At 46.1% G+C, this 230,686-nt stretch carries 213 protein-coding genes, 3 tRNA genes and 2 pseudogenes (2 of these 218 cut by a window edge); 65 read left to right on the top strand and 153 right to left on the bottom strand.

The window, feature by feature from the left end; translation table 11 throughout:
* The 3 genes from J3P40_RS11000 to J3P40_RS10990 all read right to left on the bottom strand — a co-directional run.
* Positions 1–637: the beginning of a Gfo/Idh/MocA family protein gene (locus J3P40_RS11000; RefSeq protein WP_256005484.1), read on the bottom strand. The gene continues 818 nt to the left of window position 1, outside the view; the window shows 637 of its 1,455 coding nt (coding positions 1–637); the start codon lies at positions 635–637; its stop codon lies beyond the left edge, outside the window.
* Positions 638–684: 47 nt separating this feature from the next.
* Positions 685–1,332 (bottom strand): hypothetical protein, encoded by a 648-nt coding sequence (locus tag J3P40_RS10995; protein WP_256005481.1) that lies wholly within the window; start codon positions 1,330–1,332, stop codon positions 685–687.
* Between the two features lie 114 nt (positions 1,333–1,446).
* Positions 1,447–2,619 carry an aldose epimerase family protein gene (locus tag J3P40_RS10990; protein WP_256005479.1) on the bottom strand — a complete coding sequence of 391 codons (1,173 nt, stop codon included), beginning with the start codon at positions 2,617–2,619 and terminating at the stop codon, positions 1,447–1,449.
* 125 nt (positions 2,620–2,744) lie between these two features.
* Here J3P40_RS10990 and xth point away from each other — a divergent pair, with 125 nt between their 5' ends.
* From xth to J3P40_RS10975, 3 genes are all read left to right on the top strand, one after another.
* Positions 2,745–3,515 carry an exodeoxyribonuclease III gene (xth, locus tag J3P40_RS10985; RefSeq protein WP_256005477.1) on the top strand — a complete coding sequence of 257 codons (771 nt, stop codon included), beginning with the start codon at positions 2,745–2,747 and terminating at the stop codon, positions 3,513–3,515.
* 82 nt (positions 3,516–3,597) lie between these two features.
* Positions 3,598–4,356 (top strand): SDR family oxidoreductase, encoded by a 759-nt coding sequence (locus J3P40_RS10980; RefSeq protein ID WP_256005475.1) that lies wholly within the window; start codon positions 3,598–3,600, stop codon positions 4,354–4,356.
* Positions 4,357–4,370: 14 nt separating this feature from the next.
* Positions 4,371–6,578 carry a glycoside hydrolase family protein gene (locus J3P40_RS10975; RefSeq protein ID WP_256005472.1) on the top strand — a complete coding sequence of 736 codons (2,208 nt, stop codon included), beginning with the start codon at positions 4,371–4,373 and terminating at the stop codon, positions 6,576–6,578.
* An 86-nt stretch (positions 6,579–6,664) separates the two neighbouring features.
* Here J3P40_RS10975 and J3P40_RS10970 read toward each other — a convergent pair whose 3' ends face one another.
* The 8 genes from J3P40_RS10970 to J3P40_RS10935 all read right to left on the bottom strand — a co-directional run bounded on the left by J3P40_RS10970 (position 6,665) and on the right by J3P40_RS10935 (position 14,551).
* Positions 6,665–7,216 (bottom strand): DUF4142 domain-containing protein, encoded by a 552-nt coding sequence (locus tag J3P40_RS10970; RefSeq protein ID WP_256005469.1) that lies wholly within the window; start codon positions 7,214–7,216, stop codon positions 6,665–6,667.
* A gap of 130 nt (positions 7,217–7,346) precedes the next feature.
* The gene (locus J3P40_RS10965) at positions 7,347–7,712 is read right to left on the bottom strand and encodes an SPW repeat domain-containing protein (protein ID WP_256005467.1); all 366 of its coding nucleotides are present in this window, start codon (positions 7,710–7,712) and stop codon (positions 7,347–7,349) included.
* A 204-nt stretch (positions 7,713–7,916) separates the two neighbouring features.
* On the bottom strand, positions 7,917–8,438 hold the full coding sequence (locus tag J3P40_RS10960; RefSeq protein ID WP_256005465.1) for a YciE/YciF ferroxidase family protein: 522 nt from the start codon (positions 8,436–8,438) through the stop codon (positions 7,917–7,919).
* 102 nt (positions 8,439–8,540) lie between these two features.
* On the bottom strand, positions 8,541–9,617 hold the full coding sequence (locus J3P40_RS10955) for a glycoside hydrolase family 43 protein (RefSeq protein WP_256005463.1): 1,077 nt from the start codon (positions 9,615–9,617) through the stop codon (positions 8,541–8,543).
* Positions 9,618–9,908: 291 nt separating this feature from the next.
* Positions 9,909–9,982: transfer RNA gene (locus tag J3P40_RS10950), tRNA-Pro, on the bottom strand.
* 66 nt (positions 9,983–10,048) lie between these two features.
* Positions 10,049–11,572, bottom strand: coding sequence for a CotH kinase family protein (locus J3P40_RS10945; RefSeq protein WP_256005461.1), 1,524 nt, complete (start codon positions 11,570–11,572; stop codon positions 10,049–10,051).
* Positions 11,573–11,869: 297 nt separating this feature from the next.
* A complete protein-coding gene (locus J3P40_RS10940) occupies positions 11,870–13,489 on the bottom strand; it encodes a glycoside hydrolase family 43 protein (RefSeq protein ID WP_256005459.1) in 1,620 nt (539 codons plus the stop codon).
* Positions 13,490–13,516: 27 nt separating this feature from the next.
* Entirely contained in the window at positions 13,517–14,551 is a 1,035-nt protein-coding gene (locus J3P40_RS10935; RefSeq protein WP_256005457.1) for an arabinan endo-1,5-alpha-L-arabinosidase, read from the bottom strand.
* Positions 14,552–14,664: 113 nt separating this feature from the next.
* Here J3P40_RS10935 and J3P40_RS10930 point away from each other — a divergent pair, with 113 nt between their 5' ends.
* Genes J3P40_RS10930 through J3P40_RS10920 form a run of 3 tightly spaced genes read left to right on the top strand, consistent with a single transcriptional unit; the run spans position 14,665 to position 16,102 of the window.
* Positions 14,665–15,258 carry a TetR/AcrR family transcriptional regulator gene (locus tag J3P40_RS10930; RefSeq protein ID WP_256005455.1) on the top strand — a complete coding sequence of 198 codons (594 nt, stop codon included), beginning with the start codon at positions 14,665–14,667 and terminating at the stop codon, positions 15,256–15,258.
* A 46-nt stretch (positions 15,259–15,304) separates the two neighbouring features.
* The gene (locus tag J3P40_RS10925; protein WP_256005453.1) at positions 15,305–15,772 is read left to right on the top strand and encodes a hypothetical protein; all 468 of its coding nucleotides are present in this window, start codon (positions 15,305–15,307) and stop codon (positions 15,770–15,772) included.
* 12 nt (positions 15,773–15,784) lie between these two features.
* Positions 15,785–16,102 carry a DUF3817 domain-containing protein gene (locus J3P40_RS10920; protein ID WP_256005450.1) on the top strand — a complete coding sequence of 106 codons (318 nt, stop codon included), beginning with the start codon at positions 15,785–15,787 and terminating at the stop codon, positions 16,100–16,102.
* Here the strand turns inward: J3P40_RS10920 and J3P40_RS10915 are convergent.
* Positions 16,054–16,593, bottom strand: a complete 540-nt coding sequence (locus tag J3P40_RS10915; RefSeq protein WP_256005448.1) for a DinB family protein — start codon at positions 16,591–16,593, stop codon at positions 16,054–16,056. The genes J3P40_RS10920 and J3P40_RS10915 overlap by 49 nt on opposite strands.
* 145 nt (positions 16,594–16,738) lie before the next feature.
* Between J3P40_RS10915 and J3P40_RS10910 the strand changes: the two genes are divergently transcribed.
* Complete coding sequence (locus tag J3P40_RS10910) at positions 16,739–17,239, top strand: DinB family protein (RefSeq protein WP_256005446.1); 501 nt, start codon at positions 16,739–16,741, stop codon at positions 17,237–17,239.
* Between the two features lie 83 nt (positions 17,240–17,322).
* Here the strand turns inward: J3P40_RS10910 and J3P40_RS10905 are convergent.
* The 5 genes from J3P40_RS10905 to J3P40_RS10885 all read right to left on the bottom strand — a co-directional run bounded on the left by J3P40_RS10905 (position 17,323) and on the right by J3P40_RS10885 (position 20,830).
* Positions 17,323–17,396: transfer RNA gene (locus J3P40_RS10905), tRNA-Pro, on the bottom strand.
* Positions 17,397–17,524: 128 nt separating this feature from the next.
* Positions 17,525–18,685, bottom strand: a complete 1,161-nt coding sequence (locus J3P40_RS10900) for a cellulase family glycosylhydrolase (RefSeq protein WP_256005443.1) — start codon at positions 18,683–18,685, stop codon at positions 17,525–17,527.
* 26 nt (positions 18,686–18,711) lie between these two features.
* Complete coding sequence (locus J3P40_RS10895) at positions 18,712–19,671, bottom strand: SPFH domain-containing protein (protein WP_256005441.1); 960 nt, start codon at positions 19,669–19,671, stop codon at positions 18,712–18,714.
* Positions 19,672–19,679: 8 nt separating this feature from the next.
* Entirely contained in the window at positions 19,680–20,126 is a 447-nt protein-coding gene (locus tag J3P40_RS10890) for an NfeD family protein (protein WP_256005439.1), read from the bottom strand.
* A gap of 74 nt (positions 20,127–20,200) precedes the next feature.
* On the bottom strand, positions 20,201–20,830 hold the full coding sequence (locus tag J3P40_RS10885; RefSeq protein ID WP_256005437.1) for a trimeric intracellular cation channel family protein: 630 nt from the start codon (positions 20,828–20,830) through the stop codon (positions 20,201–20,203).
* 56 nt (positions 20,831–20,886) lie between these two features.
* On the opposite strand from J3P40_RS10885, the gene J3P40_RS10880 reads away from it, so the two are divergent.
* Complete coding sequence (locus J3P40_RS10880; protein ID WP_256005435.1) at positions 20,887–21,381, top strand: VOC family protein; 495 nt, start codon at positions 20,887–20,889, stop codon at positions 21,379–21,381.
* 56 nt (positions 21,382–21,437) lie between these two features.
* Here J3P40_RS10880 and J3P40_RS10875 read toward each other — a convergent pair.
* Both J3P40_RS10875 and J3P40_RS10870 read right to left on the bottom strand, forming a co-directional pair.
* A tRNA-Ser gene (locus J3P40_RS10875) sits at positions 21,438–21,524 on the bottom strand.
* Positions 21,525–21,612: 88 nt separating this feature from the next.
* Entirely contained in the window at positions 21,613–23,619 is a 2,007-nt protein-coding gene (locus tag J3P40_RS10870; RefSeq protein ID WP_256007070.1) for an HD family phosphohydrolase, read from the bottom strand.
* Positions 23,620–23,801: 182 nt separating this feature from the next.
* Here J3P40_RS10870 and J3P40_RS10865 point away from each other — a divergent pair, with 182 nt between their 5' ends.
* From J3P40_RS10865 to J3P40_RS10845, 5 genes are all read left to right on the top strand, one after another.
* Positions 23,802–24,980, top strand: a complete 1,179-nt coding sequence (locus tag J3P40_RS10865; protein WP_256005432.1) for an acetyl-CoA C-acyltransferase — start codon at positions 23,802–23,804, stop codon at positions 24,978–24,980.
* Between the two features lie 4 nt (positions 24,981–24,984).
* Positions 24,985–25,902, top strand: coding sequence for a hypothetical protein (locus J3P40_RS10860; protein WP_256005429.1), 918 nt, complete (start codon positions 24,985–24,987; stop codon positions 25,900–25,902).
* A gap of 82 nt (positions 25,903–25,984) precedes the next feature.
* Positions 25,985–27,553, top strand: a complete 1,569-nt coding sequence (locus tag J3P40_RS10855) for a peptide MFS transporter (protein WP_256005427.1) — start codon at positions 25,985–25,987, stop codon at positions 27,551–27,553.
* A gap of 49 nt (positions 27,554–27,602) precedes the next feature.
* A complete protein-coding gene (locus J3P40_RS10850; protein WP_256005425.1) occupies positions 27,603–29,099 on the top strand; it encodes a peptide MFS transporter in 1,497 nt (498 codons plus the stop codon).
* A 49-nt stretch (positions 29,100–29,148) separates the two neighbouring features.
* Positions 29,149–29,874 carry a polyprenol monophosphomannose synthase gene (locus J3P40_RS10845; protein ID WP_256005422.1) on the top strand — a complete coding sequence of 242 codons (726 nt, stop codon included), beginning with the start codon at positions 29,149–29,151 and terminating at the stop codon, positions 29,872–29,874.
* Positions 29,875–29,891: 17 nt separating this feature from the next.
* Here J3P40_RS10845 and J3P40_RS10840 read toward each other — a convergent pair whose 3' ends face one another.
* From J3P40_RS10840 to proS, 4 genes are read right to left on the bottom strand one after another with little or no spacing between them, the layout of a single operon-like run.
* A complete protein-coding gene (locus J3P40_RS10840; protein ID WP_256005420.1) occupies positions 29,892–30,404 on the bottom strand; it encodes a YdeI/OmpD-associated family protein in 513 nt (170 codons plus the stop codon).
* A gap of 17 nt (positions 30,405–30,421) precedes the next feature.
* The gene (locus J3P40_RS10835) at positions 30,422–31,258 is read right to left on the bottom strand and encodes a TIGR02757 family protein (RefSeq protein ID WP_370687728.1); all 837 of its coding nucleotides are present in this window, start codon (positions 31,256–31,258) and stop codon (positions 30,422–30,424) included.
* A 33-nt stretch (positions 31,259–31,291) separates the two neighbouring features.
* A complete protein-coding gene (locus tag J3P40_RS10830; RefSeq protein WP_256005417.1) occupies positions 31,292–32,431 on the bottom strand; it encodes a cystathionine gamma-synthase in 1,140 nt (379 codons plus the stop codon).
* Between the two features lie 17 nt (positions 32,432–32,448).
* The gene (proS, locus tag J3P40_RS10825; RefSeq protein WP_256005416.1) at positions 32,449–33,921 is read right to left on the bottom strand and encodes a proline--tRNA ligase; all 1,473 of its coding nucleotides are present in this window, start codon (positions 33,919–33,921) and stop codon (positions 32,449–32,451) included.
* A gap of 106 nt (positions 33,922–34,027) precedes the next feature.
* Here proS and J3P40_RS10820 point away from each other — a divergent pair, with 106 nt between their 5' ends.
* Entirely contained in the window at positions 34,028–34,972 is a 945-nt protein-coding gene (locus J3P40_RS10820) for a hypothetical protein (protein WP_256005414.1), read from the top strand.
* A 56-nt stretch (positions 34,973–35,028) separates the two neighbouring features.
* Positions 35,029–36,555: an OmpP1/FadL family transporter gene (locus tag J3P40_RS10815; RefSeq protein WP_256005412.1), complete on the top strand. Its 1,527-nt coding sequence runs from the start codon at positions 35,029–35,031 to the stop codon at positions 36,553–36,555.
* 72 nt (positions 36,556–36,627) lie between these two features.
* Here J3P40_RS10815 and J3P40_RS10810 read toward each other — a convergent pair whose 3' ends face one another.
* Complete coding sequence (locus J3P40_RS10810; RefSeq protein ID WP_256005410.1) at positions 36,628–38,439, bottom strand: UbiD family decarboxylase; 1,812 nt, start codon at positions 38,437–38,439, stop codon at positions 36,628–36,630.
* Positions 38,440–38,482: 43 nt separating this feature from the next.
* Positions 38,483–38,962, bottom strand: coding sequence for a Dps family protein (locus J3P40_RS10805; protein ID WP_256005408.1), 480 nt, complete (start codon positions 38,960–38,962; stop codon positions 38,483–38,485).
* 177 nt (positions 38,963–39,139) lie between these two features.
* On the opposite strand from J3P40_RS10805, the gene J3P40_RS10800 reads away from it, so the two are divergent.
* Positions 39,140–40,225: a LysM peptidoglycan-binding domain-containing protein gene (locus J3P40_RS10800; protein ID WP_256005407.1), complete on the top strand. Its 1,086-nt coding sequence runs from the start codon at positions 39,140–39,142 to the stop codon at positions 40,223–40,225.
* Positions 40,209–40,856 carry a uridine kinase family protein gene (locus tag J3P40_RS10795; RefSeq protein ID WP_256005405.1) on the top strand — a complete coding sequence of 216 codons (648 nt, stop codon included), beginning with the start codon at positions 40,209–40,211 and terminating at the stop codon, positions 40,854–40,856. Before J3P40_RS10800 ends, J3P40_RS10795 begins: the two co-directional genes overlap by 17 nt.
* Here J3P40_RS10795 and J3P40_RS10790 read toward each other — a convergent pair.
* Genes J3P40_RS10790 through J3P40_RS10770 form a run of 5 tightly spaced genes read right to left on the bottom strand, consistent with a single transcriptional unit; the run spans position 40,853 to position 46,321 of the window.
* Positions 40,853–41,515, bottom strand: coding sequence for a 3-oxoacid CoA-transferase subunit B (locus tag J3P40_RS10790; RefSeq protein WP_256007069.1), 663 nt, complete (start codon positions 41,513–41,515; stop codon positions 40,853–40,855). The genes J3P40_RS10795 and J3P40_RS10790 overlap by 4 nt on opposite strands.
* A gap of 1 nt (position 41,516) precedes the next feature.
* Positions 41,517–42,218: a CoA transferase subunit A gene (locus J3P40_RS10785; protein ID WP_256005404.1), complete on the bottom strand. Its 702-nt coding sequence runs from the start codon at positions 42,216–42,218 to the stop codon at positions 41,517–41,519.
* Positions 42,219–42,269: 51 nt separating this feature from the next.
* On the bottom strand, positions 42,270–43,361 hold the full coding sequence (locus J3P40_RS10780) for a PQQ-dependent sugar dehydrogenase (RefSeq protein WP_256005402.1): 1,092 nt from the start codon (positions 43,359–43,361) through the stop codon (positions 42,270–42,272).
* Between the two features lie 45 nt (positions 43,362–43,406).
* Positions 43,407–45,776, bottom strand: a complete 2,370-nt coding sequence (locus J3P40_RS10775) for an endonuclease MutS2 (protein ID WP_256005400.1) — start codon at positions 45,774–45,776, stop codon at positions 43,407–43,409.
* 2 nt (positions 45,777–45,778) lie between these two features.
* Complete coding sequence (locus tag J3P40_RS10770) at positions 45,779–46,321, bottom strand: DUF4296 domain-containing protein (protein WP_256005398.1); 543 nt, start codon at positions 46,319–46,321, stop codon at positions 45,779–45,781.
* Between the two features lie 72 nt (positions 46,322–46,393).
* On the opposite strand from J3P40_RS10770, the gene J3P40_RS10765 reads away from it, so the two are divergent.
* Genes J3P40_RS10765 through J3P40_RS10755 form a run of 3 tightly spaced genes read left to right on the top strand, consistent with a single transcriptional unit; the run spans position 46,394 to position 49,567 of the window.
* The gene (locus tag J3P40_RS10765) at positions 46,394–47,083 is read left to right on the top strand and encodes a YggS family pyridoxal phosphate-dependent enzyme (RefSeq protein ID WP_256005395.1); all 690 of its coding nucleotides are present in this window, start codon (positions 46,394–46,396) and stop codon (positions 47,081–47,083) included.
* A gap of 13 nt (positions 47,084–47,096) precedes the next feature.
* On the top strand, positions 47,097–48,383 hold the full coding sequence (locus J3P40_RS10760; protein ID WP_256005393.1) for an aspartate kinase: 1,287 nt from the start codon (positions 47,097–47,099) through the stop codon (positions 48,381–48,383).
* Positions 48,380–49,567, top strand: coding sequence for a THUMP-like domain-containing protein (locus J3P40_RS10755; protein ID WP_256005391.1), 1,188 nt, complete (start codon positions 48,380–48,382; stop codon positions 49,565–49,567). The genes J3P40_RS10760 and J3P40_RS10755 overlap by 4 nt, the downstream gene beginning before the upstream one ends.
* Positions 49,568–49,625: 58 nt before the next feature.
* On the opposite strand, the gene J3P40_RS10750 is transcribed toward J3P40_RS10755, so the two are convergent.
* From J3P40_RS10750 to J3P40_RS10740, 3 genes are read right to left on the bottom strand one after another with little or no spacing between them, the layout of a single operon-like run.
* On the bottom strand, positions 49,626–51,335 hold the full coding sequence (locus J3P40_RS10750) for a protein-disulfide reductase DsbD family protein (protein WP_256005388.1): 1,710 nt from the start codon (positions 51,333–51,335) through the stop codon (positions 49,626–49,628).
* A 6-nt stretch (positions 51,336–51,341) separates the two neighbouring features.
* The gene (locus J3P40_RS10745) at positions 51,342–51,788 is read right to left on the bottom strand and encodes a protein-disulfide reductase DsbD N-terminal domain-containing protein (protein WP_256005386.1); all 447 of its coding nucleotides are present in this window, start codon (positions 51,786–51,788) and stop codon (positions 51,342–51,344) included.
* A 39-nt stretch (positions 51,789–51,827) separates the two neighbouring features.
* Positions 51,828–52,874 carry a PLP-dependent cysteine synthase family protein gene (locus J3P40_RS10740; RefSeq protein WP_256005384.1) on the bottom strand — a complete coding sequence of 349 codons (1,047 nt, stop codon included), beginning with the start codon at positions 52,872–52,874 and terminating at the stop codon, positions 51,828–51,830.
* 163 nt (positions 52,875–53,037) lie between these two features.
* On the opposite strand from J3P40_RS10740, the gene J3P40_RS10735 reads away from it, so the two are divergent.
* A complete protein-coding gene (locus J3P40_RS10735) occupies positions 53,038–53,508 on the top strand; it encodes an Lrp/AsnC family transcriptional regulator (protein ID WP_256005383.1) in 471 nt (156 codons plus the stop codon).
* A 66-nt stretch (positions 53,509–53,574) separates the two neighbouring features.
* On the opposite strand, the gene J3P40_RS10730 is transcribed toward J3P40_RS10735, so the two are convergent.
* The 4 genes from J3P40_RS10730 to J3P40_RS10715 all read right to left on the bottom strand — a co-directional run bounded on the left by J3P40_RS10730 (position 53,575) and on the right by J3P40_RS10715 (position 60,075).
* The gene (locus J3P40_RS10730) at positions 53,575–54,987 is read right to left on the bottom strand and encodes a TolC family protein (protein WP_256005381.1); all 1,413 of its coding nucleotides are present in this window, start codon (positions 54,985–54,987) and stop codon (positions 53,575–53,577) included.
* Positions 54,974–58,171, bottom strand: coding sequence for an efflux RND transporter permease subunit (locus J3P40_RS10725; RefSeq protein WP_256005379.1), 3,198 nt, complete (start codon positions 58,169–58,171; stop codon positions 54,974–54,976). The genes J3P40_RS10730 and J3P40_RS10725 overlap by 14 nt, the downstream gene beginning before the upstream one ends.
* Positions 58,172–58,197: 26 nt before the next feature.
* Positions 58,198–59,382, bottom strand: a complete 1,185-nt coding sequence (locus tag J3P40_RS10720; protein ID WP_256005376.1) for an efflux RND transporter periplasmic adaptor subunit — start codon at positions 59,380–59,382, stop codon at positions 58,198–58,200.
* A 93-nt stretch (positions 59,383–59,475) separates the two neighbouring features.
* A complete protein-coding gene (locus tag J3P40_RS10715) occupies positions 59,476–60,075 on the bottom strand; it encodes a TetR/AcrR family transcriptional regulator (RefSeq protein WP_256005374.1) in 600 nt (199 codons plus the stop codon).
* A gap of 164 nt (positions 60,076–60,239) precedes the next feature.
* On the opposite strand from J3P40_RS10715, the gene J3P40_RS10710 reads away from it, so the two are divergent.
* The 3 genes from J3P40_RS10710 to J3P40_RS10700 all read left to right on the top strand — a co-directional run bounded on the left by J3P40_RS10710 (position 60,240) and on the right by J3P40_RS10700 (position 63,021).
* A complete protein-coding gene (locus J3P40_RS10710; protein WP_256005372.1) occupies positions 60,240–61,265 on the top strand; it encodes a LacI family DNA-binding transcriptional regulator in 1,026 nt (341 codons plus the stop codon).
* A 98-nt stretch (positions 61,266–61,363) separates the two neighbouring features.
* Positions 61,364–62,359: a sugar kinase gene (locus tag J3P40_RS10705; RefSeq protein ID WP_256005370.1), complete on the top strand. Its 996-nt coding sequence runs from the start codon at positions 61,364–61,366 to the stop codon at positions 62,357–62,359.
* A gap of 5 nt (positions 62,360–62,364) precedes the next feature.
* Positions 62,365–63,021 (top strand): beta/alpha barrel domain-containing protein, encoded by a 657-nt coding sequence (locus J3P40_RS10700; RefSeq protein WP_256005366.1) that lies wholly within the window; start codon positions 62,365–62,367, stop codon positions 63,019–63,021.
* Positions 63,022–63,048: 27 nt separating this feature from the next.
* Here the strand turns inward: J3P40_RS10700 and J3P40_RS10695 are convergent, their stop codons facing one another.
* The 27 genes from J3P40_RS10695 to J3P40_RS10565 all read right to left on the bottom strand — a co-directional run bounded on the left by J3P40_RS10695 (position 63,049) and on the right by J3P40_RS10565 (position 93,294).
* Entirely contained in the window at positions 63,049–63,387 is a 339-nt protein-coding gene (locus tag J3P40_RS10695) for a helix-turn-helix domain-containing protein (protein WP_256005365.1), read from the bottom strand.
* Between the two features lie 166 nt (positions 63,388–63,553).
* A complete protein-coding gene (locus J3P40_RS10690; protein ID WP_256005364.1) occupies positions 63,554–65,269 on the bottom strand; it encodes a GMC oxidoreductase in 1,716 nt (571 codons plus the stop codon).
* Between the two features lie 5 nt (positions 65,270–65,274).
* A complete protein-coding gene (locus J3P40_RS10685) occupies positions 65,275–65,766 on the bottom strand; it encodes a gluconate 2-dehydrogenase subunit 3 family protein (RefSeq protein ID WP_256005362.1) in 492 nt (163 codons plus the stop codon).
* A gap of 28 nt (positions 65,767–65,794) precedes the next feature.
* A complete protein-coding gene (locus J3P40_RS10680; protein ID WP_256005361.1) occupies positions 65,795–67,822 on the bottom strand; it encodes an alpha-amylase family protein in 2,028 nt (675 codons plus the stop codon).
* 20 nt (positions 67,823–67,842) lie between these two features.
* A complete protein-coding gene (locus J3P40_RS10675; RefSeq protein WP_256005360.1) occupies positions 67,843–69,216 on the bottom strand; it encodes an MFS transporter in 1,374 nt (457 codons plus the stop codon).
* Positions 69,217–69,239: 23 nt separating this feature from the next.
* A complete protein-coding gene (locus J3P40_RS10670) occupies positions 69,240–70,742 on the bottom strand; it encodes a tagaturonate reductase (RefSeq protein ID WP_256005359.1) in 1,503 nt (500 codons plus the stop codon).
* Positions 70,743–70,859: 117 nt separating this feature from the next.
* Entirely contained in the window at positions 70,860–71,732 is an 873-nt protein-coding gene (gene cysM / locus J3P40_RS10665) for a cysteine synthase CysM (protein ID WP_256007068.1), read from the bottom strand.
* On the bottom strand, positions 71,732–72,544 hold the full coding sequence (gene epsC / locus J3P40_RS10660; RefSeq protein ID WP_256005358.1) for a serine O-acetyltransferase EpsC: 813 nt from the start codon (positions 72,542–72,544) through the stop codon (positions 71,732–71,734). Before epsC ends, cysM begins: the two co-directional genes overlap by 1 nt.
* 57 nt (positions 72,545–72,601) lie before the next feature.
* Positions 72,602–72,991, bottom strand: coding sequence for a DUF3037 domain-containing protein (locus J3P40_RS10655; RefSeq protein WP_256005357.1), 390 nt, complete (start codon positions 72,989–72,991; stop codon positions 72,602–72,604).
* The gene (locus J3P40_RS10650; protein ID WP_256005355.1) at positions 72,969–73,766 is read right to left on the bottom strand and encodes a HipA family kinase; all 798 of its coding nucleotides are present in this window, start codon (positions 73,764–73,766) and stop codon (positions 72,969–72,971) included. The genes J3P40_RS10655 and J3P40_RS10650 overlap by 23 nt, the downstream gene beginning before the upstream one ends.
* 14 nt (positions 73,767–73,780) lie before the next feature.
* Positions 73,781–74,461, bottom strand: a complete 681-nt coding sequence (locus J3P40_RS10645) for a lycopene cyclase domain-containing protein (protein WP_256005353.1) — start codon at positions 74,459–74,461, stop codon at positions 73,781–73,783.
* Positions 74,458–74,952, bottom strand: a complete 495-nt coding sequence (locus J3P40_RS10640; protein WP_256005350.1) for a sterol desaturase family protein — start codon at positions 74,950–74,952, stop codon at positions 74,458–74,460. Before J3P40_RS10640 ends, J3P40_RS10645 begins: the two co-directional genes overlap by 4 nt.
* A 1-nt stretch (position 74,953) precedes the next feature.
* Entirely contained in the window at positions 74,954–75,475 is a 522-nt protein-coding gene (gene idi, locus J3P40_RS10635; protein ID WP_256005348.1) for an isopentenyl-diphosphate Delta-isomerase, read from the bottom strand.
* Positions 75,472–75,975 carry a hypothetical protein gene (locus tag J3P40_RS10630; protein WP_256005346.1) on the bottom strand — a complete coding sequence of 168 codons (504 nt, stop codon included), beginning with the start codon at positions 75,973–75,975 and terminating at the stop codon, positions 75,472–75,474. The genes idi and J3P40_RS10630 overlap by 4 nt, the downstream gene beginning before the upstream one ends.
* Positions 75,972–76,808 carry a phytoene/squalene synthase family protein gene (locus J3P40_RS10625; RefSeq protein WP_256005344.1) on the bottom strand — a complete coding sequence of 279 codons (837 nt, stop codon included), beginning with the start codon at positions 76,806–76,808 and terminating at the stop codon, positions 75,972–75,974. Before J3P40_RS10625 ends, J3P40_RS10630 begins: the two co-directional genes overlap by 4 nt.
* On the bottom strand, positions 76,789–78,309 hold the full coding sequence (gene crtID / locus J3P40_RS10620) for a bifunctional phytoene desaturase/3,4-desaturase (protein WP_256005341.1): 1,521 nt from the start codon (positions 78,307–78,309) through the stop codon (positions 76,789–76,791). Before crtID ends, J3P40_RS10625 begins: the two co-directional genes overlap by 20 nt.
* Before the next feature lie 97 nt (positions 78,310–78,406).
* Positions 78,407–79,045, bottom strand: a complete 639-nt coding sequence (locus J3P40_RS10615) for a DUF6266 family protein (protein ID WP_256005338.1) — start codon at positions 79,043–79,045, stop codon at positions 78,407–78,409.
* Between the two features lie 81 nt (positions 79,046–79,126).
* A complete protein-coding gene (locus J3P40_RS10610) occupies positions 79,127–79,771 on the bottom strand; it encodes a DUF6266 family protein (protein WP_256005335.1) in 645 nt (214 codons plus the stop codon).
* A 165-nt stretch (positions 79,772–79,936) separates the two neighbouring features.
* Positions 79,937–81,166 (bottom strand): hypothetical protein, encoded by a 1,230-nt coding sequence (locus J3P40_RS10605; RefSeq protein ID WP_256005332.1) that lies wholly within the window; start codon positions 81,164–81,166, stop codon positions 79,937–79,939.
* Between the two features lie 64 nt (positions 81,167–81,230).
* Complete coding sequence (locus J3P40_RS10600) at positions 81,231–81,401, bottom strand: hypothetical protein (RefSeq protein WP_256005329.1); 171 nt, start codon at positions 81,399–81,401, stop codon at positions 81,231–81,233.
* Between the two features lie 204 nt (positions 81,402–81,605).
* A complete protein-coding gene (locus J3P40_RS10595) occupies positions 81,606–82,097 on the bottom strand; it encodes a hypothetical protein (RefSeq protein ID WP_256005326.1) in 492 nt (163 codons plus the stop codon).
* Between the two features lie 11 nt (positions 82,098–82,108).
* On the bottom strand, positions 82,109–83,560 hold the full coding sequence (locus J3P40_RS10590) for a thioredoxin fold domain-containing protein (RefSeq protein ID WP_256005324.1): 1,452 nt from the start codon (positions 83,558–83,560) through the stop codon (positions 82,109–82,111).
* Between the two features lie 23 nt (positions 83,561–83,583).
* Entirely contained in the window at positions 83,584–86,205 is a 2,622-nt protein-coding gene (locus J3P40_RS10585) for an alpha/beta hydrolase family protein (protein WP_256005321.1), read from the bottom strand.
* A gap of 15 nt (positions 86,206–86,220) precedes the next feature.
* Positions 86,221–86,952, bottom strand: coding sequence for a hypothetical protein (locus J3P40_RS10580; RefSeq protein WP_256005318.1), 732 nt, complete (start codon positions 86,950–86,952; stop codon positions 86,221–86,223).
* A 26-nt stretch (positions 86,953–86,978) separates the two neighbouring features.
* Positions 86,979–88,397, bottom strand: a complete 1,419-nt coding sequence (locus J3P40_RS10575) for a RagB/SusD family nutrient uptake outer membrane protein (protein ID WP_256005315.1) — start codon at positions 88,395–88,397, stop codon at positions 86,979–86,981.
* 11 nt (positions 88,398–88,408) lie between these two features.
* Positions 88,409–91,834 (bottom strand): SusC/RagA family TonB-linked outer membrane protein, encoded by a 3,426-nt coding sequence (locus tag J3P40_RS10570; RefSeq protein WP_256005312.1) that lies wholly within the window; start codon positions 91,832–91,834, stop codon positions 88,409–88,411.
* Positions 91,835–92,082: 248 nt separating this feature from the next.
* Positions 92,083–93,294: a FecR family protein gene (locus J3P40_RS10565; RefSeq protein WP_256005309.1), complete on the bottom strand. Its 1,212-nt coding sequence runs from the start codon at positions 93,292–93,294 to the stop codon at positions 92,083–92,085.
* 215 nt (positions 93,295–93,509) lie between these two features.
* Between J3P40_RS10565 and J3P40_RS10560 the strand changes: the two genes are divergently transcribed.
* Positions 93,510–94,097 (top strand): Fic/DOC family protein, encoded by a 588-nt coding sequence (locus J3P40_RS10560; RefSeq protein WP_256005307.1) that lies wholly within the window; start codon positions 93,510–93,512, stop codon positions 94,095–94,097.
* On the opposite strand, the gene J3P40_RS10555 is transcribed toward J3P40_RS10560, so the two are convergent.
* A complete protein-coding gene (locus J3P40_RS10555) occupies positions 94,081–94,239 on the bottom strand; it encodes a hypothetical protein (RefSeq protein ID WP_256005304.1) in 159 nt (52 codons plus the stop codon). The two genes, J3P40_RS10560 and J3P40_RS10555, sit on opposite strands and share 17 nt — an antisense overlap.
* Before the next feature lie 734 nt (positions 94,240–94,973).
* Here J3P40_RS10555 and J3P40_RS10550 point away from each other — a divergent pair.
* Positions 94,974–95,150: a hypothetical protein gene (locus tag J3P40_RS10550; RefSeq protein ID WP_256005302.1), complete on the top strand. Its 177-nt coding sequence runs from the start codon at positions 94,974–94,976 to the stop codon at positions 95,148–95,150.
* Positions 95,151–95,276: 126 nt separating this feature from the next.
* Here J3P40_RS10550 and J3P40_RS10545 read toward each other — a convergent pair whose 3' ends face one another.
* The 10 genes from J3P40_RS10545 to J3P40_RS10500 all read right to left on the bottom strand — a co-directional run bounded on the left by J3P40_RS10545 (position 95,277) and on the right by J3P40_RS10500 (position 108,557).
* Positions 95,277–96,851, bottom strand: a complete 1,575-nt coding sequence (locus tag J3P40_RS10545; protein WP_256005300.1) for a calcineurin-like phosphoesterase C-terminal domain-containing protein — start codon at positions 96,849–96,851, stop codon at positions 95,277–95,279.
* 13 nt (positions 96,852–96,864) lie between these two features.
* Positions 96,865–98,196, bottom strand: coding sequence for an acetylxylan esterase (locus tag J3P40_RS10540; RefSeq protein ID WP_256005297.1), 1,332 nt, complete (start codon positions 98,194–98,196; stop codon positions 96,865–96,867).
* 4 nt (positions 98,197–98,200) lie between these two features.
* On the bottom strand, positions 98,201–98,944 hold the full coding sequence (locus J3P40_RS10535) for a DUF4998 domain-containing protein (protein WP_256005294.1): 744 nt from the start codon (positions 98,942–98,944) through the stop codon (positions 98,201–98,203).
* Between the two features lie 15 nt (positions 98,945–98,959).
* Complete coding sequence (locus tag J3P40_RS10530) at positions 98,960–100,213, bottom strand: DUF5000 domain-containing lipoprotein (RefSeq protein ID WP_256005292.1); 1,254 nt, start codon at positions 100,211–100,213, stop codon at positions 98,960–98,962.
* A gap of 28 nt (positions 100,214–100,241) precedes the next feature.
* Positions 100,242–102,203, bottom strand: coding sequence for a RagB/SusD family nutrient uptake outer membrane protein (locus tag J3P40_RS10525; RefSeq protein ID WP_256005289.1), 1,962 nt, complete (start codon positions 102,201–102,203; stop codon positions 100,242–100,244).
* A gap of 11 nt (positions 102,204–102,214) precedes the next feature.
* The gene (locus tag J3P40_RS10520; RefSeq protein ID WP_256005286.1) at positions 102,215–105,637 is read right to left on the bottom strand and encodes a TonB-dependent receptor; all 3,423 of its coding nucleotides are present in this window, start codon (positions 105,635–105,637) and stop codon (positions 102,215–102,217) included.
* Positions 105,638–105,908: 271 nt separating this feature from the next.
* A complete protein-coding gene (locus tag J3P40_RS10515) occupies positions 105,909–107,048 on the bottom strand; it encodes a FecR family protein (protein WP_256005283.1) in 1,140 nt (379 codons plus the stop codon).
* 85 nt (positions 107,049–107,133) lie between these two features.
* Positions 107,134–107,634: an RNA polymerase sigma-70 factor gene (locus J3P40_RS10510; protein WP_256005280.1), complete on the bottom strand. Its 501-nt coding sequence runs from the start codon at positions 107,632–107,634 to the stop codon at positions 107,134–107,136.
* A gap of 78 nt (positions 107,635–107,712) precedes the next feature.
* Entirely contained in the window at positions 107,713–108,021 is a 309-nt protein-coding gene (locus J3P40_RS10505; RefSeq protein ID WP_256005278.1) for a hypothetical protein, read from the bottom strand.
* Between the two features lie 62 nt (positions 108,022–108,083).
* Positions 108,084–108,557 carry a GNAT family N-acetyltransferase gene (locus tag J3P40_RS10500; protein WP_256005276.1) on the bottom strand — a complete coding sequence of 158 codons (474 nt, stop codon included), beginning with the start codon at positions 108,555–108,557 and terminating at the stop codon, positions 108,084–108,086.
* A gap of 50 nt (positions 108,558–108,607) precedes the next feature.
* Here J3P40_RS10500 and J3P40_RS10495 point away from each other — a divergent pair, with 50 nt between their 5' ends.
* Positions 108,608–109,159 carry a GrpB family protein gene (locus J3P40_RS10495; protein WP_256005273.1) on the top strand — a complete coding sequence of 184 codons (552 nt, stop codon included), beginning with the start codon at positions 108,608–108,610 and terminating at the stop codon, positions 109,157–109,159.
* Between the two features lie 63 nt (positions 109,160–109,222).
* Positions 109,223–109,516 carry a thioredoxin gene (gene trxA / locus J3P40_RS10490; protein ID WP_256005271.1) on the top strand — a complete coding sequence of 98 codons (294 nt, stop codon included), beginning with the start codon at positions 109,223–109,225 and terminating at the stop codon, positions 109,514–109,516.
* Between the two features lies 1 nt (position 109,517).
* Here the strand turns inward: trxA and J3P40_RS10485 are convergent, their stop codons facing one another.
* Positions 109,518–109,838, bottom strand: a complete 321-nt coding sequence (locus J3P40_RS10485) for a hypothetical protein (protein WP_256005268.1) — start codon at positions 109,836–109,838, stop codon at positions 109,518–109,520.
* Positions 109,839–110,048: 210 nt separating this feature from the next.
* On the opposite strand from J3P40_RS10485, the gene J3P40_RS10480 reads away from it, so the two are divergent.
* Positions 110,049–110,282, top strand: coding sequence for a thioredoxin domain-containing protein (locus J3P40_RS10480; RefSeq protein WP_256005266.1), 234 nt, complete (start codon positions 110,049–110,051; stop codon positions 110,280–110,282).
* Between the two features lie 79 nt (positions 110,283–110,361).
* Here J3P40_RS10480 and pdxR read toward each other — a convergent pair whose 3' ends face one another.
* Complete coding sequence (pdxR, locus tag J3P40_RS10475) at positions 110,362–111,777, bottom strand: MocR-like pyridoxine biosynthesis transcription factor PdxR (protein ID WP_256005264.1); 1,416 nt, start codon at positions 111,775–111,777, stop codon at positions 110,362–110,364.
* 97 nt (positions 111,778–111,874) lie between these two features.
* On the opposite strand from pdxR, the gene J3P40_RS10470 reads away from it, so the two are divergent.
* Positions 111,875–112,591: a type 1 glutamine amidotransferase gene (locus tag J3P40_RS10470; protein ID WP_256005262.1), complete on the top strand. Its 717-nt coding sequence runs from the start codon at positions 111,875–111,877 to the stop codon at positions 112,589–112,591.
* Here the strand turns inward: J3P40_RS10470 and J3P40_RS10465 are convergent.
* The 5 genes from J3P40_RS10465 to J3P40_RS10445 form a co-directional block, all read right to left on the bottom strand.
* On the bottom strand, positions 112,588–113,154 hold the full coding sequence (locus J3P40_RS10465) for an RNA polymerase sigma factor (protein WP_256005260.1): 567 nt from the start codon (positions 113,152–113,154) through the stop codon (positions 112,588–112,590). The genes J3P40_RS10470 and J3P40_RS10465 overlap by 4 nt on opposite strands.
* 157 nt (positions 113,155–113,311) lie before the next feature.
* Positions 113,312–115,633, bottom strand: a complete 2,322-nt coding sequence (locus J3P40_RS10460; RefSeq protein ID WP_256005258.1) for a glycoside hydrolase family 95 protein — start codon at positions 115,631–115,633, stop codon at positions 113,312–113,314.
* 6 nt (positions 115,634–115,639) lie between these two features.
* Positions 115,640–118,315: a PQQ-dependent sugar dehydrogenase gene (locus J3P40_RS10455; protein ID WP_256005257.1), complete on the bottom strand. Its 2,676-nt coding sequence runs from the start codon at positions 118,313–118,315 to the stop codon at positions 115,640–115,642.
* Between the two features lie 9 nt (positions 118,316–118,324).
* Positions 118,325–119,179: a sugar phosphate isomerase/epimerase family protein gene (locus J3P40_RS10450; protein ID WP_256005254.1), complete on the bottom strand. Its 855-nt coding sequence runs from the start codon at positions 119,177–119,179 to the stop codon at positions 118,325–118,327.
* A gap of 102 nt (positions 119,180–119,281) precedes the next feature.
* Positions 119,282–121,051, bottom strand: coding sequence for an alpha-L-rhamnosidase-related protein (locus J3P40_RS10445; protein ID WP_256005251.1), 1,770 nt, complete (start codon positions 121,049–121,051; stop codon positions 119,282–119,284).
* A 116-nt stretch (positions 121,052–121,167) separates the two neighbouring features.
* Here J3P40_RS10445 and J3P40_RS10440 point away from each other — a divergent pair, with 116 nt between their 5' ends.
* The gene (locus J3P40_RS10440; protein WP_256005248.1) at positions 121,168–121,809 is read left to right on the top strand and encodes a SatD family protein; all 642 of its coding nucleotides are present in this window, start codon (positions 121,168–121,170) and stop codon (positions 121,807–121,809) included.
* Positions 121,799–122,587, top strand: a complete 789-nt coding sequence (locus J3P40_RS10435; RefSeq protein WP_256005245.1) for a DUF3307 domain-containing protein — start codon at positions 121,799–121,801, stop codon at positions 122,585–122,587. The genes J3P40_RS10440 and J3P40_RS10435 overlap by 11 nt, the downstream gene beginning before the upstream one ends.
* Position 122,588: 1 nt before the next feature.
* On the opposite strand, the gene J3P40_RS10430 is transcribed toward J3P40_RS10435, so the two are convergent.
* A complete protein-coding gene (locus J3P40_RS10430; RefSeq protein ID WP_256005243.1) occupies positions 122,589–123,221 on the bottom strand; it encodes a hypothetical protein in 633 nt (210 codons plus the stop codon).
* Positions 123,222–123,333: 112 nt separating this feature from the next.
* Here J3P40_RS10430 and J3P40_RS10425 point away from each other — a divergent pair, with 112 nt between their 5' ends.
* Positions 123,334–123,543: a DUF2683 family protein gene (locus J3P40_RS10425; protein ID WP_256005241.1), complete on the top strand. Its 210-nt coding sequence runs from the start codon at positions 123,334–123,336 to the stop codon at positions 123,541–123,543.
* 102 nt (positions 123,544–123,645) lie between these two features.
* On the opposite strand, the gene J3P40_RS10420 is transcribed toward J3P40_RS10425, so the two are convergent.
* Positions 123,646–124,602: a fasciclin domain-containing protein gene (locus tag J3P40_RS10420; RefSeq protein WP_256005238.1), complete on the bottom strand. Its 957-nt coding sequence runs from the start codon at positions 124,600–124,602 to the stop codon at positions 123,646–123,648.
* Positions 124,603–124,755: 153 nt separating this feature from the next.
* Here J3P40_RS10420 and J3P40_RS10415 point away from each other — a divergent pair, with 153 nt between their 5' ends.
* Entirely contained in the window at positions 124,756–125,367 is a 612-nt protein-coding gene (locus J3P40_RS10415; protein ID WP_256005235.1) for a MarR family winged helix-turn-helix transcriptional regulator, read from the top strand.
* Between the two features lie 77 nt (positions 125,368–125,444).
* Here the strand turns inward: J3P40_RS10415 and J3P40_RS10410 are convergent, their stop codons facing one another.
* Positions 125,445–125,600 carry a hypothetical protein gene (locus J3P40_RS10410; RefSeq protein ID WP_256005232.1) on the bottom strand — a complete coding sequence of 52 codons (156 nt, stop codon included), beginning with the start codon at positions 125,598–125,600 and terminating at the stop codon, positions 125,445–125,447.
* A 232-nt stretch (positions 125,601–125,832) separates the two neighbouring features.
* Here J3P40_RS10410 and J3P40_RS10405 point away from each other — a divergent pair, with 232 nt between their 5' ends.
* Complete coding sequence (locus J3P40_RS10405) at positions 125,833–127,176, top strand: SWIM zinc finger family protein (RefSeq protein WP_256005230.1); 1,344 nt, start codon at positions 125,833–125,835, stop codon at positions 127,174–127,176.
* A 1-nt stretch (position 127,177) separates the two neighbouring features.
* A complete protein-coding gene (locus J3P40_RS10400; RefSeq protein ID WP_256005227.1) occupies positions 127,178–130,045 on the top strand; it encodes a DUF6493 family protein in 2,868 nt (955 codons plus the stop codon).
* Positions 130,046–130,226: 181 nt separating this feature from the next.
* Here J3P40_RS10400 and J3P40_RS10395 read toward each other — a convergent pair whose 3' ends face one another.
* Entirely contained in the window at positions 130,227–130,613 is a 387-nt protein-coding gene (locus J3P40_RS10395) for a DUF1801 domain-containing protein (protein WP_256005224.1), read from the bottom strand.
* A gap of 19 nt (positions 130,614–130,632) precedes the next feature.
* The gene (locus J3P40_RS10390) at positions 130,633–131,331 is read right to left on the bottom strand and encodes a basic helix-loop-helix domain-containing protein (protein ID WP_256005222.1); all 699 of its coding nucleotides are present in this window, start codon (positions 131,329–131,331) and stop codon (positions 130,633–130,635) included.
* 232 nt (positions 131,332–131,563) lie between these two features.
* On the opposite strand from J3P40_RS10390, the gene J3P40_RS10385 reads away from it, so the two are divergent.
* From J3P40_RS10385 to J3P40_RS10365, 6 genes and pseudogenes are all read left to right on the top strand, one after another.
* A complete protein-coding gene (locus tag J3P40_RS10385) occupies positions 131,564–132,487 on the top strand; it encodes a hypothetical protein (protein WP_256005220.1) in 924 nt (307 codons plus the stop codon).
* A 127-nt stretch (positions 132,488–132,614) separates the two neighbouring features.
* A complete protein-coding gene (locus tag J3P40_RS10380) occupies positions 132,615–132,947 on the top strand; it encodes a hypothetical protein (RefSeq protein ID WP_256005217.1) in 333 nt (110 codons plus the stop codon).
* A gap of 27 nt (positions 132,948–132,974) precedes the next feature.
* Positions 132,975–133,316 (top strand): hypothetical protein, encoded by a 342-nt coding sequence (locus J3P40_RS10375; protein ID WP_256005215.1) that lies wholly within the window; start codon positions 132,975–132,977, stop codon positions 133,314–133,316.
* Positions 133,317–133,367: 51 nt separating this feature from the next.
* Positions 133,368–133,581, top strand: a pseudogene (locus J3P40_RS17875) (hypothetical protein); the annotation flags it as partial.
* 396 nt (positions 133,582–133,977) lie between these two features.
* On the top strand, positions 133,978–134,244 hold the full coding sequence (locus J3P40_RS10370; protein WP_256005212.1) for a transposase: 267 nt from the start codon (positions 133,978–133,980) through the stop codon (positions 134,242–134,244).
* 20 nt (positions 134,245–134,264) lie between these two features.
* A complete protein-coding gene (locus J3P40_RS10365; protein WP_256005211.1) occupies positions 134,265–135,068 on the top strand; it encodes an IS3 family transposase in 804 nt (267 codons plus the stop codon).
* 561 nt (positions 135,069–135,629) lie between these two features.
* Here the strand turns inward: J3P40_RS10365 and J3P40_RS10360 are convergent.
* From J3P40_RS10360 to mnmE, 8 genes are all read right to left on the bottom strand, one after another.
* Positions 135,630–136,127, bottom strand: a complete 498-nt coding sequence (locus J3P40_RS10360) for a hypothetical protein (protein WP_256005209.1) — start codon at positions 136,125–136,127, stop codon at positions 135,630–135,632.
* Positions 136,124–136,912 (bottom strand): response regulator, encoded by a 789-nt coding sequence (locus tag J3P40_RS10355; RefSeq protein WP_256005207.1) that lies wholly within the window; start codon positions 136,910–136,912, stop codon positions 136,124–136,126. The genes J3P40_RS10360 and J3P40_RS10355 overlap by 4 nt, the downstream gene beginning before the upstream one ends.
* The gene (locus tag J3P40_RS10350) at positions 136,902–140,873 is read right to left on the bottom strand and encodes a histidine kinase (RefSeq protein ID WP_256005204.1); all 3,972 of its coding nucleotides are present in this window, start codon (positions 140,871–140,873) and stop codon (positions 136,902–136,904) included. Before J3P40_RS10350 ends, J3P40_RS10355 begins: the two co-directional genes overlap by 11 nt.
* Positions 140,870–143,194, bottom strand: coding sequence for a hypothetical protein (locus tag J3P40_RS10345; RefSeq protein WP_256005201.1), 2,325 nt, complete (start codon positions 143,192–143,194; stop codon positions 140,870–140,872). The genes J3P40_RS10350 and J3P40_RS10345 overlap by 4 nt, the downstream gene beginning before the upstream one ends.
* A 468-nt stretch (positions 143,195–143,662) precedes the next feature.
* Positions 143,663–143,977 carry a tRNA modification GTPase gene (locus tag J3P40_RS10340; protein ID WP_370687727.1) on the bottom strand — a complete coding sequence of 105 codons (315 nt, stop codon included), beginning with the start codon at positions 143,975–143,977 and terminating at the stop codon, positions 143,663–143,665.
* Between the two features lie 20 nt (positions 143,978–143,997).
* Positions 143,998–145,248, bottom strand: a complete 1,251-nt coding sequence (locus J3P40_RS10335) for a type II toxin-antitoxin system HipA family toxin (protein WP_256005199.1) — start codon at positions 145,246–145,248, stop codon at positions 143,998–144,000.
* On the bottom strand, positions 145,245–145,520 hold the full coding sequence (locus J3P40_RS10330) for a helix-turn-helix domain-containing protein (protein ID WP_256007067.1): 276 nt from the start codon (positions 145,518–145,520) through the stop codon (positions 145,245–145,247). The genes J3P40_RS10335 and J3P40_RS10330 overlap by 4 nt, the downstream gene beginning before the upstream one ends.
* Positions 145,521–145,656: 136 nt before the next feature.
* A complete protein-coding gene (gene mnmE, locus J3P40_RS10325; protein ID WP_256005197.1) occupies positions 145,657–147,024 on the bottom strand; it encodes a tRNA uridine-5-carboxymethylaminomethyl(34) synthesis GTPase MnmE in 1,368 nt (455 codons plus the stop codon).
* A gap of 50 nt (positions 147,025–147,074) precedes the next feature.
* Between mnmE and J3P40_RS10320 the strand changes: the two genes are divergently transcribed.
* Complete coding sequence (locus J3P40_RS10320; protein ID WP_256005195.1) at positions 147,075–148,208, top strand: AI-2E family transporter; 1,134 nt, start codon at positions 147,075–147,077, stop codon at positions 148,206–148,208.
* 9 nt (positions 148,209–148,217) lie between these two features.
* On the opposite strand, the gene argS is transcribed toward J3P40_RS10320, so the two are convergent.
* Positions 148,218–149,984, bottom strand: a complete 1,767-nt coding sequence (gene argS / locus J3P40_RS10315; protein ID WP_256005193.1) for an arginine--tRNA ligase — start codon at positions 149,982–149,984, stop codon at positions 148,218–148,220.
* 48 nt (positions 149,985–150,032) lie between these two features.
* On the opposite strand from argS, the gene J3P40_RS10310 reads away from it, so the two are divergent.
* From J3P40_RS10310 to J3P40_RS10300, 3 genes are all read left to right on the top strand, one after another.
* Positions 150,033–151,475 (top strand): arginine deiminase family protein, encoded by a 1,443-nt coding sequence (locus J3P40_RS10310; protein ID WP_256005190.1) that lies wholly within the window; start codon positions 150,033–150,035, stop codon positions 151,473–151,475.
* A gap of 2 nt (positions 151,476–151,477) precedes the next feature.
* Positions 151,478–152,398, top strand: coding sequence for a citrulline utilization hydrolase CtlX (ctlX, locus tag J3P40_RS10305; protein ID WP_256005188.1), 921 nt, complete (start codon positions 151,478–151,480; stop codon positions 152,396–152,398).
* 81 nt (positions 152,399–152,479) lie between these two features.
* On the top strand, positions 152,480–153,871 hold the full coding sequence (locus tag J3P40_RS10300) for an arginine decarboxylase (RefSeq protein ID WP_256005186.1): 1,392 nt from the start codon (positions 152,480–152,482) through the stop codon (positions 153,869–153,871).
* Here the strand turns inward: J3P40_RS10300 and J3P40_RS10295 are convergent.
* The 8 genes from J3P40_RS10295 to J3P40_RS10260 all read right to left on the bottom strand — a co-directional run bounded on the left by J3P40_RS10295 (position 153,868) and on the right by J3P40_RS10260 (position 169,137).
* Positions 153,868–159,180, bottom strand: a complete 5,313-nt coding sequence (locus J3P40_RS10295) for a carboxypeptidase-like regulatory domain-containing protein (RefSeq protein ID WP_256005183.1) — start codon at positions 159,178–159,180, stop codon at positions 153,868–153,870. The genes J3P40_RS10300 and J3P40_RS10295 overlap by 4 nt on opposite strands.
* A gap of 27 nt (positions 159,181–159,207) precedes the next feature.
* The gene (locus J3P40_RS10290) at positions 159,208–160,671 is read right to left on the bottom strand and encodes a carboxypeptidase-like regulatory domain-containing protein (RefSeq protein ID WP_256005181.1); all 1,464 of its coding nucleotides are present in this window, start codon (positions 160,669–160,671) and stop codon (positions 159,208–159,210) included.
* A gap of 5 nt (positions 160,672–160,676) precedes the next feature.
* Positions 160,677–161,759: a FecR family protein gene (locus J3P40_RS10285; RefSeq protein ID WP_256005178.1), complete on the bottom strand. Its 1,083-nt coding sequence runs from the start codon at positions 161,757–161,759 to the stop codon at positions 160,677–160,679.
* 67 nt (positions 161,760–161,826) lie between these two features.
* Complete coding sequence (locus J3P40_RS10280) at positions 161,827–162,396, bottom strand: RNA polymerase sigma factor (RefSeq protein ID WP_256005176.1); 570 nt, start codon at positions 162,394–162,396, stop codon at positions 161,827–161,829.
* A 100-nt stretch (positions 162,397–162,496) separates the two neighbouring features.
* Positions 162,497–163,585 (bottom strand): T9SS type B sorting domain-containing protein, encoded by a 1,089-nt coding sequence (locus J3P40_RS10275; RefSeq protein WP_256005173.1) that lies wholly within the window; start codon positions 163,583–163,585, stop codon positions 162,497–162,499.
* Positions 163,586–163,639: 54 nt separating this feature from the next.
* A complete protein-coding gene (locus tag J3P40_RS10270; RefSeq protein WP_256005170.1) occupies positions 163,640–164,752 on the bottom strand; it encodes a hypothetical protein in 1,113 nt (370 codons plus the stop codon).
* A gap of 41 nt (positions 164,753–164,793) precedes the next feature.
* On the bottom strand, positions 164,794–168,147 hold the full coding sequence (locus J3P40_RS10265) for a VCBS repeat-containing protein (protein ID WP_256005168.1): 3,354 nt from the start codon (positions 168,145–168,147) through the stop codon (positions 164,794–164,796).
* A 102-nt stretch (positions 168,148–168,249) separates the two neighbouring features.
* Positions 168,250–169,137, bottom strand: coding sequence for an SMP-30/gluconolactonase/LRE family protein (locus J3P40_RS10260; protein ID WP_256005165.1), 888 nt, complete (start codon positions 169,135–169,137; stop codon positions 168,250–168,252).
* 91 nt (positions 169,138–169,228) lie between these two features.
* Between J3P40_RS10260 and J3P40_RS10255 the strand changes: the two genes are divergently transcribed.
* Positions 169,229–169,486: a hypothetical protein gene (locus tag J3P40_RS10255; RefSeq protein ID WP_256005163.1), complete on the top strand. Its 258-nt coding sequence runs from the start codon at positions 169,229–169,231 to the stop codon at positions 169,484–169,486.
* Position 169,487: 1 nt separating this feature from the next.
* On the opposite strand, the gene J3P40_RS10250 is transcribed toward J3P40_RS10255, so the two are convergent.
* The 19 genes from J3P40_RS10250 to J3P40_RS10160 form a co-directional block, all read right to left on the bottom strand.
* Positions 169,488–172,049, bottom strand: a complete 2,562-nt coding sequence (locus tag J3P40_RS10250) for a DUF5686 and carboxypeptidase-like regulatory domain-containing protein (protein ID WP_256005160.1) — start codon at positions 172,047–172,049, stop codon at positions 169,488–169,490.
* A gap of 128 nt (positions 172,050–172,177) precedes the next feature.
* Positions 172,178–173,461, bottom strand: coding sequence for a sensor histidine kinase (locus J3P40_RS10245; protein ID WP_256005157.1), 1,284 nt, complete (start codon positions 173,459–173,461; stop codon positions 172,178–172,180).
* Positions 173,445–174,821, bottom strand: a complete 1,377-nt coding sequence (locus J3P40_RS10240; RefSeq protein WP_256005155.1) for a sigma-54-dependent transcriptional regulator — start codon at positions 174,819–174,821, stop codon at positions 173,445–173,447. Before J3P40_RS10240 ends, J3P40_RS10245 begins: the two co-directional genes overlap by 17 nt.
* Before the next feature lie 16 nt (positions 174,822–174,837).
* Complete coding sequence (locus J3P40_RS10235; RefSeq protein ID WP_256005152.1) at positions 174,838–176,019, bottom strand: ABC transporter permease; 1,182 nt, start codon at positions 176,017–176,019, stop codon at positions 174,838–174,840.
* Positions 176,020–176,046: 27 nt separating this feature from the next.
* The gene (locus tag J3P40_RS10230; protein ID WP_256005150.1) at positions 176,047–177,321 is read right to left on the bottom strand and encodes an ABC transporter permease; all 1,275 of its coding nucleotides are present in this window, start codon (positions 177,319–177,321) and stop codon (positions 176,047–176,049) included.
* Positions 177,322–177,323: 2 nt separating this feature from the next.
* Positions 177,324–177,989, bottom strand: coding sequence for an ABC transporter ATP-binding protein (locus J3P40_RS10225; protein ID WP_256005148.1), 666 nt, complete (start codon positions 177,987–177,989; stop codon positions 177,324–177,326).
* 11 nt (positions 177,990–178,000) lie between these two features.
* Positions 178,001–179,479, bottom strand: a complete 1,479-nt coding sequence (locus J3P40_RS10220; RefSeq protein WP_256005145.1) for a TolC family protein — start codon at positions 179,477–179,479, stop codon at positions 178,001–178,003.
* A 4-nt stretch (positions 179,480–179,483) separates the two neighbouring features.
* Positions 179,484–180,731, bottom strand: a complete 1,248-nt coding sequence (locus J3P40_RS10215; RefSeq protein WP_256005142.1) for an efflux RND transporter periplasmic adaptor subunit — start codon at positions 180,729–180,731, stop codon at positions 179,484–179,486.
* Between the two features lie 127 nt (positions 180,732–180,858).
* Positions 180,859–181,536 (bottom strand): pseudouridine synthase, encoded by a 678-nt coding sequence (locus tag J3P40_RS10210; RefSeq protein WP_256005141.1) that lies wholly within the window; start codon positions 181,534–181,536, stop codon positions 180,859–180,861.
* A gap of 2 nt (positions 181,537–181,538) precedes the next feature.
* Positions 181,539–181,841, bottom strand: coding sequence for a hypothetical protein (locus J3P40_RS10205; RefSeq protein WP_256005140.1), 303 nt, complete (start codon positions 181,839–181,841; stop codon positions 181,539–181,541).
* Positions 181,842–181,846: 5 nt separating this feature from the next.
* Positions 181,847–182,092 (bottom strand): hypothetical protein, encoded by a 246-nt coding sequence (locus J3P40_RS10200; RefSeq protein ID WP_256005138.1) that lies wholly within the window; start codon positions 182,090–182,092, stop codon positions 181,847–181,849.
* 80 nt (positions 182,093–182,172) lie between these two features.
* Positions 182,173–182,904 (bottom strand): acyl-CoA desaturase, encoded by a 732-nt coding sequence (locus J3P40_RS10195; RefSeq protein WP_256005135.1) that lies wholly within the window; start codon positions 182,902–182,904, stop codon positions 182,173–182,175.
* A gap of 6 nt (positions 182,905–182,910) precedes the next feature.
* Entirely contained in the window at positions 182,911–183,096 is a 186-nt protein-coding gene (locus J3P40_RS10190) for a hypothetical protein (protein WP_256005132.1), read from the bottom strand.
* A 99-nt stretch (positions 183,097–183,195) separates the two neighbouring features.
* Positions 183,196–183,387 carry a cold-shock protein gene (locus J3P40_RS10185; protein ID WP_256005129.1) on the bottom strand — a complete coding sequence of 64 codons (192 nt, stop codon included), beginning with the start codon at positions 183,385–183,387 and terminating at the stop codon, positions 183,196–183,198.
* A 111-nt stretch (positions 183,388–183,498) separates the two neighbouring features.
* Complete coding sequence (locus J3P40_RS10180) at positions 183,499–183,930, bottom strand: DUF6526 family protein (protein ID WP_256005127.1); 432 nt, start codon at positions 183,928–183,930, stop codon at positions 183,499–183,501.
* A gap of 11 nt (positions 183,931–183,941) precedes the next feature.
* Positions 183,942–184,577: a peroxiredoxin gene (locus tag J3P40_RS10175; protein ID WP_256005124.1), complete on the bottom strand. Its 636-nt coding sequence runs from the start codon at positions 184,575–184,577 to the stop codon at positions 183,942–183,944.
* Positions 184,578–184,643: 66 nt separating this feature from the next.
* Complete coding sequence (locus J3P40_RS10170) at positions 184,644–185,585, bottom strand: DUF72 domain-containing protein (RefSeq protein WP_256005121.1); 942 nt, start codon at positions 185,583–185,585, stop codon at positions 184,644–184,646.
* A gap of 78 nt (positions 185,586–185,663) precedes the next feature.
* Positions 185,664–186,755, bottom strand: coding sequence for a S1C family serine protease (locus J3P40_RS10165; protein WP_256005119.1), 1,092 nt, complete (start codon positions 186,753–186,755; stop codon positions 185,664–185,666).
* 5 nt (positions 186,756–186,760) lie between these two features.
* Positions 186,761–187,327 (bottom strand): RNA polymerase sigma factor, encoded by a 567-nt coding sequence (locus tag J3P40_RS10160; RefSeq protein ID WP_256005117.1) that lies wholly within the window; start codon positions 187,325–187,327, stop codon positions 186,761–186,763.
* Positions 187,328–187,478: 151 nt separating this feature from the next.
* Between J3P40_RS10160 and J3P40_RS10155 the strand changes: the two genes are divergently transcribed.
* The 3 genes from J3P40_RS10155 to J3P40_RS10145 all read left to right on the top strand — a co-directional run bounded on the left by J3P40_RS10155 (position 187,479) and on the right by J3P40_RS10145 (position 189,768).
* A complete protein-coding gene (locus tag J3P40_RS10155; protein WP_256005114.1) occupies positions 187,479–187,691 on the top strand; it encodes a hypothetical protein in 213 nt (70 codons plus the stop codon).
* Between the two features lie 97 nt (positions 187,692–187,788).
* Complete coding sequence (gene purB / locus J3P40_RS10150; protein WP_256005111.1) at positions 187,789–189,135, top strand: adenylosuccinate lyase; 1,347 nt, start codon at positions 187,789–187,791, stop codon at positions 189,133–189,135.
* Between the two features lie 75 nt (positions 189,136–189,210).
* On the top strand, positions 189,211–189,768 hold the full coding sequence (locus tag J3P40_RS10145; protein WP_256005108.1) for a NifU family protein: 558 nt from the start codon (positions 189,211–189,213) through the stop codon (positions 189,766–189,768).
* A gap of 14 nt (positions 189,769–189,782) precedes the next feature.
* On the opposite strand, the gene J3P40_RS10140 is transcribed toward J3P40_RS10145, so the two are convergent.
* The 4 genes from J3P40_RS10140 to J3P40_RS10125 are packed head-to-tail and all read right to left on the bottom strand — an operon-like array spanning position 189,783 to position 193,743.
* On the bottom strand, positions 189,783–190,583 hold the full coding sequence (locus tag J3P40_RS10140; RefSeq protein ID WP_256005106.1) for an inositol monophosphatase family protein: 801 nt from the start codon (positions 190,581–190,583) through the stop codon (positions 189,783–189,785).
* Positions 190,584–190,615: 32 nt separating this feature from the next.
* Positions 190,616–191,770: a prolipoprotein diacylglyceryl transferase gene (locus J3P40_RS10135; protein WP_256005103.1), complete on the bottom strand. Its 1,155-nt coding sequence runs from the start codon at positions 191,768–191,770 to the stop codon at positions 190,616–190,618.
* 32 nt (positions 191,771–191,802) lie between these two features.
* Positions 191,803–193,122 carry a tRNA (N(6)-L-threonylcarbamoyladenosine(37)-C(2))-methylthiotransferase MtaB gene (gene mtaB, locus J3P40_RS10130; protein ID WP_256005099.1) on the bottom strand — a complete coding sequence of 440 codons (1,320 nt, stop codon included), beginning with the start codon at positions 193,120–193,122 and terminating at the stop codon, positions 191,803–191,805.
* A gap of 36 nt (positions 193,123–193,158) precedes the next feature.
* Positions 193,159–193,743: a UbiX family flavin prenyltransferase gene (locus J3P40_RS10125; RefSeq protein ID WP_256005096.1), complete on the bottom strand. Its 585-nt coding sequence runs from the start codon at positions 193,741–193,743 to the stop codon at positions 193,159–193,161.
* Positions 193,744–193,965: 222 nt separating this feature from the next.
* Between J3P40_RS10125 and J3P40_RS10120 the strand changes: the two genes are divergently transcribed.
* From J3P40_RS10120 to J3P40_RS10110, 3 genes are read left to right on the top strand one after another with little or no spacing between them, the layout of a single operon-like run.
* Positions 193,966–194,211 (top strand): hypothetical protein, encoded by a 246-nt coding sequence (locus J3P40_RS10120; RefSeq protein WP_256005093.1) that lies wholly within the window; start codon positions 193,966–193,968, stop codon positions 194,209–194,211.
* Positions 194,212–194,252: 41 nt separating this feature from the next.
* Positions 194,253–195,119: an AraC family transcriptional regulator gene (locus J3P40_RS10115; protein ID WP_256005091.1), complete on the top strand. Its 867-nt coding sequence runs from the start codon at positions 194,253–194,255 to the stop codon at positions 195,117–195,119.
* Positions 195,120–195,178: 59 nt separating this feature from the next.
* On the top strand, positions 195,179–196,264 hold the full coding sequence (locus J3P40_RS10110; protein WP_256005090.1) for a carboxypeptidase-like regulatory domain-containing protein: 1,086 nt from the start codon (positions 195,179–195,181) through the stop codon (positions 196,262–196,264).
* A 7-nt stretch (positions 196,265–196,271) separates the two neighbouring features.
* Here J3P40_RS10110 and J3P40_RS10105 read toward each other — a convergent pair whose 3' ends face one another.
* On the bottom strand, positions 196,272–199,019 hold the full coding sequence (locus J3P40_RS10105) for a carboxypeptidase-like regulatory domain-containing protein (protein ID WP_256005088.1): 2,748 nt from the start codon (positions 199,017–199,019) through the stop codon (positions 196,272–196,274).
* A 143-nt stretch (positions 199,020–199,162) separates the two neighbouring features.
* Here J3P40_RS10105 and J3P40_RS10100 point away from each other — a divergent pair, with 143 nt between their 5' ends.
* Positions 199,163–200,782 carry a sensor histidine kinase gene (locus J3P40_RS10100; RefSeq protein ID WP_256005087.1) on the top strand — a complete coding sequence of 540 codons (1,620 nt, stop codon included), beginning with the start codon at positions 199,163–199,165 and terminating at the stop codon, positions 200,780–200,782.
* Positions 200,779–201,528 carry a LytR/AlgR family response regulator transcription factor gene (locus tag J3P40_RS10095; protein WP_256005086.1) on the top strand — a complete coding sequence of 250 codons (750 nt, stop codon included), beginning with the start codon at positions 200,779–200,781 and terminating at the stop codon, positions 201,526–201,528. Before J3P40_RS10100 ends, J3P40_RS10095 begins: the two co-directional genes overlap by 4 nt.
* Positions 201,529–201,655: 127 nt before the next feature.
* On the opposite strand, the gene J3P40_RS10090 is transcribed toward J3P40_RS10095, so the two are convergent.
* On the bottom strand, positions 201,656–201,820 hold the full coding sequence (locus J3P40_RS10090) for a hypothetical protein (RefSeq protein WP_256005084.1): 165 nt from the start codon (positions 201,818–201,820) through the stop codon (positions 201,656–201,658).
* A 134-nt stretch (positions 201,821–201,954) separates the two neighbouring features.
* Here J3P40_RS10090 and J3P40_RS10085 point away from each other — a divergent pair, with 134 nt between their 5' ends.
* Positions 201,955–202,794, top strand: coding sequence for a hypothetical protein (locus J3P40_RS10085; protein ID WP_256005083.1), 840 nt, complete (start codon positions 201,955–201,957; stop codon positions 202,792–202,794).
* Positions 202,795–203,146: 352 nt separating this feature from the next.
* Here J3P40_RS10085 and J3P40_RS10080 read toward each other — a convergent pair whose 3' ends face one another.
* Entirely contained in the window at positions 203,147–203,416 is a 270-nt protein-coding gene (locus J3P40_RS10080) for a hypothetical protein (RefSeq protein WP_256005082.1), read from the bottom strand.
* A gap of 832 nt (positions 203,417–204,248) precedes the next feature.
* On the opposite strand from J3P40_RS10080, the gene J3P40_RS10075 reads away from it, so the two are divergent.
* A complete protein-coding gene (locus J3P40_RS10075) occupies positions 204,249–204,572 on the top strand; it encodes a hypothetical protein (RefSeq protein WP_256005080.1) in 324 nt (107 codons plus the stop codon).
* Positions 204,573–204,621: 49 nt separating this feature from the next.
* On the opposite strand, the gene J3P40_RS10070 is transcribed toward J3P40_RS10075, so the two are convergent.
* The 3 genes from J3P40_RS10070 to J3P40_RS10060 all read right to left on the bottom strand — a co-directional run bounded on the left by J3P40_RS10070 (position 204,622) and on the right by J3P40_RS10060 (position 206,499).
* Positions 204,622–204,912: a hypothetical protein gene (locus J3P40_RS10070; RefSeq protein WP_256005078.1), complete on the bottom strand. Its 291-nt coding sequence runs from the start codon at positions 204,910–204,912 to the stop codon at positions 204,622–204,624.
* Between the two features lie 812 nt (positions 204,913–205,724).
* Positions 205,725–206,093, bottom strand: coding sequence for a hypothetical protein (locus J3P40_RS10065; protein ID WP_256005077.1), 369 nt, complete (start codon positions 206,091–206,093; stop codon positions 205,725–205,727).
* Between the two features lie 94 nt (positions 206,094–206,187).
* Positions 206,188–206,499 carry a hypothetical protein gene (locus J3P40_RS10060; RefSeq protein WP_256005075.1) on the bottom strand — a complete coding sequence of 104 codons (312 nt, stop codon included), beginning with the start codon at positions 206,497–206,499 and terminating at the stop codon, positions 206,188–206,190.
* 477 nt (positions 206,500–206,976) lie between these two features.
* On the opposite strand from J3P40_RS10060, the gene J3P40_RS10055 reads away from it, so the two are divergent.
* The gene (locus tag J3P40_RS10055) at positions 206,977–207,816 is read left to right on the top strand and encodes a hypothetical protein (protein ID WP_256005072.1); all 840 of its coding nucleotides are present in this window, start codon (positions 206,977–206,979) and stop codon (positions 207,814–207,816) included.
* Between the two features lie 135 nt (positions 207,817–207,951).
* On the opposite strand, the gene J3P40_RS10050 is transcribed toward J3P40_RS10055, so the two are convergent.
* From J3P40_RS10050 to J3P40_RS10035, 5 genes are all read right to left on the bottom strand, one after another.
* Positions 207,952–208,281, bottom strand: coding sequence for a DUF1493 family protein (locus J3P40_RS10050; RefSeq protein WP_256005071.1), 330 nt, complete (start codon positions 208,279–208,281; stop codon positions 207,952–207,954).
* 6 nt (positions 208,282–208,287) lie between these two features.
* Positions 208,288–208,383: a hypothetical protein gene (locus tag J3P40_RS17810; RefSeq protein ID WP_370687713.1), complete on the bottom strand. Its 96-nt coding sequence runs from the start codon at positions 208,381–208,383 to the stop codon at positions 208,288–208,290.
* 83 nt (positions 208,384–208,466) lie between these two features.
* A complete protein-coding gene (locus J3P40_RS10045) occupies positions 208,467–208,928 on the bottom strand; it encodes a DMP19 family protein (protein WP_256005069.1) in 462 nt (153 codons plus the stop codon).
* Between the two features lie 550 nt (positions 208,929–209,478).
* Positions 209,479–209,751, bottom strand: a complete 273-nt coding sequence (locus J3P40_RS10040) for a hypothetical protein (RefSeq protein WP_256005066.1) — start codon at positions 209,749–209,751, stop codon at positions 209,479–209,481.
* A gap of 116 nt (positions 209,752–209,867) precedes the next feature.
* Positions 209,868–210,569: a hypothetical protein gene (locus J3P40_RS10035; RefSeq protein ID WP_256005063.1), complete on the bottom strand. Its 702-nt coding sequence runs from the start codon at positions 210,567–210,569 to the stop codon at positions 209,868–209,870.
* Positions 210,570–210,974: 405 nt separating this feature from the next.
* Between J3P40_RS10035 and J3P40_RS10030 the strand changes: the two genes are divergently transcribed.
* Together J3P40_RS10030 and J3P40_RS10025 are read left to right on the top strand one after the other, a co-directional pair.
* Positions 210,975–211,151: a hypothetical protein gene (locus tag J3P40_RS10030; protein ID WP_256005061.1), complete on the top strand. Its 177-nt coding sequence runs from the start codon at positions 210,975–210,977 to the stop codon at positions 211,149–211,151.
* A gap of 513 nt (positions 211,152–211,664) precedes the next feature.
* Positions 211,665–211,838, top strand: a complete 174-nt coding sequence (locus tag J3P40_RS10025; RefSeq protein WP_256005059.1) for a hypothetical protein — start codon at positions 211,665–211,667, stop codon at positions 211,836–211,838.
* An 80-nt stretch (positions 211,839–211,918) separates the two neighbouring features.
* On the opposite strand, the pseudogene J3P40_RS17870 reads toward J3P40_RS10025, so the two are convergent.
* From J3P40_RS17870 to J3P40_RS09980, 10 genes and pseudogenes are all read right to left on the bottom strand, one after another.
* A pseudogene (locus J3P40_RS17870) lies at positions 211,919–212,073 on the bottom strand (IS256 family transposase); the annotation flags it as partial.
* Positions 212,074–212,163: 90 nt separating this feature from the next.
* Complete coding sequence (locus J3P40_RS10020) at positions 212,164–212,640, bottom strand: hypothetical protein (protein WP_256005056.1); 477 nt, start codon at positions 212,638–212,640, stop codon at positions 212,164–212,166.
* A gap of 267 nt (positions 212,641–212,907) precedes the next feature.
* A complete protein-coding gene (locus J3P40_RS10015) occupies positions 212,908–213,342 on the bottom strand; it encodes a hypothetical protein (RefSeq protein ID WP_256005055.1) in 435 nt (144 codons plus the stop codon).
* Positions 213,343–213,491: 149 nt separating this feature from the next.
* A complete protein-coding gene (locus J3P40_RS10010; protein ID WP_256005053.1) occupies positions 213,492–213,905 on the bottom strand; it encodes a hypothetical protein in 414 nt (137 codons plus the stop codon).
* Positions 213,906–214,080: 175 nt separating this feature from the next.
* A complete protein-coding gene (locus J3P40_RS10005; RefSeq protein ID WP_256005051.1) occupies positions 214,081–214,851 on the bottom strand; it encodes an SDR family NAD(P)-dependent oxidoreductase in 771 nt (256 codons plus the stop codon).
* A gap of 4 nt (positions 214,852–214,855) precedes the next feature.
* Positions 214,856–216,022: a BT3233 family polysaccharide utilization protein gene (locus J3P40_RS10000; protein ID WP_256005048.1), complete on the bottom strand. Its 1,167-nt coding sequence runs from the start codon at positions 216,020–216,022 to the stop codon at positions 214,856–214,858.
* Positions 216,019–216,861 (bottom strand): 5-dehydro-4-deoxy-D-glucuronate isomerase, encoded by an 843-nt coding sequence (kduI, locus tag J3P40_RS09995; RefSeq protein ID WP_256005046.1) that lies wholly within the window; start codon positions 216,859–216,861, stop codon positions 216,019–216,021. Before kduI ends, J3P40_RS10000 begins: the two co-directional genes overlap by 4 nt.
* A 43-nt stretch (positions 216,862–216,904) precedes the next feature.
* Positions 216,905–218,314, bottom strand: coding sequence for a glucuronate isomerase (gene uxaC / locus J3P40_RS09990; RefSeq protein WP_256005044.1), 1,410 nt, complete (start codon positions 218,312–218,314; stop codon positions 216,905–216,907).
* Complete coding sequence (gene uxuA, locus J3P40_RS09985) at positions 218,311–219,507, bottom strand: mannonate dehydratase (RefSeq protein WP_256005043.1); 1,197 nt, start codon at positions 219,505–219,507, stop codon at positions 218,311–218,313. Before uxuA ends, uxaC begins: the two co-directional genes overlap by 4 nt.
* Positions 219,508–219,623: 116 nt before the next feature.
* On the bottom strand, positions 219,624–222,329 hold the full coding sequence (locus J3P40_RS09980) for a TonB-dependent receptor (RefSeq protein ID WP_256005042.1): 2,706 nt from the start codon (positions 222,327–222,329) through the stop codon (positions 219,624–219,626).
* A 107-nt stretch (positions 222,330–222,436) separates the two neighbouring features.
* Here J3P40_RS09980 and J3P40_RS09975 point away from each other — a divergent pair, with 107 nt between their 5' ends.
* Positions 222,437–222,661: an RNA polymerase sigma factor gene (locus J3P40_RS09975; protein ID WP_256005041.1), complete on the top strand. Its 225-nt coding sequence runs from the start codon at positions 222,437–222,439 to the stop codon at positions 222,659–222,661.
* Positions 222,662–222,789: 128 nt separating this feature from the next.
* On the top strand, positions 222,790–223,269 hold the full coding sequence (locus J3P40_RS09970; RefSeq protein WP_256005039.1) for an Lrp/AsnC family transcriptional regulator: 480 nt from the start codon (positions 222,790–222,792) through the stop codon (positions 223,267–223,269).
* On the opposite strand, the gene J3P40_RS09965 is transcribed toward J3P40_RS09970, so the two are convergent.
* Entirely contained in the window at positions 223,266–223,451 is a 186-nt protein-coding gene (locus tag J3P40_RS09965) for a hypothetical protein (RefSeq protein WP_256005036.1), read from the bottom strand. The two genes, J3P40_RS09970 and J3P40_RS09965, sit on opposite strands and share 4 nt — an antisense overlap.
* A gap of 118 nt (positions 223,452–223,569) precedes the next feature.
* On the opposite strand from J3P40_RS09965, the gene J3P40_RS09960 reads away from it, so the two are divergent.
* Together J3P40_RS09960 and J3P40_RS09955 are read left to right on the top strand one after the other, a co-directional pair.
* Positions 223,570–224,256: a type 1 glutamine amidotransferase domain-containing protein gene (locus tag J3P40_RS09960; RefSeq protein ID WP_256005034.1), complete on the top strand. Its 687-nt coding sequence runs from the start codon at positions 223,570–223,572 to the stop codon at positions 224,254–224,256.
* Positions 224,257–224,312: 56 nt separating this feature from the next.
* Positions 224,313–225,266, top strand: a complete 954-nt coding sequence (locus tag J3P40_RS09955) for a sugar phosphate isomerase/epimerase family protein (protein ID WP_256005031.1) — start codon at positions 224,313–224,315, stop codon at positions 225,264–225,266.
* A 34-nt stretch (positions 225,267–225,300) separates the two neighbouring features.
* On the opposite strand, the gene J3P40_RS09950 is transcribed toward J3P40_RS09955, so the two are convergent.
* Entirely contained in the window at positions 225,301–226,035 is a 735-nt protein-coding gene (locus J3P40_RS09950; protein ID WP_256005030.1) for a porin family protein, read from the bottom strand.
* Between the two features lie 116 nt (positions 226,036–226,151).
* Here J3P40_RS09950 and J3P40_RS09945 point away from each other — a divergent pair, with 116 nt between their 5' ends.
* On the top strand, positions 226,152–226,364 hold the full coding sequence (locus J3P40_RS09945; RefSeq protein WP_256005029.1) for a hypothetical protein: 213 nt from the start codon (positions 226,152–226,154) through the stop codon (positions 226,362–226,364).
* Positions 226,365–226,438: 74 nt separating this feature from the next.
* Here J3P40_RS09945 and J3P40_RS09940 read toward each other — a convergent pair whose 3' ends face one another.
* The 3 genes in view from J3P40_RS09940 to J3P40_RS09930 are tightly spaced (at most 39 nt apart) and all read right to left on the bottom strand, a layout consistent with a single transcriptional unit that may run on beyond the window.
* Positions 226,439–227,461, bottom strand: a complete 1,023-nt coding sequence (locus J3P40_RS09940; protein WP_256005027.1) for a redoxin domain-containing protein — start codon at positions 227,459–227,461, stop codon at positions 226,439–226,441.
* Between the two features lie 10 nt (positions 227,462–227,471).
* Positions 227,472–228,911 carry a RagB/SusD family nutrient uptake outer membrane protein gene (locus J3P40_RS09935; protein ID WP_256005024.1) on the bottom strand — a complete coding sequence of 480 codons (1,440 nt, stop codon included), beginning with the start codon at positions 228,909–228,911 and terminating at the stop codon, positions 227,472–227,474.
* A 39-nt stretch (positions 228,912–228,950) separates the two neighbouring features.
* Positions 228,951–230,686, bottom strand: partial view of a TonB-dependent receptor gene (locus J3P40_RS09930; RefSeq protein ID WP_256005021.1) — the 3' portion only. The gene runs 1,720 nt beyond the window's last position; the window shows 1,736 of its 3,456 coding nt (coding positions 1,721–3,456); its start codon lies beyond the right edge, outside the window; its stop codon occupies positions 228,951–228,953.

The following is a 230,686-nucleotide window of genomic DNA, read 5'->3' as shown; positions in this document are numbered from 1 at the left end:
TGGTAGGCCAGGCTATCCCCTGCGGCCACACCGGCCGGTCGGTCCAGCAATACACGGTATGTACCTTCCCTATCTTACCCGCGTTATACCATTCCTGTAAACGCCTTACCCCGTCGCCGGAAGCGCCCTGATTTCCCATTTGGGTAACTACCTTATAACGTTTGGCTGCTTCGGTGAGCATCCTGGCTTCGTAGACATCATGCGCCAGGGGCTTCTGCACGTAGACGTGCTTGCCCAACTGCATGGCAGCCATCGCGATCTGAGCATGGGTATGGTCGGGCGTAGACACCGTGACCGCATCAAAATTGTTCGCTTCTTTGTCGAACAGCACCCGGTAGTCTTTATAGTATTTCGCTTTCGGGAAATTGCGTACAGAAGTAGCCGCGCGGCGATCATCTACATCACATAAAAAGGCTACATCCGTTTTGCCGCCTTTCACAATCAGGGAAATATCGCTCTCCCCTTTCCCCCCTGCGCCAATACCGGCAAGGAGCAGGCGGTCGCTCGGCGCCAGAAATCCTTTTCCTCCAAGAACATGTCTCGGCACGATCATAAATCCGGCTGCGGCTATGGCGGCAGTCTTAAGGAAGTCGCGGCGGTTCCTGGCCGCCTCAGGTTTGTTTGCTTCTACTTTCATCTAGGTTTTGGTTATGTGGTATAACCAAATCTATACAAAAAGACCTGTTAATCCAACAGTCCTTTAACCAAACCCTTCCATTGCGGATACGACAACCCGATCTTGGCACTCCAGCCTACTAGTGTATTTCTGATATTATCAAGTGTATGGGTCGTGCTGGTATTAGGCACCTCGTTCCGCGCATGCTCTTCTGCAAAAACTTCCTTGCCTATGCGCTTGACCTGGAAGGTAGACGTGGCACTGTCCTTCAGAAAATGCGCGATGTTCTGATCGTCGTTCATCGGGTTTACCGATGGCCTCACCGTCATGGTCAGCACATCAGCATCCGGATACTTCTGTGCACTGATACGCTCAATCCGTACCCAGTCGTAACCGCAACCCGCCAGCGTGCCCGGGCCCGGCACATCAATCCGGATATAGTCGCCGTCTACTGCCAGGCGTTCGGCGCGCACCCTGGAACTGCCGATAAGCTGAAAGGTCGACATAGGAAGTTTGGCCATATTGGCCCACTGGTTTACATCGAGCATCCTGTTTTTCACCTGCTCAAAAAAAGCCATTGCCTCCTGCTCAGAATCAAATGTCCGGCGTTCCACAGCATTCATCTCCGAGCCTACCTTTTGTTCGGGGACCTCTTCTATACCATAAACCTTATCCGCTTCCATAGGCGTAAAATTGTACAAATAAAACAGTTTCAAACCTTAAAGGTTTCGGAAACAGGGTTTTCAGCAACGATAACAGGTATAAAAAACAAGGCGTCCCACCTTATACGGAGGAGACGCCTTGATATACCTGTAAATATGGCTTACAAACTATTTAGCCACACTAAACTTGTAAACAGATGAGGTCTTATACTGCTCGCCAGGGTTTAATACCGTAGAAGGGAACGACGGCTGATTCGGGGAATCCGGGAAGTGCTGTGTTTCCAGCGCAAGTGCAGTCCGGAAATCATCTTTAGCCCCGCCTTTGAATACGTTCTTGCTTTGCATGAAGTTACCCGAGTAAAACTGCAGACCAGGCTCTTGGGTATAGATATCCATCACGATGCCGGTTTTGTCGCCTTTTACCGTAGCTGCATGAGTCATGCCCATCCCCTTGGTGCCGTTAAGCACGAAATTGTGATCGTACCCCGTACCTGCCTTCAACTGCTCGTTGTCCTGCTCAATGCGCTCCCCTATGGTTTTAGGCGAAGTGAAATCGAAAGGCGTACCTTTTACGTCGGCATGCTTTCCTAAAGGAATCAACGTGGTATCCACCGGTGTGTACTGATCAGCAAAGATCTGGAGGGTGTGGTTCAGGATTGTTCCGCTTCCCTCACCATTCAGGTTAAAAAACGCGTGATTGGTCAGGTTACACAAGGTCTTTTTATCGGTTGTAGCCTCGTAATCCATTTTCAATTCATTATTGTCAGTTAAGCTGTAGGTCACCTTAACGTTCAGGTTTCCCGGATAACCTTCTTCCATATCTTTCGATAAGTAGGTAAGCACCAAGGTACTGCTATCGGGCTGCTGCGCATCCCATACCACATATTGGAAGCCCTTTTTCCCGCCATGAAGTGTATTCTGACCATTGTTCACAAACAGCGTGTACTGCTTGCCGTCTAAACTGAACTTGCCTTTGGCAATACGGTTACCATAGCGGCCTATGGTAGCGCCGAAGTATGGCTCGGTAGATTTCTCGAAGCCTTCTACACTATCAAATCCAACCACCACATCAACCAGGTTACCGGCACTGTCGGGAACAAGCAAACTCACCAGGCGACCGCCATAGTTGGTAAAGTACGCCTGCATATTATTCTTGTTCTTCAGCACGTACAGGTTTGTCCGCTTGCCGTCTATCTCCTTCTGGAACTTACTGCTGTCGAGCTGCACGGTGGTCACAGTACTGTCGCCCTGCGCCGAAGCATCTGTTTTTGCCGGCTGATTACAGCCCGCTGCTGCAAGAACAAGCGCTGCTGCTAAAATGGTGTTTAGTGTTCTTTTCATTACAATGAGGTTTAAATATTTGGCACATCGATATGGCCGATGAAGGATGCTAAATTAAAACAATTCTACTAACGAGCAAAAATGCGGCGTATATTTACGTTTGTGTTGTACATGACTAAGAAATTATGAAGATAGCTACCTATAATGTAAATGGAGTAAATGGCAGACTGCCGGTGCTTTTGCGCTGGCTTAATGAAGCGCAGCCCGACGTGGTTTGCCTGCAGGAACTGAAAGCCCCGCAGGAAAAATTCCCCGAGCAGGCCATTAAAGATGCTGGCTATCACGCCATTTGGGCCGGACAAAAGAGCTGGAACGGTGTAGCTATCCTATCGCGCAGTGAAGATCTCCAGGAGATCAGGCGGGGACTGCCCGGCGACGATGAGGATCTTCAAAGCCGCTACCTGGAAGCTTCTATAGGGGGTATACTTGTCTGTTGCCTGTATTTGCCCAATGGCAATCCTGCGCCCGGACCTAAGTTCGACTATAAACTGGCCTGGTTTGAACGTTTCCGGCTTCATGCCGCGCGTTTGCTGGAAACGGGACTTCCGATCGTGATGGCGGGCGACTATAACGTCATGCCTACCGATCTGGATGTGTACAAACCAGAACGGTGGGTAGATGATGCGCTTTTCAGGCCGGAAACCCGTGCTGCGTTTAAGGCGGTTACCGATCAGGGCTGGACGGACGCTATACGTAAGCTTTATCCTGACGAGAAAATCTATACCTTCTGGGATTATTTCCGCAATGCCTATGGCAGGGATGCTGGTCTGCGTATCGACCATTTCCTGCTTAGTCCCCAATTGGCGCCGCGACTTACAGAGGCGGCGGTAGACCGCCATGTACGCGGCTGGGAAAAAACCAGCGACCATGCACCTGTATGGATCAAGATTACGTAGAAGTACGAAGGCTTTTGGGTATATCTGATAAAACTTAGGGGAATTTCCATTTGTTACTTGACTAAACATCAACGTAGTAACTATGGAAAATTTAAAAGATTATTTACCGGAAAACCTGAAAGGTAAACGAATACTGATCTCCGGTGGAACAACCGGCATCGGCCGCGCAACAGCTATACTGCTGGCATCAGTTGGCGCCAGGGTAATGATATTTGGTCGCAGCCCGGAACCCCTTGAGGAAACGCTTCAAGAGATCCGGTCACTGGAGGGTGCAGGCGAATGCTTCGGGATCACTGCGGATGTTGCACATTCCGACGAGATTGAACGTATCTTTTCGGAAGCCGACAGCCAGCTTGGGGGACTGGACATCATGATCAACAACGCGGCTCTTGCGTTTCAGGGTATAAGCGACGGGAATTATTCCGATTGGCAATATATCGTGCAAACGAACTTGCTGGGCTATATGGCCTGTGCACACGAAGCAATCAAGAGACTTGAAGCCAATGGTGGTGGCCATATTGTAAATATCGGATCAATGAGTGCCGATGTTCGTGAAGAAGGAAGCTCCGTGTATGTGGCCACCAAGTCGGCCATACAAGGCTTCTCGGAAGCACTGCGCAAAGAGGTCAACAAAAAAGGCATTAAGGTAACCCTCATCGAACCGGGTGCCGTGGGTACCGATATGCAGCCCAGCTCGGCCGAAGAACAACGGGAAAACATCGAGAAACTGGAAATGCTTAAGGCCGAAGACATCGCCATGAGCGTACTGTATTGCCTGGCACAACCTAAACGATGCGATGTGGTAGATCTGAAGATCAGACCGCACTTACAGATCATTTAACTTATAAATATCTTATGGACAAATTACCAGTTACAGCTTGGGCTGCCAACGCGCAAGAAGATCTGCGTAACTTGGCACCGATTGCGCAAATGGCGCAGGCTGGCATCAACTTCGAATGCTATCTTACCAACGATTCCCTTTGGCTCGTTGCCGAATGGGAAAACAAAGAAAAAGCTGCCTTCAGGATGGCCTTTGCACCTGCAGATCATCTGAGCCTGGGCGACATAAAGCATGAAGGAGATCTTTATACTTTCTATTTAGACTCCTCGTCGCTGGATTATACTGTGACCCTGGAGTTCCCCAACCCTTCACGGCCGCTGTTTCACTTCAGGGCAGAACTAACCCCTTCAACAAAGCTGCTTATTCCCTACTGGCCCAAAGACATCATTCCGCTTCAAAAGAACGGACAGATTAAACAGAAGGGCGGCAAGATCCATGCAGCACAGGTTGGAACCAGATCTGGTATTCTTTACTTCACGATGGAAAAACCGGCAACCGGATCAGTCTTCTACTTTCAGAACCTGACTGCGCTCAACGACTATTGCGAGCTTACGAAAACATCTGCCGGGGGACTGGTTGGCGGCGTATGGCCGGAACTTGGCTTTTCGCTCCCCGGCACTATGGAAGAAGCGCTTCCCGCCGGGCAAATGGTAACGGTGTCCGACGCCTATGTGCTGCTTACTGAGGAAGTTCCCGCTACCAATATCGAGATATGCAGGTCCTATCTGGACAATCTGGCGGCCATTTATACGCTTATTCCCAAGCCCGATACGGAGTATCACGACTGGCTCGACATTGGCGAGAAAGGATTGGCCGACCTGGTGTCGCACAAGGGCTGCTGGACCCATGCCGATGGCAACCAATACCTGAATGCTTATGTGAGCGATTACAAATCGCCGCCCGAGATCATGGTGCAACTGGCCGTGCTCTTGCCGATGATCGAGTATGGAGAATGGAAAGGAAAGCACATTGAAAGCATTGAACACATCAAACGTGGTCTGCCGGCCTTCTACGATGAAACCCTTAAAACCGTAGTGCGCTGGCTGCCTGCCAAAGTCGATAATCTGGATGGATCTGAAGAACAGAAACAGGATCGTGTAATGGACTCCTGGTATCTGCACCATCCGCTGATGAACCTGGCCAGACTGGCTGTTTATAAGGATAAGAAAGCGGAAGAGCTCCTACTTGGCTCCGTCGACTACGTTATTAAGGTTGCCAAGCATTTTAACTACCAGTGGCCTGTTTTTTACAAGATGGACACGCTTGAGGTAGTAAAGGCGGAAACACAACCAGGAGCAGGTGGTGAAATGGACGTCCCTGGTGCATATGCCAAACTGATGATTGAAACCTGGATGCTTACCAAAGACAAAAGGTATCTCAATGAAGCAAAGCGTGCAGTAAAAAAACTGGATAAGCTTAGTTTCGACCTCTTTTACCAGGGAAATAACACCGCCTTCGCTGCCGTTGCCCTGCTTCGGCTTTACAAGGAAACCGGCGACGAACATTATCTCGACTTAAGCTACGTATGTATTGCTGCAATAATTAATAACGTACAGCTTTGGGACTGCAACTATGGAAACGCGAAATACTACCCAACTTTCTTTGCCATTTTCCCCTTGCGAGATGCGCCGTATACGGCAGCTTATGAGGAGCAGGAAGTCTATTCAACCTTGCATGGCTACCTTGAAGAGGCTCGCGACATAGAACTGCCAGACTCGGTGAAGCTATTGTTATCAGAAATGATCAAGTATGTCATCGCACGCCTGCCTTACTACTATCCTCCAATGCTTCCGGAAGATTTGCTCAGCGAGGAAGTTAATACCGGGGAAATCGATCCTAACCTGTGGGTGGCGCTGGAAGACCTGCAGGACGGCTGGAACAAGTCCGGTACTGTGGGACAGGAGGTTTACGGTGCGGGTATCGCCTTTGGGGTACTGCCAAGGCAATATTTTAAGATCCCGGGAGAAGACTTTCTCCTGTTCACCGACTATCCCGTAAAAGATTTCCGCACCTCTAAAAAGCGTGTCACCTTGCACACCGATGGAAGCGAGATGCTGGGGTGCCGCTTACGAGTCATCTTGCCAGACAATGACAAGAAGAAATACAAGTTTACACTCAGCACTGGTAAAGGAAAACAGCTGCAAGAAATGGAGGCCATAGATCATGGCAATGCGATTGAGTACGCACTAACCGGAAATCAATTGGTTAAGTTAGAGTGGTAGCCTTAACAAAAAAGCACAAAGAAAAAGGGCATCAATATTTGATGCCCTTTCCATTAAATCGAAATTTTTAAATTATACTCGCCAGCTTACTGGCCTACTGCAGCTTGAAGCTGAGGCCCCTCAATCATTGCGCGAAGCTCAGTCGCATGCTGTAAGTGCATCTTCAGCGCAGGTAACTTAGCTCCAGCCCAGTTTCTCAAGTCGCCATCAGGAACGCCTCTTTCTGCACTTGCTGAGGTGAACAGATTTACTGCATCTGTATGCGACAATACCATGATGCGGGCAAACTCCCTGTCAAAAGCTGCGCCCGTTAAAGGTGTCAGCATATCCATTAAATCCTGTTCCTTGGTTAGAAGCTCTTCAGGAACACCCCACTCTTTTTGCGCTGCCAAACTGTGCATTTCATTTCCAACGACGGTATGATCTGTTACCATATGTTCACCGTAGGTACGCACAGCGGCGTTAGACCCACGCTCCATAGCCAGCGCTCCTGCCTGGATTTCAAACATATTGCTACTCGACGCTTTAGTAACAAAATCCTGATTGCTCATTGCAAAGTCGTTATCATCGTCATCTTTACACGACGAGAGTGAAAATACAGCCACTGCAGCTGCGAACAGCATAGTAAAACTACGCATTTTGAAATTTAAGCTTGTGATAAACATAATATTGAATTATTTTATAAGGTAAAAATACAATTTTCTCTAACAACCGATTAAAGCCCGAAAAGTTTCATCTCTTTTTAAAATTTCGAGCACTATATCCGGATTATTTGGCCAATCGGCTGTTTAATGAACGTCTAACGGTCAGGAGCCCGGACCCTATGGCCAGCAAGCCCATCACAACGTGCGGAAGGAAGACCTCGCTGGCATAACCCAGCAGCCAGGGCGAAGCAGCCAGCAACACCCCAAGCAACACATCCATATTCAGATGGCCAGACATCGGGATCACCCGCATTACACCGCCCTCATAGTCGGTCATGAGCGACATCACAAGGATCAATATCCCCGCAAACACTGCAACGCCTGCGCCGGTGTCCGAATGGTCAAAATTCAGGAGCCATGGAGCGGCGATCAAAACGGCTCCCGACATATAGTCGAGAACAGCATGAAATTTTCTACTAATAATATGCATAACTTTAGTTAATTGGTACACATCACTAACCTCTGGCAAAGCAAATGGTTTATCCGTCAACTACTTGATTCACAGTATTAATTACCTATTAACATTGCTATTTCCCGCTAAATAAAACGCAGTTGTGGCGGCACATCAAATAAAAAAGCCCTGCTGAAAATATATCAGCAGGGCCACAGAGATGATTTATGTATAAACAGGGATTTAGGCGGTTGCACCAACGTTGGCTTCCGACATTGCAATTTCGGTAAGCAGCACGTCTGTTTCCTTTTCCTCTGCCAGCGTAGCAGCCAGAAGTTCTTCAGCTTCCGTATGCTCCATCAACTTAGCGTAAGTTACCAGGCATCCGTAGCTGGCAATTTCATAGTGCTCTACTTTCTGTGCGGCCGAGATCAAGGCTGCGTCAAGTACTTCAGGTTGACCTTCGAAACTTTCAAGTATTTCGTCTGCTTCGCTCAGCAAGCCTTCCATTGCTTTACATTTTTTGCCCCTCGCGGTTAAGTCAACAGCCTGAAAAACTTGTTTTAAACGTTCAATTTGTCCTTCAGTTTGGGTATAGTGCGTTTCAAATGCAGTTCTCAGCTTCTCGCTGCCTGCAGCCGCAGATAATTTCTTAAGTCCTTTTAATAATTGCTTTTCTGCACCGAGCATATCTCTAAGCTCGTCAACGAATAATTCGTGAAGGTGTGCGTTCGGCATGTCTTGAGATTGTTTTGAAGTTGCCATAGTCTTGTGTTTATGTTCTTTATAAATAGATTTCTGGCTATACTACAAGCGCACGCAACAAATGTTTAGCGAAATATAAAAATACGTAAGAATACGTGTGGTCTATTTTTCCAGTTCCAGCTCGCCGGATGGGCGCTTCATCTCGCCTCTTCCCTTAGGCGTTCCAAACACCGGGTTGCCTTTGGCATCGAAAGAAAACTTTTGCAGGTGTACTTCCCTGTTGTCCCAGCCACCGCCAATAGCAGCCTTAGAATGGTAATAGATCCAGTATTCGCTGTCGTCTGGCGATGTGGTCATGCTGGCGTGCCCCAGTCCATGCACGGTAGATGTTCCCTGAAACACTGGCTGCCCGTGTTTTACCCATGCCTTAGGATCGAGCAGGTTTTTAGCGCCGGGACTAAGCCTCAGCTGACCCAGTTTGTAATGCTCCGTCCACGACCCCCGGGTAGAATAAATGATGAATACATCCTTGCCATGCTGTAAGATTTGCGGACCTTCCTGCAGGATGATGTGGTCTCCTTTTTCCCATGGCAGTTCCGGTTTAGAAAGCAATACGCGTTTTCCCGCAAGCGTCCATGGATTTTTCATTTCCGCGATGTACAAGTTTTGGTTCACATCGTGATGGTCGTGCAAGGCCTCCCAGCCCGACCATATGGCGTAAAGTTTTCCCTCGTGCTTTAAAACCGTCATGTCTATAGCCCAGCAATTGTCCTTCTTCATTCCAGGATCGTCGCCGGTATATAGCATCCCTTTATCCGTGTACGGACCAAAAGGGCTATCACTTTCGAGCACACCGGCACGCTGGGCATAATACGGCGCGCCCCTGTGCACAGATCCGGCATAATAGATATACCACTTACCGTCTATATGATGAATCTCGGGAGCCCAGAGATTATAGCTGTTCCAGGCATCCTTTGGCGGCGTCCAAACTACTTCAGTTTTCTCAAAGCGGGTAAGAAAACGCGATTCGGTAACCGCAAAACCGCCTCCCCTGTTAAAAATGGTATAATACTTACCGTTATGTTTTGTTACAAAAGGATCAGCACCCTTGCGCAAAGGGTTTACAAAGGTTTCCTTCCCAACGCCATTGGCCTCTGATGCGGTATTACCCGTAACCTGTGCGTAAGCGGACGAACAGCAGAGTGACGCCGTAAGCAGAAAAATAAATGTACTTTTCATTCGTGTGTATTTGTGTGTGTGTACGGGGTTAAATTTACAGGTCTTATTTAAAAAACCTTGTAATTTCTTTTGTACAAAAGAGGGTTCATGACGGCACCAAGTGTGCGTCTAATAGGGGATTACTGAGAGATTAATCCTAGACTTGTCCACAAAACCAGGTACCTTTTGCGAACCAGCCTGCAATTAGTCTGGGACTAGTCTGCCATCAGGCCCCTTTTTGGGGGCAGCGAGGGCACGGGAAAAGCCTATGGAAACAGAAAGACCAGTCAGTTATTCTGACTGGTCTGATAGTCGGGATGGCAGGATTTGAACCTACGACCTCCAGCACCCCATGCTGGCGCGATACCGGGCTACGCTACATCCCGAACATTGGCAAATAAAGCACTTATGCGGCGCAGCACAAATGTATAAATGTTGGCTAAAAAAACCAATTATTGATATTCATTGCTGTTAAATTTTGTATCGAGCCAGGCGATGTGGTTGGTTAAGAAATCTTTAAGATATTTGACATCTCCGGTGTACCAGCCGGAAACATACATTTCCAGGTACGATTGCTTCTTCAGAATATCCCATTTCGTGAAATTTCTCACCTGTGATACGGCAAGTCGCTTTTCGATTATGGGAACGAGATCGGGAACTGCCTGAATCTTGGGCTTGAGCTCATTCCACCTGCTCCTGATGCGCTGCCTGAAACTGCGGTCGGTCATCAGCTGCTTAAACCATATCTTAGGTTCAAATGCATGATCGGCCATTAAGCCGTTCACCTGATTGCCCAAACGGTTATCGTTGTTCGCTGCTTTATCAAAATCCCATATAGGGCCCACATAAATCTTATCGTTGTCTTTTTTCTTGTACATATACGTACTCCGGAAAGCATCGGGATTGCCTATGACCTCGTTTACGATATAAAAATCTACATAGCTATCCACATCGAAATACTTGCGGTAACCATTTTGCGGATCGGTATACTGATCTCCGTACATGGCATCTTCAAGCTTTTGGAAATGCGTCTTTATATATTCTTTTTGCTCGGTGGTAATTTCGTCTTCATCCGGGTACTTGATCACAAAAGGCATACGCTTGGCGGTATAAAAGTAGACCGGCTCGCCGGTAGCAAACAGGTCCTGCTCAATTAAGTAACCGCCATCCTCTACATCTACCCGGTACTTGTCTTCCTTGATCTGCTCCACCAACTGATACGTACCCCGGTAGTCGCCATTCAGATATACCTCAACCCAGCGGGAGTCAGGCGTAAATTCCCTGCCGATGTTCCGGCTTAGTGTAAAGGCCAGTTCGTTGCGCATCAGCGTTTTATCGGCATAATTGGCCAGCAAAACCCAGTGCCTGTTTTCGCCCATACCGAGCAACGATGCCTTCTTTTCCAGCTTAATGCGGTAAGGCTTCTTCGGCATGTCGTTCCAGGTAGAGTTGCCCCTCCCCTTAATTTCCGTTTTACCGTCAAATGCCACATCCTTGAAATTGCTTACAATTTTGATGGTACCGTTTACATATACATCTTTACTGTTTATAGGTGCACCGTTGGTATTGATATAAAGCGCTGAAATACCGTTGTCGGTAAACTTTACCGTGTACGTTTTTTTAGTGCCGTCTTCTGCCAGCACGGTGTAGTCGAGCTTGTTGCTGAAGTTATTGGCCGTTACGCCGCTCGACTGTTCGAGCGAACCGACTTTAATTCCGACGCCCTCATACTCAAATTCGGGTATAAGTGAAGTAATATTGGTTCCCGCAAAAGCTCTTGCGTAGACGGTGTCTCCGATTATTTCGCCCTGAACGTCGTGCACAAGCACGGGATTCTTGTCTGCCTTGAACACAAGCGACTTTAGTGTTTTGTCGCTCTTCAGCTCAACAACTGGCTCTTGAGGTGTCTCGTCTTTCTTACATGCCGAAAGAAAAACCAGAAAGAAAAACAGGTGTTTTATACAGGTTCTGTTCATGATTTTAAATCGTATATTTGGTTATAGTTCAGGGCGTTCTGGCCCGTTAAATATTCAATATACAAAATAAAGTTCGAACTGTCCTCATTCAGTCAGCCACTGATCGAGGATCCACCTCGGTTAAACCGCCTTAACATCAGCATCAGGTAAGCACCCGCTATTAGCCCGTTGATGATAAGCTCCCGATACTGTTACGACCCTATTATCACCCTATTATCACCCTATTACCACCCTATTACCACCCTATTCAGGTGAAACTCAGCAGGAAGCCTGATGCTTTCCTGCTGATACCGGTACCTAATTGTTCTTTAATCCGAAATGCCTGAAGATAGCATGCTCACCTGCACCTTTGGCCACAATGCCTGCGCGATAGCCCATGCCCCATGGCGCATACCTGGAAGCATTGAAATCAGTTGAATACAGTTTAACCCAGTCAGATTTATGCTTTTTATAAAAGAAATCGATGAACTTGCCGTTGTTGCTGATTTGCATTTTCAAATCAATGGTGCCCGACAATGACTCATTGCTTTGCTTCAGGACCTCATACTTTTTGTTCAGGTTATTGAACACAACAAACCCTTGCTTGGAGGCAGCGATGCCGATGCCGCCGAGTTCTCCGGGCCATTTGCTTTCAAAGATAGCACCGCCAAGGCACACACCGGCTGTAGCTCCGGTTACTTCCACCTCCGCCGTAATGTCGAAGTTAACGGTCTTGATGTACTGTCCAAGGAATGTGCCCAGCTCGTGATTGTCGTTGCCTGCAGTCAGGTGAAGCCCTTTATCGAAACTCATCTGCGGTTTCTGCAGTTTGGATGGCCATTGCCAAACCAGGTTTAACTGCTTGTCTTTACGGAAGTCGTTATAAAAATCGAGTTCTTGCTTAGGCCGGTTGGCCACAGTGGCATTGTGCAGCACCGGCCAGCCATCGGCACCCATTTTGAGTTCTTCAATGATACCTTCGCGACCAACAAACACATCGTATTCTTTGTTAAAGGCGTGGTAAAGCATAAACAAACGGTTGTCGGCCGATTGTACTACGGTACCATGACCAGGGCATCTCCAGCGGTCGTTGCTCACCATAACCGGGTTCTTTTCGTACTTCTCCCATTTACCTTCGGCCAGGTTGCGTGTGCGTGCAATACCCGTTTTGTAATTGCAATTGGCATCGCAACATCCGCCGACAGCGTACAAGCTGTACACGTATTCGCCTAACCTGAAAAAGCAGGCGCCTTCTACCAGGGCTGTTTCCCAGGGCTGGCTGTTGGTGTAAACTTTGCGTTTGGTACCCAGCAACTTTGTGCGGCTCTCGTTGATTTCCTGCACCCATATCCAGCTTTCCTTGCCGCATCCGTTACCGTCGTTCTTCCAGAACGCGTATATTTTACCGTTATCCTGAAACTCGAAGGCATCGATTGCTCCACAGTCGTCTTCAATGATCACCGGACCGTTGTCGGTAAACTTGCCAGTCTCGATCTCATCGGCATCTATCCAGGCAATACCGCATTGCAAACCCGGGTTGCCATTTACTTTCCTGTTGTGCGCGGTATAATAGGCATAAATCCGGTTTTGTTTGGCATCGTAGGCGAGCTCTGAAGCCCAGAAGTTATTCTCGCCCCATTGGTCTTTCATATCCTTGAAACCTCCCGGGAATACATGGTTTACCAGCTTCCAATCGCGCAAATTGGTGGATTTATATATGGTAAAATAGGGCGCCCACTCGTTGGTAGTAGAGGTAGCGTAGTATACCTTCCCTACACGTATGATGGAAGGGTCAGGGTTATCTCCAGGGAGCGCAGGATTTACCAGTGGTACAGGCGCAGTTGTAGCTGAATTGCCCGTATCCTGCTTTTTTAGTCCGCATGAAAATAACGCCAGGGCAATAAATGCCGATGCAGCGGATAATTTAATGTTTTTCAAAGTCATGTTTATGAGTAAGTTTCAAATCTAATGCTTTTTCTGAACTACCGGCCATCCGTCTTCCCAGGATAGCTTCTCCATGCCGAGACGCTCATAGCTGTCGGTATAGCTGTGGAATGCCATGTAATCGATCCCGTCAAAAGTGTAGGCAGAATTGTGTCCTCTTGCGTATACTTTGCGGTCGGGACCAGTATCGCCGCCCAGCACCAGCGTACCACCATTCTTGGCCATGCTCTTGCCTTCCCGGTCGAGATACGGGCCTGTGATCTTTTCGGAACGGCCGACCCGGATATTGTAAGTGCTGTTTGCACCTGCGCAACAGGCATCCCAGGACACGAACAGGTAATAGTATTTTCCTTTCTTAAAAATGAAAGGCGCCTCCACAGCCCCGTTGCCCACCTCCTCGTCAGTATATTTAAAGTCGCGCGGCCGCGCCGCAATGGTATGCCAGATCTGCGGCTCGGCAGGGGTCTTAAAATCATTGCCGAGTTTAACAAGCTTGAGGCCATTCCAGTGTGAGCCAAAGCTTAACCATGGCGTACCGTGCTCATCAACAGTAAGGTTTGGATCGATCGCGTTCCAGTCGTCGCGGCCCGTGACAGACTGAACAACCATGCCCTCATCTACCCATTTATAATCCTTCGAAGTCGGATCAAGCGTTTTATTGGTCGCCATCCCAATAACCGAGGTGTTTTTACCGAAAATAGACGTGGCATAATACAGGTACCATTTCCCGTTATGAAAGCTCAGATCGGGCGCCCAGAAACCAAGGCCTTTAAAACCGGGTAATCGCTGCGCCACCCATTGGGGTGCTTCGCTAAACACTGACGGACGTTTTTCCCAGGTCTTCATGTCTTTAGACGACCATACCTGTATGCCTCCCCCTGTGAAATACACGTAATAGGTATCGCCTTCTTTGGCCATACAGGGATCCCTTACACCCGGATCGGTAGTCACATCACCCAGCTTAAATCTACCCCTGCTTTGTGGGGTTCCGGTGGGTTGTTGCGCATAGAGCGACATGCTGAAGGACAGCAGCATGGTTAATAAAACAAGCTTCATTTGTGTTCTTATCTGGTTAAATAAGCTGGCAATATAAGCATAGCCTTCGTTAAGTTACAAAATTCTGACGCAAAAGCGGCGCTATAAAACATACCAAGTGGTATCTTTGGCTCATGACCATGTCGAAAGCTGCGGCCACAAAACAAGCGATCTTAGCGAAGTCCCTGGAACTCATTTACCGGAAGGGGTATCATGGCACCAGCATTGACGATATCATTAAGACGATCAATGTAACTAAGGGCGCCTTCTTTTATCATTTCAAATCGAAAGAAGAAATGGGCCTGGCCATCATCAACGAGATCTTCTACCCGCAGGTAATGGATGGACTCGGAAGGCCGCTGAGCCAGGGTGAAGATGTCACTGAGGGGATATATAAGATGCTGCATACATTGCTGTTCGACGATTCTGTTTTCAGGGTGGAATACGGTTGCCCTGTGGTAAATCTCGTTGAGGAAATGTCGCCAGTAAGCGAAGCATTCAGAAAGGCCTTAGGCCGACTGATGCAGCGGGTTGCGGAGGCTCTGGAATCTGCGCTCCTTGGGGCGCAGAAGAATGGTCAGATCAGGGCTGATGTGGATACCAAGGGGGTGGCGACTTTCATTCTAACCGGTTACAGTGGTGTCAGAAACCTGGGGAAGGTTTTGGGAAGAACTGCCTATACGGGTTTCTTGAAAGAAATGAAAACGTATTTATCTCGATTAAAATAAGCATTTTAAAAAATTTTAAACAAAAACATACCAATTAGTATCTTTCATGATGTACGAACTTTTACTCCCGCTCCATTCCTTGTTCAGATGGCTTGTTCTTTTCAGGCTCTTCTGTGCCGTTTTTACAGCGCTTTTCGCCTATGTAAAAGGCTCACCATTCAGCAAATGGCATAATAGCCTTCGCCATTGGACAGCGACAATTGCGCATATACAGCTAATGCTGGGTATTTTGATCTACACGAAAAGTCCCTTGGTTAAAGCCTTCTTCTCTGCGCCGGCCGACCATGGCGGTCGTGCAGGCTTCTCCTTTTTTGCGGTTGTACATTTGGGGCTTATGCTGTTAAGTATTGTCTTGATTACCATTGGCTCTGCAAAAGCGAAAAGGCAACAGGAAAGTGCTGAAAAATTCAAGACGATGCTGGTCTGGTTTTCCATTGCGCTGCTGATCATTCTGGCAGCCATTCCCTGGCCATTTTCACCATTGGCAAGTCGCCCCTATTTCCGAAACTTTTAAATGCAAAACGATATGATCAATTTTCTTAAAACCCCAATTGGCCGGCTTCGCCTGATCGGATACCTGGAAGGCATTTCACTCCTCGTCCTGGTGTTCGTTGCGGTTCCGCTGAAATATTTTTTCGACTACCCGGACCTGGTGAGGGCACTCGGTCCGATACACGGGGCGCTGTTTCTGCTTTTCCTGTATTCTGCCATTAGCGTGGGTATAGAAGAAAAATGGCGTTTTAGAGAAACGACCTGGAAGGTGCTGTTGGCATGCCTGATACCTTTTGGAACTTTTTATATCGATAGATTTATCCTCGGGAAGTACCGGTCTCTTAAAACCTGAACGTGGTGAAGCGGGTGGCCGGCGATAATGTAAGCCAGCGCAAGGGTCGAATTAATGATGTTGCTGCACAGGCCTGTACGACGCAACATGGGTTTGTCGAAGCTGCTGAAGAGGGCTATGGTAGTTTGTCTTACCAAGTCAAATTCATGCAGCAGATCCTCGATAGTACGCTGACTGGCATTGGTGTGTATGGCAAAGTGCTCTTCATCAAAGCCAGGCAAAGCCGTCTGATCGTTACGGGCAATGCGAAGCGCCCGGTAACTTAGTATGTGTTCAGTATCGATCAGGTGCTGAAGGATATCTTTTGCCGTCCACTTTCCAGGCGCATAGACCTGGTCGCCCAACTGTTTCAGCTTCACCAGGTCATCTGCGCGGAATATACTCCGGTGCCTCTGCAACACTTCCGATACCGGCACGTCGTCTGCGAACCGGATATATCCTTGCTGCCATTCATGTATCGGGTGAATTGCTGTGATGTCTGCTTTTGTCATACACAAAAATAAGCATACTATTTTGTTTTGGCCGAAGAAGGTTCACAGTTATGTTTAACTAAATTTATTAGTTATTAAAAATGATTTTATACTAACTATATTAGTTTAAATGATATATTTGGGTCCACTATTTAACAACACTTGTATGTACCGAAATATTCACGATTTTCTGGAGAACTGGAAATACGAAACTGAAAGCACGCTTAAATTACTTAACCACATTACTGAGGAAACCCGTGCAACACTAGTCCATGAACACGTTCGTTCATTAGAACGCCTTGCCTGGCACTTAACCCAAACGATTACCGAAATGGGGCATAAAGCGGGTTTATTTGCTGAAGATCCGTTGGAGCATTTGCCCGTGCCAGGGAGCTTTACCGACCTGATTTCGGTCTACGCAGACTACGCGGCTCAGATCGCCAAGGCCATACCGCTGAAGTGGACAGATTCTGTCCTTGCCGAGAAGGTAAATATGTATGGCGACGAATGGACTAAAGGTACCGTTCTGCATATTTTGATTACGCATCAGTCTCATCATCGCGGACAAATGACAGTTATTATGCGAATACTTGGTTTACCGGTTCCTGGTTTATACGGCCCGTCAAAAGAAGAATGGGCAGAGATTGGAATGACTGCTCCTGAGTAGTCGTCGCTAGCGTTGTGATCAAAAACTAAAAGGCCTTAAATCGTTGATTTAAGGCCTTTTAATAGAATTTGACTTCTATTTTGTCGGGGTGGCAGGATTCGAACCTACGACCTCCACATCCCAAATGTGGCGCGATACCGGGCTACGCTACACCCCGAACTGGTATCTTTTTTTTCCAAAGCTTGTCGCTGTGGAGCGCAAAGATATGAAAAAAAGATCTTCGTGCAAATATTTATGCAAAAGGCCGAAAATTGATTTTTTCGGCCTTTTTATACACCTTGATTACTAGCGTTTTGTAGTGCTTTCTGTCCCCGTCATTTTCTTGATGAAATCGACTTCCTCTTGTTTGTACGGCGTACCGTCTGTCTGGAAGATATCGTGAAACCAAAGCGGTGGCTCCGCGGAATAAGTTTTTGTCCAGCTATCCCATGGATAGATGGTTTGCGTTTTCCCGTTTACGAAACCCCAGTTATACATGGCCACATTATATTTTTTTGCAATGGGCAGGAAACCAGCAAAAGTACTTCCATTGGGACGAGCCATGTACTCAGTGCAGATTATTGGCCGTTCGTACCGCTGCAGCCACTTTATACACGTCTCAAATTCTTCAGGTGCTCCATAGTTATGAAAGGAGATAATGTCTGATTGCTCCAGCTGAAGGGCTTCAATCGGTTTAAGTTTAGAAGGCTCCGACCAATTGCCCGCCCAAACACCCGAGGTAAGTGGTTGCGATGGTGAAACCTCGCGAGCCCAACGGAAAGTTTCGGTAAGTAAAGGTATGATCAACGCTACCTTATTGGGAATTTCTACCGCTTCATAAGAAGGTCCTGTCATGTTATCAGGCTCGTTCCATAAGTCCCAGGCAAGAATGCGGTCGTCATTCTTAAAGTGACGTAGCAGGCTCTTCACATACCGTTCCAGTCGCGGATACTGCGTAGAGTCTTTTAAAGCAAGCTGACCCGGACTTTGCACCCATCCTGGGTTGTGCGTATGTGGCTTTGGCGTACGCTGCTTTCCTAGTTTCGGGAAGGGATCCCAGCAGGAGTCAAATATCACAAACAGTGGCTTTATGTTATGCTTTGCGGCTATGTCTAAGAAGATGTCCATTCTTTTAAAGAAGCCAACAGAATCCTGCTCGTATAACAGATCGTGCAGGTAAACGCGAGCGGTATTCATACCGATAGACCTGGCCCAGCCGAGTTCCCGGTTGATCGTCAGGGTATCAAATGAATCTGCCTGCCACATCTCCAACTGATTTATTGCTGTGCTGGGAATGAAATTAGCTCCTACAAGCCAGGGCTGTTTATTGTACCAGGCCGTAGCTTTCTCTTTGGTCCATTTAGTGCCTTTCGTCCCTTCGGAACTCTTCACTGTGGAGCAGCTTTGCAGGATAAGCAGCGTTCCGGCCACCAATGCTAATGTGATTGTCTTAAGTGTTTGATGCATAGAAATTGATTTGTGTTATAAATGACCTAAGCCTTTCTGCCGATGTTTGTACCTTGTACCGGGCCATTGATGTTTGCTGTATTAAGGACGGAAGTAACGCTTGAAATCACGCCGGCGATATTGGACAGATCGGCCGGAACGATCATACTGTTGTTTACTTTCGCCAGCTTACCAAACTCTGTAAGGTACTGCTCAGCAATTCGAAGGTTCACTGCGTTTACGCCACCTTCCTGATTGATGGACTTGGCGATCTCGACAATACCCTTGGCGGTTGCCACGGCTACCATCTCAATTTCAGCGGCGGTTCCGCTCGCTTCATTGATCTTCCGCATTTTTTCACCTTCCGAACGGGCAATCATTTCCTGCTTGTCTCCTTCTGCACGGTTTATTTTTGCCTGCTTATCTCCTTCTGATTCTGCAATAAGGGCGCGTTTTTCACGCTCGGCACGCATTTGCTTTTCCATGGCATCACGGATACTTTGAGGCGGAGCAATATTTTTCACTTCATAGCGGGATACCTTTATACCCCATGGATCGCTGGCCCTGTCAACCGCACTTACGATGGTTGCATTTACCGTTTCCCGCTCTTCAAAAGTTTTATCAAGTTCCATACGTCCAATGACACTTCTCATGGTTGTCTGAGATATCTGGATTACTGCAAAGCGATAATTATCAATGCCATACGAGGCTTTCTGAGGGTCAATAACCTGGAGGTAAAGAATTCCGTCGACCTCCACTGCGATATTGTCTTTCGTTATACATATCTGGGAAGCCACATCTATAGCCTGCTCCTTGAGATTCTGCTTGTAGGCAACTTTATCGATGAAAGGTATCAGAATATGGAATCCTGCATCCAAAGAACGGCTATACTTGCCCAGACGCTCAATGATAAAAACTGTTCGCTGCGGTACTACCTTGAACGTTGATGTAAAGGCGATCAATAGAAAGACCGCTAGGATAATAAGAATATAGGTTGCTGGACTCATAATATGGATTAGTTATTTGGTATTGGTTTTACGATTAATTTTATACTCTTTGTGCCAGTTATCAGCACATTTTCTCCGGCGAGAATGGGCTCGTCAGATATTGCATCCCACATCGTTCCCTTAAACTCAACTTTTCCCTGCTGATTGGGACCAATGTTTGTCTCTGCCTGCCCCACTTTACCCACAAACTCGTCTTCCAGCTCAGTGTCGTTTACCGTGGTACCGAACTTTGCTTTCAACCAATTCCTCAGCAGCAGTACGGTGATAACGGAACTGCCAATGAAAACCAAAATCTGTGTGTTCACAGACACATCGGCCATAAGTGTCATGATGGCAACGATCCAGGCCCCGACACCAAAGAAAAACAGGATAAAGCCCGGTAGTAAAAATTCAAGTAGAAAAAAGGCAAACCCGATACAAAACCAGATCAGCGTATCGTTAAAAAAATCGTTCATAGCGGAGCATAATTGAAAATATATTTGATTAAAGCGGTTTCGAGCTGTCAATATACAAAAAAAAATCAAAGATGCTAGACCTGTTTTCGGGCGAAGACGGGTAAATTCCATCGATAGCGCAGCGCGAGCAACCGGATGATGAAACATATTACCAGTGCCAGAAGAGAGGTCTGATCGCTGCTTAACCATTTAAAATGACGACCCAGCACAACAAGTCCGGCACCAATAAGAGCGGCAGAGGCGTACACCTCCCTTTGCAAAATGACAGGCACTCTGTTGAGCAGGATATCACGCAGGACACCTCCGCCTACGGCTGTGGTAATACCCAACAGGATAGCGACCTGATCATTATGTCCGTAGGCCAGACTTTTTTGTGCGCCGGTAACGGCAAAAAGCGCTAAGCCCAGGGCATCAAAGAACAATACCGGATGATTGAGCCGCTGTACCAATGGATATAAGCTTATCGTCATGCCGGCGGCAATTATAGCTGCGACAAGATAACGCCAGTTGGCCAGACCCGCAGGCGGTATAGCCCCAATACACAGATCTCTGATAATTCCGCCTCCACATGCTACCGTAAATGCTATAGCACAGATACCAAACAGGTCCATACCACGCTGCCTGGCGGCCGCTGCCCCGCTTATGGCAAAAACAAAAGCACCAGCAAGATCAAGAAAATAGTACAGCGTGTGAAGTTGCTCCATTGCTTTTTAAATATAAGCACAGATTCTGTATATTAACAAACGTCAAAAGATAAAACATGCAAACAGAACAGAACTATATTGTACCGGCAAATACCCGGATAGGACACGTGCATTTAAAGGTTGCTAATCTCGACCGGGCCCTAGCTTTTTACCAGGGTTTGCTGGGCTTTGAACTGATCACCATGTATGGCAGCCAGGCAGCATTTATCTCGGCCGGAGGTTACCATCATCATATTGGATTAAATACCTGGTATAGTGAAGATGCGCCGCCTGCGCGTGCCGAAGGCGTCGGCCTGTTTCACACCGCCATCGTTTACCCTAGCAGGCGTGACCTCGCAGTCATATTTGATCGCCTTCGCCGTGCCCCTTACCCGCTTACGGGGGCTTCTGACCACGGTGTATCGGAAGCGTTGTATCTTAACGATCCGGACGGTAATGGTGTTGAGCTTTATTGGGATCGCCCGAGGGAACAGTGGCCGCTCAAAGCTGATGGATCTATTGAGATGTATACCAGAATGCTTGATTTGAACAGCTTACTCGCCGAATTATGACGCTGGTAGTCATATGTGTCAAATAAAAAAGGGCTTCACTAATGAAACCCTTTTCGCGGAGAGGGCGGGATTCGAACCCGCGGTACCGTTACCAGTACGACAGTTTAGCAAACTGTTCCTTTCGGCCACTCAGGCACCTCTCCTTTTACCTAAAAACTTCGTTTTTGGGTTTGCAAATATAGTAATTCATTGAACTATGCAAAAAAAAATCGATGGCTTTGGGGATAAAATTTAGACGTTTTGCTGATAATCAATTCGGACGTGGTAAATACTCATAAGCATCGTCTTGAATATCAGCTTTATAGTTTCAATGTCCTTTAAAGTAAGATCGCAGTTGTCTAATTGATTTTGTTCGAGTTTATAATCAATTATGCGTTCTACAAGGTCGTTGATACGTTGAGCATCCGGATTCTTCAGACTTCTTGAAGCAGCTTCGACCGAGTCGGCCAACATTAATACGCCCGTTTCTTTTGAAAAAGGAATGGGGCCCGGGTAGCGGAAAATGTTTTCATCCACGAACTTCTCCGGCGAATTCTTAAGAAAGGATTGGTAAAAGAAGTCGACGCGTGTATTGCCGTGGTGCGTTCTTATGAAATCAATCACACTTTCCGGCAGTTGGTGCCGTCTGGTGATCTCTATTCCTTTATGAACGTGCTTTATGATTATCTGGGCACTTTGTTCATAAGGAAGCTTGTCGTGCGGACTGGCACCGGTATTCTGGTTCTCAATAAAATACTGAGGATTCTCCATTTTACCAATGTCATGATACAGCGCACCTGCCCGTACCAGCAATGAGTTTCCACCTATCTTAAAAATAGCTGCCTCAGCCAGATTGGCTACCTGCAGCGAGTGCTGAAATGTACCCGGCGCTTTAAAGGCAAGTTCTCGCAGCAGCTTATTGTTGGTATTGGTAAGCTCAATAAGTGCGACGTCGGAGGTTATACCGAATAATCTTTCAAACGCATAGATTAGCGGATAAGCAAGCAGTGATAACAGCACACTAATAAGGAAAGGCACAAAGTTGAGCCATTCGATTTGCCGCACCGACCCCTCCCTCAACAGGGCAATACCAATAAAGGAAATGAAATACGCGGATAATATATAAAGGGCCGATACGAGCAATTGCTCGCGTTTTACCAGATTTCGTATACTATAAATGGCCACCATACCGGCTGTGGTTTGGTAAAACACGAACTCAAAGCTGTTTGGCACAAAAAAGCCCGCGATAAGGATAACCAGAAGATGCAGATACAGGGCAAGCCGGGTATCAAACAAGATCCGGATAATGATCGGCACAATACAAAATGGTATATAATGCAAGCTGGGCAGGTTAAGTTTAATAGCCCAGGTGAGCGATAAAAGCATAATTACTGTTACCAGCAAGAGCAGGGAGAGCTGACGGTTATCTGCAAAGATGTCTTTCCTGAAAAGCTTAAGAAAAATCATGAGCAAGCTCACAATAAAACCAACAAGTACAACCTGGCCCAAATATACTTCACGGCTATCGCCCACGGTTTTCGTCTGGGCTTCATAGCTTTCTCGGAAGGAAAGCAGCTTCTGATAGGTGTCTTCGTCAATCACTGCATTTTTGGCAACAATGAGTTCACCCTTCTGAACCATCCCCCTGGTGGTCGACAAGCTGTTAACTGTATTTTCCTGAACAATCTGTGTAAGACGCTCATTAAATATGATATTGGGCCTTAAATGGTCTTCCGCCATGGTAAGAATCAGTTCCCGTGCGTTTGGGTTGACCGAGATATAGTTCTTTCCGAAATACGCGAGCGCTGTAGAAACAGTGAAAACGTCCTGGGTACTCATTGTGGTAGCAACATTGTCGTTCATCAGCGAGAAATCGTAATACGGCTCCTCTCCCTGATGCTTGTTGTTGATCGCAATAATACCCTTCTGATAAATTGCGCGCAGCAATTTCAGGCTTCGGTCCCGTTCAGGTATCCGGTCGTTCTCGGGTAGCGAATTGCTTTTCCACTTAACCTCAAATTCGCTGATGTAGGCTTCTTCTATCCCATTGAACATGTTTTTGTTCAGGGCATAAATGGGCAAAACGTTAGCCAGCGCTTCCTCCCTGTCTGTGTTTACCTGCGGACTTGTTTTAAGGATAGCAAAACTGAAAGGAGAAACAAGATCCTTATTCTTCCAAATCTCACCTTTTTCAAATTCGTACCTGAACCGGGGCTGTTTAGGCAAAAATGCTGTTATGATAAATACAGAAAGTATCATCATAATGTACTTGAAGTTTGATGAGTACTTGCGGTACAATACCTTATGTGAATTTTTCCTGATCTTAGCCAATCTAGTCTTCTGTTAATTCAAATCCAAACTTAGATAAAGTTAAGTAAAAATCAACCACCTATAGCGGCAATTTGCATAACTTTGCTTCCAACTAACTTAAATGCATATAAATGAGAGAAGTAGTGATTATTTCAGCAGTGAGAACGCCAATAGGAAGTTTTGGAGGTTCTTTGTCAAGTTTATCAGCAACACAGCTTGGGGGCTTTGCGATTAAAGCTGCAGTTGAGAAGGCAGGTCTTACTTCCTCTGATATTCAGGAGGTTTATATGGGAAACGTGCTGTCTGCGAACCTCGGTCAGGCTCCTGCCACACAGGCTGCTAAACTCGCCGGCCTGCCTGACGTCCCGGCTACCACCATTAACAAAGTCTGCGCTTCAGGCACAAAAGCCATCATGCTGGCTGCTCAAAGTATTGCTTTAGGAGAGCAGGATATTATTATAGCAGGTGGCATGGAAAGCATGAGCAATGTTCCTTTTTACCTTGATAAAGCCAGGACAGGATACAGATTAGGGCATGGACAGGTTACTGACGGTTTGGTGAAAGATGGACTTTGGGATGTTTACAATGACTATCACATGGGGTCAGCTGCTGAATTATGTGCCTCCACATGTAATATTAGTCGTGAGGATCAGGACGCTTACGCTATTTCCTCATACAAGAGAGCACAGGAAGCACAGTCGTCGGGCAGGTTTGATGCGGAAATAGCACCGGTAACGCTGGCCGACCGTAAGGGTGCGGAAACGACTATCGACAGAGACGAAGAGCCATTCTCTGTTAAGTTTGAGAAGATCTCGGCACTGAAGCCTGTTTTTAAAAAAGATGGTACAGTTACTGCGGCAAACGCTTCGACGCTAAATGACGGAGCTGCTGCCCTTGTGCTGATGAGCGCTGATAAAGCAAAAGAGATGGGTTTAAAGCCTCTGGCAAAAATTCTGTCTTATGCCGATGCGCAACAGCAGCCGGAATGGTTCACTACTGCACCATCTAAAGCTATCCCTCTGGCTATTCAGAAAGCGGGAATTCAGGCTTCGGACGTGGACTACTATGAAATTAACGAGGCTTTTTCCGTAGTTGCGCTGGCAAACAATCGCGAACTCAGTTTAAGTGAAGATAAGGTAAATGTAAATGGTGGCGCTGTAGCGATAGGTCACCCGCTCGGCGCATCCGGGGCCCGCATTGTTGTTACTTTGCTGTCAGTCCTGGCACAAAACAAGGCAAGAATTGGCGTAGCAGGAATATGTAACGGCGGAGGCGGCGCCAGTGCGATTGTTATTGAACGTTTGGACTAGTCAGATGATCAAGACCTTAAAGCATATACTTGGTTTCAGCATTTTACTTACGTCTATTACTGTAGGTCGGGCCCAGCACAGCTTTTCGTTTAATAATGAACCTGTATTAGCTAAATATCAGGACAGCTTGGTGGCTCTTAACAGCCTTATACTTGCATCTGAAAATAACGCCAGCCGGTTTGAGCATAATGCTGCATTCATTAAGACCTTGGTAAATGCTTTGAAAACACCTTTTTCGTTTGCCTTCCCCTTCGATTCGCTAAAGACCATATCAGTGGTTAAGTCGCCCGACAATGCGCTGCGGATTCTTTCCTGGTCGGTACCCGCTGATGACGGGTCGTATCGTTTTTTTGGGGCGATACAAATGGCAACCACCAATGGCCAATTAAAGTTATATCCGCTTATTGACCAAACTGATAATCTAAAAACTCCTTATGAAGTAACCGACCACCAACGCTGGTATGGGGCAAGGTATTACGAAATAGGTTTTGTGCCTGGAACTAAGCCATACTACGTACTCCTGGGCTGGAAGGGTAACAATCAGAAGACAACCAAAAAAGTAATAGAAGTTCTTTCTTTTGAAAAAGACCTTCCGGTATTTGGCAAACCTGTATTTGAAGGAAGTAAGTCTGTTGCCAGCAAAAACCGGATCATTTTTGAGTACAACAAAATGAATTCCATGACGCTCACTATAGATAAGAGCGTTAACCTCCTTGTTTTTGATCACCTTGCACCATTTACGCCGGATATGGAGGGTAATTTCGAGTATTACGCCTCTGATCTCAGCTTTGATGCTTTCAAATTTGTAAACAGTAAGCTTAGACTTGTTGAAAACGTCGAATTAAAGAACGAGCCCAACGAAATGGACGACTTTTATATAGACCCTGAAGACAAATCCACAACTCCTGTAAAGAAATTGTAGCAGCATTTGGGAGTTTGACTGCATGTACCTATCTTGCGCAATAAACTAACTAAACATTCTAAATATTTTTCACTGATTCAACATGACTACAAAAAATTTGGGGACGCCAAATGACTTTTTCGAGAATAAAGTACTTGGGCATCCCGCCGGTTTGTTTGTACTTTTCTTCACGGAAATGTGGGAACGTTTTTCATACTATGGAATGCGTGCCCTGCTGGTACTTTTTTTGACTTCAAGCATTGCAACCGGGGGTTGGGCATGGTCAAGCGCAGAAGCTATTTCGTTGTATGGAACGTACACCATGGGCGTATATCTCACACCGGTTCTGGGCGGTTTAATTGCTGACCGCTTGTTGGGATACCGTTGGGCTGTAATCGTGGGGGCGTTGATAATGACCCTCGGCCATGCTAGTATGGCTGTAGAAACTCCTTTTTTCCTTTATGTTGGTTTGGGATGTCTGATGATAGGCAATGGATTATTTAAGCCTAATATGACTTCGATAGTCTCCAATATGTATAAGGATTTTCCTGAGAAGAAGGACGGCGCATACTCGATATTCTACATGGGCGTAAACGCTGGTGCGTTTTTAGGAATCATGCTTTGTGGTTACATCGGCGAGAAAATATCCTGGAGCTGGGGTTTCGGTTTGGCCGGGATATTTATGTTCCTTGGAATGCTTCAGTTCTATTTTACCAAGGGTATTTTCGGAAATATCGGCCTGCTTCCCAGCGAAGAGAGAAAACTGAAGGCTGCCGAAAAAACTACAGACACTAAAGAGATCGTTGAGGAAGAAAAGGTTCCGGGCCATATCATCCGGGATCGTCTCATTGTCGTTTTTATTTTCTCCGTCTTTACAATCTTCTTCTGGGCGGCATTTGAACAGGCTGGTGGAAGTATGACCATTTTTGCGAAGGAGAACACTACCCGAATCTTAACTGGTACAGCTGGAACAACTTTCAAGGTGGTAGACGCAGTACTTACCATAGTACCGTTGATGATTATCACATATGTGCTTTCTAAACTCTTTTCAAATACATTCCGCAGATTTAAAACAGGAAACATAGTCCTGTCCGTTAGCTTTATTATCATTTGGTGTATTGTGTTATGGAAGGTTCAGCGTGAATTCTCGGCAGAAACAACGGAAATTGCAGCTTCCTGGTTCAATATCCTGAACTCACTTTTCATTATTTGCTTTGCGCCCGGGTTTTCGAAATGGTGGGAGAGTAAATACAATCTTCCAGCGTCCATGAAATTCGGTCTGGGATTAACTTTACTGGGTCTAGGGTTTGGCTTCCTCGCTTATGCTGCAATGTCCATCACGTCACCGGAGATTAAAGTCAGCATGATATGGTTGGTTTTTGCTTACTTATTCCACACGCTTGGCGAGCTTTGTATTTCACCTGTTGGACTCTCGTACGTAAGCAAACTGGTGCCTGCGAAATGGATTGGTTTCATGTTTGGTGTATACTACCTTTTCATTGCAATGGGTAACAAGCTCGCCGGTGCTTCGGGCAGTATGATTGAGGAAATTACAAGCAAATACAGCTTGTCTACTTTCTTTTTGATCTTCACCTTGATACCGATAGCAGCGGGAATTATCATTGCAGCGCTACATCCGCTTATCAAAAGATTAATGCATGGTGTAAAATAAAATAACTCAAGCCTCCTGTAACCAGGAGGCTTTTTTAATATACGGCAATATGCAGAATGAAATTACTTTAGATCAGATCCAGAACTTCAAGGGTAAATACCCTAAGCAGCTATGGTCGCTTTTTTTCTCAGAAATGTGGGAGCGCTTTTGCTTCTATGGAATGCGGGGCATGCTTACGTATTTCATGGTTACAGAACTCTTCATGAATGATGTAGAAGCTAACCTTCAGTATGGGGCCACTCAGGCTTTTGTTTATGCCTTTACCTTCATAGGCGGACTTTTTGCCGACAAAATACTTGGATTCAGGAAGTCCCTATTCTGGGGTGGTATGCTTATGATTATCGGGAGCGCGATATTGGCCTTTGATCCGCATGAATTTTTCTTTCTCGGCATCAGCTTCACCGTTGTGGGTACCGGATTTTTTAAACCAAATATATCTACGATGGTAGGAACCTTGTATAAAGGAAACGATGCAAGACGCGATGCTGGATTTTCCTTGTTTTATGCTGGGATTAATATAGGTGCCTTACTTGGCGGATACGCCTGCGTTGCTATAGGTAAGGCATATTCCTGGCATTTGGCTTTTGGCCTAGCAGGTATTGTCATGACCATCAGTCTGATCACCTTTCTCGTCACTCAGAGAAGTCTGGGTCCTATCGGTTTGTCGCCACTGAAGTCGTCCGATTCTTCTGCCGCAAAAGCAAACACGCGGTGGTACGATTACGCCGTATACGCAGGGTCACTTGCAGCCATTCCGGTGGTAATGACTATGGTAGCCAAAACCCAGTACACCGATTGGTTCATGTATGTAATAGGTCCCGCAACATTGCTTTATCTTGTTTATGAAATGACCAGATACGGATGGGCTGAACGCAAAAAGCTGTTGGCAGCGCTTGTATTTATTTTCTTTTCGATAATTTTCTGGGGAATATTTGAGCAAAGTGGAGGTTCGCTGTCATTATTTGCCGCACGGAACCTCGACAACAAGTTGCTCGGTGTCATCACACTGGATCCGAATGGTGTAAACAATTCTGCAAACTCACTCTTTGTAATCATATTCGCATTTATATTCGGATACATCTGGATAGGTCTTGCAAAGCGAAAGATTGAACCTAATACGGTTGTCAAATTCGGACTGGCTTTTATCTTTTTATCAGCCGGGTTCTTTGTGATGTATGCTACACGTTTCTTTGCAAACGCCCAGGGAATAACTTCTCTGGACGCGTTTACGCTGGCTTACTTATTTATAACGTTCGGAGAACTCTGCCTCTCTCCAATCGGACTTTCCATTATGACAAAATTATCTCCAGCCAGATTGCAGGGCGTAATGATGGGCATGTGGTTTCTGGCGAGCGCTTACGGTCAGTATGTAGCTGGTATATTGGGCGCGGGCATGTCTGAAGCTGGTGAGAATGATACGCTTACACAAAAGCTCCTCACTTTCACAGACGAATACCGGCAACTGGCAATTTACGCTTTAATATCCGGCGTGGTGTTGATCGTGATCGCACCTGTGGTCAGAAAACTGATGCAGGAGGTAAAATAGTCTGTTTATTCAATGAGAATAATTATTTTAGCTGATTAATTTATCATTCGTGTCAGACAGTTTAGTTATTATTCCCACCTACAACGAGCGGGAGAATATCGAAAAAATTATCAGGAAGATTTTTTCATTGAGCCATCCCTTTGAGCTGCTTATCATCGATGATGGTTCGCCTGATGGAACTGCTGATATTGTGAAGAAGCTGCAATTAGAATTTCCGCAATTACATCTTGAAGAAAGAACTGGCAAGCTGGGCTTGGGAACTGCTTATATACACGGTTTTAAATGGGCATTGGCGCGGCCTCAATATGAATATATATTTGAAATGGATGCCGATTTTTCTCATAATCCGGACGACTTAGTCAGACTCCACAACGCATGTGCGGAAGGATCGGATGTAGCTATAGGCTCGCGATATGTGCGTGGCGTTAATGTCGTCAACTGGCCTATGAGTCGTGTGCTGATGTCATATTTCGCTTCCATGTACGTCCGGTTAATAACTGGAATTAATATTCAGGACGCGACCGCGGGCTTTAAATGTTACAGACGTAAGGTACTCGAAAAGATTCCGTTGGACCAGATCAGATTTGTAGGCTATGCATTTCAGATTGAAATGAAGTTTACCGCCATCCAATATGGCTTTAAAGTGGTAGAAGTTCCGATCATTTTTACGGACCGCACTGAAGGAACTTCAAAAATGAGTACAAGAATCTTCAGAGAAGCTTTTTTCGGAGTCATACAAATGAAGGTGGAAAGCTGGTTCAGGAAGTATAAGTAGCAAAACAAAGTACAGGACTACAGCTTAGCCTGCTTGTCTTCCCGCATCATTTCACCGAAGCTGAGCTTTCTGTCCATCGCTGATACAATTTTGACCAATCGTTTTGTTCGTGTTGATTCTGTTTTGGCAGAGTTTAGCCAATTGATATACCAGTTTCGGTGTGATTTAGGAAGAGCCATAAATCGTTCCATTAATTCTGGTTCGTCTGACAAACATAGCTCCAGATCCTCGGGCACTTCGATTTTAAAATCTCTATCCTCTTCCATATTGAGGATTACAGAGGCACCTGCTTCTTTTTTCAATTGCTTACGCAGGCTTGATTTTAATGCCAGTATGAAGTTTCCATCCCCAACGGGAACAGTGGCCATGCCGGAAATGATTACCTGGTCTATACTTCCCTTAATACGAAAACTCTTTCGGCAACCTGGTTTAATTTGGTTGGCGACAGTCTCGGGTATAAAAACATAACTCCATCCGGTCTTCTCACCCATTTCACCATAACGTTCAATCTCTGCTTTCAATGTGATCATGATACACAAGATACGATTTAAAACTTTTCTTCAACGCCAAGGCCAAATAGAGCGAAGTCGTATTTTACCGGATCATCCGCATCAAATTTTCTCAGTTCGCGGGTAAGCTCAACTGCCGTGCGCCAATCAGTTTGCTTCCGCTTGATCAATCCCAGCCTCCGTGCCACACGGTCTACATGAACGTCGCAAGGGCAGATCAAATCAGAAGGCTTTATATTATTCCACAAGCCAAAGTCGACACCTTTACTATCCTTCCTGACCATCCATCTCAGAAACATATTAAGCCGCTTGCAGGTCGACTTCTGGAGCGGGGAAGATATGTGTTTTATGGTTCGCCTCGGAAAATCGGGCAAGGAAAAAAAGTAAGATCTAAAATAGTTCAGAGCGCCCTCAATGCGGACATCACTGGCCGGAATTTCAGAAAGCATACAGGCAGAAGACGCCGGGGGTTTGCTAGAACCGAGCTCAGGCATATCCGGAAGATAGTCTTCATTTAAAGCAGAAACTGTCGGTCGGAATGCAGTCTCAAGCGTATCCGATTGTTGATAATGCTCACGCAGGAACGCCACAAAATACAACAAGTCGGTATCATTAAACGTTCGGTGTTTAAAACCCAGAAGTCTTTTCAGATCCTCATCAGAATGATGTAACACGAATTGATGCGGGGCATTGTCCATGCGATGAAACAATTCCCGGCATTTATTAATGATTGTTTTGCGCTGTCCCCAGGCCAATACTGCTGCGAAAAACCCCGTGATTTCGATATCCTGCTTCAGACTGAACTGATGAGGAATGCAGATAGGATCATTTTCGATGAAGTCTGGCCTGTTGTACTGGGCTGCCTTCAAGTCCATAAAATCCTTTAACTGCTGATGATCCAAATCTTTCTATTTAAGCGCCTGTTCCAGGTCCGCGAGCAGATCGTCAATGTCTTCAACACCCACGCTAAGCCTTAAAAGATTATCAGTTACCCCCACTTTTTCACGCTCTGCTTTGGGAATTGAACCGTGTGTCATCGTGGTCGGATGGTTAATCAGGGATTCCACTCCTCCCAGCGATTCAGCCAGAGTAAATACTTTAAAAGATGATGCTACGCGAAAAGTTTCCTGCAGGTCGGCGTCCTTTAATGTAATGGACACCATACCCCCAAATCCGCGCATCTGCGCTTTAGCTATCTGATGATTAGGATGATCTTCGAAGCCCGGCCAGAAAATCTTGTCAATCTTCGGATGGTTTTTAAGATATCTTGCAACACGCTCGCCATTCTCGCAATGTGCTTTCATCCTTAAATGGAGTGTCTTAATTCCTCGGAGCACAAGAAAAGCATCCTGCGGACCAGGAGTTGCTCCACACGCATTGTAAACGAACCAAAGATCCTTGTAAAGCTGATCATCGTTTACAAGCAATGCGCCCATAACAACATCCGAATGCCCACCGATATACTTGGTTACAGAATGCATCACGATGTCAGCGCCCTGGTCTATCGGATTTTGTAAATAAGGTGACGCAAAAGTATTATCAACTGCCAGCAGGACATTGTGCGCTTTGGCAATCTTTGATACCCCTGCAATATCTATGATACGCATTGTCGGATTGGTGGGTGTCTCAATCCATATCAGCTTCGTATTGCCGTTGATGTAAGCTGAAATGTTTTCTGGATCGGACAGATCAATGAAGTTGAATTTGATACCGTATTTTTCGTAGACTTTGGTAAATATCCGGTAAGACCCCCCATATAGATCATCACCGGTTATTACCTCATCTCCCGGCTTCAACAATTTCAGCACCGCATCTGTTGCGCCCATTCCGCTCGAAAAAGCCAGACCATATTTTGCATTCTCTAAAGCAGCAAGGCAGTCCTCGAGTGCCTTCCTTGTCGGATTTGTGCCGCGGGAATATTCGAAGCCCTTATTATCGCCCGGCGACTTCTGCCAATACGTGGAAGTCTGGTATATTGGGGTCATTACCGCACCCGTGGTCGGATCAGGCTCCTGACCCGCGTGGATCGCTTTAGTTGCAAATTTCATAGCTCTTATGATTTGATTTAGTAAGCCCTTGCAAAAAGTACGCGTTGCTTAGACGGCTTACCCGAATAAATGCAAACTCCATCTTCAAGGGGGTTATCTAAAGGTATACATCTGATCGTTGCCTTTGTTTCCTCTTTTATTTTTTGTTCTGTTTCAGGTGTGCCGTCCCAATGTGCAGAAACAAAACCAGCTTTTCCGTCGAGCAACGACTTAAACTCCTCATAAGAATCAGCAGGTGTGATATGGTCGGCCCGGAAATCCAAAGCCTTTTTATAAATGTTCTGCTGAATCTCGTCTAAAAGCTGCGGGATGAAAACCTCCAGACCTTCCTGCTGTACGGTCTGTTTCTCACGGGTATCTCTTCTGGCAATTTCAACGGTCCCGTTTTCCATGTCCCGTGCGCCAATAGCAAGCCGTACCGGCACACCTTTCAACTCGTATTCAGCAAATTTGAAACCAGGACGCTGCGTATCGCGGTCGTCATATTTAACAGAAATTCCTTTTTGTTTAAGCTTGAGCGTTAGTTCATCCACAAAAGCAGATATATTTCTCAATTCCTCATCGTTCTTATGGATCGGAACAATGACAACCTGTATTGGCGCCAGTTTTGGAGGGAGAACCAAGCCTGCATCGTCACTATGGGCCATAATTAATGCACCCATTAGGCGGGTAGACACGCCCCAGGAAGTGGCCCACACATGATCCAGTTTACCTTCTTTGTTGGTAAACTTTACATCGAACGCTTTGGCGAAGTTTTGCCCGAGAAAGTGTGAGGTTCCTGCCTGTAACGCTTTGCCGTCCTGCATCAAGGCTTCTATGCAATACGTGTCCAGCGCTCCTGCAAAACGCTCGTTAGGCGTTTTTACGCCTTTTACCACCGGCACGCCCATCCAGTTTTCTGCAAAGTCGGCATATACATCGAGCATCCGACGAGTTTCTTCAACCGCTTCCTCGGCCGTCGCGTGAGCGGTATGTCCCTCCTGCCACAAAAACTCTGTAGTACGCAGAAATAACCTCGTCCGCATTTCCCAGCGTACCACGTTCGCCCATTGATTCACCAGAATTGGCAGGTCGCGGTATGATTGGATCCATCCCTTATAGGTATTCCAAATGATCGTTTCTGAAGTAGGCCGTACGATAAGTTCCTCTTCTAGTTTGGCAGTCTCATCCACAATGATATTGCCCGTGCCGTCGTTCTTTAACCGATAGTGGGTGACCACAGCGCATTCCGTAGCAAAGCCCTCAACGTGAGAGGCCTCCTTTGAAAAAAAAGACTTAGGAATGAACAGAGGAAAGTAGGCATTACTATGACCAGTATCCTTAAATTTCTGGTCCAATACAGACTGCATTTTCTCCCAGATTGAATAACCATAAGGCTTAATAACCATACATCCTTTTACGGATGAATGCTCAGCCAGGTCTGCTTTTATAACAATATCGTTATACCACTGGGAATAATCTTCGTTTTTACTTGTAATACCTTTACTCATATGTCATTGGAACGTTTTTTGTCGTTAAATACCTTGTGTAGTTGGCCACAAATTTATAAATTTATACCTACAAAAAAATCGCTTCACACAATCAATACATACAGTTATGAAACCGAACCATTTATACACAAGTGTGCTTGCACTGGCAACGATCGTTGTTACGTCCTGCTCCGCTCCGCGGCTGGCGCAAAACAGCTCGGATGATGATGTTTACAATAGCGAGGCTACAGCCCGGGTTTATACGCCCGCTCCGATCAGGCCTTCCGAAAGTACGCCCTCCGCTCAAAACACACAACAGAGCGAGGAAACTTATGAAGAAAGTGATTACTATGGAACAAGCGATCCGTACTATGACATGGATTATTCGTCAAGGATAAACAGGTTTTATTATGGAACTCCATGGAGAAGCTATTACGATCCATATTTCTACGGCGGGTTTTATCCGTATAGCGGATGGTCAGTAGGAATAGGATTCGGACCTTTCTATAACAATTTCTGGAATTCACCGTACGCCGGCTGGGGCCATTATTATTCACCATTCTGGAGCTATAGCCCTTGGGGTTGGAATAGCATGTATTATGGCGGGGGCTTCTATGGTGGAGGATTTCTTGGCGGCGGATATTATGGTGGCGGGTACTATACAGGCCGCACCACAATCGTTCCTGACTACCGGTCGAGACCATCAATCGGTCGCGAGAACGGTGTAGGCGGTACCTACCGCAACGCTTCATCAAACGTCAGACCTGGGGTAACCCGATCAGACGCTAACGGAAACGTGGTCTCCAGGACAAGCCGCGCCGAAAGATATCGCAACGGAGAAGAAAGCTCCAGCAGGACGCAACGCGGAAGGGAAGCGGCTCCTGGCCGCGTACAGCAGCCCGCTCCTACACGTAGTACAGCACCTTCAAGGGAGCGTGCAACCCCTGCGCCGCGCACAGACAGCAGACCTACCTACACTCCGCCACCTTCACGAAGCAGCCAGGGCTCTTCGGGAAGAAGCAGTAGTGGAAGCAGTAGCGGCTCTCGGTCATCAAGAGGTGGCAGAGGATAAGATGTAATGCCCTGCGTATGATGCGCAGGGTTTCTTTTAACCTTGTTTTTTATCTAATGAAAAAATTAATATTATCTGTTGCTGCCTTAGCAGCAGCAACAGGAACCTTATACGGTCAGAGTTATACCCCAGACGTTTTAAAATTTTCGCAAACCAATTATGGCAGCACAGCCAGATTTAAAGGTATGGCCGGTGCGCAAATTGGTGTGGGAGGCGACATGAGTTCACTGGGATCGAATCCGGCTGGCCTGGGACTGTTCACAAGATCGGAATTTACCTTTACCCCCGAATTTAACGGTATGACAGGAAAGGCAAACTTTCTGAACCAGAATACTGAGTCATCTAAGAGTGTTTTAAACTTGAACAATGCCGGCGTCGTATTCTATAGTCCCTCCTGGCGAGCTAAAGGTCAGGACACAAAAAAAGGCGTTATCAGCACGGTTTTCGGAATCGGATATAATCGTAATAACGACTTTGGTGCGGAGTTCTCCTATTTGGGTACAAACCCGAGCAATTCCATCGCAGACTATTTTAGGGATGACGCAAATTTCAATTTGCCTCAGCGCCCCGGTGCTGGACCTGACGATCTTCCGGTGAACAGTCTGGGCAGCCTGGGCTACGAGGGTTATCTAATTGATTTTGACGAGCCAAACGGACAATTCCTTTCTTCAACCCGAAACAATTCCAACGCGCAATCTGCCAGCAATAGCCAATATAAAAATGAGATAAGATCCGGTTCAACTTCTGAGCTGAATGTGGCCGGAGCGCTTAATATATCCAACCAGGTATATATTGGGGCAAGTGTAGGATTAGTTAATGTGCGGTATATCAGCGACGGTGAATTCCGGGAGTCGGGTTACAACTTTGCAGAGGATGCCAATTATAGTCTGGTTTTCCGCAGAAACCAGGAAACCACGGGAACAGGTATAAACGCACGCCTGGGTGTGATTTTCAGGCCGGCGGACAATTTCCGGATTGGTGGTACGCTGCAAACACCTTCATGGATGCTTATTGAGGACAATACTTCATTCAAATTAAACACGTCAATAGGAACGAACAGAAATTACGATATCGAACCGATAAACTCTTTGTTTACGTACAGGGTTAGAACTCCTTTGAAAGGCTCATTGGGTGCCAGTTATGTGATTGCTGGAAAAGCTCTGGTTTCGGCCGACGTCGACTATATTGACTATTCGTCTATCAGGTTTTCTACGGATCAAGGTGTGGAACCAGGAACTATTGCCGCAGAAAACAGGCTGGTCAAAGACTACTACAAGAGCACAGCCAACTACCGCGTTGGTGCTGAATACAAAATCGACAATGCGTTAAGTATCCGCGGTGGATACGGCTTGAACGGCAGTGCAATTAAAGGTGATAGTGATTACTTCGCCACGAAAATCTATACCGGCGGTCTTGGGTACAGGGTGAACAACTATTACTTCGATGTTGCTTATCAGCACCTGAACACCAACACGGAGCTTGCGCCATATGAAGTGGGTACAGCGGAAAATCCGGAAGAACCCGTAGCAGACATCAAGACGCAAAGAAACAATGTGTTCCTGACTTTTGGTGTCAGGTTTTAACCTTTCAAGAGAAATTCGATTCTGTAAAAGGGGGCGATCTGAAAAGATTGCTCCTTTTTCTTTACCACATCATTACCAGCGTAGTTCCATGGCATCTAGTCGTTCCTCAACCGAGGAATCTTTGATCAGCTCCGGGGCATGATGAGGCTTTTTGCGGGCATCAATGATAACGGGTCCTTCGCATCCCCAATGCTTATCTATAGAAAACGCTTTATGTCCATGAATATCGGAGGCCGGATTGCTTCTGGTAAACGTCACCCAGACAAAATTATTAATGGAGGCTGCAGCAAATTGTCCATCGTCGCATAAAACCACCATAGCGATTCCTTCGACAATTTCTGAAAGAAAAGTACCCAACAACAGGAGTTCCTTTTCGGTTTCGGTAGCACTAACATACGCTGGGGCAGATATTGTCAGCACACCTGGTAACGCCAAGGCAACAGGGCCAAAACCCGCAGGCAGTCTGGAATGATCCGGCAAGGAAGAAGAAAGATCACGGACTTTTTCCCCGGCTGCGGCAAAGACCACCTTCGAACCAGAATTTAGTCCGGCCCCCGTGTAATCCAGCGTATCTATGGTAGTCTGGGTATGAAAATGCAGGTCTCGTCCAAAATCCACACGACTCAGCATGTGCTGTAAAAATCCGGAAATGTCGTGCGTACTTAGACTTTTATCATCTTCATGTGCTGCAATGAACAGATATTTCGCCAGACTAAGTTGGTTCTTCCCCAAAATATGGTTCGCAATAGTGAGGATCTCCTGAGGGCGACGCTCCTTTAAAAAAGGCGTGTATCGCTCGCTTCCTATCGCAAACAGCAAAGGGTGAACGCCGGCAGCGTCCACGGCATTTACTTCTTTAAGACCATGGATTTCTTTCGGCAGTGCCGATCCCGAAATCTCGTGGATAAGCGCCCCGAAACTGGTATCTTCCTGAGGCGGGCGGCCAACTACGGTGAACGACCATATAGCATCCTTGCGATGATATACGTTATGAACCTTCATTAGAGGAAACGGATGGGTCAGACTATAGTAGCCAAGATGGTCGCCGAAAGGCCCCTCCGGCTTATTTTCGCCCGGCTCAACAGTTCCCGTGATAACAAAGTCGGCATCAGCTGAGATACAAAAGCCCTCGTCATCATAGTAATACCTGAACCGCCGGTTGCCCAGAGCGCCGGCAAAGGTCATCTCAGACAGTCCCTCAGGGAGAGGCATCACAGCCGCCAAAGGGTGTGACGGGGGTCCTCCCACAAAAATGCTGACCTTTAACGGCTGTCCCTTTGCGTTGGCTTTGGACTGGTGTACCCCTATCCCGCGGTGAATCTGGTAATGCAAACCGACTTCTTTATCCTGGATATAGTCATTTCCGCCTAGCTGAATTCTGTACATCCCCAAATTGGCATTCATAATTCCAGGCCTATCCGGATCTTCCGTGTACACCTGTGGCATGGTGATAAAAGGACCTCCATCAAGTGGCCAGTTTACAATCTGCGGCAGGGCACTGATGGTAGTTTTCTGAAACGTATTCTTAAATAAACGTTGCTGTAAGGGAATGGCCTTTAGAGCCGCCATAGCTGTAGAAGCCAGCTTTAGCGGCTGTTTAATTGCTTTCATCGGGTCTGAGCGCACCTGAACTAGCTTTTCAACATTCGCCAGGGTGTCCCGAAATATAAACCTCGACCGCTCCAGCGTACCAAAAAGGTTTGACACCGCTGGAAACTGACTGCCTTTTATCCTTTCGAATAAAATAGCCGGCCCTTGTTGTTCATATACACGAAGATGGATCGCCGCCATCTCCAGATAAGGATCTACCTCTTTCTTAATCCTGATCAAATGACCGTGCCGTTCCAAATCGGCCACACACGCTGATAAGCTGTTATATCCCATACCGTTCAAATATAACCAAAGTTATCAGCTTAGGGATTGCAAGCTACTTTTTACCCGCAAACGAACGCAGCATCCAGGTTGTTTTTTCTTTAAATTGCATAAACCGGTTCACCATATCGTTGGTACCATCGTCGCCCGCCTGTTCACTGGCTTCCATCAGTTCGCGTTCCAGTTGAATTAACTTCGACATGTCGTCGAGCACCGCCTCAACCATATCCATGTCTTTCATGCCGATGGTGTCGATTTCCTGTATAGTCGACTCCTGTATATAATCCGAGAAACGGCTGTGAGGCGGTTTGCCTAAAGTTAACACCCGCTCGGCGATTTCGTCGATGGTCAATTGGGCGTTAGTATAGAGTTCTTCAAACTTAAGGTGAAGGGTAAAGAAGTTCTGGCCTTTGATATTCCAGTGACAGCCTCTTAATTTCTGATAATGAATATGATAGTTAGCAAGATATTCATTCAGCATGTCAACGACAGGCTTTACCTCTTTTTCATTTAAACTGATTTCTTTTGGGTCCATGGTTTAATATTCATTATTTTGGCAAAATACCATATTGCATGTCACAACAACTATTGTGCCGATCAGAGGCGTTGGGCTGGCATACAATAGTGTTTGACAAACAACGTTAATATATACGATTTCGAAGGCTTGCTTTTAAATCGTATTTTTACGACACATCATTACAGGGAAGATTGAATGTATAGATATTATATAATTGCTGCTATAGCGGTATCGCTTAACATAGCCGATGCCTCAGCAGCCGGTAAACGCGATTCCATAGGAGTAGAAAATTATAACGGTAAAAAACTTATTGTGCACCAGGTGGTGTCAAAAGACACTTATTATTCCATAGCGCGAAGGTATAAGGTTAACCCAAAAGACGTTTTAAATTTCAACGACAGCAAATTTTTGCAGGTTGGTGTGCTCATTAAGGTACCTACAGACCTGCCATTTGAAAGTACTGCGCCAACGGCGACAGGAGCGCCTGGCTCCGAGGTAGCTGGCAACCAAACATCTGGAACCATTGAACATGTTGTTCAGCGGAAGGAGAATCTCAATATGCTTGCCGAGCGTTATGGCACCACGGTCAACGAAATTAAGCGTATTAATAATCTAAGGTCCATTAACCTTCAGATCGGCCAGATTCTAAAAATGCCGGCCGGTTCTACAGCGCCCGAACCTCCTGTAAGTTCCCCAGCTTCTTTGCCATCGGTTACGCCTTCCAATCCTTCAGAAGAACTTATCGTACATACGGTTGCCTCCAATGAAACGATATATTCCATAGCTACGCGATATAAGCTGAGTATCGACCAGTTGAAGGCTAAAAACAATTTAACAAGCAGTTCATTGCGTGTTGGACAAAGACTCTTAATTAAGGGAGAATATCCTGCTGTGCCAGTTCCGGAACCTGCAACTGCGTCAGACACGCTTAATTCTATAACCGATCCCAAGCTGCGCTATCCGGCAAGCCGTTATGGATTAAATCAAATTGATGAAAAAGGTACTGGAGTGTGGATAGCAGACGCTGATCTCGACCCGACTAAAATGCTGGTGCTGCATCGGAACGCACCCATAGGGGGAATTATCAAAATAACAAACCCCATGACCAACAGGTCCACTTTTGCCAAAGTGGTAGGTAAATTCACTGAAAATGAGTCGACGAAAGACGTGATTATCGTGATGACCAAAGCTGTGGCCGATGCGCTTGGAGCATTGGATAAAAGATTTTATTGTAACCTGACTTACGGAGCTTCGGAAGTTACTCATGAGGAAGAGCAATAAACCTTTTATCATCGGAATAGCAGGGGGAAGCGGCTCGGGCAAGACCTTCTTTCTAAAATCCTTTCTTAATCATTTCAAACCAGGTGAAGTAACGCTGGTGTCTCAGGACGACTACTACATTGACGCGGGGGTGATGTCTATGGAAGAGAACAAGCTTTTTAATTTTGATCTTCCTTCAGCTATAGACCATAAGCAATTTGTCCATGACATCAGCAAGCTGGTTCACGGTGAGATCGTTTATAAAAAGGAATACAACTTTAACAATCCCCTTGCGGTTGTGAAGACCCTCGAAATCAAACCTGCACCGGTACTCATCATTGAAGGCTTGTTCATACTCCATTTTCAGGATATCGCCGCCTTGCTAGATCACTCTATCTTTATCGAAGCCAAAGGGTCCGTAGCACTGCAACGCAGGATCAGTCGCGATGATATTGAACGAGGTTACCCGAAAGAGGATGTGCTTTATAAATGGCACAATCACGTAGTTCCGGCCTACAAGGAATATCTTCTTCCGTACAAGTCGTCCTGCCATAGAATTGTCGTAAACAATGATAATACGCCGGAAAAAATCATTGAGCTAACAGACGCGATCTGCAGGGAGCTCAAGCTGCAACAGCTAAATAACTGTTAATCATTCAGCTGCATTTCCGGCACGTCAGCATCCGCGAATAGTTTGCCTGCTGTCGCATCACGGATATAATCCAGGCCAACACCTGGCGCCCGCTCAAGCAGTTTAAATCCGCCCGAGGGCAAAATATCCAATACGGCCAGTTCGGTAACCACCTTTTTAATGCAACGCACGCCAGTAAGCGGCAAGGTGCACTCCTTTAATAATTTGCTCTCTCCGGCTTTGTTAACATGCTGCATAGCCACAATGATATTCTTTGCAGACGCTACCAAATCCATGGCGCCACCCATTCCTTTCACCATCTTTCCGGGAATCTTCCAATTGGCAATATCACCATTTTCTGAAACCTCCATTGCGCCAAGAATCGTCAGGTCTATTTTCTGACTTCTGATCATCCCAAAACTCAATGCAGAATCGAATACAGCCGAACCAGGCAGCGTCGTTATCGTCTGCTTGCCGGCATTGATCAGATCGGCATCCTCCTCCCCTGCGAATGGGAAAGGGCCCATGCCCAACAGACCATTTTCCGACTGGAGCACAACATTTATTCCTTTAGGTATGTAATTCGCCACCAAAGTAGGAATACCTATACCGAGATTTACATAGTAGCCGTCCTGCAGCTCTTTGGCAATTCGCCTCGCGATACCGTTCTTATCCAGCATGTTATTTCTCTGATCTAACTGTTCTTTGCTCAATTCTCTTTTCGTACGCAGCACCTTGAAAAATGCGATGAACATACACACCGGGTGTATGGATCTGGTCCGGATCAAGCTCGCCAGTCTCTACCAGTTCTTCCACTTCCGCAATGGTAACCTTACCCGCCATGGCCATAACCGGATTGAAATTTCTGCTCGTATAACGGTAAATCAGATTCCCGGCCTTGTCACCCTTCCATGCTTTTACCAACGCGAAGTCTGCTTCAAATGCGTACTCCATAAGGTAGTCTTTGCCATTGAAGTTGCGAATCTCCTTCCCTTCCGCCACCTCGGTACCCACGCCCGCTGGGGTAAAAATAGCAGGCATACCATAACCAGCAGCCATACACCGGGTGGCAAGGGTTCCTTGAGGAATCAGTTCAACTTCAAGTTCTCCACTCAGTAATTGTCTTTCAAACTCCGCATTCTCGCCTACATAAGAAGCAATCATTTTTCTCACCTGGCGCTCTTTCAACATCAAACCAATACCAAAATCATCTACCCCAGCATTGTTGGATATGCAGATCAGATCTTTCACGCCCTTTCTCACCAGCGCAGCAATGCAATTCTCCGGGATACCACATAGACCGAAACCGCCAAGCATCAGCGTAGCGCCGTCCTCAATATCGCGGATGGCCTCATCTGCTCCTGAAACAACCTTATTAATCATGTTAAAATACTTTGACTGCTAAAGTATACGATATTCTGTATTCGAACCAAGTTATTTGCCCACTTCTATGATTTTGTCGGCATTTCCGTTGCTGCTCGCAAGGTAAATCTTCCCCTCCGGTGAACTGCAGATCGCCCGTAGCCGACCGTATGCATTCACGAAGTACTCCTCCGTATCTACTATTTTATCACCGGCCTCATTAAGTTTCAGTCGCAACATTTTAGATCCTTTAAGAGCGACGAGTAAAAGCGCATTTCGCCATTGCGGGATATAATCAGAATTATAGTACAATAGACCGCACACCGCAATGGTGGGCGTCCATGCCATGATCGGCTCAACTACGTTGTTGGCTGTGCAGAACGTGCCCTCGTTGCCTTTATCGCAATAACCTTCCACGCTTGGCCACCCGTAATTGGCACCCTTACTGATGATGTTAATTTCGTCATCATTGCTGGGGCCATGCTCAGAGGCATATATGCGGCCATTCCCTTCGGTTAGTCCCTGCGCATTACGATGCCCTACAGTCCATACAGGGCTTCCGGCAACAGGGTTGTCTGCAGGTATCGATCCATCCAGGTTAAATCTCAATATCTTTCCAGACAAGCTCTGAATGTTCTGCGCAGCCGAGCCATTACCTGCATCGCCGGTGGTCACGAGCAATTTTTGGTCTGACGTGATCAGAAGTCTGGAACCGTTGTGGATTGATCCGGCCGAAATACCGTCTACAATGACTGAAGGCGATGTGAGCGTACCGTTCTGGTATATAAAACGCACCACCTTTTCCCGGTACGGCGACCCATAGTTATACACAACATAAACCCACGGCCTTGTATTAAATTGCGGATGCAAAGCCATCCCAAGCAGGCCTCCCTCTCCTGTAGCAACAACATCAGGTAGCATGTAAACCGATAAAACTGCGCCCGACTGCACATTCACCCGGCTGATTTTACCCCCACGCTCCGTAATCCAGAGATGGCCATCGGGGCCATATATCATTTCCCATACGTGCGACAAGCCGCTGCTAACAACACGGGTTTTAATTTCTGCATCAGGCAATTCCTCGACAGGGCCTGGAGATTTGCTTTTCTTACATGCGAGGGCACAAAACGACACCAGAAGAAGTAAAATAACAAGCTGTTTCATAACACTTTATTTGCTATAAAAAACAACCTGAAATTGAATATGTTTTTAGTTGAAATACACGTAGGTAATTCCATCTCCGCCTCGGTCAGCATGTTCATCCTCCAGACGATCTACCTGACTGTATTTTTTAAGATATTCCCTGATCAGCTTCCTGAGGATCCCATCCCCTTTTCCATGAATGATCTTGATAAAAGGGAATCCCAGCATAAGTGCCTTGTCCAGATAACGTTCGAGCTCATACAACGCATCCTCGCCCCTCCTGCCGCGCAGATCAAGTTCTGCACTGAACCCGGAAATAGCCTCAGTCATACGGCCGCTATAAGAATTGCTTTGTACCACTTTTTTTGCCTGCTTGTTGCTGATCTTATGCACGCGGTTCTTCTTGATAACAGACCGCAGATCCCCGAGTGCAACAACCAGGTTATCCCGGTTGATCTCCAAGACCTGTCCCGCAGTCTCACTATTATTCAGTTGCACCCAGTCGCCCACCTCAATTGGCGTATTTACCAGCTGAGCCGGCGCCTTTGGTTCCTCTCTGACTTGATTTTGCAAAAGTTGTTTGTTCAAATCCTGGCGTAAATTACGGGTTACAGTCTTATCTGCCTTTGTGCCCTTAATCTCGGCTATCGTATGTTCCACCAGCTTGTTGGCATTCTTTATGATGCTCTGCGCTTCCAGTTTAGCTTCGCGGATCAGTGCTTTTCTGTTTTCTTCCAGATGCTGTTTTAACTTTTCGTTTTCGGCGACAAGGTTTTTAGCTTTGTTCTGCTGGTTGGCCAACTGCACCCTGGCGTCATAAATCTGCTTCTTTTCGCGTTCAAGATCTACAAGCAAACTATCAATACGATTCTGATCTGCACCCGTCTTGGTCCTAGCCAAATCAAGTACCTCCCTTTGCAGCCCAATGTTCTGGGCGATTTCGAAAGCGTAGGAACTTCCCGGTTTGCCGATTTCCAAAACGTACATCGGCTTCATCCGGTCATTATCAAACAACATCGAGGCATTTTCTAAACCCTCGGTATTCCCGGCAAACAGCTTCAGGTTAGAATAGTGCGTTGTGATCACACCGCGAGTCTTTTTGTTATTCAGCACTTCCAGTACAGCCTCTGCCATCGGACCCCCGAACTGAGGATCTGTTCCTGTACCGAACTCATCGATGAGCACGAGCGATCTAGGCGTAGCATGCGCTACGAAATACTTCATTTTTGTAAGGTGAGCACTATACGTGCTTAAATCACTTTCTATCGACTGATCGTCGCCTATATCAGCGAATATCTGGTCAAAAACACCCACCTCGCTGGCTTCATCTACCGGTATAAGCAATCCGGCCTGAGTCATTAACTGCAGTAAACCCACGGTTTTCATGCAGACAGATTTACCGCCCGCGTTTGGTCCTGAAACCAAAAGAATACGTAGTTCATTGTGTATGTGAATGTTCAGCGGTACCACTGTTTTCCCTTCTTCTTTGAAAGATAAGTACAACAAAGGATGACGGGCATTTACCAGTTTTGTTTTTGGTTCCTTGGTCAGGATCGGCATTTCACCCTGAATCTCAAGTGCGAAAAGCGCTTTTGCCCGCACAAAATCCAGCTTGGTCAGAAATCCGTGGTAAGACAAGAGCAAAGGTGTGTAAGGCCGAAGATCGTTGGTAAGCCCAATTAATATTTTAATAATCTCCCGCCGTTTATCAAATTCCAGATCCCGGATTTGGTTGTTCAATGTAAAAACTTCCTCGGGTTCAATATATACCGTCTGTCCGCTTGCCGATTCGTCGTGCACAAAACCCCGCAGTTTTCGCTTATTCTCCGCCAGTATAGGTATACACATTCTGCCGTCCCTGATGGTCAGGCTACCATCAGCAACCCAATTGTTGGCTACAGCTTGCTTATACACCGAGTCCATACGCTTTCTAACATCCTGCTCGGTTTTAGCGATATCTCCCAAAATCTGTTGAAGTGCCGGGGAAGCATTGGGTTTAATTTTGCCTTTTGCATCCAGCACAGCTTCTATGCGCCTGAGTATATTTTTCTCCACAGGTAAGTGCTCCAGCAAAGCTTCCAATGCAGGATACACATCCTTTCGTTCGTCGAAGAAGCGCAGTACAGAAAAAACAGTCTGCAGCGAAACATACATTTGGTAAAGTTCCTCCTCAACCAAATAGGTACCTTCAACCTTTATCTTATCGGCAAGAACCTTCACATCGAAAAATGTGCTGATCTGCAGAGGTTCCTGGTTCTGCAGAATGTTCTTGAACTCATAAGTCTGCCTCAAGAACTTATCGATCTGATCAAACTTATTCATTACCTGCATCTTACTTACCATAAGTTGCCCCATGGTGCTCAGGCAATGACGGTGAATAAGTTGTTTTATCTCATTAAAACCCAACCGCTCTGTACAATTCTCCGGATATAACATCTTTAACTCTTTTCTGCTTTTTTGAAAGACAATTTCTTCTTCAATATGCTGCGTGATTTTACCTTCTCCAGAGAGTCTGCCCGCTTTATCGAGTCTGTGCGCCTCTTCTGCCTGGCGACCGGCAAATTCTTGAGCGAATCTGCGACCTTAGCGCTGTCGGCCTTTGCTTTTTTTCTGGCTGCCTGCTCTATTTTAACATTCTTTAGCGAGTCTGCCCGAACGATCTGCCTTTTCTCTTTCTCGAATTGCGTCCCGACTTTTTTGTATATCTCATCAAGCGTCTTTGGATCCGAATAATAATACTCCATACTCCTGGCATACAAGGCCGAGTCTATCCCGTATTTCTTGTAAATCCCCTTATAATAAGCCGCGGCAAGCACTTTGGCCGTATCTATATTCGCAATCGTATTGATATATCCGTCGGTCAGGTGAATATCGTGCAAAACGCTAGCCATCTGATCGGGCTGTACAATATCTTTAGGGATTCCAGGCTTGCAACCAGCCATCAGGATGATTAGCGTACCAAGAACTATAAAATTTCTCATTCAGTTAAATCGTCTTCTTTTTCTTAGCCAAAGTTCACTAAGGTTGTTAATTTTACCCAAAAATACTGATAAATGAGTATAGCAGATAACTTATTAAAATATAAAAAGGAACTGGAGGGAACAGGTACGCAACTTGTTGCTGTGTCAAAATACCAGCAGGTCGAGGCAATCCAGGAGGCCTATGATGCAGGACAGCGCGCTTTCGGAGAAAATATCGTACAGGAACTGGTGGAAAAACAACCACAGCTTCCAGACGATATCGAATGGCATCTCATTGGTCACCTGCAAACCAACAAGGTAAAGTACATCGCTGCTTTTGTAAAACTTATCCATTCGGTCGACAGCCTTAAACTTCTGATCGAAATAAACAAACAGGCTGTCAAGCACGACAGGGTGATCGACTGCTTGCTGCAAATCTATATCGCCGACGAGGAAACAAAATTCGGACTTGGTTTTGATGAGGCTGTTGATCTTCTTCGATCAGAGGAGTATGCAAATCTCAAAAACATAAGAATCGTTGGTTTGATGGGCATTGCAAGCAACAACGCCTCAGAGCGGCAAACCCGCGATGAATTCCAGGAGCTGAAAGTCCTCTTTGATGGCATCAAAGTAAGCTTCTTCAGAAAGGAAGACAGCTTCAGGGAACTGTCCTTTGGCATGTCGGGCGACTATAAACTGGCTGTTGAAGCAGGGAGCACCATGGTTAGGATTGGAAGTAGTATATTCGGAAAACGCATTATCAAGCATTTCAAAGCCAAGTAAAGTAAAGAGCAGGATGAAAATATATAAGTTCGGAGGTGCCTCCGTAAAAGATGCTGATGGTGTACGCAACCTGGCAAATATCATGGTCAATTGCGAGCAGAGCCAATTGCTCGTTGTTATTTCAGCAATGGGAAAGATGACCAATAAACTCGAAGAGCTAACCCAGGCGTACCTCTACAGTGCATCAAATACCCTGGAAGTGCTTAACGACATCAAGCAGTTCCACTTTAATATACTCAATGAACTCTTTCATGATTCGCAGCATCCGGTTTATAACGATATATCCAACACCTTTGTCGAGATCGAGTGGTTGCTCGAGGAAGAACCTGCGGATGCGGCAGACTATATCTATGATCAGATCGTTTCCATTGGTGAAATCGTGTCTACCAAAATAATAGCGGCCTACCTCAATGAAGTGGGCTGCAGCGTCAAGTGGGTCGACGCGCGAAACTACATTCATACCGACAATACCTATCGTGAGGCGGCTGTCGACTGGGACAAGACTGAAAAGGAAATTAATCTGCATCTTGCACCCATCCTGGAGAAAGGTATCGCGGTAACACAAGGATTTATCGGCAGCACGAGCGAAAACTTTACGACTACACTGGGCAGGGACGGTTCCGACTATTCTGCGGCGATATTTGCTTCCTGCCTCAATGCCTCCTCTTTAACCATATGGAAGGATGTCCCCGGCGTATTGAACGCCGACCCCAAATGGTTCGATGAGACAGAAAGAATTCCTCAGCTTTCCTATCATGACGCCATAGAACTGGCCTATTATGGCGCCACCATCATCCATCCCAAAACCATCAAACCAATTCAAAACAAAAACATTCCCTTATTCGTAAGATCTTTTCTAAACCCAGAGGCTCCCGGAACGGACATCACCGGAATGAATAACCATTTGCCGGTACCTTCATTTATTTTCAAGGTTAACCAGGCCCTCATATCCATTTTTCCTAAGGACTTTTCCTTCATCATAGAAGAGAACCTGAGCCATATATTCAGCGTTTTTCACAAGCATAAGATTAAGATTAACACGATGCTGAACTCTGCGATCAGCTTTTCGGTGAGTTTCGACTTCGACGCACAAAAAATGGACAGCCTGATTACAGAGCTGTCTGCCTCTTACAAGGTTAAGTACAACACGGGACTGGAACTGGTAACCATCAGGTACTATAATCAGCAAACCATCGACAGGGTGACCGTCAATAAGGCTATATTGCTCGAAGTTAAGAGTCGTCATACCTGCCAGATCGTGATGAGAGATAAGGCACCTGTAAATAACGTTGCGGTTTGAACATCCATTTACTGACATCGGAAGTACAGGATTACATCAATGCACATTTACATGACGATGCTGGCAAGATCGCGCTTTCAAAAAGTCCATTCGCCAATGTGAGCAGTGCCGAATTAGCCAACCAGATCGCTGCCAAACGAAAGTCAAGGAAGAAGCTTCCTACCTGGTTTAACACGACTGGCATCTGTTACCCCCCTCTTCTATCTATTGAACAGTGCTCGTCGGAAACTACTGCAACATTTAAGGCGCAGCTGGCTATAGGCGAAAGCCTGCTCGATCTTACGGGAGGGTTTGGAGTCGACAGCTATTATTTTTCCAAAAATGTCGGCAGGGTTTTGCATTGCGAGATCAATCCGGAATTATCTGCTATCGCATCGCATAATTCCGGTGTACTTCAAAGATCCAATGTCGATTTTATGGCTGCCGACGGAATGCGTTACCTTCAGGAGAGTTCCAGCAGTTTCGACACGATATATCTGGACCCGGCAAGACGGAGCAGCAGCGGTAAGGTATTTATGCTGAAAGATTGCGTTCCTGACGTAACTACTCATCTCGACCTGCTTTTGGCCCGCTCATCCCGTCTGATCATAAAAACAGCACCTCTTCTTGATCTTTCTGCCGGACTTGCTGAACTCAAAAAGGTGTCTTCTATTTACATTGTCAGTGTAAAAAATGAATGCAAAGAATTGCTTTGGGTTATGGACAAGCAGCGCACAGAAGGCCTCCAGATCCATAGTATCATGCTCAACAACCCTCATAAGCACTTTAGCTTTGCATGGGGCGAGGAGCGCATAGAGGCTGCTCTCCTGGAAGCGGAGATTGCCACAGGGGAATATCTCTACGAACCGGATGCCGCAGTACTGAAAAGCGGCGCCTTTAATCTGATTGGCGACCGTTATGGTATTGTTAAGCTTCACCAGCAGTCTCAGTTATTTTGGAGCCGCACAGCAAATACAGATTTCCCCGGAAGAATCTTTAAAGTCGAGCGTGTACTGAAGGCGACTGAGTTAAAAAAAGAAAAAGATTTATCAGGAAATGTTATTACGAGAAATTACCCGGAACGGGCAGATAATCTTTTAAAGAAGCATAGGATCAAGCCTGATGATAAACGCTTTCTGATCTTCACAAAGACCACTACCACAGGATACACTGTGTTCGACACCACCATCCTGCAGCACTATTAATAAACCAGGTCGGCATCCACCGACCTGAGTTTATCTATTAACTACCTAAATTGTTTTCTTACTTTTTTGCTTCGAAAGCGTCAACTCCGCTTTTTAAATAAGCAGCATATTCAGCAACGTCAAATATTGCGCCCTGAGGCTTAACAAGCGTGTTAAGGTCATGGTCTACCAGCACGTAATAAGGCTGGGCATTAGATCCGTACTTCGTTGCTTGAAAATCCAGGTTCCAATAACCTAAATCGTCTGTTTTACGTTTAAGGATATCTGAAAAATGAACCTTTTCCGCAGGCATCTTAACCGTGCGCTCATCTACATAAAGCTGGATTAATACGTACTTGTCGTTGATCAAATTCTTCACTTCAGGTTTAATCCAGACATTGTCTTCCATTTTACGGCAGTTTACGCAAGCATGCCCCGTAAAATCCAGGAGTATTGGTTTGTTCACCTTCTTTGCATATTCCAGTCCCTCTTCCAGCTCAAAGAAAGGATGGAATCCAACCGGAGCATGTAATACATCACTATATTTCACTGAAGCTGGAAAGCCCTCTGCCGAACGACTGCCGGCAGTACCGCCGCCATTACTCAAAATGAAATCCTGCGTATTCATCGGAGGTGCGAGGCCGCTTAGTACACTTACGGGTGCACCCCACAATCCAGGAACCATATACATCGCAAAAGAGAACGATAGAATGGCAAGGAACAAACGCGGTACCGAAACATAGGGCAGATCGCTGTCGTGTGCGAATTTGAGCTTACCTAACAGATAAATGCCCATCAACACGAAGATAACAATCCATAAAACGAGGAATACTTCACGATCAAACCATTCCCAATGCCAAACGAGGTCTGCCGCCGATAAAAATTTCAGGGCCAGCGCCAGTTCAAGGAAGCCTAAACAAACTTTTACACTGTTAAGCCAGCCACCTGATTTCGGCATGCTGCTCAAGAAGCCCGGGAAAATGGCCGATAATGTAAACGGAAGCGATAATGCCAGCGCAAAGCCGAACATACCAATAGCCGGGGCCAGCAGCTCTCCTTTAGAACTTGCGTCTACCAGTAAAGTACCGATAATTGGTCCAGTACATGAGAACGAAACTAAGGCAAGCGAAGCGGCCATAAAGAAAATACCGCCTAAGCCTTTGCTGTTGTCCGCCTTCTGGTCTATTTTATTTACAAACGAGCTTGGAAGTGTGATCTCAAACGCCCCGAAGAACGAGATTGCGAATACCACCAGCAGAATAAAGAAGAAGAAATTGAACAACCCGCTGCTGCTCAACGCATTCAATCCTGCCGAGCCGAACAGCACAGTGATCAGCAACCCGAAAGCTACATAAATTACAATGATCGAAAGTCCATATATCAAAGCCAGGCCGGTTCCTTTCCCTTTACTGCCCGCTTTTTTTGTAAAGTAACTGATGGTCAATGGTACCATCGGGAAAATGCATGGCATTAAAAATGCTAAGAACCCGCCCACAAGGCCGGCTATAAATGTTTCCCAAAGATTTTTCTTTTGTTCAGCCTTTTCAACTGTAGCACCAGCCTTCGCGGCTTCTGCTTTAACCACAGACGAATCGGCACTTGTACTGTCAGATGCAACCACGGCAGCAGAATCGCTAGCAAAGGTCGTGTCTGCCACCATCTCCGTAAACTCAATATCATCAAACGTGGTATCCTGATCCTGCGCAAATACAACAGTTGTACCTGCGAAAAAAATACCTATAGTTAGCACAAGCACCATGATGCCTGTGCTAAAATTCTTAAGAAACATTATCGATTACTTTACAGGAATTGAAAACTCTACAGTTTCTGGCGGAAGGCAGCTCTGGTCGTCACATACCATGTATTCCAAAGATCCTTTCACAACAGGGTTAGCACCTGTAAGCTTAACTTTCTGCTGAAACACAACCGACTTCTCGAAATAGCTCACATTCATATCAAAGGTCTTCTCGAACTTTGTGATCGGTTTTGGTTCAGTCACCGGACCTACTGGCTTGAAAGATTTCGAAGGGGCTAAGGTGAAACTGGTCTTCACAGGACCACCATCAGCCATATTTTGTGAATAAATATGCCAGCCATCCTCAATAGTAGCTTTAATTAAAACTACCGCATCAGTTTTAGAAGTTTTCTTTGCAGCATAACTCCACTTTACAGGTTTTTGGATCTGACTACTCGCTGAAATGCTGAAAAGTAATCCAACGGCTAACAAAAATAGATTTTTCATGTTTTTATGTGTTAGTTGATTTGTTTAAGTTTATTCTCTCTATAATCTACAAATGGTACTATACCCGGTGAAAACAGTATCCGTCGAGATGTAATTGTCTTTCACTGGTTCCTCTTTCACTAAATCGGTGCTAAGATACTTTTTATTACTATCACTCAATAACGTTACTATAACAGATTCGACTCCCATTTCCTCTTTTAGTTTAATTGCACCGATCACATTTGCGCCCGACGAGATACCTACAGCCAGCCCAAGCTCTTTCGCCAGCTTCTGCGCCATGATAATAGCATCTCCGTCGTTAGCCTGGATAACCTCATCCAGGTCGTCCAATTTAACGATAGCGGGAATAAACTCATCAGATATCCCCTGTATCCTGTGACTGCCTACCTTATAACCGGTAGTAAGCGTCGGACTTTCAGCCGGTTCAAGAGGATGTATCTTAATATTCGGATTGCGTGCCTTCAATCCCTTGCCCACGCCCATTACTGTTCCTCCCGTTCCTACTCCGGCCACGAACGCATCAGGTGTCATCCCATTCATTTTAAGCTGCTCCCAGATCTCCCTTCCTGTCGTTTTCTCATGAGCCTCTTCGTTGTAGCGATTTTCAAACTGTCTGGGCAAAAACACACCACCCTTAGCAGCCATTTCCTCACACATCCGTATGCTGCCCAGAAATCCACCTTCTTCCTTGCTTACAAGAATAACTTCGGCACCCATACTTTTTATAATATCGATACGCTCTTTGCTCAACCAGTTGGGCATAATGATTTTAACAGAATGGCCTAAGGCCTTTCCTATAGCGGCAAACGCAATACCTGTATTTCCACTGGTAGCCTCTATAATAGTATCACCTGGATTAATTACTCCGCTTTTATAAGCTTCAGACATAATATTGAGCGCCATTCTATCTTTAACGCTTCCGGTGAGATTATAGTGTTCACACTTGACATATATTTTTCCGGGATTTCCCTTGTAGGTATACTGCAATTCGAGCATCGGCGTATTTCCCACCAGGTGCCACAAGTGCGCAAATTTATTCTCCAGATCTGTGCTGAAAGCTTCAGCAACTTTGGTTTCCACTAACATAGTCTGCCTTTAAATATCAATAACAAAATTCAGCACAGTTAGACGTATTATCAATACATAGCGGTAAAAACAAGAAATTATTCGGAAAACGTAAATATTATTGTGCGTTTTTCTATTTTAGCATGCTGATAGAACCAAATGATGACTTTTTTCCATTAAGCAGATGAGCACGCAAACAGATTTAGATCATACAGACCTTCAAATTCTCAAGTTCCTGCAGAGGGACGCTACCTTAACAAACAAGGAACTTGCTTTCAAACTGAACAAGTCCATTGCTACCATCCATGAACGGGTGCGCAGGCTTAAGGAACAGGGATATATCAAGCGGATTGTCGCGATTCTCGACAGGAAGAAGGTCAACCGGAGCCTGATCGCGTTCTCTCACGTATTTTTGAAAGAACACACGGCAGAAACGCTGGGCGAATTCGAAACTGAAGTCGCGAAGTTCAGCGAAGTCATGGAATGCTTTCAGATGACTGGTGCATACGACTTTATCCTGCGCATTGCAACAAGCGATATGGATGCTTATCACCTGTTTCTGCGCAATAAACTTGCTACGCTCCCAAACGTAAGCACAGTACAAAGCTTTTTCGTCTTATCAGAAACCAAAAGTGATACTGCCTATCCACTTTAGACAGAATCCTAAAATACTAAGGCTGGCCCTTATCGGCCAGCCTTCTACAACAGGTAAGCATCAAGCTTAAATACCTCCGCCCAAAGCGCGATATAATTCCACCGAAGCATTCAATCTGGCGGTTTTAAGCGCGGTTAATTCCAGCTGACTTTGAAGGGCATTGCTTTGCGCCGTGATCACCTCAAGATATGTAGCCATGCCGTTCTGGAACAGCAGGCCAGCATTTTTAACAGCATGCGATAAAGTTTCCGCTCGCTGTGCCGAGATATCATACTGGTCCTTCAGCTTTTCCAGTTTCACCAACTCGTCCGACACTTCGCCTACGGCGCTCAAAACCGACTGCCGGAACTGTATGACCACCTTCTCACGATCAATTTTGGCAAGCTCATATTGCGTTTTCAATTCCTTCCGCTGAAAAATGGGTTGGGTAATACTGCCACCCACAATACCGAACACCGAGGCCGGAACGTTAAACCAGTTGCTCGCCTTTAGAGAGTTAAGTCCGCCGCTGGCCGAAATACTCAGGGTAGGATACATATTTGCCTTACTGATGCCTACGCGTGCATTGGCGATGGTCAGCGAAAGTTCAGCAGTTTTGACGTCAGGCCTCCTGCTTACCATACTGGAGGGCAAACCAGCACTAAAGGCTGACGGGATGCTGATCTGATCAAGATCAGACAGCCGTTCTACGGGCCCAGGCAAGCTACCGGTGAGCAACTTGATCGCGTTCTCCTGGATCACAATCTGTTGCTCCAGTTGAGGTACAAGTTGGGCGGCCACCAGGCGTTGGGCCTCTGCCTGCTGCACGGCCAATGAAGAAACCTGACCGGCCTCAAATTGCAGTTTGATGATCGTAAGCGTGCTGTCATTCAGCGACAGATTTTTACGGGCGATCTCAAGTTGGGCGTCCATCATAAGCAATTGATAATAGCCTTTCGCTATGTTGGCTACAAGTCGGGTCTGAACTGCCTTTCTTGCTTCGGCACTTTGAAGATATCCCGCCAGTGCAGCCTGCTTCTGGTTTTTAATCTTCGCCCAGATATCCGCCTCCCAAACAAGGTTCAGGCTTGCATTGAAATCTTCAATGTGCCGGGTACCTAAAAACTGACCGGTACTCAGCCCACTCAGACTATTGTCTGACGGCCGGGTAGAATTGGCCGACACCTGCATGCCGAGGCTGGGAAGATTACCCAACCGGGCCTGCCTGAAAAGCAGATCGGCAGCTTCGATATTTTTCAGCGCAAGTTGCATATCGTAATTTCTGACCAGGGCTGTGTCTATCAGTCGACGGATTTCCGCCGAGGTGATAAAGTCTGTCACAGACAATGATCCAACACCAGCTGTATCGCTAAGCGGTGCTGCACCACGATAAGTGCTAGGCACAGCGTCTGTCGGAAGCGCTACGTCTTTGGAAACGCTGCAACCTGCAGATAAGGCAAGCAGCAGCAAAAATACATATGAATAATCAGGCAATTTCATGAATAAGTTCTTTAACATGGTTTTCTCTTGGAATTTTAGGTGCCGGGTTTCTCCTTACCCGCTCCTGCAGGTATTGGAAAACAACAAACAAGACAGGGATAATGAACAGGCCGAGTACTACGCCCGACAGCATACCACCGGCCGCACCGATACTGATGGAATGGTTGCCCTGTGCAGATGGCCCGGTGGCGATACTCATCGGAAACAATCCCACGACAAAAGCCAGTGAGGTCATGATGATCGGACGCAGTCTGAGCTTGGCCGCTTCGAGAGCCGCGGCTACAAGTGGCTGACCGGCACGGCGGCGCTGCGCAGCAAACTCAACGATCAGGATCGCGTTTTTAGCGAGCAAACCAATAAGCATGATCAGCGCTACCTGCACATAAATATTGTTCTCTATACCAGTCAGCCCGATGGCTACAAACACGCCAAAAATACCGGTAGGAATAGAAAGGATAACCGCCAGAGGCAGAATATAACTCTCGTATTGGGCAGCGAGCAAAAAGTAGATGAACACCAGGCACAGGAGAAAAATGATGGTCGACTGGCCACCGGAAGATATTTCCTCCCGGGTTTGGCCGGAGAATTCATATGCATATCCCTGCGGAAGCTGTTCTGCCGCCACCTCCTGTATAGCTTTAATGGCATCACCTGAACTGAAGCCCGGCTTTGGTATTGCGTTGACCTGGATGGAGTTGAACAGGTTGTAACGCGATGCGGTCTCTGAACCATAGATGCGGGTTAGTTTTACCAGCGTATTGATCGGCACCATTTCACCATTCTTGTTTTTCACAAAAACACGGTCAATCGTCGACGGATCTGCACGGTCTGCCACATCAGCCTGGACAATAACCCGATAGTATTTTCCGAAACGGTTAAAGTCTGAAGCCTGTGCACTTCCAAAATAAGTCTGCATCGTTTGCAGGATATCCCTAACAGAGACACCAAGCTGATCGGCTTTCTGTTCATTAACGTCCAGTTGCAGTTGAGGATAGTCCGCTTTAAATGTGGTGAAAGCCACGGCGATCTCAGGCCGCTTCATCAGCTCGCCTAAAAATCCGTTTGCAACACCGCTGAACTTATCCAGTTTACCGCCTGTTTTGTCCTGCAGCACAAGGTCGAGCGCCTCCACATTGCTGAACCCTGGTACAGTTGGGAAACTGAATGCGAAAAACGTGCCGCCGCTTATTGTGCTCAGGGTTGCGTTCACCTGCCCCATAATGGCATTGATATCTTTCACATCGCCCCTTTCTTCCACCGGTTTCAGCAACACAAAGCATATGGCAGCCGAGGGACTGGTCGAGTTGGTCAATAGGTTAAATCCAGGTATTGAAGTCACAAACTTAAAGGCCCCCATCTTTTGGAGCGCATTTTCCGCCTCCTGCATTACTTTAGAGGTGCCTTCGAGCGAAGTACCTGAAGGGGTGTTTACCGCAATAGCAATAAAACCCTGGTCCTCAGTCGGGATAAAACCGGTGGGTGTCGACCGCACCATCCAAATGGTACCCAGGGTGATCACTACAAGTCCACCCAGACTCGCCCATTTATTGCGGATAAGGAATTTCAAGCTCCCCACATATCGTTTGGTCATCGCATCGAAACTCCGGTTAAATCCGGTAAAGAATTTCTGGCTGAAGGTTCTTTTACCTTGTGGCTGCGAACCCTCATCGCCATGCCCCGCGTGCCCGTCCTTTAAAAATAAGGCAGCGAGTGCCGGACTCAAGGTGAGGGCGTTGACTGCTGAGATCACGATGGCGATTGCCATCGTAAAGGCAAACTGACGGTAAAATACGCCGGTAGAGCCTTCCATAAATCCCACGGGGAGAAAAACAGCTGCCATCACCAAGGTAATCGAAATGATTGCACCGGTAATCTCATGCATGGCTTCCGTGGTGGCCGATTTTGCAGAAAGCCCCTTCCGTTCAATTTTCGCATGCACGGCCTCTACAACCACAATAGCGTCATCCACCACGATACCGATGGCCAGAACCAAGGCAAATAATGTCAGCAGGTTAATGGAGAAGCCGAACAATTGCATGAAGAAAAACGTGCCCAATATGGCCACCGGAACGGCGATCGCGGGTATGAGTGTCGACCGGAAATCCTGAAGGAAAAGAAACACCACAATAAATACCAACACGAAGGCTTCAATGAGGGTATGCTTCACCTGGTCAATCGACTGGTCCAGCGCAACTTTCGTACTGTAGAAAACGTTATGTTCAATGCCCGACGGATAATCTTTGGCCGACTTTTCCAGCAGTTTATTGATCGCGATCTGGATATTGTTTGAATTTGATCCTGCGAGCTGAACCACACCGATAACCACGCCTTTTTTTCCGTTCAAACTCGTCAGACTTGAGTATGAATATGCACCAAACTCAACCCTGGCTACATCTTTCAAACGCAGAATTGTACCATCATCATTGGCCCTTATGGCAATATTCTCGTACTCCTCCGGCTTGTTCAGCTTGCCTTTGTACTTAATCACATATTCAAACACCTCCTTACTTTTCTCGCCGAACCTGCCCGGCGCTGCCTCCAGACTTTTATCCTGAATCGCCATCATGATCTCATTAGGCGTCACTTTATAAGCAGCCATCTGCGCAGGGTTTAGCCACACCCGCATCGAATAGTCCTTAACACCACCAAAAATGCTGGCTGCGCCTACACCAGGAATACGTTTTATTTCAGGAATAATATTGATCTGCGCATAGTTAGCTACAAACGTCTGGTCATACTTATTTTCATCGTTCGTATACAGCCCAATCGCCATAATAAAGTTGTTCTGCTGCTTTGCCGTAGTGATTCCCTGCTGTACCACCTCAACGGGCAATTGCGAAGTAGCCTGGGCAACACGGTTCTGCACATTTACAGCCGCCTGGTCCGGGTCGGTGCCCAGCTTAAAGTACACCGTTATAGCCAGCGAGCCGTCGTTACTGGCTGTAGAACTCATATAGCTCATATTCTCTACCCCGTTTATGGATTCTTCTATGGAGGGGGCAACTGACCGCAACACGGTCTCAGCGCTTGCGCCTGGATACATCGCGGTAACCAACACGGAGGGCGGCGCGATATCGGGAAATTGCTGAAGCGGCAATCGTGTTAAACCCAATACGCCCAGAATCACCAGTAGGATGGAGATCACCGTAGCAAGTACAGGTCTTTGTATAAATATTTTAAACATCTTACTTCTATTTTATATATGCATTATTAGAGTTTCGCAACCTTCTGGGCAGCCTTTTCTGGCTTAATCGCCTGCCCTTCCTGCAAGCGGTCAATGCCGCTCAGCACGATCTGGTCGCCGGTCTTGATCCCCTCCTTTACCAAATAATTTGTACCGCTCTTCGCAGCAACAGTGATCGGCACTTTTTTCACTTTGTTGCTGTCGGCTACAGCAAAAACAAATATTTTGTCCTGCATCTCTATGGTGGCCGATTGCGGAACCAGGATGGCATCGCGGTGTGAAACGCCCAGACGGATTTTCCCGGTATTGCCCGATCTCAGCAGCCCCTCCGCATTCGGAAAAGTTGCCCGCATCGATATTGAACCGGTTTGTTTGTCAAACTGTCCGTCTACCATATCCACCCTCCCCTTATAAGGATATACGGTTTGATCGGCCAGCAAAAGTGAAACCTCCGGAATCTGCCGCGCCCGTTCAGCCAGGGTTTTGCCTTGATAGCGGTTGTTAAAGTCTATGAAGTCATCTTCCCCAAGTGAAAAATAGACGTGCACGTCGTGAGCATCCGACAATAAAGTCAGCGGTTGCGGGTCGGCGGGGTTAACCAGACTTCCCGGCTTTTTAGGGAGGCGACCTACATAACCGCCCACAGGCGCCTTTATAAGCGTATAGCCCAGATTGATACTGGCTGCACCCACACCCGCCTTCGCTTGCTCAACATTTGCCAATGCCACTGCATATGCCGCTTTGGCACTTTTCAACTGGAAATCTGAAACCACCTTATTTGCAACGAGCGGGGTAAGCTTGTCTACCTCGAGCGAAGCGTTCAGAAGGGCTGCTTTGGCCGACTGTAACGATGCTTTCGCATTGTTTAGTGCCTGGATAAAAGGTTGCTCATTGATTTTAAATAATGGCTGACCTTTTTTAACCAGTGCGCCTTCGCTCACATAGATTTTCTCCAGTGCGCCAGATATTTGCGGACGTATTTCTAAATCCACAGCACCTTCTATAGCTGCAGGATATTCCACGTAGGTGGTTTCATTAGTTTTCTGCACTTCTGCCACCGGAAGTGCTACCGGGGGTGGCGCCGTGGACGCCGCATCGCCGCTGGCGCAGCCATATAATACAACCGATAACAGACTAAGCATAACGTAATTAACGACATTATACCGTTTAACAGCGTTAAGTAACTGAGTGTAATTGACTTGATTTTTCATATATAATTATTAATAATGGGCAAAAAATAACGGCTTTAATCCGTTTAACATTGTTAAGTGACAGCTTTAAAAAAAAGGGAACGTATCCCTTTGTTAGTCGTTTATATATCGAATGATACCTTTAATAGCATCTCTTAATATCTTCTGATTCATTTCTTCATTCCGTCCCTTGTTCACCAGGTTGATCGAGATCAAACCATGAATAATCGACCAGAACGTATAGAACTTTGTACAAATAAAATCTTCCGAAGGGTTTTCGCGTGTCACCAGCTGTTCAATTACCTCGTATATAGGATCGTCGGCAAGCTCTGCTTCAGGCATGGTTTTTTTCATCTCGCAACAGTTCATATCTACGCCATACATGAGCTGATAAAGCTCTTTATATTTGAAAGCGAAGTCCCAATATGCAATCCACATAGCCTCCAGCTGCTCCTCGGGTGTGCTAAATCTGGCCCGGGCATCCTTAATCTCACCAGCCAGTATCAAATAGCCTCTGCGTGTAAGCTCTAGAAGAATCCCCTCTTTGTTGGGAAAATATTCATAGATGATCGGCGCGGTATACTCAATCTTATCAGCTATCTTCCGCATACTAAGTGCCTGCCAACCCTCCTCCTTCACTATATCAAGTGAAGCATCAAGTATATTCAACCTCGTTTCTTCCTTAAGTCTTGCAATTCGCTCTTTACTTCCCATGACTGTTTCGGTAAACCTGTAAATAATTTAACACTGTTAAGCAAATGTAAATACGTTTTTTAAAATCCTTATCATCTATTTGTCATTTCAAAAAGTGCTGAAAAAATATCGTATTCAGGTTTAATAATTGCAACTTCGCCAGGTAGCACCAAACAAGAGTCGGAATGAAAAGCAGCGTTACCCTTAAAGATATTGCCAAGGCGCTTAATTTATCTATCTCTACCATATCAAAGTCTCTTAACGACAGTTATGAGATCAGCACAGATACCAAGGCCAGGGTACTGGAATACGCTCGCGAACATCATTATTCCCCAAACCGGCTGGCTAAAGGTTTAAAGGAAGGAAAGAGCAGATCCATCGGCGTGGTTGTTTGTTCGCTGAACAACAATTTTGTTGCACAGATGCTCGATGGAATCGATCAGGTGAGCACTGCCCGCGCCTATCAGACCATCATTATGCAGAGCAAGGAATCGTACCTACAGGAGAGGGCTTGTCTCGAACTGCTTCATGCCGGCGGGGTCGACGGCATATTGATTTCACCAGCCTGCGAAACGAGCGACTTCAGTTTCCTGAAATCCCTGCAGGAGGGCGGATTGCCTATCGTGCTTTTCGACAGGCTCAGTGAGCAGATGCATACCGACAAAGTTGGGGCAGACAACTTTAAGGGAGCCTACGAAGCGACAGCTCACCTGTTAGACCAGGGCTACCGTAATATTGCGCACATTACTACAAACACCACCTTAAGCATTTCCACCGATCGCCTGAACGGCTATAAGCAAGCCTTACAGGATCAAGGAATCACCTACCGCCCCGAGCTTGTCAAATACTGCAGCTATTCAGATTCCTCCAGTATAAGGACAGATCTGGAGCACGCGATAGACGAGCTGCTGAAACTTGATACCGCGCCCGATGCCATTTTTACTGCGGGTGATCAGATCAGCACACAGTGCCTGGCTATCCTCAATAAGAGAGGTATAAAAATTCCCGCTGATCTTGGCCTGGTGGGCTTCACCAACACAGATCTGGCCGATGCATTAAACCCGGCGCTAACCACTGTTCACCAACCTGCGTTCGAAATTGGACAACTTGCCGCCGAAAAACTTATCGCACTGATTGAACATAAATCAGGTGAGATATCCCACGAAACTAAGGTTTTAGATACCGTTCTTATGGTTCGGAATTCAAGCTGAAAGGAACCCTCCACCCGAAAACGATTTCGTGAATCGCTGCAGGCAGATGCAGAAAGCTACGCATAATCTTGTATAATTGTATCGGGAGACACCAATAGATGCAAACGAAAGATAACGTACTTATTTTTGGCGAATTACTGCTTCGTCTTAGCTCTGCCGCAGAACACTTCATTGCGTCCGACCAGGCGGTTTCGATTTATCCCGGCGGATCGGAAGCAAACGTCGCGGCATCACTCGGACAGTGGGGTATTCCCGTCTCCTACCTGAGTTGTGTTCCGGATAATCCACTGACCTCCAATGTACTCAGCTATCTGGAAGAACTGAATGTCGACATCTCCAAAACCATTAAAGCTGAAGGAAGGCTGGGCTTGTATTTTCTGCTGTCGGCCAACGGGCTCAGCAGCGGTGAGGTGGTGTACGACAGAAAGCACTCCTCATTCAGTAACCTTAAACCTGGAACGATCGACTGGAACGAGGTGATGAAGGGGCATACATGGTTTCACTGGACCGCCATTACCCCGGCGCTAAGCGAACATGCTGCCTTGCTTTGTCAGGAGGCGCTTCAGGCTGCCCGGGCCAATAATCTTACCATATCGGTCGATCTTAACTACCGGAGCAGGCTTTGGGATTACGGAAAAGAACCCATAGCGGTCATGCCCGGCCTTGTGGACCATTGCGATGTGATCATGGGCAATATCTGGGCGGCTAACAAAATGCTTGGCACAAGCATCAACAGTTCTGTGGGTCGACATACCAGCGTAGATGATCTGCGTATGGAAGCCGCTAAATGCGCCACCGAGATCTTTGACCTTTTCCCGCGCTGCAAACATATCGCGCAAACATTCCGGTTTATGGACCAGCCCACACACAACCTTTTCCACGGCACCTACCATAATCGTGAAGGACACTATCACTCCCCTGTTCATGAAACACAGCGGGTGGTAGACCGGATCGGAAGCGGCGACGCTTTTATGGCCGGGTTCATTGCAGCCTTATTAAGTAATGCCGGTGGACAAAAAATAGCGGAATACGCAACAAATGCCGGGTACCGGAAGTTATTCGTAAAAGGCGATTTCGGCAACGGCACAATCTAATGTATATGAAAGCACATTTAAGCACCATATCCAGTATAGAACAGTATCCGGTCATCCCCGTATATTATCACGATGACCCGGAAGTATGTAGTTCAGTACTCAAAGCCTGCTATGAAGGCGGTATAAGGATCTTTGAATTCACCAATCGAGGCGCCAATGCAGCTGAAAATTTCAGCATATTGATGAAGCTCCGCGACGAGCAGTATCCCGACCTCCAATTAGGTATCGGAACCATCAAAACAGCAGATCAGGCCGGGACGTTTTTAGAAAAAGGGGCCGACTTCGTGGTAAGCCCTATAGTAAAAGCCGAAATAGCGGAGGCTGTACAAAAAGAAAATAAGCTTTGGATTCCCGGCTGCATGACACCCACCGAAATATCCCTGGCAGAAGAGCTCGGCGCCACACTCATCAAATTATTCCCGGGAGACATTCTTGGTCCCGCATACCTGAAATCGATAAAACCTCTGTTCCCCGATTTGAAGTTCATGCCTACCGGCGGGGTAGAGCTGACTCATGAAAGCATCAGCAGTTGGCTGAATGCAGGTGTTTCGGCTATAGGATTTGGTTCAAAGCTGTTTGCCCGACCAGACAGCGAAACACCAGGTTTTGCCTGGCTTAGCAGCAGATGTCAGGAACTGTTAAAGATGGTAAACAGGAAATAGACCTGTTTACCTTAATGCTTTTAGCAACTATGCGTTTTTTCTCCGGTTATCTTCCTGATCATACAGTTCAATAAGTTTTCCCTGTAAACGGATCACCGTACTTTCGAGTTCGGCGATACGGCTTTTCAACTGGTCAACAAGAACAGTTTGCTCATTAGCGTCCTCTTCTCCCACATCCAGCAGCTGCCTTAACGTAATGTTATGCACCTCGGCGATCTGATTAATCCTGCTAAAGTTCGGGTCAGTAATACTTGTTTCCAGTTTAGAATATGCGGGTATCGAAATATCCAACAGGTCGGCCATAGCCTTTTGATTAACGCCTTTACGCTGTCGTAAGATTTTAAACTTCTCACCTAATGTCTTCATAATTTTGCTTTTTATAATCCCTCAATTATATTGGAAATAAATTTAAGGTAAATCGTATTAAAAAAGCTAATGGAATTGACTTTTTTTTACGCGATTTAAATAATAAGATAATTTTCAGCAATTATTTTGCATTATTATGACATACCGCTAAACTAATACTTCCCGATCAAAGCTCCAACCGCTTCATGGCCGACACGGCGTAGTCAACCGCCCTTGCCGTAAAAGCCATATAAGTCAGCGACGGATTCTGTGTCGAGGTACTTGTCATGCAGGCGCCGTCAGTTACAAAAACATTCTTGCACTGATGAAGCTGGTGCCACTTGTTCAGGAGCGATGTGCCTGGTTCGTGTCCCATCCTTACGCCACCCATTTCATGAATGTCCAGCCCAGGGGCCTGGCTTGCAGCGTTTACCCGAATGTCAGTAAACCCTGCAGCGGTAAACATCTCCGATAGCTGCTCAATGTAATCTTTCTTCATTTTTACATCGTTGTCGTCGTAGTCAACCGAAATCTTCAGCTGAGGAATACCCCATTTATCTTTTTGCTCACTATCCAGCTGCACATAGTTACTTTCCTTCGGAATCGTTTCCCCCATCATGTGAGAACCCACCCGCCACGGACCAAGCTTTTTATGCTGCAGCTGCATTTTCAATTCTGCTCCTATCCCTGAAGTATCCGAATCAGAACCCCTGGATGCACTGAACCCGGCCGCATAACCTCGCATAAAATTCGTTTCCTGCTTATGCAGATTCCGGAACCGCGGAATATACCCTCCGCCTACCGGATTGCGTCCGTCGGTAGTAAACTGCTTCAAACCAGGATATTGTGCACTTATACGTGCACTGTAATTATGGAAAGCGACATATTTCCCAAGCAAGCCATTGTCGTTGCCCAAACCGTTGGGGAAGCGGTCCGACTTAGAATTCAGCAATATAAGGTTGGTATTGATCGCCCCTGCGTTCACAAAGATCACCTTGGCATAAAACTCCATCACCTCATTCGTGTTGGCATCAATAACCCTAACCCCGGTAGCTTTACCTGCTTTATCATCGTAAAGGATCGATTCTACCACAGAATTCGGTCTTAGCGTCATCTTGCCGGTCTTCTGCGCCCAGGGCAAGGTAGAAGCATTACTGCTGAAATAACCTCCAAACGGGCACCCACGCTGGCAAAGCCTGCGGTTCTGGCACTGCGCCCTTCCCTGCTCATAAAACACATCGCTGCCCTTGGAGATATGTGCACCGCGGGCGCTGATCACGTGCCGGTTCCCGTATTTGCTGATAAGCGATTTCTTAAAATGATCCTCCACAGCATTCAGCGGATAAGCAGGCAGGAATTCCCCATCCGGCAGTTCGGCCAAACCGTCACGGTTTCCCGATATCCCCGCAAAGCGTTCCACATAGCTGTACCACGGAGCAATGTCCTTATACCGGATGGGCCAGTCCACAGCAAAACCATCACGCATAGGCCCCTCAAAATCAAGGTCGCTCCAGCGCTGGGTCTGACGCGCCCACAACAACGACTTACCCCCTACCTGATAACCCCTTATCCAGTCAAACGGCTTTTCCTGAACATAAGGGTGCTCATTGTCCTTCACAAAGAAGTGCATGGCATCCTCCCTGAAGGCATAGCATCTGCTTACAATCGGACTCTCCGTTCTTATTTTCAAAGAAGGCTCCCCACGATGTTCGAAATCGTATGGATATTTATTTGTGGTAGGATAGTCGACAATATGCTTTACGTCCCTTCCCCGCTCAAGCACAAGCGTTTTCAGGCCCTTGCCGGTGAACTCCTTGGCAGCCCAGCCGCCGCTTATACCCGAACCGATAACGATCGCATCGTAAGTATTGTTCTTTACGCTATTTATATTAAGGTTTGACATATTCGTTAAGATTTTACTGGAAAGTATCCATTATACCTGGCCGGTACAAGCTCCCATTTCACCAGGTTGGTCATCACATACTTGGAATTCAAATAACCATTGATCGTCTGTTGTTTCATGATGCGGAAAAATGCCTTAATATCATCAGACTCCGCTTTGCCAGCATTCACCTGAACCACCATTTCCTTCAGCGCCGTGGGGTCCAGACCTTTAAAAGCGGCCAAACCCGACATAAAACGCTTCTGATCCTGCGGTTTGTAGCAGTCATCCACCATCTTCATGACAAACAGATGCAGCCCCAGATCTTTCGCCCCCGGGGTCGTCGTCTTCGGAATAATGATCTCCGCAATCTCTCCGAGCAACTTCTCTTCAGCCGCATCCATACGCACATGATTAAGCCACACAGAAGCCTTTCCTGCAGCCCTCAACCCTGAAGGCAACAGGGCCAGTCCCCCGCCAAAGATCATGATCTGCTTTATCGCTAACCGTCTATTCATTTGTACAATCCTTTATAAATCATCCTGTTTATAACTTTATCTTAAATATTTCCGCATCTGAAGCGGCCAGCGCAAACTCCAGTCTGCCAGATGCCTTCAGCGGCGAAGCCACAACACCAAAAAGAGGTTCGGCCTCATACCTGTCGCGTTTTAAACCTATATCCCCAAGCGGAATCACAACACGTTTTACCTTGCCCGTATAGTTAAACACGGCCACATACATATATCCGTTTCGCTTCGACGTAAACACCTCAGCAGCGCCATCTGCACTCCCCGCAGGTTCCGGCCTGAAAGCTACCCCATGACGTGCGATGTCCAGAAGTTCACTATTTTGCAGCAACTTTTTCGCCGTCAAATCCCATTTGCCTGGCGAGGCAAAATCATCTCCCGTAATCAAAGTACCGGTAACAAGCGCCGAAGCAAGCCTTGCCCGGTTAACCCCCTCAGCTTCATCTCCAAATACAACGTGATCAGCATCGATAAAATTGTATACATACGTCTGCCACCAGCCATACGTCACGCTGTTCAACGTGTACTCCGTATCTTTCATGCTCTTCCAGGCATCACAGGCAATCCGCCGGATGTGCGCATAGCGGCCCGTAGCCATACTGGGCGATATGGCCGCGTAGATCAGCATTTGTCCATCCAGCCGCTTCACCAGGTATTCCATACCTATACGATAAGCCTGCATTCCAGTGGTTACAGATTTATCATGGAAGGCGTCCGACTCAGCCGCGGCATGCCCCAGAAAATCGATCTTGATCATGGTAAATCCGCAGCCTTTAAGTTTGTCGACAATAAAGTCAATCCGCCTCTGCGTCCCGGGATGCGTGGGGTCCAGTGCCCTGGCACCGTCAAAATCATGATAGCCTTGCTTCACCTTGGTCCACATATCGGCAAACCTATACTTACTGCCCTCGGCTGTCCTGTTACCTCCCGAGGCAAAACCCCAGTCGGTAAACGGCGCCCAGTACACGCCAGGCTGCAAGCCTTTCCGCTTGCAGTGATCCGCAAACGCTTTAAGTTTGGTATAGTCGCCGCGCATCCCGCCAGTCATATTGTCCCAGAAAGAATCCAGGTCGATGTAAGCCGTATGGTCATTTCTGAAACCAGGAAGCTCCTCCGCAAAATAGTCCGCCACACCGGTCGCATTTTCATAGCTCAGTTTAGTTTGTATCACCCCCCAGCTGTTCCAGCCAAAGGGCACTGGTTTGTCCCAGTTGAACACAAAGGGCTTTTCGTGAATCCTGTTGGCCTTACCGTAAGCCTCCATACCCACCCGCCAGTCGTCAAAATAGCCCACAAAAATTCTTGGTGAACGGATCACACTGCCGGTCAGACTACCATGCTCCAACTGATCGCGGGTCACCTGCGGATTGGTGTACCCGGCGGTGACTTCAAACTGCGCCTGTTTATCATTCAAGCCCGCCGTTTTAACTCCCGTTTTCCATTCCGTGTGCGCCACAGAACCAGCCACCAGGCCTGCCCTGCTTCGATCGTCAAATATTACGCCGACCTCCGAACTCATCTTTGTCAGGCCCCGACGCAAAGCCTCCGTGTGGTATCTTACAAAAGCGTCATTATCAAAAGGCACAAACAGTACTTTATTCCCGGCGCTGGCGGAAACCTGAACTGTCCCGGCCTGTATGGGCGACAAATAATTGCTCACCAGGCGCTTGCCTCTTATCGCCAGTTCCGTAAAAAAATAATCATGTCCGGGGTACACATAGAACACCTGCTCCATGTCAGGCTGGCCGTCACGCCTCAGATTAAACACGTATTTAAGTCCACGTCCAAACCCGTCAGTAATGTTTGTCAGACGGTGACCAGCATACATATAGTCTGTACTGTTCAGCAGCAACCCGCCATTCTTAGCTGCGCCTCGTGCCGAAGAGATTACTTTATTGTCGCCGGCCATTACATCATACAGGCCAGATTCCGAGTGGTAAACAATTTTGCCTTCGCTGCCAAAAGGAATAATGATCTGCTTCCCGGAACAGACAGCGACCTGCAGAAGCGCAAACAAAAAGCAAATCAATCGGCTAAACCCATTCATAACCAACCCTTCAGATCAACTTACAAATCAGTAATCGGCTTGTACTTCGGAACCAGTGCCTTCATGATGACCCAGGCCACCAGATAGGCCAGCGCACAAATCGTAAACATGATGGTATAACCCGTCTCAATATGCCCAAGGGCCTTGTACTTGTCAAATAGCGCTCCCCCAAGCTTGGTAATAAGCACGCCACCCAGTCCGCCTGCCATACCGCCAATACCTACCACAGAGGCGACTGCTTTTTTCGGAAACATGTCAGACACCGTGGTAAAGAGGTTGGCCGACCACGCCTGATGCGCTGAAGCACCAATACCGATCAGAATCACCGGAACCCAGAACGTAAGATGTCCGAGCGGTTGCGCAGCCAATACCACCAGCGGGAACACTGCAATGACCAGCATTGCCTTCATCCTGCCATCATAAGGCTCAAGTCCTTTTTTAATGAAATACATCGGAAACCATCCCCCGCCTATACTTCCAAACATCGTCATACTATACAATACCGCCAGGGGCAGCATAATCTGTGTATCCACCATGCCATACTGATCTTTCAGATAGGCTGGAAGCCAGAAAAGGAAAAACCACCACACGCCATCGGTCATAAATTTGCCCACCGTAAACTCCCAGGTCTGCCGGTACGTTAATAATTTAATCCAGGATATCTTCGCCTCCGGAACCACAGATTCCTTTTGCGGCAGTTCATATTCTGCCTCACCGTCACGGATAAACGCCAGCTCTTCTTGCGATAGGCGCTTCTGATGCTCCGGACGATCATACAAGCGGAACCAGAAGAAAAGCCATAAGAAGCCTACCCCTCCAATGATGATAAACGCCGCTTCCCAGCCCAATTCCGTCGCAATAAAAGGCACGGTCAGCGGTGCCAGAATGGCGCCCACATTAGTCCCTGAATTGAAAATGCCCGTGGCAAACGAACGTTCCCGCTTGGGGAAATACTCCGCCGTAGCCTTGATAGCCGCAGGAAAGTTGCCCGCCTCGCCAAAACCTAGCACCGCTCTGGACAACATAAATCCGGCTACCGATACAGAAACCGAGGCGATACCTACAAAGCCCAGTACTGTGGCGATACTCTGACCGATAGGAACAGAGAAAGCATGAATTATAGCACCGATGGACCAGATCACGATGGCCCAGGCAAAACCGCTCTTGGTGCCCAGCCGGTCAATAATGCGTCCGGCAAACAGCATAGAGATGGCATAAGTAAACTGAAATACAGAAGCAATATTGGCGTAGTCGCTGTTCGACCAACCGAAAATCTCTTCCAGCCGGGGTTTCAGCAAACTCAATACCTGTCTGTCCAGATAATTAACGGTCGTCGCAAAAAATAATAAAGCACAGATGGTCCACCTGTAGCCAGATGCCTTTTTTCCTTTCATTGGGTATTATTTGGTTGTTTGGTTTAAACGCTGTTCGCACCGGCGAGCGCAGCTTTCACGCCCTTTTCCGAAATATAAGAAAATTTTGCCTCAACTGCCCCGGCAAAGCCATTTAATTTGGTCAGGTCTGTGCCCCACAAGACCTCATCAGCCATCACCGTATGCACATATTCCTGGTCTGCAAGCTCCCTCTTATCAAAAAAGTAGGCAGCTGCATCATCTGTAATCACATAAGCATGCCCACTGGCAGCACCGTAATACTTGCCATCGCGGAACTCCCGCGGGCGCACAAAATGCAAATAAGCCGCAAAGCCTAACGCAATATTTTCAGGCACCCGGTTATACACGCGATAATATTCCAGGATGATGGGAACCACCCGGATCTTCATCTTCATGGTATACTGAAAAGTAATATTGATCCAGAGGTGCTCAATATACGGATTAGCAAAGCGGTCAATGACCGATGCCGAAAAGGCCATAGCCACTTCCGGCTCTACGGCATACGGGATTGCAGGAACGATCTCCGATTGCATCACAACAGAAATGAAGTTGCGGAGCGACTGGTCCGTCATGCCCGAACTCACCGTTGGGATGCCAGAGAGTACCGCCAGCCCGCAGGATAGCGTATGCGTCCCGTTGAGCAATCTCACCTTAAGCTCCCGGAAAATCTCGATATCTGAAGTCACAATAAAACCATCATCTACACCTGTAAGCCCAATCAGGTCGGCCACCTGCGCATCGCCTTCTATGGCCCACAGGCGATAAGGTTCGCAAATAATGAGGAGATCATCGCTATAGCCCAGTTGCCCTTCCAGCCGGGCCAGCGTAGCCGCGTCTGGTTTACCAGGCACAATGCGATCTACCAGCGAACTGCAAAAATAAACGCGACGGTCGAGCCACAATTTAAAAGCCCTGTCCAGACCGTTAAACACGATCAGTTCATCAACAATAGCTTTCAGTTTAGCCCCGGCATCCGGAATGAGTTCCGTGGGCACCACAACCAGGTTTGCCGCCACACAATCACCCAACGCTTTATATCGTTCCACAAGCACAGCCAGCAGCTTTGCCGGAAATGACACTGGCGGATGTTGGTCAATACTTTCTTTAACCAGTTGAATGCCCACCTCCGTCGTGTTCGACACGATCAGTTTTATTTCCTGCCTGCTTCCTGCCTCAAGTACCGAAGCCCAGTCCTGATCTGCCGAGATCACCCGGCTTATCGCCGAGGAGATAAGGTTCTCTTCCACCGGCTCCCCACGCTCCAATCCGCGAACACACACCGTATACAAACCATCCTGGTTGGCAAAATCCTGGGCGTCGCCTTTGGGGGTCGACTTAACCACCACTACGCGACCATTAAAAAAGCCCTTTCTGTTGGCTCTGTCAATGAAATAGTCGGGCAGCCCGCGCAGCAAAACGCCGGTACCAAACTGCAGTACTTTTTCCGGAAGTTCGAGAAGTTCAGAAGACGGAACGGCTACAAAATCAGTGTTGGCAACTGCCAACGTATTCTTGGACAGATTCATATTTGGTTGGATACGATATAAACAATTGTACAGAATTATTCATAAAGTATGAACCCTTGAACCAGAAATATTTACGCAATCGTTATCGCTGCGGCGTCGAAACAGAAGAAGCGATAACTAGCCAAACAGGTCACTGCTCAGGTAGCGATCGCCACGGTCGCAGGCAATAAATATGATCAAACCTGAATCAAGTTTTTCAGCTAAGCGAAGTGCAGCGGCAGCCGCACCACCGGTACTCATCCCGGCAAAGATGCCTTCTTCCCTGGCCAGGCGCCGCGACATATCTACAGCGTCTTGTTGCGACACATCCATCACCTGGTCGACCCTCGAAGCATCAAATATTTTTGGAAGATAAGCAGGCGCCCAGCGTCTGATGCCTGGAATGGAGGACTCCTCGGTAGGCTGGCAGCCCACGATCTGAATATCCGGATTCTGTTCCTTCAGGAACATGGAATTGCCCATAATACTCCCCGTAGTACCCATCGCACTCACAAAATGGGTAATCTGCCCTTCCGTATCGCGCCATATCTCCGGCCCGGTCGTCTTATAATGTGCCAGGTAATTATCCGGATTCGAGAACTGGTTAAGCAGGAAATAATCCGGTCGCTCGCCGCGCTCCTCTGCATAATCGCGGCAAGCCTCGATAGACTCGAGCAGCGTCACCCTGGCACCGAAAGCTTCCATAGTCAGCGTACGTTCCCGTGTCGAGTTGGCCGGCATCACCAGCTCAATCTCCAGACCGTAAATGGCGGCGATCATCGCCAGCGCGATACCCGTATTCCCGCTCGTCGCCTCAATCAGCCGCACGTCTTTGCCAACCTCCCCACGCTCTATCGCGCTTCTGATCATATTCAGTGCCGCCCGGTCTTTAACGCTGCCACCCGGGTTATTGCCTTCCAGCTTGGCAAACACCCGTACGTCCGGGTTCGTATTCAGCTTCTTCAGCTCCGCCAGCGGCGTATTTCCAACACATTCAATAATACTGCCCATCATGAGTTCACAGGTTTAGTTTCTACTTTAATGGTCGACTGGTGATATACCGTTGATCCTGGCGCTACACTTCTGGTAAGCCATACATTACCCCCTATCACGCAATGGTCGCCAATCACCGTCTCCCCGCCCAAAATCGTTGCCCCGCTATAAATGATCACATGATCACCTATCGTTGGATGCCGCTTGGTATTTTCCATATATTTCTCCACGCTTAGCGCCCCGAGGGTCACCCCCTGGTACAGCTTTACATGATTGCCAATAATCGTCGTTTCGCCAATCACCAGGCCAGTACCGTGATCTATATATAAAAATTCGCCTATATCAGCAGCCGGGTGAATATCGATCCCCGTCACAGAATGCGCAAACTCCGTTAAAATCCTTGGTATAATCGGCACGTCGGCCTGTAATATCGCATGCGCGATCCTATAAATCGCAATGGCGAAAAAACCCGGGTAACTCCTGATGATCTCGAACCTGCTTTTCGCGGCAGGGTCACCATTCAGGATCGCAGTAATATCATTATTCATCTTCCGGTACAGCTCCGGAACCTCCTCGAAGAATGCCCGAACGATTTTTTCATTATCACATTCATCGCAGGCCTTGGTAGCGTTCAGCATAGCCAGCAAGGCGGTTTCCTGCCGGGCAAAAGCACGCCTGATCTCGTTGACCGAATAGTCGGGCGATGTAACCCGCTCAGGATACAACAGGTTTAGCAAAGTCGTCGCCCACTCCGCAACTTCCTCATTAGAAGGAACAGGCTCAATCTCGCGCTGCTTGTTATATATATGAAGATAAAACTCCTCGTTCATTTCCGTATGAAATTAGAAGATCAAAGGAACAAAATTATCTACAAACCCGGTAGATTTTTATCGTAAAACTACCAGATCACTGTAAAGCTGGTGTAATTTCTCACCTGCGTCGGCGCAAAGTCCCGGATGCACCTTAGAGGCCTGCAAAATCGTACTTCGCGTAGCGGTAAGCCACCTGAATCTCGACGCCATATCCAGTTCTGCAATCGGGCCACTGTGCTTATCTCCCACACAAATCCGGCCAAAGGCCTCCAGGTTCTGGCGCACTACCTCCAGATCCAGATCCGGGCACAGCGCCAGGGCCCGCTGCTGGTCAAGAAATACCTCCGCACGCAAAAACTGTTGTTTACGGCAATACAATACCACCCCTATATTGATAAACTCCTCGCGTTCCACCCGGGGTACCAGGCGCAGCACCGCATACTCAAATAAATCTCTCTCTTGCATGCTGAGCCTCATTAACAAATACATCAGAATTAGCTACCCTGAGCTTCAGGAAATTCGCATACACAGCTCGGCGCTCTTCCACATGCTCCGGTCCCACATCCTCCGAGAGCCAGTCGACCGGAATCAAGGCCACAACATCGTCGATCACCTGATCGCTCAGCAGCGCCTTAAAACGTACATCTACCTCCTTCAATTCCGCCGCCTGGGGCAGCAGCACATGATCTTTCACCAGGGCGAAAGGCTTTTTAGCCTGCTCCTCCCAGTTCTGCATCGCATGATGAAAGTACAGCGAAGCACCATGATCTATCAGCCAGAGCTCCCGATGCCAGAACAACATATTCGTATTCCGCGCCGTCCGGTCCATATTGGTCAGCAGACAATCCAGCCACACAATTTCCGAGGCAAGTTTGGTATCTATCGTCGTCACGGCCGGGTCGTAGGTAATGGCGCCCGATAAATAATGCAGCGCCAGGTTAAGCCCCACGCTGGCTTTCAGCAGATCCTGTATTTCCTCATCCGGTTCCGTCCTGCCAAAGGCCTCGTCGACATGGGCAAACACCAACTCAGGCACCTTAAAACCCAGCACACGGGCAATCTCGCCGCCAATCAGCTCGGCAATGAGCGCCTTCAGGCCCTGACCGGCTCCCCTGAATTTCAGCACATATAAAAAGTCATCGTCGGCCTCCGCAATCGCCGGCATCGATCCGCCCTCCCGAAGGGGCGTCACATACCGGGTCACGTTAACCGTCCGCAACTGTCTAACCATAGTATCCATGCCTTAAAGTTCCGTTATTTTCTCAAGAGATTCTTATAAATGAGCAAATTCATCAGAATCAGCGCCATCCCGTAAAACACATCCTCGACCGGTATGGTCAGCAGCCGCAGGCCAAAAATCTCCGCCGTATTGTACCACACCACATGCTCATCCATGCCCGTTCCCGTCAGCAAGCCGTTCACAATCGTAAACGGGATCAGCAGTACCGCATAGATCAGGTAAAATTTGCCCAGCCATTCCACCTTAAGCACATACCGGGCTATAATAAGCAGGAAGGCAAGCAGAAACGCAGTAACTGTGGTGTAGATCTGGTCAAACGCCACCACCCCAATAATCATCATCAGCGCAATCAGCAAGGGCGTAAAAATAGCCTCTGCCCGGGCAGGCATGCCTTTCTTGATGAAGAGATTCAGACAATGGAAAGTAAATACACAGGAATACGGGATACAAAGGAAAAACAACATCTCCTCCACAGGCAGGTTCCCTACCTGCCATCCAATCAGATACCTCGGGTTGAAGCCCCATACCCCGATCGAGGTAAAATAAATATCCCAGCATATGAACACCAGTCCCGTAGCCGCCACAGCCGGAAAAAAAGCGCGCCAGGTCTTATAGAAATTCAGCTTAGGATGAAACGAATAGATAAAAGGAACAATGATCGTAAAAAAATCGATCAGCAGATAAGCATAGTTCATACTTCAAGGCCCTTCCCGGGATCTGCCTTACGGTTCCGCTGCTCAAAGAAATACTTCATCGGCACCCAGAGCATTCCGAAACACTCCCCGTCTTCCTTGCCCAAATGCTTGTGATGCATCTTATGCGCACGTCGTATCGCTTTAAAATACCAGTGGTCGCTGTTCCTGAAAAACTTAAACCGCTGATGTATAAATATGTCGTGTACAAGGAAATAAGCCAATCCATATAAAGTAATACCTATACCAATCCATAGCGGTATGCGGTAACCATACATCGTGCCTAAAGCCAGACAAACAATGCCGGGGATCGCAAAAACCAGGAAAAAGAAATCGTTATGCTCCAGGAAACCCTCCGTCTCCTTTTTATGATGATCCTTGTGCCAGCGCCATAGCCATCCATGCATCACATACTTATGTGCAAGCCAGGCCACACCCTCCATCACAATAAACGTAGCCAATACAATCAACACATTCCAGATCCAGTGTTCCATGTCAAAAATATTTACGATAATGGTCCGTCACCCTGTTAAAGCAAATTTTCAGCCACTCCGTATATCTATCCGGATGATCCGTAAGGTCGGCCGCCAGCTCATCCATCATCACGTAGCGATAATCCGCCACCTCATCAGCGTCCGGCTCTGGCAGGGCATCACTCACACCGAAAAACACATGATCAAATTCATTTTCAGAAAGCCTTTCGTTTACCGGCGCATGGTACATAAAGCTAAACACATGCTCCAGCGAGGCACTGAGCCCCATCTCTTCCATCAAACGCCGGTTGGCCGCATCAATCGTATCCTCACCGCTTCGGGGGTGACTGCAGCAGGTGTTTGTCCACTTGCCCCCCGAATGATATTTGTCGAGCGCCCTTTGCTGAAGCAGCAGCTCACCCCTGCTATTGAACACAAATACCGAAAACGCCCGGTGCAGTTTGCCCAGCTCATGCGCCTCCATCTTTTGCATGGTGCCAATCGCATTATCCTGTTCGTCAACCAATATTACTTCTTCCGTCATTTCCTCAATTTCTTTAAATCCTCCGGCGTACAATGCTTGGAGGCAGACAGATATCTCTGAACTTCCGTCCTCAACGCCTCATCTTTAATCATCTGCACCCGGTTTACTAGCAGTTGCTTATCTTCTCGTATATCATCCGAATAGCCAAGCACAGCAGGCAGGTTCGTCTGAATGGTAAACCGCAGATACCGCATCTCCAGATCTTCCGGACTCCGGGCAATTGCTTTTTCAATCAAGTTTCTGCCCTTCTTAAACCAGGAAAGCTTACTTATCGGACTAAAAGCGTACTTCGCCTGAAGCATCTGTGCTGCACCCTTATAACACAACAAAACTGGTGTCCGATCCACATCAGCATCGGTAAGCAGCTTAAGCAGCTTGTCGGCCGACTTCCGGTTTACCGCCGCCTGGTTATATAAAGAACGAATTTCGGCCGGTTTAGGTACGCCGGTCAGCGTAAAACCGGAACACATAAACAGCAGGCCCAGCAACAGTACCCTCATATCGCATTCATCTTATATCGGATCATCGAATCGCACATCAGGCCAAACTTCTGACGGTTTGATATCCTGATCCGCTCCGACATCACCTTCTCCGCCGTGCAGCGTTTTATCTTGTTAAACAGTTCCTTATAATAAATATAGGCCAGGTAAACGCCCCGCCTAGCGCCCGCAGGCAATTTCTTGATCCCTGCCAGCGCTTCCTTAAACTCCCCCTCTATGTCGGCCTCAATCAATTTCTTTTCATCGTTAGAGAAGCGCGACAGGTTCACCTCCGGAAAATAATTCCGGCTCAGCGTATAGTAATCTGCCTGCACATCCCGCAAAAAATTGACCTTCTGGAATGCAGAGCCCAGCTTCATGGCCGGTTCCTTAAGCGCCTGATATTGCGCATCATTACCCTCCGTAAACACCCGCAGGCACATCAAACCCACCACCTGGGCAGAACCCAGAATATACTGATCATATTTCTCAGAATTATAATCCTGCTTGCTCAGATCCATCTCCATACTCCGCAAAAATAAGTCAATCAGTTCTCTTTCTATGCCATAATTGTTCACCACCTCCTGAAAAGCATGCAGTACAGGGTTCAGACTGATCCCCATATCAATCGCCTCATAGCAATCCTGCCTAAACTTGTTCAGCAGGTAAGCCTTATCGTAGTCGTGGAAACTGTCAACAATCTCATCCGCTAGCCTCACAAAACCATAAATACCATATATCGGCGCGCGCAGATGGCGATTAAGAAAATAAATCCCGAGCGAAAAACTCGTGCTATAACGCCTGGTTGTCAGTTTACTGCATTCGGCAGATAATTTATCGTACAGTGCTTTCATAGGTGTGCTTAATATATTTGATCAGTTGATGAGCTGCAACATTTCCGGATATAATGGAAGGAGGCACGCCCGGTCCCGGTACCGTAAGCTGCCCTGCGTAAAAAAGATTGTCAATATGCCTGTTTTTTAAGGAAGGCTTCAAATTAGCCGTCTGCATTAACGTATTCGCAAGCCCGTAAGCATTGCCCTTGTACGAATTATAATCGGCTATAAAATCGTTCACACAATAACTTTGCCTAAAGTCAATAAAGTCCCTGATTTTTAAACATGTATACCTCTCCAGGCGTTCCATGATCACCTCAAAATAGCGCTCCCGGTTCGCCTCGCTGTCATCCGCGCCTGTGGCAAGCGGCATCAGCACAAAGAGGTTTTCACAGCCTTGTGGGGCGACAGTGTCATCAGTTCTGGACGGGCAGCATACGTAAAACAAAGGCTTGCTGGGCCATTGCGGCTCCTTATAAATTTCATAGGCATGCTGTTTCAGATCCTCATCAAAAAACAGCGTGTGGTGATTCAATTCATCTATACGCGTTTTTACGCCGATATAAAAGATCAGGCAGGATGGAGCCAGCACACGCTTGTCCCAGTATTTCTCCGAATAATTACGATGCCCGGAACCAAGAAGTTTATCCTCCACATGGTGATAATCTGCCGCCGCTACAATAGCCTCATAACTCTTACGGCCGCTGGCAGTTATCACACCGCTTGCCCTTCTGCCGTTTACCTCGATCCGTTCAACCGGCGCTCCGGTATAGAACCTGGCGCCCGAACGTTCAGCCACTGTTTTCATCGCCTCTATCACAGAAGCAAAGCCCCCTTTCGGATACCAGGTTCCCAGTTTAAGTCCGGCAAAATTCATCAGGCTGTACAGCGCGGGCGTATCCTCAGGCATGGCGCCCAGGAAAAGTACCGGGAACTCCATCAGCGCCACCAGCTTGGGGTTTTTAAAAAACTTACGCACATGTTTACTGAAAGAATTGAACACCTGAAGCTTAAACATACCCTTAATCAGGTCCATATCTACAAACTCACTGAGCGACAATCCCGGCTTGTACACCAGCTTGTCCATGCCCACATGATACTTGTAGGCAGCTTCCTTCATAAACACATCCAGGCGGGTGCCGCTGCCCCGTTCAAGCGATTCAAACAAAGCCTTCAAAGCCTCATAATCCGCCGGGATATCCATCGCATCGTCCATGCCAAACACCACAGTGAATCCCGGATCCAGCAGTTCCAGTTCGTAAAAATCACTGGCCTTGTAGCCAAAATCATTAAAGAAGCGCTCAAAGACATCCGGCATCCAGTACCAGCTTGGCCCCATGTCGAACGTATAGCCATTATCCGTGACCAGTTGCCTCGCCCTGCCACCTACCTCGCGGTTCTTCTCATAAACGTCTACACCGTGACCCGCCCTGGCCAGGTAAGCCGCTGCGCTCAGGCCCGAAAAACCGGCCCCTATTACCGCTATATTAGGATTATTCAGATTCTCTTGATAAGACATGCAGTTATTTGGTGTTCTTTCAATTCGTATAATATTCCTAAAGCTAGACAAAAAATGGTACAATTTTGTTTTTTGTTGACTAAAAATCAGTGTTTTTTTACACAATTACACATCCAGCAAAACTACTGTCCGAGGTATCGTCAGTTTCCAGGTCAATAAAAGACAGATAACAATACGCCTCTTCCCCAGGCAAGTCGGCCGGGAGAGGCAAAACATCTGTTCCCGCCCCCCTGTGCGCACCGGCAAGCTGATATACCACCTTACCCACAGCCGGAAAAAAAGCCAGCATCATAGCGCGGTGACCCTTTTCCCTCAACGTCAACCCGGCAGGCACAGCCCAACTAAACTCAAAAACAGCACCAGCTACCTTTACCTTCACATCCTTCGCCACCGGCAGGCTGCCCGACGAAACCAATACCTTACTATAATCAATCCGGGTATGCGGATATGCACCCGTCAGTGCATGCTCCATCAAACTCGCCACCGCCAGATTGTGCGGATACAGCCCCGCCTGTCTCGCCTTAAGCATATAACCCCGTTTAATGAAAGCCTTGGCCGGCCTCAGCATATCCATAATTACCCGCATCCTTTGCCGGCAAGCCAATTGCTTGCGGCTTGGCGGCGCGTTGTTTTCACCAATCATACGCACCACGTTCATCCCCATCAATTCATAATACACCAGGTTGCCCACTTTGCCCGAAAGCACCCCATGTATATTCTTTTTAATAACCCCCATATCATAAAATTTAAAATGAAACAATACTTAAAAAAGGAAAGGTGCAGCAACGCACCTTCCCATGGCAGTAGAACCCAAGAATTACATCACCTCGACCGACCCGAGGTACACGCTCGTGCTCACCTCTTTCTCATCCGCACTCAGCACAGAAGTATACACCTCAACATTGTCGCCGCTGAAAGCAGGCGGCAGCGCCATGTCGTAACTAAGCGCCGAACGCAGGATGCCCGCTGGCGAAATCACAAACTTCTGTTTTAGTGGATTATAAATGATGATCACCACCTCATCATCGGGCGCACCCGGCTGCAGCACATCAATTGTCGCAGTCCAGCTAAAATCCAGTTGCGCCTCCTCGGTAGTCGCCACCGCCAGATCAGAAAGCGGCGCACGCTTGCCCTTGCTGAACAGCACCTTCGGATAATCAATGGTAAAATTCGGATAAACGCCCGTGATCGCATTATCCAGGTTAAACTTCACAGCCGCATTCCAGGCTGTCATTTTCTTGTCTTCACGCTCAAAGCCAAGTTTCAAAAACGAGCTCACATCGCTTAACCAGCCTGTCACCAGACCAAGTTTCATGTGAACACTCAATTCAGCCTCCGAGAAGGCCCTTTCTGCGCGGTGCGGACGCATAGAGAAAACATTCTTTCCCCTAACGATCCGGCCCACGTTGTTTCCGGTGCGGCCCTTCAAATGATAATAGGGTCCGCCAAGTAAAAATCCCATAATTGAAATTTTAAAAGTGAATAATTTGTTAATTCAGCAATCCGGCACCAGCTAACTGCCTGTAGCACCGCCTTCCTGCTGTCACAAAACAACACCATAAAAAATCCCAAAAAGGCGAAAAGGCGAGTTTCGCCCTCACTCGCCCCCTATGTATATATATGCATGTCAAAGAGGGTTTACCACCACCCCACCCCTCAACACCCTCAGCATCTCTTCCAAAATCCCCTCCACCGCATCAATCACCCTCGTCTCCGCATTCGTGCGAAGCTTATACAAATTATCCGCACTTAATTGCGCTGCCCCGCGCGTACTCACATGCTCCGCAAAAAACTTCATCACCTTCATCAGCTCACCCCGGGCCACCACAAACACTTTCACATCAATAAACAACTGCGCCATCAAAGCCAGCTCAGCGGCCGAGAGGCCCAGCTGAAGCTTAAAGCTAAAATGCTCCGCACGCTCCTTCAAATCCTTCACCGCCATACCCGGATTCTCCACATGCTGCTCCGCCAGGTACAGCAACTCCCCAGTCACATAACCGCACAGCAGCTCCTTCACTCCAGGCCGCTCCGATCTGTAAAACATATTCGGCTTCGTATCTAACACCTCGATCTCCTTCAAAAACCAGTTCAGCGAAGCCACCTGACCCGCATTGGTGTTATGATCATCCACCAGCGCAGCAATATACCTCCTGCTCCAGGTAAAGAAACTGCTCTTGTTAAAGTTCAGGTAAATCAGTTCCACCACCACCTTGCGGTTCCAGTCCTTCTCCCTATTGCTCTTCAGGATCCCCAGCAGGTTGCGCATCACCAACTTGGCGTAACGCTGTTCCGCATACGTGCACTCCGGTTTACTGCAATGCTCATCAAAATAAGCAAGCAGCAATTTCAGAAGCTTCTCGTCTACCGATTTTGACCTCAGCTTGGCATGCAACACGTCCTTGTCCTTTGCAAGCGTGCCCGCCGAAAAAACCCGGAAGCTTTCCGGCACAAACTGGTGCAGATCAAAATGCCCGTTCATGTCGCGTTCAATATAATTTAGGATCCGCTTTACCCCAGACTTAAAATGCGTGTACATCCAGATGCAGGCCTCCTTCAGTTGAAAATGGCGGTATTGCTCCTCGGCATCAGGCCTAATATAACTGTACACCAGGTCAAGCATCTTAGTGGCTTCACGCTGATGCATCTGCGTGATCCGTTCCAGCTGACGAGCTTTTATATCGCTGCAAGCATGCTCACGCAGAGCCGCGCATACCCTGCGCGACTCCTCAGCAATTTTCGATTCCAGCTCTGCAGTCAGACCTTGGCTGATCGTTTCTTCAATGTTTTCTGGTGAGAGTTCGTTAAACAACATATCCTCGAGCCGCGTAAGCTCGAACCATGTTTTTTGTGGCATAGGGATAATTTATAGATGTTAAAAAAAATTAAAGTTAAAGCATCACTCCTTAGGGAAGACGATTCTATTTTACCCGATCATAGTAGGCCTTCACAATCTCCTGCTTTCCATCAGCAAGTGTCGCGACCCCCAAAACCCGTCTTACCAGTATCAAGCTCCCGTTTACCAGTAAACCTTTTTCAATACGCTGGACCACTGCCTGGTCATCGATCTTTCTATCACCTGCCCGCCCCAAAGGTTCAACTTTGTAGCCTTGCCATCAAATTTTAAAGCTTTAAGAATAGGGACGTTTCCCTGTTCGCTTTTTTGAACGTCAAGCACCCATGTGCCTGAAATATTGACCGGCTCATCAAATCGCTTGAAGGCATTCAGCCTGTCACCAGTAAAATGGCGAGTACATATGGTAATTGTACTTTTATAAATCTCATTTTGTTCATCATTATATACTCTTATTATAAACCGCCTTGACCCTATCTATTTTATCCGACATAGTAGTTATCCGGTCTATCGTTAGTGTCTTGCCATCAGGAGACAAAGCCCAATTTTCGGTCCTCTCATACCGCCACTCGTTTCCGTTCATTTCATAGTGCCAGTTAAACACGATGGCTCTGCCATCTTTTTTTACTGATGCGACTTTCAAGGTATTACCATTAGGTATAGTTTCTACAGGGGATCCATCAATTTTCAGTGATTCACGAAATGGTTCCTTAGCGCCAAAAGTTCTGGTTACTACCAGCGAGTCTTTAACTGAGCTAACTACTATAATTTTTGGTGCAGCTATATCAGCGGCAAGCCCTCCAAAATCACTAGCGGTGCTATCAACTGACCATTTACCCGAGAAACTGTTGACCTGGGCCACTGAACCCAATGAACCAATCACAACCAGCATAGCAGCCACGATCAGCATCTTCATTTTATACATCCTCTTCATATTCTTAAATTTTATTTACCATTATCAGTTTTCCATGTCGGAAGACCAGCGCGCATGTCCGCCAACGTTTTTTGAACTGTTTTCAAAAGACCGTTAGAATCAGGTGCTATTTTAATAGCCTTTTCTTCCCATTCAATAGCCTCTTTTATCCTGCCTAACTTATACAATAGATTAGCGTAAGTGTCAATAATCCTGGTATTTTGATCAACATTTAAATCGATAGAGGGCGGCGAAATTTCAACTCCCTTTTTTGCCCATCTCATGGCGCTTTCTAAATGCTTTTTATCCATTGACCGCTCAAAGATGAACCATGCCTGTTGATTCATTATGTTCAGGGAAATTTTGTTGGGGAATCGTTCAACATACTTGTCCCAAAAATGGACTACGCGGTCACAGATCATATTCAAATCAGCTTTGGGCTCTGAAGAAGCGTTCAGATAGTAAAGTACAATGAACCCTAAAATTTTCTCTTCATCTACTTCTGATTTTCGTTTAGCACATTCAGCCTCTATTTGGTTAATTGAAGGATTACGGTCCAGAAATGGTCTGATGTCATACTTAAAAATCCATCCGCTCTTATCTGTCTCCCAGATTTCTTTACCGGTCTTACCGAACTTACTGACCAGTATATTTTTAACTACAGCCCAGTCAGGCTTACCATCACAATCCCGAAAATAAGGAGTGATGTTTTCTTCGATAATGATTTTTGCCGGCAAGCCTTTGATGAACATTGGTTTCCAGAAGGTATCAGCTTGGGCAATTTTGTCTCCATTCTTCAAGAAAAATTGAAAGCCTTTGTCCGCTGAAGTTTTCGTATTGGAATATATAAATCTGATGTTCTCAGGGTCATACATTTTATCTTCAGTCAATGAATTAATATAGCTAACTGCTATTTTCCTGGCTTCAGCCTTTTGACCTACTTCATTCGCCCTTTTTGCTAAGTACCGCACAAATCCGGGATCACGTTCTCCTTTAGTATATCTCTGCAATAATGTTCTGTATTGCGATTCAGGGTTCAGAGCCCGCTCAGACTCCGCAAGAAATACTTGTTCAGGCATAGCTCCTGTTACCATATGCGCTATTTGTCCATTGGGCATCAGGAAAACGTAAGTAGGGTAAGCCTTTACCTGATACTCTTTTTTGATCTTTGCCGCATCTGCTCTCCAGCTCATGATTTCTTTGGAGTCCAGCATAGTAGAGTCGGTTTGGACTTTCACAGCGATGAAATTACCGTTAATAAAATCTCCGACATTTTTCTCAGAGAAGACATTCCGGTCCATGACTTTACAAGGCCCGCACCATGTTGCATAGATGTCAAGGAAAATATACTTATTTTCTTTTTTTGCTTTGGCTTTCACTTGTTCCCAGCTCAATCCCTTTTCAAAATGGATACCCTGAGAGTTGGCTGTGTTAACCGATATAGCCAGCAGAGTAAAACAAATTACTGCTTTTAGTTTTTTCATGATTATGTGTTTTAGTTGATTGTTTACTTTACCTCCAATGAGAGTGATCCATCCACCATCCACTTAGGCTTTGGTTTTCCCTTTAGAAAATGGTCAAAAAATTGCTGCTGCCTGATCGTGAAATCAAGTTTATCCTCCTTGTCAACTAGCGTATGCATGCCGTTATTATATTGAATAATCCAAACTGGCTTTTTCAAACGTCTAAGCGCATAAAATAATCCCTCAGATTGCCCGAATGGAACAGAAGAATCTCTTCGGTTATGCATTAATAATAGTGGTGTCATAACCCTATTCGCCTTGAATATTGGAGAATTCTTCAAATAAACATCTGGATTTTCCCATAGATTATAATACAAGTTAAATTGTCCATATTCATAATGTGCAAACCCTGGAAGCTCATGCGATATATCAGTTGTTCCTCTTATTAGATCAGCGATTCCAGCTGAAGCCTGTGCAGCGGCAAATCTTTGAGAACCTGTAATTAATAAATTTGTCTCGTAGCCACCGAAGCTATGCCCTTGTAGTCCTATTTTTGTAGTATCGACCCACGAGTATCTTGAAAGATAATTTAGTGCTGCATTGACTGAATTCAATGTTGTTTCGGCTATGTTACCAGGCTTATCGTTAATAATATCAGGGCAAAAAACCAAGTATCCGTTACTCACATACCATGGAATACTGAGTCCGCCATTTGAAAGTTTCGGCCGACGAAACACATGTAGTTCATTGCTAATCTGCTGATAGTAATAGAATATTACTGGGTATTTTTTTTGCGCATTGAAGTTTTCCGGTTTATACAATATTCCCTTACCCTCAACATTACCCTGGATTGGATATCTGATTAGTTCAGATGTCAGCCAATTGTATTCACGCTCGGGGTGGACGTCAGAAATTTCCGTAAAACCTTTAAAATCACGTGTCACTACAAGATTTAAGGATTTATTAGCAGTCTGCGAGCACATTATCCAGACATTTTCATTCTTTGCTTTTATGACTACGGGAGTCAATGGATACGCGTAGCCCCACGAGTACAGACAAGAATCATGGTGCAGAGTTTTCAATGATTTGTCTTCACTCATTCTCACGGAAGCAAAACCATTCTCCATGTTCTGCTGATCCTGATATCTAAGCAGTACAATATTCTCTTTATTCAAATCTTTATCATTAGCAAAAGGCAAAATGTCGAATATAATCTGGTTGTTTCTACCGACACCCTGGGTCAGGTTAATTGGTGGGGTTCTAGAAGTTGGATCAACTTGCCAGAGGTCAAATTTGTCCCTAATTAAAAAAGCATCATCATCAACCAGCCATTGCTTTTTCATTATGCCGCTCGGATTTAATAGCTTACGCGACACAGAACCGTCGGACTGATATTTTAGATCTTTCGGAACAGCAATTTGAGCTGTAACATTCTTCAATACTTTCGTTTTGATCTCGTAAGTATATATTCCGTCATCAGCTGCATTATACCAGTAAAGGAATTTTTCATTCGGCGAGAGCATAACATTACCTAACAACCTATGATTATCTGGAATCATGTTAAGGGTGCTGCCACCTTTCAATAATATTACCCTGATTTTTTTCTCACTACCAATGTTCTGATATTGTTCTCGAGGCGAGACAAAATGTCTATTGATAATCATAAGATCTTTACCGGGAATACCTATCAATTCATCATGTCCCTCTTCAAGCCGAATAATCTGCGACCCCTTTTTCCCGATGTCTTTGATAGCATAAGATACCACTGGTAGATGATCAACATCACTTATGTATCGGTCTTGACTAGAAGTCCAAATATCCATCCGACTCCTCGCTTTCGCTGAATACGGATCTAAAGTGATGTTCTTTACCAGCGTAAAGACGATATAATTCCCATCCGAATTGAATTTAACCGAACCCTTTACGATATTAAACCCTGAGTCAATATCCTCAGCATGCTTATCTATGAGTGTGCTTGTGTTATTGGATGCATTATAGCATCCAATAACACAGTTATCCAATTCTTTTCCAGGCGCGGAACTGTAAAGGAATTTTGTTCCCGAAATATCAAAGCTTGCATCCTCGATTTCATTTGCGGATCCGATCTTTTTGCTTTCCTTACTGCCCACATTCCGCCAGAATAAGCCCTCGGAAGAAGTATAGACAATCGCGGACTTTGGCCCATTAATCCAATACCGGTCCGCAGATTCACTGATTATCTGTTTCTCTCCTGTACTTAAATTCCTGATTAGCAAAGCTCCTTTTGATCTGTATAAAAGCTGTTTTTCTCCATCTTTTAAAAAAAACTGATATGATTCAACATCAGCTGTGGTATCTGCCTTGCCTTTGGTAAAGGCAGTTAAAATGAAAAAGTTACCAATCGAACTCTTATACCCTAATTCCCCATCTGAAGTAGAGAAACAACTGGGCCCATAAACTTTGGAAAAAGTTTTAACTGAACTATCCCTAACGGATTTTACCTTTACCTCACCGCTATTCAGGCAATAAAAAACAAACTTACCATCATCACTGATCCCATAATTATTAATTTCCTGAGGATACCAGTCACGCTCAGTTTCGTTATCAACAAGCTTCTTTCCTAATTTATTTTGAGCATAAACACCCGCCCCGACCAGCATTAACGCTGTCAGCAAAATGATTTTCATATTTATTCTAATTATTTAATAATCCACCCTAACCACTCTAAACCCCCAATCCTTAAGGCCTTTGAAAATCAGGCTCAAGGTCTTAAAACGCGGGACACGATAATTAAAATTGTTTGGATCAAACTGATAAACTCCCAACAACTCTCCCGTTACACTGTCGTGAAATTCGAAGCTGTAGCGTGTATCTTTGATCTTTGCCGGATAGGTTTTAAATGTGGTGATGCCCTGGTATTTCAGATTTGTTACCTCTGAGCCTAAAGGCTTTCCTGCAAGGTTCACATTTATGCTTTCCAGTTCCGAAGCGATATTTACAAAACGTACAGACATCATACTATCTCTATAGCTGTGATAAGGTATATCACTTTCTTTTACCATCAGGGTATCAATTGCTAAACCTTGCCCAGAGAGGTATAAAGTATATAAATCACCCGATTTGAATTCTTTCTTTGCTTTGTAAACGATTTGCGTAGTATCATTATAGTCTGCGATGGTTATTGGGACCGTTTTATTTATAGGCACACCAACCGTTTGCTCAGAATCAAAATAGCCGTTATTGAAATAATATGATCTAAACTGATCAAGCGTAAATTCCTTTTCAGAAAACTTCCATACAAGCCCATCCTTGTCTGCAATTCCATTAACTATCGTTAAGTTAGCCTGGTAATCAGACAACTCCTGTTTATCCTTTTTACACGAAGCTAAAGCCAACATGCAAAACGATAGTGTTATAAATATAAATTTCTTCATGATTTTAGTTTTAAAAAGTAAGGACTTCAATATCCGGGGGTCTGTTTAAGAGAAGGGTTTCCCTGCATTTCAAAAAAAGCAATTGGCAACAGCGCTTTATAAGATTGCCAAACTCCGCCCTTTGATGACATTACTTGTTCCATCCGCTCATTAATTTTTCCAGTCCTTTTTAAGTCGAACCAGCGGTGCCCAAACTCAGTAAACAATTCTACATATCGCTCGTGGGCAATAGCCGAGAGAACCTGTTCATCACTGGAAGCAGTGGTACTAAGCAAGCCCGCCCTGGTACGAACAACGTTTATATCCGATTTAGCACCATCTAAGTTTCCTAATTTTGCACGTGCTTCTGCGCGTATTAAATATTGCTCCGACAACCTCAATACCACAGTATATTCCTTTAAGTCAGGGTCATCAACACCAGCCTTGTATTTGTAAGGAATAGCATAAATATTACCGGAAAAGTCTGTTACGGAAGAAATCCATTCCACCTTGCGCCGATCATTAGTTTCAAATTCCGATAAAAGGAATGGACTTAAGCTGGCTTTATCAAATGGAGGGTTATTGTAAGGATTTACATACATTCTTCCAAGCTGAGTATTCGCTCCAGTTGAATTGCTAACCGGTTGCAATGCCCAGATAGTCTCTTTACTATTCTTAAGAAACACTCCTAATAATGGGACAATATCATAATGTGCCTTCTGGTTGATCACTTTAGTCGCCTCAGCTTCGGCCTTTGCCCATTCTTCGTTATATAGATAAACTCTCGCCAAAAGTGCAGTTGCTGCTGCCTTGTTAGGTCTGACCCGTTCCATAGTAGTAGTGACCAGATCAACACCTAAAAAGTTATCTTTTAACCCGGTCTGTGCGCCAATCAGGTCTTGGATGATCTGATCATAAACAGCAGCCTGCGGTGAGCGCGGTGCAACAGAGTTCATTTTGAAGTCAGTCCCTGTAATCAATGGCACATCGCCCCATAAATTAACCAGATCAAAGTAACACAATGCCCTGATAAACTTTGCTTCACCCAATAATATCGCCTTATCTTCTTCTGGAATTCCAGACGATGGGGAAACACCATCGATGAAAGAATTCACACGATATATAATAAAACGGTAGTAGTTGTCCCAAGTACTATCAAACCCGGGAAGATCCAAACTGTTATAACTATTGGTATAAATACTTGATCTGTCAGGAAGCTCCAGTTCATCTGCCAGTCCTGAACCGAGATGAGACAGACTATTCCCTCCTGCGAAACTAGCAGACTTGCTCAATTCTGTATAGATACCATTCAACACCAAAACTGACGATCTTGTAGTTGAATAGACCTTTTCAGACGTAAACTTATCAATAGGAAGATCGATTTCGATCAGCTTTTTACATCCTGTAAATGTTAACAGCAACATACAGAAGCAGATATGACTAATTTGATTTAATTTCCTTTTCATGGTGTAAAATATTAAAGGTCTACATGTATGCCAGCTGTGATTGTTCTTAGCAGCGGCAGTGAAGTAACATTTTGAATTTGGGGGTCTAAACCTTTGTAGCCTGTAAACGTAAATAAATTCTGAGCCTGCAGGGAAAATCTCAAGGCCTTCAATTTTAAATGCCTTATTAAAGTATTGGAAATATTATAAGACACCTGTGCATTATTTACCCGTACAAAAGAGGCATCGACATATGCCTGATCAGTTTGCACGACGGCACTATTAATTGCTGCAACAATCTGGTCTTTAACCGTAAGTTTACTGATATTTAAAATATCTCCCGGCTTTTTCCAGGCTTCGATGTACTCTACAGGTAAATTACCATAAATTCCATCTTTAACAAAACGACCAGCGATATAATAGCTCGTATTAAAAAGATGACTTCTACCTTTTTGTTTAGTAAATTGGATAGAAATATCGAAGGTCAGCCGGCCAAACCGAAATGTATTGTTAACAAATCCCTGAAAATCCGGATTAAGATTAATCAATTTTGATAAGTGTGGTGTACCCGCGCTATTAGCAATTCCCGAAGTATTTCCATCTCGTGTCGCAAACTGATATAATCCCGTGATAGGATTTACACCACGGAACTCACCTATTGGAACAACACCCGAAAATGGCTGTCCAATCAACTCACCATCATACCCGGCAGTTTGCAATGCATTGTATCGGGTGAAACTCTCTATTGGCAATTTAAGCAGCTTATTCCGGGCCAATCCCAAATTCGCCCTTGTGCTCCAGGAAAATTTATCTCTGGTAATGTTTTGGGTCGTCAAAGAAAGTTCCAATCCTGAATTCTGGATTTTTGCATCTTGGTTTACGATAATAGTTTCAGCTCCACCAGTAGCGGGAAGTCTGAAAGAACCCAACTGATTCGCCGACCTATGTCTCCAATAAGCCGCATTAAAAAGTATCCTGTCTTGTAAAAAACCAGTTTCTATTGCCATTTCCATCTTTTTTACGCTTTCCCATCCATAATAAGGATTTGCCGCACCGCTACTTTCTAAAGCTCCTGCAAGTCCCTGATAAGGGACCTCGACACCACCAATAGGTTTATATAATTCCAAATAGGCATAATCAGTTATTCCATCTTGACCGCTTGTCCCATAGCTAAACCGCAGCTTACCAAAACTTAAAAAACTTAAATATTCTGTTATAAGCCTTTCCTTACCAAACTGCCAGGCTGCTCCCACTGCCCAGAAATTCCCAAATTTTTTGTCTGGACCGAAGCGGCTGCTCCCATCCCGTCTGCCGCTTAAATTTAGAATATACTTTTGCTCCGAGTCATAACTCAGCCTTCCAAAAACAGCATTGTAACGATATTGCAAAGTGCTATTACTAGAAGACACATTGCTTGCAGCAACCAGACTCATTATTAAAGCGTCATCGCGATAAGTTCCACTTGTCTGTTGATTAGTTAGTTCCTGATTTTGCAGCGACCAACCTGCTAAGAAGTCGAGCTTTGATTTGCCAAATAACTTTGAGTAGCTTACTTGGGGTTCAATAGACCACGAATTGGTGGCACTATTCGAGGAAATATTAGTTCCAAATGCATTGGCTCGCAATGCAGGATCTTGGGCACCGATGTATACTAGTTGAAGGCCCTTTAAATCGGTCCGTGTAAAGCCAGACTGAACTTTTAGATTTATGCCCGGCACGATTTCATAAGCAATTTCGGTCGAATTAGTAATTACGTTGGTATTGCTCTCCAATGTGTTCATTAAAGTGCCAAAAGGGTTCACCCACGATCCTATTTTATTCGAAGTACTTAAAACCGGCTCCCAATTCAGTTGACCATTAGTCTGGTAAATTGCCGGGGCATTTGGGGCGATGGAAACGGCACGTTGGGTAAAATCATTTTGAGGAGAAAAGCGATTATTCATAGTTAAATTACTACTAAGGAAAGCGCGAAATTTTCGATTAGGTGAGGCACCGGTAAGGCTAAAATGAGCCATTCCACTTTGGTCTTTACTATCCCCGGGAAAAACGTACCCCTGACTGTAATATGTGCCACTAATTTGATATTGAACAGTCGAACTACCTCCGGTTATAGATGCATTTGCACTATATCTCTTACCTGTGCCTCCTAAAAAGACTTCCTGCCAGTCCGTATACCTATTCTGGTCCCATAGCAAAAGATCTGGAGCATAAGCATATGCTTGCCTGTTTTCATTCGGGTTCGCAGAAGGAGTTAGATTATCATTTCTGAATGCTTCCCGCCGGGCAGCCAGATACTGTGCTGTATTCATGACATCCAGTTTTTTTGTCACCTCACTAAGGCCAACATCAAAGCGGGCACTAATCTTTGTTTCGCCACCTTGTCCTTTTTTTGTAGTGATAAGGATCACACCATTTCCCCCTCGTGATCCATAAATAGAGGTAGCGGAAGCATCGGATAATACGCTAATCTCCTGAATATCCGATGGATTTATAAAACTCAATGCACTCTGCTGTTGAAATCCGGCACCAACTATACTACTTGAATAGGGCACTCCGTCTATAATGAACAAGGGTTCATTTGGAATTAAACGGCCATTACCATCACGCTGGCTTACCAGAGTGTTTCTTCCTCTTAACTGAACGGTTATCGGTGCACCAGGCAAGCCGCTGCTTGGCGTGATCATTAAATTCGGTACCCGTCCCATCATGGCCAGTAATGGGTTATCCACTGGCTGTTTAGCTATTTCATCTGCAGTTATCGTAGTAATATTCCCAGTGCTTAACCTCCTTGAAGTCTTACCATAAGCCATTACCTGTACTTCATCAAGTTTACTTGTGCTTTGCCGCAGTCCAATACGATTAACGCCGTCTGTTATTTTATGCTCCATGCTCTCATATCCCATAAAAGAAACCACCAGCACAGCACCCTCTTCAACATTTTTCAAATAAAAATCTCCATTAGCAGCAGTTTGAGTGCTTTGCTTACCGTTCTTCACACTGACCGTCGCCCCCGCAATCCCTATCCCTAAGGAATCCACAACCTTACCCCTGACATCCACCGCCAGAAATCGCGCCACTAACCCCTCCAGGTAAGATTTCTCCATAGGTTTAAAACTGATATTCCGTTCATCAAGCGTATAGCTCAGGTCCTGGCTCTTGCTGATCACGTCGAGCACATCGTTGAGCGCGGTATTCCTGAAATTGACGTCCAGTTTGGTGCTCTTGTCAATCTTATCTTCCGAGTACATTACATAGTAGCCGGTCTGTTTTCTGATCTCTGTAAAGATCTGTTCAAGCGTTGCCCCTTTCTTACTGTAAGTAAGCTTCTGGGCAAAACCTGCTGCACTCACCTGCATCAGGAAAGTGGTCATTATGACTACGATCAGTTTCATAATCATCAATATTTTTGGCGGCAGCCATGGCAATGACAGCCGTAGGTTAAAAGCATATTTTTTCATACTTTTACTTGGGTTTGAGTTAATACATGAAATAGTTTGCACAAAATGTTTTCAAGGGTTTGACTCAGGCCTTCCGGCCGAATGGTGTTCCACCACTATTCGGCCTTCTTGTGCCTTTCCCTTATTCCTGTTTTAACTTCGCTGTCGTAGATCTTTGTTCATTTTCGTTAGTTTTTGGTTTATGGTTTAGTTGATTTCTCGCTATAGGGACGATCAGTATCCTATAGTGCAGGGCTGGTCAGGCCCCATCATTTCATAACGGTAATTCTTCTGCCCTCTATTTTAAAGTGTACTGCTCCTGTGTTTTCTATGGTCTGCAGTATCTTCGATACATGGTCGCTCCTCAACGCCGATCCTCCAAACAGTTTCTTCTTCAGCCCTGCATGTTCATATACAACTTCTACATTGTACCACCTGGCCACCTGCCGCATCACATCCTCCAGCGGTGTAGAGTTATAAATAAACACTCCTTCCTTCCAGGACACCGCCTGTTCAGGGTCTACCCGCCGCACCTGCATTCCGCCCCGGGCATTCTGTATTGCCTGCTGGTTAGGTTTCAGTACCGCACTCTGTATGCCTGATCTTGCATCAAATGCACTTACCCGGGCTTCGCCCTCCACCAGTGTGGTAGTAGTCACCTGGTCATTGCCATAAGCACTGATGTTAAATGCAGTACCAATATCTTCTACAACCTGTTTTTTACCATCACTGCTCGTACTCTCTACCCTGAACGGCTGCTTCGCATTATGCACTACTTCAAAATAACCTTCACCTTCTAGCAACACTTTGCGCTCTTTTCCATTAAATTGAGAAGGGAAACTTATTTTTGAATCCGCATTAAGCCATACCTTGGTTCCGTCAGGCAAGGTAAACTGGTAGGTCTGGCCTTTCTGTGTTACCGCTGTCATACCGGTTGAAGCGGAAGATCCCTTATATAATCCCTTTTTCAGGATCTCGCCATCTTCACCCGATATAACTGCAGTATTATCATTGTAAACCAATCCTTCCGCTCCGCCAATCACGACTCCGCTCTTCGCCTCGCTCAGTGTAATCACTTTGCCGTTAGCCAGGGTTATGGTTGCACCATGCTTACCGGGTGCTATATCATTTTTTGTAATGTTCGTGAGATCTTTCCTGTCGTCGAGATGATGGTAGTTAAAGAACCATACGCCAATAATAATGGCAGCAACAGCTGCGGCCGCTATTATTGCAAAACGCGGCCACAGTGTTAACTGCCTACTTATTCGAACTAACCTGATTTTCTCTATCCTGTCATACAACTCTTGCTTCACGTCATCCTCCGCACCCAGCTCGGTCGTATTCCATGCCGCCACGCCGAAAGCATTTGAACTACCCAGCGCAATACGGTTCATATAGTGGTTATACAGCCCCAACTCCTCATCGTTGGCTGTACCATTATGTACCTTATCAATCAAACTGTCTAGCTCCTGCTTTGTCATATGCTATCTCTTTCAAGAGGCTTTTATAACCCCCTACATTATACATAGCACATGAAAACGGGGGAACACCTACTCGATATGAAAAAAAATTAGAAGATAAAGTTTTCTGCTGTCAGTTTACATAGTTAATGTTTCTTCTTCATTTTAGCTGGTATACTTTAGTCCTTGACGGATTCGGAGATACATAGTGAACTAAATTTTAATTACCTTAGCTTATGAAATACGATTTGCCAGACGATCAGGGGGAAATCCTTCCGAATATTTTAAACCTGAAAACCTCGGACGAGATTTCCTTGGCAGAATTCGAAGGATTTTTGAAAGCAGAAATTATACTAACAGAGCAACTTACCCTTAAGACAAAGTTTAGCTTAAAATACATCCTGCAAATACACAAATTATCGTTAGAACATCTTTACAGTTTCGCCGGAAAGCTTCGTGAAGTAAATATTTCAAAAGGAGGATTTCCTTTTCCCGCGGCAAAATACCTTGCTCAATCGATGTTATCTTTTGAAAACGAGTTGCTATCTAAATTGCCAAGCAAGCACACTTCAAAAGAAGACCTTATAAAAAGCATAGCGGAAATTCATGGTGAACTATTGTTTATTCATCCATTTAGAGAGGGCAACGGACGTACCGCTAGGATATTGGCAAATTTGATGGCAAGAAAACAAGGATATGATTCCTTATTGTTTGAGAAAATAAACAAAACGAATTTCAGTATTTACGTTACCGCTATACAAAAGTCAGCAGAAAAAGACTATCAGCCTATGATTGACTTTATCACATCTATTTTTCCAGATTAAGGGAAATACGCTTTAATGCAGATGCAGCAGCCTCCTCAGAAATATTGATTCCCTCAATTTTAAAAGAGGCTATCATAGACTTGAGAATTTTTTTTCTTAATGAAGCCTTATCTTTCTCTGAATTTTGCGGTTTCTTATTCATACTACAAAAATATAGACATACTACAAAAATATAGAAATTTTCACACAAATACCAGACCTAAATTTCTAACAACTAAAACATCGCTTCCTGGTTTAAGAGGATTCTCAGATCGGAATTTGGATAGTATGAAGTTGTTTTATGAAACTTACCGACATTGAGTTTCCGCAGTTGTTAACTGCAGAAATTAATATAGAGAACCAAAATGAAATCTCGCAGTAGGTAACTGCGAGATTTCATTTGTTGAATATTCATTTAAATCGATAGATAAAGCAATGGGGGCCGCAACATTCAAAACCACCAGACAGGTTCCCAAAGAATTGAAAGGAATTTTGCCAGGAGCGAGTGACCTTGCTAAGTTGTTAAAAAACAATGAGTCCGAGTAAATTTAACATCAATTTCCTATACAGACCGTACCGCTAAACGCTATAAAAACAATCCCACCAAACCCTATAAATCACATCTGCCTCTTTACTTGAAAGTATCTCTGCAAGAGAAGTATGGTAAACGTGAAATAGAACGACAGATCAGCAGTAGTTTCTATGAAAGAGTAATGATTGACCAGGCAAATCTCTCACCGCTGGTGAGAGAAATCAATATTGATTTAACTAGCGGTTTTAAAGAAGAACACATCTCCTCCCTTTGTCAAGCGTCGGAAATTGCATGAGATTTACTACATTTCTTACATTTGTGTAGAAGCAGGTTAAACCAAATCAAAAATGAAAAAACCGCAATTAATGTCCCCAACTGATATCGCTCTAGCGTCGGAAAAGGCTGAAGGAGAAAGTAAAAGAAAGACAGAGAATGATAGTAATGACGACCGCCTATTCGATGTGATGAAACAGGCGACGATAGAAGCCGCGGCTAATGGCTTCGATGAGTCAGAATTGCAGGCTATGCTTAAGAATGCTTAATGGAATTCTTGTCTTTAACACCAATGTTCGGCGTAATAGCAGAAATGCTGAAGTAGTTCGCAATTACAAATTCCTGATCATGTAGGCCTCCGTGCAGGAAAACAACATGATCAGGTCTTTCTCATCCTATTCTTCTATCCTAAAACTGCTTTTCTCAATGAAGGTCCGTCCATAGTCGTCCTGGGCGCGCACTTCGATGGTATGGGAGCCTACAGGGCGGTCGTTCGACAAAGGCGCCCACCACAAATGTGTGCAGTCTGCAGGTTCGGTTGGTCTGCGGCCCGGCATCAGGGTATCGGCCGTGTCCCAGCGATACAGCTCGGCAACATAGGCTGGGTCGGGCTGCACAATATAGCGCATGGGTTTCCAGGCATCGTTGCCGATCCGGTATTCAACCTTACTGCCTTTATGTCCCATGAAAAAGTTGGCGTAAATGCGTCCGCGGCCTTCCCACCAGATGGTCGACATTACTTTTCTATGGAACAGCCCGATCTGATAATCGGCTGGCTTGCCCGACACCTTATAGTCGGCCTTGTAGGTATTTCCGGAAATGTTCAGGGTAACGAAGCCTGTTGGTGTTCCATCGCTCATGGTGGCTTCTGCAACGCCGCGGTCGTTGATCTTTCCGGAATACCAGTTGCCGCAGGTCGCGCCTACGTTGTATTCATGCAGGGGCGTTTCATTTGGCCAGCCATCCTTGCCACTATAAAAGAATTGCTGATTGTTGTGGGTGTGGGCCGACAAAACGAGGACATGAGGGTATCCTTTAAAAAGATTGAAAAGCTGCTGTCGGTCGGCTTTACGGAAAGAGTTTTCGTTCACGATGTTCATCTGAATATGGTTAACCAGCACGACGAGCTGGTCCTTACCCACATTTTTAAGGTCATTTTCTATAAACCTCAGCTGCTTTTTGCTATAGCCGGCCCACAAGCCCTTACCGCCTCTGGGGTCTGGATACAGGTTGTTGTCCAGGATAATAAAATGTGCCTTACCGTAATTAAACGCATAGCTCGCCGGTCCAAAATCGGCCTCAAAGGTCTCGTCATGGAGCGAATCTACCGGAGCGTCCATATTGAGGTCGTGGTTTCCAAGCACATTGTACCAGGGAAGCTTCAGTCCTGCAATCATTTGCTTGTATTCGTCGTTCAGGTCGAGGTCGCTCTGAACCATATCGCCCAGCGTAATCCCGAATGAGATGTCTTTCACCTGGGCAACTTCGTCCAGTATCGACTTTTGGAAAAATCCGAGTTCCCGGGTGTCCAATACCTGCGGGTCGCCAAGCACCAGGATCTTAAAATCATCCTTCTCCGTTTGTTTGTGTATCCCAAAATCTATGGAGCGGGGTAACTCGCCAGTGGGCGCAACGCCCTTATACTTGGTGGTCGTTGGAGAGCCCTTGGGTTTATGTATGTAGTACGACTTCGGCAGGTTGTCCTTGCTGAGCGCAAACTGGTACCCGGCGGGCTTAACGGCAAAAATGATGTCGTCATGGCCTATGGGCAGACTATAACGTCCCTGCTCATCCGTGAGCACCACATCTGAACCGTTACTTACGGGCACGCCTTGAATTCCGCGCTCTCCTTTATCTTTTTTATTGTTCCTGTTTTGGTCTTCATATACCATTCCCTTTGCTTTGTCCTGGGCGTAGGTCGCCAATTGCGTTGCTAAAAGCAACACACACCATAAAATCTTCTTGATCATCTTTATTAGTTTTTTAGTTTGCTTTCTTTTCTTTCTGGTTACCGAACAGCTTATTGATCAGCCATTCGTTGATTTCATTGATTTGTTCCGGGTATGTCCAATGGCCGGTTTCCTGTACAAGCCTCAGGTCTTTCGGGGCTTTAATGACATTGTAGGCCGAGTAATAAGACGTTGGGGGAACGGTTTCATCATTGTAGCCCCAGGCGTATAAGCCGGGAATCTCTATATCTCTGGCAAAATTGACGACATCATAATAGGCGGACGTTTTCACCTTGTCCTCCTTGTTTAAGAAGTTGAGGTTATTGCCCGTAAAAAGATGCGGCCAGCCTCCTGCGCGGCCATGCAGGTAGCCCGTGAGGTCGCAGAGTGCGGGATACTGCGAAGCGAGGAATTTAACCCGCTTGTCGAGCGCCGCTGTCACAATAGCAAGTGCTCCACCCTGGCTTCCGCCCCATACGCCGAGATTGCTTCCGTCAAATTCGGCCATGGAAGCGAGATAATCTACTGCCCGTACACAGCCCAGGTAAACACGCTTGTAATAGTACCTGTCCCGATCATCCAGGTTCACGTAAAAGTAGTCTCTCATTCCGCCCCTGCCCAGGTCTGCGTATAGCGCAGGTGGATGGGTAACGGATATGCCGTGAATCCCGATCTGAAGGGTAATCATGCCGCTGTCGGCCAGTGCTGTCAGACCTGGATATGGCCTGATGCCAGCGCCGGGAACCTGCAGCAAGGCTGGATATTTGCCTTTGGCCCTGGGCACACACAGGATGCCGTAGATCCTCGAACCGGCAATGTCATTCTGAAAGCTCAGTTCGTAAACATTGGTTTTGTCGGTGCAGCGGTCGGGCAACAGGGTCATCACAGGGTTTAAAGGGACCGTCCTTGCATCGGCCTTGGCTTTTTCCCAGAATTCCCGAAAATCGGCCGGCAGGGATTGTGTCGGCCTGATGTCTTCGGGCTGGTAAGCTGCCGTTGCGATGCCCCGGTATACTGCGCCGTCAACGCTCACACGGACGTCGCAGCGGAGGAAACCTGGGGTGGTCATTTTACCCTTTCCTATCACCGCGTTTCCGCCCTTCAATACAACTTCGCCTTTACGTGTGGGGACCATTTTCTCGGGACCAATAGCGTAGGTGACTTTAATATTTTCCATGGCCACCTGGTGCCGGAGTACGGTTACCCTGAAACTGGCCTCTTCGCCGATCTTGTAGCTCCAGTCGGCCTTATCGGGCGATACCAGGACCTGGATTGGCGCCGGAGGGCGCGATTGGCCCAGGGCTTCATGACAAAACTGGCATAGTAAAAGTATGCCAAGGGCAAATAATCTGGATATGCTCTTCATGAGGTCAGTTATAATGTTTCAGCTCCGTATAAAATGTGTCGATAGCCAGCGGATCAGGAACAAATGCTGTTTTGTAGCTTATCCTGGAGTTCGGCCTGGCATTCGGCAGTCGGGTCGTTTCCCTGAACAGTGGGGGCCGACCGCTCACACGGACCGGTTCCTCGCGGTGTGTGCCGGTCGTGCCGTCTTCCCGGGTATATGTAATGTCGATAAATATCGCCTGTGCATTCACACCATACCAGCTGATCTCGGCGCCTCTGAATGCCGGAACGCTGCCCTGCTGGGGTAAATTGAGCCATGACACACTCCGGATCAAGCGGTTGCTGATGGTTCTCTGGTACGACTCGCCGAACACCTCGCCTATCACCTGGCTTCCAACGGAGCGGTTTCCTGACTTGTCGTAGGTGTACACATCAAAGGTATATAAGCCCTCTTCCATGTCTGGCAGGGTTACTTTAATGACATCTACCTGGGAAGTTTTACGGATCGGCACAACCACGGAATCTGCGTGATTGTTCCAGTAAACGATAGCTTTCTCCACCTTCGGATCAGACACGATCAGCCATTGCAGCCCGATCCTTCCGTTGCCGGGAAATGCCATCAGGGAATCGGCTTTTCCGGGATAGATGATTTCGCCCTCCTTCAGGTATCCATTATAAGTCTCTTCCATTTTTTCGCAGGAGGCCGCGATGACGGTAACCAGCGCGAACAGGAAAAACATCGGGAATTTCAATGATTTTATTTTCATAAGATTATTTCATTTTTAGTTTCCGGGTTGCCCCCAAATGGTGAGTTCATTCATGTGCAGAAATCCAAATTCTCCCCGTATGGATGCCCAGTTATCGATATGTTTCCAGGCCAGGTAACGGACTGCCGGGGCGTCAATATTGAAATTATACTCTTGTCCGGCGGCGGCGATGCTGCGGTCGTCGGCAGAGTTCTGGCCCACCGGCAATCCGGAAGGCTTTACCATAATTTCATGAGCGATCTGCACCCAGCTGTTCGGGTCTTCCGGCGTGTTCGTACCCCATATCTCCCATTCGTGCGGATTGCCATGCGAGAAATATCCTCCGGCCACGGTGCGCTGCCAGATTTTGTAACGGCTTAGCTTAACGGAAACCCCCAGGTCAAATGGTATCCAGATAGGCAGTTCAAAACCCGATTTGGTGTGAAAGAAGTTTCCGACGTTGCCGTCCCACATATTGGTGATCGGGTAGGCACCGGAATAGTCGACGCCTTCCAGCATCCGGTTTCCCGATATTGGCAGCGCGCCCACTTGAGGTATGGCAAAACGGGTACGTATATCACGCCAGCGCTTCTTGTCGAGCTCCTCTTCGTAGATTGGAGTCAGTTCGGTTTCCAGGGTGTCTGAGTGATTGTCCCAGCGGTCTTTAATGAACACCCCAAATTTGTAGGGCTTAGATTCGAGTCCGCGCACGGCAAACTGATCTTTGGTAAGGCCGCTGTAATAGGTATCGATCTGAACCCACTCTTTCAGTTCCTCGTCCCAGCGCAGTGTTCCCACAACCATATTGCTGTTCACGCTTCCGCTCACTGCCGTGGGATTTTCAAAGTTCACCACAATACCACCGAAGGTCTCGCTTAATGCCAGGGAATTGAAAACGGTAAACACCGGTGCGCGCAGCGGCTTGATCTTAACCTTAACCGGTGCAGAAAGTTTCTCTGAGCGGCTCACGGCGTAGAGGATAACTTCCCGCTCGGCCTCGTCACCGAAACCCTCCAAAACGATCTGATTGGTCAGGTAGGAGGCTTTAGATTCGACCTCGCCCTGTTTCAGATGGTATACCGCTTTAATGTACAGCAGATTCTTATTGTCTGGCAAAGCATAGGTGATCTGTGCACCCCCGGCAATGTTCTTGACGCTGACGTCGTGTACCGGGCCGGGCACTGATCCGTCATCTTCTATCGGCTCAAACCGGTCTTCAGAGCAGGAAAAACTACCTGTAGCAAGCACGGACAATAAAATGAGCAGCTTAGCTAAATATTTTATTTTCATAATTTTATCGGATTAAATGCATGGATAACTACCATCCGGGATTCTGGACGAGGTTCGTATTGATCTGTAACTCGGAGAGCTGGATCGGCGAGAAATAATCGCGCATGGCAAAACGCTGGTTAAAGAGCAGCACCGGACGGTAAAAAGATTCCGGATCCTTTTGCTCTATATCCCATCCGTGAACCGGGCCGTTCAGGTTATCCCGCGTATGGGCGGTGAGCCATCGCTTCAGGTCCCAGTACCGGTGTCCCTCAAAAGCCAGCTCATTGGTTCGTTCCTCGTGGATAATCGTCCGCATATTTTCTTTGTTGTTATAAAATCCTGGCTGCGTTGAGTAATTGTCCCAGGAATCTTCAACCGAGGGGATACCGGCGCGGGTGCGGACCTTGTTTACCCATTTGGAGACCTCCGGACTATAACCTCCTGCTTCATTGAGCGCTTCTGCATAGAGCAGATAGAGATCTGCCATACGGAACTCCGGCCAGCTGTAAGCGTAAATATTTGCCGCTGGCACTTGCGGGTTCTGCACGGTGCGGATATCCACCAGCTTCTTAACCTGGTAACTGGTTACGGAGTATCCGGACACCCCAAATCTGGCCGAAAGTTCGCCTGAACGTCCCTGCACATACAGCATACCGCTGCTTGTCGCATTTTCCTGGGTCACATTGTAGTTGTTGGTCGCGTTCCCAAACCAGATGCCCCGGTCAAATCCTACAGCCGCATAAAAACGGGGTTCGCGGTTATAGTGCAGTTTTACGGTTACCTGGCCCTTTTTCACGTAATACCGGTCGGCTGCCGTTGCGGTAACCAATGCTTCGTCCGACTGTCCCACCCAGTTCTTGTCATAGCCGAGTGGCAGTCCCTTGTCGGTATAATAATGTCTTACGGCTTTTAGCGTGGGTGCAACCGTTCCTCTCGGCGTCACATTATCCACGCCCCGGTCGCCCGAAAGGATCTGCGGCATGAAATACCTCTGAATGTCCGAAAGCCGGCTGTTGGTAAATGCCCATAAGGTCTCCCTGTTGTTCTCCCGTTCGGTCACGGCCGTACGCAAATCCAGTTGCGTGCGGATGGTGTCGTTGATCACGTAAGAAAAACTGCCTCCAAATTCGTGCAGACCAAAGCCCTGAGCCTCGGCAAATTCAACGGCCGTTCTGCAGGCATCTGCAGCTTTAACCCACTTTTGCGGATCCGGACTCGTGTTGAACAATTCGCGACCGCGGTTATCCTTCAGGGTAAAGAACCCGGGGTTCCCGCCGTTAAAAAGCGGACTTGCTGCGGTAACCAAAACCTTCGCCTTGAGCGCCAAAGCGGTAGCCCGGGTGATGCGGCCCATTTCGGTATTTTCCACGCCGCTGATATTATCGGGCAGGTTCTCATTGGCAATAGCCTCGTCCAGTAAAGCCACAATATAATCGAAGCATTCATTCAGCGGTTGCCTGTAAAGCTTCACTTCTTCGGGACTGGATTCCAGCGGAAGGTTGGATTTGATCAGCGGGATCGGACCATACATCCGCACCAGGAAGAACTGATAGTAGGCTTTCAGAAATAGTACTTCTGCCTTCCAGCGTTCCCGCTCATATTCTTCCAGGTCTACTACGTTACCGACGTTCTCCAGAAAGGTGTTGCAATCGCGGATCGCCTGGAAATAAGGTTTTCCCTGGTTACCGCCCGACCAGTAATTCACCAGCGGACTCTGGACGTTCTGCATGCCCTTGGCTACGTTGGCTACCGACACGTTGATGCCTGTCGCATCCATCGGAAAGGAATACCACACTTCGTCTGCAGCATTAAAACCCGGGTTTAAGCCCGGATTACCGTTGTTCGGCAAATAGGAGTAGCATGTAAAGAGGTAGCGTTCCGCTGAAGATCTTAAGTGGAAAGCATAGTCTATCGTGGGAACGTTGTCAGGTATAATGTCAAGATATTTCTGACAAGCCTGAAGCATCATTGCTGCGATAACAACAATACTTAATTTAATCGCTTTCATATGATGTTTGATTAAAAGTCTAATTGTAAGCCAAGGTTAAATACGCGCTGCACCGGGTAGCCAAGCCCGTCGCCTGCCATTTCCACGTCCCAGTATTTAAAGCCGCTTAAGGTGAACAGGTTGGTTGCCGACCCGTACAAACGCAGGTTCTGCACCTGTATACGCTGGGTCATCCGTTTAGGAAAGGTATAGCCCAGCTCTACGCTTTTTAGCCGGAGAAACGCACCGTTGCGCATAAACCATGTGCTGGTTTGGTTGCTGTTGTTGTTATAGGTCGCGGAAAGCCTCGGCCAGATGGCGTACAGGTTTCTGTTTTCTTCCGACCAGTAGCTGTTGGCATACACATCGAGCAGCTGATTCTGTAATTGTTTGCCGGCAAGAAAACCATCGCTCACTTCCTGCGGCGAACGGTAATTTATAAAAGGTGAAGTTGCGTTTACGTCGATCCAGAACGATGACCGCGCAGATCCCTGGAAAAAGGCCGAGAAATCGACGGCCTTGTATCGGCTCGAAAAACCAAACCCGTAAACGATCTCAGGAACCGTTGGGAAGCCTATAGCCACCTGATCCAGGCTGTTGATCACACCGTCACGGTTGACGTCGCGGTATTTGATATCACCTCCCCTGGTCTCGAAATCACCAAAGTTCTGGATGGGTGAACTCTGCACTTCGTAGTCATCCACAAAGAGGCGTTCGGCAATATAGCCCCAGCGCTGTGAAGTGGAGTTGCCTTTGCGGTACAGCCATGGCTCCGGATAAGCCGGCTCTTCAAATGCTTCATAGCGATTTTGCGAGAAAGTAAAGTTTCCGCGAAGCGAAAGGTAGAAGTCCTTTCCGAAGGTATCTGAGTAGTCCAGCTGTATATCTGTCGAACGCGATCTGACCTCTCCTACGTTTGCCCTTTGGGTAGCCTGCAGTCCCATGGTTGCAGGAATAGAGGCCCGGTTCATTAAGATATTGTACCGGTGATCCATAAAGTATTCCGCGATGAGGTTAAACTTGTTCCAAAGGCCAAGTTCCATTCCAAAGGTCGTATTGCGGGAAGTCTCCCAGGTGATCGCAGGGTTTGCATAACGCCGTATACTGTAACCCGCACCACCGTAGCTTCCGGTGGTCCCGAACTGGTAGCCATAGCCCGCCTCGTTCATGTTCACTTCCGATAAGTAAAAAAAGCGGTCGCTCGGACTTCCTATCGCGTCGTTACCAACCAGTCCGAGGTTTGCGCGCAGACGCAGTTTGCTGATCGCTGAGCTCCAGCTTTTAAAGAACTTTTCGTTCGAAATGGCCCAGGCTAGGCCAGCAGAAGGGAAAAAGCCGTAACGGTTCTGGGCCGAGAAGCGCTCGGATCCGTTATAACCGAAGTTAAACTCAAAAAAGTAGCGGCTGTCGTAATTGTATGTTGCCCGTCCGGATATGCCCAGGTTCCTGATGGGAAGCGATTGCTGCAGGGTTGCCGCATTGCTCTGTGTTTCTGAGCGCATCACCAGGATACCCATACCCGACACGTTATGCTTGTCGGCAAATGAGCGGTTATAGTTGAGCGCGCTTTGCAGGTGAAATACCGCGTTTACGGTTTCCTCTCCCCTTACAAAGTCCAGCCAGTCTGTACCGCCCCCGGAAGAGGCCGGGCCGTCATTTAAAGCGAGCAACTGATAGGTGTCGGCCAACTTGTCATAATAATTGAGTCCGTACCAGAATGGGGTATACTGTCGGCCTACCGACGAGAAGGCGCGACGGTTCGTGTTCATCATCGCACTGAGCGACAGTCCTTCGGTCAGCAGGTTCAGGTCCTGGTTTAGTTCTACCTGGGCTACCATGAGCGACCTGTTGTACTGCCTGTAACCCTTTACCATCTCGGCGTAGGGGTTTACGGCATTACCTTCCAGCGTGTTGCCGAATTTGATATGGTTAAGCCGCTTGTCTTCCGGCAGATCGGGATAAAAGGGAAGAAAACGCGTTTGCGGTGCGCGCATCACCATTTTATAAACGTCTTGTCCGCTCGATAACGGACCGGTATAGTCGTCGAAGTTACCGTTCAGCCGGATGCCGACCTTCGTGGTCTTCGACACATTGATGTTGACGTTAGAACGCAGGTTGTACGAACCTAGGTTGACATTCGTATTAAAGTTATTCCGCTTGTCTACCTTCAGTACACCGTTGTCCCTGTTGTATGTTCCGGCAACATAGTAGGTCATTGCCTGACCGCCCCCGCTGAGGTTAAAGTTGTAGCGCTGGTTTAAAGTATAATCTTTAAACAGCGATTCCTGCCAGTCAACCGTCGGATAAGCAACCGGATTGGTCCCTGCCAGGGTGTTATCGATCTGGCTTTGCGAATAGATGGTTTCCCCGAGCGGATCCCTTGTGAGCACCGCCTCGTTACTTAAGCGCATATAGGTGATCGGGTCCGCAAGTTCAATTTGCCTGGTGGGCGCCGAAACTGAATTCTCCACGCGGAAATTGATCCTGGGTTTACCTTCAACACCGGATTTTGTGGTCACCAGGATAACGCCGTTCGCGCCTCTTGCACCGTAAACGGCACTCGCCGTGGCATCTTTTAAAATCGAAAATTCCTTAATGTCGTCGGGCTGCAAACGGGCAAGGTCGGTGGTCGTATACTCCATACCGTCGATGAGTATGAGTGGCGACTGCCTATAACCGAAGGTCGTTGCACCGCGGATAAAGAACTGGGCATTATCCGCCCCCGGCTCCCCGCTCCGCTGATACGCGATCACACCAGCGATCCGCCCCGCCAGGGCAGTGGTCAGGTTGCTCGAAGGCACTTTTAATTCCTTGGGGTTAATCGTGGTTATCGACCCGATAACCGATTCTTTTTTCTGCGTACCGTAACCCACAACCACCACTTCTTCCAGGCCGCTCTGGTCGGTTTTGAGGGTCACATCGATGACGGATTTCGTCGCTACCGGCACTTCCACCGTTTTGAAGCCAACCATGCTGAATTGCAAAACGGCCTCCCGACTGGGCACCTCCAGCACATACTTACCGTTCAGATCGGTGGTGGTACCTATCGATGTCCGGCCCTTAACCACCACGGAAACACCGGGAACCGGCCCTACAGAGTCGGTAACGGTACCAATAATGGTCAGGTCTTGTTTGGTATACCCGCTACGTTTGCCGAAGCTTTCGTCTGCACGCAGCGTAATCGTATCCATACGCCTGCGGAAGATGACACCACGGTTTTTGAAAAGATACGTGAGCACGGTCTCGATATCTTCATTCTGAACCTTCAGGGAAACCGGTGGCATCCCTTCAAACAGGCGTTCGTTATAAAGAAAGCGATACTCGGTCTGCCTCTCCAGTTCCCGGAAAACCTCCCTGATGTTGGCCTCCTTCACCGAAATCGTTACACGCTGGGCTCTTGTAGCAGCATTGGCGCCCATGACCAATACCATCGTAAAAAAAACAACCAATTTCATTATCCTTATTATTAAAGGCCATATTATTGTGTTGGTTGAGGCAAGTCCGCGAAAACCTGTATCCAGGTTTTGGACTTGTATCAAATATTTCATACTTTCGTAAAAAAGGGTTAAAAAATTAAACCATTATCCATTTGGTTCGATTAAAGTTATAGCCCGTTTGCCGGACCGAAGGTGTTGCCTCACTTTCGGTTTCTTTTTTATCAGGCTGGCAGTATAGTTTGTCTGGTCTGTCTTAATTCATATGCGCCTTCTTTTTAAATGTCATGTTCTATTGTTTAATTACGGTGACCTTCCGGCCCTCTATGGTAAAACGTAAGCCGCTTACGTCCGTTAGTGCTTGTAAAACACCCCCTAAAGTAGCTGCACGGGGAACACTTCCGGTATAAACATCATTTTTGAGCGTACCCTCATAGGCAACCGTCACATTATACCAGCGCGCGATCTCCTCCATAATGCTTTCCATCGGGTCGCGGTCAAAACTGAAATAACCTTTCTTCCATGCAATTTCCCTTTCAATATTGGCCGGTTGAATTAAGACGGCCCCTGCACGAAAAACTGCCTGCTGACCAGGCTTGAGCACGTTAATTTCAGCGCCGTCTTCGATCCTTACGGAACCTTCGATCAAGGTAGTCCGGACTTCCGGAGTATAGGCGGATACATTAAACTGCGTACCGAGAACACGTATTTCTTTTCCGCCGACTTCCACATAGAAGGGCTTCTGCGCATCTTTAGCGATATCGAAGTAGGCCTCGCCTTCTAACGATACTCTGCGTTCAGATCCATGGAAGGCGACAGGATACCGGAGTTTTGATGACGAACTCAGCCATACGGTGCTGCCGTCCGACAGGCGTATCTTAAATTTACCCGTATTAGCTACCCTCACCTCATTAAAACCTTCAGATGTTTCGCGGGCTGTACCGTCATACTTTACCTCAGTGTTTTTAGCGTCAAGCGCGACTTCATCACCGTTAGATAATACAAGCGTGGCACTGTTGGGAGCAGCAAGCACATCGTTTGCAAAGCCGTATTGCTTATCTTCCACCAGCAATTCATCGTGGGTATAAATAATGCGCCAAAAGCCTGCAGCGAGCAGGATCAGCAAAATGGCGGCATAGGGCAACCAGCGCTTTAAGGTCAGGTAGTTGAAACCCCCTTTTGTGTTAGGCTGCGTGTCGTGCATGCTTTTTTTCGACAGTACCCTTTGCCATGCCTGATCCATATCGATAGCTTCCTGATAACGAAGCGCGTCATCCAACTCTTCACGCCCCTTATAGCTTTCTAATACCTTTCTCATGACGGGGTTCTTTGAAACCGCATCCAAAAAAGCACGTTCCTCATCTTCGCTGAGTTCCCTTTTCAGATATCTGAGAATCAGTCCCGAAAAATCATATGCTTCGTTCTCTTTCATTGAATCAATGCTACATTCAATACTAAGACACGCAAGCCCTGAAAGTGGGTGGAAACAAAAATGATTTTTTTTAAATAGCCACTGCCTAAGCCCCCGGAACCAACTCTTTCCTGAGCAGGAACAACGCGCGCTGCTTCTGACTTTTTACGGTATTCACGCTGATACTCAGTTCCGTCGCTATTTGCGGATTATTTAATCCCTCAAAATACCCCAGGCGGATCACCAGCCTGCAGCCTTCTGGCAGATTTTTGAGGGCGCCATGAATCTCTCCGGTTACTTCCGCGTGTATCATGGAAGCAAGCGCATGTTCTTCGTCGACCAGCGGCATATCATTGTCCGACTCGAACCGCTCAACGACCTTGTCTTTCCGGAATTTATTTAAGCAGGCGTTTTTTACCGAGCGGTAAAGATAGCTGCGGATCACATCATGCTCAATCCCCAGCGCGCCACGCTTTTCGATGAAAGCAACAAAAACATCCTGAACAACATCCTGAGCCAAATCTTCGTCATCAAGCAGCCGTCTTGCAAAATCACACAAACGCCTGTAATATTTTTCGAATATTTGCTTATCAGAAATTGCTGTCATCGATGTCTGGTCTACGCTTCCCTTTCAGGTCGCTAATGTAGACCAGCAATATTAACATACTGTTAATGCAAAAAAATCTTACTTTTTCGCAACCGCGACTTTCCTTGCAGCTTTCGGAGCAGCTGCCGGAACGTCTTGCCCATCTAAGGCTAAGTTTTGTGGCTCGACCTCAATTGGTGCCGACGCTGATCTCTTCACGGAAGCATTTTTGGCGATCACTTTAGTAAGCTTCCTGACCTCTTTACGGATCGCTTTATCTACTTTCTTTGAAGCAGGCACAAACTTTTCGGCGCTCGCTTTCAGCGCAGAAAACAAGCTGGCCTCAATCTCAATTTTCAGAACTTTCTTGGCATCCTTCGCCAAATGTTTCGATTTTTCCTTACCCATGACGATTATTTAGAACATCCAAATGTAGGTTATCGGAAGATTACTGCAATATTATCATTATGTTAATTGACATCAGCTTCCTTAACATACGGCTGCTTTTCCAACTGCATGCTCAGGATAGGATAAGGTTTACCAGCTGCGTCATGATCTGCTCTCGCGACCTGACGAAAACCGAGATGTTCATAAAAGCCAACGGCCTGCTCATTCTGTTCGTTAACATCTACCTGTGTCGCGTTAAGCGCATCTATTGCATACGATACCAATGCGCGACCGATGCCTCTCTCACGCACGCCAGGATGTATAAAAAGCATTTGTATGTGGTTGCTCTCTACCCCTATGAAACCCGAAACACCCTCTTGATCCGAAACGCCGAACAGAGCCACCTGATCGAAATATTCGTTCAGTATCAATGGCCTATAAAACTGTATATCCGCCTCCGTCAAAAAGTGGTGTGTCGCCCGCACCGATGCTTCCCATAGCTCGATTAATTCTGTATAATCACTTCGGCTGAGTGACCGTATTTCAAACTCCTGCATCCTGCAAATTTAGATAAGCGTTTTAAAATTCGTAATTTGCATGATATCTGATGAAGAACCCTGATCCCATTACCGTCGTACCTTATAACCCGCATTGGCCGGAACAGTTTGTGGCATTAAGCAGTAAAATCCAAAAGTGTTTGTCTGGCATCATTAAAGATATTCATCATGTGGGAAGCACTGCGGTGCCAGGTCTCGAAGCCAAGCCGATCATTGATATAGATATCATCCTCTTCAATCTTGCAGACATCGAACTGGCCATTGCAGCACTGAACGAAAATGGGTACTACTATCTTGGAGAAATGGGGATCAGTGGGCGCCACGCATTTTCTGATACAAATGAGCGCAGCGTTGCACACAACCTCTATATCTGCGACCCACACAGCCCGGCGTTTCTAAACCACATAGCACTCAGAGACCATCTGCGTGGCAGTCAGGAAGCAAGAGAGGCCTACGGGAACCTCAAAAAACAACTAGCCAGCCTCCACCCTTTTGACATCGAACAGTACGTACACGGAAAAACCGCTTTCATCGCAGATGTTTTAATGTCCTCTGGTCTTTCAAGACCCTCAATTGAACAAATACGCAAAGAAAACTCTTGACAAACCCAGCGAATACCTAGAACCCTCGGCTAAACAAAATTCCAATAATCCTGTTATTGCAGTATGGCAACGTTCAAAGAAATCATCAGTTCAGATAAACCCGTATTGGTCGATTTTTCCGCTGAGTGGTGCGGCCCATGTAAAATGATGGCGCCAATCCTACAGCAGCTGAAAGGTATGGTTGGCGAACAAGTCACCATTCTCAAAGTCGATGTCGACAAGAACCCTGCTGTCTCCAGCCAGTACAACATCCAGGGCGTACCCACACTAATCCTCTTCAAAGGCGGCCAGATCAAATGGCGGCAAAGCGGCGTAATTCAAGCCAGCCAACTTAAAAGCGTCATCGACAACATTTAAATCAATCTTCATCACCGCCATGGCATTCCATACAGGAATTGCCATAGGCGTAATACTCGTCGTAGGCCGCGCCCGGTTTCCCAAACAGCGTGATAATCCGGTCAACCCGGATCGAATGCTCATTGTCAAGCGCTACAAACAGGCCCTTTCCCGCCACTTCTTCCAGGCGTAGCACCTTGCCACTGTCTTCACAAATGCCCTCCGACTTACAAAAAAAGAATATCTTCCCCGAAGTACCCTTCGCTATCTCAGCTTCTATAACCTCCCGGTATTCCCAGGCTACGGGCATATAACTCCCGTCTTCCCGACCTTTTAAATTCATATTACCGTTTTTAAACTTACCATAACTGACAACTTACATGCGCCAATTGCAGGGCATAAAACAAACACCCTGGTAGCTGTAAAATTAACATATTGAAACACACAAACAGTCATCCAGTTTAGCGCAAAAAATGAAAAAACTGGATCAGAGGGCAATCGGCGCCGCTCCCTAAGTTTGCAGTGACAATACAGTCAAACAAAAATTAACACCATGAGCAAATCAATCTTTTATCATGCAGGCTGCCCGGTATGTGTCAGCGCAGAGCAGGACATCGTAAACCTGATCGGTGAATCTAACGTCGAAGTGGTCAATATCGGTGAAGACAGAAACCGGATCAGCGAGGCAGAACAAGCCGGTATCCAGTCTGTTCCGGCACTGGTAACACCAAATGGCAACGTACTTCATATCAATTTCGGTGCTTCCCTGGCCGACGTAAAAGGATAATTTACCGCCCCGCCCTTGGCAGGCGGGGCTTCCTTTTTTAGGATAAGGCTTCTATGATAAGCCTTCTATGACGAGACCTTTATGATAACACGCTCGCAATCAACTTAATCCCCTCTTCCAGTTCCTTTTCACTCAACGAAGCATAACCCAAACGCATGCCATTCACAGGTTTGTCAAAGCTGAACCGGTCGGGCGACAAAATTTCCACACCCTTTTGCAGCAAAAGCCTTGAAATCGCGTCCAGGTCCAACTCCCCTTTCGGTACCACCCAGAAAGCAAGTCCCCCATCCGGCTTCCGGAACGTTACCTTATCGCCAAGATATTGTATAATCAGCCCTTCAAAATAATCCCTTTTCTCTTTATAAATCAGTGTTGCCCGGCGCAGATGCCGTTTTATGTGCCCGTCACCAATCAACTGTAAAATGGCCTGTTCCATCATATTATCACCCTGAGCATCGATAATTTTCCGCAGTTCGGCTACCTTTTCAATAAGGCTGGCCGACGAGGCCATGAAGCCGAGGCGCAAGGCAGGCGCCACAATCTTGCTCATCGTGCCGATATAAATGAAGTTTCTGGCATTTTCGAAACTACTCACCGGGTATACCGGGCGCTGACCAAAATGAAACTCATTGTCATAATCGTCCTCTATGATCGTAAAACCGTACTGGTTAGACAAGGCAATGAGCTCCAGTCGCCTCGATAAACTCAGGGTTACCGTAGTCGGAAACTGATGATGCGGCGTCACATAAACCGCCCTAACGCTAGTGTTTTGTTCCAGTATCCGCTTAAATGCCGCCACATCCAGGCCATCCTCATCAACCCCAACCGGAAGCAGTTCCGCCCCTGCACTTGCAAACGCTTTCCAGGCGGGCTTATAGCCGGGGTTCTCCACCACCACCTGGTCGCCGGGTTTCAGCAAACAATGCGCAGCCAGGTACATGGCCATCTGGCTGCCCCGGGTAATGTATACTTCACTGGACAACAGCCGCATACCTCTCTTGTAGTTCAGCATCTGTACAATCGCATCCCGAAAATCCGAATCCCCGGAACGCTCGGCATAGCCCATCATTTGCCACTTCCCTTTCCTGTTAAAGATCTGCCGGTACGCTCGCGCAAGCTCATTGATCGGTGCTATCCGCGTATCCGGCACACCGTCGTCAAACACGATCTCTGGTTTTATTCCCGGCTCCTTCACCGTCGCCACTGCCTGTGCGGGTTTGGCTATATAGACACCGGGCAGGTTGTCGGCAACAAACGTACCCCGCCGTTCTTTGGAAATGAGCCAGCCCTCGGCCAGCAATACATCCAGCGCGTCCACAATCGTATTTCGATTAAGTTTCAGTTGGGCCGCCAGCTGCCTGCTCCCCGGCAATGGCGCTCCAGCCTGCAATTTCCCGCTCTTAATCGCCTCGATAACCGCATCGGCAATCTGAATGTACACCGCACGTTCACAGTCCACATTAATTTTGATCTGAAGATCCCAGGGTCTGAGCATAAACTGGACTACTATACTTAAGGTAAAAAAATAAAAATTGGCCCACCAAATATATACATAAACCTCATTATATTGCGGCAGACACCATCGATATATCATGAATATCCATTACTTGCAGCATGTTCCGTTTGAAGGCCCCGGCCACATTATCGAGTGGGCTCAACATCAGGGCCACCAGGTCAGCTCAACGCTTTTTTACGAGCCCGAACCTAGACTTCCTCACATAGAAAACATCGATTTTCTGGTCGTTATGGGCGGCCCCATGAATGTCGACGACGAACACCTCTACCCCTGGCTTAGTGAGGAAAAGCAGTTCATTCTCCACTGCATCCGCGAAGGCAAAAAAGTACTTGGGATTTGTCTGGGCGCGCAACTGATCGCCGCTTGTCTCGGTGCAAAGGTCATTACCGCACCTCATAAAGAAATCGGCTGGTTCCCGGTCGCCCCAACAGTATCTGCAAAGGAAATCTCCGGGTTTTATGAGCTTTTTCAATCCCGTCCTGTGGTATTTCACTGGCATGGCGACCAGTTTGAAATTCCTGCGGGCTCCAGCAACCTGCTGAACACAGATGCAAACACCAACCAGGCTTTCCTTTTCAACCAAAATGTCCTCGGCCTGCAATTTCACCTCGAAGTAGCACATTCAGACGTCGAGCGCATGGTCCAGGAATGCAGTTCCGACATCGACGAATCCCGTTACGTGCAGCGCATCCCTGAACTTCTTGAGGGCGTTCATCACTGCTCCCACAACCATCAGCTGCTCTTTAGCCTGCTCGACTGGTTCACAGGCATCCGGGTTCAACAGCTAAGTTAAATCATCAAAAAGATGCTGGCCAGCCTGCCAAGTGGTTCGCGCAACTTTTGAAGCGCTTTACTGATGTGCGCGTCTACGGTCTTTTCCGCAATGCCCAGCCGCTCGGCAATTTCCTTGTGACTGAGGTGCTCTCTTCTGCTTAATAAAAACACCTCCCGGCACTTATCAGGCAACTCATCGATCAGTTGGGTAATAAAATTCTTCAGTTCCTTGATCTCCAGTTCGTTCACTTCATATCCCCGATGGTCTACCGAGGCTAAATCTTCAAACAAACTTTCCCGGTACTTACCGTTCCTGATCATGTTGGCGATCTTGTATTTAACTGCGGTGTACAGATATCCTTTCAGGTTTACGGCCGGTTTAATGTGTTCGCGGTTTTCCCAGATCCAGAGAAACACGGCCTGGCAAATGTCAAAGCTATCCTCCTTCCTGCCGCTGGCCCGGTAAGCAGCCTGAAACAGGAATTTCCAGTGACGGTTATAGATTTCCGTGTAAGCGGCCCTGTCGCCATCTTTCAGCAGAGCAACCAATTCCTGGTCTGTATAGGCGTTGCACACAGGCATATCAAATGAGTTTCGTTCCTAATAAAGTTAAGGATAATGAAACAAACTTAATTAATAATTTCCCCAACAACCAAACGATAGTTGAGACGTATCAGGGCTGGGTTCGCACGACGCAAGTACGGCGAGCGACCCTGCCACATTTAATAAAAGGATAGGTTCAGAGGCCTTTGACCTGAGCTTCAATAAGCTTGTCGTTCACTTTCAGCCTCACTTTAGACGTCTTTGGAGCTGTGACTTTATAATGCGTTACCACACCGTCCTTCCAGGTCAGGTCGACCGTAAAATTGCCTCTCGCCTTCAGTCCTTTTACCGAACCGTAGGCTTTCCAGGCATCGGGCAAAGCGGGAAGCAGTTCAATGAAGTCATCATGACTCTGAATAAGCATCTCCGCAATTCCGGCAGTGGCGCCAAAGTTGCCGTCGATTTGAAAAGGCGGCCCGGCCGAGAGCATATTGTTGTACACGCCTCCTCCTGCGCCATAGTTGATGTCCGTACGTGTGGTTGGCTTTAAAATTTCTTTAAGCAATTTAAATGCGCGGTTGCCGTTCCTCAGCCTTGCCCAAAACAGTTGTTTGTAGGCAATGGTCCAGCTCGGTCCGTCATCGCCCCTAACTTCTAATGTCTTTTTCGAAGCCTCCGCCAGTTCAGGCGTGCGCGAAGGGGTAATCAGGGAAGCGGGATACAAGCCCCAGAGGTGGGAAATATGACGATGCTGAGGATCCGTTTCCTTGTAATCTTCCAGCCATTCCTGGATGCGACCGCTCTTGCTGATCACACCCGGCGGCGGCACAGATTTTAGCTTCTCTTCAAGAACGCGACGAAAGTCGGCGTCCAGATTGAGCAGTTTGGATGCGGTAATGACATTGGTAAACAGATCGCGGACAATCTGGTTGTCTATCGTTGGTCCCATCGACACGTTGGCTGTTTTGCCATTGGGCAGATAGAAGGAGTTTTCCGGCGAAACCGAGGGGGAAGTCACCAGCCAGCCGGTTTTCGGGTCGCGCACCAACACACTGTTGTAATATTGCGCCGAGCCCTTAAGGATCGGGTAAATGTCTTTCAGGTAATCCTTATCGAGCGTAAATGCGTAGTGCTCCCACAGATTATTGCAGAGCCAGCCCGAGCCGGCGTTGGCTACGCCCCATGAAGCGCTCTCACCAGGCTCGGTAAAGCCCCATACGTTGGTGATCACATGCGCAATCCAGCCCTCAGCATTATAATAAGCTTTGGCGGTGCGTTCGCCTGGCTCAACCAATCCCTTTACCAGATCGGCAAGCGGCAGGTTAAGTTCTGAAAGGTTGGCGACCTCTACCGGCCAATGGTTCATTTGTACGTTTACATCAAGATGGTAGTCGCCATTCCAGGGCGTATTGATCTCATGCGCCCAAAGGCCTTGCAGGTTTGGGGGCAAAAGGCCTACGCGGGTACTGCTGATGCTGAGGTACCGGCCAAACTGGAAGAATAATGCGGCCAGCGCCGGATCGTCGCCAGTATTGTTATAAAAATGCTTCAGACGGTAGTCGGTGGGCATCCGCGAATTTTTACCTTCGCCCAAATCTATGCTAAGGCGGTTAAACAGGCGGGTATAGCGACTCACATGGTTGGCCGCCTGACGGGAATAAGGTTTCTTCATGGCTGCGGCAAGATCTGCGGCCGTCTGGCCCCGAAAATCCTTGCCGCGGAAGTCGGTACCCGCGGATACAAAGATGATGACCTCTGTAGCGCCCGATATCTCGAGTGCATCGCTGGTTACATGCAGTTTACCGCCCTTAAGCTGGGTTTGTACCCGCGTCAGGTACTGCATGCCTTTGCCATCGGTACCGTTGTCGAGCCGACCATACATCTGAAGTTCGTTTCCTTCTGTTTTTACGGCAAAGCGCTCTGGGCGACTCAAACTGATGCGGCAATTGATGGCTCCCGGTTTGGATGCCGTGAGCCTGATCACATTGACATCATCGTCGAAACTGCTGAAATAGCTGCGCTTAAAAGTTGAACCGCCAAGCTGGTATTGCGTAGTAGCAATGGCTTTGTCGAGCGATAACTCCCTGCGGTAATTAACCGCCCCTTCCGACAAACCGGGATAGGTATAGTCGATATGCAGCGCACCCAAGGTCTGGAACTTGCCCCACTGCGCACCTCCTGAGCCCGGGCCTTTGCAAACGAAATTTTTGTTGACCAGATCCTGGGCCTCATCGTTCCTTCCCTCCATGATCAGCTTTCGGATGGCGGGCAGACTTTTATGCGCATCGTAATTGTTAGCGTCTTGCGGACTGCCCGACCAAAGGGTGATATCGTTGAGCACGATCTTTTCTTTATATACATCGCCATCGGGCGTCATCCCCAGCCGGCCATTGCCCAGCGGCAGGCTCTCTTCCCACATCGCTGCGCTTTTGTCAAACCAAATGCTCAAGGGCTTCTTTTGAGCCTTCACGTTAGCGCATACCACGCCCAACGCAATGATATAAAGCAATTTTTTCATCGCTGCTTAAATTTTTACTTCGAGGCTGCTTACCTTGCCAGATCCCTCCGGAAATACAATGTAGACGTTGCTGCGCCCTTTTTGTGGCGACAACACCGCTCGTCGTTTTTTTCCATCGGCGGTCGCCGCGGTACTGATCACTGTGCCTTCCGGGCTACCCGTTCTCACTTCAAATACAGCCGGCGCTGCGTCGTCGGTGCCGGTCAACTCAATCGCATTGAGGTCTGTCAGGTCTATATTCTTCAAATGAATATAGGCGCCTTTCTCGCTTACCGTGGCTACAGATTTATCGTCGTTAAAGTTGATCCCGCGGAATCCATCGGCCTGCTGCACCTGCATCAGGGGGTGACGAAGCACCACAACATGCTCGCCCAACTGCGGCGCCGCCATGCTTGCGCCCTTGTCGCGATACGCCGCGCGGAAGATAAATGTACCTTTATTCGTCTGACCGGGCTGCAGATTGGTAGTATACGTGCCGGTAACCGGACGGTTCTTAGCCACCTGCTCTTTCTCGCTCAGGCTCATGATGTACTTAATAATGGTACTCACCTGCGCGGTGCTCATAGATGAATGCGCGGGCATCATCGCATCGCCCCATACCCCGGCACCGCCATTGATGACTTTCTTCACCAGCGCCGGTTCTGCAGTCTTGCTGCCCTTGTATTTCAGGGCAATCTGGCGGAAGGACGGGCCGAGCGATTTGGTGTCTATATTATGACAGGCCGCGCAATCGCTTTTAGCCATCAGCGCCTTAGCCGTGGCATGCTGTGCAGAGGCGTCGAAACGGCTTTGGTTCTGCGCAATCACGGTCATATCATATCCCTCGGTAAGGTAATTGATGGAAACAGACACCTGTGAGGGCAGAATGCGTTTATTGGCCAGACTGCCATCTTCCTTGTCAGACACGCTCACGGCGTAACTGATGGTATTGCCCGGGAAATAGAAGCTTGAGTTGCCCTTGGTAAAGTTAAACTTCACATCCGGTATGCTGTTGCCCGCCGCTATTTCCACCGACTTACTGTTTTTAGCACCCGATGGGTCTGTTACGGTCAACGTGGCTTTATACACCCCAGCGCTAAGCAGATTGATCTCCGGATTTTCTTCTTTCCGTGTCGAGATCAGTTTTCCGTTCCTGGTGATCTTCCATTCATAGCTCAGCGGGTCCTTATCAAAATCCTCTGTCCCGGCCGACGATAACTGTACCTTCAGCGGCAGGCCGCCTGCGGTTTTGTTGGCCGCCACCTGTACCACCGGCTTCCTGTTGCCCCCGTTATATTCAATCTTAATAAGCTGAGCTTCGGGATTGTCCTTGAAATAGCCGTTGCCGTATTCCAAAACGTAGAGACTGCCATCGGGACCAAACTTCATATCGATTGGTCCGCGTAAAGTAAGGTTAGGAAGGAAACGCTCCATGGATTTATACTGACCATTTTCGTCCAGCGTAATCGCCAAAATCCAGCCACGCACCCAGTCGGTCACCAGCCATTTGCCATCATAATAAGCCGGGAAGCCCCCCTTCACATTAGGGAAATCTGCCTTACGGAATATGGGTCCGCCAACCGCGCTCCGGCCTCCGCTCAATACCTCAGGGAATTCGGCACTGCCGACATACGGATACCATACCATGGCGCCTACCGCTGGCGGCAGCACTTTCAAGCCCGTATTGTTGGGCGAATTATTCACCGGACGCTTCGCATCGTACCAGTCGCCCGACTCCTTCGTAGCAAAATTATAATAACGGTAAGCCTGGTTGTTGCCGATAAAATACGGCCAGCCATAATTACCCGCCTTGGTCGCCATATTAAACTCGTCGTACGACATCGGGCCTCTCAATTCAGATGAGTTGGAGCCATCGGGCCCAACCTCACCCCAGTACAGATAACCCGTTTTGCTGTCTATCGACAACCGCCATGGGTTCCTGTTGCCCATCGTATAGATCTCGGGACGGGTTCCTTCCATGCCTTTAGGAAAGAGGTTACCCTCCGGAATGGTGTAACTGCCATCCGGTTCAGGATGGATCCGCAGAATCTTTCCGCGCAGGTCGTTGGTGTTGCCCGACGACTTCTGTGCGTCTCTCGGACTCTCACCCGGGCGTTCGTCTATAGGCGTAAAACCATCTGATGAACGCGAGAATGTATTGTCGCCCGTACTCAGATAAAGGTTACCATCCTTGTCGAACAGCATACCGCCACCTACGTGACAGCACTCCTCACGCTGTACCACTACATCGAGCATCTTTTTCTCGGTAGCCATATTCAGTTTACCCCCCGCCCAGGTAAAACGCGACAGGCGGTTTACCGACACATCTTTGGGTGAATAGAAAATATAGATCCAATGGTTTTTGCTGTAGTTAGGGTCCAGGATCACACCCTGAAGGCCATCTTCCCCTTCAGAGCGCTCGCCGGTCTTGCTCACGTACTCACGGCTCACCGCGAAATCTGCGATCACCTCCATTTTGCTGGTGCCCGGCGTATAGATTTTAAGTTTGCCTTTACGTTCCGCATAAAGCACCCGGCCGTCGGCCATCACCTGAAACTGCATGGGCTCCTCCAGCTTTTGCTGCAATACCACCCGGGTGAAACGATTATCTTCCGGTTTGGCCGGCAATTGTGCATAGGAAAGCGTTGAAGCGAACAGCATAAACGAGGCTGCTGCAAGCTTTCTGCATATAATATTGGTCATTGATATCAATTATTTTTGAGCTACAAGATTCCGGAAATTGATCACACTGGCGGCAACATCCGCACTGTTGCTGTCCCAGTTATATTCATATTCGGCAGAGATGGTGCCCTTAAAGTTTTGTCTTTTTAATTCCGCGATTACGCCAGGGATGTTAGATATCCCTTCTCCCCAGTGCACGTCATGCCCTTTTTTACTCTTCTCATGAAGATCTTTCATGTGCGAATGCAGTACATGTCCGTCCAGTTTCTTTAAACACTCCACCGGGTCGAGACCCGAACGTACCCAGTGACCGATGTCGGCACATGCCCCGATGCGCTTGCTTTGCCCTTTAATGGCATTGAGCACCACATCCGGATTCCAGTAGTGCGAGGGGTCAGGGTGGTTATGGATCGCCAGGTTGATCTGGTACTGATCGCATAGCTTAGACAGGAAGGGAATGAACTTTTCATCAGGCTCTGACGTGATGGTCTGCACCCCCATAGCCTTGCAAAAACGGAAGGCCTGCTCCCATTCTGCCTCACTACCAGCGCCGTATACGCCGAAAGCAACCAGCTTAACATTGGTTGTTTTCAACTTCTCCAGGATGGCTTTTCTGGTAGCCTCATCCATTTTAGGATCCATCTTTCCGGCAATGCCCCCGCCTATGGTCTGCCCCGGAAAGGCCTCAACATAACGAAGGTTGCAGCTGTCGATTTTCCTGACGGCTTCAAAAAAAGTAAAGTTCTTAAAAGTATAGGCTTGTGAGCCGAGTTGCCAGCCAAGTTTAGCTTCGGGGTGACTGGCCTTTTTCGGACTGTTGGTGACGCTCTTGCAGGACGTTAAGGATGCCGCCGCTAGCATGAGCAGGCATAGGTTTCTGGTCATTGACTTCATTGTGTGTGCAATTTGGTTATTACGAAGGTATTGGTTACAGGTTTCAGTTAAATGGACAATATCAGCCAAAAGAATGGACAATATTGCCGCCTCCTAATATACCATTTTTTTAATGACGAGCTTTACTTCCCTGGGTCCGCTTGCAAGGGTTTTAACTTTGCCATCGGCCTGCCTGGTATGCTTCACCTTAACCACACCATAAGGCGTAGGAAAACTACCTTCCGCATACTGCAGATCGCCCAGATGAGGCTCAATGCGGATGCTTTTACAACCCGGCTCAAGCACCTGTATACCAAGCACATGTTCCGTAAGCCACGAGGTAGGCCCCGAAGCCCAGCCGTGGGCCAGACTATGCCTGAAACCCACATAGCAGTAGGCACCGTAGTCGCCATGAATATCCTTTTTGCCGGCCGGCACCAGTTCATCGATGCGACCGGCGTTGGGCAGCCAGTCCATATTGAAATCTTCCCAGAATGTGGTGGCACCCAAATCGAGCATGGCGCCCCAGTAGGTTTTTATGATCTCCATCGCCTGCTGGTACTGCCCTGCTTTGGCGAGTGCCTGCAGCATGTAATAGCCGTAAAATGTCGAAAAGTTTTTAGCCCCGCCATCAGAAATCAAACCGGCAGCCTGTTCTTTCGGAATCATATCTGCCAGTGCCAGCAAAGCAGCCGCCTGTTTAGAGCCATTCATTTCAGGCACATAAGTTTTCATACGCCCGGCTACCGACCGGTACCTGGCGGCGGCGCTTTCATCCTTAAGGATAGTCAGCATTTCCGCGCCCGCCTGGAGTGTCATCACCATCAGGGCCTGTAAACCGGCATGAATGGCGGGCTGATTTTCACTTGAAGGCCAGTCCAGAAATCTGCCGTCGAGCGTTTCTTTGTTATTGGCATCAACTTTAGTGATCAGGTGGTCGAGCAGTTTCACCATATAATCCTTTTGCGCCTGCAGGTAAGCCAGATCACCGTTGTACCGGTACAGGTCGCGGTGAATGATCACCCACCACATGGAGTAAGCACTGATACCGTTCATCCATTGATTGGGCGGCGTAATGTCGCGAATCAGATCCAGACTCTTTGGGACCACTTCATTGTATCCAAACACGTTACTGATGGTGGTCACCTCCGGGTGCATGTCGCCTACCCACACCAGGCGGTCGCGCTTAATCCCGTCCCACAAATATTGCTGCATGTTAAGATGCACCGTGTAAGCGCCTGTTTCCCATATCTTGTTTAAGCGCTCGTCGCTGCTCTTAAACGTACCCAGGTAAGGAATGTCGCGGTACACAAAGATGGCCCGTACCTCTTTAAGAAGGAGTTCGGAGTTGGGGTCGACCAGATCTATGCGTACAAACCTGTAACCGGTATTGCCGATCTCCAGTGCCCCCAGCCAGGGCACATCTATCGTAAAATCACGTATGGCGTGATCGTTGGTGGCCGTAGCGGGACTACCCGTTTCAGACATGGCTTCAGCTGCAGATTCGCCGAAACGAACACGGATCTTTACAGGAGCATTCTTTTTCATCATGCCGGTAACGATCTGCAGGCCGCCCTGAAGCTCCTTACCGAAGTCGAGCAGCAGGCCGCCTTTATGCTGCGCATCGCTCAGCAGCGTGACCATGTTTTTGTTGACCAGCTCGCCCTGACCGTTGCCGGGCTTTAGGAGCTGACCGGCATCCTTTACGTACTTTCCCGTGGCGTCCGACTGCCACAGGATGCGTGTAGGGCTCAGGTAAACCCTGGCGCGCTTGTCGACCTCCATGCCTTTCGGGCTTTCTTTAAAAACAGGTGGCAGTTGGGCGGACAGGGTTTGTGCGACCATGAACAATATGGCCAGGAGGGAAAAATTCTTTCTATACATAGCGATACAATATAAGGTTTAAAAATCAGTATTCTATAAAGCCACATTATAGAACAAATACTCTATAATTTGCATTTATAAAACGAATGTTCTATATTCACGTAAAATAGAATGCTATGAAGAATCATGCAGTTGTAACGGGCGACATCATTGGGTTCACTAAATTATCGCCCCAAAAACGAAAAGCATTAATTACCCATACGGAAAACTTGCTCAAAAGCTGGATAGCCAATGCCGCTGATGCTGAAATATTCAGGGGTGACAGCTACCAGATGATATTTGCAGATCTGCGCTATGCCTTAACCCGCAGCATACAACTGGTTTGCTGGTTTAAAACCTATGTGGCAGACCAGGATAAAACCCGCATGGACACCCGCATCTCCATAGGCGTGGGCACCATATCGTACCAGGGAAAAAACGTGCTTAATTCAGATGGCGAGGCCTTTCATTTATCCGGGCGGCGGTTCGACAAGATGCAGGAGGGCGAGTACCTGGCCATTAGTACAGGGCATGAAGAAACAGATACAACGCTCGAAATAATGCTTAACTTTATCAATGCCTATATGGCGAGCTGGACGAAAGGTCAGGCCGAGGTGATCTACCTGATCCTGGAGGGTAAAACCCAACAGGAAATTTCCGCGGCGCTATCCTTATCGCAACCATCCGTGAACAGCAGGCTTAAACTGGCAGGCTGGAAAGAATTTGAACCTGCCATAAGATATATTGCATCCTTATTAGAAAAGAAAAATGGAAATTAACCTGTTGTTTAAGCTGATTGTAGCGCATTTGCTCACCGATTTCGTTTTCCAGCCCGATTCCTGGGTGGAAGATAAAAAGAAAAACAAGGCAAAATCGACAAAGCTGATGTGGCATGCGCTGCTGACCGCGGCAGTGGCCTACCTGATTTCCGGGCTGTACGGGAATATCGTGATCCCGCTGGTCATCTTTATCACCCACTACCTCATCGATCTTGCCAAACTATACCTAAACGATAGCTTTAGAAACTTTATGCTCGACCAGCTCGCGCATCTCCTCGTCATCATCCTGTTATGGCTGGGCGTTGAACAAAACCTTGGTAGCATAAGCCTTTGGTTTCAATCCCTTTCTGCACATCCGGCTTTTTGGCTGATCACGGCAGGATATATATTCGTAAGCTGGCCGCTCGGAATCATCATTGGAAAAGCCACTCATAAGTGGCGAAACCAGATCGCCCTTGAGCAGGCAAAGCGAAATGAGCTGGCCAACGAAACACTACTTACCAGAGAAGAATCCGGCACAAAAGAAGAAGAACCACTAGGCCTGGCAAGCGCAGGCAAATGGATCGGGATCTGCGAAAGGATATTGATCCTCACTTTCGTCCTCATGCAGCAATATACCGCTATCGGCTTTTTAATGACCGCCAAATCCATCCTGCGTTTTAGTGAAAAGGAAACCAACACCCAGCTTAAAACAGAATATATCCTCGTAGGGACGTTGGTCAGCTTTGCCTGTTCAGCGCTGGTAGGTGTGCTGATACAAGTGCTTATGGCACGCTGAGCTATTTACGAAAAGCTTCTCCAAAAGTCCTGAGGATTTTCAGCATGGACTGCCGCCCCTTCCTACCCGGACAAAGGTTTTCATATTCTTCAGGACTATCAAATGAACGTTTTTCTATCCCAGATTTAGAGATCAGAATAAGATCATAGGCAGACCCGTCGGAAATTCTCCTAATACGACGTTCTGCATCACGAGGACAACCGACACCGTCCATCGTATCATCCCGCACATCCCAGGGCTTTTCCGCGACAAGTGCTGTCCAGGCCCTTCTAAGTGCTTCGGTGGATACCTTTTTAACGTCAAGCATCCGGTTTACATCTCCCCACCTTTCAGACCTCAAATCATGCACCTCAATTAGTTTTTCACGAATTGCTGTCGGCATCAGAACTCCGTAAAGCGGCGAATTATACGTTTGGTAAGTATAGGCCGTGATGGTGTCCCCTTTTTTACTGATCATCTGGCAGTGCGGAGTCATCCAACCACCTCGGTATTCGATGATGATGGTTGTATCCGCATGCTTTTGCATAAAAAGATGTAAGTCGCTCGGCTTATCAGCCTGCGCATATCCTGAAAGAGAAACGGCAAATAACAAAAGAAGGCCGACGAATCCTGTTGTACTAGGCTTGAAGATCATATCAAATGAATATTAAAACTCAAAGTTGCAGACAATATTTTTTTTATCAAATCATTATCACACCGGCATTGATATTGGTTATATTTGTAACACTTACTTTAATAGACAGCCTATGGCAACCATTGTAGTACATCCTCAAAAAGATCAGCTCAAAGCTGTAAAGGCAATTTTAAAAGCGTTGAAAGTTCCTTTTGAAGAAACAAAGGAAGAAACTTTGCCGCAGCATGTTTTAGAAAGTATAAAACGAGGCCAAGAAGATGCCAAAGCTGGCCGTACAATCACACTTGATCAATTTGCTGAAAGAATGTCTTCTCGTCTGTGAGTTTATCTGTAGTTTCATAAACCCACCACCAGTATAACAACAAAAAGTAACTGCCAGCTTTACCAGCAGTTACTTTCCCTTTTAAGTTCTTCTATAAAAAAGTTACGGCATTAATACCTGATCGATGACGTGAATGACGCCATTGCTCGTAAGCATGTTGGCCGACGTAATGGCCGATGCGGTAGTATTAGAATTTCCTTTTACTTTGGCACCGCCAGATAGTGTTACGGTTAACGAAGCGCCATTTGCTGTAACCGGCTTAGCTCCTTCTGTCAGATCGCTCGACAAAACCCTTCCAGGTACTACGTGATAAGTCAGAATATTGGCAAGCACAGCTGGATCTGCGGCCTGAATGGCAGCTACACTGGCAAAACCTGCATTGATAAAGGCCTGATTGGTTGGCGCGAATACCGTAAGCGGTCCGGCACCCGAAAGCACCTGCGCTACGTTGGTGCTGCCCTGGCTAGCCCTTAACACGGCAGCTACCAGAAAGCTGAAGTTGGCATTGCCCTGCGCGGCCTCAACGATATTTCCGGAAGGCGGCATCAACACCATATTGATCACGTGTATCACACCATTGCTCGCGGCAACATCCGCTTGCGTTACCGCAGCGCCGTTCACAAATACACCTGAGGAATTCTTGGTAACATAAACAGTCAGGTCGTTATAGGTTTTAACCTGCGTGTTGCTGGCGGTGGCAATAGCCGAAGCCGGAACGCGCTGACCAAGAACATGGTACAATAAGATCTTTTTCAGGTTTTCTACAGGAACAGCTTTAATTTTCGCTTCTGTGTCGAGACCCGCGGCAGCAAATGCAGCATTGTTAGGTGCAAACACGGTAAAGTTTCCGGTGCCCGACAGCGCTTCAGTAAGGCCAGCCTGTACCAGCGCTGTTTTCAGCAAAGAGAAATTACTGTTGGCCGAAACAATGGCAGCGATGCTCGTATCAGGCACTACGACCCTATCGTCGTCTTTTTTGCATGAAACCAGCAGCACCGCAGCAGAAAACGCAGCGAACACAGCTGCGCTTTTCAATTTGGTAAATCTAAAGTTTTTCATAAATGATTAGTTTATATTTATACTAATCTGAAGACAAACAACCACCTATTTTGTTTGTTTTTGTACTAAAAAATACGTGAATTTAAAATTCCGATATTTATTAGGTACAATATTCTACTTTTTAGTATACTTTTGAATTAAGCTTTTTAGGTAATGTATTACGATCTCATATTAGAAATGGTTCGCCTTGTTCAGCTTTACGAGCAGGAATCTGAAACAGAAGCCCCCGATGTGCATTCCTTTGGGCAATGGCTGAATCAATACATGGTAAGGGAAGGGCATCAGGTATTGCAGGAGCCCGAGTGGGACGGCAAAGCGAACGGGCGCTCGGCCGACAGCGTGATCAACACAACGCTGGTGCACCTTTACCGCTACGCCAAACTACAGGCAAAGCATGCCATAGCCGATACCGCTTTCTCCACCCCCGATGATTTCATTTACCTGATCACGCTGGTCTCCTTTGGAAGCATGACCAAAACCGCCCTCATCAAACGAAACGTCCATGAAAAGTCGGCCGGCATGCAAATCATTAAACGACTGCTTGATGGCGGACTTGTAACGCAAACGCCCATCGACACCGATAAAAGAAACCGGATGATCCATATCACCGAGAAAGGCAAACAACATTTAGAAGAAAATATGTCGAGTATCCGTCAGGCCTCAAGAAATGTAACAGAACCTTTGTCGGACCAGGAGAAAATGGATTTGATCAGGCTGCTTACCAAACTTGAGACTTTTCATGAGGGCCGTTTGCGGGGGGAGTAAGGGCTCGGCGTGCTGATTCATGTGCTAGTATGTCATGAGCTATTTACGAAACACATGTCAGATGAAAGAATGACAACTTAACGCCTTTTGGCATCAAATCTTTCTTTTATCTCTTCCCAGGTCTTGCCCTTCACTTTGCCAGATTTAAGGTCAGCAGATTGACTACTTAACATTTCAAGATATTGAGGATCTCCCCAACGCTCATACTCCGTATTGATCTCAGCTTCCACCATCGTATAGATTGCCTTTACTTTTCGATCATCTGCGAAGTCAATACATATGCCAGAGACCAAATGAAAGGAGACTCTATATGATCTATAAATCAATCAACATAACAACACAAAAAACAACGTAGAAAGCCGCATCTTTAATCTATTCACGGTCTTATTAGGGCGATGAAGTAACGTTATATTTCAATTGTGCTAAATTATCGCTAGGTTAGTGTAGTCTATCACAAACGCTTCTATGGCAGAGACCTTAACTTATCATTATAATTATCCATCACTTCTCACAAAGAGCCAAAATGAAGCGGGTCTGCTCCTGTCGAATTACAATGAAATACAGAAGAAGGAAAGCTCCTGCTATTTTTGGGGGAAACTTAAAGATCCTTATCTGGTTGCACGCGCTTTAATAAACCTGTCAAACGTTGTTCAATCAAGCTTCAACCTATCCCCTTTCCAACTGGCTCTTCTGAAAGATCCGATTGTGACTGCCGGAAGTGAAAAAATAAGATTTGAAGGATTCTCTCATTGCGCAGGTGTGTATGCCCGCGTCGATATCCTGGAGGCGGGTCTTGACGGTGAGTTCCCGGAACCGGGAACAACCAATGTCGACTTCAATCAAGGAATGATCTCTTCCCTGAGCACAATTCAACGGAATGAAAATGTCATGCTATCCGTTGGCCCCAAAGAACTTAGTTTAATACAAGATGGACATGTGACCAAAGAACGCAAAGTGCCTTTGCCGGTAAAATGGATAAAGGCGCTCACATCGGTACAAATGTTTCTTTCCGATTCTGAACAGCAGCATTCCTTTAACAAAATCCAGGCGATTCAGCTTTTTAAAACCATACCGACAGGTAAGCCCAAGGCCGACTACTATCTTATTTCAAGAGCGGGGAAACCTGCGTTTTCACCTGTCAAATCAGCCAGCGGAATATACGTGGGCGGCATCCACCGGTTGCGCCTTCTGGAACCTCTGCTTCCGTTTATAGATCAGCTGAAGGTGTTTGCACATCCCGGGATGCAGTCGACCACCTGGCAATTGTACTTCGGTGGTTTGCGGTTCAGTATATCCCTATCGCGCGACACCTGGCGTGGTTTTTCCGGTGAAGGTGCCGCTCTTGATGCACTTCTTGAAGATATCCCAGAGTCCTGGCTGACATCGGCCGAGAAATATTGCCAGGCAAATCAGCAGTTTAACGCTACGTTATTCGCGATCAACGAAGGCCTGGACAGGACGCTGGTCGACCAGCTTACCGCCCGGCTTTCAGCAATTGGTTTACTGGGTTTTGATCTGGATGAGAACGCTTTTTTCTACCGGCGCCTGCCGTTTAAAACGGAACGAATATTAAGCTTGAATCCCCGGCTGAAAGATGCAGAAAAGCTCCTTGCTGAAGGAAAGGTTAATATATTGCAGAAAGCCAGCGACAAAATCGAGGCAAGCGTGAAAGGAACAGGCGTAGATCACGTGGTAGTAATAGAGGGCGGAAGAGAGCGGTGTACGTGCACCTGGTTTAGTAGGAACCAAGGGCAGCGCGGAAGTTGCAAGCATATTTTGGCGGTAAAAAAGAAAATCACAGAACTATAATATGCTTGCTAAACAATTGGCAGAGATCGTTCATAATGATCAGCTGGATAAGATCGTTCCTTTTCTTAAAAGCCTTGGCGACAGTAAAAAAGAAATCCTGCCCACGCTTAAAAAGCTTTTCAGAGAATATTCGCAATACGAGGAAGTAAAAAACGACGACGGCAGCATATCTTACCACTCAAAAGCAGTTGGAGACCGACTGCTGATCCTATCGATGACGGCTTTTGTTTGCTGCGATGAAAAAGGCTTCTCTTCCATGTATGGCGGACCTATTCTTAGCAGGCCGGTTATGGAAAAGCTATTGCCCTGGCATTGCCCCACATGGTTCAGCGCGCACATCAACAAATATGCAAGGGAGAACTTCTTTCTCTTTGACTACGAAAATTATCTCTATTGGGTAGACAACAAATACGTCCAGCCATCTACTGAACTGATCGCCAAACTTCTGCCATCTGTTATCTTTGACGTTGACGGCAAGTCATTTAGATATGTGTACGTCCCCGAAAACCTGCACAAACACCCAGTAACCCTTGCCGAGCATATCTGGCTGATTTTTCAGCACGAAACTTCGATCCATACAAGCGATCGTTACATGAGCTTTAGCGATGGCTCAAAGGAAGGTCGATGGATCAACACATTTATTGACCTGACAGAACGGGGGCTTCTTGACCGGAAACGCCTGCTACACGATACGCTGCTGGCCACCAACAGGAATTTCAATCAGGCGCTATCCGGATGGTTTTCCCAACTGTTTATGGAGCTCAAGCCTCAATACGAAGAGCTGGCCGAGCTCGTTGCAGAACTCCTCAACTCATTTAATTCCAATAGCACTAAGCAGGTAAACGCGGCCCTGAAATATGCTAAAGTCCTGATCGAAACAAACCATACACCCGATAACCTGTCGGATTACCTGAATATAACCATCACTTCCAACACTAAATCCATAGTACTTGCCACACTGGCCTGCATAGAGGAATTCGCCAAAAGAAAACTGGATGATGATAACGCCCTTTGCCATCTTGCCTGCTCAGCGCTTGTGCACTCAGATGCAGCAATACAAATCAGAACAGCAAAATTTCTGCGTAAATATGGGGCAGAATCAAATCAGAACTTGCGAGATGCGATAAGTGCTTTTTCAGATAATCTCCTGATAGAGAGTAGAAGTCTGCTCTCCGGTTTTGTTCGTGCGCCCGAACCCACATCGGCAGAAGAGCCTGATGCAGACTCCCATGTTAATCTGCCCAGGGAAATAACACCTGTAGATACCTTTGAAGATTTGTTGTTTCTGGCCAGTCAGGCCTTCGACAACAACGAAAGCTGGCATTTTGAACACTTGTGTAATTCGCTGTTATTAATGCAGGACAACATCCATGGCGAGCATATTAATAAGTTCTCCCCTGCCTTGCAGCGCGCGGTCCTCACACTAAAGAATGACCCCAGAACAGGCACTGGTTTTCTAGACAAGCTTCTTGCAACATTCTTTATTGAATACTCCGGGGAACTTATCAAAAGATATCCTGCTAACTCAGCGGATCTTCAGAAAGTTTTTCAAAACTATGCCGGAGGCAGAGCCTGGGAGCAAACCGCAGGAATTTTATCTCAATGGGATAGCAAATCGGCCATTTATCAGCCCTTTAAGAAATTGCTGGTCGATGTGTTGAACTTTTTAAAGCATGCCGTTAAAGTTCCGCTTCTGTGTTGCCCCGACTACTACCCTTGCAGGGTTTCAGCATCTAGTCTGGTGCACCGCCTAAAGATTTACCAATCGGCCAACGTCGACCCCTCCCTGATGGATTTTCAGATAGCCGTGTCCCGTTTGCAAATCGCGGATCCTGAAGAACTTAAGCGCTTAGCAGAAGCAGAACTAAAAGGAACGTATAAAGACATATTTATTTACCTGGTGGGCGAGGCCTCTGCCGTTCCGAAAATCGAGAAACTAAAATCTGTATGGCTCGTGGCATCCATTTGGAAGCACAGGAAGAAGAATGCAGATATACTTTCGGATCTGAGCGCTTTACGACCCGAATACCTTACCGGAAATTTTGAGTGGAAAGTGAGGGCAAAACAGCGCTATATTCCAGTATATAGCATGGAACAAAAAAAGTATGTCGACGGAGATACCATGACCACGGACAGGGAACTTCGAATCATTTTCCCTGAAAAACATAAAGCGGAAACCGCTGTCAAACGAATCTTCAGTGTAATGACGAATCGTACCACCGCCCCTTCAATATACGATGATTTGATATTAGTAGGTTGGATTTCGTCAGAGGCATTTGACATTAAACGCTCACTATATCTTGTGCCAGACAATCCTGACCCTGTGCTGGCGCAAGTCATATTTAAAGCCCTGGTATTTTCCAAGTTTTACGAAGAGCCGCAAAGACGCCTTATAAGCGAAACACTTGAAGCTCTGTTAACATTGGAACCGCAAAACACGGAGATGTCCAACCTTTTTGTTGCCGCATGCATGATGAATGGCGATAAAACAGTGGCAAGTTATGCTGCAGAGCTTTGGATCAGGAGAATAACGTCAGGCGATCTCGACAATAACAGGATTGGGGAAATGCTCGGCACACTGGAACAGGTCGAATACGCCCCTTTAAAGCGACTTACCGACCTCATGTTCAGTTGTATGTTTAAGGTCTCCGCAAAACATAATCAGGCTTTGGAAGCTTTGATTGTTTCATGCATTTCTCAAATGCCGGATGAACCGATAACCAATACAAAAAAGCTGTTGGATCTCTATAGTGAGCTTTTAGTCATAAATAACACGAAGCCTTCAAGTCCAACGCTCCTTAATAAGCTCAATCAATGGCAATCGAATACAGGGTTAAAGAAAACGATAGCACGGATCTTATCTCTTTAGTTTTTTACCGTTATCTTTGTGTATCTCTTAAAGAAAGGAACTCAAGTGCAAACTGTTAAACATACTTTAATTACAGAAAAGGTTTATCCTAAAGCTACTGTTGTGAGTAAAGGTAAAAGCTATGCTAATGATCCTTTTATCGTTAAAAAGGTAGAGCAAGCTAAAGAGGTTTTGAGTAAAGTCAAAATACCTCAGTCGCTTTTATCCAACGGCCAATAATTCCTCCAAGCTGCGCTTTACATTCATCAAAGCCCGCTGCGTTTTTAATCTGCAGAATTCCACGGTCGTTAGACTTCCAGGTGAACAGTCGCCCAGGGTCTACGGTTTGATGATCTATGGGTTCACTTCTTATCCTGGTGCCTGCGTGTAAGATGAGGTGAAAATCCTTTGCTGGTTGAACTTTAAGCGTAACTCTGTCCCTGTCGAGGTGCTGATAGTTAGGACCGTTCCATTTGATATTTTCCTCCATAGATGGAGCGGCGCTGAGTATGATAGCCCTTAACTCCTCTATTTGGGCGCGCAGCGGATGATTGATCTCGTCTAGTAAGACAGTTACTTCTTTGTTCATTTGGTTCATTAACAGCTTTTTAACAAGGAAACCACCATTGCAGCAAATAAAGCTTACCAAACTTAAGGAAAACATTGATGTGTCCGTCAGTAATATTGTCTTTATCCTCTCTCAATTTAATAACCTGCAGCGCACCTTCACCAGCCACATCCATCACGCCAACATGCTTGATCGCATTTGGAAACAGCTTTTTTAATGTGGCGAGGGTGGTGTGCCTGTTAAGCCTCTGCTTACGAAAGATGATGAAATCGCCATGACTGAAATTTACCTGGTCTATCGCCACTTTTTCCTGCGAACATTCAAAGCGCGATCCGTTTTTGTATACATACCTGGCTTCCGGATGAACCGAACCATCCGGTTCCTGGAAAATGCTGGTGCATGGCTCTATATCGCTTAACAGTTGCGTACTATCCGGCTTGCCAAGCACAGATTGGAATTCCTTCAACGAGAAATAACGTTTCAATTTTCCGTTAATGAGCATGTCTTTTTCGTCCATCACCTCAACGGCCGTATCATTTTGTAAATCTTCTGGTGCGGTATTTTGAATGCCTGAACCCGATTTAGAGAGAACATTCTTTGACTTGTTTTGCTTTTGCGTTGCCTTTTTTGAGGATTTTTCGCCTTCGCGGGCACAAGAGATAATCAGCAGGCTTATGACAACACCTATTAAAACCAGTAGAGGAACGTTAAGCTTCATGATACGACGATATTTTAACATAGTTTAAACGCTTCTTGCAACGAAATGTTTATTTGGTAAAGCAAGAGTATTCTGACATTAAAATATGAGGATGTTTTATTGGCTTTGTGGTGTTGTATCCATTGGCCTTTTCACATTTTTGGCCTTTAAAGTAGCCGGCGATATGCAAGTAAAAGTTGACGATCTACCGTCCGAATTTGAGCGTTATCAATCATTTGACAGCGCAAAAGTTGTCAGATCCCAAAATTTGTCGATGGCACTGTTTTTAGAAAGCGCGGAAGACATACAATATCACCTTACCCCGGAAAATCATTTGATCACATATTCCGTTCAAAACAAAACGGAAAACATATTTAAGAAGATCAACACGAACGGAGAAGTCATAGATTCGTTGACGATACACGACAAGCCTTTAAACATTGTTTTTGTGAACGGGTACATCATCCATAAAAAGGGTCAATATTACACATGGACTTTTGATGGCCGTAAGCAAGCGCTTCCAATCACCGGGCAAAATGACGACTTTAAGTGGGATCTTAAAAAGCAGCGGGAGCAGATTTCGGACATCGAGAATTCCTCTCCCTGGGTATTGGTCGACTTTGACTATGTAAATCCAGAGCCGGTAAAAACTGTTGGCGATGAGATACCGACCACACAGGCCATGACCACTTACAGCATGCTGACCTATTTCCAAAATGGTAAGTGTTTTCGGTTTTACACAACGCTGGATGTAACCGACAGGTTTCCCTATACCTACAGGGAGAAATTGCTGCTCAACAATCCTTTTAAGCGTTATAATCCAAAAATACAGGGCCGTAAAGAAATCATTTCACTTCCTCAGGTTCAATACCGTTATTATCAAAAGCTGAAACTGGAAAAAGTCCGCTTTTCGGGTGGCGGCGGTAATGCGGCGCCGTTTGATGTCATGCTCTACCATGGCAATCTGTTTACCGACGTGGTGTATAAAAATGACACATTAAAACTAAAGGAATTTATATATCAGTTTAACGACGGAAGCCGTTCCCCCATACAGATAGACGGTAAACGCATAGGCACCCTCACACAGAATAAAGCCCAGCCTCCCGCTATCATGGATGGCTACATGTATTACACGAACGAAAATCTTGCCTTTGCTTTGTTCACGAATGATGACAAAAAGCTTTATATGATCAGGTAGCCTGACGGCAAAAACCTAACTCCCCTCACCCCTCAACTTCTTCAGATTCCTGGAAAACGTATCCGGATCCATATTCAGAAGAATGCATGAATATTCATTCATTTAGTTAAAATAAGTTGAATTATGAATGAATTTTGATACATTACTGTGTTTCATCGGAGCAAGAGGTATGGGTGCCTTTGAATTCGAGCCATCAATTGCACCAACCACGAAAACGCATACGCTGGAAATCTCCAGTTTAATTAAAACTACCGAAAGATTGCTAAACAATAAGGAAGCGTTTCGAATACATACCCATGATGAAATGCGGGATGTATTGCTGGAAGTATTAAAAATGGGACCTTCGGCTGGCGGGGCTCGGCCAAAAGCGATAATTGCGTACAATGAAAAAACCGGAGACATAAGATCAGGCCAAATGCTTAGCAGACAAGGTTTTGAAGGCTGCCGAAGAGATAATTAATTACAATAAAAATTAATCTCCATAGTTATGGAAAATAGAATAAAAATAGCACTGGAGTTTTTGAAAGATGGTCAATCTTTTACTGTTGGAAATCTGCGTTTTAGTATAGACAATTCTAATTTGTTAACTATTACTGCTTGGTCTAAGTATTTGACTTTTTCAAACCTTACGAAAGCCAATTCATTAAGTGAATTAACAGAAATAAAGAGCATTTTCTCTAATATGATAGCTGCTTCTAATGATTTAAAAAGGTTTATTACAGATAAGTCTATAGAGTACGTTCTTTGTTATGACGATGGCGGAAAAGCATCTATTGATATCTGTTCTGAAGTTGATGGGGTCGTGAAATGGAAAGTGGAATTAAGATAGAATGAAACTATTTATAAAAGTATTGTTATTGTTTTAGTCAAAGGGGATTAAGTAGACGGGGTCCGTTCCTCCATGCGCTATGTTCCTGAGAAAGACAAGAAGGCCGTAATGGCCGATATGAAACCGATCTATCAGGCAAATAACGAACAGCATTAAAAACATCAGCAAGAAATGGACGATGCCAATCCATAACTGGGGACTGGCATTCTCCCAACTTTATATTAAATTTGGTGACAGAATTCTTCAGGAGAACAGAGGCTTCTGAGAGGCGTTAATTTAGAACTGACACAGTTCACGTTACACTCCCCAATACTTGTTTATATTAATTTTACTAAAAAATGAGCTTCACGATGAAATTTAAATTATTCATTAATTTGTACCTCACGCCACTGATTGTAACGCTCGGGAGCATACACTTTTTATCGGAATATAAAGGCTTGAAGTACAATATTAAAGCCTCGATTTTTGGATTTTCGTTCTACCCAACACTGTGGACGTTTCTTTTCACAATATTAGTTACAATTGTAGCTGTGTTTGTCACAGTCAGATTGTATACAATCCTGTACAAACGCAATCGTAAAGACAATTTGTGAATAAGAATGTAACCCTTCCAAAATCTCGGACTGTTTGAGTGGCGAAAAAACGTAACTTTAAACAGAAGATGAAAAAGTCAAAAATCAGCGAATCACAGATCGTTTCGGCGATCAAAGAACATGAAGCGGGCAAGTCAGCGGCGGATATCTGTCGCGCATTGGGAGTTCACCAGGCCACTTTCTACAATTGGAAGAAGAAGTATTCGGGAATGGATAGTCAGGAACTGCGTCGTTTGAAAGAACTTGAAGAGGAAAACCGTCGGTTAAAGCATATGTATGCGGAGCTAGCTCTTGACAACAAGATTCTTAAAGACGTATTGTCAAAAAAGTTCTAAAGCCCTGCCAGCGCAAAGACATGGCTGCTTATGTGATCACCCGGCATCATATCAGCATCAGCAGGGCTTGCAAGATTATATGCTTGCCAAAGTCCATGTATTATTATACCAGGATTAAAGACGATAGTGCGACCATTTTGAAGCTTCAGGAGCTGGCCGTCAAACACCCAACCGAAGGGCAAGATCTTTATTATAGCCGTATCCGCCGGGAAGGCCTGAAGTGGAACTATAAGCGGGTGCGCAGAGTTTACCTGATGCTGGGAATGAATAAGCGGAGGAAAGCAAAGAGGCGTGTTCCCCAGCGTGTTAAACAACCTCTGTGTCAACCTGAAAACTACACTGAGACCTGGTCTTTAGATTTTATGAGTGATGTGCTAGTGAACAAAAGAAAATTCCGGACGCTAAATGTGATCGATGATTTTAACAAGGAAGCCATTGCTATAGAAGCTGCTCATAGCATGCCTGCACAGTTGGTCACCCGATTACTAGAGCGGATCATGCGAGAAAAAGGCAAACCTAAGCGGATCAGGACTGATAACGGTCCAGAGTTTATCAGCAGGGAGTTCCGGGACTGGTGTAGCGCTAAAGGCATTGAGGTTCAGTACATCCAGCCAGGCAGACCTATGCAAAACGGTTATATCGAACGCTTTAACCGGACCTTCAGGGAAAACATCCTGGACGCTTACCTTTTTGAGGACATCACCCAGGTGCAGATCCTGGCCGAGGAATGGATGCAGGATTACAATTACAACAGACCACATGACGCCCTAAACGGCAAAACACCAGCGGAGTATAAGGCCCTGCCGGCGGCGTGTCGTCATTAAGCCAACTTGAAAAAAGTTGGCTTAACAACAACAGAGATATTATATTTGAAATCTCGTCATAAAACCGGTTCGAATTCCGGGAGGGTTACACACCCAATCACCATAAGTTTTCCTGAGTCCGTGGTTCGGATAGTCATATTATTTAACGTTAATGGTATACCGTCTGCAAGTAACCAAATTCGTTTTCTTATCTCACTTGTAGTCATTTCTAATCATTGATTCCAGAAATATGTTTCATCATCGCTTCCAGTAGACCATCGGTACAGGTCATCTTTTTGGCGCATATAAGCCTGCTATAGTTTCTTTCTTGAAGCTCTCTAAGTCAAAGTCTTCTTGTGTTGCCAGTTGATGTCCATAGTTTAAAATTACACTATTGACACAGTTTGAGAAACACCATCTTCGAACCGCAATATCCATGCGTTGCAGGGCTGTCGCGTTTTCTAAGGATACAGTGTCACAGGGGTTAATTTCTAGGGGTATGTATAGCCGCTCTAGAATCCTTTTGCAATGCAGAATCCTTTTTTATACTCATATAACCAGTGATTGAATCTTTTAATATTTTTATCTGATTTTGATGATCAAAAGGCTATCTCTCACATTTTTCAAATATCCATCCCTAAGCTTCAACTCTTTTTTCATTGACGAAACCTCTAAACTGTCTTGTTCATGCTTAGACATGTTGTAACTTTTTAGCCATAGCAGAAAGGAAACAATCATGATGAAATACTGAACAAAATGCTGGAAGCCAGAATTTGCAACTTGTAGTTCCTTAGTATAGTAAAAGCTTCTTAGTGACACTTTATCTTTGTTAATTGAGGTGTCCTTATCATAATCTTTTTCTAGGTGTTTAAATCTATTTGTGATTATTGCTGTAACCACTAGACCGAGGAATGCGCAGATCACACCAATCAAGGAAACTATAATGGCATCCCAAGCCATTCCAGAAGCTCTTGCAATTAGCGTGAGAATAGAACCAAAAGTTATACTAAAATGAATTGACCTTATCCAGTCAATGATATTGCTGCCAAGTCGTGCGGACCAGTGAATAAATAATTTCAATTTTTTTTTAATTTACTGATTAACAATTCAATGAGTGACACCCAGGAAGCTTCACCGAAACCAGCAACTTCAGTAGATTCAACAATAGCTTTATATGTCATTGTGATTTCGGATAAAACTGACTTGTCAATGTTTAAGGACAATTTCAAAGATTCAATTAGTTCAACCAGTAATTTCAGGCCTTTAGCTTTTTGCGGTAACTGGAAGCGAGAATTAGACTCTTTATGGATTTTGTGCAACTCTTCAAAGTACTTCAGCATGACATCAAGCTCTTCGCGGATTTTATCCTCTCTGGATTTATCTAAAAACAGCAAAATCTTCTTAAGCACCTGTTCTCTAAAAAAAATCTTTTGCAAAATCTCCTCCCCTGTGTAACCTTTCGAAATCCAATCTGTTGGTTGTTGAACCTCTGGCAGTTTTTTGCAAACATCGATCTGATTCCGATCTGTTCTGCTCAAAAAAAGAATTGGGATTGTTACATTTTCTTTACGGAGCTTTATAGCGAGATCCAAACCATTATCTGCATTGTGATTTCCCACAAGCATGTGGTCAATTAATAGGAGTTCGGGTTCAAACTCATTCAGCATTTTCAACAGGCCGTCAAAGGCATTTTTTTTTCGCACTTCCGAATACCTTTTATTCAGAAAAACTCTAACATGATCTAAAAAAGTAGTATACTCATTCTGGTTGGGGAATACCTCAAAGCTCGCACTTGTTAGGTAACCTCTAATGAGCGAAAATTGCATAGATTGATTTTCAATAATTGCTACTCGTCTATTTACCATCCTTCTTATTTTCTTTCAACGTTATTTCCACTATAAATTCTTTAAGTTCAGAGGTTATAGTTCTTTCATCAAATGTCATCTCCCCAAGTTTGAACTCTGTTAGAATAGTATTGATCAACTCTATACCAGATGAATAATCATAGCTTTTGATATTCTTTTTCTCCCTTATTTTGTCAAGTTCACCGTCCCTTAACGCTGGTCCTGTATTAGTTATTCGTAAAATAAGATTGGTTGACACTCTTCTTGCACCGACAGTTACGGTATTTGAGGTAACCAGTTGATTGTAATTATCCCGAAGTTCTTCTAAGAAAATCCATCTGTTTTTTTTTGCATTGACAAAAATTTCAAAGCAAAACATTTCCATCAAATCTGGATCAAAATTGAATTCAATATCATCTGGAATATCCAGATGGACAGATAGCTTCGATGCCTCTTCGCGGTTTTCTACTTCTGCGAATGAAAATATTTGGGTAACCATATCCCCCAACCCCTTAAAAAAATCTGCCTCCAGCGTTCTATTTCCTACCTGAAAAAAGCTTTTAAATATCCTGAGAATCCTTTCATCTGTAATCTGCATTCTTTGCGCTTGGGCAAACTCCTCTTTCTTCTCTATAAGTAAACGTTGAACCTTAAGCAGCGTATAAACGATTTGCTTGTATTTCTCGCCTTCTCGCTCCGCAATATTAATTAGCATTTCCTTTCCATGCCCGCTCAAAATTGACATTTTTCTTTTCATCTCGGTGAGCTGCCAATTTCTAAACTCATCATTTTCATGATGGTTCTTTATAAATATACTCAGTGAATCTCGGATCAATAGAAGATATCCAGGGATGTCAAGATCTGTCATTGTCATTAAACCAGTGATATGTTTATAATAAAAACCCATTATCCCCTGTGCTTTCTGATCTCTTACACCCGGACCACGCTTGTTTAACCTTATAAGCAGGAGGCGATTATATGCACCAGAGATAACGTCCTTACTCAATTCTGGCAGGTCCCTTTCTTCAGCTGTATCATACAAGTCTTCCCATTGTCCATGTTCATTTCTGGCAAGCTCAACTATCGTGCGGTAGTAATTTTTATTTCGTGAGGAACCTTTTCTTCTTCCGTTCAGAAAGTCGGCGAAATATCCCATCTCTCCTGTATTCCATTTCGAGGCATCTAGCTCGATAGTATCGTTTTCATTTTTATTATAAGCAAAAAATGCATTATCTGTGTTATCATTGACGATCAAAAAAGCGCCCGGAGTGGGTAGTCCATAATCCGGAAATAACTCGGTCAGCTTACTCATAATATAATCTGCCTTATCATCAAGATTGATAGCTCCTTTTTTGTGCAAATCATATTCTATGAAATATTTAAGCCATAGGTAATTCAAAAAGCTACTGTTATTTAAAGCATCTGGCCTAGCGACTTTCTCGAAGAATAGATTGATCGATCTAAAACGATGTTCATCAGCAATTGCAGGCTTCTTCAAAAATTCAACGATCTTATCGTTCACATATTCGATAGTATAACTCTTTTTTTTAGTTAAATAGAGCTCCTTCCATGCAGGGTCTTGGCTAATGTTCTCATAAAATCGCTGGACGATTACCCAACATTCCAATTTGATGATTCGATAGATTTGTTTCAGGCGTGGATGATTTTCCTTAGCTAAAACCTTAACATTATCAGCAATTTTAATCGCCCTTGCTTCGTTCCTCAGCAAAAGTTCTTTGATTTGGGCGGTGTAAAAAACTGGAAATTCCTTGATTTTGTTCAACGCATCTTCAATGTCCTTAGGCAAAACTTCGAGAACATCCATTTGTTCTCCTGTTCTTTCTCCACTGATTATGCCTTGTAGTTGCTTGATTAATTTTGGTATGCCATTTTTCCCATATATATCTATGATAAATAACAAAAATTCTTTTGACAACAAGTAATTTGAATTTAGCAATCCAGCCCTTCTGATTAAGAACTTCAAGTCCTGAAATTGCTTATATTTTAAAGTTTCTGATTTTAGACTGATTTTCAGTTCTTCAACAAAATTAATCAGCATATTTAACACCCATCCAAATACCTTAGTTCTCAATGGCTTGTATTGTACGAATGGCGATTGTGTCAAGACCTTAAGATATGCATAATCGATTTCTGATAATTCCGATCGGTAGATATACTTGGTGACACCGTCTATTGGTGAACGAGTCCTCTTGTTCAAATCCTGCATAAAAGCGGGAAAGTTGTTTAGTTTATAATCATCAGTTGCTTTAAAATATTGGTAAATCCGATGAGTGGCTACCAACATCATCAAATGTCTTTCAGCTTTGTCGCTGTGAACAACTTTAGGTTCAGGGGTTTCCTCTGTATTTAACTTTCTTGCTTGTTTATAAAAATGAACACGCAGACTGTCCAGCATGCAACTTTTGGCCAACTCCAGGTATCTTTGCTCCTCCACCTGCAGAGGAGAAACTTCATCGGGTCGCAATGAAGTATACAAATGGAGGTTCGCAAATGCGTAGAACTGTCGGCTATCATCAATTTTTTCGCTAACGCTTCTATAAATCAGTGGTTGAGATTTATTTAATAGGAAGAAACACCCTTTTATGCCATTTGGAGTATTGCGATTTCCCAAACTAGTGTTGTCGGCTAAGCTGAAATCTCCACTCAAACCTAATTTTGACTCTTCTACACTGTTTAAGTTTTGATCACTAACTAAGCTGGTCTGGACAAATTGATAAATATTTTCGAAAGCACTTCCGGATTTAAGTGAATCGTCGATAAAATAAATACGATCGGCTTCAATTATCTCTCTTCCATAAACAATTTTAAAATTTTGAATGTAGTCGTTGGATGCATCATAATGAATGATGTTAGCTGAGGCGGAAAACAGAGTTTCGTTAATAAGGTTAATGAAAGCAGAGTTTGAATAGTGGCATGCCGAAATTAGAATCACCCGGTGTGTCTCTTTATACTGGGATTTAAAAACTCTTGATTCTTTGATACCCCTCAGCCATAGTCCAACGGCAACGAGATTTTTATCTAGAAATTCCTCAGAATTAATTCCATACAGAAAATGCCGGTTATTCCTTGTATGATGACCGTATTTAACCGAGTTAGAATCAATTTGGTAAACACGATTGAGATCGGCACTTTCGATGTTACGACCTTTTGGGACATCAAATATAATTGAAGGTGTTACGGCTGTCCTGTCAGTTTCATATAATGGTAATTCCTTTCTGGGATCATTTTTTGCATTACTATCCAAAGGATGACAGCGCAAGCATTCTTCTACTTTATACCATTGTGTCGATACAGATAGGTAATACTTCTGTGGTCTTATCTGTTGAGCTCCGTCATTTACATAAAATGCCTTAACATCAATAATTTTCTCATTTGCTTTTTTACTTTCCCAACCAAACGAGCGTTCGATCTCTGAAATTTCATCATTAGGGTTTCCATCTGATACGTAAAGGACATTAAAATGTGGCTTTATGAAATATGGCAACTGCTTATTCTTTAGCCCAATGAAAAGCTTGATAAGCTGGTGCTCAATTTTTACGGCAGTACTAAAAGTACTGGCAATTGGCACAATAATAACCACGGTATTTAAAATATTGAAGGTCTTACAGAGTTTTAAACTCTGTGCATCTTCAAACAGATTGTGGTTTAATTTATCAGGCCTAAGGTTCCACTTAATCCTTAAGAATTTATCAACAAGACTCAATAATAGTGCGGAATACATTTCATACCCCACTAATGTTAGTCCATTTTTTTTTACATCCTCCAATTTCCCACAATTTTCAATTTGGTCTGCAATGTCTTTAGCTAGAATAAAGGCTACCCGACTTGCGAAAAAACCATTTTGAAAAAAACGTTTTGCATAATAAAAATCTGAGATGTGAATTTTAGATCCGATCCTGAAATGAGAATCAGCGATCTTAAAGCCAGGTAGTCCAGAGATGATACTTTCTAAATTACTCATTTGGCTAACTTTATTTCGTTTTGTAGTAGTACCCGGGCATTGTGTTCAAAAAGCGTAGTGGAACCGATTCCTTTAAAAATAAGGTCAAATGGTAACAAAGTACTATTGTTATAAAATGCAACTCCTGTATTCGTACGAACCAATTCCCCGTACCGATCTACCTCATGCTTTAGCCGTTTCCTGCTACTTAGGGTAGTAGAGTTGAAACTGGTTTGATTAACAATCCAGTTCATATTGATAAAATCTGCTCGTTGTTTCCCCCATAGGACATCCGCGAAATAAAAACGTCCCGTGCTGATCTCAATGTAACTGTAAATAATAGTCGCAATATTGGAATTCCAGTAGTCAAGGTTTCTTCCTTTACTAAAATCACCATTTAGGGCAATCAATTTTAGATATGTTTCATTTTTAATATTTGAGACTGCTAATTGCAGAGTTGGATGATGCAGTTCCCAATTACCTAGTAACCTAAACAGGCTACTTTCATCCAGGTCAGTTTCTTCTAAGTCCAGGCAAACCAGAAGACGTTGTGGGCTTAATGTACTTGGAATGGAATTCATCGTTTGATCGAGAGCTATCCATAACTTTTGCTCCTCAATACGAGAGCGTACCGCTCGTAGTTTAGGTTGGACTATTAGTATGTAGGTTTTATACAAATCTTTGCCAAGTGTCTCCAATAGCACTGGATCATCGGCATATACCACCTCATAAGTTAATAGCTCCTCTATGCCTTTGACATCTCTGGCTGTAGTTTCCAGCGGAATACTTGGTGCGTGAGGCAAAATCGTCCGGTATGCTTCAGAACGTCTAATAGGTAAGATAATGCGATAATTTGTACCTAATGTGATGGGATTTAGATTTGCCATATGTTTTTTTGGCACTACAGCAGCGGTACGCTTCGAAGAGTCTTGATCATAAGTGGAAGCTATGATTAATCCCTTATTCGTTTGAATTAGTTTTGAAAAACTCAAAAGCCCAAAATGAGCGATACTTCGTTTGGATTGTTGATTCAATTGTTGTTTTTCAGTATCCAGCAGGTTTTGAAAACCAACTGAACCGTCTTTTAGCATGCGAATGTCTTCTGTGATCAAATTACTGATACGGTCTCTACTGTCGGCATTTTGTATTAAACTTTCACTGTTGACAATCAATGTAGAAACTACTCCTTTAGTGCCAAGATCCACAACATTAATGTCTAAAAAAGTATAATGTCCAAACGCTCCCTGCTTAAGGAATTGATTATAGGAGCGATAGACGTCAAGGTTACCAATGTCCTGTTCTTGGAGTTCTGCAAACCTTGTTTCGCCAATTCTCCTAATTGTGATCGCTCCAGTTGGAGGGTCTGCATGATCTCTTATATTTTTAGCAAGTTCACGCAAGCCTGCAACTAAGTCTTTAGTAAAGTCCCAAAGTTCAAATATTTTTGTGGTAAACCGTTCTTTGGTATCTTCATTCAGAACATCCTTGTCGCTCTCTTTATCTACCAATGACTCAGATGATATAAGTGTGCTAAAAACAAAATGATAAATCAGCGAACGATTGCTTAAGTCATAAAAAACTGGCTTGATGGAACGGTAATAGTCGTAAGCAGTGGCATTGACTAGACTTCCCGCTTGTATTTTCTTTTTCCCATCAAAATTGGATAGCGTATACTCATCCTCGAAATAAAAATGCAAGGCTTTAGCCTCATCCAAAGATCTGTAAAAGGCACTTATAGCAAGGTTTACTAATGTTTGCTCGCGGTCTTTAGGAGGAGACCTCATCAGTATGAAATAACTGAGTGCTTTTCTTAAATCCTCACTAGAACTCTGCCAAATAACTTCTTTTGGCAGCCGGTCAAGCTGGGAGCCAATTTTCAACTGCAAGGGGCTGTCAAAGAGTGCATCGAAAGATTCTTGATCAGCTGTAATGTGTAAAAAAGGAAAAAAATCTTTTCTGTTTACAAGCCATCGTTCTGGATAAGCTCTAGCGCGTTTTAAGTCGAAATTAAAGGTACTAGTTCCGAGTAACAATAAAAATGGAGATACGCCAGACGACAAATAGGTATAAGTCCCGGCCTGCATCAGAAAATATTGGAATTTATCATCCGTAAGATTGACTGGATTAAAAGGCAGATCAACTGTTATTTTTAAATCTTTTATCTGAAGTTTAAATAGCGCAGCATAAGTCATCAATAGAAAATCTACTCCCAGAACTTTTTTTGATGCTTTTATATAAATTGTTTTGTCAGGTTCCCTACCAGATTGTATCTTCTGGAAAAGGGTTACACATTCCTGAATTTCTTTTCGAGCGATGTATTCTCCGACGTTAAGTATTGGCATAAAGCGTTAGTATTTGACATTTAGGTAATTAAACTTAATCATTATTTTACAAATGTCAAATCCAACGCATGTTGATTGACTAAACATACTAGAGTCGATACCAATGCATGTCACCCTACCGTGTTCGATTCTGCAAACATGGTATGCGAAATAAAGACATACGATAGTAAAAGATATGATCAGAATCTATCAAGGAGTTTCAGTCTAAACAAGCTTTTGTTATTGTAATGGAGTCTGCTGTATTGTGGATATGAACATCCAACCTGCGAGTATAGTGAAGAAATCTGATAGTAGCTCTTATGACAATTGTTCCAAACATCTTTTAAAGTTGACAAAACTCACGGCTCACTTAAAGCTCTGCCGGATACTCCAGCCATTATTTGCAGTGTTATACTCGGTTCCCCCAATAAAAGAATGCTTCCAGCTTAACGAAAGTATAGTGCTATACTTGTTAGTGTTCTTGCCCCACTACTTCCCGATACAAAACTTTCTAAAAATATTCTCTAGCAAATCATCAGTCGTCACCTGCCCCGTAATCTCTCCAAGATAATGCAAGGCCTGTTTAATATCCATCGCCAGGAAGTCTGAGGTAACGGGATTGACTAGTCCTTCCGATACGCTGTCTAGTGCTGCTTTGGTGCGTTGCAGGGCTTCTACGTGGCATATGTTGGTGACCATGGTTTGGTCGGTGGATAGTTTGTCGCCTATGGCGTTTTCGTACAGCAATTGCTTTAGTTCTTCGATGTGTATTTTCTCTTTGGCTGAAACGGATAGGAAGGCGATATCTGAGGGCAGGTCGAGGTCTACAGGCTTGAATTCTGATAGATCGGATTTGTTAGGGCCTTGTTGACCAAGTCAACATTAGCCTTTGCCACATGATGATTTTTAGCCAAGGTACTCCATCCATTTAAAGCATCTTTCGTTTGATCGATAGTCTCCTTTACAAAGCTTTTGGACAGTTTAGCATCCGAACCAAGCTTAATTAAATCCTTAATTTTTGGATTGCGACCTTCGCCCATTACCATGGTGCTCTGCTCGCCGTTGGGGCCGCTAGAAAAGGTAAGATCATAAGCCGGGGCAAGTTTCCAGGTCCCGTTTTCACTCATCAGGAAACTGAAGTTCTTGGCATGGTCGTCGCGGTTATGCGCGAGTACGTTGAATACGGCCAGGCGGTACATTTGCTCCACCTCCCTGATATCTTTAGTTAAGGCTCCGGTTAGGTTCAATAGGTCTTCATAGTCCAGAGATGGGGTTCTGAAATCACTATGCAGCAAACCGCTGGCGGTATGCATGTGCAGGCGTTTGTTTCCCTCCCTGTCAAAACGCTTAACGGCAAAATACCCAGCACCTTTTTGTGACGGAAACAAATGGACTTCCGGCAAAAGAACTCCGGCCTGCTTGGCCATCAAGGCATAGACGTATTCAATTGCCCCCGCATCCTGCCCATCTTGGGTATTGGCAAATTTGACGAGCCACGATTCAAAACCGTCAGCGAGCTTCCCTGTACCATGAGTGATCAGTTTGCGATCATCACTGATCGCAACGAGCGCTTTGGGACGGGCACCAGCGGATGATCCGTTTAATGCCAGCAACGCTTTGATAAAATCTTCAGAACTGCCTTGCAGTACTTCTTCTGTCTGTATGGCCAGATGGTCAAGATTTATATTTTCCTGGTCGTCTGCAGGACTCTTATCCGGTTCGTAAACTAATGCGCCCATTCCTGATGAGCCCACGTGCGCCAGACGGTCCAGCGGAGAAATATCGCCCGGTGATATGCCCTGTGATCTCATAAGACGGTCAAACAATAGTCGTCCCCATCCATCGGGTAAACTATCATTAAAGACTCCGGCCAGCCCTTCAAATGGCTGTTGAGGCAATTCTATGACCCTGCGTTGCAACTGCAAACGAAAAGGTGAGATTTCTAAGCCTTTCTGAATGAATGCATCGTTGTATTCAAAATAGATGACCCGGTTGCGGATAGCAAGACGCCCTACTGGTTGAACTTCTAACCCAAAGTCCAAACCCACCTTTACCTCTGTTACTGGGGCACTCATTTCTTACGCCCTCTTTTTCTGGTTATGGTATCCGTGTCATTCAGCACCTCATCTATTGATTTAAAAACCGGCTTCGGTGGTTTCAACAGATCGATGATCTCTTCCATTCCACCAACTACCATCAGGACTTTTAAAAAGGATTCCATAGATATTGAGCCCTTTTGTTCAAACTTTCTTAATGTGGCTAGCGGAACACCAGACCGTGCTGCTAATCCTTCCTGTGTTAGTTCCATTGACAAACGTCGGGCTCGAATGTGTTCTGCTATCTTCATTTGAGCTTTAGCTGGTGATATAAGTGGCATCATGGTAATAGTTATATTAAGTTTTTACCTATTACTAATACTATAGTATCACAAATATAACTAATTTCAGACAGAGTTAAACGATGAAGCTTGTCTGCTCATGTACCTACTTCCCTATACAAAACTTACTAAAAATATTTTCCAGCAAATCATCAGTCGTCACCTGCCCTGTAATCTCACCCAGATAGTGTAACGCCTGCTTAATGTCCATCGCCAGGAAGTCTGAAGTAACGGGGTTCACTAGTCCTTCTGATACGCTGTCTAACGCGGCTTTGGTGCGTTGCAGGGCTTCTACGTGGCGTATATTGGTGACCATGGTTTGGTCGGTGCTTAGTTTGTCGCCGATGGCGTTTTCGTACAGCAATTGCTTTAGTTCCTCAATATGTATTTTTTCTTTGGCGGAGACGGATAGGAATGCGATATCTGAGGGCAGGTCGAGGTTCATCGGCTTAAATGCTGACAGATCGGATTTGTTGGCGATGGCCAGGAAGGGTACGCCGGGTTTATACAGGCGCAGAATGTCTTCTCTGATCTCGGCCTGGCTAAGTTCGGCGGCGTCAAAGAGGTAGACGAGCAGGGCAGTCTGACTGATCTTCTGCATGGTTTTTTCTACGCCTATGGCTTCTATGGTGTCTGTGGCTTCGCGTATTCCGGCGGTATCGATAAGCCTGAAGTTGATGCCGTTGATGTTGAGCAGCTCTTCTATGGTGTCTCTGGTGGTACCGGCAATATCGCTCACGATGGCCCGCTCTTCGTTGAGCAGGGCGTTGAGCAGTGTCGATTTTCCCGCGTTTGGTCGGCCCGCAATTACGGTATTGATCCCTGTCTTGATCACATTCCCGAGTTCAAAGGAGCGGATGAGTTTGTTGAGCACAACGGTGATCTTGCTGATGAGTTCCTGCAGCTGGTCGCGATTGGCAAACTCCACGTCTTCTTCTGCAAAGTCGAGCTCCAGCTCTATCATGGAAGCGAAATGGATGAGTTGTTCACGCAGCTCGTTGAGTTCGTTACTGAACCCTCCCCTCAACTGGTTCATGGCTACCTGGTGGGCTGCTTCGGAATCTGAAGAGATCAGATCGGCAACGGCCTCAGCCTGAGAAAGATCTAGTCCCCCGTTTAAAAAGGCTCTTAAGGTAAATTCGCCGGGCTTTGCCGCAGCGGCGCCGTGGCGGATCAGGAGACCGATGATCTGTTGTATGATATAATTGGAACCGTGACAGGAGATTTCGACGACGTTTTCCTTGGTGTATGATTTCGGGGCGATGAACAGCCCGACCACCACTTCATCGATCACGGTATCGCCGTCTTTGATCAGTCCGAAATGCAGGGTATGCGAGGCCTGTTTGCTGAGGTCTTTCCCGGCAAATACGTTGTTGACGATTGAAACGGCTTCTTTTCCGGATAGTCGGATGACGCCTATGGCGCCTGCGCCGGGCGGGGTTGATAAAGCGACGATGGTTTCATTTGTGATCATTGTACAAAACTAGACAAACATTTTATACCTTGTAGTGTTAAGATTGCATCATGTCAAATTTACCGCTTACCGTTCGCCGCTCCATTGAGCTTTTAGGGATTGTGTTGTTGGGTTATATCCTGGTACTGGGAAATGACATCATCATGCCTATTATCATGGCATTTTTTATCAGCATTGTCTTATTGCCGGTGTACCGCTACCTGAGGAAGATCAGAATGCCGGAGGCGCTGGCGATCATCTTGCCGATACTGATGCTGGCGATATTTCTGGCGGGGATCATTTGGTTCTTCTCTGCGCAGGTGGGCATGCTCGTGAAGGATTTCCCGCAGATTAAGGAGAACGTGGCGATTCACCTGAATGCTTTAAGTGAATGGATCAGCAGGATAAGCGACTTTTCTACGAAGGAGCAGATCAAGTTTATTAATGATAAGAGCAATGATCTGCTGGGTATGGCCGGAAAGGCTGCGAGCAGTACGGCGGTGACTTTAAGCTCGATCTTTGTTTTTGTGGGTTTACTGCCCATATACATTTACCTGATGCTCTTCTATAAGGACTTGTTGCTGAGGTTTGTGTTCATGTGGTTTAGGGAGGGTGATCATCCTAAGGTTAAGGAAGCTGTATATGAAACGGAAGCGATCATTAAGAATTACCTGGTAGGTTTGCTGATCCAGGTGACGTATATGACGATTTTGCTGGGGGGTATTTTGATGCTGGTGGGGATTAAGCATGCGCTCCTGATCGGGGTGATTTTCGCGGTGCTGAACTTGATCCCTTATGTGGGTGCATTGATCGGCAACCTGATCGGGGTATTGCTTACGCTGACCTCTTCTACGGAGCTGTGGCCGGTGATTACGGTTTTGCTGGTGATTGCCGGGGTACAGTTTCTGGACAACAACATCTTAATGCCGAGAATAGTGGGCTCTAAGGTGAAGATCAATGCTTTGTTTGCCATTCTGGGGGTGATTGTGGGCGGCAGCATTGCCGGGGTTTCCGGAATGTTCCTGTCTATGCCTGTGATCGCTGTGCTCAAGGTGATCTTCGACCGTACGCAGATGTTTAAGCAATGGGGCGTATTGCTGGGCGATGAGCGCCCGGCCAAAAGTCCGATGCTTTCGAGACAGCAACGCCAGAAGGAGGATGTTTCAACCAAGCCGGGCGTGGAAAAGACGAAGGAGAAGGACTAAGCCTATCCCCTACATTCTTTCTGGTACTTCAATACCGAGCAGGCGCATACCTCTTTTGAGTACGCTGGCGGTAACTGCGCAGAGATTTAACCTGAATTGCTTTAGGTTGTTGTCTTCTTCTTTAATGATTGGCGGTACCTCGTGATAGAACTTGTTGAAGAGTTTGGCGACTTCGTATAGATAGTTGGCCAGTGTAGCCGGGCTGTGTGCCGCTGCTGCTTCCTGTAATTCGGACGGGTACTTTGCTAATAACATCACCATATCGCGCTCTGAGGCATTGATGGCTGCTTCCACAGGGCTGTCTTGTACATAGGCTGCCTTAGCCAGCAGGGAGCGGATCCTTGCGTGGGTGTATTGGATAAAGGGACCGGTGTTTCCCTGGAAGTCGATAGACTCCTTAGGATCAAACAGCAGGCGTTTTTTAGGTTCTACCTTCAGCAGGAAGTACTTTAAGGCGCCCATACCGATGTTGTAGTACAGGTTGGCTTTTTCTGCCTCGTCGAAATCGTTGGTTTTACCCAATACTTCTGTTTTGATTCTGGCGGTCTCGACCATCTCTTCGATCAGGTCGTCGGCGTCGACCACCGTTCCTTCCCGGGATTTCATTTTACCGCTGGGGAGGTCGACCATCCCATACGATAAGTGATACAGCCCTTTGGCCCAGCTTTTACCTAGTTTCTCAAGAATGAGGAACAAAACCTTGAAGTGGTAGTCCTGCTCATTGCCTACCACATAGATAGATTCCTCCGTACCGAAGTCGTCATATTTCATCTGCGCGGTTCCCAGATCCTGGGTGATGTACACAGAGGTGCCGTCTGCACGCAGCACCAGCTTCTCATCGAGTCCGTCGGCCGTCAGGTCGATCCACACGGAACCATCGGGCTTCTTGAAGAATACCCCTTTGGCAAGCCCCTCTTCTACCGTGTCTTTACCCAGCAGATAGGTATTGCTTTCATAATAGTATTTATCGAAATCGACCCCCAGTTTGTTATAGGTGATGCCAAAGCCTTGATACACCCAGCCGTTCATGGTCTCCCACAGACTGATCACCTCGGCATCGCCGGATTCCCAGAGCTGGAGCATCTTCTGCGCTTCTTTGATGAGCGGCGCATTCTTTTTGGCTTCCTCTTCTGTCTGCCCCGCAGCTTTCAGCTCGTCGATCTGCTTCTTATATTCTTTATCGAACACCACGTAGTACTTCCCTACCAAGTGGTCGCCCTTCATCCCGGTACTTTCGGGCGTTTCGCCGTTACCCCATTTTTGCCAGGCCAACATCGACTTGCAGATATGGATGCCGCGGTCGTTCACCAGGTTCACTTTAGTAACCTCGCATCCGACGGCTTTAAGGAGTTCTGCCACGGAATAACCAAGCAGGTTATTTCTAACGTGACCCAGGTGGAGTGGTTTATTGGTGTTGGGTGAGGAATATTCTACCATCACTTTACGGCCGTTGGAGGGGAAGGTACCGAAGTCGGGCTGTAAGAGTGCTGTATTGAACAGGTTAACCCAGAATGCATCGGAGATACTCAGGTTTAGAAAGCCTTTTACGACATTGAAGCCGGTGACTTCTTCCAGCTTTTCGACGAGGTAATTGCCCAGGTCTTGTGCGGTTTGCTCGGGCGATTTTTTGGAATGGCGGACGATTGGAAACACGACAATGGTGACCTGTCCTTCAAATTCTTTTCTTGTATCTTGTATATTGATGACACTACGGGGTACTTCTTCCTGGTATAGATGCTTGATTCCCTCTACTGCAGCGCTGATGATAAATTCCATGGTCAAAAGTACATAAATTGAGTAGATTTGCCATAACTAGAACTTATTATGATCGAGCAAAACCAAAATTTTCGTGTAAGCGTAAGCACCGAGATCGGCAGGCTGCGTAAGCTTCTGATCCATAGTCCGGACAGCGGTCTTGGAAAAGTTGTACCATCAAAGGCTCAGGACTGGCTTTTTGAGGATATTGTACATCTGGATACCATCCGGCGGCATGAATACGACTATTATGTTAAACTTTTGATGTATTTCCTCGATCCGGATAAGATTAAAGGGAAGTTGAAAAATATTGATTCTGAGGAAGCAAACCGTGGCTTTTACAAGCCTGACCACGCGGATTTCCATAATTCTTCTTCGGTGATCGAAATCCAGAATTTGCTGGCGGATATTTTGGCGGACGACTCGATCCGCAAGAAGCTGGTGGCTTCTGTATGTGCAATAGAGGGCTGCACCTATAGGCTTCAGCAGCAGATGATTGAGACAGATCCTAAGGAGCTTGCGAAGATCTTTATTTCGGGGAGCCTGGACGATGAGCATATGATCTTTGCGCCTATCCCTAACCTGATTTTTACGCGTGATGTGGGCATCACGATCAATAAGCATATCCTGCTCAACAAGCCGGCTAAGAAGGCGCGCAGCAGGGAGACTTTACTAATGCGATATGTGTTTTTTAATCACCCGGTTTTTGAGGCTTATCGCGACAATATCCTAGAGATACCTGATGCGGCGCAGCATTTTCTGCGTCCGGGTGAGGAAGAGGATCACCGCACCACACTTGAGGGTGGTGATGTGATGATGGTGAGCCCGAATCATGTGCTGATCGGTTGCAGCGAGCGTACCTCGGCTTATGGTGCCAATGAAGCGATTAAGCTGTTGTTTGATAACAACGTGGTGGAGAAGGTGACGGTGATCAAGATTCCGAACAAGCGGGATTTTATGCATATAGACACGGTATTTACGCAGGTGAAACGTAATGTGTGGACGCTGCTGAGTACGATATTCCGGAATCAGCAAAGCTCAGATGATGAACCGATCAGGCATCTGCTGGAGCCTGACAACCGGGATGCGACGGAGATTAAACAGTTTGTGAAGGGACAAAAGCTGCCGGTTAGTTTTGAGAATATTGAGGCGCTGCTGGATGATATCAGTCAGAATGATCTGAAAAGCGATGCGCCTACCAGGTTTATTTACAGCGGCAACGGTGCCTTTCCTTACGATGCGCGGGAGCAGTGGACGGACTCCTGTAATTTGCTTGCCATAAAAGAGGGTGTGGTTTTGGGGTACGACCGGAACGACAAAACCGTTGAGGCCTTTAAGAGCAATGGTTTTGCGGTGGTGAAAGTTCAGGATTTGCTGCAGGAGCTGGAAAACGGAACGAAAAATGTGGAAGAGATTACGGATACGTTGATCCTGATGCCTTCCGCCGAACTTTCGAGGGCGCGCGGCGGGTTTCATTGTATGAGTCTTCCTATTCTTAGAGATATGATATAGTTATGCAGACAACCCGTAATATTTTGATGATCCGTCCGGTAAACTTCAGGTTTAACGAACAGACTGCTGAAAACAACAAGTTTCAGAAAGCCTCTGATTTGCAGGATCAGGTACACGAGCAGGCGCTTAAGGAATTCGATCAGTTCGTTGAGGTGTTGAGAAGCAACGGTGTAAATGTCACGGTAATCGATGACACGCCGCAGCCGGAAACGCCCGACTCGATATTTCCAAACAATTGGGTCTCTTTCCATGATGATGGCACGGTATATCTATACCCGATGTTCTCGGTAAACCGCAGGCATGAGCGACGGGGCGACGTGATTTCGACTTTAAGTACCCGATTTCAGATCAAAGATGTGGGGGATCTTTCGAATTTCGAGGCGAAGCATATGTTTTTGGAAGGTACAGGCAGCATGGTGCTGGACCGCGATCATAAAATTGCATATGCCTGCCTGTCTTTACGTACCAACGAGGCTGTACTTCATGAATTTTGTGTGCAGTCGGGATACACTGCGGTTGTTTTCAGTGCTCTGGATGCCGGCGGATTCCCGATTTACCACACAAACGTGATGATGTGCGTTGGTGATACCTTCGCTGTGATATGTCTGGAGGCGATACCCGACCCGGCACAGCGGGCCTTGGTGGCTCAGCGGTTGCGGGATACAGGTAAAGCGCTGATCGAGATCGATTTCCAGCAAATGGGCAGCTTTGCGGGAAACATGCTGCAGGTAAGGAATGAAGCAGGTGAATCTTTACTGGTTATGTCTGAACAGGCTTTTAAATCGCTAAGCCAAGACCAGGTATCTGTGCTTGAACAGCATGCCAGGCTCGTTTATTCGCCTTTATATACCATTGAACAAAACGGCGGCGGAAGCGCGCGCTGCATGCTTGCGGAGATACATCTTCCCTTAGCTCAGCGCTAGCATTTTTGACATTAAAAATATTTAGCGTACAAAGTACATGTCAATTTAAAATTACATTTTTGCAAAAACTTTTAGATATAAATGCAGAGTTACTCCGAGTTTCTTGATTTAAGCGTTGGTTTTCCGCAGGAAGGTTTCAGCGTTATAGATGATGAGTTGTATTTTCAGGACCTGAACCTGATGGAGATGATTGAAACTTATGGTACGCCATTGCGTTTCACGTATTTGCCTATGGTAACGAAGAAGATTCAGCAGGCGAAGATTCTTTTCCAGACGGCCATATTGAAAAACAATTACCGGGGCGACTATAAATACTGCTATTGTACGAAGAGTTCGCACTTTAAGCATATCGTGGAAGAGGCGCTTAAAAACGGGATCCACCTGGAGACTTCCTCGGCTTTTGATATGCCTATGATTGAGGCGCTGGAGAAAAAGGGCGCTTTAACGAAGGACATCACCGTGATCTGTAACGGTTTTAAAACCTATCAGTATAAGCAGTATATCATCGATATGCTGCACGATGGCTACAAGAACATTATCCCGGTACTGGATAACAAGGAGGAATTTAATCTGTTCGACGATGAGATTGAGATGGACACGCCTTGTAACCTAGGGATCCGGATCGCCTCTGAGGAACAGCCGGATTCTCAGTTTTATACTTCCCGCCTGGGCATCAGGATGGAGGATGTGATCGACTTTTACAACAACAAGATCTCTGCAAATCCGAACTTCCGGGTAAAGCTGCTGCATTTCTTTATCAATTCGGGTATCTCTGATACGCCGTATTACTGGAACGAGCTTGAAAAATACGTAACGCTGTACTGCAAGTTTAAAAAGGTAAACCCTGAACTGGATACGCTGGATATAGGCGGTGGTATGCCGTTTAAGGATTCCCTGGTTTTCGATTTCGACTATGAATATATGGTGAATGAGATCGTGAAACGTATCAAGGAGATCTGTGCGGAGCACGATGTGATTGAACCGGACATCATTACCGAGTTTGGAAAGTATACCGTGGCCGAGGCTTCCGGAATTCTTTATAAAGTTCTGGGCCGTAAGCAGCAAAACGACCGTGAAAAATGGCTGATGCTGGATGGTTCTTTCATTACCAATTTGCCTGATGTTTGGGCGCTGAACCAGAAGTATATCCTGTTGCCGGTAAACAATTGGGACTCTGAATACGAGCGTGTTAACCTTGGAGGTATTACCTGCGACGGACAGGATTATTACAACCAGGAGGCGCATATGAACAGTGTATTTATGCCTAAGACGCGAAAAGTACAATACCTGGGCTTTTTTAATACGGGTGCCTACCAGGAAGTGCTTAGCGGTTATGGCGGAATACACCACTGTCTGCTCCCCAGCCCTAAACACGTGATCATTAGAAGGAACCGCGACGAGACCTTCAACTTTGAGGTGTTTGGTGAGGAGCAGAACAGCAAGCAGGTGTTGAAAATACTCGGCTATACCTAAAGCTTACTTGCGCTTTTTGCGCCGGCATCGCTGGCCTGACCAACCTTGATCTTCATTGTGGTGCTGCCGAAGTGGCCGTTCATATCGGTTCCCTGTATGTTGAGCGTATAGCTTCCTGTAACATCAGAAGTGTAAAAACTTATCCTCGACTTGCCTTCACTATCTGTAGTGATATCGGGCTTCCAATAGATTGTAGACTGGAAATCGTTGTCTGCCGCGCTGGTTTGGGTCACCGTATATTTCGGGCTGTAAAACGCTTGTGGACGGACCGTAGGCACCGGCCTGTAATGGGCAATATCCGGTTCACTCACCCTGTACCAGCCCCTGCCGCTTTTCGTTTGCAGGTACAATGTACCTACGCTTTCACGACGCTTTACAGCGTATCCGCGCGCCACTTCTACAGCCTTCAATGAAACAGCTTTTATACTTCTTAGTCCCTCAGTTACCTCCGAAATCGAAGTGACGTTACGGATTTGCATCACTTTTGCCAGGGATTCACCATCGATGTAAATGTCGGCAGTGGGTATGGTTGTGAACCCATTCCATTTGAAAGCCACAATGCCACCACGCCCTTTTTTAGAATAATCGTTGACCAATCGTGATCCGGGCAGCTTTTGCATAAGGAATTCATACAGATCGGTGGTCGTAGATTCCTTGATATCGCTGTCGGTGAACCAATAATCTGTGTCCTTCGGGAAAGCATTGAAGGAACCGGGTCGCCTTTTTACCTTTTTTACCGCAACCTCTCTCAGGGTAATACCACCCTGAAATTTAAATTCTGGTTCGTTGAGGGTGAGATACTTTACCTGGTTCAGTCGGGCAGCATCTGCGTTTACGTACCAGGGGGCGATCTGATTCTGGTAATTCAGTAAGGAAGGGGCTGGCTTAAACGACTGTTCAACAGATACCTCCCCGAAGTTCATGGAAGTTCCTTTTGGCGTGCGTGCCTGAATAAAGAAGGCTCCGGAATCGATGGGCGGCAGGTTTTCTATGACATACCTGCCGGCGGTGTCTGTGACTGTTTCGGCAATGAAGGCTGGATTTTGTGAAGAGACAAGCATGCGGGCGCCGACCACCGGCTTTTTAAAAAGGTTGGTGACCATACCGGCGACTTTCAACTCCTTTTCTGCAAGATACGCTGGTTGGGCCGGCGCTTGTTCTTCCGTTTCCCAGCGGTAACCCGTCCAGCCCTGTGTGAGCATAAGATTATCCAGTGCTTCCCAACGGTCCTTCCCTGCTCCATACATATAAAAACCAGGTGTTTCGATATGTCCCTTCAGATTGGCCTGGAGTAATAAACGGGTAGTGATTGCGTCATTGCCCATGGTGTCCCCGTGGATCTGGCTGTCGTCGGTCACAGAAACGGATAACTCACCCGATACAGGTTTTCCATAGCTGTCTTTAACTTCAATACCAATGCTAACGGAACCACGCTTGGCGTAGGACTGGCGATCTGTATTGAGGGCGATCTGCAGGGCGTCGCGATGATCTATGAATATCAGGCGCTCGTTGACCGGCTGTTCATTCCTGAGGAGTGCAATGCGGGTAATGCCGGTGGGAAACAGATCTTTATGGAGGTTCACACTTAAACTATCGGCTAAGAGAATATCCTGTACAAAGGTTACTGTTGCCCCCGAGGTGGCAATGAGCGTAAACTTGTCTGGAGACTGCCCCTGCGCCGGACTGATCCGTGCAAAGACCCTGATGGAGTCGCCCGCCAGGGGATTCCATACTTTCAGTATCGACCCGGAGGCTTTAACCTCCGGTAAAGGAAATGTTTTTATTATCCTGCCCGACTGCATAAGTCTCGCAGTATATTTATGACCCGGAGCCGGCGTAAAAGAAAACTTGCCCATGCCGTTGTAAAAGCTCTTGAACGTCGTTACTACACGCCCTAATGAATCACAAATTTCACCTTCTGCGTGGATGCCATATCCATCTTCGGCCAATGCCTTGAAAGCGACAGTGGAAGAATGCCCTGCTACCAGGTTCCCCCCTTCCGGCAGAAACTGCAGATCGATATATTTCTCCCTTTGCAGGCTTAACGGCACTTTAAGTACCTGGTTACCATCGTTTGGATGGACACTCTTAATCACGGCCCTTATGCTCCGTGCGTCGTACTTTTCTTTAAGGGGATAGGTAAATTGAAGCGACCCGTCGACAGCAGTCTGAAGTCGCTGCTTATTGATTTCCCGGTCGCCCTCCATAATCAGGACATCAACATCTCTTAGCCCTGCGGGCGACTGGTCGAAACGCTTCAGCAGCAGGTCGGCCTGGATACTATGCCCATCTCCCGTTGTTTTTGTGGCCACCGAGGAGTTGACGAGCCAGCTGTTCCGGGTTGGTTTTCCCAGGTAAAAGCGCTGCGTAAAGAAGGATTCTGGTCCAAAGTTCTGCATCCAGTTGGTATAGGCTTGTACGGTGTATCCACCCTCCCGGAAGATCTTGGGGTTTAAAGGAATCTGCGCGTATCCTATGCCCGACTGCAGTTTAACGCTTACCCGCCTTGCGGTAAAACCGGTATCGCTGTTGATGTCGACATACAAAATGCCGCTGTTTTTTGAGGGCATTAAATTGTTATCCATCAGGTAGGCCTTAAACCACATGGTATCGCCAATTTGGTAGGCGGACTTGTCGAGGTGTAGATAGAGCTTCTCACCAGGCATGCGCTTCTGGTTGCTGTTAAAAGCCGATATGATCTTTGAAGATTGTTCACTTGCTTTAGTCACCGGCCTACGCGATGCCGATGGACCCGGCCCGGAAACCTCATAACGGTAGACCTGGTGCACCAGATCGCCCGCGGCACTGATCCCCTCTACGGTGACCCGGTAGGTTCCTGGTCCGTCTCCATTGAAATAGCTGAGCGTAGCTGTTCCATTGCCGAAAGTACGGACGCCAGGATTCCAGTAGATGGTAGATCGATGGTCGGCCAGCTGATTCGTTATCCCGGGCTTATCATATTTAGGCGAATAGAAGAAGCGTGCCCGGTTAAAGCCTTTGGGTTTAATGTTGGCAACGTTTGGGATATATATCTTCTTTTTAAAGGGCCTGGTGTAAATGAGCAGTGCCGGTCCACTATTGAGAACCATCATTAAAGCCTGGTTTCTCTTTACCACATCCACCTTGATCACGTCCTCAGGAGCTACCATGTTATTATCAAGTACGTCCGAGATTTCGAAATCATTCCTTAGGCTCCTTCCATTAAGGAAAACAGCCATTGGCATTAACGCCCCACCTTCAAAATAGTGTGGATAATTAAATACTGTGCCATCTTTATTGGGCTGAAATACGACCCCTGCAACGATGCGCTTTAAACAATCGCCTAGTGTAGGACAGCCTTCCGTGTCTTTTAGCTTATACGTCTGATCTGCATGCCCATCCGGGATATGGAAGGGCCCTTGTGTAAATGCGGTTAACTCCTGCTGGCGTTTTTTTGCCTTGATCCGGACTTCCTTTAAGCGTGTTGCGCGACCGGAAAATCCGCGGTTAACCAATTGCTCGTCCTCCCTTCTGACATTTTGCAGGTAGGTTTCCATCGCAGAAGAATCCTGAACTAGGAAATCGGGCTTGATCTTGCCAGGCGTAATTTTTTGTCTGGCGACGGTGTCCAGTATGATCTCTACTTTCTTGGTGTTTTTCTTGCCTGTCGCCTGAACGGCAAAACTCAGACTATCGGTAATCATGATTGGATTGAACTGGAATTTTCCGGCTGCATCTGTTTTGATTACCTCTAAAAACCCGGGTCGTAACGACATCAGCGTTACCGTGCCATTGGGAACCGGTTGTCCCGTAAGTGTGAGTACTTTTCCGCTAACTTCTGTACCAAGGCCTTCTGCGGCGAATTTCGGCTGCGATGGATTGGGGCTCGCCGTATTGCCGATTGCCCGGATCAGCTCCTGCCAGTCGAACCGCCTATAGCCTTGCGTTAGCATCAGGTTGTCGAGTTTCTGAGGGGCTTCTGGCGATTTATCTATGAAGTAGTAGTTTGGTTGTTCTACGTATCCTTTGATGTCAGAAACTAACAGCAAGTCTGACAGGATAGTATGTCCGTTTTCCTCGTGGTGCGGCACCCTATGCTCGTCGACTACAGAAACAGAGAAATTGCCGGCCAGCGGCGATCCGGACTCGTCTGTGGAGCTTAATTTAAGCTGTACTTTCTCTCTGGGCTGATAGCTGCGTTTGTCGGACCGGATATCGACGTCCATTTTCCTGCTGTTTTTTATAAAAGCCAGTCGTTCATTGAGTGGTTCGTATTGGCCATTGAAGAGGCTGAACTGGGCGACTCCATTTGGGAAATCATCTTTTTTTAACCAGACGGAAGTCATAGCCCGGGTAAGTCCTACCTTAAGGGATGCCACGGGTTCGCCGCCCGACTGGGCGACGAGATACACGTTTCGAGGCGAGGCTTTGCTTCCATACGAGCCCGCAGATGCATAGATCCTGACAAGTAAACTATCGGGATTGGGTTGGTAAACGGAGAGTACGTAACCTTGTGGAAGTGCTTTCGGTAGCGTTACGATCTTCTCGGTGCTATCGGCAAAGCGGATTCTGGCCTGATAGTTTTTACCTACATCAGGGCTTAGCATGAAGTTGCCCATGCCTGCATGGAGACTTTTGAAACGCAGAATTTCTGTCTGACCGTCCAAAATGACTCCACTTACTGGTGTGCCGCGCCCATTTGGCGCTACTGCCTTAAACGCAATTTTTGAGCGAATCCCGTTCACCATATAGCCGCCTTCCGGGAAAAACTGCACATCGCTTTCGGACAGCGAAGTGGGCTTGGTCTTCTCCAGCGTTTCATTTCTCTTTTTCCTCTTGCCGGAAGCTTCAACCTCCCGCTGGTCTGTATCGCTGAACCCTGCAAATGAATCGCCTATCCAAACGGCTCTTTCAAAGAAGTATTCAGGTCCTGCATTGCGCATCCATTGGGTATAGGCACGTAGCCGGTAATTGCCGGCTGGATACTCATCGAGCAGGACAATATCGCCCATGGTTGTACCTGAGGTAACGGGAAACTTTAAAGACCTCATGATGGAGTCCTTGTTGTTAATGAGATCCACGTAGAGTGCTCCGCTTTTTTTTGAAGGCTCGTTTTTCGCTCCAAGCGTAACATAGCCTTTAAACCAAAGGGTATCGCCTACTGCGTAGTAGGGCTTGTCTGTATGAAGGTGGACCTTCTCCTGAGGATTGCTTGCAATCCATTTTTGAAGCATGCCTGCGATTCGTTCCGCAGGGTTGTCTTGCCTGGGCATAAAGGCCAAGAGTAAACCGACAACGGAAAAAAATGTGATGGTGAGATAGCGTTTCATATTTTTTCTGGTTAGTTATTTGAACTTTTAAGGTTCAGCCTGATAATCCAGCGGCAGCATATCAGCGACGCGTTCATATCCCCACATGCCCTCGTAAAGCAGCGAACCTGGGTCATAAATCGCCCCGTTTTCAAAGAAATCTACTTCCGGGGCGGTTCTGTACACCAGTGAAACCTGGTATGGAGCCAGATCATCCGGACGTTTGATCTTATAGCCGGAGTATTTGGCGTAACTTTTTGTTTCACGCTCGCCTTTATAGGTCACGTAAAGCGCGTCTTTGAAGTCAATTTCGCGAAGTACGGCCGACTTGCGTTTTACCAGTTCATGTGTGGGAATGTCTTCCCTGATCAGGATTTCCACGGTATCCGGCGCGCTTTTCATTTTAAGGTACAGCGCAAGGGAATCCATTCTGCGTCGCCGCTCCTTGCGACTCTTTACCTCTTTGGCGAACATTTCAATCTTCCGGTTAATCAGGCTGTCGGATAACTTTTCCGGGTTTTTCGACTTGATCATGCGGTTTACAACAAAACCATGATCTGCATAGGTATTGCTGAACAGCGCTGAAAAAAAGTGTTGCGGAGAGCCGTTGTAAGCGGTCTCCCGCTTTTTATGATACTTCTTCCTCTTAGCCCGCGATTCCTCCAGCTCCTCAAAAAATGGATATCCGAAAAAGCGGACGACCTGGGTTTCATCGTCCCGTTCAAAATACTTCAAAAAATAACGAATGCGATAACCAAGGGCTTTGTTTTCTACGACAATGAAGTCGTCGGCCCTGGCTTTCAAAATGCGTTGCTCGTCGTCATATTCAAAGGAGACAACCGACGGATTCAATATTTTGCACCCTGCAGCGTTGGGTGATGTACCGATGAAGTTTTCCTGGAAGACCCTCATACGTGCAAGCCAGTAGCGGTCGGGCTTTACCACTATTTCGCGCAAAACGTTGACATCCTCATCCAGAACGATCTCCAGTTTGATGTCGCGATTGCTGATGGTCACCGTCTGTTCGTTAGGCTGGTACCCTATCATCTTAATCACCAATGTATAATTTCCGGGCCTGACAAGTGGCAGTTTAAAGCAGCCTTCATTGTCTGCGACGGCACCTATCTGATAATTACTTACCAAAACTGCTGCGCCAGGAAGTGTCTCGCCCTGCTTGTTTCTGACCAGACCGGATATGGCAAAACCACTTTTTGCACCTGTGGTATTTTTCTCCGTGATCATCACAACCTTATCTTCAATAAGATACTGCAAAGGTTGGTTAAACAAAGCCGCGTCGAGCACTTCCTGTACCGTAGCATCTTTTTTTTGCAAGGCGATAGGTCCTACCTGGGCAATTGCAGATTGGTTGTATAAAAAATCATGGCCGCTCTGCTTTCTGATCTCTTTAAACAGGGCCGGCAGAGATATTGCTTTTTCGTTGATGGTGATCCTTTGTGCTACTGCGTTTAGCGTAACCACCAGGCAAAAGACGAAAACAATCGGATATCTCACAGCTTCTATTTTACAACATAAACCTTCTTCCCTTCTACCCTGAACGTGATGTTGCCGGTCATTTCCAATGCTCTGAGTACTGTAGAAAGGTTTTTAGTACGGGATATGGTTCCGCTAAGCCTCAGATCTTTATGGTCTGCAAGCTGAATCACTTCTATGCTGTACCAACGTGCGACTTCTTTTAGAATATCTGAAAGTGCTTCGTTATTGAAAATAAATTCCCCATTCTTCCAGGCTACACTTTCTTTCAGATCGGTACGGGACACGGCGATATCACCTTTTGTAGCCTGAGACTGTTGGCCGGGCAGCAATACTCTTGTTTCCCGCTCGTTCGACACCCGAACAGAACCTTCAAGCAAAGTGGTTTTCGCAGTGGCCTCATCAGCATATGCGCTGATGTTGAAATGCGTACCCAGTACTTCTACTTTCTGCTTTTGGGTATTCACAATAAATGGGTGTTCTTTATCTTTTGCCACCTCAAAGTAGGCTTCACCTGTGAGCCTAACTTCCCGGCGTTTCTGATGTGCAAAAGATGCAGGAAACGTAATAGACGAGGCGGCGTTAAGCCAAACCTTCGTCCCGTCTGGTAAACAGACCTGGTATTGCTGCCCTTTAACAGTTGACAGCGTATTGAATTCTATGGTATTTTCTTCAGCAGGCGTCGCTGCCTGTTTGGTATATAAAAGAATATCTCCCGACAGTTTGGATATACTGACACCGCGCTGACCGGCGATGTGCCCATCTTTAAGTCCCGAAAGCGACAGCCGTGTTCCATCGGCCAGTTCCAGTGTTGCAGCTCGTACAGCCGGACCTATCTCTGCACCCGGCGTTGCGGCCAGTGACGGGTTTGCAGCAATATCTCGCGTTGCAGATGAATGAACGACCAGGCCTATACCCAGTGTGGCAACAATAGCAGCGGCGGCATACCATAAGCGCCTTGGTCTGCCAACCTGAGCCGGGCGGATTCTGGCATAAATCTCAGCGCTTTCCTGCTCCAGCTCCTCTTCGGTTAGCGCAGGTATATCAGTCCTTCTGAAATAGTGAAGGTAATACTTTTCACGTTGTTCGTTATTGGTTTCTTTATTCATTTCATGCCGTCTTCTTAAATAAAGGCAATCCTAAAGAACCATATGGGTACACGTGCTTGAAAAAAAATTAAAAAAAACCAAAAAACGCCATTAGTCCGCCTATTCTAAGCCTCAGGTGTTTGAACGCGCGTTTCAACTGCGTGGTTACGGTACCTTCGGCAATTTGCAAATACTCAGAGATTTGCTTGGCGGTCATGTATTGATTGCTGCGCAACTCATAGATCTCACGCATCCTCGGGGGCATCGCTGCGATACTTTGTGCAATCATCACACGGATATCTTTTTCCCTGATCAGAAAATCTGTTCCGGTTGCTTCCTGATCATTAAAGGGATTGTCTTCTGAATATTTCAGTTTTACGCCCTTGTGCTTATATAAATTATAAATCTTGTTTAACACTGACTTATAAAGATAGCCCGAGAGCGTCGTATTGAGGTCTAAGCGCGTCCGGTTTGCGAGCATCCAGGCGAAAACGTCCTGAACTAAATCTCTCGACTCTTCCTTATTCCCTACTTTATGGTAGGCATACAAATACAGGGGTTTGTCGTAACGGATGTAAATTTCCCTGAAAGCACGATCGTCGCCAGACACGAACATTGAGCACAATTCGTAATCATTATATGATTTATAGTCGTTCATGGGAGCGCATATTCAGCTGTACAGGGATAATTGGTTATAAACGCAATATAACAAGGACTTATTAAAAATCAAACACTAAAGTTGTGGCCGGTTTGGACAATTAGCGAACGATGGTTAAGCTTCCGGTAGCAGGCGGACAGTTCCCGGCGATAACGATCCTGTAAAAATAAACGCCTACAGGTAAATCCTTGCCGTTTCGCCTGCCATCAAATGCTTTAAGGGGCTCACGGCTTTCGAAAACAATGCCGCCGTTACGGTTATATACCACCACCTGCGGGCGGTCGTATTGTTCAAGTCCTTTGATTTGCCAGACGTCATTAGTGCCATCGTTATTTGGACTGAAAGCGGTGGGAATGCCAAGGCCAAGCGCGCCAAAGCTAATGTTGAACAGTGTGCGCTGGCTCTCGCAACTGCCTGAGGCTACTGCCGCGTAGTAATCGCCGGCCCTATCGATATTGACTCGGAATGCTGGTTGCGCGCTCTCCCGAATTAATGTTCCCGCAGCGTTATAAAGACGGTAGACAGGGGGGGCGTCAACAAACTGGATCAAGGCAGTTATCCGAATCAAGACGTTGCCCGGAGCGCACATCAGTATATCGTCCACAGTTGGAGCGGCTATCGGACGCGACTGTGCGGGAATGCTGAACTGAAAATCCCTTGAACAATCTTCATTCTCCACCCTGAGTGAATATTGCCCGGCTGGCATGCCGTTAAGGTCGGCACTAGTGCCAAGCAGCTGGCCTGAACTGTTTCGCCAGGCGTAACTTTTGACCGGCGAACTGACTCTGAGACCCCGTATGCTACCGGTTTGCAGATTACAGAAATCTGCGCTGATCGCAGGCTGGGCAGATAGTTCGATCGCCGGACTTCCTTGGGTAACATGAAAAGGCCCTATGGTGGTATCACTGCCGCTCGTATTGCTCAACTCGAGCATGTAAAAATTAGGAGAGGCGTTGATCAGATTCAGATCAGTGGAGACGGTAACCTGGGGGTTTGCCTCTACAAACCAGCGAAAGTCGGTAGCATCAGTTACGATGCCTGTAACAGCTCCATTGTTCTGTCCGCATGATGTGGGTATTTGCTTTACGTTTGTAATGTCGACTGTAATTGGGTCGAACGTTATAGGGGAGACTTCGGCAGAACCAGTGAATAAAGGAAATGCAAAAAAAAGCAGCCGGTGATATTTCATGCCCTGTACATACGATCCACGCATGACAAGATAAGCAATATCACCGGCAAATGCTTAAAGTTTGAAGGATATACCTGCGTTTATGGAATAATCTGCAAATGCGGCGTCGCCATGCGCTCTCGCCGTAGGTGTAGATCGCTCTATGTCAGTCACACTACGCGTCCTGTTCCTGTACAGGGCGACCGGTACAGTAGCATAAATAGCAGCACGCTTGAATTGATAGGTAAGACCCGGCTCAACCGACCAGATATACCCTGGGCGGCGGAAGTCGCCACTTCCACCAATCAAATCCCTAACTGGAATGCCTTCTATTCTCGCTCCTGCGGTTGCAACCAAACTTCCAGCCGCATAGTTTACACCAGCACGTGCCATATATTGATCTGGAACACTCATAATCGTTTCGTTATATAGCGTTGAACTAACAAGTTCTCTGTAGGTTCTAACCCCGTTCTGACCTCTTGGGTTACTTAAGTAATACAGGTTTCCGTATAACCCAAAATGTGGAGCCAAATTATAATAGGTGTTTACCTCAGCAGTTATGCCTAGTCCACCATCTCCCAACTGGATAGACTGGTCAACTGTTCTCAACTCCTTAGTGTCTCCCGGCCCGACATTATGCCAATAGTCCTGGTACTTATAATCACCGGTAGGCAACTTGAGCCCAAGCCCTAACTGTATGTTTCCCTTTCTGTTTTTAGCGGGGTCTAGTAACCAGCGATACCCCGCTATACGTATGTCGCCGAGCCCGTAGGAATGCATCGCATGTCTGCTGACTCGGTTATGTTCATAAAGTGAGGTACGCTTATTTGCCAAAATTGGTACATCGATCATCATAGACCAGCGACTGTTGAATAATCTCGTCAGAGCTAAATCTAAGGCATACTGGTAATTGATAACTTCAGTACCAAGCTCAATACGCTCTTCCTGATAGTCGCTTCCCTTGTAATGCTTGTTTGATTTAAAGTAGCGGTTATTGGCGTTAAATACCCATCCACCACTGCTGCCAAGTTCTTCATCAGGATGCTCGGTCATGGCACAGATGCCACCTGTACTTCTGATGGCCACACAGCCTTGTGCGCGCACATCCGTACTCACCGCTGTTGTTGCAAGTACCAGCGAGAATACCGCAGAGAGTCTTGCGTAACGTTTAATAAAGATTTTTTTCATTTTTGGTTTGTATAGTTTGTTTTTATGATTGGTTCTTACGATTAGTTACCGCTTAGCCGGTATGCTTTCACCTTATCCTGGTTGACGCCTAAAAGAAGGGTGTTGTTAACCATCAAGGCACTGCGGACATCTCCCTTTATCTTAAAACCAGACTCTGCTTGGGGTATATACCTGAACTTTCCTCCACCAATCCCTTTAAGCAGGACACCATGGTTGGCGTCGTATTTACCGAAGCGGAGGCGCGATTGATTCAGGTTTCCGCAGAGAATCAGGTCTTTAACGCCATCCTTATCGTAGTCTGCCGGCGTTATGGTAAATACTGGTGAATACTGTGCTTCAACCGGCAATTCTCTTAGCGCAAATTTTCCATCTTTTGTCCGTTCAAAGAAGGCGGTTTTCAGATAATTGGAACTGAGCTTTTTTACGCCCTCCAACTCTTCCTCAGTGAAGATTTCCTTCAAACCGGCTTCCGAGTAACTCTTATAATCAGGAAACCTGGGCCTCATAACGCTCATCTGATCCAACATTTCATCGCGCGTTACATAAGGATAACTCTTGCCCATCAGGTAAAAGCACAAGATCGGGTCTACAGCCCCATTGTCGTCAAAGTCTTTATAAAGGAGCTCGGCGGGTTCTGAGTCGCTTACCTTGCACTGACTGTTTAAGCCAAGGTTGCCGATGACCAAGTCCTGCCTGCCATCGCCATTCAAATCTGCAAGCTGCAACGTATTCCAAAACCCACTATATTTCTTATCGAAGTACTGATCGGTCTTGTCCTTTAACCTTCCGCCCTCATTTATATAGGCAGTAACCGGCATCCAGTCGCCCACCACAATAAGATCCGCCTTCCTGTCGCCATTCAGGTCTGTAACAGCAGCATCGGTAACCATGCCCGCAAATTCAAGTTCTGGTGCAAGCTGCTTTATACGGTCACTGAATTTCCCACGGCCGTCATTAATAAGCAGGTAACTTTTAGGTGTTTCTGGAAATCTGCCCGGTATAACCCGTCCGCCAACAAAAAGGTCGGCCTTGCCGTCGCCATTGAAATCGCCTGCAACTACACAACTCTTGCTTGAAGCCATCGCCGGAAGCGTACCGGTCGACTTTTTAAATCCGCCTTTTCCATCGCCCAGATACAGACGATCCTGCAGCAGAGGATCATTTTCCTGAAAGTCATGATACCCACCGCTCACGATATACAAATCGAGTTTCCCATCGCCGTTTGCGTCAAAAAACAAGGCATCGGTATCCTCACTTCCCTTGTCGGCCCCAAAAGGGTTTGTTACGGAGAACTTGCCATTCTTTTGCTGGATAAACAAGGCGCCCTGCTGGTTCGCTTCGCCCCCTACAAATACATCTTCGAGGCCATCGCCATTCACGTCTGCCTTGGCCATGCAGGGACCTGAGAAAGAGATGGCGTTGACCAGTAAAGGCTGCCGTTTAAAGTCGTTACGCCTGTTTTTTTCCTGGGCATAACCCACAGGCGAAGTAATCTCTTCAAATACTGGCTTTGCAGGTTTAGGCGGAAAATATTTACCGGCGGCATCCTTTTCGTTCAGGATGAGCAAGCGGCTGGTAGCCACATTTGTGAGCACTTGCTGTTTGCCGCTGAGCCATACCACCCTCAGGGAGTCAATTTGCTGCGTTTTTCCGACGCCAAAGTGAAGCGTAGGCGTAACACTGGACAGGTAGCCGCGTGCCGGACTCTGTTCGAGCAGCTGCAATTTCCCTTTGTGGTATATGGTCACTTTTGCGCCCAGACCGTCCGTATTGCCCTTCAACCCTTCCAGCCTGACCTTCAGATAACTGTTTGCCGTATCGGTCTGATTCTGATAAATAAAGGCTGGCTTGTTGAGGTTGCTCACCACAAGATCAAGATCGCCGTCATTGTCCAGGTCGGAGTAAATGGCACCACTACTGTTGGAAGGCTCGTTCATCCCCCATTCTGCGATCTTGTTACTAAAGGTTAGATTGCCATTGTTTTTATAGATATAATTCTTAACGTCGGAAGATGGAAGTTTACTAAGCATATCCAGAATATGCTTTGGTTCGACCTGTCCGTTCAGGCTCCTGAAGTAATTTTCATTATACTTTACCACATCCATATTGGTAAAATCGTGCAGATATCCGTTCGTCACGAAAAGATCTTTGTGGCCGTCGTTGTCGAGGTCCGCAAATAAAGGCGCCCAGCTCCAGTCTGTATTAGACACACCTGCCAATTGCCCCACTTCACTAAAGCCACCGTTGCCATTGTTCACGTGCAGCATGTTGCGCATATACTGATAATAGAGACCGTTACGAAGGTTCATGTAAAAGTATTCGTAGTTGTCAAAGCCCTGCAAAAGCTTCTGCCGCTTGTTGTCTTCAGGGATCATGTCGAGCGTATAGATGTCCTGCAGCCCGTCATTATTAATATCAGAGATATTGCTTCCCATGGAATACATGGAGATGTGATCTAACGTAGAGGTTAGCTTATCTGTAAAGGTCCCATCACCATTATTGATATAAAGATGATCTGGAATCGAATAGTCGTTCGACAGATAAATATCCGGCCAGCCGTCATTGTTCACATCGGAGATTGCTCCGCTTAAGCCATATGAAAGGACGGAATTGGAAATTCCTGCAGATGCGGTAACATCTCTAAACCGGCCCTTTTCGTTGCGATAAAGCTTGCTTCCCGACATCGGATCTTTAGTTGCCCGGTACTCCTGAATGGTTGCATCGTCCAGTTCGGTTAATACTTTTATGTTTTCGTTGACCAGAAGAAGATCTAGATCGCCGTCCTTGTCGTAGTCAAAGAAAAAGGACTGGGTGGAGTAAGCAGAATCTGCCAAACCGTAGGCCTCGGCTTCGTCTTTAAACACCGGAATACCGCTCTCATTCAAACCCTGGTGAATAAAAAGCTGGTTTTTCCGCTCCTCGCCGTCGTGCAGACCGGAGTAGCATATATAAATATCCAGTTGGCCATCACCGTTCACATCAGCCATGTTTACACCGTTCTTCCAACCTTCGGCACCTCGGCCAGCAACACCGGCTACATCTGTGATGTCGGAAAACTGCATGTTGCCATGGTTCAGATATAGTTTATTACCCACCATATTCCCCGAGAAATAAAGTTCATCTAAACCATCTCCATTCAGATCGCCCGCGGCTACCCCGGCCCCATTATAATAGGCTGGATAGTTAAAGATGTTCTGATCAAAATTCTCAGCAATGGTGTTTGCAAAACTGATGTTGGTCTGACTGGCATCCAGCAGCTTGAACAGCGGATTTTCGACCACTTTTTCCGAGTCTGACTGTCCCGAAGGGGAGCACCCGGTGAAAAGCAAATATACTATAGATAGACCGTAACTAAGGCGTCGGCCGGCAGCCCGAACCAGGTTTACATTCGTCATGTTGGTTATGTTTGGTTAAACGAGTGAATAATAATACACAAGTTCCAATAAATAGACAACATGAACAAAAAAAAGTCCTATATAATCTGGAATCTTTCTGCCTTATTCAACACCCCTGACATTCATAGGAAGGGTATAAACAGATTTTGATGAAGTAATGAACAGGGTTTTCCTGTCTTTCCCCATAAAGCAGACGTTGCCCGTCCAGCCTTTGAGCGGAATATGGGCGATTTGCGTCCCGTTCGGATCAAACACTGTAACACCACCCCCGGTAATATATATATTGCCCTGCTCATCCAGCGTCATGCCGTCGGAACCCTTATTAAACATTAGCTTTTTTTCTTCCAGCTTACCCTTCCCGGAAATGGTATAGCGGTAGGTTTTCTGGGCACCCAGATCGGAGACATACAAGTATTTCCCATCAGGTGTTCCAACAATGCCGTTCGGTTGCTTCATGTCGGCAATTACGGTTATGATGCTGGCAGAGCGCTTCGCCCCTTTTGGAAGATAGTACACATTTTGGCCTTCGAGATCCGGCTTCTTCCTTGTCCAATAGTCGCGCTGGTAGTAAGGATCAGTGAAATAGATGCCCCCGCTTTTATCGACCCACATGTCATTAGGGCCATTTAGCTTGCGCCCGTTCAGATCGTCAATAAGCACGGTAACACGTTTATTTTTGTCGATAGACCATAGTTCGTTATTTTCATCGGCACAGGCGAGCAAATTGCCCTTACGATCAAAATGCAATCCGTTAGCGCGTCCTGTTTTATCCATGTAAACCGACAATGTCCCGTCCGTTCCATATTTCCATATCTTGTCGTTAGGCTGATCCGTAAAAAACACCTCACCTTTTTTATTGACTGCCGGACCCTCCGTAAAGGAAAACTGGCTGCTCACGAGCTTTAGATCGGAGGGATTAAAAAGTGTCTGACTAAAGGCAGAACCGGACAGGCCAACGAAGGCGCAAAACAAAAAACTTACTGATTTCATTTGGTTGTGTGTAAAGGTTGCTCTAAAATAGGAAAATAACCACACTAAACAATATAGCGGGTATGGCCGTTATGTATAAAACAATACTAACATGGAAAACAAAGAGAACAAAACGGGTCTTGACCAATGGAACGAGCGCCTGGATAATAACCTTGAACCAGAGCGTGCAGGCGATAAAGCAGCAGACATCAATGCGGCAGCTTACTCGCAACAGCAGGGAAGCGGCGACCAGTCGGACGACCCGGAACGCATGCCCAACCTGACCAGCGATGACGAGATGGAAGACAACATGGCCAGGGAGCAGCCGAAAAGCGCCACTCCGCAGGAAAAACTAAACCGGGAGGAATAGGCTAAAAGTCAAACTTGACCCGCGCCCTGATTCCCCATTCTGAGACGTTTGGATTGTCGAGGTAAGTAAACCGCCTCACGGCGTCGACCCTCAGTATCTTGAAAATATTGGCCACGCCAACGCTTCCTTCGATATAGGGCTCGCTGTTCAGGGAATTGGTGATCGGAACGCCTTCATCATTTCGTACAAACTGAAGTGTACCATTGTTGTAGGCTGGGTTATTCTCATCCCTCAAGCCCCCGTACAAAGCCTTAAAGGATACCACTTCCCTCAGCTTAAGGTGCTTAAGCAAAGGAAGTTTGTTGAAGAAGAAACCGTTAAAGCTGTGATCAATATTGATGCTGGCGTAGTGATCGCTCACAAATTCCATAAAGTTCATCAGGTTATAAGACTTGAGCTGATAGGCATAAGTCTGATTGGCCCGGTGGATGGAAAGCAGTGGAAATGGCACCTGACCGAAGATGTAACCTCCTTCGAGTGTCATATCGGTATAGCCCAGCTGACTCAGGTAAAAACGTTTGTCGATACTTGCCCGCAAGTTGTGATAGTTATATTCGCCCCCAAGCACACCTTTGATGCCGGCGGTATATCCTAAATTAAAAATTGGATACTTGCTTATTAACGGCGTACGGTACACTTTGCCCTGATAGAACTTTTCATTCGGCGCATATCTCAGCTCCAGGGATACTTCTGAGGTGCTGATCTGAGACAAACGACTGAACTGATTGGTGACTGAGTTATTGAAGTATAAGCCACCGGCAGGCGACTGCACCCATTTACGTAAACCGACACTGTATGAAAAGTGGTTTTCGAATTCTCTCAAATAATCTATCCGGTAAAAGTCATTGTACAACATCATATTGTTTTCACCGCGTTTAAACGATAAAAAGAAATTGTCTTCCTGCACAAACTGTAGTTCCTGACCCGGAATACGTGTGTCGCGCTGATAACTGGCCCGGATATAATTCTGCGGAAAAGCATAAATTGACTTGCTGTTCAGGGAATACGTACCGCTCAGGAAGTATTTTAATTTTTCGTCATTAAAGCCATAGGCACCGTAGGTTTCAAAATAAATGCGCTTACTAAAAGCAGGCGTCGTTCTTCCACCCAGTCGGAGACGAAAACCCTCCACTTCATTGAAACTATAAAAGGTATTTACCGGACCCACCTCAAACGGTCCGAAATCCTTATAACCCGCAAAAAGCAGCGTGACAATATCCATGGTACGTTTAAAGGAAGGCAGACTTTGCAGGGTGTCCAGGTTTTTATAAACCTGATCGGTGTAAGCTGCAGTGGCCTCAGGCCTTTTGGCCGACCAAAATTCGTCGCTCCGCCTATCTGCTTCCGCTGCAACTACTACGTTTTCATCTTTGAGCACTGGATCTGCAAATGGCTCGTTGATTTTATAATTGCTGTAAGTTACGGTGCGCTCTGCTGTAAAGCCTGTTCCGGAATTTTTTGTAATACCGAAATCGACCACAAGATTTGTTTTTTCCAGGCGGTAACGCTTATCCGGGTTCTGCTCGAAATCGAGCTTCGCCTCTAGTGCCCGGACAAAATTCAGGTTGATATTTTTATTTACAGAAAGAAAGGCGCCCTGAACAGCATAGTTGCCATCAAGCGTTACGTACAACTTTCCTTCAAACAACAGGTCCATCTTGTTTCTTGGTGTAAAAGAAAGTTCCACCAGGTACGGCTGCTGCGTTTTAATCGTGTCGGTTATAAAAAATTTATAAAAGGCCGGGGAGGAATCGGATATCGGGCTCAACAGCTGATTGCTTACAATCATAATGTTGTTGTCGTATATATCAATATCCTGATACATACGCTCGAAATATGAACTGATACCCTTATTATCAATAAAACGGTCGTCGAAATTTACTTGTTTATCGGCCTGGACTATCGTTTTGGTTTCCTCTGGATTCTTGCTGTAATAATTGTCGGAAACCTTTTCCTGCTGGAACAGAGGCAGCATGCGCTTGCCCCCTATTTTGTTAGAGTCCTGTTCCTTAAACATGAACTGCATGTGGCGGAAAATCCGCCTGCTTTTAAACTTATCAGACACATTGCTCATAGAGAAAAGCATCCGCTCATACTTCTGATAAGCCAGATGATCATAGTGTTGGACCCTGTTTTTTTCCTTGTTGGCAATTACGTTCCGGATCAGCTCAACCGCGGGATTATCTCTGTTACGATAGGGCTGCTTCTTAGCCCCCCGGATAACCACCTCATTCATTTGCATAGCTTCCGGCTGGAGCTGGATGTTTATCTGCTGCGAAACTCCTGGTTTTACTGCTCTTGTTTCTGATTTGTAACCGATATAGCTAAACCTGATCTGACTATCCCCACTGTTTAAGGTAATTTTGTACTTGCCGTCAACATCAGTCTTACCACCCTTGCCGCTTGGCATCAGAATAAAACTGGTATAAGGAATAGTTTCTCTGGTCGAGGCATCTGTGACGGTTCCACTTACCACAGTCTGCTGTGCCCACACCGGCATTACAGCACTGAATAGAAGCATCAGGAAAGACAATATATATGTATAATAAGAGTTTACGTTCATTTCGCTGTTTGGTAATTAGACCATGAAATTGACGCAAAGTTACTACTCAACTACTGAATATTGTAGTATAAAAGTCAGGATGAAGGTTGGAAAGGGATGTTATGACACGAATATGAATATAGGCTCAATTAAGGCTTTAATTTAATTACAAAGCTTGTTTGCAACTGCCTACGCTCATCGGAAAACTGTTGACTACCAAGGGAAAAATCAAAGCCATGACTTAACAGGATTTCGCGAACCAGCGTAAGGCCAACACCCTGACCGTCTTTCTTCGTGCTAAAGAACGGGTTAAATAGTTGATCCTGGACTCCTGCTGGAATACCCTGACCGCTGTCACTGATGCTTAGTATGTGGGCAGTCGCGTCTAATCTAAAATGTACGAGGCCCGACCCGTCAACAGCTTCGATTGCATTTTTTGTGATGTTAAGCAGTACCTGTTCGATTTGCTGCGCGTCGGCATGAATATAATAGGCGGATGAAGGCAAATCGGCCGTGAACCGCACCTGCGCTCTCTCTGCAAACACCTGCATCAGGCTAATCACATTTTCCATTAAACGGCAAAAATCCACCTGCTGCTTATTTGCCGGGCTAAGCTTAGCCAATTCGGCAAAGTTCCGCATAAAGATATTCAGGTTTTCGTTCCGCTCTGAGGCAATACGCAGGGCCTTTCTCAGGGCCGGACGCTGATCCTGCCAAAACCGCTCGTCAACCAATACCTGACCAATGATAGAATTTACAGCGCCCACCGTGTTATTGACTTCATGGGCCATCATCCTTATGACCTTGGTATAAGTACTTTTTTCGGCCTCGGCAATTTCGGCAGTTAGCTCTTCGATCATCAAAAAAAACCGCGAAAAACCACGATCAATAAAATTTGACTTTTGAATTTTATAGGTCTTTATGCTCCCCACCTTAAGCATCCGAGATTCGCCGACCTTCATGGTCATTATACAACGGATAAAGGCGTTCTGGTCCTCAGCTAAAATCAGTGCTGCCTTAGGATTGATCGTCTTAATTTGCTGATCAAAATCCAATATAATGATGCCCGTAGGAGAAGTATGAATCAACTTCTCCAAAAAAAAATGCTGCGCTTTTTGCTTCGTCCGCTCTTCCCTCAAAGCGTCCATCATCTGGTTATAAACTTCTATAAGCTCATCCACCTCGCGTTTGCCAGTGGGTACAAAACGCACATTGAAGTCCTGGTCACGAATGGCATTTATCCCTTCCTTGATTAATTGAAGGGGGCTAAGCAACTGTTGGTACAACCTTATTGCTACCACGGCAGCGCAAATAACAATAAACTCGATTACGAGAAACAATGCCATATCGTCCCTGAAAGCGAGGTAGCTCAACACCAGCAATAAGAGATGTAAAAAGCCGATAAAAGATATATACTTAGTCTTCAGTGTCATGAAAAGGTATCTGATACTTCTCCAGCCGCCTGTACAGCGCATTCCGCGTGATACCAAGAGAGGCCGCAGCTTTTGTTATCCGGTTGTTATGAAAACTCATTGCTTTTCTGACCATCTCGATCTCCATTTCTTCAAGAGTCATAGTTCCTACCACTGGCAATTGATGCGTTGTGCGTTTACCGGAGCCGGACATGTCAAGCTGCGCCTTAAAGTCGGCGATTTCCAGCTTAGTTGATCTGCTCACCAGCAAAGCTCTTTCAACGATATTCTTCAACTGCCTGATATTGCCTGGGAAATCCGACTGCTGAAGCCATTTTAGTGCCGCAGGGTCAACACTAAGCGTGGGACGGCCATAAATCTCGCGCAGATTTCTGACAAAATAGTCGACAAGCAAAGGGATATCACCTCTCCGCTCTCTTAAGGCCGGCAGCTTGATGGTAATCAGGTTGATGCGATACAACAAATCTTCGCGGAAAGTGCCCGCACCGACCATCTCCGGGAGATTTTTATTTGTTGCACACACCACCCTGACGTCTACCGATTTACTTTTACTGTTGCCCAGTACTTCATAGGTGCGGTCCTGAAGCACTCTCAGCAATTTAACCTGGCTTGCTGCTTCCAATTCACCGATTTCATCTAAAAATATCGTTCCTTTATGGGCTACTTCAAATCTTCCTGTACGGTCAAAACGCGCATCGGTAAAAGCTCCTTTTACATGGCCGAACATTTCACTCTCAAATAAGGTAGATGAGATACCACCCAGATTCACTTTTACAAAAGGCCGTTCGCGCCTGTTGCTGTTTTCATGCAGTGCTTCTGCTATGAGTTCCTTCCCAGTGCCACTTTCGCCAAGAATCAGGACAGAGGCATCGGTGGCGGCAACCCTGCCCACAGTTTCCAGAATATCGAGCATTGCAGGATCTTCCGTAACAATCTGCCGGAAGTAGAACTGCTCATCCAGCGCCTTTCTCCCCACATGCCTGGGCTTCGATGCGCCGAGTTCGAGTAAGGTGGCTACCGATTGTAATACAAGCTCGTTGCTCCAGGGCTTATGTATAAAGTCTGCAGCCCCAAGTTTCATACCTTGTACCGCCAGATCGATGCTGGCCCAGCCAGTGATGAGTATCACCGGAACATCAGCCGCTATTCCCTTGATGGCTTTTAATAATGAGATGCCCTCGTGGCCCGACGTGTCTATCGAAAAATTCATATCCAGGACGATAAGACGTGGCCGCACCTGCTCAACGATAGATAGCGCATCTGCAGGGTTGTCTGCTGTAAGCACCTGGTGACCACTGCGTTCAAGCAGGAGCTCAAGGGAAGTCCGCACAGCGATATCATCGTCGACAATCAGAATCATATCCAAATATAGCTGATTATTCCTCATGCAGTGCGACCGCAGGTTGTATCGCCGCAGCTTGTCTGCCCGGATAGAGCGCACATATAAAGACAAGGATGTACACGAATGCCATGGCAGTCAGTAACGCGATTATATATACCAGCGCAGGAACATTGAAAACGTGCAGAATAGGGAATTGAATAGCGAAGAACACCCCAAGCGCTAAGGAAAGGGTCGTTAATACCAGCGCCTCAGCAACAAGCTGTTTGGATACTGCAGAACGACTGGCACCGATGGCCATACGCAGACCTATCTCGGCACGTCGCTGATTGATACTGTACCATAGCACGCCGAAGAGGCCTAGTGCGACATTGATGATCAGAAAACCTGCGATCATTAAACATATAATCATCGGCATGACGGTATTCCCATTCTTAGCGTCGCGCATTTCCGTCAGGTGCTGTATTTCAAGATCAGAATTTTTCATGAGCTGCGAGAGCTTCTTACTTAAGCGGCTTTCGAAAGCCGCATCCGCATCTGCATTTACCTGTATGAGCATATGATCTATCCAGTTGAAGGCTGTTGTGTCCATACGGTTATAAAACCCGGGACCCGCAGGCTGAAAATCTCCGTCTGCTTTTACGTCTGCCACTACACCGATGATCCGCATCGGATTTTTATCGTCATAGTCGCCGATAACCTTGCCAACTGCGGCTTCTTCCCCAAACAGCTTCTTTCCCATCGAGGAATTAATTACGATGGCCTTTTTGCCAGAGGCGTCCGATTTGTTAAACCACCTCCCCTCCAGCACTTGCATATTGAGTACTTTTTGATAATCATCTTCAACCTGATAGAAGTTGAGCATACTTATTTGCTGACCTTTAAAGGTTATTCCGGTTGTTGAATGACTGGTAGAATAAGGAAAGTTGGCACTGGTAAATGTTACCTCCTTAACCTGCGGAAACGCCAGGATATTTCGTCTGATATTCTCATAAAATACTTGTAGCGAATCCTTGTTTTCTGATTTGAATGGATTTGAATACCGGACGCTCCATACGCGTTCATACTCAAAGCCAGGTGGTTTTGAATAGTTTATTAAATAGTAAACCAACATTGAACATAAGGCAAAGATCACCAGGAAGGAGACGAAGATCTCCGACAGGAAAAGAAAGTTTTGCCGGCGTTTATTCCAAATTAATTTAAACAAATGCTTAAACATATGTGTGCTTTTTAAGTGTAAATACCATTATTGTGACTTCAGTGCATGGACCACGTTGAATCTTGACATCCGCCAGGCGGGATAGACACCTGAAAGCAGCCCAAACAGCAGGCACAACAACAAACCGGCCCCCAGAACCGTCCAATTGAGCGCCAGGTCCAGATCGGGAAGTAAGCTCGACTGGTTAAAGAAGTATATCGAGATAGCCGATAGCACCAAGCCGATCAAGCCTCCTATCAAGGTTAGGATCACATTTTCCACGAGAAACTGATAAACGAGCGTTTTGGACGATGCCCCAAACGCCTTACGGACGCCGATCTCTGATGACCGCTCCATAATTCGCGTAATGTTGACATTGACGAGATTGATGGCGGGCAACAACAGAAACAGTAACACCACCAGGATCCCGGCACCTATGGTTGCTGCCAGGCCGGTGCTCTCGTCGTTGCCAAAAATGTTTCTCGAAAATTCCTCGAAAGGCGTATCCGCATGGATATAGAGCTTGTCATATTCTGTATCCGGCTTAAACGATCTGGCAAGCATCTGCTTAAATTCCTGACGCATCTTTGGCACCTCAGATTCTGAACGCGCCACCATTACAGCTCCGAATCCACCGAGGTAGCGGTCGACCAAAGATATCTTGTTTATGCCGGGCTGTCCCACACGCCGGTAATCGATCTTGGAAACCGTGTATGGCAGGTACACATCGCTGTAATAGTTGCGGTTGCTTCTGGGCAAGTCGGCCACCACTCCTATAACACGGTAATTCACATTATCCAGCTCAATGTATTTTCCTGCTACAGCTGCATCGTCGCCAAAATATCGCTTTCGCGTGCGTGCAGTGATTACAGCCACGCGGTCGGCGCGTTCCACTGCCGGTTCTGTATAGGGGCGCCCTTCCAGGAACTTAAATTCGGCTACTTCCCAGAAAGCGCCGTCAGTGAACTTATATTCTATGGAAAGCTTCCGGTTATTTACATAGGCATTGGTGGAACTGGAGAAGGTAAATATCGAAACCTTTTCCGGCGTCTTCAACTTGGTGACATAGTGATAAAGAAAATCAAAAGATACTGAACTACCATTATACCAGCCTTCTTTGGTATTCGTAAGCGACCCATTCGTTATAAATAAAGACCTGTCTCTTTTCACGTCGGGGTATGCAGGGCTGAACATCTTGTCCATGAATGCGGTCGTAACCATGAGCACGGTTAGTGTGAGACTGATGCCGAACAGGCTGATGAAAGTAAAAAACTTCCGCCGTTTCAGCACCGCAATCGCTATTTTGTAATAATTTCTAAGCATAGTTATAATACTTGAGATCCATCAAATAACCTAACCAAGCGGTGTGTTTTCAGCGCCATTTGTTCATCATGCGTAACCATCACAATGGTAGTGCCTTCCTTCTGATTTAACCCGATGAGTATATTCATGATTTCATTGCCCATGGCACTATCCAGGTTACCAGTGGGCTCATCTGCCAAAATGATCCGCGGGTTGCCCACGATGGCCCGCGCAATGGCAACCCGTTGCCGCTGACCGCCGCTTAACTGGGTAGGAAAATGCTTAAGCCGGTTGCTCAGCCCTACCTTTTCCAGGGCCTCAGCAGCCAGCCTGCGGCGCTCCGAGGCCGAAACGTTTCGGTAAAGCAGGGGCAACTCTACATTGTCTAACACTTGCAGATCATTGATCAGGTGATAGCTTTGAAATATGAATCCCAGCTTCTGATTCCTGAAACGTGCCAGCTGCCGGTCTCCATAGCTGGTAACCTCCTGCCCGTCTATCCGGACCGAGCCTTTCGATGGCTCGTCCAGCAGTCCGATTACATTCAGCAGTGTACTTTTGCCACAGCCGGAGGGTCCCATTATGGAAAGAAATTCACCCGGTGCTACATCCAAACTAATGTTATTAATGGCGAGTGTCTCAACCGTGTCGGTGCGGTACACCTTTTCAATGTTTTGTAGTTGTATCATAATAATAGTTCTTAATCATATCTTATCTTTTCATTTTTTTCAAAGTCGTAGAGCGACAGGTACCGCAACTGGTAATATGCGCCCCAAAAATTTCTAAGCGCCGCAATATAATCGCGTTTAGCGCGGTCATTCTCCTGAAAGGCAATACTGAGATCCGTGATGCTGAGATTCCCTAGCACATATCGCTCGCTGGCTATCTGGTATTTTTCCAGCGCAATTTCCGCAGCACGTGCGGTGAGCGTCATTTGCTCCTTCATCATATCAAAAAGCGTAACCTGTGTAATAATTTCCTGCTTAAAATTCAGCCGCGCCTGCTCAACCTCATAAACCACCAGTTGCTCATTTGCCTGGGCGGTTTTGGCTCTCGAACGGGACCGTCCCCAGTCGAGCATCGGTATAGAAAGCTGCAGTACCACCGATTGCTGACTTTTTGGTGAGCGGTATACATCGAACACGCGGTTGCCCGCATTGGAATATCCCAGGTTGGCGTTCAATGTAGCATTCAGACCATTCTCACCCTTCGCTTTTGCAACATCCCTTTTTGCCTCAGCCAAACGTCTGGCAAAGGCGATGGCATCCGAGCGGTTCTCATAGGCTTCGGCAAGTACCTTTTCTGTGGGAATGCTGATATCTCCTACCGGTCCGGGCATGATCGCCGATAGGCGGTCACCCTCTTCGATCCCTACATAGGTTCTCAGATTCAGCGTGGCAATCTCTACATCACGGTTGGCGGTGCCCACGGCCTTCTGAGCGTTCAGCCGCTCAAGCTGAAGCTGTAAAATCTCATTTCTTGCAATCTTTCCCAATTCGAACTTGGTATTGGCTATGCTCAGGATCTTTTCTGTATTGGCAAAATTGCTCTCAGCCAGGCGCAGGTTTTCCTGTGCAAGCAGCAAATCGAAAAAATACTCGGCTACCTGCATGGAAATCTCCTCCTGCGATTCAATATAAGCCTGCTGACTTTCACGATATTTGAGCGGTTCTATTTTCTTATCCCATTTGAGGCGGTTGAACTGCAGCAAAGGCTGGGTATACCCTATGCCATACGGCGTACCATTATACAATACGGTCTTCCGATCAAAATCACTGAACCGCTGCAACTCTGTCGTACCAAATATAGTCCCCCCTGTAGCCGCGATACTCTGCGTAAAATCAAGCGTAAGCGAAGAATTGTCGTTGCGGATCGGCTGGAAAAGGATTGTTCCATTCGGCTGAAGTACCTGTGCATAAGTTTTGTTATATCCAGGAAGAATGCCGCTCAGCGCCAGTTGCGGCTGATAGTTTGACCGAAAGGTCCGCCATTCCCAATATTTGGTTTCTTTTTGTGTAATTGCTTGTTTAGCAGCAATGGAATTGGCTTTTGCCCGGGCAACTGCCTCACTCAGGCTTAGCCGGAGCGTATCATCCTGCAGGTTGACCGTAGATGAGGCTGCCGCCACAAGAGGCAGGCCGGGCAATGAGAGAAATAAAATGATGAACAGGGCTCGCATATCTCTAGTCTTGTATAGTTATTTCCCCGGTATATTCAAACTTTTCCATATCGGAATTAATGACTTCTTCACCCGGATTGATACCGCTAACAATCTCAATAAAATCGAAATTGCTCATACCGGTCTTTATCTCGCGCCGTAATGCCCTTCCGTTTGACAGCACAAAGGCATACTGACTGTCGGCACCTTTAAATGCAGCGCCGTTTGCAACACGCACTACCCCGTTTCGCTTTTCGGTTACCAGAAACACATCCACCTTCATATTTGGCCTCAGCAGCTTGCTATTCTTTTCGTCCAGTTGTACGTCGAACGAAACTATAGCGTTCTTCACCGAGGGCGATATATTGCTCACAATTCCACGAAGCTGTTGCTGATTAATCCGGATAATGGCGGGCATATTCAATCTGATGGAACCGAGCTGTGCATCAGATATGCTACCGGCGACTTTATAGCTGCTCAGGTTGGCAATACGGGCAAGGGGGTCTCCCTCGCTTACGCTCGCTCCGATATTCTTATTTACCCAGGTAATTACGCCGTCCCGCGTGGCGGTCACATTAGCCAGATCGAGCTTTCTTTTCAAAGCCAATTGATCACTCCGGTGAATCGCCAGCGCAATCTCAGCCTCCCTGATCTCGATCTTCATCGTCTGCTGCTTGCTTTTAATTTCATTTTCAAGTTGCTGTTTTTCAAGTATGGCAACTTTTAGGTCCAGTTCTGCCGCTTCAATATCCTCTCTTGTTCCACCGCCGGCCTTATACAACCGCTGGGCACTCGATACTGCATCCTTAAAATTGCTGATTCGAAGTTCCTTGATCTTATTGTTCGAGTTAATATCATAAAAGCTCTTGTCCAGGTCCAGCTTTAGCTTGCGTATCTCATTTTCTTTTGACTCGATCTGGAAACTTAGCTTTTCATATTCAGTTTGAGCAGCGGATTTGTCAAGCGTGAGAATGGACTGTCCCGACCGTATCTTCATGCCTGCGTCCATCTGCACTTCGCGCACGGCAGCATTTATAGGGCTCACCAATACCTCTTCAAACTCGGGCAAGACCTCGCCCATGGCATCAAGCGTATTTTCTATGTCTCCGGTTTCTGCAATAGCCGTAGTGAAAGAGGAGCGCTTAATTGAAGGCTTGATATAGCCTCGCAACAGGACCAGGCTAGCTGTCAATGCCAGAACGATTGTTACGATCACAGCGATCTTTCTTCGCTTTTTCTTTAATAGAACTGATTGTTCGATTGGTTTATCCATTATTGTCTGGTTTCCCCATAAGGGGCAATCCAGATACCAATCATAACGACCTATTAAACAATGTCTTACATATAATTAATCAGATAAGAAGTGTTCGATATCGAACAAAATATACGATACCGGGCATTTACCAGCCCATCAAATTCATCACTGCCTTAAACTCTGATCGCAGCCCTGCCCGCAAGATGATCGGATGTTCCGTTACCGGGTGCGTAAATGAAAGCTCTGACGCGTGAAGGAGCATTGTGGTCATACCCCATTTTTCTTTGAAAAGCTTGTTTTGTTTGTTGCAGCCATGCGGCCGGTCCCCGATGATCGGATGAAAGATATGCGCAAAATGGCGCCGCAACTGATGCATACGGCCTGTTGTGGGTGTGGCCTCCACCAATGAATATCTTGAGGTTGAGTGTTTTCCAGAAGGCACCGGCAATTCCGCACGCTTCAATGTCGTAAAAACCGTTGTCGCATCCTGCAGCGTACCGTTTTCCTTTGCAAGCGGATAGTCTATAATTTGATGATCCGGCGCGTGTCCGCGCAGGACTGCCAGATATTTCTTTGTCACCAAGCCATTCATAAATTGTTGCTGCATAGCGATCTCAGTTTCTTTATCAAAAGCAAACAACAAAGCACCTCCAGTCTTCCGGTCAAGCCGATGGGCGGGGTAAACATGTCTCCCGACCTGGTCGCGCAACATTTGCAGTGCAAATTCTTTTGCATCGCTTGCAATCGGCGAGCGGTGAACCAACAAGCCGTGCGGCTTATTGATCGCGATCAGGTGATCATCCTGATAAATAATATCCAACATGTTTATCGCTCAGTCATCTTGCTAACGTCAATCAGTTGTGGACCTTTTTCAACCGGATAGCCATTAACCACTTTGCCTTCCAGCCTAACCGGCTTTCCAACATACTTGTTTATGTCGACCTTGTCACTTTTAAGCGCATAAGACTTGTCACCTGTTTTTAATAAATGGGTTCCATACTGAAAGGTCGTCATGCCCAGCTCTTCAATAGTTCCGGCCAATGAAACGTGAGCCGACTGACCCGCCCGCTTAACGCTACACCCGGATAGGGCTGCAACTACCGTAAGAACTACAAAAAAATATCTCATATATATCAACTGGCCATTTCTACAGGCGGCTTACAAACGACCATAATAATTAATGACCGTTGTTTTTCGTCCCTGAAGTTCAATACCAGATTTTTATTCCTATTGTTTTTAATCATCATTCCAAGTCGGGGAAACATGACCGATAGCGATTGAATACGTTGGGTATCGTCACTGTCGACAATTAGAAAAGGCGACGAAGCGTCTTGATTTGCAACTTGTTGCTGGTTTGTTAATGCCTGAAAACGTTCCATAGTGTGTATGCTTTGTTCGAGTAATCGTTTCTGATTAGACGTTCCTAATTCGCTTTTTGCTACACACGACGAAAAAAAATTTAAATGGCCTTACGCAGCCTGATTATACCAAGGTAATGCAAGCTTTTCATAACCGGGTACACCGGGTCTATTTCAAACCAGCGTTTACCAAAATTTGCACTATTTGGATATCTGTGATGGTTATTCTGAAAAAGCTCCCCCAACATTAAGAAATCAAACGGCGAGGTATTCTTAGACTTATCATTATTATCAAAGTTTGCGTAACCATATTTATGTCCGCACCAGTTTACTATAGCTCCATGAATAGGTCCCATTAGATAATGTACAGGAAGCAACAGGAACATCCACCATTCTGTAGCAAAAACGATATAAAATACTGTATAAAGCACACCAAAAAATAACCGTGAAGCAATGGAAGAGCCGATACGGTCGATAACCGGCCACTCGGGGTAATGTCCGCCAAACCGTGCTTCAGGCGCCTTTAAACGTTGCTCATGATCTTTAAAAGTACGCAGTGTCATCATCATTAACTGGAAAACGTCGCGTACAAAATGCGGCGAATGAGGATCCTGCTCAGTGTCGCTGTAGGCATGATGCTCCCTGTGCATCAATGCATAGGCGCGGGGGTTAAGAAATGACGATCCCTGAAAAACAAGAGTCATGATATAAAATACCCGTTCCCATGCCCTGCTGGTTGTAAACATGCGATGGGATGCATAACGGTGCAGAAAGAACGTTTGAAAAAACAAAGATGTGAACCAGTGGGCCACAAAGAAAAAAATAATGATCATACTATTTTAACGCTTTTCGGGGGGTGTTGATGATATTTCTCCATACTCGTTTACATAAGCCATCATATTTTCCAATCCGCCACCAGGAGAATTCTTCTTACGTTCCTCTTTCCGCTGCTTTTTGTCTTCCTGTTTTTTTCTCTTATTGGTCTCCAACTGCTTTTTCATAAAGCTCGCTTGCGATTTTGCCATAGGCTGAATATGATTTAAGCTCATCTATGATGAGTAATTACAAAATAAAAAAGCATTTCCCGTTTTGGGAAATGCTCACGATTAATTTATATAGTCTTCTTAAGCTACTCTTACATTTACCGCGTTTAAGCCTTTACGGCCTTCTTCTACATCGTAGTTAACAGTGTCATTATCGCGAATCTCGTCGATAAGACCTGTAACGTGTACAAAAATCTCCTGTCCGCCGTCAAGTGGAGCGATGAAACCGAAGCCTTTTGTCTGATTGAAGAATTTTACTGTTCCTTTTTGCATAATGATATTTTAAATTGTTTACAAAGGTAACTTAAATTATAATTAAATTGTTTGAAAAAAGGAAATAAAAATTGATAAAGGGATTAAAGGATTTTAAAATGACATAGCAAACTACACACGATTGTGGTCTGGAAGCCAAACTTTAATCCTCCTTTTAATGTCGTCAGGCCTCAAATTATCAGATAATGTGGCCTCGACTAAACCCGTTAATTCAGCATCGGAAGCAAAGCGTAAAGCCGCAATCTGCCCGAAACTCAGACGATCTTCAAGCTCTTCTAAACGCTGCTGTGTGAGAACATAATACCGGAAACGCATTTCCGTAACAACCAGCCGATTCTGAAGCGTCAGTGCGTAATGCTGTCTGAGCAGGAAAGAAAGCCAGCCGATTACAGCAAAGCAAATGGCTACAAGAACCCACAGCAAACGATTCCGTTCGTCAGAAGCCGCCTGAATGGCTGAAAAAATCACCGCTCCCAAAATCACCGGATAAAAAACAAAATGGTGGGGTGCGTAGAATCGAATGTGGTTCTTGTAGTCCTGCATAGTGCTTTAGATTATTTGTTTGGTTGAGGCGTTGTCCTTAGATATGGCTTGATGACTTTGTGCCCCTTAGGAAATCTGGAAGGGATATCTTCGGTTTTGATGCTGTTGGCTACAACCACATCCTGACCATCCTCCCAGTCGGCCGGCGTAGCCACACTATAGTTAGCTGTCAGTTGCAACGAATCGATCACACGCAGCACCTCGTTAAAATTTCTGCCCGTAGAAGCCGGATAAGTAAGCGTCAATTTAACCTTCTTATCAGGCGAAATCACAAACAATGAACGTACCGTCAGGGTGTCAGACGCATTCGGATGAATCATATCATACAAGTCTGCCACCTTGCGGTCCTCATCAGCGATAATAGGAAATTCAACATTGGTATTTTGCGTTTCATTGATGTCCTGTATCCAGCCCTTATGAGACTCCGCCGAATCTACGCTAAGCGCCAATACCTTTACATTACGCTTGTCGAACTCCCCTTTCAATGAAGCAGTACGTCCAAGTTCAGTAGTACATACCGGTGTATAATCTGCCGGATGCGAAAACAAAACACCCCAGCTATCGCCCAGGTATTCATAAAAGTCAATTTCGCCAATTGAAGTTTGTGCCTTAAAGTTGGGAGCAGTGTCCCCGATTCTTAAACTCATAATGGTATATTTAAGTGAAACATTGTCTATTGTGCAAAATAACTAAAAGTCTACAAATCCAGTATACTATGTAAATAAATTACTTTGCCCTGAATTATCAGAACCACCCAGGAAGCGGATCTCAGGGATTCTAGCATTCAGGTGGAGGTTAAACTGCTTTATCGTATAGTCGGCCAGGATAGGCGTATCCTTCTCATCATGCTGATGCAGAAAAAAGTAAACCTCGCTTAGTCCGCCCTCCATCCATATTTTTATTCGCTGCACCCAGTCGTCGATGCGCCGGAAGTCGGATTCCTGATGTTCGCTGCCGTTGCCCACAAACCTGACAAAGGTTTGGGGTATTGTCACTTCCATATGAAGACAATCGCGCCTGCCGCTGGCGTCGGTAATCGCAGCCCCCTTTTTTAAATCAGAAAGCATCGCAAACAACTGCCTGTTCGCATCCGCATCGGCAAACCACGCGGGATGCCTTACCTCTACAAATACCCTGAGGTCCAACGGTAAACTTTCTAAATAGGCCTGAAGCACATCCATATTGTTAGGACCGAAATTATCGCCCAGTTGCAAAAAGCAGGGACCAAGAAAAGGGCCAAACTCATAAATACTCTTCAAAAACTGGTCGGTCGCCTCCTCTGCGTTTTTTAACCGCTTGATATGACTGATCGTTCTTGAGAACTTTGGAAAAAAGAGGAAGTCTGTCTGACCACTTTGCTCAGTTTTTTCGCGCCATTTGCGGATAAGCTCCGGCTTCGGGATACTGTAGAAGACTGCATTTAACTCTATTGAGTTGAAATGCTTCACATATTCATCTAAAAAATTAGCTTCCTTGGTCTTTGGTGGATAAATCATGCCTACCCACTCCTTCCTGCCCCATTTGGCGCAGCCCACATAGAAAGCCGGATCTTTAGCAGGTGCAGACGAAAGTATGTTTGAGGTCTGCCTTCCATCGGCGGGTAATGTAAAATCAACGTCCTTGAGTTCAGCAGATGCAAGCTTTCCGAAATCCATATTAAAATGCGTATAAAATAAAACCCCAAAACTTACAAAAAAGTTTCGGGGTTTATAGAAGATTTGGGGTCTTATATCTTACTTATATACTTTGATCATAAATACATAGTTCTTCAGCTTCTCTACCTGTTTCACCTTAGTCAGGTGCTGCAGTGAGTTCTTTTTACTGAACGGCACGCTGTTACCTAAAGAATCGCTCGGAATGGAATTCAAAGCTTCCTGGATATACCTTGACTTCACCGCAAAGGTAGCGCCGTCAACCTGGCTCTGTTTTGCACTAATCACCCCGATAATATTGCCCTGCTGATCCAGCAACGGCCCACCGCTGTTTCCAGGATTCACGGGAATAGAAACCTGATACTGCGTTGTATCCCCGTTATATCCGGTTTTCGAACTTACATACCCTCTTCCATAAACCGAGTCATCCTTCGGAAAACCAAGCGTGTAAACCTCCTCACCCATACCTACAGTATTGCCTTTTAAACGGTAAGGAAGATTTGGCAATGCGCGAAATGCCGTATCGGTAATTTTCAGGATAGCCAGATCATACTGAGAATCTGTTCTTACCACACTCACCTTATACGACTTACCGAGGTTATCCTGAACTGATATGGCCTCTGCGCCTTCGATCACATGCAAATTAGTGAGGATAAAACCGGTTTCGGTAAGGGCAAAACCTGTACCGCCGTAATTAGCCGGACGTTCATTTGTCGTGTTTTGCGAACTTGAATTGATCTTCCTGATCAGGCTGCTTTGCGAGTTTTTAATCTTACCAAGCTCATTTCTCATCAGTTCAACTTTGCCGATTTGTTCCGTATTCTGGTTAATCGAATATAAAGTAACTATCGTTAACAAAACAAACGAAGCAGCCACCGCTATAGCAGCTTTGTTCTTCCGCCACAGGTTAACTATAAATGAAGGATGTGGGCCCAACGCCGCACTCAAGGCTGAAACATCAATCTGATCATGCGCTGAGTTCATCCGATGCTTCAATTCAGCGACCTCTCCAAACTCCTTCAATGCGTCCAGAAAGGCCTTATGGGTAACAACTTTATGATCTATAGCCGGATCGTTGCTGCGCAATTTCTCAAACGCAGCAGTCTCATCCGGTGTAAGCCTGTTGTTCAGATAATCTTCAATAATACTGTCTAACTCAATCTCGTTCTTCATTCCCGTTATAATTGAAAAAATAATTTCTTTAACCGTTGCAGACATTTATACTTCTGAGTCTTGGCATTATCTGTATTGGTATAACCGAATTTTTCACAGATATCCTGCATTGACAAATTATGTATATAAAAGTCCTGAATAATCGTTTTGCAGGGCTCGCCTAAATGAATCAGTGCCGATTGCATTTTCTCAAACTGCCTGTCCCTTTCCTCATGTACCTCCAGATCACTTTCTACCGAGATCACATCTTCGAAATCTGAAACATTGCTCGTCTTTCTGCTGTTCTGCGTCAGCTTCTTCAGCCAGATGCGCCGACACACAGAGTACAGGTAGGTCTTCAATTTGCTGCTCAACTCAAAATCCCCGCTCCTTATTTTATTGTATAAAACGATGATTCCTTCCTGATACACGTCTTTTGCATCATCTTCGTCACCGTTGTTATTCAATATAAACTGTAAAATCATCGGAAAATACCCGGTATACAATTTATTCAGTGCATCTTCTGAGTTATTCAGAATCCCTAAAACAACCTCTCTATCCGTTGGAACTGAACTGCTTAACTTATTACTCACCAATTAATACATTTTAACGTGAATGGTAACCCAATGATAGGAAAAAAAATGCTGAAATATTTTTATCACTTTTTTCGGGTTACCCGGGTTACCTTTTAGACTTTGTGGTATTAAGCTGTAAAATTAATTAATTATTTAAAACAGAATCGAAATGAAAAATGCATTTAAATTTGGCTTTTTAGCTTTAGCAATCTCTTTATCAGTAGCAGCTTGTAACTCAGAAAAATCAGGCGAGTCTTCAGACACTACAATGGTTGATTCTTCAGCAGTTATCACTGAAGTTGATACTACAGTAACTGATTCAACTGTACAAGATACTGCAGTAACTACTACTACAACTACTACTGACACTGCAGCTCACTAAGCTAAATTGACCGTATAGAAAAGGCTCCGGATAACCCGGGGCCTTTTTTATTACCCCCAGGAATGCTACATTTGCGCTCGTAAACGTATAAAACATAATGACCTTATCTCCCCTTCAGGCGATCTCCCCTATCGACGGGCGCTACAGAAACACCACACAGGATCTGGCACAGTACTTCTCAGAATCTGCACTTATCAGATACCGTATTTTTGTAGAGGTAGAATATTTCATTGCGTTATGTGAGGCCGGCTTGCCTGGACTGGCAGATTTCCCTAAAGACAACTATCCTCGACTTCGGGAAATTTACAAGTCATTCACCGATGGCGATGCACAGGAAGTTAAAGACACAGAGAAAATCACCAACCACGACGTTAAGGCCGTAGAATACTTTATCAAGAAGCAATTCGACCAGCTTGCTTTGGAACCATACAAAGAGTTTATCCATTTCGGACTAACGTCACAGGACATCAACAATACCGCTATTCCATATACGTTTAAGCTTGCGTTAAACGAGGTTTATTTCCCTCAGCTAGCCCAGCTCATAGAAAAGATTCAAGAACTGGCTACCGAATGGAAAGATGTGCCCCTGCTGGCGCATACCCATGGTCAGCCTGCCTCACCAACCAAATTAGGGAAAGAGTTCATCGTTTTTGCCGAGCGTTTACAAATTCAGCTCAACAACCTTAAGCAAATACCTAACAGCGCCAAATTCGGCGGCGCTACCGGAAATTTCAATGCGCATCATATTGCTTACCCGGCCACCGACTGGGTAGCGTTTTCGAATCATTTTGTCAATGAGATCCTCGGACTCAGCCGCGCACAACATACTACACAGATTGAACATTACGACCAGTTTGCCGCACAGTGCGATGCCTTAAAGCGCATCAACAATATCCTCATTGATATGGATCGCGACATCTGGACTTACATATCTAAAAACTACTTCAAACAGAAGATCAAAGCCGGCGAGGTAGGTTCATCCGCAATGCCGCACAAAGTGAACCCTATCGATTTTGAAAACGCAGAGGGCAATGCAGGTATCGCCAATGCGATGTTTGAATTCCTTGCGTCCAAACTACCCATTTCACGTTTGCAGCGCGACCTTACGGACTCTACCGTGCTCAGGAATGTAGGTGTGCCTATGGCTCATACCGCAATTGCCATCGCGTCGACAATGAAAGGCTTAAACAAACTGCTGCTTAATGAAGAGGCCATCCATGCCGACCTTGAAAACAACTGGGCAGTAGTTGCAGAAGCCATTCAAACTGTTTTAAGGAGAGAGGCTTATCCAAATCCGTACGAGGCACTTAAAGATCTGACCCGCACCAATCAAAAGATCACTGCGGAAACGATGGCAACGTTTATCGACGGACTGAACGTGAGTGACAGCGTAAAATCTGAACTTAAACAGATCACCCCGTTTAACTATACCGGCGTCTTTTAACATATGACCTAAAACAGACATCAGGTCTGGAATTGCATCGATCAATTCTCTATTTTTGTATAAAAAAATAAGACAATGACGATCAACGTATATACCGAGCAGACACCAAATCCTGCAACCATGAAATTCATGGTCAATAAGTTACTGATCAACGGTAGTGAAGACTTTCCTACAAGGGAAAGCGCAGAGCAATCACCCTTCGCCAGGGAGCTTTTCAAATTCAATTTCGTGAACGGTGTTTTCTTTGCCAGCAACTTCGTAACAATCACCAAAACAGACGACGCGGAATGGGCCGACGTAGAGCCGATCCTGAAAGAGTTTGTTAAAGGAGCTGTGGAATCGGAATACAAGATCAAAGACGTTTCATCTGAAGAAACACCTGCGTTTGAAGGCACCGACACCGAAATTAAGATTCAGCAGATCCTGCACGACTATGTGCGTCCGGCTGTAGAGCAGGATGGCGGTGCGATCAGCTACAAGTCGTTCGACGAAAACGAAGGCGTCGTTACTGTAGAGCTCAGAGGTTCATGCAGCGGATGCCCGTCCTCTACCCTTACGCTTAAATCAGGAATCCAAAACCTGTTACAGCGCATGGTTCCAGAAGTAAAAGAAGTTATCTCCGAGGCGTTATAAACGCCGATCGAATATTAATCCTTGAAATGGTTACGCATCATTTCAAGGATTTCCTGATCTGTCAGCCCGTTTGAGGCCAAAATCTCCCTGGCATCAACAAATTCATCTCCCCCGCTAAAATTAGAAACCTTTCCGCCGGCCTGTTGCACCAGATAAGCACCAGCAGCTACATCCCAGGCATTCAGATTATATTCAAAAAAGGCATCAAACCGACCGCAGGCCACGTACGCCAGGTCTACCGCCGCCGAACCAATACGCCTCAGCCCATGGCAGCTTTGCATCATTTGACCAAAGAGCTTCATATAAGCTTCCTGTTTGTCAAACTGATAGTAAGGAAATCCCGTTGCAAGTAAAGACTGCCCCAGCCGCTCTGTACCTGAAACGCGGATAGGCTTACCGTTGAGGAATGCCTCACCGCCCTTATGGGTGTAAAACATTTCTCCGCGATTGATCTCATACACCACGCCGATTACCGGCAGTCCGCGTTCGTAAAGCGCCACGCTAACCGCATAGGTAGGGATCCCGTGAATAAAGTTCGTGGTACCATCAAGCGGATCAATGATCCAGTTGTATATCTCACCCGTTTTATTTATCGTTTTCTCTTCCGTAACGAAGCCGGCATCAGGCAACAGCTTGCTCAGATTTCTCACCAGTTGCTTTTCAGCCTGCTTATCTACATAAGAAACCAGGTCGTTAAGCCCCTTAAACTCCACAGCACGCTGATCAAAGTTCATCGATTCCTTCCGGATAAAATTACCTGTGAGGCGGGTTACCGCCACAACTTTAGAGCATAGCAATTCGTAATTTACTTCCAACACTTTCTGAATTAAGGATGAAAACTACTGGCTTAATACGCAGCCAGCTTATCTCTGTTCTTCCAGGAATAAACCACAAGAAATACGCCAGACAGGAACAGGAGCAGCGAAATAAGCTCAGCCTGGGTAAACTGCAGTCCGCCAACATGATATTTAGTATTCACCCTGATCAGCTCAATAAAGAAGCGCTCCATACCATTCATCATCAGGTAAATACCAAACATCATACCCGGAACAGTAATCCGGTGCCTTAACTTCCATAAAACGAAGAACAGGATCAAACAAACAATCACCTCATAGAGCGGCGTTGGGTATACAGGCTCAGGCAATACGTTACAGAACCTTCCCACGCAGCCAGGTATAGGAACTCCCTCGTTCGCTACGTTATTCGGATAAGTATAAGCCCAGAGCCAGTCAGGCAGGAAACTGAAAGGTTTTGGATTATTGTTCACAATACCCCAATCACCATCTCCGCTCATATGGCAGCCAATACGGCCCACTGCATAAGCCAGCATCATACCCGGACCACCAATATCCAGCATATGCAAAACTTTTATTCCATTCTTGCGTGCAATATATAACACCGCGGCACCACCACAGATAAGCCCGCCATAAAAAGTAAGACCACTAAAAGAAAGCAAGCCCCCAATCGGATCCTGAACAAAAGTATCCCAGTGTTCCAGGTTATCAAAAATCTTGGCACCAAGGAAACCCCATATCGCCGCCCAAACAATCAAGGAACCCATCAACTCGTGCGGATGCTGAATCACCTCAACCGTCTTAGGCTTATCAAGCTTCTTCGCATTCTTCTCTTTGTAATCCCAGTAGGCAAACAGACCGGCAAAAAACAATCCACCGAGCAAACTGCCTTTGGCCGACAATAACACGGTCTGTGCATCGCTTACAAACAGCTGGTAGTTCATCAGGGCATACACCAGTTTGTAACCGATCAGGAAACCGAAGATTCCATTCAGAAACAATTCCGTATTGGTAGGCGGCAAACCAACCGTTGTACGTTTTTTTACAGGTTGCAGTTTACCTAAAGCCTCCTTACGTTTAAATTCCTCAGAAAAAGCCCAATAGCCCGCAATAAAAGCAAGCGCAACAAAAACACCGAAAGTATTAAAGGGAAGCGGGATGTTGACACCAAAAAGATATTCTAAGAAATGCGATACGGTCGGAAACATACTTAAGAAAAAGTTTTTTTGCGAATATAGGATTAATGCGCTAAAACTTGTTCCGATTCCTCAACTTCTACCTCGCCATCGGCCGACAAACCGACCAGTTTAACCGTCTTAACCTCGTTAACCATCACCGGATCGTATTTAGCCCTAACCTTTACATAGTTACGGGTAAACCCATGCATGAACCCGTTCTTTTGATCATCCTCGAAAAGTACCTCGCCTACTGCACCCAATTGCGACTGATAAAAGGCCCGCCTTTTCTTGTCAGACAAAATATGCAGCATTTTACTCCGGTCGGCCCTAACAGCCCCCGGCACCACCCCCGCCATCTCTGCAGCAGGCGTTTGGTCGCGCTCCGAATACGTAAATACATGCAGGTAGGAAACATCCAGTTCATTTAGAAACTGGTAGGTATCCAGAAAATCCTGCTGCGTCTCACCAGGGAAACCAACAATCACATCAACACCAATGCAGCAATCAGGCAGCACCGATTTGATCTTAGCCACACGCTCCGTATAGAGATCACGCTGATAACGCCTGCGCATCAGGCCTAGAATCTTATCTGAACCAGACTGCAGTGGAATATGAAAATGCGGCACAAAACGTTTAGACGAAGCCACAAACTCAATAATATCATTACTCAACAAATTAGGCTCTATAGAAGAAATCCTGATCCGCTCAATACCCTCAACCTCATCCAAAGCACGCACCAAATCAAAAAAACGATCCTCGCGCTTGCCATTCCGGATCCCAAAGTCGCCCAGGTTAACCCCGGTCAGCACAATCTCCTTAACCCCGCTCTCGGCAATCTGCCTCGCCCGGTTCAGCACATTTTCGATAGTATCGCTCCTGCTGCCACCCCGTGCGAGCGGAATAGTACAATATGTACACGGATAATCACAACCGTCCTGAACCTTCAGGAAAGTACGCGTGCGGTCGCCAATAGAATACGCAGCAATAAAATTATGATTAACCTTTTCAATATTCTGCTGATGTACAACCGCTTTCGGCTCTTTAGTTAGATCAGAAATGAACTCAACGATGCGAAACTTCTCGGCCGCACCAAGCACCATATCCACGCCCGGAATCTCCGCGATCTCCGTCGGTTTAAGCTGTGCATAGCAACCCACGATGGTCACATAAGCATTAGGTGAATATTTCAGCGCCTCTTTTACCACCTTACGGCATTTCTTGTCTGCATGATCCGTTACCGAGCAGGTATTGATCACGTACACATCAGCGCCCTGCGTAAACTCCACCACACCATAACCCGCGTCGGTAAACAAGCGGCCAATGGTAGACGTTTCCGAAAAATTAAGCTTACAGCCCAGAGTATAAAATGCGACGGTTTTCATATTGAAGCTCGCAAAGATACGATTTTCAGATACAAATTATGTCATATTTGATGTCTGCTGCTCATTCCAGCGGTAAGTATCCTGCTCAAGACCAATCAGATCGATCACACGTGTCACCACCGTTTGCGCAACATCCTCAATGCTCTTCGGTAACGAATAAAAGGAAGGATTAGCCGGACAAACAATACCGCCCGCTTCCGTAACCGCCTTCATATTATTAATATGGATCAGACTAAAGGGCGTATCCCGGACTACAGCAACCAGCCTGCGCCGCTCTTTCAACACCACATCTGCCGCCCTTGAAATCAAATCGTTAGAAATACCCTGCGCAATCCGGCCGAGTGTACCCATAGAACAAGGAATGATCACCATCGTATCGTATTTTGCAGAGCCCGAAGCAAAAGGTGCGTTAAAATCCATCTTATCGTAAAAGTCGAACGGATACGAGTCGTAAACACTGTTGCCCAGCTCAAACTGCCATACCTCGCGCGCATTGTCAGACATCACCACCCCCACCCTTTCAATCTGCGGCGCCAAGCGCTGCAAGCTGTCCAGCATCAGCTTAGCATATACCGCACCACTGGCTCCCGTAACAGCCACAATTATCTTTTTCCTGCTCATGAATACGGTAAAGTTAAGGAACAAAAACCCATAACAATAAAAAAGGGCCGAAAATTACTTTTCGACCCTACATCTACCTATGAAAAACATACCCCTTTAAAGGGTAAGCTCAAATGTAAAATATCTTTTTTAAAAATGAAAGTTTGAACACACTTTTTTAAAACCTTTACAGCATCACGTTGTTTCTACCGAGAGCAAGCCCTTTCACAAACATATTTTACCATGGAAAAAGCAGGAAGAAGAACCTTTACCATCGAGCCCGGAATCAGCGGAATACAAGACCCTATCACCGTTCAATATAAGGAAACCACCGACGGCCTGCCGTACTATGCGCTGGAAATAAACGGCAGTGAAGTCCAGCTGCGCAAAGACGAAGAAAAGTGGGAACAGATCTGGGGCGACCTAAACGAAGAGCACGTAGAAAAGCTTGGCCAGGCCCTCAACGAGCAGACAAGCAATCAGCCCTAAAAATAAAATTCCTATCTTTAAGCCAGACACCACACTGGCCAATGAAACCTCAGTTACTCAAAGTTTCAAACGATACGCTATACTCTTTCAGCGCACGGCGCGACAATGTGCCCTATATTAACAACCGCTGGCACTACCATGCCGAAGTAGAACTCATTTATGTCATAAAGGGTACCGGCACCCAGTTTATCGGCGACAGCATCAAACGCTTCCGTGCCGGAGATGTAGTTTTGGTCGGTTCCCACCTTCCGCACTACTGGAAATTCGACGAACAGCACTTCGAAGAAGAGCATCCAAATATAGACGTGGTGGTCGTGCATTTTACGGAGAACTTCTGGGGCAGCACATTTCTAACCCTTCCGGAAAACAAACCGCTTAAAGACGTCCTCGAAAAAGCCAAACGGGGACTAAAAGTGCAGGACAAAAGCAAACACCAGATAGGGATCATTATCGAATCTATCCTGTCGTCGACCGGCCCTGCAAGGATTACCCGGCTTATGGAGGCCCTGCTGGCGATCGAAAATTGTAAAAACAACGTGCTCCTTTCCTCCATCGGCTTCCGGCCCAACTTTCAGGACACAGAGAACGACCGCATCAACGCCATATACAACTTCTCCATGACCAACTTTAAACGAAAGATCCAAATGGAAGAAATGGCCGCGGTAGCCAACATAAGCCCCAATTCCTTCTGCCGGTATTTTAAGTCGCGGACAAGAAAAACCTACACCCAGTTCATCAGCGAAATACGCGTAGGCCACGCCTGCAAGCTACTTATTGAGAACAACATGAATGTAAAACAGATCTGTTACGAAAGCGGCTTTCATAACTTTGCCAGCTTTCACAAGCACTTCAAGCTCATTACCGGCAAAAGTCCGCTTGCCTACCAGAAAACCTATTTGCAAAAGTGATATAGAGGCCTTGTTTTCACCAATAAATACTATATTGGGTATAACAATTAACCTTTCAAATGAAGATCACAAGCTTTCAAACGCTCCTATGCCTGTTGCTTGCCTTTATCACTCAGGCAAGCCTCGCGCAAAACCAGTTCACCATCCGCGGCCGCGTAACAGACAGCCAGTCCAAACCTATCCCTTCAGCAACTGTATTTATCAATGCTACTACCCGTATTACCGCAACTGACGAACATGGGCGCTTCAGCATATCTTCGGTCGCCCCTGGAAACTACGAACTGTCCATTAGCATGCTGGGATATAACACACATCTGGAAACCATTCAAGTCCAGAGCGACAACACCGAAGCAACCATCACACTTACACAGAAAACCATTCAGTTAAACGAGGTAAGGATCGGTCCCGACCGCTTCAAAGAGAACTTTGAAAAATTTAAAAAGACTTTTCTTGGAACTTCCGCCGCAGCAAAAAAATGTGTTATTGTAAACCCGCAAGTCATCGAATTCTCCTCAAGGGGAAAGAAGCTACTGGCTTCAACCAATGAATTTATAATCATAGAAAACAGGCACCTTGGGTATAAGCTTCGCTATCTGCTCACATCCTTTGAACATGATGCTGGTATGGGCGTGGCACTTTACAACGGGCAGGTGGTGTTTGAAAAACTTCCGGGATCTGACCAGGAGGTTAAACAATGGGAAAAAAACCGATCCGTCTCCTATCAGGGCTCAATGATGCACTTTTTACGCTCGGTATTTTCGAACACGGTAGCGCAGGAAGGATTTACCGCACAACAGTTCCATAACAACGTGATTAAGCATTCCATGGATCTGGTGGCTATCGAACAAAGCCCGATGCTATTCGACACACTGGTGACTCCAGTGGACGCATCATTTAAATCATTCCGATTTCCGAATCTGTACCTCAAACACAGTGCGAAGAAAGCCAACAACACCAAACCGCTACATGGCCGGAAAGTCATACCCTTCGCGAAAAAGGCCTCCTTTATACGATTAGTTGCTGATGAAGCGCTGATAGACGGCCGGGGCAGTTACCCTAACCCGAAGACCTTCTATATCTACGGTTACCTGGCCCAAAAAAGAGTTGCCGAAATGTTGCCTTACGAATACCTACCCGGCAAATAAGATATTATCACCTCACCTTTACTCTTTGAACGTGACGGCCCAGGCGGCCTTCAGTATCAATTCCCTCAACAGTAACCCGGTAGTTTCCAGGTCTGGGTGCTACATAAAAACTGAACTGCCCATTTTTACCGGAGCCCACCGATAATGAAGGGTTCCAATAAACAGTGGCGACGTCCTTTCTAAAAGCGTCGCTATCGGTAACAGGGTTTTTCGGCACATAGAACAGCTTAGCATTATCAAACCCCTTCGGCGAATAATGCGCAATAGAGGGGTTATACTTCTTCCGGAAGCTTTTTTGCTTCGTCCATATCGCCATCACATATCTCTGGCTCAAAGCTCCTGCCATAGAGCCCAGCCTGCTACTAATCGTCGGGCTTTCGTGAGATAGATAAACACGATCAATGTCGTCCGGATGCTCACTCGTCAGAAAAGTCTGGTAGTCACAAGCCGATACGGCCATGTTATCAATCATAACAAAATAAGCATCGTTCTGATAAAAGGGTCTCCAGACCTTCCCGCAATTTTCTACCGAGTCCTCAACGAGACGGAATCTTACCCGGGAAGCATCCATTTCCTCTAAGCATTCCATTAAAGTTTTACAAGGCCTTCTCGGGTCTGGGCGGTAAACCTCATCTGCCTGACTTTCATTGATGCCGTACGCCTTGTTCCATCTGGTGGAAGCCCTGATCTGCACTTCCCTCAACTGCTGCGCGCGACTTAGCTGCCCCAAACGTTCCTGTTCCATATCCTGACGGAGACTAGCCTCCAGGGTAGTTTTCGTTAGCGGCCTGATATCATTATTTACATCCGCCGCATTTGGGTTACGCAACACCGGCTCAGGAAGAACTCTATCAATATGAATCATGACCCGGTCGCTATTGCCTGCAGCCCTGGCCTGAAAGCTGAACGAAACTCCGTGTAGCACAAGCAAATTACCGAACCTATACTGACCGTTGTTGTCGGCCACCGTATCTAAAACCAGCCCTGCCTTATTACTTAGCATGTGTATTTTAGCATTAGGAACAGGTTTATTTTTAAGGTCGGTTACCCGACCGGTAATATCAATAAGTAATTTCTCAGGCTGATACTTTGCGATAAAAGGTTCTCCGCCAAGTAAATCCTTCCAATCGAACCGGCGGTAACCCTGAGTCATCATTAACAAATCCAGATGCCTGGTCTTCTCAGCAGTCAGATCTGTAAAATAATAATTTGGCTGTTCAATATAACCCCGTATATCAGCACTCAATAACAACTGAGAAAAAATGGAGCGCTCCTTATTAGGGTCGAACGGCACGATATCGTCATTCACAACCGAAACTGAGAAGTTACCAGATACAGGACTTCCCAACTGGTCGGATGGCGAAAGCCCCAGATCTATACGTTCGCCTGGCATGAAAGTGTCTTTGCCAGACGTGATATCCAAAAGAAGCTGATCTTTAGCCCTCACGAAAACCACACGTTCATTAACCGGCAAACCTTGTTCTGAAAAAAGCGTTAACTGCAAAATTCCGGTTGGCACCCCTGTAAGGGGTATATTGACCTCAGTTATTGCCTTAGAAATCTGGAACTCTGACCTTGCTTGAACAGTTCCTCCAAATTGCGCCAGCAACCCAAGTCGTGCCGACCTCTTTACAGCCTCAGCATCAGAGTGGACGCGGACAAGCAATGACTCTGTGTTTTGCTCAGAAAGGCCGACCTCAAGGACATGCCCGCTTTTTTGAGCTTTTGGTAAATCTATGGTCTGAACAGATCCGTCCTTGTGGCCTATCTTTGCGGTATAAACATTTCCCGGCTCCGGCTGCAAGCTAAAATAGCCCATGCCCAGATGTTGAGTATCAAAAGAAGCAACCTCAACACCCTTACCGTCAAGAATCTTCCCGGCAACAGCCACACCAAGCCCATTTGCAGCTGTAGCCTTAAATGCTATTCGGCTTTTCAGCCCTTCTACCATATGCCCACCCTCTGGGAAGAATTGTATGTCAGTCGCAGCGGCCGACTGATTCACCGGAAAGGTCTTCCGCACCGCCAGATTTTTAGATACCTCCATACTGGCTACAAAATATCTGCTATGCATCTCGTCAGGTGCCTTTAACCGCGACAGGTTAACACTAACCTCCCCCGCCTCATTAGTCTTGGTGGACCCGCTAAAGATAGTCTTATAACTCTCTTTCAAATGATAATCCAGCTTTTTACCAGCAAACGGCTTACCGTCCTGGTATGTAAACCGAAGCACCGCATAGGTTTGCGTACCGCTACCGTCCTGCTGATACCGGTAACTTATCCCGGAAAATACCGTATTTGCTACCGAATTGCCTACACTAAACGTTTGGTCGTAAAAATAATCCGAACCAGCGTTCCGCATCCACTGCGTATACGCGCGAAGACGATAATTGCCCTCTCTCGCAGCACTATCATGCAAAACGAAATCACCGATGGCCATACCAGAAGTAACCGGTAATTTTAAACTTTGCGCCACCGAATCTGCCTCATCAATAAGATCTACGTAAACCGCCCCGCTTAAGTCCGACAAACGGTGTCTTGCACCAACCGTTACATAAGCCTTAAACCATATCGTATCACCAACCAGGTAGTAAGGTTTATCGGTATGCAAATACACCTTCTCCAGCGGATGAGAATCCGACCAACGTTGGAGCGCACTAACAGCTTTATCTAAAACAGAAGATTGTACTGCACTTAGTAAAAGTAAAGTGGACAGCGATAGACAAAGTATGAACCTGATTTGAGAGCGTTTCATAACTTATAAATTTCCTGAAGTTAACGATAATCAAATACTTTACAAAACCATACCGCTACTATTTGAAACACGGGCTTTCCTGTTTTATGGTTTTTGTTTTCCTATTATTGCTACAAGTTTGATGAAAATTAAACTCAACACCTATGAAAAAGCTACTCCTTACACTTCTTGGCTGCATTGTGCTCTTAACAATAGCACAGGCACAAAGAGGCATTGACTATAAACGAAATTATGCTGCCGGAGGCAAAATGCTCATGAGCGTGGACAGTGCTGCCAAAAACGTCTTTTATGCTAATGCGTTTCCCAACCAACCTCATATCTCCTTTAATTTCCTACCCGAAGTTCACAACGTAAGCATCCGGATCTTTTTCAGAAAGCATATCAAGGCAGAGAACTACAGATATACGATTCTGGCCGACGATCAACCCATTGTGCTGAACAAGCCGATCGAAACCTCTCAACTTAAGGATGCACATGCCGGAGACGAAGAAATATTTAACGCAGTGAGTTTCGGGATATTTCCCATAAAGAACAAGGTTCTTACCATCCTCACGTATGATATTGAAAAGCCTGCGGATGTCTACAAAACGATTTTCTACGGCAGGCCATTACCGAAGGCAAAAATCCAGTTCCTGTCAAAACGCTTCAAAACTGAGCAGGGTTTTGATTATGACAACATTCTCAATCTAAAAGATACAACGGAGATCACATTCCGAGAGCAAGACGACGAGTTAACCATTATAAAAGAAGCGTCCGACATTGACTACCTCTATTCCATTTCTATAAAAGATAAACAGCGCAACGAAATAGTATTCAAGTCAGATATCTGGAAATTTGGTGGCTACACAGATGAATTATATAGAGCCTCACCTTACGTTAATATAGACAAGAGCGTTTTTAAGAAATCGGGAGACTACGAAATCATCATCGAGCCCTCGCTTAAATGGGAAGGATGCCTCGACTGCGACTTGTCTGCAAAAGATGTAGAAAAATACATTACCAGGCACACGCTCAGTATCACGCTCGACGAGCAAAACTATACAAAAAAAGAACTTATCATATACACCCTGCTAGTCGCCCTTGGCCTCGGAACTATCTTCCTAATAATCTCGTTCATTACCAGAAAAAGAAACAAAAAAAAGCTGGCCGACGAGCAACGGCAGAAAGACATTGCAAAACTTCAGCTTAACTCCGTACGTTCCCAGCTAAATCCGCACTTCCTTTTTAACGCACTGTCGGGCATTCAAAACCTGATGAACAAGAACGAGACAGACAAAGCCAACAAATACCTGTCGAAATTTGCAAGGCTGACCCGCAACGTACTGGCCAACAACGACCTGATTAGTTTAAAGCAAGAAAAAACACTGCTCGACGACTATCTTCAAATGGAGCAACTACGTTTCGGTTTCGCCTACCAGATCGACCTTTCAGAAGAAATTGACGCCGATAACACCGAAATACCAAGCATGCTGCTTCAACCATTTGTAGAGAATGCCGTAAAGCACGGCATCTCACACAAAGTTGAAAACGGTACCATTCTCGTCGCATTCAACAAGCAAGCAAATGATCTTATTCTGTCGGTGGCCGACAACGGTAAAGGCTTCGATCCAATAAAAAAGAGCGACGGCCTCGGCTTGCAATTAAGCGAAAGCCGCATAGCTTTGCTCAATAGCATTTACAAAGAAAACAGGTTCACGCTGGAAATAGGGTCGACCACCACTGGCACCCGGGTAACTTTAACCATAACCGATTGGCTAATATGATGAGAGCGATTTTAATAGACGACGAAAAATCTAACCTGGAAAACCTGCGGACATTACTCGAAAAGCACTGTCCGCAGCTAACCATCACGGCAACCGCACAAAATGTAACCGACGCCGTGTCGGCAATTGAGCAAAGCAAGCCCGACCTGGTGTTTCTCGACATCCAGATGGGTGATCAGACCGGCTTCGACGTGCTGAAACTGCTTCCAGCACGTAACTTTGAAGTGATTTTTGTGACGGCGTACGACCAATACGGCATACAGGCCGTAAAGTTTGCCGCTCTGGATTACCTCCTGAAACCTGTGGACATCGATGAACTGCTCAACGCCGTAAATATGGCCGAGCGCAAACTCGCAGCCCACATTCAAACCTCCCAACTCGACTTCCTGCTCCAGCAACTCAAGAAACCAGAACCTACGGTAAGCAAAATCGCCCTGCCCATGCAAAACGAGATCCGGTATATAAACCTGTCTGAAATTATCCGCTGCGAAGCCGACAATACCTACACCCACTTCTTCCTTGCCGGAAATGAAAAAATACTCGTCTCAAAACCCCTCAAAGAATACGCGGACCTGCTGCGCCCCAACGGTTTCTTACGCACACACCAAAGCCATCTGGTGAACCCGAAATATGTTAAAAGCTGGCTAAAAGAAGACGGCGGTGTCCTGCTGCTCCTTTCAGGCGAAAAAATACCAGTGTCTAAACCAAATAAGGAGAGTGTGAGGAACGCTTTGCAGGGGTTGTGATACCATAGTACCCTGCCTGGGATCTAATGCGAGACCGTCCAGCAGGATTGAAAATTCTGTTCTCAGAGAAGCGTATTTTTTTGAAAGTTTCTTTATATCCTTTCTAAAACGAGGAGTGGCAATAATCTCAAAGCTCATTTAGCAGGTCTTTAGCTGCAATACCTTTCAATTTTCCCTGCTTAATTTGCTTAACTTCTTGAATTGCATCTTGCAAACCCTCTAGTATCTCTGCTTTATAGCTAGTTAATAGTTTAGCTTCTTTAATATCTTTAAAGTTTTTTAATACCTCCAAAATGAAAGATGCCTTCTCATCTCGAATGTCTATACTCTGATATTCCGCCAGGTCATCATCAACAGGTTTGATTGCAGCTTAAATATTTTATTTTTCTTACATTCGGGAACAACATTGCAGCCATCTACACTATTATGCGCCGAAGATTTCATTGGGTTTATCTCGCCTTCACCATCATTATAATAACTTCTTGCTCGAAAGAAAAAATCTCAAAATCTGTAGACCCGAATGATTATACCCTTGCTACGTACGATCTTAGGCAAAAGGGGAACACCTTAGTTTCGGGTCAAAATGCCAAAGTGCAGCTTTTGATCAGGCACTACAACATTGACCCTGGCAAAAAAGGGTCTGCGATTAATAAAATTGAAATCTTATCCGGAAACAGTACTATCTCCAGCACTTCTGATTTCCACATGAATGCACGTGAGCCTGATTTTAAATTGGTAGTACTAGAAACCGGCACTTTAAAAACCGGTAAAAATCAGCTTAGCGTCCGTATTCATTATGAAGCTGGCTTTTACGATACTGGAGATTTTGAGCTGCTTGCGCTAAAAGACAGGAAACTGAAGACTTGGTGGGCTGAAGTGAGTATAGAACACCTGAGAAATGTAAAGACCACAAAAACTACCGCTGCGCCATTGCTTGAGGGCAACCACAGTACGTTTGCTTCCGGTTTTCAATATGGCAACCGGAACGACGAATTTCTGAATATCGATGGATTATATGGTACGCTGTTTGCATTTTATGACCGGGCTTCCCTCCAACTAAAATATATAAATGTTGCTCATGGTAGTTTCCAGCACGATCCTACCTTAAAGTTGTCCGCAGTTCGCGAGGACATCCTAAAGGAATTCCCAGATTGTGTAGTGACAACAGATGGCGAAGGAGTAATCACAATGAAGAGCCTCGAATTTACGTTTGTAATTACTAACATAGGTAACATGGGTTTAATCACCCGGGTAACCAAGAATTGAGGTCCCTGTTCTTCTGGGCCATGGTTGTTATGGATATATCAACGTCAAGCTAAACCCAGCTCCAAAAGGCTCTCATGACTATCGGGGTGAGGGGTATCTAGCCGCGTTATAAAAATATTCATATCCACCTCTGTTTTTGTATTTTACAAACAATACCTTCGAGTCAATTCTGTCTCTACACAAGTAATAATCGTCCAATACATTCGAAACAAACAGGGAACCAAATATAACAATACATACACCTATTATTAGGAAATCCAAGTCCTTCACAGCGCTATTACGTCTCATGCTCGGTATTTGATCGGATTCAAAGTTTTAATTCTCTTTTTAGAAACGAGATTGGCAACTAACGTTAACACCTGCGATCACGTGCTATCTTTTTAAGTTCTAGCACTGTCTGCTCATTATCACATCCTTGTTCAACCCGGTAGGCAACCAAATCCCGATAGGCTTCCGAAACAAGCCCTTTTTCTGCAAGCACTAAATCCTGTATTAAGTTATCTATAAAAGACCACTCATTACCGTTGATAATAGATACCTCCTTCTTAGTCGCACAACGCGCAAAACTATCGACGTCCCCATCGTAAGATTTATATATTTTTAAATGCTTTAGTGTGATCATATCTTGTTATCAGCATTCTTTTCAGCTAACAGTATCCACTTACATGATTGCGAATGAAATCCTCAAACCAAAACAATAGCGAAATGCCAAATAAAGTAAATATCAAAACGACAATTATAGATATGTATCTGCTTCCAAATATCTTCCTTTCTTTCTTAACAATCTCCGGGCCTTGGTTCTTGCGAATAAAATAATACCAATTTAACAACAAGACAAGGAAAAAGATACTATAATGAAGATACTGGTTACCATTGCAGTATACATATGGTATTAAGTCCAGCCCTTTCATAATTATAATGAAGATGACGAAGCTTAGCGCAAAAGTCGCGCTGCCATGTGGCTGCGATTCTATCTTGCTTCTTTTATAAAAAACGTAGTAATAGTAGTATATGAGCTTCAATTCTTATTTATTATATGAGACGTTAGCTAAATTTAATTTGTACAGTAATCTAGAGATTAATTCGGGAATTACAAAGAAGATTACTTGCACTTCGTATTCCCTCAGTCTTAATGCACTACCAGAACTCATGGGGAATATTTGTCAGTTGATCATCTAAACTCCAATTAGAGGGTTTCCCTGGATAAAACCATTTTGAACCCTGTTCTTCAATCCATGATTTACGGTATCGCCTTATAGATTCAATTGTGTAATCTTCATTGCCAGATTCTACTCCACAACAAGGACAGATTTCGTAATTCGGTGACTTACCGTCTTCACCCCATTGAGGTTCCGAATGTCTATACCCGCAAACTCTACAGAAAATATTGGTCATCAATAGCGTGTTAAAAAGATTTGACTGGTTACCTTTCTCATATTCCTGTATTAAACGATATGAGAAAGTTAGTCAATAAAATTTTCTTCGCGTTCAAAATGTATCCATTTTCTACCGGTGCATTGTCTATTACCCTGTTCTTCTGGTCCATGGTTATTATTGGATTTATCAACATCCAGCTAAGCCCAGCTCCAAATGGCTATCATGACTATCGGGGTGAAGGGGTCATGCTGGGCGCGTTTCTCGCATTGTCACTTGCAGCAGTGCTAATGGCCGTAACTTTGCTGAACATCACCTTTCAGAAGAAGAAAGACTTCTATATCTGGCTTGTAGCAGCAAACGGAGCTGTAAGTTTAATATGCTGTTTGCTATTGATGTCTTAGCCGTGTCTGGATATCATTTATTCATGCAGTGACCATCAGCCAACCATTACTATTTTAATAACCCCTTGAGTTCGTCAAAAACTTTTTCTTTTTCCTCCTCGTTGTGCGGTTCCAAGAGGATATTAAGCATTTGTTCTTCCTTTTCATAGCTCCAAACGAAAACTCCCAACCAACCAAGCCCCCAAAAATCTATGTTACCCCCGATTTTCTCTGAATTAAATTCAACTTGATTTAAGGGGCCAAAATCACCTCTTTCAAAAAATCTAAATTCAAATTCATATCCGCTCAGTTCCGCGACCATTTGTTCTTTGAACCATTCTATATCTTTCTTATTATTCATAACTCCCATGTCCTTAAATAAAACATTCAACAACAGACCTATAGCTACTCGCACCTTCAACCTTTCTTATAAGCATAGGAATGTCTTTTTTCGAATCCCAGAACCCTTTACTCACGCCGCTTTTCAAGCGCTCAATCACAAATTCCTTGAACTTGGGTAGTGCCAACTGATTCACATCCTCGAATTCATATTCTACTCTTGCCGTTCTACCCTTCATAAGCGGATGGTACCCGAGCAAATACGCCCATCCAACTCTCCTTACACCTCGTACTTGAAAAAATTTACCCTGAGAATCTAAAATATACGAATCCTTAAAGGTACCACAAAGTGAAATGCTTGCCAATTCAGGACCCTTCGCTTTCGAATATATATTCTTATCGGTCTTAAAAAAGTGCAGTATAGGGTAGTTTATAGTTTGCAAAATGAAAGAATTAACTCGGATTACCATCTAAGATACAGGCTCCAATCTCTTAAATATCCTTGTTGATGTAAAATAACAAAGTCCCGGATACCGAGCATTGATTTAATACAGTTCCTTTAAAGGTGGCGGGCCTTCCTTTCTAACTTTATCAACTGCTTCTAACCAATATTCCCAAAATGCACTATCTGCGGGTTTATTGACTTCCAGCCAATATTCTCCACCACTTAAAATGTCTGTTAAGTGACGCCATTCTCGTCTATTTTACCGTCACTTATTAATTTTCATTGATGTTGTTTTGAACAATATTCAGCAATCAATCTCCCAGTTGACCGTCCGAACCCTCAAATTATCGATAGACGGGATAATGGATTCTATAGCGGCATCTATCATCCTATGGTCGCAGCAGCCGGTTTCGCATACCCTTATCCATCGTCGTCAATATTGGGTATTGTAAGCTTAGCCGAGAAAAGTAGAATGTAAAAAGTGCCGCCTGCTTTTTAATTTTTGCAGTATCGACCGTTTCACGGGTCTTACCTCTAAAAAATAAAGCCATAGAGTCCTGGTGACTAATCATTTTTTTATAGTCGTCATCACTTTTGATTTTAACTTTTAGATATTCCAATACCGATTTCCGCTCTACGGAATCTAAAGCATTGTAATCCGATTTAATGAGATTACCCGGCTGACGGCCAGGTTGCTGCGATTTCGCTTGATAAATAAAGCAAAAAAGACCGAGAAGAGTAAGCGTTAACCTATTCATAATTTTATTTTTTATTTAGGGTTAATATATAAACTATACTATTTTAATACAACATAAGTGCGGAATTACTGACCACTTACGTACTGGATAAGCATTATCTATTTACCCTGTCGAGCTTTTTATATTTATAGGCCAAAGTCCTTCCGCTCGCATTAAAGATACTGTCCTGCTGTCGGTCCTTTTTGTATTCAGTAAGAGTGATGATATCTTCACGCATAAATACGGCATCAGTATTTCTTACAACCTTGGGATCACTATTACTGAAGGTTGCCGGGCCATCTGGATGCACTCTCGCCCTGTACAACTCCCTGTTCCAGGTGTAGAGCGTCACATCATCATTACTGTACTCTTTTTTACAAGCAGATACTGCAAGTAACAGCGGGATCAAGAAAATAAACCTTACCATATTTATTGAGAACTAATTATATTTGATAAATTTCCTGAGCAAATTACGCACAATAAGCAGATATTTCTCCTTCTAATTCAATATTTAACACCTATTAACATTCTGGATTTTATTGGTCTGGCTTGCCCGGTTTTATTCAGAAGTTAACAAACTCTGAAGATTTCTCAATTCCTGTCGATTTCACGTCCAAATAGTTAAGACATGGTAGCCACTCCGAAGCATGTGAGTCCGCCATGAGTCCGCCATGAGTCCGGGGTGAGTCCGCCTTTTTCCTGAAAAAAGGCGGACTCACTGCGGTTGCATTATGGTAGCAACGCCCACTCATATACTACTAAGTAGTTACTTAGCCCAGCCGGTCTAAATACTTACCATAACTAGCGATGTAAAAAAATTTAAGATAAACGTAACAAAAGATTGAATTAATTGCCTATATTCAATTCATAAACTTAAAAATAAAAACAATCAATACTAAACATTATGGCACAATTTAAAGGAAAACACTTATCCGGGCTTATGGGAAACCTGGTTGCCCGACGGGGAAGGGACGGTTCAACGATCTTACAAATCAAGGCAAGCAGGGTTAAGCAAACTAAGGCAACCAAAGCGAGCGCCGGGGTATTTGGAAAAGCGAGCTCACTGGCTTGCGACATCAGGACACAGCTGGGTTACCTGTACGGGCTCGACAATGATTCGGGCATGGTAAACCGCTTCAACACGCCGGTTAGGGATGTGCTTATGCATTGTTTCGATAAGGAGACGCAGACCTATTCCTTTCAGGAGGATAGTTTCAGCAGATTGGCAGGTTTCAATTTCAACATCAAATCGCCGCTGGAAAATACGCTGTGGGTAATGCCGGAGGTGACATTAGAGGGTACAAGTCTGAAGGTTAGCATTCCTGAACTGGAGATTGGTTCGAATCTGCTGTTTCCAGACACAACCAAGCTTTGTGTGTTGAGGGTTGCGGTTTCGCGAATAGCCCTTTATGAGGGGCTGACTTCTGCTCTGCAAACACAAGAGCTGATCATTAACCGGGAACAGGGCATTGTACCGGCACAGGAGTTTACCTTTGAGGTTCCACAGGGATGTTTATGCACCGCAGCTATAGGCCTGCTATTTTATGAAGTATCTGCCGACAATGTAAGATACAGTTACAACTGCAAAGAATTTTCTCCGGCAGCTATATTGGGGGCCATTATTGTGCCTGGCGAATTCGTGCCTCCTCCAGTCATTAAGGAAAGCAATCGTTTGGTGTCAAACCCCTGGACAAGCAGCTCGGTAAAGTTTACTGCCCCATCCAGCCCCGATCAACCGTCATAACGGCACCTTGCATGTAATCTGATGTGGCTGATGCCAGGATCGCTCGGGAATACAAACGCCTGGCTCATTGAAGAACCAGGCGTTTGTATTTTCAGACTTTAGCGGCGGATTCTAAACCCGCACGGAAAAGATCGGCTAATCTCCCAGGACGTTTCCGTCTAATTTCCCCAAAGCGATAGCTTTTTCTAAGTGCCCTAATGTTATCACCTTCTTCTTAGTTTCCTTTCCAGTGAAAATTAATTTATACAAAGAAAAGCTTCCCTCTGGAGCAAAATACTCTGATAATTCTAGGTCTTCAGTATCTATATCAAACCTTTTTCCGAACTCTTCAAAAAATTCTAATGCATCATCACCAGTAATTTTTAAGTCTCTTTCCAATTGAGTATCTCTTGTAAGCTCTATTTTATACCTACCTCTCATTTCAATTATCAGGGATTTTAGCTGGTTAAATATCTCATTATCCATTTGATCTTATAAATTGTGAACCAATATTTCGGTTTCGCTAACAAAGCAATTGTGATTACCCTCTAATTCTATATTAAGTATCTTTTCTTGTTTAGACCTCAATGTTTAGCAATTCTGTTTTTGTACCTGCAATTTTTAACATACAGTTCTCCTGCAAGCTTTGCAGGGTTCTACTCCCGGGTACATCAACTATCTAAATAGCTGGTAAGAAGATTTTCTAAATCTTCATCTAATTCGTCGTACGCATCGTCTAATTTTTCTAATGCGTCGAACAAATCCTCATCAAAGTCAACTATTCCCGGGAGTGCTCTATTAAATACCTTTTCTCTAAATTCCTCTGTACTGAGCTGACCAGTATTTACTAATCCTAATGCGTCCTCTAAAATTTGCGCTGATTTAAAAGCTCCGATCAGTTTTAAGTGATTTACAGTTATGTAAGCAAACTGACCATAAGAGTTGAAGAAGAATTGATGAAGCCCCCCGTTAATTACCTGCTTGTGAAAAACAACAACGGTATATACAACCTGAAGATGGGTTGGCAAATTGGTTATGTGCCGGAACCATGCGTCTTTATCCCCAAGAATGGACTCGTTTAACCCTTGCACAGCCTCCGTGTAACAGCTGTTAATTGCATCTTTATATTTCATCCATCTAACTTCGAAAAATTTTTATCAAAATGTTCTATTCCGTCTTTCAAGGTCAAATTATTTCAACTTGACTTGATGGTTAAGCTATTTATCCTGCGGATAACATAAACAGCGACCCTAAACCGACAATCAGGTAAATCCAAAACAGGAAAAAATAGTCTTTGAAGCCACTCTCGTCAAAATGGTTTACACTCCAATTAATCTTTTTATTGAAGAGTATCTAGACCCCAATAAAATATATGGACATGAAGAATATCCAAGCCTTAGCTGCAGTAAAATTATCTGCAATCGATAACACGATTGAACAGTTACATATAAATATGTGATAAGACCTGTACCCTTTGTATAGTCCTCCGAAAAGTTTGTGTTGCTTGACCAGTACTTTTTTGCAAAATACCCGGCAAACACGTTTAAGGAAATCATAAAATTGATCAAGTTTCGTAAAATCATGATTTTATCACGCCCTCAGGCATTATGTTTTTATCGATCATTTTCAAAGCATATTTATATTTCGCTTCGATACTACCCTCCAAATGACCACCATATTCGCTCATATGTCTCTGCGTTCACATGCTAACTTTTTAAGTTCTAGTACGGTCTGCTCATTATCACATCCTTGTTCAACCCGGTAGGCAACTAAATCCCGATAGGCTTCCGAAACAAGGCCTTTTTCTGCAAGCACTAAGTCCTGTATTAAGTTATCTATAAAGAACCACTCAGAATCGTTAATAATAGATAACTCCTTCTTAGTCGCACAACGCGCAAAACTATCGACATCCCCATCGTAAGATTTATATATTTTTAGGTGCTTTAGTGTAATCATCTTGCAAGGCTTTTATCTCCTTCGATCAGCTAAACCCCAGCCTGTCTTAGTAGTTCAAGACATTCTGCCTCTAACATGTGAAATAAACAAATATAAGCATATCATTTACATAAATATTATCCTTGTCGGCTGGACAGGAAGGACTCACATAGCCCTTGAATATCAGTCTTACCCGACAGTAACGCTGATTTAAAGCTATCAACATCAGCAAAAACCAGTTCCACAGTATAAGGTGAATGTATAAGCAGGTAAACACCCCCATTCTCGTCAACGCCCAAATAGTTCCCATCTCCTAAATTCTTAAGAACGTAGAAGACACCCTCTGGAATCTCTATTTTAAATGTACTCTGTATATCTAAAATTTCTTCTAAACCTGGATCTACCATGCCAAGTATCTTCTGTAAATTCAGCTTGTCCTCATCACCGGATTTGTCTTCGCTAATTAAGTTTACGTCTATAATATGTGGATCCAAGTCTTCCATAGGCGCCATCATTTTATAGCCCGAAAACATTCCCTCCACTAGATATAACTCTACGAATTCGAAGGCTTTACTTCGTTGATTCCAAACGCCTAAATTTTTTATGATGAGTAGGGACGGCATTGATTTATCTCTGAAGTCTCGAGCAATATTTGCATTAAGCAAAAAAGTGTAACTTCCTTTATAACCGAGTATATTCTTTTTTACGCCAAGGATAAACTCCATATTAATCTGAGGCAGTAAAAACCTGTATCTTTCAGGCAATCTATAAACAAGCGCTACAAAAAAATCGACATGCTTAGTCGTAAAGGAAGGCTTCTTCTTAAATAATCCAAACATCTTACTTTATATACTTTTTGTATAAAACCACAAATCTTCAACAGAGAAATCAGTTAAATTCATCCCATTACCAAATAGAGCTCCAAGACCTTCACTCATGGCTTCAATTCTTTATTATTCTAAGACGTTAGCTAAATTTAATCTGTACAGCAAGCTAGAGATTAAATCGGATATCACAAAGAAGATTACTTGCATTTGCATTCCATCAGTCTTATCGCATGTCTATACCCGCAAATTCTACAGAAAATACTGGTCATCAATAGCGTGTTAAAAAGATTTGACTGGTTACCTTTCTCGTATTCCTGTATTAAACGATGTGAGAAAGGTAGTCAATAAAATTCTTTTCGCGTTCAAAAAGTACCGTTTTCTGCCAGTGCATTTTCCATTACCCTGTTCGTCTGGGCCGTGGTTATTATTGGATTTATCAACATCAAGCTAAACCCGGCTCCAAACGGCTACCCTGACTATCTGGGTGAGGGGGTTATGATGGGCGCGTTTCTCGCATTGTCATTCGCAGCGTTCATAATGGCCGTAACTTTGCTCAACATCACCTTTCAAAAAAAGAAAGATTTCTATATCTGACTTTTATAGCAGCAAACGGGACTGTAAGTTTAATATGCTGTTTGCTAATGATGTCTTAACCGAAATGAAGCTTCAAGTACCTCATCAGAATTCTTCAGGAGAATTTGCTCTCTATCTCTCTCTGCTTTCTAAAGTACTCATAGATATGTTCACAAGCATTGCTTTCAGAAAAAAACGTCTTCTCTTTGCCATTTTTTTCCATATCCTTTTTGATAGAGAAAAACTCATTTTGGGGACGCCGTGTACATAAAAAATTCTGAGCCCGCATAAGTAACACCCGTAACATGAACACCCTTCGAAGCTACCTGAGTAAATGCTGGCTCACACTTCGTTCACACCTTGTTCACAATTAAGCCACAATAGGGTACCTTTTTGTGAAGGAAATGTGTCTGATGTGTGTTTAATGTGAGCGAATGATCCCAGCAAGGCCACCACTTGATAAATACCAGTAAATTATATATTCTTTGAATCTTGTCTCGTCCTGCTATAGCTTGTCATTAATTCCTAACGATAATGAAAGCGAAATCAGTAAAGAAAGCAAAAGTCACCCTTTCAAACAGGAAGCCATGGGGCAGACTTGATGAGCGCGCCAAGGAGAAAATTCTCAGCGAGATAGACAGTGGGCTATTGAGCCGAAGAGTTGCTGCTCGAAAATATGGTTTGCCTAATAGCACAATAGGTAAGTGACAGGATAAACATAATTTGGCTATCCTGTTGCATCCACAAACTTTAATGAGCCTGTAGCTATTAGCGACTCTCAAGAGGCAATGATGTTCCAGCTCACCGGTCATCATCGATTCCAGAAAATGCTTCATCATGGGCGCCAGTACGCCGTCGGTGCCGGTCTCTTTTTGCCGGCATATAAGCCTGCTATAGCTTCTTTCTTGAAGCTCTCGAAGTTAAAGTCTTCTTGTGTTGCCATTATTTATGTCGAAAGTTTAAAGTTACACTATTGACACAGTTCAGGAAACACCCTCATAGAGGCGACAGTAATTAGTTCCTTAGGTTCCCTCTACAGTTTTATTTGAACTTTGACTAAGAAATCCATTAAATCCCGGATCATAACTTCCCTTTCATCATCCTTGTTACGATCTAAAAAAAAAGATAATTTATCAATCGCCTTTTTATAGTGGGCAGCCTTAAAAGGGCCCTTCATCTCTTTGATGACCAGCAAAGCGTTGGAAGCAGTATAGTAATTATCTGATATCGTTAAGTCTATAAAAAACAAAAGATGATTGGAACAATCAAACGCTTCACAGCATAGCACCAAGTACCCACGATGATTTTTAGAAAGCGGATTTTTTATTGCATTTATAAAAGCCCTAAGAGATGTTTTATGCTTAATACAATAAAGTATTTTAGCTACTGAATCTCGTACTTCATGGCTCTTCGTAGTTTGCAAAATCTGATTTAATTCCTTAACCAATGAAACTTGATTCTTATCAATTAACATCTTCAAATTGCGAAAAGCAACCTCCTCGATGCTCATCTTGAGTCTTTCTTCCTTACATAATTTCATAATAGTAACAGGTAATGCTGTTCAGAGGTGGCCCCCGCGGTAGTGTTGTGCAGTTTGGGTTTTACTATTTTAGTGATCTGAGAAATTCAAAAAATCGTCTTCGTTCTTTAACGCTTCCTGTAAAAATCTCTTTGCTTCAGAAAGTACATATTCCAATCTTCCAAGCCAATAACAATATCAGATTTCAACGTATAGAAAATGGAACTCTCTTTTAAGTTTCTGCTGAAATTCCTATCTCTAAAAGGGGTGCTTGTTTCTCCAATACTTTTCAAATTCGGCCATTTTTAATTCATAATCATTACCACAAAAAAAATCATCTATCAAATTGTAATTTTCGTAAAGCACCCCTGAGATATGATTCAATTGTTTTTTGTAACATTCTTCAATATCTATTTCGTCGCGGAAATATTCTGATTTTATATCTTGTGCATCACTTTGTCTCAAATACTCCAACAAATTGAAAAGATTTATTTCTTTATCAGGCTTGTTCAACTTATAAAGAGTTGCATAAAACTCACGAAAGTACTTTTCAATCTTAATCACATAATTACCTGAACTATATTCAATCATATATGATTCCCCTTCGTTGAGTTCTGTTTTTATCTGAAAACCGAATGCTTCAATAAGTCTTTTAGAAAGCTCATAGATGTATTGTATAAAATTCTGTTTCATGTAAATACTATTTTTACAGTGGAGTACTTCAGTTTTGCATTAAGTTTCTTTCTGCCCCTTAGAATAGTTTAGGAAACACCATTCGCTGCCGTCTTGGTAAATGTATAATCTGCTTGTGTTACCGTCTTAGCGGATTGCTTAACAACACATTACGTAAGTAAATCCCAATTCTTTAATATCAATCTTAGTTCCTTTGCTGACTTTAATAATTTTCTTCCTAAACTATCATTAGCTTCATACTTACTGAACAATATATTATTTTCTTCAACCTCTTTTTTATAAATTCTTGGAAGAATAATTTTGTTCAATTCACTTAGATGTAAAGTATGTGTCTTATCGTCATAATCCGAGAGATTCCCGTTTTTCAACATAAACACTATCACTTGTAAATAATCTTCAACATTTTCATAAGAGATGGAAATTGCTCTTTTACCATCTCTGTATTCCACATCATAAAAAGCATTTCCATTTTCTGTCTCTTTTATTTGATTAAAACCAAATTCATTAATAAGAAAGGAGAAAAACAATCTTACAATTTCAATATATATTTTTCCGTCTACCATGACTGATTACTTAATTATTTGAAATGCATTTGGATGAAGTGTAACCCTTCAAAATTTCGGACTGCTAAAGGAGTGGTCACCATGAAGGGCTCCGGCCTGCAAATCCAAATCGGAAAAAAGTATCAGGATCGCCTGGCTAATATTATTGATGAAAAACATCTCAAAACCAAGATTTTTACCGCCCCATCCAGCCCCCGTCAACTGTCATAACGGTGCCGTGCATGTAATCTGATGCGTCTGAGGCCAGGAATACGACCGGGCCTTTGAAATCGGCGGCTTCGCCCCAGCGACCGGCGGGTATGCGTTCCATAATGGAGCGGCTCCTGTTTTCGTCGGCACGAAGCGCAGTGGTATTGTCCGTTGAGATATATCCGGGTGCAATGGCGTTTACGTTCACGCCATGTGCTGCCCATTCGTTGGCAAAAGCCTTGGTTAGCTGACCGATAGCGCCTTTGCTGGCGGCGTAGCCGGGAACGGTGATGCCGCCCTGAAAGGTAAGCAATGAGGCGGTAAAGATGATCTTGCCGCTGTTGCGGGCAACCATATCGCGACCTATCTCGCGGCTGAGGATGAAAGGTGCGGTTTGGTTTACGGCCACCACCTCGTCCCAGTACTCATCAGGGTGATCGGCTATAGGCTTTCTGAGTATAGTTCCGGCGTTGTTCACGAGGATATCAATCACCGGGTGATCGGCGCGGAGCTTTTCAATGAAATTCTGCAAAGCCTGGCGGTCGCCCATATCGCATTGATAGGCGTAGAACCTGCGGCCAGCGGCTTCTACGGTTTTGGAGACTTCACTGCCCGACAGTTCAAGGTTTGCCGATACGCCAATGATGTCGGCCCCTGCCTCTGCTAACGCTTCTGCCATGGCTTTTCCTATTCCTCTTTTGCAACCGGTTACCAGTGCCGTCTTACCGCTCAGGTCGAATAAATTAAGTACGTTCATATGTTTATTTTATGCCGATCAAAACATCACTGCGCATAGCGTTTGCGAAATCCCGAAGGTAGTTGTTCCAGTTCGCCTCAGATTGAAAAGCTGAGATCTTTGGCGAGGACGCCTTATTCCACACAGCGCCACTGTAATAGATCACCGGTTTTCCAGATTCGACATAAGTTTCGGTAAGTAAATGCGTAGCCGATACCTTCATCAGTCCCGATTTATTGAAAAGCAGTGTGCCAAGGCCCAGTATACCGTCCTGACCATGCGCGGGTTCCCAATAGGACATTAATCCTGACCGCTCATCCAGAACAATGTGGCCGGGTTCTTTGCGCTTCACTATGCCGATGGCGACAGGAAGTGGTTCAGTACCGGCAAAAGTAAAGGTTGCCTCTATCCTGTTAAGCTGAGCTCCGGCATCGAGGGATATCAGTTTGCTAACCTTAACCTTCCGGCCTGCAACGTCCCATTCGTCATAGTCTAGCTGGAAGGTAAACCTGATAGGGCCCTTATCAAGTATTTTCCAGTTTCTGTAGTTCTTTGGAAAGTAAATCTTGTCGCCCACAACAGGCGCTATATCGCCCCCACCCAGGGTATAGCCCACGCTGTAATAATCGAGTCCCAGCCCGTGATCCTTATGGTAATCGCCTGTTTTATACCACTTATCGATAACCATACTGTCGTTACGCTTGGACCAGACATCTATACCATAGGCATTTTCGTTGGTAGACTCGAGCGCCTTGCCGTACATCCGGAAAGCTATGCGGTCATTCTCCCAGGCAAAATCGTCTTTGCGTTCGGGCACATATCTGCCGTATACTCTGGACGAAAATAATGCAGGTTTTCCGGGTACTAAACGGATGCCGTGAACCGTAATGTCCGTCTTGGGCGTTATCTGAACCAGCAGATTCTGAACAGCTTTTTGTCCCCTATATTCCAGTTGGTACGCGATCTCTTTACCCGTTTGCACGTCAATCACCTTAAAATTGCCCACCCTCAATTCCGGAAACTCTTGCATGATATAAGCCCAATCCACTGAGAATGTATAATTCTTCATATGGTTATAGGTCATGTTGTCATACCCGCCTAGGCTAATCTGAATTCCTTCGGTTTTTTTCTGCCCTAAAACACTGGACAATGAGCCTGCCAAAAGCAGGAATACTAGGATTGAGTTTCTCATTTCAAATCAGTTATTGCACAATGGTCCATATCGCCATAATCGAGGTTCTCACCTGCCATACCCCATATAAAAGTATAGTTGCTCGTTCCGGCACCGGAGTGTATCGACCAGTTGGGCGATATCACGGCCTGCTCGTTCTGCATCCAGGTATGGCGTGTTTCCTCAGGCTCACCCATAAAATGGCAAACGCTTTGTCCGGCCGGCACCTCAAAGTAGAAGTATACTTCCATACGGCGGTCGTGCGTATGCGCAGGCATGGTGTTCCACACGCTTCCGGTCTTAAGTTCGGTCATGCCCATTTGCAGCTGACAGGTCTGCACTACGCTGTTTACGATAAGTTTATTGATCACCCGGTGGTTAGCTGTTTCGGCCGAACCGAGTTCTACGATCTCTGCCTCTTGTTTGGTGACTTTCTTAGTGGGGTAAACATGATGCGCCGGTGCAGAATTGATGTAAAACTTGGCAGGATGCGCCTGATCTTTACTTGCAAAACTGACCTCGCGGTTGCCCCTGCCGATATACAATGCTTCTTTGTATTCAAGATCGTAAGTCTGGCCGTCGACTCTCACCGAACCTGCTCCGCCTACATTGATGATGCCCAGCTCGCGGCGCTCCAGGAAGTATTCCGCCTTGAGGTAATCCGGATTGCTCAGTGTAACTACCTCGTGTACAGGCATCACACCGCCGGTAATGTAACGGTCGTAATGCGACAGCACCAGGCGTATGGCATCAATCTCAAAAAGGTTGGGGATTAAAAAAGTGTCGCGTAAAGTACGTGTATCCATTTGCCGCGCCTCATTCGGACTAACGGCGTATCTTCCTTCAAAATAGGTCTGCATTTTCGGCTTCTTTAATTTTTGCGTGGTTATTCGGGTAAAAGGGTTAATCGAGCCCAAAATACTCTTTTGCATTGTAATAGCAAATATCAGAAACGATCTGACCTATCCATTTCTCATCGTCGGGCAGCAGACCAGCCTCCATTTCGGCACCGAAAAGGTTGCATAGGATGCGCCGGAAGTACTCGTGCCGCGAGTAAGAAAGAAAGCTGCGCGAGTCGGTAAGCATGCCTATGAAATTGCTCACGATACCCATGTTAGACAAGGCGTTTAGCTGCTTTTCTATGCCGTCTTTCTGGTCCAGGAACCACCATCCTGAACCAAACTGCATCTTGCCCTTCATGCTGCCATCGGCAAAGTTGCCGATCATCGCCGCGAAGGCCTCATTGTCGGCCGGATTAAGATTGTAAATGATCGTCTTGGTCAGCTGATCGCTGGCACTCAGGTTACCAAAGAACCCCGCCATACGCTCGATCTGGTTAAAATCACCGATGGAGTCATATCCAGAATCGGCGCCCAGCTTGTTGAACATACCGATGTTGTTGTTGCGGATAGCGCCAAGGTGAAACTGCTGCACCCAGCCCTTCTCGTGATACATTTTAGAGAGGGCAGTAAGCACATAACCCGCAAAAGCATCCGGATTCGAATAGTGGCGGTCGCCCGGCTTCAGAAAGGCCTCAAACTCCTGCTGCTCCGTTTCCGTGAGGCGGTAAACCGCAGGTAGGGCCGACAAACCATGATCGGCTATGCTGCAGCCATGCGCAGCGAAGTGGTCAACCCGGCTTTGCAGCGCGGCGATGAGTCCCGGTAAATCGCTTATGACCATGTTAGCTGCCTCGCCCAGCGACTTCATATAGGCGCGAAACTGGGCAGGTTTATCAATCTGCAAGGCTTTATCCGGACGGAAGGACGGCTTTACCTTCACTTCAAAGTTACTTTCGCGCAAAGCGCGGTGGTACTGCAGGTCGTCGCATGGATCATCGGTAGTGCCCACCATCTGCACCTTGAAATGCTTCAGCAAACCCTGGGTAGAAAAATCAGGCGTAGCAAGCAGCTCATTGCAGTGGCGGTAAATTTCGATAGCCGAGCCTTCGTTGAGGTACTGGTTTACCCCAAAAGGATCCTTAAGCTCCATATGCGTCCAGTGAAACAAGGGATTGCGCACGGTGGCTGGCACCACGCGGGCCCAGGCCGTAAACTTCTCCTCATCACTGGCATCGCCGGTAATCAGGCGCTCATCGACCCCAAGCGCACGCATGCCCCGCCATTTATAATGATCGCCTTTAAGCCAGATCTCTGTGAGGTTGGCAAACTGCTTGTTTTCGGCAATCTCCTGCGGCGGCAAGTGGTTGTGGTAATCGATCACCGGAAGGTCTTTTGCGTAGTTGTGATACAGCGCTCTAGCGGTGTCGTTCGACAAAAGAAAGTCTTCTGGTATAACTGCTCCTTGTTTCATCGTAAGGTGGTTTTTGAATGAATAATGCCATGCTCAAGGCCCCGCAACTCTGCCAGTCCCTTTAACCTGCCGATGGCAGAATAGCCCGGATTGGTTAGCTTGTGCAGGTCGTCGAGCATCTGGTGACCATGATCGGGGCGCATCGGGATACTGATTTGTCGCCGCTGCTGCACCTCATAAAGTGCGCTCACTACGCCGTACATGTCTACATCCCCTTCCAGGTGATTGTCCTCATAGAAATCGCCCGCCCCGTTGCGCCGTGTGCTTCTCAGGTGCACGAAATGAATGCGGCCGGAAAAGGCCTCAACCATGCCTACCAGGTCGTTATCTGCCCGAACGCCGAAAGAGCCGGTACAAAAACACAGGCCATTGTGTGTGGAAGGCACGGCAGCAAACAACTTCTCTACCATCTGGGCGGTGCTTACCACCCTGGGCAGACCAAATATCGGGTATGGCGGATCGTCGGGGTGTATGGCCAGTTGAATACCCACTTCTTCCGCTACGGGGGTGATGTGCGACAGGAAATAGATCAGGTTCTGAGCCAGTCGCTCTGCGTCTATACCTTGGTACTTATCCAGCGCCTGCTGAAACTGCTGCAGGGTAAAGCTTTCCTCGCTACCGGGCAAGCCGGCGATTATGGTACGCTGCAAGAGCAAACGCTCCGCCTCTGTCATGCCGCTATAGCGCAACCTGCCAGCTTCCAGTTCTTCAGCCGTGTAGTCGCCCTCCGCCCCGGGCCGCTGCAACATAAACACATCGAAGGCTACAAGTGCCGCCTTTTCGAATTTCAGTGCCCGGGCACCGTTTTCCAGCTCAAACATCAGGTTGGTCCGCGTCCAATCGAGCACCGGCATAAAATTATAAGTCACAACCCTTATACCGCACCTGGCTAGATTGCGCAGGGTGGTTTTATAGTGACTGATATAGGTTTCAAAACCGGTATCCTGTGTCTTAATAGCCTCATGCACGGGCACACTTTCTACCACCTCCCACTGCAGTCCGGCTCTCTCTATAATTGCTTTATGGTTCTCTATTTCAGCTACGCTCCATATTTCCCCGTTGGGGATGTGGTGCAGGGCGCTAACCACCCCTGTGCAGCCGGCCTGACGGATATCGGCCAGGCTAACCGGATCGGCAGCGCCAAACCAGCGCATGGTCTGCGTCATCCGGTAAATGCGGTTTTGTTCGTTCATATCGTATTTAGTACTGTTTTAAAGATACGGGCTTGGCAATAAAAAAGGGGCCTTTAAGCCCCTTTTATTATCGCAAACGTTTGCGCTTAAGCGTTTATAGCCTTGTTGGCCGACTGTTAGTTGACCGTGTAGCGGTAAACAGCCCGGCCTAGTTGTCCCTGTGCACTAATACCTTCTATCACCACCTTGTATTTCCCTTTACTGTCGGCATTAAAGAAGTCGAAACTTGCCGCACCGTTATTGGTGATCACCGAAGGGTTCCAGTAAATGGTGGTGCGGAGGTCGGCCACCTGCGGATCGGTCCCGTCGTGCTTATACTTAGGCGAATAAAACTCCTTGCTGTTGTTGTAACCCTGCGGCAGGTAATTGGTTACCGAAGGATCGTACCTGGTGCGGAAAGCTCCCGGCTTGGTTGAGATCACAATGCTTTGTCCGCCCAAGAGCGACATCAGCGCCATATTGGTCCGCACCACATCGATGCGTATGATATCTGTGGGATTGCCTTCATAAACAAACTGCGCTTCGCAATGATCGAGCTTCCTACCGTTCAGAACGATCGTCATCGGCTCGTTCCTGCTGAAAGGTACGTCGACCATACCGCACTGTCCCATGTCAACGTTCCGGAAGGCCACGTTCGTGAGTCGCATCATCAGGAATTCCTTAACGTCTTTGAACTGTGCAGGATCTTCTACGGTAAGGGTCTGATCGGCATGCCCTTCGGGTACCGACAACATATCGACCCTTGTGGCAAACCTGCGGCGTGCGCGGATCTCCACTTCGCGAAGCTGCTGCGTACGTCCCATCATACCGCGTTTCAGCAGGTCATCTTCCTGAGCGCGGCTGTTGGCCAGGATTGCAGCCATGAGGTTCCTCGGATCGCTGTCGAGATCGCCGATATTGAAGTTAGGTGTTTTAGCTTGTGTGCTCATGCGGTCGACCAGCACTTCTACATTTTTACCCCCTTTTTCGGTACGCCCCTGCACGGTAAAGTCTATACCCTCGCCGATAAGCAGGTTATCAAATTTAAACCTGCCCTGCGCGTCGGTAACGGTATCGATCACCAGCCCGATGCGGTTATTGATCAGCGTGATTTTACCGTTGGCAACCGGCCTGTTGCGCAGGTCGAGCAGTTTACCGCTCACCGCCGAAGTCAGCTTTTCTACCGGATATGGGAACTGGAGCGGCTTTACCGCCAGGTCGCGCCAAACAAAACGGCGGTACCCCTGGGTCATCATCAAAACATCCAGCTTGGCGGCCGTTTCCTCATTCGGTTCTACAAAATAGTAATTGGGCTGTTCTACATAACCTTTGATGTCTGAACTAAGCAGCAAATGCGAGAAAATGCTGTGCTCCGTGCGCTCACCGCTTGGCACCGTAGTTTCGTTGACCACCGCAACCGAGAAACTTCCGGTGGCAGGCTGACCTGCAGCATCTTTAGCGCTCACGGCGATATCCACTTTCTCTCTTGCCTTATACTCCGTCTTATTTGAGCTCAGGCTCAGATTTAACTTGTCGGTATTTTGAACAAAAATAATGCGTTCGTTGGTCGCGATGCCCGCTCCGGAAAAGAGCGTGAACTGCAGAATTCCGGATGGGATGTCTTTAAGCGGCACGGGGATCGAAACCATGGGCTTGTCGACCGCAATAGGGCTGCCGAAGTACACCACGCCCCCGCCCTGCACCACAAGGCCGAGTGAGCCTTTGCTTGCAGCCAGGGTCGCTTCGCTGGTCCTGATCCGCACGAGTGCTGTATCATTTCCAGTGTTATACACCGAAAGTACATGTCCCGCAGCCAGCGCTGCCGGAAGCTTTACAGCCGATTTGGATCCGTCGGCATATGTAACCTGTGCGGTATAGGTTTTTCCCGCCTCTGGCTGAAGCTGGAAATAGCCCATGCCCAGGTGCTGACTCTCAAACTGGGCGACTTCCTGGTTGGCCTGGTCGGTAATGACGCCTTTAACATCTACACCATTTCCCGAGGTACCGATGGCCTTGAATGCCACGCGTGAACGCACGCCGTTAACCAGTTGCCCCCCTTCCGGGAAGAATTGGATGTCTGCTTCGGTGGCGACCGACTTGATCATAAATTTCTTAACGATGATGGATTTCTCCTCCAGCTGTAATTTGGTAGCCAGGTGTGCGTTCTGAAAAGTCTTGGACTTGCCACCTTTGAGCTCTACCCTGATCTGGCCCTGGGCATCTGTCTCTTTTTTGCCGCTGCTGGCAATGGCAGAATTGTCTATAAAGTCGTAGCTAACCGCCTTGTTCGCATACGGCTCGCCCTTGTCATTTGTATACGTTACCACAGCGGTAACAGCCCCTTTCGCCGGGTATTCATAGGTAACTTTAGTGAATACCGGGTTGGCTACAGAGTTCCCTACCTTAAAAACCTTATTGTAATAATATTCCGGTCCGGCGTTGCGCATCCATTGGGTATAGGCCCGGATCCGGTAGTTGCCGTCTCGCATATTGCTGTCGGCCAGGATGAACTCGCCTTTGGCCATTCCGGATATGACCGGAAGTTTAAGCGCTTTGGCCAGGGAATCGGATTCGTTGAACAGATCGACGTATACAGCGCCACTATGACCGGAGAGTTGGTTTTTGGCACCTAAGGTGACATAGGCCTTAAACCAGATGGTATCACCCACAAGGTAATAAGGTCTGTCGGTATGCAGATACACCTTTTCCTGTGGGTTAGACTCTGCCCACTTTTCGAGCGCGGCAATCATTTTTTCTAAAGGGTCGGTTTGCATAGGGGTAAAGGCCAAAAAGCCCGCCATACTGAGCAAAAGGACGGCTACTAAGGAGCGTTTTAAATTCATAAGGGTATTTTTTGGTTATAATCAGGGTAAATATATAAATATTAAGGTATCTGGTATATTTTTTGTTCAAATTGGATGTTGCGCTTACCCATTTACCGAATATACCTATGAACATCCTTTCCAATCAATTATCTGCAGAAGAACAGCTGGTCCAAACCGACTGCTGCCCTATTTTTATCAAATATTTCGAGGGCTATAAATGCCGGGAAATAGCGGAATCCATGAATTTGCCGCTGCAGGTCGTAAAAGACCGGATAAAAACGAACCAGCGGAAACTCAGGGCCAATCTTAAGCAGTTCAGCAAGCGGTTTAAAGACGCCTGTACCGCCTGATCTAAAAATTTCAGCGGGCTTTATTTGGTAGTTTCAAAATAATAGTATCTATTTGTACGTAGCATACATCCCGTGCTGTGTTGACCTTAATCGTGTTTTTTTAATTATTTACAATAGCCACTGGTTATATGAATAGTTCCGCATTGGATCAGACAGACAGAGAGATTATCCGCCTTCTGCAGCAGGATGCCCGCCTTTCGAGTAAGGAGATTGCCGCACGTCTAAAAAGAAGGCCGTCGACGATCTTTGCCCGCTTTAACAGGCTAAAGGAACTGGGATACCTTACTGGCAGTACCGTGCTTATAGACCGCAATAAGTTTGCCGACCTGATGACGGTGTTTATCAATGTGCAGTTAAATGATCATTCCTGCGAGGCGCTGAGTGCATTTCAGGAAGATATGGCCCCCCACCCGGAGGTGATGGAATGCTATCATACCACCGGGCAGGTTGATTATGTATTGAAAGTTGTAGTGAATGATATGGCGGCGTACAAGGATTTTTTGGTGAAGAAGCTCACGAGCAACCTGAATGTTAAGGGCTATGCAAGTCATTTTGTAATCGCCGAAAACAAGCGCGAACTCGCTTACCCGATGCAGCATCTGCTTTAGTCGCCGTCGTTTACCTCGGTTATTGGCGGAATGCCCGCCTGGTCCTCATCCGATGTCCCATCGTTTTGGGCGTTCTCATTCATCTTCTCCAGCTGGTCTGTCTGCCTCGCTCCGGATCTGATCTCTTCATCTTCTTCGATATGCTTTATCTGAAGCTCCTCGTCTTTTCTATCGTTTTTCATGATGCTGTTTTGCCATAGAACATTGCCTCCGGCAAATAAGTTTTGAAATTATACCTAAACGGTGGAAACCCTGCGCCGTGTCGGTTGTTATACGATTATTAACCTGTTAATCCTTTTTATGAAAAAGATACTGATGGTGCTTACGTCGCACGAAGATATGATCAATACGGACAGCAAAACGGGTGTTTGGCTGGGTGAGTTCACTGATCCATACTATGAATTTATTGATGCGGGTTACCAGATCACACTGGCGAGTCCGCTTGGGGGCAAACCGCCGGTAGACCCGCTGAGTGAGCTCACGGAAAACATCACGGCGTCTAACAGGCGTTTTCAGGATGACGAGGCGGCGAAGAGTGCTTTTGAAAACACGCTGATGCTTGCAGAAGTGGACGCAAATAATTTTGACGCGGTGTTTTATCCGGGCGGACACGGACCGATATGGGACCTGGCATCCAGCGAAAAAAGCGGGCAGCTTATCCTCGACTTTTACAAGGCCGGAAAGCCGGTCGGCCTGGTATGCCACGGCCCTGCCGCGCTGATTAAGGTGGAAGAACTGGAACCGGGATTCCTGAACGGGAAACGCATCACGGCTTTTACAGATACGGAGGAAGTGATGACTGGTCGCTCAGGCAACGTGCCTTACCAGCTCGAGTCTAGATTAAAAGAGCTTGGGGCCGACCTGGATTCTGCGCTTATACCCTTTACGGCCCATGTGGAAACGGACGCTAACCTGGTCACCGGACAAAACCCGCTTTCTGCTGGCCCCGCCGCGCAGGCCCTCATCAGGCTGATTGAAGCGGAGTAAGCCGCTGGATTCGATGTGTTTTAATTGTATATTAGGCATCGAAACCAATTGTAAACATGAACAGAAGGGATTTTATTCATATGGGTGCTGCTGCAGGAATACTTGCCGCAGCGCCCTCAGCCGATGCTCTGGCGGGCGTTAAGCCTGTAGGTAACACGAAAGACAAACGTTATCAGAAAGGCGCCAGTCCCTGGCCTATTTGTCTGGATACCGCGACGATAAGACCTGCTTCACTTAAAGAAAAAGTGAGAATCGCCGCGGCAGCCGGCTATGATGCAATTGAACCCTGGGACGGCGAACTGCGCGAATATGAGGCACAGGGAGGCAACCTGAAAGATCTTGGTAAGGAAATCAAAGACCTGGGTCTTTTTGTACCCAGTGTTATTGGCTTGTGGAATGCCCTGCCGCCTACCCGCGAGCGTTTTGAAGAATCGCTTAAAGGGACGCGTGAACGCATGCGTATGGCCTCGGCAATTGGTTCGCAGCACATCCAGACGATACCGGACACTGCCGGTGAAGGGTACGACCAGAAATGGGTGGCTGCCCGTTATCGGGAAATCATTGAAATAGGCCTGAAAGAATACAACCTGGAGCCTGCCCTGGTCTTCGTGAAATACCAGCCGGTAAAGACGATGGGTCAGGCGCTCGGCATTGCTATGGATGCGAATCACCCTAAGGCAAAGATCATCCCCGACACCTATCATATGTATATTTCTGAAGGTGGCTTTGAGGGGCTTAAGATGCTCAATGGCAACGCGATAGCCATTTTCCAGTTTGGCGATGCACCGGCAAGTCCGGCCATCCCGCAGTTGGGCGACGAGCACCGGGTGTATCCGGGCGACGGCATATTGCCGCTGCCCCAGGTTCTGCGCGACCTGAAGGCTACCGGCTTTAAAGGTTGTGTGTCGCTCGAGCTATACAATCCCAATTATCACAAGCAGGACCTGCAGAAAGTTGCGGAAACGGGACTGCGCAAGACACTCGAGGTGATCAAAAAAGCAGGCGTATAAGCTGCGCATTGAACGCGTAGCGTTAATGGGCGCCTTAAAATTGCACGCCTACGGCCAGCGACAAGGTAAACATCCTGGTATCGAGGTTACCGCCGTTGGGGGCCGACTTTCTGTTGAACACCGGATTGATCATCTGGCTCGCCCTTATGTCAGCAAAGGGGTTGGTCTTGAGCGATTTTCCCGATACTTTCAAGCCTCCTATCACACTTGTGCTGAAGTTCCTTACGTACATCAGTTCGTTCTGCTCATTCTCAGGCTTATCGTATCCGTCGGCCTCCGGGAAGATCAGCTTGGTGCGCTTATGCAGGGCTACCCCCCTGGCAAAGCCACCGTATATCCCCAGACGTAAATTGGTGGCCGGAGAAAGGACGTTATAATGAACGGTTACAGGCAGTTCCATGTAATCGATCTTGTAGTTAAAGTAATTATAGGCCTGTTGTTCACCATCTTCTGTATAAATGATAGCCTCGTCGTTTTCCTCGCGGTAAGACATGCCCCTGCCCGAGTATAACAATTCTGCGCCTATAGAAAGTCTGTCGGTAACATGATAATCGAATGTTACACCCCCATGGCCTGAAAAGCGCGCCCAGTTCTGGAAGGTGTCATAATAGCCAGGTATATGCGGATCGAAGGGTTCGACATCCTTGCTGAAAACGGATGCATTTACACCTGCTTTAATACCGACGCGGATATGTTTCTGAAAGGTAATTTGTGCGTGCGCACACAGACCCAGGCTTAAGGCAAGCAGGGTGGAGAGAGTCTTTTTCATACGGGTTTCATTTGCTTACCGAATATATAAATTTTCCAGGTAATTCATGGCTAAGCTTCAACAATAAACAAATGCTGTGTTTCCTTGTTTAAGTATTGAACTTAACCAACAATGCTATGAATAGGACAATAGGGGTGATTTTGATTGTGATCGGGGCCATTATGCTGATATGGACCGGCTTTTCTTATACCAAGAAGGAGAAGGTTGTGGATGCGGGGCCTATACAGATCTCGGCCGACAAAAAAGAAAGTGTGAACTGGCCGCCTTACCTGGGCGGGATACTGCTTGTGGGTGGCATCGTGATTGTAGCCAGTGCGGGCAAAAAGTAAAACGGTCTTATAAAAAAGCACAGGCTGGACTGTAAAGACCATTGCCTGTGCTGGGAAAAGGTTGTGGCGTCCGACTATTTCGAGGGAAAGAGTTCGGCCAGCTTCTTTTCGAGGGTACTATTTCCGGAACTGTCGAACCCGATATCTTTCATCAGTATGCGACCATCCGGACCGATCAGAAAAGTGGTAGGCACTGCTGATACCGCGAAACTGGTCGACGCAATCTTATCATGGTCGAGCGCCTGTGTCCAGGGCAGTTCCAGTTCTTTCAATGCTTTGAGCCAGTCTGCTTTCGACTGATCTACCGATATGCTGTAGATCTCAAACTGATCTCCCTTGTATTTGCTGTAAACCTTTTTCATATGCGGAAAAGAAGCCTTACAAGGCCCGCACCAGCTTGCCCAGAAATCGAGCAGGACATACTTGCCCCTGAACTGGTTCAGGTTTATCGTTTGCCCATCAGGTCCGCTAAGGCTGAGGTCTTTGGCTACCATTCCTATAGCTGAGGATTTGGCACCCGCAATAAATTCCTTAACCTTAATTCCAAGTTCTGATTTCTGCGCATTCGGCTTCAGCTTAGCATACAGGCTTTCCAAAGTCCCCATATCCAGGTTGCCCTTGCTCCCATACAGTAAATAGGCCGCCAGATAGGTATCCGGGCGCTTCTCAATAAACTTCCGTAAGTTCTCCGCCTCTCCTGCCGCCTTATCATACCCTGCACGGTAGGCCTGGTAGTCGGACGCCGACTGCATGCCCGAAAGCTTACCTGTGTGGAAGCCCTTGCTGAGGTCGGCCCCCTCCAGGTGGACTATGCCGGGCTGGTCGATGATGATCGGAAAAGGTGCCACGGCCTTGTTAACCTCTGCCTCATATTGGCTGTACAACAAGGGGATAAAGGGTTTGGTAAATGGTAGGCTGATCTCAAATGATCCGCTGCGTACTTCAGCGGTGTCGGTTTCTATACCCTCACCATACACGTAAACCTTGTTATGGCCCTTCAGATCGTTTTTTACCGTGCCTTTGATGGTTACTGTTTGCTGACTGAAAGCCAGACTACTTCCGCAAAATAAGAGTACTGCGGTGATATATATTTTCATTATTAATCGTTTAGTTAGCGGTGTATCCTGGGTTCTGCAGACCGAATACAGGATTATAAAGAAACTCGGTGCGCGGCACAGGCAGGATGTACTGCGTTTGGTTGACTATCGTCGGCTTAAGTGTTTTTACTGTTTCAAATGGAAGCCTGAGCAACGCCATCCACTCCATACCGTCCTCTCCAACCAGGCTTTTTACGGTCTCCTTATAAACTTCCATTAGCATGGCCTGAGGCGTCTGCGCGTTCTCTACCGCCAGATAGGCTGCTGAATTGGCGCTGGCCGTTATACCTGCTCTGGCCTGTACTTCATGCAGGGCAGTGCGGGCCTCGGCCAGGTTGCCCCCCGAGCGTACGATAGCTTCCGCTTTGAGAAGGTAAGTCTCGGTGAGCCGCAGCGCATAATCGGTTTCAGATACTACCGAAGGCGCCATTCCGGCGGTGATGTACTTGGTAAAAAAGTAAGACTCCCTGTTGCTTCTGCTATTGAGCTCACCCACCACCCATGTCTGCCGCGGGTCGTTGGCAAGCAGGTTTCTAAGTGCCGGGGAGGCGGCAAATAAAAAGGATCCGCCCGGCAGGTAATCGCGGCTCTTGGAAATTCCCGCCATTTCCTGGGCTGCCTGAGGCTTCACACCCAGGATCACTTCCTTACTCGCCAGTCCGTTCTTCCTGAAAATATCCTGCGCATTGGGTTCAAGTTGATACGGCCCGTTCTGTATCAGGTTGTCGGCCAAGCTGATCACACTGGCATGGTCGGTGGACAGCCCTCTGTTGGTGAGCACCCTAAGTTTCAACGCCATACCGGCCCACTTGCTTACATAGTGGTTTGGATTGGCCGCAGGGCCATTGGCGATCACATCGTCGAGGTCCGACAGAATAAGATCATAACTCTCTTTTACCGTGCTCCTCGCCTTCTGGATATTGCCCAGCGCTGAAAGCTCAGTACGCAGCAGCACACCAAAAGGGCTTTCAGGCTTATACCATTCGCCATAAAAAGTAAGCAGCCGGAAATGTGCATAAGCACGCAGGAACCGCGCTTCAGCAATCATCTCCTTTTTCCGGTTGCCCGAAAATTTATTGTCGGCCAATCCGTTAATCCCCTTCAAAAAGCCATTTGCGGAGTTCAGTAAAATATAAGATTCGTCCCAAAACAGACTTGTCAGTGTGGCATTCTTATTTTCCTCTTCAGGGAAAACACTAAATCCATAGGCGAGGTATCCGGCAAGCATTCCCGGCTTTACCTGATGGTCCTGCCAGCCAGTGTTTGCCTGCGTAGCATTGGCAAAGGAATAATACACGCCATTTAGCGCGATCTGCGCTGTTGCCTGGTCGATGATCACGTTGGCATCCACCTTCTCATTGTCGGGCAATGCACTCAGTTCTTTATCACAGGAGGCCAGCGTGGAGGCCACCATCAGCAACACCAGGTATATCTTTAATTTATTCTTCATCATTTCCATATTTATCATTTCATATATATCATGCGCAGCTTAAAAACCGCAGCGCAGACCCAAACTAAATTGCCTAACGGTTGGATAGCCACCGGCGTCGCTGTAACCGCCTATCAGGCTGTACGGATCATTAGACACCTCCGGATCGGCGCCGGGGTAATTGGTGACCGTAAACAGGTTGGTGCCTGAAACATACACGGAAGCGTTATCGATTTTCAGGCGGTTGAGCCATTCCTTAGGCATCTGGTAGTTAAGGGTAACAGACTTCAGCTTGATGAAAGAGGCATCATAAACGTTGTTGCTCGAAGCACCTACCAGACCGGTTTTGCCCAGGACCAGCCGCGGCCGGCTTGAACCGGTATTTTCAGGCGTCCATCTGTCGAGGATGCGAATTCCCTTATTGGTCTTGGTACCCACATGCTGGTTTTGCGTATCAGCCAGATAAAAAATGTCGTTCCCGTATGAGAATGTCGCCAGCGTAATGAGGCTCAGATTTTTGTAGGTAATGCTGTTGGTGTACCCCCCATAAAATTTGGGCTCAGCATTTCCGATAATATCTTTTCTGAAATCGCTGTATTGAAGATATATCGGATTTCCAAGCGCGTATTTTGCGTCGCCCGGACCAACAAGGTCAAGATCGCCGTAGAGGGAATAAAAGTTCCGGTTTTTATAGTCGAGCGCCTCCTCAGGCGTCTGAATAATACCCTCGAAAACGTTTCCATAGATTAACCCAACGGGCTCGCCCACACGCAGCACGGTGTTGCCGTAGGTGTAGATCTTCGGGTTGTTCGGGTCAGCAAAGTCATTCGAAAGGGCCAGGACTTTAGAGCGGTTGCCGGAAATATTAAAGGTTCCCGACCATTGCAGATTAGCATTCCGGATGAAATCCCCGCGCATGCTTAGTTCCAGGCCCCGGTTGCGGATATTGGCAATATTGGCCGTTACGCCGGTAAAGCCCGAGCTGGAAGCAACTGTGGCAGGGAACAAAACGCCGGATGTCGACTTCTCGTAATAACTGAAGCCGCCCCCAAGACGTCCTTTGAAGAACGCGAAATCTATACCCGCGTCTTTCTGCAGACTCGACTCCCATTTGATTTCGTCGTTACCAAGCTGACTTGGCCGCATGCCGCTCAGGCCTGCGTAAGAAACGGGTCGGTACAAGGTATAAAACATATTATCGCCAATATTCTGCGTACCGGTATACCCCGCGCTTACCCTCAGCTTGATCTCGTCTATCCAGGTGGTACCCTTCAGGAAGTTTTCATCTGAGATACGCCAGGCTACACCGCCGGAGGGGAAGTAGCCGACCCGGTTGTTCTTCGGGAACTTAGACGATGCGTCTGAACGTCCGGTAAAAGTGAAGAGGTATCGTTCAAACAAAGCATAGTTTGCCCTTGCGTAAAAACTCAAGAGGGCGCTCTGACCAGATATGCCTTTTGCCGGAAGTGTAAGTGTGGCCGATGATAGATTGTTCAGGTAAACATCGTCCGGAAAGCCTTGTCCGCTGGCAGAAAAACTGCTCGTCTTGAGCCGCTGCCACGACGAACCAGCGAGTAAGGTAAGGCGATTGTTTTCGTTAAACTCCTTGTTCCAGGTCAGGGTATTTTCATAGAGGAGGTCTACCGACTGCGACTGGGATTGCGTGGCGATACCATTATTGGAGCTTGCAGGCCAGCTGTTCGGCGAAGTTACCACCAGCACCGTGCTCGGTATATAGTTCGTCTGCCGGTACGAATTGTGGTTAATGAGCACATTGCTTCTGAATTTTAGTCCGC

The organism is Pedobacter deserti, assembly GCF_024436415.1.
Taxonomy (GTDB): domain Bacteria; phylum Bacteroidota; class Bacteroidia; order Sphingobacteriales; family Sphingobacteriaceae; genus Pedobacter; species Pedobacter faecalis.
Note: the sequence above shows the minus strand (reverse complement) of the source record. Positions and strands in the feature narration are given on the sequence as shown.

Excerpts from the sequence above, each read along its gene's own strand:
- J3P40_RS10990 (WP_256005479.1), bottom strand. The coding sequence starts at position 2,619 with ATGAAAAGAACACTAAACACCATTTTAGCAGCAGCGCTTGTTCTTGCA.
- xth (WP_256005477.1), top strand. The coding sequence starts at position 2,745 with ATGAAGATAGCTACCTATAATGTAAATGGAGTAAATGGCAGACTGCCG.
- J3P40_RS10980 (WP_256005475.1), top strand. The coding sequence starts at position 3,598 with ATGGAAAATTTAAAAGATTATTTACCGGAAAACCTGAAAGGTAAACGA.
- J3P40_RS10975 (WP_256005472.1), top strand. The coding sequence starts at position 4,371 with ATGGACAAATTACCAGTTACAGCTTGGGCTGCCAACGCGCAAGAAGAT.
- J3P40_RS10970 (WP_256005469.1), bottom strand. The coding sequence starts at position 7,216 with ATGCGTAGTTTTACTATGCTGTTCGCAGCTGCAGTGGCTGTATTTTCA.
- J3P40_RS10965 (WP_256005467.1), bottom strand. The coding sequence starts at position 7,712 with ATGCATATTATTAGTAGAAAATTTCATGCTGTTCTCGACTATATGTCG.
- J3P40_RS10960 (WP_256005465.1), bottom strand. The coding sequence starts at position 8,438 with ATGGCAACTTCAAAACAATCTCAAGACATGCCGAACGCACACCTTCAC.
- J3P40_RS10955 (WP_256005463.1), bottom strand. The coding sequence starts at position 9,617 with ATGAAAAGTACATTTATTTTTCTGCTTACGGCGTCACTCTGCTGTTCG.
- J3P40_RS10945 (WP_256005461.1), bottom strand. The coding sequence starts at position 11,572 with ATGAACAGAACCTGTATAAAACACCTGTTTTTCTTTCTGGTTTTTCTT.
- J3P40_RS10935 (WP_256005457.1), bottom strand. The coding sequence starts at position 14,551 with ATGAAGCTTGTTTTATTAACCATGCTGCTGTCCTTCAGCATGTCGCTC.
- J3P40_RS10930 (WP_256005455.1), top strand. The coding sequence starts at position 14,665 with ATGACCATGTCGAAAGCTGCGGCCACAAAACAAGCGATCTTAGCGAAG.
- J3P40_RS10925 (WP_256005453.1), top strand. The coding sequence starts at position 15,305 with ATGATGTACGAACTTTTACTCCCGCTCCATTCCTTGTTCAGATGGCTT.
- J3P40_RS10920 (WP_256005450.1), top strand. The coding sequence starts at position 15,785 with ATGATCAATTTTCTTAAAACCCCAATTGGCCGGCTTCGCCTGATCGGA.
- J3P40_RS10915 (WP_256005448.1), bottom strand. The coding sequence starts at position 16,593 with ATGACAAAAGCAGACATCACAGCAATTCACCCGATACATGAATGGCAG.
- J3P40_RS10910 (WP_256005446.1), top strand. The coding sequence starts at position 16,739 with ATGTACCGAAATATTCACGATTTTCTGGAGAACTGGAAATACGAAACT.
- J3P40_RS10900 (WP_256005443.1), bottom strand. The coding sequence starts at position 18,685 with ATGCATCAAACACTTAAGACAATCACATTAGCATTGGTGGCCGGAACG.
- J3P40_RS10895 (WP_256005441.1), bottom strand. The coding sequence starts at position 19,671 with ATGAGTCCAGCAACCTATATTCTTATTATCCTAGCGGTCTTTCTATTG.
- J3P40_RS10890 (WP_256005439.1), bottom strand. The coding sequence starts at position 20,126 with ATGAACGATTTTTTTAACGATACGCTGATCTGGTTTTGTATCGGGTTT.
- J3P40_RS10885 (WP_256005437.1), bottom strand. The coding sequence starts at position 20,830 with ATGGAGCAACTTCACACGCTGTACTATTTTCTTGATCTTGCTGGTGCT.
- J3P40_RS10880 (WP_256005435.1), top strand. The coding sequence starts at position 20,887 with ATGCAAACAGAACAGAACTATATTGTACCGGCAAATACCCGGATAGGA.
- J3P40_RS10870 (WP_256007070.1), bottom strand. The coding sequence starts at position 23,619 with ATGATACTTTCTGTATTTATCATAACAGCATTTTTGCCTAAACAGCCC.
- J3P40_RS10865 (WP_256005432.1), top strand. The coding sequence starts at position 23,802 with ATGAGAGAAGTAGTGATTATTTCAGCAGTGAGAACGCCAATAGGAAGT.
- J3P40_RS10860 (WP_256005429.1), top strand. The coding sequence starts at position 24,985 with ATGATCAAGACCTTAAAGCATATACTTGGTTTCAGCATTTTACTTACG.
- J3P40_RS10855 (WP_256005427.1), top strand. The coding sequence starts at position 25,985 with ATGACTACAAAAAATTTGGGGACGCCAAATGACTTTTTCGAGAATAAA.
- J3P40_RS10850 (WP_256005425.1), top strand. The coding sequence starts at position 27,603 with ATGCAGAATGAAATTACTTTAGATCAGATCCAGAACTTCAAGGGTAAA.
- J3P40_RS10840 (WP_256005420.1), bottom strand. The coding sequence starts at position 30,404 with ATGATCACATTGAAAGCAGAGATTGAACGTTATGGTGAAATGGGTGAG.
- J3P40_RS10835 (WP_370687728.1), bottom strand. The coding sequence starts at position 31,258 with ATGGACTTGAAGGCAGCCCAGTACAACAGGCCAGACTTCATCGAAAAT.
- J3P40_RS10830 (WP_256005417.1), bottom strand. The coding sequence starts at position 32,431 with ATGAAATTTGCAACTAAAGCGATCCACGCGGGTCAGGAGCCTGATCCG.
- proS (WP_256005416.1), bottom strand. The coding sequence starts at position 33,921 with ATGAGTAAAGGTATTACAAGTAAAAACGAAGATTATTCCCAGTGGTAT.
- J3P40_RS10820 (WP_256005414.1), top strand. The coding sequence starts at position 34,028 with ATGAAACCGAACCATTTATACACAAGTGTGCTTGCACTGGCAACGATC.
- J3P40_RS10815 (WP_256005412.1), top strand. The coding sequence starts at position 35,029 with ATGAAAAAATTAATATTATCTGTTGCTGCCTTAGCAGCAGCAACAGGA.
- J3P40_RS10810 (WP_256005410.1), bottom strand. The coding sequence starts at position 38,439 with ATGGGATATAACAGCTTATCAGCGTGTGTGGCCGATTTGGAACGGCAC.
- J3P40_RS10805 (WP_256005408.1), bottom strand. The coding sequence starts at position 38,962 with ATGGACCCAAAAGAAATCAGTTTAAATGAAAAAGAGGTAAAGCCTGTC.
- J3P40_RS10800 (WP_256005407.1), top strand. The coding sequence starts at position 39,140 with ATGTATAGATATTATATAATTGCTGCTATAGCGGTATCGCTTAACATA.
- J3P40_RS10795 (WP_256005405.1), top strand. The coding sequence starts at position 40,209 with ATGAGGAAGAGCAATAAACCTTTTATCATCGGAATAGCAGGGGGAAGC.
- J3P40_RS10790 (WP_256007069.1), bottom strand. The coding sequence starts at position 41,515 with ATGCTGGATAAGAACGGTATCGCGAGGCGAATTGCCAAAGAGCTGCAG.
- J3P40_RS10785 (WP_256005404.1), bottom strand. The coding sequence starts at position 42,218 with ATGATTAATAAGGTTGTTTCAGGAGCAGATGAGGCCATCCGCGATATT.
- J3P40_RS10780 (WP_256005402.1), bottom strand. The coding sequence starts at position 43,361 with ATGAAACAGCTTGTTATTTTACTTCTTCTGGTGTCGTTTTGTGCCCTC.
- J3P40_RS10775 (WP_256005400.1), bottom strand. The coding sequence starts at position 45,776 with ATGTTATATCCGGAGAATTGTACAGAGCGGTTGGGTTTTAATGAGATA.
- J3P40_RS10770 (WP_256005398.1), bottom strand. The coding sequence starts at position 46,321 with ATGAGAAATTTTATAGTTCTTGGTACGCTAATCATCCTGATGGCTGGT.
- J3P40_RS10765 (WP_256005395.1), top strand. The coding sequence starts at position 46,394 with ATGAGTATAGCAGATAACTTATTAAAATATAAAAAGGAACTGGAGGGA.
- J3P40_RS10760 (WP_256005393.1), top strand. The coding sequence starts at position 47,097 with ATGAAAATATATAAGTTCGGAGGTGCCTCCGTAAAAGATGCTGATGGT.
- J3P40_RS10750 (WP_256005388.1), bottom strand. The coding sequence starts at position 51,335 with ATGTTTCTTAAGAATTTTAGCACAGGCATCATGGTGCTTGTGCTAACT.
- J3P40_RS10745 (WP_256005386.1), bottom strand. The coding sequence starts at position 51,788 with ATGAAAAATCTATTTTTGTTAGCCGTTGGATTACTTTTCAGCATTTCA.
- J3P40_RS10740 (WP_256005384.1), bottom strand. The coding sequence starts at position 52,874 with ATGTTAGTGGAAACCAAAGTTGCTGAAGCTTTCAGCACAGATCTGGAG.
- J3P40_RS10735 (WP_256005383.1), top strand. The coding sequence starts at position 53,038 with ATGAGCACGCAAACAGATTTAGATCATACAGACCTTCAAATTCTCAAG.
- J3P40_RS10730 (WP_256005381.1), bottom strand. The coding sequence starts at position 54,987 with ATGAAATTGCCTGATTATTCATATGTATTTTTGCTGCTGCTTGCCTTA.
- J3P40_RS10725 (WP_256005379.1), bottom strand. The coding sequence starts at position 58,171 with ATGTTTAAAATATTTATACAAAGACCTGTACTTGCTACGGTGATCTCC.
- J3P40_RS10720 (WP_256005376.1), bottom strand. The coding sequence starts at position 59,382 with ATGAAAAATCAAGTCAATTACACTCAGTTACTTAACGCTGTTAAACGG.
- J3P40_RS10715 (WP_256005374.1), bottom strand. The coding sequence starts at position 60,075 with ATGGGAAGTAAAGAGCGAATTGCAAGACTTAAGGAAGAAACGAGGTTG.
- J3P40_RS10710 (WP_256005372.1), top strand. The coding sequence starts at position 60,240 with ATGAAAAGCAGCGTTACCCTTAAAGATATTGCCAAGGCGCTTAATTTA.
- J3P40_RS10705 (WP_256005370.1), top strand. The coding sequence starts at position 61,364 with ATGCAAACGAAAGATAACGTACTTATTTTTGGCGAATTACTGCTTCGT.
- J3P40_RS10700 (WP_256005366.1), top strand. The coding sequence starts at position 62,365 with ATGAAAGCACATTTAAGCACCATATCCAGTATAGAACAGTATCCGGTC.
- J3P40_RS10695 (WP_256005365.1), bottom strand. The coding sequence starts at position 63,387 with ATGAAGACATTAGGTGAGAAGTTTAAAATCTTACGACAGCGTAAAGGC.
- J3P40_RS10690 (WP_256005364.1), bottom strand. The coding sequence starts at position 65,269 with ATGTCAAACCTTAATATAAATAGCGTAAAGAACAATACTTACGATGCG.
- J3P40_RS10685 (WP_256005362.1), bottom strand. The coding sequence starts at position 65,766 with ATGAATAGACGGTTAGCGATAAAGCAGATCATGATCTTTGGCGGGGGA.
- J3P40_RS10680 (WP_256005361.1), bottom strand. The coding sequence starts at position 67,822 with ATGAATGGGTTTAGCCGATTGATTTGCTTTTTGTTTGCGCTTCTGCAG.
- J3P40_RS10675 (WP_256005360.1), bottom strand. The coding sequence starts at position 69,216 with ATGAAAGGAAAAAAGGCATCTGGCTACAGGTGGACCATCTGTGCTTTA.
- J3P40_RS10670 (WP_256005359.1), bottom strand. The coding sequence starts at position 70,742 with ATGAATCTGTCCAAGAATACGTTGGCAGTTGCCAACACTGATTTTGTA.
- cysM (WP_256007068.1), bottom strand. The coding sequence starts at position 71,732 with ATGGGCAGTATTATTGAATGTGTTGGAAATACGCCGCTGGCGGAGCTG.
- epsC (WP_256005358.1), bottom strand. The coding sequence starts at position 72,544 with ATGAACGAGGAGTTTTATCTTCATATATATAACAAGCAGCGCGAGATT.
- J3P40_RS10655 (WP_256005357.1), bottom strand. The coding sequence starts at position 72,991 with ATGCAAGAGAGAGATTTATTTGAGTATGCGGTGCTGCGCCTGGTACCC.
- J3P40_RS10650 (WP_256005355.1), bottom strand. The coding sequence starts at position 73,766 with ATGGATACTATGGTTAGACAGTTGCGGACGGTTAACGTGACCCGGTAT.
- J3P40_RS10645 (WP_256005353.1), bottom strand. The coding sequence starts at position 74,461 with ATGAACTATGCTTATCTGCTGATCGATTTTTTTACGATCATTGTTCCT.
- J3P40_RS10640 (WP_256005350.1), bottom strand. The coding sequence starts at position 74,952 with ATGGAACACTGGATCTGGAATGTGTTGATTGTATTGGCTACGTTTATT.
- idi (WP_256005348.1), bottom strand. The coding sequence starts at position 75,475 with ATGACGGAAGAAGTAATATTGGTTGACGAACAGGATAATGCGATTGGC.
- J3P40_RS10630 (WP_256005346.1), bottom strand. The coding sequence starts at position 75,975 with ATGAGGGTACTGTTGCTGGGCCTGCTGTTTATGTGTTCCGGTTTTACG.
- J3P40_RS10625 (WP_256005344.1), bottom strand. The coding sequence starts at position 76,808 with ATGAAAGCACTGTACGATAAATTATCTGCCGAATGCAGTAAACTGACA.
- crtID (WP_256005341.1), bottom strand. The coding sequence starts at position 78,309 with ATGTCTTATCAAGAGAATCTGAATAATCCTAATATAGCGGTAATAGGG.
- J3P40_RS10615 (WP_256005338.1), bottom strand. The coding sequence starts at position 79,045 with ATGGGGGTTATTAAAAAGAATATACATGGGGTGCTTTCGGGCAAAGTG.
- J3P40_RS10610 (WP_256005335.1), bottom strand. The coding sequence starts at position 79,771 with ATGGGATTTTTACTTGGCGGACCCTATTATCATTTGAAGGGCCGCACC.
- J3P40_RS10605 (WP_256005332.1), bottom strand. The coding sequence starts at position 81,166 with ATGCCACAAAAAACATGGTTCGAGCTTACGCGGCTCGAGGATATGTTG.
- J3P40_RS10595 (WP_256005326.1), bottom strand. The coding sequence starts at position 82,097 with ATGAAGAGGATGTATAAAATGAAGATGCTGATCGTGGCTGCTATGCTG.
- J3P40_RS10590 (WP_256005324.1), bottom strand. The coding sequence starts at position 83,560 with ATGAAAAAACTAAAAGCAGTAATTTGTTTTACTCTGCTGGCTATATCG.
- J3P40_RS10585 (WP_256005321.1), bottom strand. The coding sequence starts at position 86,205 with ATGAAAATCATTTTGCTGACAGCGTTAATGCTGGTCGGGGCGGGTGTT.
- J3P40_RS10580 (WP_256005318.1), bottom strand. The coding sequence starts at position 86,952 with ATGAAGAAATTTATATTTATAACACTATCGTTTTGCATGTTGGCTTTA.
- J3P40_RS10575 (WP_256005315.1), bottom strand. The coding sequence starts at position 88,397 with ATGAAAAGGAAATTAAATCAAATTAGTCATATCTGCTTCTGTATGTTG.
- J3P40_RS10570 (WP_256005312.1), bottom strand. The coding sequence starts at position 91,834 with ATGAAAAAATATGCTTTTAACCTACGGCTGTCATTGCCATGGCTGCCG.
- J3P40_RS10565 (WP_256005309.1), bottom strand. The coding sequence starts at position 93,294 with ATGACAAAGCAGGAGCTAGACAGTTTGATTGATAAGGTACATAATGGT.
- J3P40_RS10560 (WP_256005307.1), top strand. The coding sequence starts at position 93,510 with ATGAAATACGATTTGCCAGACGATCAGGGGGAAATCCTTCCGAATATT.
- J3P40_RS10555 (WP_256005304.1), bottom strand. The coding sequence starts at position 94,239 with ATGAATAAGAAACCGCAAAATTCAGAGAAAGATAAGGCTTCATTAAGA.
- J3P40_RS10550 (WP_256005302.1), top strand. The coding sequence starts at position 94,974 with ATGTCCCCAACTGATATCGCTCTAGCGTCGGAAAAGGCTGAAGGAGAA.
- J3P40_RS10545 (WP_256005300.1), bottom strand. The coding sequence starts at position 96,851 with ATGATCAAGAAGATTTTATGGTGTGTGTTGCTTTTAGCAACGCAATTG.
- J3P40_RS10540 (WP_256005297.1), bottom strand. The coding sequence starts at position 98,196 with ATGAAGAGCATATCCAGATTATTTGCCCTTGGCATACTTTTACTATGC.
- J3P40_RS10535 (WP_256005294.1), bottom strand. The coding sequence starts at position 98,944 with ATGAAAATAAAATCATTGAAATTCCCGATGTTTTTCCTGTTCGCGCTG.
- J3P40_RS10530 (WP_256005292.1), bottom strand. The coding sequence starts at position 100,213 with ATGAAAATAAAATATTTAGCTAAGCTGCTCATTTTATTGTCCGTGCTT.
- J3P40_RS10525 (WP_256005289.1), bottom strand. The coding sequence starts at position 102,203 with ATGAAAGCGATTAAATTAAGTATTGTTGTTATCGCAGCAATGATGCTT.
- J3P40_RS10520 (WP_256005286.1), bottom strand. The coding sequence starts at position 105,637 with ATGAAATTGGTTGTTTTTTTTACGATGGTATTGGTCATGGGCGCCAAT.
- J3P40_RS10515 (WP_256005283.1), bottom strand. The coding sequence starts at position 107,048 with ATGAAAGAGAACGAAGCATATGATTTTTCGGGACTGATTCTCAGATAT.
- J3P40_RS10510 (WP_256005280.1), bottom strand. The coding sequence starts at position 107,634 with ATGACAGCAATTTCTGATAAGCAAATATTCGAAAAATATTACAGGCGT.
- J3P40_RS10505 (WP_256005278.1), bottom strand. The coding sequence starts at position 108,021 with ATGGGTAAGGAAAAATCGAAACATTTGGCGAAGGATGCCAAGAAAGTT.
- J3P40_RS10500 (WP_256005276.1), bottom strand. The coding sequence starts at position 108,557 with ATGCAGGAGTTTGAAATACGGTCACTCAGCCGAAGTGATTATACAGAA.
- J3P40_RS10495 (WP_256005273.1), top strand. The coding sequence starts at position 108,608 with ATGAAGAACCCTGATCCCATTACCGTCGTACCTTATAACCCGCATTGG.
- trxA (WP_256005271.1), top strand. The coding sequence starts at position 109,223 with ATGGCAACGTTCAAAGAAATCATCAGTTCAGATAAACCCGTATTGGTC.
- J3P40_RS10485 (WP_256005268.1), bottom strand. The coding sequence starts at position 109,838 with ATGAATTTAAAAGGTCGGGAAGACGGGAGTTATATGCCCGTAGCCTGG.
- J3P40_RS10480 (WP_256005266.1), top strand. The coding sequence starts at position 110,049 with ATGAGCAAATCAATCTTTTATCATGCAGGCTGCCCGGTATGTGTCAGC.
- pdxR (WP_256005264.1), bottom strand. The coding sequence starts at position 111,777 with ATGCTCAGACCCTGGGATCTTCAGATCAAAATTAATGTGGACTGTGAA.
- J3P40_RS10470 (WP_256005262.1), top strand. The coding sequence starts at position 111,875 with ATGAATATCCATTACTTGCAGCATGTTCCGTTTGAAGGCCCCGGCCAC.
- J3P40_RS10465 (WP_256005260.1), bottom strand. The coding sequence starts at position 113,154 with ATGCCTGTGTGCAACGCCTATACAGACCAGGAATTGGTTGCTCTGCTG.
- J3P40_RS10460 (WP_256005258.1), bottom strand. The coding sequence starts at position 115,633 with ATGAAAAAATTGCTTTATATCATTGCGTTGGGCGTGGTATGCGCTAAC.
- J3P40_RS10455 (WP_256005257.1), bottom strand. The coding sequence starts at position 118,315 with ATGACCAATATTATATGCAGAAAGCTTGCAGCAGCCTCGTTTATGCTG.
- J3P40_RS10450 (WP_256005254.1), bottom strand. The coding sequence starts at position 119,179 with ATGACCAGAAACCTATGCCTGCTCATGCTAGCGGCGGCATCCTTAACG.
- J3P40_RS10445 (WP_256005251.1), bottom strand. The coding sequence starts at position 121,051 with ATGTATAGAAAGAATTTTTCCCTCCTGGCCATATTGTTCATGGTCGCA.
- J3P40_RS10440 (WP_256005248.1), top strand. The coding sequence starts at position 121,168 with ATGAAGAATCATGCAGTTGTAACGGGCGACATCATTGGGTTCACTAAA.
- J3P40_RS10435 (WP_256005245.1), top strand. The coding sequence starts at position 121,799 with ATGGAAATTAACCTGTTGTTTAAGCTGATTGTAGCGCATTTGCTCACC.
- J3P40_RS10430 (WP_256005243.1), bottom strand. The coding sequence starts at position 123,221 with ATGATCTTCAAGCCTAGTACAACAGGATTCGTCGGCCTTCTTTTGTTA.
- J3P40_RS10425 (WP_256005241.1), top strand. The coding sequence starts at position 123,334 with ATGGCAACCATTGTAGTACATCCTCAAAAAGATCAGCTCAAAGCTGTA.
- J3P40_RS10420 (WP_256005238.1), bottom strand. The coding sequence starts at position 124,602 with ATGAAAAACTTTAGATTTACCAAATTGAAAAGCGCAGCTGTGTTCGCT.
- J3P40_RS10415 (WP_256005235.1), top strand. The coding sequence starts at position 124,756 with ATGTATTACGATCTCATATTAGAAATGGTTCGCCTTGTTCAGCTTTAC.
- J3P40_RS10410 (WP_256005232.1), bottom strand. The coding sequence starts at position 125,600 with ATGGTGGAAGCTGAGATCAATACGGAGTATGAGCGTTGGGGAGATCCT.
- J3P40_RS10405 (WP_256005230.1), top strand. The coding sequence starts at position 125,833 with ATGGCAGAGACCTTAACTTATCATTATAATTATCCATCACTTCTCACA.
- J3P40_RS10400 (WP_256005227.1), top strand. The coding sequence starts at position 127,178 with ATGCTTGCTAAACAATTGGCAGAGATCGTTCATAATGATCAGCTGGAT.
- J3P40_RS10395 (WP_256005224.1), bottom strand. The coding sequence starts at position 130,613 with ATGAACAAAGAAGTAACTGTCTTACTAGACGAGATCAATCATCCGCTG.
- J3P40_RS10390 (WP_256005222.1), bottom strand. The coding sequence starts at position 131,331 with ATGTTAAAATATCGTCGTATCATGAAGCTTAACGTTCCTCTACTGGTT.
- J3P40_RS10385 (WP_256005220.1), top strand. The coding sequence starts at position 131,564 with ATGGCACTGTTTTTAGAAAGCGCGGAAGACATACAATATCACCTTACC.
- J3P40_RS10380 (WP_256005217.1), top strand. The coding sequence starts at position 132,615 with ATGAATTTTGATACATTACTGTGTTTCATCGGAGCAAGAGGTATGGGT.
- J3P40_RS10375 (WP_256005215.1), top strand. The coding sequence starts at position 132,975 with ATGGAAAATAGAATAAAAATAGCACTGGAGTTTTTGAAAGATGGTCAA.
- J3P40_RS10370 (WP_256005212.1), top strand. The coding sequence starts at position 133,978 with ATGAAAAAGTCAAAAATCAGCGAATCACAGATCGTTTCGGCGATCAAA.
- J3P40_RS10365 (WP_256005211.1), top strand. The coding sequence starts at position 134,265 with ATGGCTGCTTATGTGATCACCCGGCATCATATCAGCATCAGCAGGGCT.
- J3P40_RS10355 (WP_256005207.1), bottom strand. The coding sequence starts at position 136,912 with ATGGTAAATAGACGAGTAGCAATTATTGAAAATCAATCTATGCAATTT.
- J3P40_RS10350 (WP_256005204.1), bottom strand. The coding sequence starts at position 140,873 with ATGAGTAATTTAGAAAGTATCATCTCTGGACTACCTGGCTTTAAGATC.
- J3P40_RS10345 (WP_256005201.1), bottom strand. The coding sequence starts at position 143,194 with ATGCCAATACTTAACGTCGGAGAATACATCGCTCGAAAAGAAATTCAG.
- J3P40_RS10335 (WP_256005199.1), bottom strand. The coding sequence starts at position 145,248 with ATGAGTGCCCCAGTAACAGAGGTAAAGGTGGGTTTGGACTTTGGGTTA.
- J3P40_RS10330 (WP_256007067.1), bottom strand. The coding sequence starts at position 145,520 with ATGAAGATAGCAGAACACATTCGAGCCCGACGTTTGTCAATGGAACTA.
- mnmE (WP_256005197.1), bottom strand. The coding sequence starts at position 147,024 with ATGATCACAAATGAAACCATCGTCGCTTTATCAACCCCGCCCGGCGCA.
- J3P40_RS10320 (WP_256005195.1), top strand. The coding sequence starts at position 147,075 with ATGTCAAATTTACCGCTTACCGTTCGCCGCTCCATTGAGCTTTTAGGG.
- argS (WP_256005193.1), bottom strand. The coding sequence starts at position 149,984 with ATGGAATTTATCATCAGCGCTGCAGTAGAGGGAATCAAGCATCTATAC.
- J3P40_RS10310 (WP_256005190.1), top strand. The coding sequence starts at position 150,033 with ATGATCGAGCAAAACCAAAATTTTCGTGTAAGCGTAAGCACCGAGATC.
- ctlX (WP_256005188.1), top strand. The coding sequence starts at position 151,478 with ATGCAGACAACCCGTAATATTTTGATGATCCGTCCGGTAAACTTCAGG.
- J3P40_RS10300 (WP_256005186.1), top strand. The coding sequence starts at position 152,480 with ATGCAGAGTTACTCCGAGTTTCTTGATTTAAGCGTTGGTTTTCCGCAG.
- J3P40_RS10295 (WP_256005183.1), bottom strand. The coding sequence starts at position 159,180 with ATGAAACGCTATCTCACCATCACATTTTTTTCCGTTGTCGGTTTACTC.
- J3P40_RS10285 (WP_256005178.1), bottom strand. The coding sequence starts at position 161,759 with ATGAATAAAGAAACCAATAACGAACAACGTGAAAAGTATTACCTTCAC.
- J3P40_RS10280 (WP_256005176.1), bottom strand. The coding sequence starts at position 162,396 with ATGAACGACTATAAATCATATAATGATTACGAATTGTGCTCAATGTTC.
- J3P40_RS10275 (WP_256005173.1), bottom strand. The coding sequence starts at position 163,585 with ATGAAATATCACCGGCTGCTTTTTTTTGCATTTCCTTTATTCACTGGT.
- J3P40_RS10270 (WP_256005170.1), bottom strand. The coding sequence starts at position 164,752 with ATGAAAAAAATCTTTATTAAACGTTACGCAAGACTCTCTGCGGTATTC.
- J3P40_RS10265 (WP_256005168.1), bottom strand. The coding sequence starts at position 168,147 with ATGACGAATGTAAACCTGGTTCGGGCTGCCGGCCGACGCCTTAGTTAC.
- J3P40_RS10260 (WP_256005165.1), bottom strand. The coding sequence starts at position 169,137 with ATGAAATCAGTAAGTTTTTTGTTTTGCGCCTTCGTTGGCCTGTCCGGT.
- J3P40_RS10255 (WP_256005163.1), top strand. The coding sequence starts at position 169,229 with ATGGAAAACAAAGAGAACAAAACGGGTCTTGACCAATGGAACGAGCGC.
- J3P40_RS10250 (WP_256005160.1), bottom strand. The coding sequence starts at position 172,049 with ATGAACGTAAACTCTTATTATACATATATATTGTCTTTCCTGATGCTT.
- J3P40_RS10245 (WP_256005157.1), bottom strand. The coding sequence starts at position 173,461 with ATGACACTGAAGACTAAGTATATATCTTTTATCGGCTTTTTACATCTC.
- J3P40_RS10240 (WP_256005155.1), bottom strand. The coding sequence starts at position 174,821 with ATGATTCTGATTGTCGACGATGATATCGCTGTGCGGACTTCCCTTGAG.
- J3P40_RS10235 (WP_256005152.1), bottom strand. The coding sequence starts at position 176,019 with ATGTTTAAGCATTTGTTTAAATTAATTTGGAATAAACGCCGGCAAAAC.
- J3P40_RS10230 (WP_256005150.1), bottom strand. The coding sequence starts at position 177,321 with ATGCTTAGAAATTATTACAAAATAGCGATTGCGGTGCTGAAACGGCGG.
- J3P40_RS10225 (WP_256005148.1), bottom strand. The coding sequence starts at position 177,989 with ATGATACAACTACAAAACATTGAAAAGGTGTACCGCACCGACACGGTT.
- J3P40_RS10220 (WP_256005145.1), bottom strand. The coding sequence starts at position 179,479 with ATGCGAGCCCTGTTCATCATTTTATTTCTCTCATTGCCCGGCCTGCCT.
- J3P40_RS10215 (WP_256005142.1), bottom strand. The coding sequence starts at position 180,731 with ATGGATAAACCAATCGAACAATCAGTTCTATTAAAGAAAAAGCGAAGA.
- J3P40_RS10210 (WP_256005141.1), bottom strand. The coding sequence starts at position 181,536 with ATGTTGGATATTATTTATCAGGATGATCACCTGATCGCGATCAATAAG.
- J3P40_RS10205 (WP_256005140.1), bottom strand. The coding sequence starts at position 181,841 with ATGAGATATTTTTTTGTAGTTCTTACGGTAGTTGCAGCCCTATCCGGG.
- J3P40_RS10200 (WP_256005138.1), bottom strand. The coding sequence starts at position 182,092 with ATGGAACGTTTTCAGGCATTAACAAACCAGCAACAAGTTGCAAATCAA.
- J3P40_RS10195 (WP_256005135.1), bottom strand. The coding sequence starts at position 182,904 with ATGATCATTATTTTTTTCTTTGTGGCCCACTGGTTCACATCTTTGTTT.
- J3P40_RS10190 (WP_256005132.1), bottom strand. The coding sequence starts at position 183,096 with ATGGCAAAATCGCAAGCGAGCTTTATGAAAAAGCAGTTGGAGACCAAT.
- J3P40_RS10185 (WP_256005129.1), bottom strand. The coding sequence starts at position 183,387 with ATGCAAAAAGGAACAGTAAAATTCTTCAATCAGACAAAAGGCTTCGGT.
- J3P40_RS10180 (WP_256005127.1), bottom strand. The coding sequence starts at position 183,930 with ATGCAGGACTACAAGAACCACATTCGATTCTACGCACCCCACCATTTT.
- J3P40_RS10175 (WP_256005124.1), bottom strand. The coding sequence starts at position 184,577 with ATGAGTTTAAGAATCGGGGACACTGCTCCCAACTTTAAGGCACAAACT.
- J3P40_RS10170 (WP_256005121.1), bottom strand. The coding sequence starts at position 185,585 with ATGGATTTCGGAAAGCTTGCATCTGCTGAACTCAAGGACGTTGATTTT.
- J3P40_RS10165 (WP_256005119.1), bottom strand. The coding sequence starts at position 186,755 with ATGAAGAACGAGATTGAGTTAGACAGTATTATTGAAGATTATCTGAAC.
- J3P40_RS10155 (WP_256005114.1), top strand. The coding sequence starts at position 187,479 with ATGAAAAATGCATTTAAATTTGGCTTTTTAGCTTTAGCAATCTCTTTA.
- purB (WP_256005111.1), top strand. The coding sequence starts at position 187,789 with ATGACCTTATCTCCCCTTCAGGCGATCTCCCCTATCGACGGGCGCTAC.
- J3P40_RS10145 (WP_256005108.1), top strand. The coding sequence starts at position 189,211 with ATGACGATCAACGTATATACCGAGCAGACACCAAATCCTGCAACCATG.
- J3P40_RS10135 (WP_256005103.1), bottom strand. The coding sequence starts at position 191,770 with ATGTTTCCGACCGTATCGCATTTCTTAGAATATCTTTTTGGTGTCAAC.
- mtaB (WP_256005099.1), bottom strand. The coding sequence starts at position 193,122 with ATGAAAACCGTCGCATTTTATACTCTGGGCTGTAAGCTTAATTTTTCG.
- J3P40_RS10125 (WP_256005096.1), bottom strand. The coding sequence starts at position 193,743 with ATGAGCAGGAAAAAGATAATTGTGGCTGTTACGGGAGCCAGTGGTGCG.
- J3P40_RS10120 (WP_256005093.1), top strand. The coding sequence starts at position 193,966 with ATGGAAAAAGCAGGAAGAAGAACCTTTACCATCGAGCCCGGAATCAGC.
- J3P40_RS10115 (WP_256005091.1), top strand. The coding sequence starts at position 194,253 with ATGAAACCTCAGTTACTCAAAGTTTCAAACGATACGCTATACTCTTTC.
- J3P40_RS10110 (WP_256005090.1), top strand. The coding sequence starts at position 195,179 with ATGAAGATCACAAGCTTTCAAACGCTCCTATGCCTGTTGCTTGCCTTT.
- J3P40_RS10105 (WP_256005088.1), bottom strand. The coding sequence starts at position 199,019 with ATGAAACGCTCTCAAATCAGGTTCATACTTTGTCTATCGCTGTCCACT.
- J3P40_RS10100 (WP_256005087.1), top strand. The coding sequence starts at position 199,163 with ATGAAAAAGCTACTCCTTACACTTCTTGGCTGCATTGTGCTCTTAACA.
- J3P40_RS10095 (WP_256005086.1), top strand. The coding sequence starts at position 200,779 with ATGATGAGAGCGATTTTAATAGACGACGAAAAATCTAACCTGGAAAAC.
- J3P40_RS10085 (WP_256005083.1), top strand. The coding sequence starts at position 201,955 with ATGCGCCGAAGATTTCATTGGGTTTATCTCGCCTTCACCATCATTATA.
- J3P40_RS10080 (WP_256005082.1), bottom strand. The coding sequence starts at position 203,416 with ATGATCACACTAAAGCATTTAAAAATATATAAATCTTACGATGGGGAC.
- J3P40_RS10075 (WP_256005080.1), top strand. The coding sequence starts at position 204,249 with ATGAGAAAGTTAGTCAATAAAATTTTCTTCGCGTTCAAAATGTATCCA.
- J3P40_RS10070 (WP_256005078.1), bottom strand. The coding sequence starts at position 204,912 with ATGAATAATAAGAAAGATATAGAATGGTTCAAAGAACAAATGGTCGCG.
- J3P40_RS10065 (WP_256005077.1), bottom strand. The coding sequence starts at position 206,093 with ATGAATAGGTTAACGCTTACTCTTCTCGGTCTTTTTTGCTTTATTTAT.
- J3P40_RS10060 (WP_256005075.1), bottom strand. The coding sequence starts at position 206,499 with ATGGTAAGGTTTATTTTCTTGATCCCGCTGTTACTTGCAGTATCTGCT.
- J3P40_RS10055 (WP_256005072.1), top strand. The coding sequence starts at position 206,977 with ATGGCACAATTTAAAGGAAAACACTTATCCGGGCTTATGGGAAACCTG.
- J3P40_RS10050 (WP_256005071.1), bottom strand. The coding sequence starts at position 208,281 with ATGGATAATGAGATATTTAACCAGCTAAAATCCCTGATAATTGAAATG.
- J3P40_RS10045 (WP_256005069.1), bottom strand. The coding sequence starts at position 208,928 with ATGAAATATAAAGATGCAATTAACAGCTGTTACACGGAGGCTGTGCAA.
- J3P40_RS10040 (WP_256005066.1), bottom strand. The coding sequence starts at position 209,751 with ATGATTACACTAAAGCACCTAAAAATATATAAATCTTACGATGGGGAT.
- J3P40_RS10035 (WP_256005063.1), bottom strand. The coding sequence starts at position 210,569 with ATGTTTGGATTATTTAAGAAGAAGCCTTCCTTTACGACTAAGCATGTC.
- J3P40_RS10025 (WP_256005059.1), top strand. The coding sequence starts at position 211,665 with ATGAAAGCGAAATCAGTAAAGAAAGCAAAAGTCACCCTTTCAAACAGG.
- J3P40_RS10020 (WP_256005056.1), bottom strand. The coding sequence starts at position 212,640 with ATGAGCATCGAGGAGGTTGCTTTTCGCAATTTGAAGATGTTAATTGAT.
- J3P40_RS10015 (WP_256005055.1), bottom strand. The coding sequence starts at position 213,342 with ATGAAACAGAATTTTATACAATACATCTATGAGCTTTCTAAAAGACTT.
- J3P40_RS10010 (WP_256005053.1), bottom strand. The coding sequence starts at position 213,905 with ATGGTAGACGGAAAAATATATATTGAAATTGTAAGATTGTTTTTCTCC.
- J3P40_RS10005 (WP_256005051.1), bottom strand. The coding sequence starts at position 214,851 with ATGAACGTACTTAATTTATTCGACCTGAGCGGTAAGACGGCACTGGTA.
- J3P40_RS10000 (WP_256005048.1), bottom strand. The coding sequence starts at position 216,022 with ATGAGAAACTCAATCCTAGTATTCCTGCTTTTGGCAGGCTCATTGTCC.
- kduI (WP_256005046.1), bottom strand. The coding sequence starts at position 216,861 with ATGCAGACCTATTTTGAAGGAAGATACGCCGTTAGTCCGAATGAGGCG.
- uxaC (WP_256005044.1), bottom strand. The coding sequence starts at position 218,314 with ATGAAACAAGGAGCAGTTATACCAGAAGACTTTCTTTTGTCGAACGAC.
- uxuA (WP_256005043.1), bottom strand. The coding sequence starts at position 219,507 with ATGAACGAACAAAACCGCATTTACCGGATGACGCAGACCATGCGCTGG.
- J3P40_RS09980 (WP_256005042.1), bottom strand. The coding sequence starts at position 222,329 with ATGAATTTAAAACGCTCCTTAGTAGCCGTCCTTTTGCTCAGTATGGCG.
- J3P40_RS09975 (WP_256005041.1), top strand. The coding sequence starts at position 222,437 with ATGAACATCCTTTCCAATCAATTATCTGCAGAAGAACAGCTGGTCCAA.
- J3P40_RS09970 (WP_256005039.1), top strand. The coding sequence starts at position 222,790 with ATGAATAGTTCCGCATTGGATCAGACAGACAGAGAGATTATCCGCCTT.
- J3P40_RS09965 (WP_256005036.1), bottom strand. The coding sequence starts at position 223,451 with ATGAAAAACGATAGAAAAGACGAGGAGCTTCAGATAAAGCATATCGAA.
- J3P40_RS09960 (WP_256005034.1), top strand. The coding sequence starts at position 223,570 with ATGAAAAAGATACTGATGGTGCTTACGTCGCACGAAGATATGATCAAT.
- J3P40_RS09955 (WP_256005031.1), top strand. The coding sequence starts at position 224,313 with ATGAACAGAAGGGATTTTATTCATATGGGTGCTGCTGCAGGAATACTT.
- J3P40_RS09950 (WP_256005030.1), bottom strand. The coding sequence starts at position 226,035 with ATGAAAAAGACTCTCTCCACCCTGCTTGCCTTAAGCCTGGGTCTGTGT.
- J3P40_RS09945 (WP_256005029.1), top strand. The coding sequence starts at position 226,152 with ATGAATAGGACAATAGGGGTGATTTTGATTGTGATCGGGGCCATTATG.
- J3P40_RS09940 (WP_256005027.1), bottom strand. The coding sequence starts at position 227,461 with ATGAAAATATATATCACCGCAGTACTCTTATTTTGCGGAAGTAGTCTG.
- J3P40_RS09935 (WP_256005024.1), bottom strand. The coding sequence starts at position 228,911 with ATGAAGAATAAATTAAAGATATACCTGGTGTTGCTGATGGTGGCCTCC.